Genomic DNA, 168,761 nt, shown 5'->3' with positions numbered 1-168,761 from the left:
ATGAATTTAAATCGGTATCACAATTACATTCTGAAATTAGAAAGTATATTAAATATTATAATAGGGACCGAATAAGGATTAATTTAAATGGAATGAGTCCGGTGGAATACCGAACTCATTACTTTAAAAACATTGCGTAACTTCGTCCAACTTTTTGGGGTCAGTCTATTGTTGCAGGCCTTTTTTATTTGGATCAATCTGGTTTGAACCGGTATCTTACAAGACTCTATTTGTATTTAATTATACTCAAATCATATTATGCAAGACTCAAAAAGTATTGAATTACATACCAAAAACATTGCCTGAACAATAAACCCAATAGATTAAAAAGTGCCGTGACAGGTATTTAAAAGTACTACGGAAGACTAAATTGGTCTTCTGAAGTAGAAAAAACACACTCCGAAGTACTTAAATCTCGTTCGGAACCTCGCCGAATATACTCCGAAGTACAAAAAAGACCCTCCATACCTCGGCGAATATGTTCAGAGATAGAAAAATCTCGTTCAGCACGTCGGCGAATATACTCTGAAGTACAAAAAAGACGCTCCATACCTCGGCGAATACGTTCAGAGATAGAAAAAACTCGTTCAGTACCTCGCCGAATATACGCTGAAGTACAAAAAAGACGCTTTATACCTCGATGAATACGTTCAGAGATAGAAAAAGGTCGTTCGGAGCCTCGGCGAATATACTCCGAAGCATAAAAAAGTATTTCGGAGCGAGAAAGAAGCCGTTCGGAGCCTCGGCGAATACCATTGACAGACCCAATAGAAGAATCGTCATTTCGATCCGATAGCTATCGGATGGAGCCGGCCGGTTCTTCACCGGTGGCGGAATGGAGAAATCTATTAAGACAGATTTCTCGACTACGTTGCCCCCGATAGCTATCGGGGCCGCTCGAAATGACGACCCCGGCAAGGGGCTGTCACTCATATTGATTTTTATGCAATAAATTAACGCTCATCGAGAGATAAAAGTCTTTCCCTACCTCGATGAACACGGGTCTATTCAATAAACTGTGTCATTGATTTGAGATTGCCTGCCAGTAATAACGAATATCTATTTTATCATCAGCTCAGGCTGAGTTCAGTGAAGCTGAAAAACCTCCGGAAAAAGTGGATACCTCATAGAAAAGCCCTGCCAATTCATCAAAACTCACATTTTATTGTGATCACAATTTTTTTGTTACATTTGCGGCGCTTTTGGTTTCCGACTTTACAGTCGGAATTAAAAGGGAATACAGTGTAAATCTGTAACTGTCCCGCAGCTGTAAGCTCTGTAACGGTTTTTCTAATCTTTCGCCACTGTGCCGGCTTGTCGGCATGGGAAGGCAGAAAACCGGGAGTAAGTCAGAAGACCTGCCTTTAGCATTAATTTCATAGCTTTCGGGGATTGAAGCTGGGGTTGAAGTACTTAACGTTTACGTATTTTCATTTCTTTTACAATCTGTTGGCTATAGGTAAAACTAACCATCAAAATGAACAAAACAACTATTTTAGCAGCAGCTGGTTTAGGCCTGGCGCAGCTAATGATTAGCCAGTTGGCTAATGCGCAGCAAAAAGACACTTTGCAGCTTAAAGATGTGGTAATTTCTGCCACTAAAAACGATCAAAAACAATCACAAACCGGTAAAGTGGTGAGCATCATCAGTCGCGAGGTGTTGGAACGCAGCAACGGAAAATCGCTACCCGATTTATTAAATGAGCAGGCTGGTATCATCATCAGTGGCGGAAACAGTAGCCAGGGAAAAGATAAAAGTATCTTTTTCAGAGGTTCTGGCAGTGGTTATACCCTGATCTTAATTGATGGAATTGTACAAAACGATCCATCGAGCATTAGCGGTACATTCGATTTACGTTTATTTTCAATCGATCAGATCGATCACATCGAAATTTTAAGAGGTGGCCAGTCTACTATTTACGGTTCTGATGCCGTTGCCGGGGTAATTAATATTGTAACTAAAAAAGGCGGACCAAAGGGCAATACCATTTATGGTGTGGCCAGTGCCGGAAGCTTTGAAACGTATAAAGGTACAATTGGTTTAAATGGTGGTGTTGAAGGGTTTTCTTACAACATCAACTATACACACCTTAAAACCGATGGTATTTCTGAAGCGGTAGCGCCAGTTGGCAGCACAACCGAATTTGATAAAGATGGTTTTAAAACTGATGGAGTTAACGCTAATTTTGGGATTCAACTGGATAAGCGTTTCTCTGTTAATCCGTTTTTACGTTATTTTTATGGTAACTACAAAATAGATGAAGGTGCATTTACCGATGGTTTACCGGGCAATAATTCGATATTGAAGCAATTTAGCGGTGGTTTTAATGCCGAGTATAAACTTAATACTGGTAAAATTACCTTGAATTACAGTCACGAGAGCAATTCGAATGATGTAAACTCGAGTTTCATGGGCTTTGCCAGCAATTTTGTAAACTATGGTAAAATGAACGTAATCGATTTATTCTACAACCAGAAACTGGGTAATAAATTAGATTTATTGGTAGGTATCGATAACCGTAAAACAAAATTAATTACCGATACAAGCAATCCAACCACCAATATTTTTGCAGCTTACGGATCATTGTTCTTACACAATTTAAGTGTGTTTAACCTCGAAGTAGGCGGCCGTTACAATAAGCACGATCAATATGGCGAAAACTATACCTATTCGGTAACACCAAGCATCAATGTTATCAAAGAAGTGAAATTGTTTGGAACGGTATCTACCGCATTCAAAGTACCTACATTAAATATGCTTTTCGGACAGTTTGGTGCTAACTTAAACCTGAAACCTGAAAAATCGCAGAACTATGAAGCAGGTGTGAACCTGAGCTTTGCTGATGATCAGTTCAGCTTGCGCGTAGCGGGCTTTAAACGCGATTTAACCGATGCCATTGTTTACACTACAGGCTATACCAATCAGGGTACACAGAATTTTAAAGGGCTAGAGGTAGAACCGGCAGTAAAGTTTAGCGTGTTTAACCTGAATGGTTATTACGCTTATGTAGAAGGAAATACCGGAACTGTTGATTATCTGATTCGCAGACCAAAACATACTTTCGGTATTACAGCTGGTGCGCAAGCCACTAAAAACCTATACATCAGTGCCAATTACCGTTATTTTGGTAAACGCTTCGATACCAATTTCATCTCTTATTTAAACGAAGAATTGCCTTCGTATAAATTGTTAAATGCTTACGTAGAGTATGCTTTGGCTAAAAAACGAGTAAAACTGTTCTTCGATGCCAAAAACATCCTGAACGAAAAATACAGCGAAATTATTGGCTACAATACACCAGGCTTTAACTTTAATACCGGCGTAAGTTTTAATATACGCTAATAAAAATTTAACTTTGCTTAAACAATAAAATACAATGTCTCATTTAAAATTTAATCCGCGCACCTTAATACTGCTGTTAATGATATTGGCGATTACGGCTTTCCGTTTGCTGGTAACATTTAATTCAGATGAATTGAAATTTGCTAATTTCTCCTCAATCGGAGCTGTAGCTTTATTCGGTGGTGCTTATTTTAAAGATCACGCCAAAGCTTTTGCTTTTCCGTTATTGAGTTTATTTTTGAGCGACTTCATTTTAGCTTCGACCATTTTCAGTAAATACAGCGGAGGTTCGTTTTTGTATCAGGGTTGGTACTGGACCTATATTGCTTTTGCTTTAATGGTTTTAGTGGGCAGAATTTTGCTTAAGAATGTAAACGTGGTAAATTTATTAGCCTCTACATTAAGCATTGTGCTTATTCACTGGTTGGTTACCGATTTAGGTGTTTGGATTAACAATCCGGCCTATACCCAGGATTTAGCTGGTTACTGGAACTGCCTGGTTAAAGCCATTCCGTTCGAGATTAGATTCCTGGAAGGAACGGTGATTTATGGCGCTTTACTTTTTGGCGCTTTCGAAATTTTAAAATCAAAATACCCGGTATTGAAATTAAACGCGCAAGCCGTATAATATACCAGATTTAGATCATTCCTCGGTTGGTGGCTCACCAACCAAATGAGAATAATCATGAAGATCCTCTTTTGAATTGATTTCAGAAGAGGATTTTTTTATCTTAGTAGTTGCCATTGTGACATCCAATAATAAAATAAGAGATCCTGATCCCGATATAAAATCGGGATAGGATGACGAATTTAAATATTATGAAAGTAGTTTCCTTTTTACCCGCTGCCACCAAAATGATTTATGATATGGGCCTTCAGGATTACCTGTATGGGGTAACCTTCGAATGTCCTCAAGAGGCAGCAGATCAACCTAAAATTGTACGCTGCATCCTCGAGGGTAAAAACTATTCCAGTATTGAAATCGACCGGATTTTTTCGGCTTCCAAAGCGCAGGGTAAAAGCCTGTATTGGGTAGATGATGCACTTTTGGAAAGCATTGCACCTGACATTGTGTTTACGCAGGATATTTGCGAAGTATGTAATATTGATACCGTTTGCACCGAAACTGCTGTGATGAAGCTGAGCAAGCAGCCAACTTTGGTTCCGCTTTCGCCGAATAATCTGCAGGATGTTTTCGAATGCGCCATTACCATTGCCAGGGCATTAGGAAAAGAAGAAGTAGCTTTTAATTATCTGGCACGCCTGCAGCAGAAAACCGATCAGATTTTAGATCAGTTACGGGCAAACAAATCGCCTTTAAAACGGGTAATGCTGATGGAGTGGATTGAGCCGGTTTACAATTGCGGGCACTGGATTCCCTTTCAGATTGCTGCTGCCGGAGGGGTTGATATGCTTTCGAACCCTGCAGGCGATTCAATTGTCACCCCATGGGAAAAGATTGTAAAATATAATCCCGAGGTTTTGGTTATAGCACCTTGTGGCTTTGATCAGAAACGAAGTCTCGAAGAAATGAGCCTGCTTACCACTAGAGCCGGATGGAATGAGCTCGAAGCTGTAAAAAACAATGAGGTATACATTGCCGATTTTGATATGTTTACCCAACCCAGTGTAGGTACTTTGGTGGCTGGTATCGAAGCTTTAGCTTGCATGTTTCATCCTGAGGTTTTTAAAGCTGATGGATTGATAGCTAAAAAATTTGTAAAATTTAATACTTCAATATTAGTATGAAATATATCTTATTAACGCTCGCCTGTATTTTCCTTTATTCATCATTATGTCGTTCACAAGAAAAAAAATATACTGATTCGGCAGTGGCAGAATATATTAAAGCTTGTCAGTGTAAGTTTGGATATAGATATGGCTGGAAGTTAAAATCTGTAAAAAAACATGAAGCATATTCGTGGGTGAAAAAAATTATTTTTGTTTCGTTTAAAAATAATGATTCTGCAAAAGAGGTTTCTTATTTAAAAAATGAAAAGATTGATAATGATGTTGTTACGGAGCAGCATTTATTAACGCAAGCGGAAACTGACTCGCTCTTCAATATAATATATGGATATAACTATACTGGTTATCCATCAAAGATTCTGGTATTTGAGTGTAAGCAACCAGAAAATGCAATTTTATATGTAGATAGTGATGATAAGGTTCTCTTCTCGATAAACATCTGTTTTTCTGGAACGGGCCACCAAATATGGACAAGCAAAAATTACAAAGGAACCCACACAACAACATTTGGGGAAACATGCTTCGGCAAATACGAACAACTTGCTAAACTTTTCAGGTCGGCAGGGATTAGAAATATAAAATAAATGAAATTAGTTGTTTTAACAGGAGCAGGGATCAGTGCCGAAAGTGGGTTAAAGACTTTCAGGGATTCGGATGGTTTGTGGGAAGGCTATAACGTATATGATGTGGCTACTCCAGAGGCCTGGGAAAGAAATCCGGACTTGGTGCAGGAGTTTTATAACGAAAGAAGAAGACAGGTTGTTGCTGCACAACCCAATGCAGCGCACCGTATACTGGCCGAACTGGAGCAGGATTTCGATGTAGAAATTATTACCCAGAATATTGATGATTTGCACGAGCGTGCCGGATCAAGCAAAGTAACGCATTTGCATGGCATCATTACACGTTCGCAATCAAGCTTACGACCCAGCTTAACGTATCCTATTGCAGGCACCGAAATTAAAATGGGCGAACGCTGCAAATTAGGTTCGCAACTGAGGCCCCATGTGGTATGGTTCGGCGAAGCGGTTCCCATGATAGAAGTCGCTGCAAAAATCTGCGAGAAAGCTGATTTGTTTGTGCTGATCGGAACATCGCTTGCAGTTTATCCTGCGGCCGGATTGATTGATTTCGTACCGCGTCAGGTCAATAAATATATCATCGATCCTAAAACTCCTGATGTTAAACGCTATCAGAATGTAATTACCATCGAACAAAATGCGGTAAATGGAATGGAGCAGCTGAGAAGTATTTTAACGAATGGATAAGAAAATCTGCATTTTTAACTGGAGTGGCGGAAAAGACAGTACACTCGCGTTGCATTATGCCCTTCAGGATCCAACACTGGAAATTCGCTATCTGGTTACCACCGTTACCGAGCAATATAACCGCGTTTCGATGCATGGTGTAAGGGAAGCTTTGCTGATTAAACAAGCCGATAGTATTGGTATCCCCTTGTATCAGATCCGTTTGGGCGAAATGCCCGATATGGAAACTTACGACAATACCATGCGCGAACACCTGAATAAATTTAAAGCAGAGGGCATTACGCACTCGGTTTTTGGCGATATTTTTCTCGAAGACTTACGTAAATACCGCGAAAATAAACTGACCGAAATTGGACTAAAGGCTATTTTTCCGTTGTGGCAAAAAGATACCAGGCAAATGATCAGCGAGTTTATAGGTCTGAACTATAAAACCATCATCGTGTGTACACAAGAGAATCTGCAAGATATTTGTGGAAAAGTAATCACTGAAGCGCTGATCGACCAGCTTCCTGCAGAAATTGATCCTTGTGGTGAAAACGGTGAGTTTCATACTTTTGCCTTTGAAGGACCAATTTTCAAGAAAAAAATTAACTTTTCGGTTGGTGAGCAGGTTTTCAGGACGTATAATGCTCCGGCAAAAACTTCCTCCGAAAATGATGCTCCCTGTGCTTCAAGCGCACTTTCCGGGTTCTGGTATACCGATTTGGTAGAATAATTTTTTCTTTTTAAAACATTTTGGCATCATTTTTTCTTTAATATCCATAATTAACTAAATCGCACAATCCAAAATGAAACCGTTTAGCGAGGTTAGGTAGCTAAACTGGCGTCATATTTAAAATTTACAAGTTATGAAAAGGATATTGGTAGTAATCGCATTAAGTTCTGTTATGTTTGCCTGTAACAATAAGGCAAAAGAAGAAGCAGCATTAAAACAACAGCAAGCAGAAAAACAACTGGCCATCAAAGCGGTAAAAGACAGTTTACGTTTAGATAGCTTTAAAAAAGCTGAAGTAGCAAAAGTTGAACAAGAAAAGGAAGCTAAACGTCAGGCTGAATTAGCAGCTGCGAGAAGAGCAGGAGCTAATTCTTCAAGATCTTACGCCAGTTCAGGCGGTAGCTCAAGTGGTGCTTATGGTGGTACACAACCAACCGCTAAGAAAAAAGGTTGGAGTGATGCTGCTAAAGGTGCTGTAATTGGTGGTGCAGCTGGTGCCGTAGGTGGAGCTTTAATTGATAAGAAAAAAGGCAGGGGAGCTATTATTGGTGGCCTAGTTGGTGCTGGTGGTGGTTACCTGATTGGTAGAGGAGAAGATAAAAAATCAGGCCGTGTTCAAAACTAATATATAGCCTGTCTCATATTAAAAAGCGTCCCGATTTAACATCGGGACGCTTTTTTTTTGTGCACCAAAAAATCATTTCTATCTTGCGCAAAATAATACTCCTTATGACAGATCACTTAACAGCAGATAAAGGCCAGATTCAACATTTTGTAATGTTCTGGTTAAAACCACAGTTAACCAAAAATGAAATAGCTGAGTTTGCTAATTTTTTCGAGAGCTTAAAGCCAATTAAATACATTAAAACTTTAAATTACGGTTTAGCTGCTAATACGCCGGTACGTCCGGTTACGGATAATTCCTTTACTTATTCGCTTACCATAACATTTGCCAGCATCGAAGATCACAACGCTTATCAGGAAGATAAAACACACCTGGATGCAGTAGAAAAATTCTCTAAAAACTGGTACAGGGTAGTGGTGCACGATACGGTGATTGCTTAGGTTTTAAGCTTAGACGTTCTATTGGCTTTTCGTCATTCCCGCGCATGCGGGAATCTTAAAGCGTCAAAATATGCTATTAATATTTCAAGCATATAGGTCATTTAAGGTATTAAAAACTTACGCTGCCTTATATTTCTTATATGGTTAATATTGAATTTATTTTTAAGCTTAATCACCTCACTTCCCATATATTTGGCGAAATAAGCGTTCGAAATTATATTTTTCTTAGTAGTTTATTTATCATTATATCAGTTAGTTATGGTTGCTATGTTAAATAAATTGCTGATGTATAGGTTGTTTTTTAGCTCAAAAACATTCAAAAAATCAAAATATAATTCTGATTAAGTAATTAAGTTGCTGTGAATCAATGTTTTTATTAGCTAGTATTGATGTCTGTTGTAGGCTGCAGTGAAATCTGTACGCATTAATTTAAAGCGCTCAATAACTGTTGCAATAAAAGCTTCGTCCAGTATTTCGAATACATCATTTACACCTCCACCACTTAAATCCAGTTCGGCTAATTTGTAGCTTTGCTCAAAGGTTCCTTGCTCAAATTTTACAATATACTTCTGGTTCATCGAAAAGATGGTGATTTTACATTCAGGGTGTGGTAATTCTGCTATTACTCTCATTTTAAAATATAATATGGTTAAAAAGGATTAAATCAATGGCTGGTAATCGTTAATGGCCTTGCCGTTTAAATGCCCCTCGCTTGATATAATTTCGAAACGCGCAAAGAGTTCTTCTTTATACCATTCACGTTCCCTGGTGAGCTTAATTACATCGGCGTGGTCAAAAGTTTTGTAAGCATAGTTCTTTACGCTCTCGGCGTTTTCCCAGATCGAAAAAGTAGCCTGATCCACAAAAGGGTTTTCACCTATTCCTGCAGCCAGGATAAAACCAGGAGAAATCCGCATGGCTTCTGCTGCTCTTTTAACGTTGTGCTTAAATTCTTTCAGGCGGTTAAACCGGATGGCTGCCCTGGTAATTACGGCAATTCTTCCTGTATATTGAGTGGTATTGTTTTTTGCTTTAAAAGGCTCTTTTTTAGACCATTGTCCATGACTGGATAAAGTTTTCAGTAAAATAGTACAGCTTTCAATTCCGAAAAAGTTAAACCATTTTATGACCAGTGATTTGCGGTAAAAAGTATCGCAGTCTTGTTGGTTATCCCAGGTGGTGAGTATGGCCCAGTGTTTATAATCGGGAGCCAGGTCTACCTGGGCATTTTTGCCACTGCCCATTAATTTCCAGAAGCGGCATTTGCCGTTAAGCCATAACGGAAGGCGCAAAACTGCCATGCCCATAAAAGCAAAAGGGATCGTAATGCCGCGGAATTTTGTAATGGTTAAGGCTGTTATCAAAGCAATCGGGGTTTCAATTGTCAAAACTAACGAATTTCAGGATAGGTTCTCATTCAAAATTTCGTCATTAAATCTGCGGGTGCATGAGTTCTTGTAAATCATACTTAACTTTGGTTATAGCATAAATAAAATGGCAGAAGATTTAACAATAACCCGTAATACCTCAAAAGAAGCGCAGTATCAATCTATTATCCCTCAAATAGAGGCTTTGCTGTATGGTGAAACCGATTTTGTAGCCAACATGGCTAATGTGGCAGCCGCATTAAAAGAACAATTTAACTGGTTTTGGGTAGGTTTTTACCTTGTAAAGCAAGACGAATTGGTGTTGGGGCCATTTCAAGGGCCGGTTGCCTGTACGCGTATTAGAAAAGGAAAAGGTGTTTGTGGCAGTTCATGGGCGCAGGCCGAAACCATAATTGTACCCGATGTAGAGGAGTTCCCTGGTCATATTGCCTGTGCTTCTGCATCTAAATCAGAAATCGTGCTTCCTTTAATCGTTGATGGTGAAGTAATAGGTGTATTAGATGTGGATAGCGAGGTTTTAGATAAATTTGATAATACAGATCAACTTTATTTAGAGCAGGTTATCTCTGTTTTGTTAAATAATTTATCTAAATAATTTTTGAAGTTAAAATCTGAATATTACCTCAACGAAGATGTTGTTGCGCTTGCAAAAGATTTGCTTGGCAAGGTGCTGTACACCAAAATAGGTGACGAGATAACCGCTGGTATAATTGTCGAAACAGAGGCTTATTTTGGGGTAAAAGATAAGGCTTCGCATGCGTATGGCGGCCGGCGTACAAACCGTACCGAAACCATGTATGCGAAAGGCGGCATTGCTTATGTTTATCTTTGTTATGGCATGCACCATTTGTTTAATATCGTAACTGCTGCTGAAAATGAGCCACATGCTGTTTTAATCAGGGGTATTGAGCCACTTGTTGGTATCGATATCATTGAAGCCCGTCGGAAAATGCCTGTTACCAAAGGCGCAATAGCTGCCGGTCCGGGTTCTGCTGCTAAAGCATTGGGGATTGATAAAGGTTTTAACGCTAAACACCTGGAGGGCAATGAAATTTGGGTAGAGGATCATAAAATCAGGTATGGCGACGATGAAATTGCAGCGTCGCCAAGGGTTGGTATTGCTTACGCGCAGGAGCACGCCTTACTGCCATGGCGCTTTTTCGTTAAAGGCAATAAATATGTGAGCAAGCCCAATAAGGGTTGATTATTTAAAACCTTTTATACTTGCTGCTGTTTTTCATACAAAGATAATTACGATGAAAAACGAAAAAAATATTGCCATATTGAAAGATATGGCAGAAAGTGTCCGTACCTGTATGTTTACTACTTTTTCTGCGCACGATGGTTTTGGTAGCAGGCCTATGGGAACGGCTAAAATTGAGGATGATGGTTCTTTGTGGTTTTATACCAACGAATATTCACCAAAGATTAAAGAGATATCAAAAGATGACCAGGTATTACTGGCTTACAGTGATCCGGGAAAGAATACTTACCTTACTGTTAAAGGAAAAGCGGAGTTGGTAGATGATGCGGTAAGAAAAGAAGCCTATTTTTCGCCTTTTATTAAAGCCTGGTTTCCGGATGGAATTGAAGATCCAAGGTTAATTTTGATCAAGGTTACGCCAGAAGAAGCAGAATATTGGGATGCTTCGGCCTCCAAAATCGTAGTACTCTTCAGTATGCTCAAAGCAGTTGTTACCGGCGATACTCCGGATCTGGGCAAACACGATACCATAAAATTTTAGATTTGTAATACAAATTTGGAAAGCAGGATTGGAAACAATACCTGCTTTTTTTGTAATATTGAGACTGTAAATTCATTACAGCCAAACACTACATGATACAGCATACACAAGATGATTAACTACAACCCCAAAGATTGGTTTACTTTTATTTTTCATATCCATAAGGCCGATACCTTTCGTAAACTCTGGCCACTAATGTTGAGTGTGGCTGCATTTTCGGCCTTGGTTTCATTTCTCGAGCTTAATGTCTTTAAATTATCCAAAAGCGATTACGTGAGTAATATCGGTATGATGCATAGTTTGCTGGGGTTTGTAATCTCTATGCTGCTGGTGTTCCGTACCAATACTTCTTACGACAGGTGGTGGGATGGCAGGAAACTTCTTGGTGGCTTGACCAACGTAAGTCGTAATTTTGCGATGAAAATTAAAGCACTGAAGCTGCCTGAAGAAGATTTGAAGTTTTTTGAATATGGAATTCCCAAATATGCATTTGCTTTAAAAGAACATTTAAGGGAAAAGAAGTATTTTGGCAAAAACAGCTTTTTGATCGAGGTTGAAGAGCATAAGCATATTCCAAACCAAATAGCCAGCAGTATGATTTCCAGACTTTACGAATTGCTCAGAAGAGGTTTGATTTCACAGGAGCAGCTGATTGTGTTAACCAACGATGTAAATCAGTTTACTGATATTTGTGGAGGCTGCGAGCGGATTAAAAATACACCGATTCCTTTTTCTTACAGTGTGTTTATTAAGAAATTCATTTTCGTATACGTGTTAACCATTCCAATTGGCTGGGTGTTCAGTCTGGGGTATTATTTGGTGTTAATTGTTCCTTTTATTCTCTATGTATTAGCGAGTTTGGAGTTAATAGCTGAAGAAATAGAAGATCCATTTGGGCAGGATGCAAATGATTTACCTGTCGATCAGATTTGTACCAATATCGAAAAACACGTTGAGGAGATTTTGAGCTAATGATTAAAATTGCCTGGCACGAATTATATGCACATCCATTGCCCGAAGGTCATCGTTTTCCAATGCTCAAATATGAGTTGATACCTGGTCAGCTCTTGCATGAAGGTACTATCGCGCAGCATAATTTGTTTCATCCAGATTGTGTGGCGGAAGCTGTAGTTCGCTCAACCCACCAAAAAGAATACTGGGAGCAATTGCGCGATTTAACACTGTCGCCCCGCGATCAGCGCCGCATTGGTTTTCCCTTAATTGCACAGTTACTCGAACGGGAACTCCGCATTGTACAAGGTACAATAGATGGTGCGCACTATGCTATGGAACAAGGTATTGCTTTCAATGTCGCCGGCGGAACGCATCATGCAGGCAGTAACTGGGGGGAGGGTTTCTGTTTGCTGAATGATCAGGCGGTTGCAGCTAACTATTTATTAAATAATGATTTAGCTAATCGTATATTAATTATCGATTTAGATGTGCACCAGGGAAATGGCACTGCCGAAATTTTCCAGGATGAACCTAAAGTGTTTACTTTTTCCATGCATGGCGATAAAAACTTCCCGTTCAGGAAAGAGCTTTCAGATTTAGACGTGGCATTAGCCGACGGAATGGAAGATGAGGCTTACTTGTCGCTGTTACATGATAGTCTTAAAACCGCTTTTGAAAGGTCGAAACCTGATTTCGTTTTTTACCTTTCAGGTGTTGATGTTTTATCAACAGATAAACTCGGTAAGCTGGCATTAAGTAAAGCAGCTTGTAAAGAACGGGATCGCATCGTTTTGCAGGCCTGTAAAGATAAAGGCTTGCCTTTGCAGGTGAGTATGGGTGGTGGTTATTCTGCCGATATTAAGGAAATTGTAGATGCACACTGCAATACCTATAGGTTGGCTTTTGATTTATTTGCATAGGCGCTTACGTCAAAAATATAATATCCTTATCTTCGCGCCGATATGTTGGAGATTATTTACGAGGATGAAAACCTGATTGCGATCAACAAACCACATGGCTTGCTGGTTCATCAATCGTCTATTGCACGCGATGCCACAGAGTTTGCTTTGCAGCTGCTTAGAGATCAGGTGGGTAAGCATGTGAGTCCGGTGCACCGGCTGGACAGGAAAACAAGCGGAATCTTATTGTTTGCTTTTGATAAGCAATCGGAAATAGCTATGCATCAGCAATTTATGAATGCTGAAACAGACAAAAAGTACCTGGCTATTTTACGTGGCTATACGCCTGATACAATGGATATAGATTATCCCCTGGCCAAAGAAAACGGCACCATGCAGGATGCTTTCACTTCGTTTAAGACGCTGCAAAGGGCAGAAGTTGACGTTGCTTTTGGTAAACATCCCACATCACGGTATTCGTTGGTAGAAGCAACACCCAAAACAGGGCGTATGCATCAGTTAAGGCGTCATTTCAGTCATATTTTGCATCCTATAATCGGCGACAGGACACATGGCTGTAACAAACAGAATAAATTTTTCAAAGAACAATGGGATATGACTACGATGTTATTGCATGCTTCTGAGCTTTCATTTATGCATCCGGTTAGCCACAAACAAATACACCTCAAAGCAGGTTTACACGATGAGTTTAAAAGGGTGATGGATTTTATGAAAATGGAACACTAGCACAATTTTTGCCTTCAAAATCAGTTTATATAGCATCTATGATTAAATACTTACGTTTTTCCCTTCCGGTTTTAGCGCTTTTTGCAGCCAGTTGTTCTTCAGTTTATATGCCTAATGTTCCCAATACCCCAATGCTGAGCAAACAGGGCGAATTTAGCGGCGGCGGTCACATTTCTTTAAAGGGTAATGCCAGTATTAATGGCGCTTATGCCGTTACCGACCATATTGGTGTGCTTTTTAGCGGTTCGCGAATGAACAGCGAAAGAAAAACCAAAGATTTTGGACATAAATTAATTGAAATTGGAGGAGGTTATTTTGATACATTTGGTCCTGACAATAACCGCATTATCGAAATTTACGGTGGTGTAGGTAAGGGCTGGAGCGACATTACTTTCCGCGATTTTAAAGACGATGTGTTGATTAGCAGCGAATTGCAGGAGGTAGATTACCGTAAAGCCTTTTTGCAGGTTAATTACAGTTCTAAAAAGAAAAACAACCTCCATTTGTTTGGTAAGGATTTCCCGATTAACTATGGCACAGCATTAAGGATTAGCCACGTAAAAATGGACAGGTTCTTTTTAAATGGTGTGGTTCAGCCTAAAGAAGATAATATTTTCTTTGAGCCTATTTTCTTCACACGCATGGCTTTAAGTAAGACTTTTCAGCTACAATATACCACCAGTAGTAATATTGGCTTAAAGAGCCGCAAATATATGTCTGCGGGCAATTCTATCTTTACCATTGGTGTTGTGGTAAATGTAGGTGGCAAGTAAATATCGTCATTGCGAGGAGGCTTTTCAGCCGACGAAACAATCTATCACCGTAGATTACACTAAAAGATTGCTTCGTCGTTCCTTCTCGCAATGACGAATTTTCTATTGATTAGGGCTTTTCTATTTAATTACTCTCCGTTAAGGTCTTCGTTTTACTCTGAAACCTTAAAAACAATAGGATAGAAGCCGTTAGTAAACCAAACGTTAGTCCGTACCAGATGCCGTTTACACCCAAGTTGAATTTAAAACCCAATAAATAACCTACAGGGATTCCGACTACCCAATACGCGAGGAATGTAATAAAAGTTGGGATGTTTACGTCGCCAAGCCCGCGCAATACACCAAGGCCTACCACCTGGGTACCATCAAAAAGCTGAAAAAAGCCTGCAATAATTAACAATTGAGCTGCAATGGCCACTACAGATAAATCTTCGGTATAAATAAAGGGCATAAAATTGTGTGCCAGCACAAAAATGATGGCTGAGCAAGTCATAAATAGTAAAATGACGTGGTAACTGGCAATCGCCGATTTACGCAGATCATCAAAATTTTTCTTGCCGAAATTGGTGCCGGTTTTAATGGTTGCTGCCGAAGCTACGCCGCTCGCCATCATATAAGTCATGGCCGCTAAACTAATGGCAATCTGATGTGCGGCTTGTTCTGTTGCCCCAATGGTACCAATCAGTACTGCCGCACCACTAAAAGCACTGATTTCAAAAGAATACTGCATGGCTACAGGAGCGCCGATTTTAATAATCTTGACCGCGCGAACTTTATCCATGAAGGTAATCTTGAAATTGGTAAGGTATTTTTTGAAATGTTTTGAACGTAATACGTAAATACACATTACCGTCGCCATTAAAAGCCTGTCGATTAAAGTGCTCCAGCCCACACCGCTTACGCCCATAGGTTTAATGCCGAACATGCCCTTAACGAAGATGATTCCCAAAGTAATGTTTAATGCATTCCCCCAGATGGATACAAACATGGCCTGTTTCGTAAAGCCCAAACCTTCGGCAAACTGTTTAAAAGTTTGGAAGATTAGTAAGGGGATAATGGAGACCGAAAGCAGGCCCAGGTAAGGCTTAGCGTAATTTACCACTGCCGGTGTTTGATCGAGGTGATCGATAATCAATAGCACCCCGAAATGCACCAGGCAATAAAGTACAATACCAATCAGCACATTAATAATTAAGCTATTTGACAATAAGCGACCACATTCTTCGTAGTTCTGCCTGCCGTTTTCCTGTGCAATTAGTGGGGTTAAGCCATAGGAGATACCCAATCCGATAACGAGAATTAAAATAAAAATGCTGTTTACGAGCGATACGGCAGCCAGCTGTGTCGTATCGGTAAAATGACCAACAATAATACTATCGGCCATGTGCACCAGCGTATGGCCAACCTGCGAACCCACAATAGGGAGGGCAAGGTGGAGATTTTCTTTATAGTAGGGTTTATATTTTTGGTAAATTGTAGTAAACATAGGTGTGCAAAGGTCGGGTTTTTAAACCTCAAAAAATAGGGGTGTAGAAAAGTAATACGGCATCTTTGATCACGGTCGTCATGCTGAACTTGTTTCAGCATCTCTTAATTCATTACGTAATTACTAATTTGAGCCAATGAAATGAATCCGATAGTTATCAGTGTTGTTTTTATTGTTAAAAAGGCTGATAACTGCGTTCCGGTTAGTATCTCTTGTTTTTTAGAGAGACCCTGAAACAAATCCGATAGCTATCGGATCAGGGTGACGTATTATTTAGGGTGACGATCCCGGAGGGAAGCGGAATGGATAAATGACGGGTTTTGTCTTTCTACCTTACCGCTGTAAAATACTCTTCCCGTTCGGTGGTATGCGATTTGATCACATTCGTCAGGATTAAATTAACCAATATCTTTTGTGCTTTTCGGTAAGAGCTGCGCATCAGTTTGCTAAACTCTTTGAGTGTTATCCTTTCGTTTTCATCGAGATATTGAAGTAGTTTTTTCTCATTATCCGAATACGAAATCAGTACGCCTTTATCTTTGTAATCGTTTTTCAGTACTTCTACAATAATTTTACTGGCCAATACGCTTTTATCATCAATGCGGATATAAGCCCACCATTTCCCCTGGTCATCAAGCGCATAATGGGGCTTGGTATCGCTTTCGGGGATATCCACCACCAGCACCAGTTTGTCGTCTACATAAATTTCTTCAAAACGGGGTTCAATTGCTGGTTTGCAAAACTGGTGAGCCGAAGTAAGAATCATGTATTTTTCTTCCTCTTCAGATTTTACGCCTTTAATGGAACCATCGTCAGCTACGCCAACCAGTAATTTGCCGCCTTTATTGTTGGCAAAGGCCACCAGGCTTTTGGCAATTTTCTCGGTATTATTAATGGTTTTCTTGAAATCGAGCATAACACCTTCACCCTGCATAATTAAACTCTTGATACTTGGCATAAGCTAAAAATTAATAGGCAACACGAGGCGTTTCGCCCTGGTGCAGGTTTCTTACATATACTTCATTCATTACAGTAGCACACAATTCGCCGTTTTTATTGATAATTTCCATCGGGTAAGCCTTTACAAACTTTCCAACGGTTTTTAAGGCATATGTGGCTTCTGCAAGCATTTCGTCGGTTATGGTAATGGTAAAATATAAAGCCGAACGCCCCGGTTTTAAATATTGTATAGAGGCACTTTTAAGCCAAACACGCACCTTAAAACCTTCACGCTGCATTAACTGATCAAATAATAAAGCATAAAACGGATCGGTTGCTGCATAAATTGTTCCGCCGAAAATAGAGCCGTTGTAGTTCTTATTCAGGAAGCTTTTGCTTACTTTAACCGTACAGCTTCTAAAGTCGTTTTCAAATTTCTGAACCCAAATGCGCTGAAAAAACAAGGGAGGGTAAAAGCGCATTACCCATTTAAGGGTGTTTTGAGAAATAATCATACTTACTAATATCAGAAAGTTTTAGCACCTTTTAAAGTTTTATGGTGGTTGATTTGGTAATATTTCCGTAAATTAGGTTATGCATGTATACGATACCATTACTGCCGCTTTAAGCGACTTAGACCACCGGGGCTATACCCTGGATTTTAATTTAACCGCTGTTGGACTGGAATGCAAACAGATCAATCTGTTCCTGAGGCCAGAGGAGTTTGAAATTGAGGAAGTTTATCGTTTTGAAGGTATGACTGATCCGGCTGATAGTTCGGTGGTATATGCCATTTCATCGAATAACGGAAATTTGAAAGGTGTTTTGGTCGATGGCTATGGCGTTTATGCCGAAAATGTTTCGCCAGAATTATTGAATAAGCTTAAAATACATCAGGGGTAATTTTGGTTTTAGCGATTGATAATCAATTGGCTAGCCTAAAACTATACATTTGCTGGTAAAGAAAATTAAAACCAAATGATTATAAGGTTGTTAGAAGGATAGATAACAATAAAAACTATGAAAAAAACAATCTTAAGTCTTGCTTTTGCTGGTTCTTTGATAATAGCCACTTCAGCATGCAATTCGTCTAAAAATATGGCTGGTTCTTCAGACAGTACCAAGATGGATTCTACCAAAGTGATGGATACAACTCAGAAAATGACCGACACGACCAAAAAAATGCCTGATACCACAAAACAAATGCTTCATTAAGCAGATTACAAGCCACACCAAACCAGGTGTGGCTTTTATTTTAAAATCTATTTTAATTTATTTGTGTTAATGCGTACTTTCAGCGATTAAACCCAAATATTTAAATGGACCAGCAAGCCCAAACCAACAAACGTAATGTAACCTTCTTAGTCATTGTAGCCGCTCTGGGCTATTTCGTTGACATTTATGACCTGGTATTGTTTTCGGTAGTAAGGATTAAAAGTTTTACCGAAATTGGTATTTCAGCCGAGCACATGCGTACGGAAGGAGAATATGTAATCAATATGCAGATGTTTGGTTTACTGCTGGGTGGTTTGCTATGGGGGATTATTGGCGATAAATTTGGTCGCATTAAGGTACTTTTCGGCTCTATATTGATGTATTCGCTGGCGAACATTGCAAATGGTTTCGCTAACGATGTGCATACTTATGCCATTATCAGGTTTATAGCCGGAATTGGTTTGGCCGGCGAGCTTGGTGCGGGGATTACTCTCGTTACTGAAACCATGGACAAAGAAAAACGTGGTTACGGAACTATGGTTGTAGCAGGAATAGGCTTGCTGGGCGCTGCAGCTGCTGCTACTATTGGGAAACATTTTACCTGGCAAACCTCGTATTTTGTAGGTGGTGGAATGGGATTATTACTGTTACTTTTACGCGTTGGTACCTTCGAATCGGGGATGTTTAAGAATGCCGAGCAGGATAAAGCGGTCTCAAAAGGTAACTTTTTCATGCTTTTTTCTGATCGCAAACGCTTTTTAAAATACCTGGCTTGTATTTGCCTTGGGCTACCGCTTTGGTTTATTGTCGGCATTCTGGTTACTCAATCGCCTGAAATAGGTAAAGCTTTAGGCACAAAAGAATTGTTAAATCCTGGTACTGGAATTATGTATACTTATTTCGGTATCGCCATTGGCGATGTGGTATGCGGCGTTTTAGCACAAGTTTTAAGGTCGCGTAAGAAAACCGTGCTTATTTTTCAGGGTTTATCGGTAATTACGGTTATTATTTACCTCACCAGTACAGGTTTAACCGAAAGCAATTTTATTCTTATTTGTTTGTTTATGGGCTTTGCTGTAGGCTATTGGGCCACCTTTGTAACTATCGCGGCCGAGCAGTTTGGTACCAATATCCGTTCAACTGTTACTACAACTGCGCCTAACTTTGTACGCGGCGCTTTAATTCCGATAACCTTTGTATTTGAATTGTTTGTGCACCGCTACGATATCGTTTCTGCAGCTTTTATTGTAATGGGTATATTAACAGTTATCGCTATGCTTTCTGTAGCTTCTTTAAAAGAAAGTTTTAATAAAGATCTGAACTATCTGGAGCAATAAATCTGGCTGGTTTCATCAGTCAATGTCAATAAAATGTACTATCTAAACATAAATCAGCAGAGCTATTTGAATAGCCTTAAATTTGTATGGAAATAGAAAAAGCCATCATGTTGAAAGAAGAAGTAGCAGCGCGTTATAAGCAAATCCAGAATGAGATTTGCCGTGGATTGGAAATTGCCGATGGCAAAGGAAAGTTTGAAGAGGAGCTTTGGGAGCGAAACGGTGGGGGAGGCGGACGTACCCGGATTATGCAAAATGGTGCAATAATTGAAAAGGGGGGCGTAAATTTTTCGGCTGTACACGGTAAATTACCTGAGGCGGTTAAAAAAGCTTTCAACGTAACAGAAGATGATTTTTTTGCAACTGGCGTTTCTATTGTAATCCACCCGAATCATCCCTTGGTGCCCATCATCCACATGAATATCCGTTATTTCGAACTGAACGAAACCACGCGCTGGTTTGGTGGTGGTATTGATTTAACGCCGCATTATGTTTTCGAAAATGATGCCCGGTTTTTTCACCATAAACTGAAAAAGGCTTGCGACGAATTTAGCCCGGATTTTTATCCAAAGTTTAAAACGCATGCCGACGATTATTTCTACATTAAACACCGCGAAGAAACCCGTGGCATTGGTGGTATTTTTTACGATCGTTTAAAACCTGAAAATACTAATTTAAGCTGGGAACAGATTTTAGATTTCTCGATTAATGTTGGCGAAACTTTCTTACCCATTTATACCGAACTGATTGACCGCAATCGCGATAAAGCATTTACTGAACAACATAAAGAATGGCAATACCAGCGCCGGAGCCGTTATGTAGAATTTAACCTCGTTTATGATTCAGGAACAAAATTTGGCCTGGAAACCAATGGTCGTATCGAATCTATTTTAATGAGCTTACCGCCGCAGGCCAATTGGGGTTACAATGTACATCCAGCTGTTGATACTGAAGAATACGAAACTTTGCAATTGCTGAAAAAAGGAATCAACTGGGTGTAGTATAATAGATAAGCGATGCAATCGCTTCTTTCGGTCATCCGCGTTACAAACGCGGACGATTTCTGTAATTAAAACAGGGTCAAATCTGGTGAAACTTCATGAAAACCAGCTTTAAGTTTACCTGTTCTAAAATCGTTCACAATATTATGCGCCTGGCGTGTGGGCTCCGGAATGCGGTAGTTGCCAATGCAATTTTTTATCACTTCGAGGCTTTGCCGCTGCGTAGTTAAATGTCCTGCCGATACATAAACTGGTGCACAATTATTTTTGGTACGCAGTGCAAAACCGAGTGTTTCGCCATGGCTTTTAATTTCCGTGGTGCTGAATTTAAGTGGTGCCGGCAAATGATTTTCTCCATACAAAAGGCTTTTGGCACAGCCAATTGTTGCCTGATTGGCCAAAATACCAAAATGTGAAGCTACGCCCATGCGTCTGGGATGTAGAATCCCATTTCCATCCAATACCACCACATCCGGTTTGTTTTTAATCAGCTCCCAGACTTTCAATAAAGCCGGCACTTCTTTAAAACCTAAAAAACCGGGCTTGTAGGGGAAATTAGTTTCGTAAGTAGCTAATGCGAAGGACTTTAAAACCATAGCCGGATAAGTGAGTATTACAATGGTTGCGTACATCGTTGTACTGTATTTATTAAATGAAATATCGGCACCGGCAATGGTTTCAATCTGATCAATCTGCTCAAACCTGAGTTGTTTGGCCAGTTCAATCTGGTAAGCAGTGGCATCCTGAAAACTATAATGATCGTACATGCTAAAAATACAAGCGGCAATTACAATTGTTTTATTTATACGCCAAATTGCCTTAGGTGATGATCGAAATGTTTGTAGGCAAAAGTACCAATTTGCGTTTTAGACATTTTACCGAAAAAATCGTGTACAAAACCAGGGTTAGAAAAGTATTCATAGTCAGCTATCAGTTGTATCCATTTTATTTTCTGCGCTTCTACATCACCATCAATTTCCTTAATGGTAAAAGCTTTCCCGGCTGGCATATTTTTTCCAATTGGTTTATCATTTTTGGTATTACTTTTTAAAGCCCATTTACCAAAAATCTTTCCGATAAAATCTTGCTTATAAGTATAATCCGCATAATCTTCTTTTCCTAAAACCCAGTTATTCCAACGATTACAATGTTTCGTCATCTGGTAAACATTCATTTTTCCCCATTCAGCCTTACTTTCTGACGATAATTTACCGATTCGGTTAGTAAGCTCATTTCTTACCGTTTGATCAAATATTGTTTTCATTGCCGAAGTTATTTAAGGGTTGTAGCGAAAAGTAATTACCAGAATCGTCTTTAAACAAGGCTTCAGTGCCATAAAACTCTTTTGATGGCGGTTTTATAAATTCGACGCCTTTAGCAACAAGCTCTTCGTAAGTAGCAAAAATATCGTTACAGGTAAGCACCCCACAGCCGAAAATCCCTTGTTTAATCAGCGAAATCAAGGTTTCAGCGGTTTCTTTTGGGAACATTTTACTCACTTTTACCGGAAACAGCACAAGTTGCAAATCAGGCTGATCAGGAGGGGAGACGGTAAGCCATCTGGTATCGGGGCCCATCGGAATATCATCAACAAGATTGAAACCTAATTTATTAACGTAAAAATCGTAGGCGCTATTCTGGTCAATTACATGGATATTGGTAACGGTCATTTTGGTAATCATTGTCTTTCGTTTTAAGTTTAATGTTAGACAAAGATAACCGTCATTTTAAAGGTCGGTTTCTTCAAAATTGCTATTTTCAGACCACCCGTGCTGGTAAGCGTAACAACCTGGTATAAAAGCCAATGGTGTTTTAGCAGCTAAAGCTTTATTTTGTTTGTGTATTGCTGCGTATGTTGATGCTGACTGGCCAACCATGCGTTTGAATAAACCGCTAAATGAACTTAAACTATCAAAACCCACTAAAAAACAAACTTCCGATACAGATTCACCATTTTTGAGTAATTTCTTGGCATTCTCAATGCGGACGGCTTTTAAATACTGATGCGGCGTTTTTCCGTAAACATTTTTAAAGAGCCTGATGAAATGGAATTTAGAAAAAAAAGCTTCGTCAGAAATATTATCCAAATCGATATGCTTAGCGTAATTGCTGTCGATAAATAATTTTGACTGTACAATTCGGCGATACAAATAAATTTTTGGATAAGTAAATTCCTGCTTGCTGCTCATAAAATTTGGTTTTGGTAGAATGCTGTATAGCTAATGTAGTGTAATCTGATAAATAAAGCAATGAAACCAGTAAACAGCCTGTAAAGCCAGAATAATGTTTCAGTCTTATAATTAATATTATGTTAAGTTATATTTTAACAACACTAGCCTACCCGCTGTAATCGGCTCAAAAATCAGTTAAAAAACGTATAATGAATTAGATCAATATCGCAGCTTATAATTCCTGAAGCTTGCGGCTAAGCTCCTGAACTTTATCTGTAGCTTTTTTACGGGTGTAAATATCAAGCAACAGCTGAACAGTTTTTTTGTCGTTCGGATTAATTTCGTTAGCCCGTTGTAAAGCAAACTGCGCGCGGTTAATTAAGCCATTGTATTTACTGGCTTTATCTGCGTCGTTCTTTTTTAATGTTTCGTTTGCAGTATTGATATATGCAAGGCTTAGCTGGTACAAAGCGTCGAAATAATTCTGGTCTGTTGCCAGGGCTTTATCATAAGCTAAAATCGCTGTAGAATTGTTGCCGCCAACCTGTTGTAAATAACCGTACAGAAAATAAAGCAGCTTACTACCCTTTTCAACTTGTAAGTTTCTTTCAATCAGCGTGGTAGCTTTGCTGTAATTTTCGGTATCCAGCAGAAGATTAATGTAATCGTTTGTTAAAAAACGGTTAAAGGGATTTAATACCAATCCTTCTTCCAGTGTTTTAATGGCTGTTTCGTAATCAGATTTTACCACATACATTTGAGCCATTTTTTGATAAACCGATGGATTTTTAATGCCGTTTTCTTTAGCGCGTTTAAAATAATTTAAAGATTCATCGTATGATTGGATGTTTAAAGCGCAAATTGCGGTATTTAACGCCAATGTGGTATCGGCAGGAAATTTATTGCTCACCTCCTTTAAGTCGGCAAAAGCTTCTTTAAATTCGTTGTTAAAAAAAGCTTCGTTGGCTTTATCTTGTTTTTTGATGAGGATATTGTGGTCAGAGGCTTTAATCAGGCCTGAATTATCATTGTAGCGATCAAGCGATTTTGCTTTGGCTACTGCCTCAATCGCGGTATCGTAATATTTATTCGAGTTGCCCTGGTCGGTATCAATTATTGCGGCAAACGATGTTAAATATGATTTTATCGACCAGGTTTCGGTCCAGTTTTTGGTTTTAGTGTCTTTCTCGGCCGATTCGATTGATTTTAAACCATCGTTAATGATTGCCAGTTGTTTCTTTTGGTCTTCTTTATTGGCAATTGAAGCCTGCAATTTACCAACCGAATTTCTTGCGATCAGGATTTGGCTTTTTTGAGCTACTGCGTTAAAAGAGACTAAACTTAAAGCGATCAATGATATTTTAAAGCAATTCTGCATAGGATAAAGAAATGAGTAAAACTATAATAAACCATAAAAATAGACATAAAAAAAAGAGCCCCGAAATTTCAGGGCTCTTTTTTTAAAACACGGTGTAAATTATTGTTTAGGCAGTGCGTCTAAACGTTTTTTAATCTCGTCGTAATTTTTAGTATCATTTCTGAAAGCATAAATGGTTTTTAAGGTCTCTAATGCACCTGCATTTTTGCTGTCAATTTCTAATGCTTTTTTGTAAAAAGGAAGCGATTTATCTAACAAAGCGTTCATTTTAGCGGTTACTTCATTAAATTCTTTTACTTTTTTCTGGTCAATTTTATTTCTTTCGCCTTGCAATTTTAAAGCCTGGCTGAAATAAATGTTACCTAATAAAACCTGATAGTTTGCATTGTTTGGTTCTTTAGTTGCTAAAGCCACTAACATTTGCTCAGATTTTGCAGCATCACCCCTATCGATATAAATCTGGGTTTCAGTTTTAATCCAGTCTGTATTGTCAGGGAATTTTGCAGTTGCTTCTTTAATTAATGCCAAAGCAGCAGTAGTATCTTTCTGTTTCGCTAAAACAGTTGTAATAATTTCATTATACAAATCTTTAGATTGTGGTGAATTTAAAGCAATTACCTTTTTAAATTGAGTAATCATACCAGGATAATCTTCAATCGTTCTGGCAGCAATACCTGCATTTAGGTACATTGAAGTATCCTGAGGATTAATTTCTGTAGCCTGAACAAATTTCTGATAAGCTGTTTTGTAATCTTTTTTGTTGTAAGCAATAACACCACCGTTTCTAACAGCATTAATTACATTGGTTTCAGCTAAATTGATATTGTCTTTTTCAGCCCCTTTTGTATCCAGTTTTTTAGCTTCAACAAGGGCTTCACGGGCAATTTTTAAGTTTGCATCGGCATTTGCTGTGCTTACAGAGTCTAAAATCGCAGCAGAAGATGCGAAAAGTGCACGGTAAGACCATGCTTCGGGCATTACTTTAGATTTTTCGTCAGCAATGGCTTTGTCGGTGTGAGCCAGGCCTTTTGCTAAAGCTTCTAATTTTTTGGCTAGTGGAGTTGAAGCGTTAGACGAGGTAAGCTGGAATAAGCCCCAATCGTTTCTTGCTGCTGAAACTTCGCTTTTCTGAGCAAAAGCAGCGCTTACTGCACCTGCCAGAAATATACTTAGAAATACTCTTTTCATAATTTTTATTCTGATCTTAATTTTAGTTATTTTTCTTCTTCCGTTTCGTTATCTGAATCATCATCTTCGTCAGCATCATCAGTTTCTGGTGTGGTATCGGCCTCTAATTCTTCGCCGTCAACTACAACACTATCTAAATCTACTGTTTCTTCTTCATCTTCCTCGTGGTCGATTTTTGTTACCGATGCAATTTCATCATCACCTTTCAAAGAGATTAAGCGTACACCTTGTGTTGCACGTCCCATCACCCTTAAAGCAGAAACCGGAATCCGGATTACAATGCCCGAACGGTTAATGATCATCAAATCTTCGCTATCAGTAACGTCTTTAATCGAAACTAATTGTCCGGTTTTTTCGGTCACGTTAATGGTTTTTACCCCTTTACCACCACGGTTGGTTACACGGTAATCTTCAATATCGGTACGTTTTCCATAACCTTTTTCTGATACTACTAACACCGTAACTTCAGGATTGTTTACAGCAATCATGCCAACTACTTCATCCTGGTCGTGCGCCAGCCTTACACCGCGTACACCGGTAGCAGTTCTACCCATCGGACGAACAGTTTTTTCGTTGAAACGGATGGCCCTGCCTGAGCGTAAAGCCATTACAATTTCGCTTTCGCCATTGGTTAAACAAGCTTCCAGTAAAATATCACCTTCGTTAATGTTGATGGCGTTGATACCATTTACACGCGGGCGTGAATAAGCCTCAAGAGAAGTTTTCTTAATGGTACCTTTTTTGGTACACATAATGATAAAGTTGTTCTCTAAATACTCCTGATCTTTCAGGTTTTTAACTTTAATGTAAGCTTTAATTTTCTCCTCTTTCGGGATATTGATGATATTCTGGATCGCCCTTCCTTTGCTGGTACGCGAACCTTCCGGAATTTCGTAAACCCTTAACCAGAAACATCTTCCGGCTTCGGTAAAGAATAACATGTAGTTGTGGTTTGTAGCCACCAACATGTGCTCAATAAAGTCTTCGTTACGTGAAGTACTGCCTTTAGAACCTTTTCCACCTCTACCCTGTGCTTTGAACTCGGTTGCAGGTGTACGTTTAACATAGCCTTCGTGCGAGATGGTAATCACTACCTCTTCATCATCGATGAAATCTTCCATGCTCATGTCTTCTGCAGAGTGAACAATGGTTGTTTTACGCTCATCGCCAAATTTCTGTTTTACTTCTTCCAGCTCGTCTTTAATGATTTTCATCCTTAAGCCTTCGTCAGCCAAAACAGATTTTAAATATTCGATGGTTTTCATCAGTTCAGCATATTCCTCTTTAATCTTATCACGCTCTAGTCCTGTTAAACGACGTAAAGTCATATCGAGGATCGCACGTGCCTGAAGATCGCTCAGACCGAATTTTTCCATCAAGCCAAGGCGGGCATCCTCAGGAGTTTCTGAGGCACGGATTAATTTAATTACTTCATCTAAATGATCTAAAGCAATTAAATAACCTTCTAAAATGTGTGCGCGTTTTTCGGCTTCGGCCAATTCGTATTTGGTACGGCGAACAATAACATCATGGCGGTGATCTACGAAATGCACAATTAAATCTTTAAGATTTAGCATTTGCGGACGGCCTTTTACCAATGCGATATTATTTACACTGAAAGATGTTTGTAAGGCAGTATACTTATATAAGTTATTTAAAACGATAGAGGCATTGGCATCGCGTTTAATTTCGTACACGATACGGATACCATCTTTATTCGATTCGTCTTTGATATTAGAAATACCTTCCAGTTTTTTCTCGCCAACCAATTCAGCAGTACGCTCAATCATCTGGGCTTTATTTACCTGATATGGAATTTCAGTTACGATAATAACCTCGCGGTCTTTAATGCTTTCAATTTCGGCTTTGGCACGCATTACAATACGGCCACGACCAGTTTCAAAAGCTTCTTTAACACCGGTGTAACCGTAAATGATACCGCCTGTAGGGAAATCAGGAGCTTTTACAAACTTCATCAGTTCCTCAACGGTAATTTCGCGGTTATCGATATAGTTAATTACACCATCAATGGCCTCTGTTAAGTTATGTGGCGCCATGTTGGTAGCCATACCTACCGCAATACCACTTGATCCGTTAACCAAAAGGTTCGGGATTTTTGAAGGTAAAACAGTTGGTTCCTGCTCGGTATCATCGAAGTTTAGCTGAAAATCAACAGTATCTTTGTTGATGTCGGCAACCATTTCCTCAGCCAGTTTACTAAACCTGGCCTCAGTATAACGCATTGCAGCCGGCGAGTCGCCATCAATGTGGCCAAAGTTTCCTTGTCCATCTACCATCGGGTAACGCAAGCTCCAGTCCTGGGCCATACGTACCATGGTAAAATATACAGATGCATCACCATGCGGGTGGTATTTACCCAAAACCTCACCCACAATACGGGCAGATTTTTTATAAGGTTTACCGCTGGTTACACCTAAGCCCAGCATACCGTATAAAACACGGCGGTGTACTGGTTTTAATCCATCGCGTACATCAGGCAAAGCCCTCGATACGATTACCGACATTGAATAATCAATGTAGGCCGATTTCATCTGCTCTTCTATATTAATTGGAATGATTTTGTCGTTCTGCTGATTCTCTAAATCTTCTGCCATAAATTATTATTCTCGTTATTTAAAACGATGTTTAAAAAGGTATTGTTATAACCTTGCGAATTTAACAAAATTATGCCGAAATAAGGCATTGTGGAAAAGTTTTGACTATTGTTATAGGTTTTGAGTCTCGCTGCTGTTTTTAATTCGCTGTAGGCTGGTTTAACGCATTTTGTTATAGGACAAAAACAGAAGATGCTTATTTTTAGGAAATTCAGGGTTCCGTGTTAATGGAGGGCTGCCGTCCTGCTATCGCTACAAGTCCTCGCTCCTGCGTCGCTGTGGGCTTTTCGCTTTATCAGGTTTATAAACAAGCGTTCGTGATCAGGCATTTCGGCTAAAAAACCTTTAAGCTATGTAGAGAACTTAAATTGAGTTTATGCCTTAATTCTGATACTTTTGCGCATCAACCTTATATACGTACTATGGCAAACGAAAAGAAATCGGCAATGAGTTTTATTATGGTTACCCTCCTGATTGATTTTACCGGGTTTGGGATCATTATTCCGGTTTTACCCAAACTGATACAGGATTTTACAGGCGGTGGTTTTGGTTTAGCTGCCGAGTACGGTGGTTGGCTTACCCTGGCTTATGCATCGGTACAGTTTATATTTTCGCCCATCATTGGTGCCATGAGCGATCGTTATGGCCGTCGGCCAGTGTTGTTAAGTTCGCTTTTTGGTTTGGGGATTGATTATATTTTTCTGGCCTTCGCCCCTTCTATTATATGGTTATTTGTAGGCAGGATTATTGCCGGAATTACGGGGGCTAGTTTTACTACGGCCCAGGCCTATATTGCCGATATTTCAGCACCCGAAAAGCGGGCGCAGAACTTCGGTTTGGTTGGTGCAGCTTTTGGAGTAGGTTTTATTTTAGGACCTGTACTGGGTGGCGCCTTCAGTCATTTTGGTACGCGCGTTCCTTTTATGGTGGCAGCCGGTTTATCTTTAATTAACTGGCTGTATGGTTATTTCATTTTGCCTGAATCGTTACCTGCTGAAAAACGCCGGGCTTTTGATTGGAAAAGAGCCAATCCCATCGGTTCGTTACGCAGTATTGGCAAATATCCGGCCTTAATGGGCTTAATGGTTACTTTATTTTTATTGTATTTCTCAAGTCACTCGGTACAAAGCAACTGGACCTTTTATACCATGGAGAAATTTAACTGGGATGCATCCTGGGTGGGTTATTCGCTGGGTTTTGTGGGTTTGGTAATCGGTGTTGTGCAAGGTGGCTTAATCAGGATTATTCTGCCTAAGATTGGCGAAAAGAAAGCGGTATATTTTGGCTTAATGCTGTACGTGATTGGTTTCGTGGCCTTCGCCTTTGCAACAAAGGGCTGGATGATGTTTGCTTTCATGTTGCCATATGGTTTGGCCGGTATTGGTGGACCAGCCATGCAGGGTTTAATTTCAAATCAGATCCCGGCGAATGCGCAGGGCGAAATGCAGGGTGTTTTAACCGGTTTGCAAAGTTTGGCTGCCATATTTGCACCATGGGTAATGACCCATATTTTTGCTTATTTTATTGAAGGAAAAGCGCCGGTTTATTTTCCTGGTGCGCCGTTTATATTGAGCGCGGTTTTAACTTTAATTGGCTTGTTAATTGCCTTCAGATCGTTGAAGAAATACCATTAGTACAATTTTATTTGTTTCCCGCGGATTAAAAATACATTTTATCTGCGTGCTCTGCGAAATCAGCGGGAGGTGAATTAGATTTGCACTTTATAGTTTGCCCGCAGATTTAAGAAGATTAACGCAGACTAAAAATACATTTATCTGCGTGCTCTGCGCTATCAGCGGGAAATATTAAACACTTATAACAACTCGTTTGCCAGGTTGGCCAGTTCACTTCTTTCGCCTTTATGCAATGTAATGTGTGCATATAGCGGATGGTTTTTGGCATTTTCAATAAGGTACGATAAGCCATTACTTTCCGAATCCAGATAAGGCGTATCAATCTGGTAGATATCGCCGGTAAAAATAATTTTGGTGTGCTCTCCTGCCCTCGAAATGATGGTTTTTACCTCGTGTGGGGTTAAATTCTGTGCTTCGTCTATAATAAAGAAAATTTTGGTTAAAGTTCTGCCACGGATAAAAGCCAAAGGTGCGATGGCTATCTTTTCGGTTGTAATCAGCTCATCAATCTTTTCAGTCATTTTATCATCACCAATAAATTGCTCTTTAATAAACCGGAGGTTATCCCAAATCGGTGCCATAAAAGGATCTGTTTTGGATTTGGCATCACCCGGTAAAAAACCAATATCTTTATTGCTTAATGATACGATAGGCCGGGTGACATAAATCTGCCTGAAATTTTTGCGTTGTTCCAAAGCACTTGCCAGCGCCAATAATGTTTTTCCCGTACCGGCATTACCTTGTATACTTACGAGTTTAATGTTCGGATCGAGCAGTGCATGTATAGCAAAAGCCTGTTCTATATTTTTAGGTTTGATTTTAAAAACCGGGTTAGTAGAAACAGCCGAAATGGTTTTTAAACTTTCATTGTAAAAAACACTGGCACTCTTCCGTTTATTTTTTAAAATGTAAAAATGGTTGGCATTTTTTTGCGGTAACCCGATGTCGTTGGCCGCTAAAAAGGGTTCTTGTTTTACGGCTTCAATAATTTCGGGCGAAAAATCATGCAGTTCGGTTTTACCGGCATAGAGTTCATCTACATTTTTAATTTTTCCGGTTTCGTAGTCCTCAGCATTTAACGAGAGCGCTTTGGCTTTTAATCTCAAGCAGATGTCTTTTGATACCAGCACCACACGTTTATCGGGGTATTCGGCTTTTAAACTTAAGGCTGCATTTAAAATCTTATGGTCGGTTTTCCCTTTGCCGTAAACTTCTTCTGCATTTACAGCCAGTGGATTTTCATTCAGGATTACCTTAAACTTACCCGAATTGGCCTTTTTCAGCGGTGTCCAGTCGCTGATCAATTTTTGTTTTGCCGTTTCATCTATCAGGCGGATAAAGCTTCTGGCTTCAAAGTTACGGGTATCATTTCCGCTTTTAAAATTGTCGAGCTCTTCGAGCACCTGAATGGGAATGGCTACATCGTGTTCATGGAAATTGTTAATCGCATCATGATCGTAAAGGATTACGGAGGTATCCAAAACGAAAATCTTCTTTGTTAAACCGGGATCTGCTTTACCTTTTTTGGCCATAAGGTAAATTTAAGGTTTATTGGGCTTAATCTCAAGTTTTGTCAAGAGTAAACGCTTATTAATAGCGTGCACAATGAATTAACGCTAACTGTTTATGGATATTACACGGTATAAAAGATAGCCGATAGCAGAACCTGATAACAATGTGATTGTGCCATTTATGAACCAATATTTTTTAACCCATACTTTAAAAAGAAATATATTTAAAATACTGATCGTAAATGTTCCAATAATAAATATAAAAATTACGCCACTCACAATTACAAAAGGAGCACTTCCGCTTGAACCCGAGTTTGCACTTTGGAGAGGAACAAGTAACATTAAAGTAATACATACCACTATCCATGTTAAATATAAACGAGTAGGATTGATTTTATGATTCTTCATTGGATTTACAAATTCTTTTACTACTTAAACAAATATATAGATTAACGAATTCCTATTGCCTGTTTTGGATATCTTTCTAACCCGCTGAAGATGAATAAAAGATAAAAAACCGATAAAATTTTTTATTTCAAATAAATAAACGTTAATTAGACGATTATTTATTGTTATGAGCACAGCAAACTATGTAATAGGTGTAGATTACGGGACGGATTCTGTTCGTTCGGTTTTAGTCGATACCGCAAATGGAAAAGAAATTTCGGCCTCTGTTTTTCTTTACCCGAGATGGCAGAAAGGTTTATATTGTAAACCGGCCATTAATCAATTCAGACAACACCCACTCGATTATATTGAAGGTTTAGAACACACCATTAAACAGTGTATTGAAAAAGCCGGTGGTGCAGCCATTGCGCCCTTGGTAAAAGGCATCTCGGTTGATACGACGGGTTCAAGTCCGGTGGCAGTTGATGCAACTGGTACTCCCCTGGCCTTAACACCCGGTTTTGAGGAAAACCCCAATGCCATGTTTGTGCTCTGGAAAGACCATACGGCAGTAAAAGAAGCCGCAGAAATTAACGAGCACGCTACCCAATTTAAAACCAACTATTTAAAGTACGTTGGTGGAATTTATTCGTCTGAATGGTTTTGGGCTAAGCTGTTGCGCACTTTAAGGGTAGATCAGTCTATTCGCAATGGTGCTCAATCATGGGTAGAACATTGCGACTGGGTTCCGTTTTTACTTTGTGGTGGTAAAGATGTAGCTACGATGAAAAGAAGCCGTTGTGCCGCCGGGCACAAAGCTTTATGGGCAGAAGAATTTAACGGATTACCTCCTGAAGATTTCTTTAGCAGTCTGGATCCGCTTTTGGCTGGTTTCAGAGATAAATTATTTACAGATACCGATACTTCGGATGTTGCCGCTGGCACCTTATGTGCAGAATGGGCAAACAAACTGGGCTTAAGCACTGATGTGGTAATTGGCGTAGGTGCCTTTGATGCACACATGGGCGCAGTTGGCGGGCAGATAGAACCTTATTATTTAAGTAAAGTAATGGGTACCAGTACCTGCGATATTCTGGTAGCGCCAAACGAAGATTTACACGGTAAACTGATTGGTGGTATTTGCGGACAGGTAAACGGATCAGTAATTCCGGGCATGGCGGGTTTAGAAGCCGGTCAATCGGCTTTTGGGGATGTGTATGCCTGGTTTAAAAACCTAATCAGCTGGCCGCTCAATCATTTGTTGACCGAATCGGCCCTGATAGATGAAGCCACTGCTCTGGCTTTAAAAGAAGAAGTTGAAGCCAAGATCATTGCCAATTTAAGTAAACAGGCAGAAGCATTAGATGATGAAGATTATGCAGAACTGGCTGTAGATTGGTTAAACGGCAGAAGAACACCCGATGCCAACCAGGAACTTAAAGGTGCCATTACCGGTTTAGGTTTGGGTACCGATGCCCCGAGATTTTTCCGCGCATTAGCTGCTGCAACCTGTTTTGGTGCCAAAGCCATTGTAGATCGTTTTAAAGAACAAGGCGTACCGGTAAAAGGAATTATAGGTATTGGTGGTGTGGCTAAAAAATCGGCTTACATTATGCAAATGATGGCCGATGTGTTGGAAATGCCAATCCGCATTCACCGTTTCGAGCACACCTGTGCTTTAGGTGCAGCCATGTTTGCGGCTGTGGCAGCAGGCATTTACCCAAATGTTGAGGCTGCTATGCAAGCCATGGGTACAGGTTTTGAAAAAGAATATAAACCTAATGTGAAAAAGCAAAAGCTTTACCGCAAGCATTACGAGCAATATTTAGGCCTGGGCCGCTACCTCGAAAAATACAATAAGAAAGAAGTAAAACCTTATTATCATGAGCAACTATAAGGATATAAAACAACAGGCTTACGAGGCCAATATGCAGCTGCCCAAGCTGGGGCTGGTATTGTTTACCTTCGGTAATGTAAGTGCTGCCGACCGTGCTAAGGGTGTATTCGCCATTAAGCCGAGCGGTGTGCCTTATGAGGATTTAACACCGGAAAAAATGGTCATCGTAGATTTTGAGGGGAACACCGTAGAAGGTAGCCTTCGCCCCTCTTCAGATACGCAAACACATGCCGTTTTATATAAGCACTGGGAAGATATTGGTGGTGTAGTACATACCCACTCTACTTATGGTACGGCGTGGGCACAGGCGCAAAAAGCCATCCCGATTTTTGGTACTACCCATGCCGACCATTTAACGGTCGATATTCCTTGCGCGCCACCGATGGATGACGCCATGATTAAGGGCAATTACGAATATGAAACGGGTTTCCAGATTATCAATCATTTTCAAAGCCTGGGCTTAAGCTATAAAGAAGTGGAGATGATTTTGGTGGGTAACCATGCACCTTTTACCTGGGGCAAAACAGCAGAGAAAGCCGTTTATAACAGTGCGGTATTGGAAGCGGTGGCACAAATGGCCTTGTTAACACAACAGATTAATCCGCAGGCGCCCAGGTTAAAAGATTCTTTAATTGAGAAACATTATGAGCGTAAGCATGGGGCGGGTGCTTATTATGGACAAAAGTAACAGTTAGCAGTTTTAAGTTGGCAGTTAGGAATCCTTGAACTATCGGTTGGTGTCTCACCGACCGAAAAATAAAAAACCTCACAGGTTTTTAAGACCTGTGAGGTTTGATTGAATAAATTAAAAACAACATAAACAAGAATGATTGATTTAAAGAAATTACAGGTTTGGTTTATAACGGGTACACAACATTTGTACGGCGAAGAAACCTTAAAACAAGTTGCAGCACATGCACAGCAGGTTGCCGATTCGTTGAACCAAAATGAAAATATCTCGGTTTCGGTAGTATACAAACCGATTGTAAAAACCACTGAAGAGATATTTGAAACTTTGCAGCAAGCCAATATTGATGAAAACTGTATCGGGGTAATTACCTGGATGCACACTTTCTCTCCTGCTAAAATGTGGATCAGAGGCCTGAATGTATTGCAAAAACCTTTATTACACTTGCATACGCAGTTTAACCGCGATATTCCATGGAATACTATCGATATGGATTTTATGAACCTGAACCAAAGTGCACACGGCGACCGCGAATTTGGCTTTATGGTTTCGCGTATGCGTAAAGACCGTAAAGTAGTGGTTGGGCATTGGCAAGACGAAGAAGTAGCCAAACAAATTGATACCTGGTGCAGGGCTGCTGCCGGATGGAATGATTGGCAGGGTGCTAAATTTGTGCGTTTTGGCGATAACATGCGCTTCGTAGCAGTTACCGATGGTGATAAGGTTGAAGCGGAAATGAAATTCGGTTTCTCCGTAAATACTTATGGCATTGGTGATTTAGTAGCTGTAATTAATGGAATTGATGAGGATGCTATTCAGACTTTATTGAAAGAATACGAAGCTACTTATGAAATGGCTGATGATTTGAAAGCTGGCGGTGCAAGACACCAATCGGTTTACGATGCAGCAAGAATTGAATTGGGTTTACGTAAGTTTTTGGTTGATGGCGGCTTTAAAGGTTTCTCTGATACTTTTGAAGATTTACACGGGATGATTCAGTTGCCGGGTATTGCAGCACAACGCTTAATGGCAGATGGTTACGGCTTTGCCGGTGAAGGCGACTGGAAAACAGCAGCTTTGGTACGTGCCTGTAAAGTGATGGGCGCTGGCTTACCTGGCGGAAATGCTTTCATGGAAGATTATACCTATCATTTCGACCCTGCAAATGCATTGGTTTTAGGTTCGCACATGCTGGAGGTTGATGCCAGTTTAGCTTCAGGCAAAGCGAGTTTAGAGGTACACCCACTAGGCATTGGTGGTAAGGCCGACCCGGCACGTTTGGTATTTAATGTAGGTGGTGGAGATGCCCTTAATGCTTCGTTAATTGATATGGGCAACCGTTTCCGTTTGCTGGTAAATGAAGTTAAAGCCGTAGAAGCCGAAAATGACCTGCCTAACCTGCCTGTTGCACGCGTACTCTGGAAACCACTTCCGGATATGAAAACAGGTTGTGCAGCATGGATTTATGCAGGTGGAGCACACCATACGGCTTACAGCCAGAATTTAACTACCGAGCATTTATCGGATTTTGCCAATATTGCCGGTTTGGAATACATTAACATTGGCGCCGATACCAAAATCAATCAGTTCAGAAATGAATTGCATTGGAATGAGGTGTTTTATAAAGGTTAAGCTAAACAAGCCCTCAATTATATTGAAAGCCGATAATGATCTAAATTATCGGCTTTTTTATGCGATTGTATTTTTGATTTTGGTTTTGAAGCGATAAAATCGCTGTTCTCAGGCATCCGCGTTGTTCCAAAGGAATCACTTTGTGACAAACGCGGACGATGTTTGTCTTATATTCCTCTCACAATCGCTGTAAAATCAGAGAAGTCTTCAACTTTAAAGGCCCTGATATCTCTCACAGACTTTTTAAACCAATCAATATTAGAAAGTATGTGAATGGCCTTATAAACAGCTGTTAAATTTTCTTCGGTAACATAAGTACTTCCCTGAATCCAATAGAAGCCACTTTTGTTTAAATGGGTTTTTATTTCGGCATAGGCACTATGATACTTCTCTCCATATTCCTTCTTGAGCTCGGATATGGTCATATCGAAACTTAGTGCGTACACGCTTCTTCTCCTAGTGGCCTAAAAAGATCTTCTTTTTCGAAAAATACCTCGCCATCAGCTGATTTTGCAGTAATAACAATACCTGCATATGGGTTTTTTTCTATTTCTATAATCGTTCCCTCAATCCAATCGGTACGGTCGGTTACTTGCGGGGAAATTGAAACTTTATCACCTATTTTCATAACTGATTTATTATTAATTAATGCTTACAAATATACGTATTTTCTGATGCGATATTGTTTTAGCGATAAAGTCGATGTCCTAAGGCGATGGCTTTTGTCATTCTGAACGCAGTGAAGAATCTCTACCTGAATTGTTTTATTGGATGAGATTCTTCATTTCATTCAGAATGACGATCTGTTTACTCCCCAATCTTTGCCATGGCCTTAATTACCCCGTTTTTAGGATCGAGCCAACTTTCAAAGTTATCTTTAATTTCCTCAAAATTAACCTGATGGGTAATGTAGGTTGTGGGCTTTACCAAACCAGCTTTCATCGATTGGATGACATGTTCGAAATCGACAATGGTTGCGTTTCTGCTGCTCATTAAAGTAGATTCGCGCTTATGGAATTCAGGGTGGTTAAAAATTAAATCTCCTTTTTGCAAACCAATAAGTACAAATCTTGCGCCATGGGCCATGTAATGAATGGCGTTGTTAATGGCTTTTTGGTTGCCCGTTGCGTCGATTACCACAGTGGGCATATCGCCATTGGTAATTTGGCTCAATTGCTCGGTTACATCTGGTGATAATGCATTAATGGTATGTGCAACCCCTAATTTTTCTTTACAAAAGTTCAGCCTGTCGTTATTGATATCAAGAGCAATAACCTGTCCGCCGGCTATGCGTGCAAACTCCATGGTGCCTAAACCAATGGGGCCGGCACCAATTACCAGCACAAATTCACCGGGTTGTACTTCGGCCCTGCGCACACCATGTGCACCAATGGCCAGTGGTTCTACCAGGGCCAGCTCATCGTAGCTTAGTCCTTCGCCATGTAGCAGTGTGCGTGATGGAACGGATAGATATTCGCGCATGCCACCATCTACATGCACACCGCAAACCTGCATTTTTACACAACAATTGGGTTTGTGCATGCGGCAGGCAATACATTCGCCACAATTAAAATAAGGGATAAAGGTAACAGCCTCTCCTATTTCAAAATCGGTTCTGCCATCAATGGCAACCAATTCGCCGGAAAGCTCGTGACCTAAAATGCGCGGGTAATTAAAAAAAGGTTGTGTGCCTTCAAAAGCATGTAAATCGGTGCCGCAAATGCCGATTCTTTTTATTTTAATAATGGCCTGGTCTTTTTGAAGTTCAGGTTTTTCAGTTTCTGAATATTCAAAAGTACCGGGAGTTGTACAGGTTAGGGTTTTCATTGGTATTGGTTAATTGTATAAATTGGTTAATCGGTTAATTGTTGGCATTTGCATAAACTGCAAACTGATAACTGCCAACTGAAAACTGTTTAAGCGTTCGCCAAAGCCCGGTCTAAATGTACATAGCCCCCATCTACATGGATAATTTGTCCGGTAGTGTGACTAGAACGGCCCGACATCAGAAATACCGTCATGTTGGCGATTTCTTCTGCGGTGGTCATCCTGTTTTCTAAAGGAATTTTAGCTGTAATTTCGTTTAATTTTTCCTGCGCATCGGTCAGCGTTTCAATCCAGGTTTCGTAAGCTGGTGTCCAGCATTCGGCTACCACCACGGCATTAACCCTGATGCCGTATTTGAGGAGTTCTACCGCCCATTCGCGTGTGAGTGCGTTTCTACCACCATTAGCTGCAGCATAGGCAGATGTATTGCCCTGACCAGTTTCCGCTGTTTTGGAAGTGATATTTACAATTGCACCTTTGCTTTTAATCAACTCAGGCAAAGCATAGTGCGCCATCAGGTAATAATGTACCACATTTTTATGGAGCGAGGCCATAAATCCTTCATAATTGCCACTTTCGAGGCCTACGCCATCATTCACACCGGCATTGTTTACGAGGCCATCAATCCTGCCGAATTTAGCTACAATTTGGGCAACTACTTTTGCACAATCTTCCGGTTTGGACAGTTCGGCTACAAACTGATCGGCCTTTTTGCCTTGTGCGGTAATTTCGTCAACCACTTTCTTATTGTCTGCTGCTTTTCTGCCTACAATTACGGCAATGGCATCTTCTTTGGCAAATACTTCTGCAATACTACGGCCAATGCCTTTGGCCGCTCCGGTAATGATGATTACTTTTTCTTTTAACTGTAAATCCATGCTTCTAAAATTATTTATTAGTCGTCACCCTGATCCGATAGCTTTCGGATTCATTTCAGGGTCTCATTGTAAAATAAGAGATCCTGAAACAAGTTCAGGATGACGGTACTATTGGTTAATCATATTTATGATATCTTTTTTTCTCGATTCAGGTAATACTTTCAAATCTATTAATTTTCCATCTTTTAAAGTTCCTTCAACGGTAGTTTGGTATGGTGCATAAAGTTTAAAATGTACGTTCCAGTCTGCCGGCCATGCCGGGAAAAGATAAATCTTTTTTCCATCGGTTTGCATGAGCATTTCTTGTAAACCAATCATGCCCGAACCGCCCCAGTTGTGATCGGGTGTCCAATCGAAACCTGGTCCCCAGAAGGCCGGAAAACGTCTTCCAGAATCTTTTAATTTTAGGGTGGTTAATCGGGCAGCTTCGTCGGTTAAACCTAATCTTGCTGCAAAGATGTTATCCTGTTTCCAACCGATATGACTGCGAAATTTAAGCAGATCGGTATCATATTTAAAGGTGTTGATGGCGGTATCCAATCCCGGTTTGCCAATGCCATAAATTCTCCATGGAAAAACCGGGTAAAGTTGCGGACTTTCGGTGTTGTTGATCCGCTCCCAGGTTTTAGCTGGTGAAATAGTGGTTTGCCCCTGAAAAGACCTGAAACTGATCTCTGGGATGGTTTTGAGCATGGCTGTCCATTCGCTTCGCTTATTTTCGGGTAATGAAGGACTTTCAATCAATCTCTGTAATACTGTTTTCAACGCAGCGATGGTAGAGGTAGCATTGTAAGCCATTTTATAGGTTTCGGCACCGGAGCCTGGATACAAAACCAAGTGTCCTTCCCCATCGAATGCTTTGGCCCCGCGTTGTTTGGCCAGATAGGTATAATGCTCTTTAAAAAACGTTAGGGAGCTTTCAATTAAGGGAAGATATTTTTCGATATTTCGCTTATCATAACGTTCTGTTTCAAGAATCATCGTGCAGAACTCCAGAACGGTATCCCATTCGTATTCGAGCCAGGCATTGTATTCCATCCCTTTGTTAAAATCAGCCGGGCGTTTCCAGCCATATTCGGCAGGGTTGGGTAAACCGAAGTTTTCTAATTGCTCAGTAAAACTTGCTCCCTTGTGCCCCCAGGCAGCCTGAGTCCTGATTTCTGCATTACGGACTAAACCAAGGTAAAAATCGAATTGTGCCGCCATCATATCAAAATCACCGGTTTTAAGCATGGGCCAGTAAACCAAACGCTGGTTTTGTGCGGTATGGGTACCTCCTCCCCAGTTTCTGAAATCGGGCGTATATTTTAATGCACTATCAGTAAGCTGCGGATCGAAAGTGAAAAGCCCGCCATTAAATTTAGTAGGATATTTACCAAAAGTATTGCAGCCCAACATGTAGCGGAAAAGCTGATAATTCCTGCCTGATTGATTCGCAGCCTCATCTTTTGCATGGATGTAAATAAAACTTTTGTTCCAGTAATTGTTCCACCATTTGATGCTGGCCTGCTGATCGTTTTTCGCATTTTGAAGTGTGCTTTTCAATTCCTTTTCCCAGTTGGCAACAGCCGAAGTGGTACAGGTATTTAGGGCAATGGTGAGGTGTTCGCTTGTGGCAGGTGTTTTACTTTTCAATTTCCAGCCCTGAAAAGGTGTGTTGAGATAAGTGCCGGCATCATTACCTGCAGCGACCATGTTTTTCCCTGTCATTATCCCGCCAAAAATCAGATTTTTTAAGGGGTTGTATAGTGCTGTTTGATATTCGGTTAAACCTTGTTGCTTTACCGTCACATCAAAAACAGTTTGCGGCTGATTCTGATGATAAAATTGTACGCCACCATCTTTAAAAGCAATTTCGTCTTTCAGTGTTTTTACAACCCCTTGAGGAGCCCATTTGTACGAATTCTGGTTATTTTCTTTGCCTGTGGTAATCCGATCTTCAAAGCGCCAGCTCTCATAATTGGCGGTAGTGGTGATTTTTGTGTTCGACTGGATGTCTATATGAATAACAGGTTTAAAAACATCAACCCAAACCTTGATTCCGGTTTTAATTTTTCCATTCGCTCCGGATATGCTGGCGTAACCATCTTTCAGGATGAGTTCTTGTTTAAACGTTTGGCAAGCAAATGGATTCGGGCTAAACTGCAGCCTGATGCGACCAAGTTTAAGCAAGGTATTGTTTTCATCAAAAGTTCCGCTGCGGGCAATATACAGATACACCTCTCCTTTTTCTACCCAGAGATTTAAACCGATATCGCCTCCTCCAACAGGCATCGATTCAGCTGAATTGTTACTTTGGGTAGTCCATACCACGTTATCTTTTTCTTGCGAAAAAGCAGTTGTTAAAGTGAACCATAAAGACAAGAAGAGCACAAGAGCAAAGGATTTAATTTCTAAGCGCAAAATATTCGACCACCTAAGACACCTAAGGACACCTGAGACGCGACTTAAAAATGCCGACCATATAAGGCAATTTAGCACATTTAAGTGCTTTTTATATAAAATAGGTGTCTTTGTGGTTAACATCATTATTATTTCTCCCAATTGTCTGTGCGGAAAGAGGAAGCCGGAAGGCCATCGTTTCCGAATAAATCGCCGGTTACAAAATCTTTAAAGGCATAACGTACGGCTACAGGCACTTTTACCTCCTCGGCCGAAACAATAATACTACTGCCTTTTATAGTGGCTTTGGCCGGATAAAACTTATGGTCTGCACCTGCAATTTCGAATAAAGATAAGGCTTTACCAAAAGAAGTGAGGCCATTGGGTACATTTTGAAATTTAAGGGTTGCGGTGTTTTTTTCGATACTTAACAGTTCGTAAGCCGGGCTAAGTGCCCCAAAGCCTTTAATGCCATAGGTTTGGGCTAGGGCGATGTAAGCAAGCCTTTGTCCACCCTGTTTTTTATTGGCCGGATGGATGGAGTTTTCTTCGCCGATATCCATTAACACTGCCATACCACTGTTGGGTATTTTGCTTAACGACTTGCGCTGCGCATCGCGTAAATAAGCCGAGTTGTAATTGGTGCCTGGTTTGGCGATAAGTGAATAATTGTAGGGCGCAATTTGTGCGTAGTAAAAGGGGAATTCACCATTATCCCAGTGTTGTCGCCAGCTCGAAACCATGGCCGGGAACAAATCTTCATAGCGTTGTGGTCGCTCATAATTGGATTCGCCCTGATACCAGATAGCGCCTTTAATGCCATAACCGATTACCGGATAAAGCATGCCATTGTATAAGGTAGTGGGAGTTCTGCTTACTTCTTTAATAGAATCGCCTTTTGAAGGGATTTTAACTTCTGTAAAGGGTTTCAAATCTTCGGGCGACATCCAGGCTTCAATGCTCGAACCACCGTAACTGTCGTTAATTAAGCCAATGGGTACATGGAGCATTTCGCTCAGTAACGATCCAAAATAATAAGCGGTAGCACTGAAATTAGAAACGGTTTCCGGTTCAGCAAGTTTCCACAACGAAGGCTTGCTGTTCTCCTGCCTTTCGGTAATGGATGAACGCGGAACAGTATATAACCTGATGTTGGGGTTTGAGGATTTTAAGATAACTTCATTGGAGCCGATAACAGGCTGACTTTTGAACCCTTTCATGGGCATTTCCATATTCGACTGGCCTCCGCAGAACCAAACCTCACCAATGAGAATATCTTTCAGTAAGAGTTTTTCTCCATCATTGAGCTCTATTTCGTATGGTCCGCCGGCAGCTGGTGTAGCCACTTTAACTTTCCACTTTCCGGTTTCATCGGTTGTTGCAGCGTAGCTGGTTTTGTTCCACGAAGTAAGTACTTTTACTTTGATTGCGGGTTTAGCCCAGCCCCAAATGGCCACCTTGCTTTGCTGCTGCAGCACCATATGATCGGTAAAAATGGAAGCTGGTTTTACAGTGGCCGATGCGATGCTAGAGCAAAGGATCAGGAAAAGGATTAGTTTTAATTTCATTGTATTATTTTTCTTTCATTATTTCCACGTTGGTGGGAATCTTAATGCTTATTTAATCGAATTACCCATCAACCAAAAAATGAGATGCTGAAATAAATTCAGCATGACGCTTCCAGGCTAACGACTAAGCGGCAGCCAAACCGACATTTCTGAATGGCCCCTGTTGCCCCAGGCAAAGTAAGGTATCAGTTTAAGTGTGGTTGTAGTATTTTTATCTTCAATAGGTTTATAAAGCACGTTTTTCCAGTTATTGGGTGCCACAATTTTAGCAGTACCCACCAGGCTAATTATTTTGGCGCCATCAATATTCATGGTCTGCGCTTCAAATTGGGTAGAGGCAGGTACGAAGGCATTGAAAATATTTTTGCCTGGCAGATCGGTAGATTCGAGGCAGTACACCACCGGACCGCGTTTTACGGCTACCTGATTGCGGTTCTCCTCTACTAAAGGATTGGCTTCAATTAAAACGGCCTCCATTGGCAAGTTTAGTTCGATGATATCGCCTTTTTTCCAAACTCGGTTTATTTCGGCATACGTGCCCGAAACTGGCTTTACCTGTGCTGCTGTTCCGTTGATGCTGATCTGCGCATCATGTGTCCAGGCGGGGATTCTTAAAAAAATCGAATAGGCTTTGTTGGTACTTTCTTTCAATGTGATTTTAATGTTGCCATTCCAAGGATAATCGGTTTCTTCAGTCAAAGAAACTTTAGTGCCGTTGGTTAGTGTGGTGCTTAAATTGTTGCCTCCATACAAATTGAACCACAGTCCTTTATCAGAAACACTGTAGGCATAATCACTAACTTCGGCAATGGTGCGCACCACATTTGGCGGACAACAGTTAGATAGTGCTATGTAAGGTACACGATCTTTAGACCAGCGCTGCTTAAAAGGTAAATCATCTGATTGTGCCAGCGGATTGGTATACAGGAAATTCTTCCCATCTAAGCTAATACCCGATAAAACACTGTTATGAAGCGCCAGTTCCATCACATCGGCATATTTGGCATCGCCGGTAATTTGCAACATGCGCCAGTTCCACAATACGTTACCAATATTGGCACAGGTTTCGTTATGCGCGGTAAAATTGGGTAGCTGGTAATCGCGCCCGAAAGCCTGATGTATTTTCTGCACCTCGGCCGGATTGTATGAGGTACCGTCAGGCGAAGTACCATCGTAAAGCGAACCACAACCACCTGTAATGTACATTTTATGCTGGTTTACATCATCCCACATCAGATTCAGCGTGTTTAAAAGCGAATCTTTTCCGGTTTCTGCGTATAGATCGGCTACACCGGCATACAGGTAATTGGCCCTTACGGCATGACCCATGGCTTTGGTTTGCTGTAAAAATGGAATACGGTCCTGGTTGTCGTCGGTTCCATCCTCTATTTTGCCTTTAATGGCAATTAAATGTTTAGCCAGCTCGAGGTATCGCGGATCTTTTGTGGTACGGTACATTTCTACCACACCCATGTAGTGCGAAGGGCAAATGGCATTTCTGGCCAAAGTGGGCGAAGCGGATTTATAGAATTTGTATAAATAATCTGTAGCTTTTTTGGCGATGTTGAGCAAAGTGGTTTTGCCGGTGGCTCGGTAATGAATGCAACCTGCTGTCATTAAGTGACCAATGTTGTAAGATTCGAAACTCAGGCGATCCTGAAACTGGTTATTGGCTCCGGTTTTACGCTGCTCGATCATGGCTTTGGTATAGATATAACCATCTTCGCGCTGCGATTTGCCGATTACAGCAATCGCCTTATCCATCATTTCGTTCAATTTTGGATTTTTGGTTGAAGCGTAAAGTACAGCAACAGCTTCTAAAGTTTTGTAATAATCGCCATCGTGAAAAGAAGGACCAGCATGCGAACCGGTATCGAGGCCAGCCGCAATTTCGAAGTTTTTAAAAGCGTGGCTGATTTTGGGATCGTTGTAAATGGCCCACATGTTGGGTACCATGGTTTCGGTAGCTACTTTAAAGCGATCGGCCCAGAAACCATTTGTCCAGGTTACATCACTCAGGTTAATGCTGTGCAGTTTCGCATAAGGGCTGTTTGAGGTGTTTACCAGCGATTTATCCTGTGCCTGGGCTACTGAGGCTAACAGTAACATCAGGGCCAGCGTCTTTATTTTGAAAAATATCTTCATCTTATTTCTCCTCCAATTGAATAACTACCGGACCGAATAAACCTGCAGAGTTTAAAGGCTTGTCTGCTAAACGGAAAGGTGCAGTTGTTTTGGTAATTCTTTTATTTTCAGGTAATTTACTATCTCCAATTAAACGGTTAGCCCAGGTATTTACCACTTCAATGCTGATATGGTTCTCTCCTTTTTTAATGGCTTTGCTGATGTCTAAACGGTAAGGCGGTGTCCACAAGGTGCCGCATGTCACGCCGTTGATTTTAACTTCGGCCATGCTCGAGAAAGCACCCAGATCGATCCAGGCCTTTTTAGTATCGCCATTGTAAGTAAAGTTTTTGGTGTAAACTGCAGTTCCTGAATAATAGCGGATTGCAGTATCAGGATTTTTGCTCCAATCGCTAAGCTGATTAAAGGCAACTGGTTTGGATGGACCACCATAGGCAGGATCGAATTGTACCTGCCAGTTAGCTGAAATATCCAATACATTTTTATCTGCAGGCTTGTTTTTTGCAGCTTTCAATTCATCCTCTGCACTTTGCGAATGAAAAGAAAATACTTCTGGTGTATCCAGGACCAAAAAAATAGATTGGTTAGGATGTAAGGTTAAATTGATGTCAGTACCATCAAATGCGTTGTTAATCTTATGCGGCTCAGACCATATATCACTTACGGCATCATAGCTTTGTACCGATTTTTTGCCATTTCTTAAGTTGAAGAGTAATGTTCTTTTTCTATCTTGCTGATTAGAGATAAAGTAAATTTCCTTGTTTCCATCAACTCTATGGGCGTAAGCAATATCAGGTGCATAATCCTTATTTAATTGATTGTTTGTGAATTCATTAATATTTAAATCTCTTTTCAAGCCTAAAACATCAAAGGTTTCGCCATAGAAAGGTGCCTTAAAAATCTGTCCCAATCCTACTTTTTTGGTATAAACAGGATGGTTATTGTTTTTATATGATTCGAAGTTTCCACCCCAAATTTCATCCACAATTTTATTAAACTCCATGGCATTAACCTGTTTAATACCAGATTGATAAAGTGGTTTATCTCCAACAATCACCTTTGCGCCTGCCTTGATCAGCTCCAAAAGCTTTTTAACTGTTTCATAGCTCATGTACTGGTAATTTGGGTTCATTTTCATTTCTCCTGGGAATACCAGAATTTTATAGCTGGTACCGCTTGCAAAAACAACCTCGCCGTTTTTAACGGTTGCGGTGCTCAATACATCCGGATTAAAACTATCATAGGCATAACCGCGTAAAGGGTTTAGCCAATTTTCGGGATCGGCCATGTTAGCCGAATGGGTAACCCCGGCAGGGATTTGTCGCAAAGGTTCGTCAACATTGGCTAAACGTTTCTGTTCTGCCTCAACCACCTCTTTGCCAAAAACTCCGGGTAAGATTGTTACCAGCCTATCGGGCAATACCGATCTGCGGGGCAATTCTTCGCCTGTGAAAACGGCAATATCAACTACAGGTTTACCTTGCTGCAGTAGGTTTTGTGTGCGTGTGGCGTAATCAACCCAGGCTTTACCCAGTTTCCACCAGGTTTGGTCGCGCTGAAAGTAAAGGCCTACCCCGTCTAAAGTCATGCCCGGTTTTCTATCCATCCAGGGGTTGTGTGCAAAAACATGGTACACCAATTTATTAATGCCCAGGGCATAATTGCGGTCCTGCAGGGTTTTCATATTGCCCGGACTCTCGTTCCAATCCATCCGTACGGTGGTAAAAGCCTCTGCCTGAACTATGTTTTTACCATAAATGTGTGCGCCCGAAATGGCATCGAGCATATCGTTTGGTTTATCGTGCGTAGGACTGTTTAACCAAAACTCGCCCATGGGTACATCTACCGTTTTATAGTGCAATAACCCGTCGCTGATCATGGTTGGTGCTACACTCTCAGCAGTAAAGGTCACCCCTTTTTCCTTTGCTAGTTTGGCCAGGGTTTTATAAAACTGATCGACCACCAGTTCGGCGATGGTTTTTCTGATATCATACAGGAAATCTTCAGATACTTTTGCATTTTCTACCGGAAGCCCGGTCATAATGGGCAGATAAGGTGTTAAATCGTAACCCCGACGCTTTAAAAACTCAGCTTTAAACAATGGCGACCAGTTTTGGCTGCCACACTCCCAGCTATCTACATGGAAAACGCTCAACACCTTTTTGGCTATTTCAGGGCCAGCGTGTTTTAAAGCTGCTCCATACCAATTGTCGAATTGTAGTTTAACGGCTGTGGGGTTAAATTTGTCGCATTCCAGCCCCATGCCGCCACCTGCGGTAGCATTGGTATGCCCTGTTGAGGTATGCCCGATCCTTAAGATGGTCCATTTACCTTTAGGTGCTTTCCAGTTTAAAGTACCATCAGGGTTTAGTTTATTGCTAAGGTTAATGATGTTTTTTAATGGTATACAAAGATTTTTAGCAATTTGGGCATCCGTGCTTCTTTTGCTGATCCGCCAGACTGAACCATTTTTGCCCTCAAATTGATTAAGCTGCGCTTCGGCTGATAATTCCAGGTTAACGAGTTTTAATGAAGGTTTCCATTTGGCTGCATCCAAATCTTCAGCGCCGGGTTCCGAGCCTTTCTTATCGTAAATAAACCTGAAGAATTTTGCTGTTGTTGGTACAATGCTATGCGTTACGTCTTCATCGGTATCCTGCCAGCCATGTCGTGGTGCTGCTAAGCGACCAATTGAGCGAAAGGTTTTTCCATCATTACTCACCTCGATGGCCAGTCGCTGGGCCTGGTAATTATTGCCACTAACCTTAATCGTTACGGTTCGGCAGGTGAAAGGTTTTTCAAATTCGTACTGGATGTAACAAGGTTCGTTTGAGCCAAAGTTTTTCTTATTGCCGGGTTGCACCAATCCGCTAGCATCTGCACCATTGCTTGCCGTAATTTTAGGGATGATGGTACGGGTAGAAATTCCTTCACCAACAGGTGATGGATAAGCGTAAACGGCTATATCGCGGTAATAATTTTCCTTATTTTCAGGTGTAGGTAATTGTATTTTATTCTTTGTATTACTGGTGGTTATCTTAGACCAAACTACCTTTTGCATGGAAAGTTCGGGCTTAATCCACGGACCACCTGCCAGTGCAAAACCATCGCTTACGTGCATACCCAGTTTAAGGTTTAAACGTTTGGCTTCGCTCATGGCAAACTCAACCATTTGCCACCACTCGGGTGTTAGTTGTACGCTTGGCGGCTGATAAAGTGGTGTTTTATCAGCCCCCTGAATGCTCATTAAATACGCACCACCGATACCATTGGCTCTCATGGCTTCCAGATCGGCGGTTATGCCTGCTTTCGAAACACCTGCTTTAATCCAGTACCAGAATACCCAGGGCTTTGCGTTATCGTTTTGCGCAACAGTTTTATTTGAAAAGCACATGCTTAACAATAAAACGACCGGAAGTATCTTAAGGCAAATAGGTTTCATTTTTCGCAGGTAGAATTATGATTTACGCGCCATTTTATATCCGCTTAAACCGAAATAAAGTACTACTATAAAGCAAATTAACGGGATGCTATAACCAATCTGAATGTTATCACCGTACAGATCAATCAGGGTACCCATGCCGAAAGGTAGAATGGCACCGCCCACAATTGACATAATTAACCATGAAGAGCCCGGTTTGGTATCATCACCAATACCATCGATACCCAGTGCAAAAATGGTTGGGAACATGATCGACATAAAAAATCCAAGTCCGCCTAAAGCATACACCACGTAAGAACCCTGCCCTAAAATAGCCACCAGACACAACAAAACAGAGATAACGGCATAAATAGCCAGTAGTTTATTGGAAGATACAAACTGGAGAATAGCTGTACCTGCAAAACGGCCTACCGTAAATAATAAACCATAAATGGCTAAATAAGATGCTGCGGTTTTCTCGTCGAAACCACCACCTTGCTGGGCCATTCTGATGAAAAAACTGGTGACACAAACCTGCGCGCCAACATAAAAAAATTGCGCAACCACGGCCCACCTCAGGTGTTTATGCCTTAATGCACCAAAAAAACTACCTTTAGCCTCACCATCAATACTTTTGGTTTTAATTTCGGGCAGGTGGATGAAATAAAATATAACTGCAATGACCAGTAAAATGATCCCTAGGGTGATATAAGGTGTTTTAACTGATGCTGCTTCTTCCAAAAAATAGCTGTTTCGGCTCTCAGCACTCATGGCCGCAAGTTGATCTTTAGTATGTGATTTTCCGGAAAGGATGAATAAACCACCGATCATGGGCGCAACCATGGCTGCTAAACCATTAAATGATGCGGCAAGATTTAACCTGCTCGTGGCTTTTGCCGGATCGCCTAAAACTGCGGCATAAGGATTGGCCGAAGTTTCGAGCATGGTTAAACCACATCCAATGATAAAAAGTGCAACCAGAAAGGTAATGTACGAGAGGTTATTGGCTGCCGGAACAAATAAAAAGGCACCAATTGCAAAAGCCAGCAGACCCGAAATCATAGTAGCCTTATACCCCCATTTCTTTAAAATAATACCTGCCGGAATGGCCATTAAGAAATAGGCAAAGAAAACAGAAGTATCAATTAAGGTAGATTGCCGGTTATTTAAATTACAGGCTTTTTTAAGGTGCGGGATAAGGATCGAATCGAGATTGTGCGCCATTCCCCAGAGGAAAAACAGACTCACTACGAGTATAAATGGTAATAGGTACTTCTTTCCCGATGAGGAATTGTTTTCAGTTACAATTTCGGATGCGGTGTTGTGGTTCATTATATTTGGTTTATTGGTTCATTCGTTCAATAGTTCATTGGTGTCATTTGTTCATTAGTGGCCTTGGTGGATATAATCATCCTGACTAATGAACGAATGATTACAGAACTAATGAACCTTTTTAACTACAAGTAAATGGTCGCAGACTAACACGACTTCTCCGTGTTGGTTAATGATTTCTACATGTTCGGTTACGGTGCCATATTCTGGCCTTTTGCTTTCTCCTTTTTCAGAAATGGTGACTTCTGAGTGGATGGTATCGCCAATAAACACCGGTTTTACGAAACGAAGTTTATCATAACCTTTACTCATGGCTTCGGGGTTAATCTCCGAAGCGGTAAGGCCAATACCAATACTAAAAATCATGGTACCATGTGCAATGCGCTGTTTAAACGGTTGCGTGGCACACCATTCGGCATCCATGTGATGCGGAAAAAAATCGCCGGTATGGCCTGCATGCACCACAAAATCGGTTTCTGTGATGGTACGGCCTAAGGTAATGCGTTTATCCTGTAACTGGTAATCTTCAAAAAATGTGGATTTGAAATACATAGTTTAATTTTTTTATAAGCGATACAATCGCCGTTCTCACCCATCCTCGTTAAAAACGAGGACGATGTGTTAAGTTATCTTTTATGTTTCAGTTCAAGATGACGATTAATTATCCTCGTGTAAACAAAAACTATATTATTCTGGCGATATAATCGCCATTCTCGTTCATCCTCGTTACAAACGAGGACGATTATTTAACCTTTACACCACCAGTATCACTGGATCTATATGCACTCTCTACTACAGCCATCGTATCAATCACATCCTCAACACTGGTGTGTAAAACGGGGCTTGATCCTTCACTGTAACGCATTAAATTGGCTATAGTGCCAATAAATGCTTCCGGAAACCAGGAGCCTTCCAGTTTTACGGTTTGCCATTCGGGTGTTTTACCTGCTTCTGCCACACAATACTCAAACACATCGGGCACACCATGCGGATAATCCATCAATAAGCCAATTTTGGCCACAATAGCGCCTTTGGTTCCCTCCCATTTGATATAGCTTTCCTGATGCCTCGGACCAAAATCATGATCGTGGTTGGTATTGATTACGGCATGCATGGTATCGCCATAATCAAACAAAATGGTCGAACGTGATGAGGATAAGCTTTTGGCAGGATGTTTTAAGGTTTTTGCCAGCACACTATTGGGGTTGCCCAAAAATGAACGGATTAAATCAACATAGTGGATGCTATGATACTGAATCTCTAAACGTGGATGGATGATCACATGCGGAAAAATTTCCCAGGGGGTTTTAATGGTTACCCTGACTTCCATATCGTAGAGTTCGCCAATCAAACCTTTATCAATGAGGTATTTTGCAGCACTTACAAAAGGTGCAAAACGCAGCTGAAAGTTAATGGCTGCTTTGAGGTTTTTGGCCCGGCATAAAGCCAGAATTTCTTTTGCCTGGTTAAAATCATTGCCCATGGGTTTTTGAATTAAAACCGCTGCACCATCAGGTAATTGCTTTAGGGTTTCGATATACTGCTCGGGCATAATGGTAATATCGAACACTGTATTTTCAGGCGCTGCAGCAACGGCTTCAGCCACAGTATCAAAAACATGTGGGATGCCGAAAGCATCGGCCAGTTTCTGTGCCCTGGCTTTAGTCCGGTTTACAATGCCATATACTTCAAAGCCCGCAATTTTATAAGCAGGCAGATGTGCATCAGCCACAATTCCGCCGGCACCAATGATGATAATTGGCTGTTTGGTTTCGGGTAAAACTGGTTTATATTGGATATCGATACTCATTTAGTTCAATTTGTTAATCTGGTTTTGGGCTGCCTCAATTAAACCGGAAGTTTCGGCTGTGGTATTCATGGCTTTTAAAACCATTTCATCAATAATTTTGGCAATCTGAGTCCAGTTTTTATGCTGTGGCAGCATATTGGCCACCTCGTGTAACTGTTCTAATTTATGGTAGTATGGAATAATTTCGTTCACTTCTGCATCTTTCCAGGTCGATAGGCGGCAACCGATTCCACCTTCAAGAGTCAATAACTTGTCTTGCGCGGCATTCGTGGCAAATTTCAGGAAATCGTAAGCCACTTCTTTATTTTTACTGCCTTTGGCAATGGTGTAAAGCCAGTATACATTTAAGGATGCCGATGCCTTACCAGCTGCTGCGGGTAACAAATCGACACCTACTTTACCTTTTACCTTCGAATTGGCATCTACTTCGCACATACCCGCAAAACCAAACCAGTTAATCATCATGGCGGCTTCGCCATTGGCAAAAGCTACACCGGCCGCAACCGATTCAAAATCTTTTGATTTCGGATGAACTGCAGTTTGATCGTTTACGATCTTGCGGTAAAAATCAAGACCTTCTACAGCCGCTGGGCAGTTGATTTGAATGTTTCCTTTTTTATCGACCAGGCTGCCTCCTCTGGTCCATAGTTGAAGGCAAAAATCGAAAACGGTATTGTGCCCATCGGGATAGCAGGCAAAGATGCTGCCATATAGATTATCGTCCGGGCGGTTAAAAAAACGCGCTACCTGATGAAAATCTTCCCAGGTTTGGGGCACTGTAAGCGCTTTTCCAAACTGCTTTAAATAATTGGCTTGTTCGGTTTCGCTCTCAAACAAATCTTTGCGGTAAATAAAACATTCCGGACCATCGTGAAAAGGCAAACCCACTACTTCCCAGCCAAAGCGCTGTAAACCAAGTAGCGATTTGCTCCAGCCATTAGGAAAATCTACGGGTTTACTGGTGTTGATATAAGGATTTAAAACCTCAAATGCCTGGTTCAGGTAGCCTTCATACACCCAATCGGTATTGATGTGCGCAATATCAAATGCACCTTTAGCTAAGCCCTGATTGGTAATGGTACTTTCATAAAGCTCGTGTAAATCCATAATTTGCATTTCCAGCTGGAGTGTACAGCCAGAAAAGGCACAATAGCTGTCCCAGAATTTCTGCATGGCAGATTCAAAAGGACCAAATTTACGTACGGCTATTCTGAAAGTTTCGGCTTGATTAGGCATTTATAGTGGTATGAGTTATAAATTCTTTGATGATTTTTTCGTTGTCCTGTCCCAATTTGGGTGAACCTTTCGGTGAAGTTAATAATTCTCCATCAATCCGGATTGGACATCTGGTAGTTTCGTAGCGGTAACCATCAACCATTTGCACTTCCTGGATCATGTTCAATACCTTAAAGCCATCGTGCGCCATTAAAGCATTCCAGTTTAATACATCCGAACACCAGATATCTGCCGGTTCTAATTTAGAAAGCCATTTTTCGGTGGTTTGGGTAAGCAAATGACTGGCTAAAATGGCTTTAATCTCGTCGCGTTTGTCAAAAGCTTCGCTAACTTCAACGTACTCTTCCAGTTTTTCACAACCCAGCAAATTACCCAGCTGTGGTATAGAGCCCATGGCCAGTGCCAGGTAACCGTTTTCGGTTTGGTAAATGCCGTAAGGAGCACCTAAATAAGCGTTGGCATTGTTTTGTTTAGATCGCTCAGGCAAACTACCACCGTCGTTCATGAAGGTGGTAATGGTTTCAAACTGAAAATCGTAGGCCGATTCCATCATGCTCACCTGTACAAAACCGCCTTGATTTTTTACAGCCTTGCGGTACAGGCAGGCTAAAATTCCCTGGGCGAGATGTGCACCGGCCAGCATATCAATAATGGATAAGCCCATAGCCACAGGTCCACTATCTGCATTTCCGGTAAGTGATGTTAGACCAGTAACCGATTGTAGGAGTAAATCCTGCCCCGGTTTATTTTTCCATTCGCCCGCAGTACCGTAACCCGATATTTCGCCATATACAATAGCTGGATTTAAAGCGCTAACTGCCGGATAATCGAAACCTAAACGCTCCATTACACCCGGCCTGAAGTTATGAATCATAACATCGGCCTTTTTTAAAAGCTCGCGAACCATTTCGCAGTCTTCTTCACTTTTTAAATCAACCTCAAAACTTTCCTTGTTCCGGTTGATGGCATGAAAAACCGACGATTCGCCATTCATAATCAGATTGGAGGTATAAAGCGTACGGCAAATGTCGCCAACGCCCAAACGTTCAATTTTGATTACACGCGCACCCATATCGGCTAAACGCAAACTCGCCGAGGGGCCAGAAAGAAACTGGCTAAAATCGATAACTAAATAATCTTCTAGCGGTCGCATATTTTTATTTTTTTTATTTTCCATGGTTCGTGTCGACACGAACCATTCTCATTTTGTAAAGGATTTAGAATAACTGTCACGTTGAGCCTGTCGAAACGTTTTTAAGTATTCGTAAAAGTCCTTCGACAAGCTCAGGATGACAATCCATTAATTTATTTTATTTCAAACTCTCTGTTGATACTTTCCGTATCAAAACCCAATTTTGGCGCAGCTTTAGCCGCGAATAACTTTCTTTTATCCAGCCGGATGGGGCTAACGGTTGTTTTAATGTTTTTTCCGTTCCCTAATTCAAGCTGTTGTTCTATTTCCAGGTTTTTATAGGTACTTAATGCAGTAGCCGTTTGGTAATTGAGCACCTCGGCACACCAGATGCCATTACTTTCTAAAAGATTAACCCAGTTGGCTGTAAGATCCTGTTTAAAGGTTTCGGCCAGACGTAGAATCAGTTTGTCGCGGTTTTCGAAAGCAGAACCAGCTTCTACATACAAATCGCTGATGTCGCACCGGATAATGGCGCAGATGTTCGGCAGGTTGCCCATGGCCATGGCAATGTAACCATCCTGAGTTTGGTACATACCATATGGTGCGCTTAAATAAGCGTGTGCACTACCTTTTGCTCCGCTCCTGTCTGGCAACTTGCCGCCATCATTTAAATAAGTGGTAATTACTTCAAACTGTACATCCAGGATAGATTCGAGCAGACTCACCTCTACCAGTACACTTTTTTGAGTTTTAGCGCGCTTAATTAAGGCCGCCATAATGCCTTGTGCCAGGTGGTTGCCGCACATAATATCCGAAACAGATAAACCAAAGGGCACCGGTCCATCCGTATCTACGCCAGAGAGGAAGGTTAAACCAGAAACAGATTGAACCAATAAATCCTGTCCGGGTTTATTTTTCCAGGGGCCTTCGTTGCCATAACCGGTAACCATGCCGTAAATAATTTTTGGATTGATTTGTTGCACCTGCGCGTAATCCAGCCCAATTTTCTCCATCACACCCGGCCTGAAATTATGTGTCATTACATCTGCTTTGGCGATCAGTTTCTTGAGCTTTGCTAAATCTTCAGGATTTTTTAAATCGGCAGTGTAACTCTCTTTATTGCGGTTAATGGTATGAAATAATAAACTGTCTTCATCCACAAAAAGATTTTTGATGGATAAAGAACGGCAGGCGTCTCCGGTTTGTGGTCGTTCTATTTTGATCACACGTGCGCCTAAATCAGCCAGTTTTAAACCAGCAGATGGTCCTGCCAGAAACTGACAAAACTCTAATACCAAAAGTCCTTCTAACGGCCTGTTCATGATACTGCTAAACTTTTAGATTGCTGATATAACTCGTTCAACGCAGATAAAACTGTCATTTCATCGCCCTTACCCATTAAATAATTGCGCACTACATCACCGGCATGATCCTGAAAATACATGGAGCCATGGTAGCGGGGGCGTAAGAATGCTCTTTGTAAGGCTGGTAATGTGTTGGTAAAATATTGCTGGCTCTGGCGGTTCACCTCCTCATTTTTCCATGCAGCCAGATGCCCGGGCTGCCCTCCGCTTTCGAAATACAAGGTAGCCTGACAAGCCGGCGAACCAACAAACTCAACATATTTGGCTGCCATTTCGAGTTCGGCACATTTAGCTGAAATAGCCAAGCCAGTGCCGCCTAAGGTGCTTCTTAAATTTGTTTTGCCATTCACTGATATCATATCATGAAAGTGCAGCACTTTTCGTGCATAACCATTTCTCGAATAATTGGCATAACCGTAGGCAAAGGGGCAATAAGCAATCTGATCCGTTTGGGTCATGGCTTCATATACCTGAATGGGGTTTCTGTTGAAATTTGCGGGATCTATTTTTGATGCCAGCTGACGGTACATTTGTAGCGCCTTTACACCGATTTCAGTTGAAATTACAGTTTCATCGTTCTGGCAGGGATCTTCGCCCAAAGAGCAGCAAAGCGTGTAGAAATTCATTAACACATCTATCGGAATGCCTGCAAAGGCTACCAGGCCTGCATCGGCCAGTGTCATTAAGTCTTCAAAAGATTGAGGCAGGGAAAAACCCTTTTCAGCCAGTAAATCTGGCCGGCTGGCAGCTACAGGTGTGGCTGCATCGATGGATAATGCCCATAAATGACCATCGTAAGTATAACTTTCGTAAGATTGCCCTACAGAATTCTCTTCCTGATCTTTTAAATAGGCGTAACTGAGATAAAAATCCAAAGGAACAATCGACTTGGTTTTGGCGGCAAAGCCCGCCCAGGGGTGATCAATCACCAATAAGTCGAAACGCTCTGCCAGCTCCTGGATAGAGAAATCGGCAAATTGCTGCAAGCTCCGCTTTTCCCAGGTGATGTTTACATTGGGGTGCAATTCTGAAAACCGCTGTGCAGTTGCCACCATTGGCAATAAGCCACGACTGTGGTTCCAGGTTATTCCTTTTAAATTGATCGTCTTCTCCACTTATTCTTATTATTTATTTTTGTCATGGTTCGTGTCCACACGAACCATCTTTTATTTTTAACCACAAAGGGCACAAACACTTTTATATCTTACTGGTTGGTGCCACACCAACCAGCTTTGCAACGCATTTATTTATTTGTTCCAATTTCTATAACTGCCGATGACAAACCTGCCGATGTTGCTGTTAGCTTAATCACCCCTGCTTTTTCTGTAGCCTGCAAAATAGCCAGGCATAAACCATGAAAAGCTTTGCGGTAGCTCGCTTTAAAAGGCTCTAAACTTGCCTGAAAACCATTATCTACACCTGCAATAAATCCATTGCCTTCTACTTTAAAATCAACCAGGTTATCGGCATTTGGCACTACATTTCCTGCTTTATCTAAAATGCGTACGGTGATAAATGATAAATCTTTACCATCGGCTTTAATCTGTTTTCTATCGGCTATTAATTCAATTTTAGCCGGATCGCCGGCAGTTTTTACTTCACGAACCAAAACCTCTTTTCCATTTTTGCGCGATACGGCTTTAAGCGTTCCCGGAACAAAATTTACGTTCCACTGCACGTGCAAATCATCATTCTGTTTCGATTTTTTACCTAAAGATTTTCCATTCAGGTACAGCTCTACCTCATCAGCCTGATTGTAGTAAGCCCAAACCTCTACAGATTTGCCCGCTTCCCAGTTCCAGTGTGGCAGGATATGCAGTACCGGTTTATCGGTCCACTCGCTTTGGTACATGTAATACGAATCTTTAGGGAAACCCGCTAAATCGACAATTCCGAAATACGAGCTGCGTGCAGGCCATGGATAAGGTAATGGCTCACCGAGATAATCAAAACCCGTCCAGACAAAAAGACCTGAAACATGATCGTATTTTTTGGCGGCTTTCCATGTTTCTTCATGTGTAGAGCCCCAATAAGCTGAAACATTATCGTAAGCAGAGGCCGACCATTCGCTGTTGCCTTCGGTAAATTTGGTTTTTCCGTCCCTGGGCCAGCGACGGATAGTATCTGCCGTATCATAAAAACCTCTGGTTTCTAACGCTGATGTGGTTTCGGTGGCCAGAAACTTAACGCCGGGATAGTTTTTAGGCCAATCTTTATACAATTTATGGTTATAGTTTAATCCGTAAATATCCAACGCATTGGCCTGGTAAATAAAGTTCTTTTTGGCATCGGTTTCGGTTAATGCCGAGATCACCGGGCGACTTTGATCGAGGGTTTTAACTGTAGCCACCAACTCTTTGGTTAGTGCTACACCGGTACTGTCGAACTGCTCGCGGATTTCGTTTCCAATGCTCCATAAAATAATGGAAGGGTGATTGCGGTCGCGGAGAATCATATCTTCCAGATCGCGTTTATGCCATTCGGGGAAATTGAGGTGATAATCGTTTTTGTTTTTCTTTTTCGCCCACATGTCAAATGCTTCATCCATTACGAGAAAACCCATTTCATCACATAAATCTAAAAACTCAGGTGCTGGCGGATTGTGAGCCGTGCGGATGGCGTTCACCCCCATGGCTTTCATGATTTCGAGCTGGCGTTCCATGGCGCGAACATTTACAGCAGCGCCCAAAGCACCTAAATCGTGGTGTAGGCAAACACCCAGTATTTTGGTTGGTAAGCCATTTAAAGAAAAACCCTTTTCTGCATCAAAATTGAAGGTTCTGAATCCGAATTTAGTTTCATAAGTATCGATAGGCTTGTTGTTTTGCAAAATTTGCGTAACCACTTTATACTGTGCAGGCCTTTTTAACGACCAAAGCACAGGGTTTTTAAGCTCACTATCGCTGTTAACGATTATTCCTGCTGTATCTACTTTGATGTTTTGTGCCTGTGTTTTTAAGATCAGTTTCCCATTGCCATCATAGATGCTATGTACTAAAACTGCGGCCTGCTGTTTCGAAGTTTTATTCTGGATTTGCGTTTTTATACTCACTTTTCCATCAGTACCCGTAGTTACAAAAGTGCCCCATTTGGCCACGGCAACTTTGGCAGTAGTAGTTAACCATACGTTTCTGTAAATTCCAGAACCAGAGTACCAGCGAGAATCAGGCTGCAAAGAATTATCAACCTTCACAGCAATGATGTTATTTCCTGACTTTAAGAATCTACTGATTTCGTAAGCAAAAGAGCTGTAGCCATAAGGACGTTTACCCAAATAGTGGCCATTTACCCAAACCTCGCTGTTTTTATAAACGCCGTCAAACTCAACGGTAACCAGTTTGTTTTTAAAATCGGCAGGCGCCGTAAATGTTTTCCTGTACCAGCCAATACCTGTCGGCAGACCACCACCCTCAGGTTTAGCAGGGTTCTTTTCGTCAAATTTCCCTTCAATGCTCCAGTCGTGCGGTAAATTAACTTTTCTCCATTTGGAGTCATTGTATAGCGAATTCCTGGCGGATGGATCATCACCCAGGAAAAATTTCCAGTCTTGGTTGAAGCTGGTTTTTACTCGGGATTCTCTATCGGTTGGTGTCTCCCCGACCGATAATTGTCTATCATGGTTGGTGCCTTGCGAAAAGATTTCTCCCCGCCTGTACGGGCAGGCATTCCGCTGCGCTCCGGTCGAAATGACGAATAATGGATTAGCATCACAATTTTGCGAGGCTAATAATCCCAGCAGGGATACCATAAAAACCTTATAAATGCCCGGTATTCTCATTTCTTAATTTTGAACAAAATTCACTTTACTTTTTCCTAAATCCTTCGAAGTAGCCACAGCAATGCCCCGCTGGTCTTGTTTGTTCACGGCACAATAAAAGTGGAAAACAATGCCTTTGTACTTAATGACGAACGATTTGTGCGCATATAACTCATCATATTTTTCCGATGATTCGATCAGGTTATTACCCGTCCAGTCAGTCCAGTTGACGAGATCTTTAGATACCGCAAAACGGTTAAAAGAACCTTTTCTGTCCTGCCAGAACGCACCGAAATAAAACATTACATAATTGCTTCCTATCTGCTGGATTACCGCATCACCAGTAATGCCAACCGGATGATGTACAACCGGATTTTTCAGGTAGCGTTGCCAATGCACCATATCGTCTGATACGGCCATGCCAATGCGTTCGTACCAACGTGTTTTTTTATTGTTTGCCAGCGAATCGCCAACAGCGTTGTAATACATCACAAAAGGATGGCCCGTTAACTTTTTCTGATCGGCAATCACCGTACTTTTAAATAGTTTATGTCGGTTTTCCCACCAACGTACATCGCTGTCGAGCGAACTTAAAACCGGTTGATCCAGTCGTTTCCACTCCTGCACAATCGAGGGATGTTGATTTATATAAGCCATGCCAATAGATAAAGGCTCTACCTCGTATCCACGTGCTTTGCCACCGAAATACGACATCCAGTATTTGCCATTAAAGCTGTTAGCCTGGTAACTACCTCCCCATTTGATATCTAAAAGTGCATTGTAGCCTGCTTTCTGGTTATCGTCCCATTTGCCTGAATCTTCGAACGACATTAACTTACCCTGATTTTTCCAGTGCAGTAAATCGCTGCTTTTTGCCATCCAGGTTTCGTAACCGCGACCGCTAAAAATCAGATAAGTCATGTACCAGTATTTGCCTTTTCTAAAAATGGTTGGACAATCCATTTTATGTTCTTTATCGTTCGGTACCATAACCAGTCCGTATTTGAAAGGCGTTTTCACTTCCTGGTAAATTTTTTCCATTTCGGCAGCAGATACCGGATTTTTAGCTTCTTGAGCAAATGCTGTAGCTGTTGTTAAAAGGCCTATCAGATATATCCAGATCGTTCTCATGCTACTTCACTTTAAATTTATAATAACCCGAACCGATCGCTACCTGGGTTCTGCCATTGGCTGTGCCCAGGTTTTGGAATTTAGTATTGTTAACCTCTGTAAGGCTTTGTTTAGCTGAAACCGGAATATACACCACAGCGGTGGTATTCACCGGAATATTTATGGCTATTTCGAAACCCTCAGTCGTTTTTTTCCAGTCGGTAGCAATTTTACCATAAGCCGATTGGTAACTCGTTGTTGCAGCAGTTAAATCGCCAACTATCTCAGGGTAAATTTTAATCCGGTTAAAGGCTACCGAGTTTTCATCCTGACGGATCCCGCCCACTCCACTGTAAAACCACTCCATTAAATGCCCCAGCATAAAATGATTATTGGAAACCGTAGGTAGTGCAGCCCAGCTTTCGGTTAAAGCGGTAGCACCTTTGGCTAATTGCATGCCATAGCCGGGTACATCGCTACGGCTATTCATGTCGAAAATCACATCCGAGCGTCCGGCATCTTCTAAAACGCGTAGTACATACCGATAGCCAATATCGCCTGCTGTTAATCCGTTGTTTTTATTTCTAATGTCTTTTACAAGATTATCGATAACTACCTGTTTATCTTTTCCTTCAACTAAACCCATATAAACAGCCATGGCATTGGCCGTTTGGCTACCCGAGCCGTATTGCCTGGTTTCTGGATTAAAGAATTTGGCATTAAATGCATCTCGTACTGAAATTGCAAGTTTGGCATATGCTAGCGCATCAGCTTTTTTACCCAATAGGGTGGCTATTTTTTCAAGGATTTTTAAATCATAATAATAAATAGCAGTGGCTGTAATGCCCATTGGTGTAAGCTGGGAAACGCCCGGTGGTTTTGGCCCAAGGTCATACCAATCCCCCAAGCCTTGCGATAAGATGTGGTTACTGGCTTTGGTGCCTAAATATTGGATGTAACGCTGCATGGTGGGATAATTATTGGCCAAAGCCTGTTTATCGCCATACCATTTGTACAAATCCCAGGGTACTAAAATACTGCTGCTTCCCCATTCAGGCGAATCGCGGAACATATCGCCTCCCCATTCAAATTTAACGTACTCAGGCGCAATTTCAGGAACGAGTCCGTTGGCTAGCTGCGAATTTTGCATGTCGACTGAGGCTTTTGCAAACAATGGTGCAGCAGCATAATTGTAATTTACCGAGCTGCCCATTAAATGCAATTGCTCTAACCAGCCGAGTTTTTCGCGGTGTGGGCAGTCGGTAAAAACACTAACCATATTACTTTTAATTCCCCAATCTATCAGTTTAAAGGTTTTGTTAAACAATTCGTTTGAAGAGGTGAATTCGCCAACAGTTGGAGCTGCATTGCGTACATGCAGGCCTTTTAAATCTTTGATAATGGCGTTGTTCAATGGGTTTTCTTTCCCGTCCGGAACGCCTCCTTTAACCTGCAGATAGCGGAAACCCGAGTAGAAAAAACGTGGCCGCCAGGTTTCGATGCCCTCACCATTTAAAATATAGGTAAAGTAAACAGGCCCACCCATGTTTTTCTGGGTAACAGTGCCATCTTCTTTTAATAATTCGGCTGGTGTAATGCGGATGGTGTCGCCTTTTTTGCCGCTCACCTGGAGTTCAATAATGCCCGATGCGTTTTGTTCGAGATCATAAACCCAGTCACCATTAGCAGATGGTGTAATCTGCTTTGCCGGAAAATGATCGAAAATTTTAACAGGCTCTTCTTTCTGGGCGTTTAGCTTCGGACCATTCACAACCAAAGGGGTTTTCCATTTGCTATCGTTGAAAGCTGCCTGGTTCCAGTTTTTTTGTGCTAAACCTGCGTTATAATCTTCGCCACCATAAATACTGGAAAAAGTAACTGGTGAAGGTGCCGTTTTCCAGCTTTCGTTGCTGATTACATTGGCCGAAGTACCATCTGTATATTCGATCAGTAAACGGCAGATCATTTTCGGGAAGCCATAAGCCACTTTTAATTTCCGGTACCTTTCTTTTACTGGTGGAATGTAGTAAAAGCCATTCCCAAGCATTACGCCAACAGCATTTGCGTCCTTTTTTAGTTGTTTGGTAATGTCGTAAGTTACATATAAAGCTTCGCGATCATATTTGGTCCAACCAGGTGCTAAGTAATCATCTCCTACTTTCTCGCCATTCAAACTCATCTCAAAATGGCCTAATCCGGAAATAAAGGCGGTAGCCTTTTTAATGCTTTTGGTTACTGCAAATTCCTTACGGAACATCGGCAGTATATTATTGCCGGTAAATTTGTCTTTTTTACCATCCGTAGGCAACGCGTTTACGTTCGAATCGGCCAGTTTCTCGTAAGCAATCCATTTTGCGCCCTTCCAGTCAGCCGCATTTAACAAGCCCATCTGGAAAAATGCGGGTTCACTCCAGGCAGATTGCTTGCCCTGGTTATCCCAAACTTTGATTTTCCAATAATACTTTTGCGCTGACTGGAGTTCTGCTCCTTTATATTTTATCTGGATCGATTGATTAGAAGTAATCTTTTTCGAATCCCATACTTCACCTTTATCTTGCTTAAGGGCGGTCAGACTTTTTGAAACTAAAATTTGATAAGCAGTTTGCATGATATTATGCTTATCCGAAACCATTTGCCAGCTAAAATGTGGTTGCGCAGCATCAATTCCCATTGGATTTGTGCGGTATTCGCAGCTTAAATGCGATATCTTAACCTCCTGAGCAAACAGCGGAAAAGTAAACAGGTAAAAAAAAGAAAAGATTACAAGTTTGTTCATTAGCCGTACAGATCGCTTTCGATGCTTGATTTAGGTTTATAGTTGGTTATCGTGCTCAATTTAGTTAGAAATAAATTCTTAGCCCATATAGCATAAGCTGTAGAATTTGCTTAACTTTAAATTTTACAAGTAATTCAAATATAAATCTTTTTTTTAAATATGAAAACATATATTCATGTAATAATTATATAATTTCATTCTGAATGAGAAATATGAATGCATTTTGTATGTTTGGAACTGTAAAAAATACGATACAACCAAATTAAACCTGTATGAAAGAAAATGAATCGAAGTATCAGGCGCCAGCTTTAGATAAAGGCCTTGATATTTTAGAGTATCTATCGGCGCAATCTATTCCCTTATCACAAACCGAAATTGCCATTGGTATTGAAAAAACACCGAATGAAATTTATAGGATGCTGATGAGTCTGGAAAGCCGTGGTTATATTTTACGCGATGAGGTTTCGGGGAAATACCGGTTATCGCTTAAACTTTTTTACCTTTCGCACCGCCACTCACCTATTGATGAGTTGAGAAAAGCGGCGCAGTTTCCGTTAGAAGAACTGGCCAATTCGGTGCGCCAATCCTGTCACCTCAGTATTTTGTATATGAACCAGGTAATGGTCATTATCCATGCAAAAAGTCCGGGGCCAATTGCCCTTTCTATTGAAGAAGGAAACCTGTTTCCGTTACCATTAACCGCATCGGGTAAAGTATTACTGGCTTATATGCCCGAAGCCGAGCGGAATACGGTATTAAAAAACAATGCTATTTTTAAAAAATACGCCAAACCACAGCAGGAAGATTTCTTAAACTCTTTGACCGAAATTCAGCAAACGGGCTCCTATTTCAAAAACAGTGATGCTGTTTCGGGTGTAACCGATATTTCGGTGCCCATTGGTATTGCCAACAACAATGGCATTATTGCCTGTTTAACCATTTCGATGTTGAACGCTTTAAATTCTGATCAGGCGATTGACAGCAAGGTAATTTTAGCCGAAGCCAACAAATGCGTTAAAAAGATTGAACAAAGAATTGGTGTTTAACTGAATTAGCCATGGGTTTAAACCCAATGCAAACAGAGGTGTAATTATATTGTGAAACTGTTTGATAATTGATTAAATGTATATATGTTTGTACATATAGATTATGAATAGTTAAGTGCTTCAATATGAGGTAGCAAAAACAGTATAAATTATAACCGATGAATAAAAATATTGCATTAGCCATGTTTATTGCACTGGCGACGCCCGGTGTATCTTTAGCCCAGGCGAAGGCTATTACACAAAAGGCACACCAAAATGTATCCCCTGCGGTCATGAATCAGGTTAAAACCATGGCCGAGGCGTTGATCAAGAAAGGTGTTACGGCCGGAGATGGCTATGGTGAAGTGTGGATCAGGGATTTGAATACCTTTATCGAATTAAGCTGTAAGGTTAACGATAAATCGCAGATCAGGAAACACCTGATAACCTTTTTTCAGTTTCAACAAGCAGATGGTGCTATCCTGGATGGATATATCCCCTCAAAACAGGCCGGATCTGAAGGTACATTTTACAAATCGGATTTAGTACCGGGATACCTCGGACATAAAAATACCGTGGAAACTGATCAGGAAACCTCCTTAATTCAAGCCATAGCGAAATACATCAATATTACGGGCGATAAATCCATTTTAAATGAGCAGGTAGCCGGCTTACCGGTTAAAAAGCAAATGGAAAGGGCTATGGATTTTCTGATGAAAGAAAGGTTTAATGAGAAGTATGGCTTAATCTGGGGAGCAACCACTGCCGATTGGGGCGATGTGCAACCTGAGCAAGGCTGGGGTGTTGTGATTGACGAGAATACCCACCGTGCCATTGATATTTACGATAACGCCATGTTTTTAATTGCCATAAACGATTTTATCCAGGTTGGAGATTTAAGTCCTGCGCAGATTACCAAATGGAAAGGCATTTATAAAAGCGTGCGTGAAAATATCAATAAATATTTGTGGGATGATAAAGCGCAAAAATACATTCCACACATTTATTTAAACGGCTCTCCTTTTCCGGCTTCTTTTGATGAATCGAAAGTTTACTATCATGGTGGTACAGCAGTGGCCATTGAAGCTGGCTTGTTAACCAAAAAACAGGTAAAGGAAGCTTATGAAAAGATGCAACAAAACGTAAAAGATGCCAATGCGGCAACTATCGGACTTACGCTCTACCCTGTTTATCCGGCCGGCTCTTTCCAAAATAAGGTAATGGGACCATATTCTTACCAAAATGGCGGCGATTGGACCTGGTTTGGCGGCAGAATGGTTACGCAGCTCATCAGGTATAATTTACTGGCTGAAGCTAAAGAGGCACTTGACCCGATGTTGGCACGCGTAATCAGCAACAATGGCTTTTATGAATGGTATACACCAGATAATAAACCCAAAGGATCATCGAGTTTCAGAGGTGAAGCTGGTGTATTGTGGACAGCAATAACGGAACTGGAGAAAAAGAAATAGCAGATTTATCTGTATAAAAACGAAAAAAGGGATAATGAACCGAATGTTTATTATCCCTTTTTCTATTCGTCATTGCGAGAAGGAACGACGAAGCAATCTTACAAGGTGATTGTAGCGATCGTATTAAGATTCCCATCCGATAGCTATCGGATCAAGTTGGGAATGACGGATCCCCAAAGAAGACCGACATCTCGATCCTATAGTAATCGTATTATTGCAGCATCTAAAACACCCCGTCCTTCGGATACCCCTCTAAAAGAGGGGAATTAAGATCTACGCATAAGTTTAATCAATACACATCTTTCGGCATCTTTCCCATTTGCACAACCAATTTTCCGCCGTTTTGAATGTCCTTCAGTTTCATAAAAGGAGCTCTTAAGGGCTTACCATTCAAAGAAAAGTACTGGACGTATTGGTTTTCGGTATTATTATTTAGGGTTACAATTTCGAAATCTTTACCACTGAAGTATTTTTTATTGCCTTTAATCCGGATAGTCTTAAAAATGGGTGCCGAGAGGCCGATTTCTGGTGAGGCATCGGTAAATCCCTTTACATCAAAAATCCCCATCGAAGCCATCACGTACCAGGCACCAAGCTGGCCCTGATCCTCATCCTGACCATATCCGTAACCATGGATGCCTTCAGTGCCGTAAAATTCATCCATAATTTTTCTGACCCACTTTTGCGTAAGTGATGGTTTTCCGGAGAAATTAAAAAGCCACGAAGTATGCAGATTGGGCTGATTGCCATGGTTATACAAACCTTCAAGTCCGGAAAAAGCATCTAAGGTTGTACCACCCCCAAATTTATTTTTTTCTGATACCGTAAAAATACTATCCAGCCTGTTGTTAAAATCAGTGTTACCAATAGCATCAATTAAAGCGTTTGGATTCTGTGGTACATAAAAGGTGTATTGCCAGGCATTTCCTTCCTGAAAACCTCTCCAGGCCTGTTTGGGATTAAAATTGGATATAAATTTACCTTGCTCGTCCTTTGGTCTGATGAATTTAGTAGCAGGGTCGAAAATGGTTTTCCAGGCGTTTGAAGGCGTAGTTAATTTCTGGTAATCGGCTGTTTTGTTTAAAAGTCTTGCCCATTGACCAACTGCATAGCTACTAAAGGCATATTCAAGGGTATGCGATGCCGAGAACTGCCAGCGCTCGCTGGCGCCACTTCCACTGTCTAGATGGTTTACATAACCATATTTTAAAAATCTATCCAAATCTGATTTACCCGCTCCAAACGGCCGGTTTTGAAATTCCAGTTCATTTTTAAGTGCAGCCTGATAAGCAGTTTTTACATCAAAATCGCGAATTCCGGAGGTATAGGCGGCTGCTATAGCCAAACTCACAAAATTGGTACCTACACCAGATACATAGCGGCTATTGGCAATCCCGTCAGCTAACCATCCGGAATCTTTATAAACCAATAACTGACTTTTAACCCAATCTGAATAATATTCGGGATAAGCTACAGCCCAAAGCTGGGTTAAATTCCAGAAAGCGCCCCAGATAGCGTCGGTATTGTAATGGTTGTGAAGCGGCACATGGTTTTTGTCAAGTGGAATCTGGCCAATTCCTCCATCGTTTTTAGGGTAAGCGCCGTTGACATCACTGGCCAACCCACGTCCTGATAAAGCATGGTATAAGCCAGTATAAAACTTGGTGAGATTTGCTTTATTATCAGATGTTACCCTGATTCTTCCCAAATAACTGCCCCAGGTATTTAGCGCCTGTGTTTTAGCCTGATCAAAGGAAAGATTTGCTGCTTCTTTATTCAGATTAAGCCTTGCGTTAGCTATCGAGGTATAAGAAAGTCCGGCTTTTATAGTAATGCTCTCCTTTTCATGCGTATTAAAAGTGAGGTATAAACCTGCCCCTTTGCCTGTAGTACTTTTGCTTCCTTCGGTAATCTGCGCTCCGGTAAATGTGCCAAATTTTGCAGGTCTTTTACTCGCTACGGCAGAGAAGTACATTTTTACATCTGCACCGGGCTGATATTTCTGTACATAAACCGGTTTTGTAATTACATAACCTTCAATTCTGCCATCTTTGGTCAGGTATACTTGAGCATCACTTACTTCGCCACTTTCTCCCTGCTGGTGCCCGATATCGAAAAGGATATTAGCCTGAGTTGATTTTGGAAAAGTATAGCGGTGAAAAGCCACCCTTTTAGTCGCAGTTAATTCAGCTTTAATGCCATAATCTTTCAGCAATACCGAATAATAACCAGGTGTGGCAACTTCATCTTTGTGGTCGAAAGTAGAACGGTAACCTGTCTCAGGATGCTCTAAACTTCCTGCCAGTGTTTGCAGCTTTCCGGTTGATGGCGCAAAAACAACTCCGCCAATCTGAAATTCGTGAAAATTAGCAAAACCTTCAATGGAGTTATGCCTTTCATCATAACCTACAGCTTCCCAGCCACTTTTATTGCCGTACGAACCATTGGTAGATGGCGCAGCTTTGGCCATTCCAAAAGGAACTGCCCCGGGCGTAAAATAAAACCAGCGACTGTGGGCCGTACCAATCCGCGGGTCGGCATAGGTTAATAGGTCGTGGTCTGATTGTGCACTTACCGGTTTGTAAAATAAGTTAAGCAATAATAAAGCAGTAAGCTTATATTTTAAATTCATAGGATTTTTATCTTTTAATGAAAAAACACGGGTTTATCTCCTTCTTGTTTCCACTCGCTCTCTATTTGCTCTAACGATTTTCCTTTGGTTTCGGGAAGCAATTTGTAAACTGCAATAAAGGCTATGGTACAGAAAAAGGCGAAGAACCAAAATGTACCTGCACTACCCAGTTCGTTTAATAAATTGGGGGTAATTTGCCCCACAATGGTATCGGCTACCCACATCACCATAATGCTGATGGCTAATGCTCTTCCACGAATAGCTCCGGGAAAGATCTCTGCTGCCACAACAAATTTTAAGGGGCCAATAGAGCATGCAAAAAATGCAAGGAAGGCCAAAACACATACCAACAGCCAAATGCTTGAGGTAGCATTAAAATAAAAACATACACCAGTTAAAATCAGCGAAATGGCTGCACCGGCCGTTCCGTAAAGATAAAGTGGTCTCCTTCCCCAGCTATCTACTTTCCAGATGGCGAACAGGGTAAAGAGTACATTCGCGAGCCCAAAAATTACCTGGCTGATGAGTGAATTACTTAAAGATATACCCGCATTTCCGAGTATTCTTGGACCATAATAGATAATGGCATTGATACCGCTAAACTGAGAAAATAAAGGCAATAAGATGCCGATTAACAAAGCTTTACGCATTGCTGGTGCGAATAATTCTTTATATGAACTTTTGGTGCCGTTGCTTTCTGATGCAAACTGTTTGGGGTCAATTTCAGTTTGCGCCTGTCCGTTAATTTTACTAATGATTAAAGTGCCGGCTGCGATATGGCCTTTTTGTATGAGCCATCTCGGACTTTCGGGTATCAGTAATAATCCAAATAAAAATAAAACTGCCGGTAGTACCCCCATTCCCAGCATACCGCGCCAAACTTCGTGATTAAAAAGCGTGCTTAAAGCTGAAGTATTTGTTGAACTTGTTGAGACACCACTTAGCAGGGCTGCGTTGCTGAGATAAGCAACCAAAATGCCCAGTGTAAGTGCAAACTGGTAATAGGTAACTAAACGCCCTCTGATGTGTGCAGGGGCGATTTCTGAAATATATAAAGGCACTACGTTTGAGGCGATACCGATACCAATACCTCCCAGGAGCCTGAAAGCAATAACGCCACTAAGGTTTGGAAATAATGCACAACCCAGGGCTGATGCAACAAAAAGAACAGCTGTTAAAATTAATGGCTTTTTCCGGCCGAATCGGTCGCTAAGTTCTCCTGAAAAGGCCACCCCGATGATGCAGCCTAACAATGCAGAAGATACAAACCATCCCTCTTGTGAGGCACTTAATGCAAACTGTTTTTGCACCAGCGGCAAAACTCCCGATATAACAGCCATATCAAAGCCGAATAAAAAGCCACCCAGCGATGCTACGAGCGTTATTAAAAATACACTGCTTCTTTTTTGCGCACTCATAATTTATATTTTGGTTAAAAATTTAAATGATTTGACAATGGATTGCAAATCATACCCGACTGCTGTTTTATAAATTTACAGCAGTCAGATTGTCTTTTACAAACGCTTTAATTACTTTGGCCCTGTTTGAGCCCTTATTAATCAGGGTATAACTTTCGGCCGCTGCCGGAACTACAAAAGTTTCTGCATAATGAAATTCCGTAATCTGACCATCTGTATTTTTTAGCTGAATGGTACTGCCTTCTACCAACATTAAGATATGACAGGTATTGTTGGTATTAACGGTAATTTCGCCATCAAATTCCATTCGCTGAATAGCATAAAAGTGTTCGCGGTGTGTAGGCAAATGGATTAATTCCCAATCAGCTCCTTTTTCTATTACCGATGGTTTCGAAATTAACTCCTCTTTAACCACCTCACCTTTCCTGCTAAAATCCAGGTTTTTAAAGGCATGTTCTATATTAATTGGTCGTGGTTGACCATCCAGACCTAAACGCACCCAATCGTACATTTTAAAGGTAAAAATATAAGGTGTTGCGCTGATTTCGAGCACAAGATTGTTGGCTCCGGCACTGTGTACAGTACGGTTTGGGATTAAAAAAAGATCATGCTTTTGGGCATCATGTACCTGCACAAACTGTTCGATATCTATTTCCTGCTTTAACTGCTGACTCTTAATTAAGGCCTGATTAAATTCAATTGGATTAATATCTTCCTGAAAACCCAAATACACTTTTGCATCGTCTTTACATTCCAAAATGTAGTAGGTTTCATCTTGCGTAATGTTTTCGCCAAATTCTTCACGGATATATTTTAATGAAGGATGGCATTGGATGGAAAGGTTTCCGCCATCCATGGTATCGAGAAAATCGAATCTGATTGGAAATTCGGTACCGAAAATGGAAGCATGTTTGCCCAATACCGATTGATTTTCGCTAAACATCAGAAAATCAAAAGTAACCTCTAACAGGTTTCCGCTGCTTTCGAAAATAATGCCATTCTCGGGAACAATCATTTCGAAAGACCAGGCATAATTTATCTCATCTTTATTCAATCCTTCAATATTTTCCTGCATCCAATGCCCACCCCAGGCACCAGCCTCAAACCATGGCCTAACCCGAAATACCGATTGGCTGATCTGTTTTAAACCTTTGTTCAGTTCATTGGCCTCGACCCACTTTATCGATGATTTGTGTTGCGCATCAGCAACTACACTTATGCGCTTTAAAATTTCTGCTTTATGGTTATTCAACACCGGCCAATCTACAAAATAAAACCGTTTGTACATTTCGAAGGCACTTGCTGTAGTGGCAGCGCCCAGGTTGGTAATGGAACCTGCACGCATGCGGTATTGAATTTCGTTCTTAGGAATATCGAGGTAAATGATTGGTGCATCCCAATTAAGCAAGGCTGCCCCTACGCCAATTACAATATTTACTTCGTATTCCGTATCGGGCTGGTTTGTGCTAAATCCGGTTTCAAAAAAATCATTAAGCTTTAGGTCTGTTTTTTTACCCCAAACACTTTTCGCTTCGCCTAAAAAAGGATTTACCAGTTCCATAACCGTTGCTGCTGTTTTCATTTGATCAGCTGTATGCAACCAGTTAACTTTTACCTGCTTTTTGGTAAATTCTGTTTGTAGCAGTCTTTCGATTTCAGACCAGAATACACCAACATAACCATCTATCAACACGGTTTTTTTTTCAATAATCCAGGCGGCCAATGTGGTAAAGCCATCAAATATTTTGCCCGCTCCTAAAGTGTGTACGGGATAAAGGTTGTAACCCTCTGGCGATGGGTTAAAATCGTGTATGTTTTCAGGCAAAATCTGCTCTCCACTTTGTCTCCATTGTGCTGCTACAGGTGTTTCCTGAGGATTATTTTTTACTTCCATAAATGGATAAATGTTTTATTAAATAACAAATGTATCTATGTATGTACATATATCCTAATTTTTTACTCAAATTCTTTTAACTGGATCGGATTACAGGCATTTGATCACCAAATTTGCCCTGACAGGCTGTATGGATACATACATAGTATTGTTGTTTGTATATGCTTTCTTTATCTTTGTGAGGCTGCATCAGAAAAGTTTGTTTGCTTAAAGCGCTGTAGTCTAAATAAAATGAAATTTTCAATCGACCATAAAAGTCCTGTGCCACTGCATATCCAGGCAGAAGAATTATTGCGGAACCTGATTAAACAGCCGGAATATGCCACTAAATTTTTGCCTAACGAGGTTGACATGGCTAAACAACTGGCTATATCGAGAACAACGTTGCGCCAGGCACTCAATAAATTGGTATATGAGGGCTTGCTGATCCGTAAAAAAGGTATTGGGACTAAAGTTGCTGAGGTTTGTGTGAGCTCGAAAGCCAGTAACTGGCTAAGTTTTTCGCAAGAAATGCAAGCCAGGGGCATTCCGATTAAAAATTTCGAGCTTCACATTAGCTGGGTATATGCTGATGAGAAACTGGCGCATTTCTTTGACATTGGTACCGATAAAAAGGTTTTAAAACTGGAGCGTTTAAGAGGGAAAGAAGAAGGCCCATTCGTTTATTTTATCTCTTATTTTCACCCCAGGATTGGCCTTACAGGCGATGAAGATTTTAAACGCCCTTTGTATGAAATTCTGGAGAAAGACCATTCGATAATTGCGAATCTATCGAAAGAAGAAATAAGCGCTAAGGCGGCCGATAAATTTATGGCTTCGAAACTGGATGTTGAAGTGGGAAGTCCGCTGCTTTTTAGAAAACGTTATGTTTTTGATCAGGCAGAGCGGCCAATTGAATACAATTTAGGCTACTACCATGCCGATAGTTTTGTATACACGGTAGAGAGCCGTCGCGATACCTAATTGAATAGCAAACCGGGAAAACCAAATATGATGTTCCCGGTTATAAATTCCTGTTAATTGTAGCTTACGGTGTAATCTTTACCTTTTTCGACGGTAATTTCATAGAAGCCCTTTCCTATTGATTTAATTTCAGCAGCTTTTGCTACAGGTTTAGATTTACTTTTAATCCTTAATTTCCCGGTTCCAACAGCCGAAGTGATCTTGATTTCCTTTTTATTCATGTACACGGATATATCGCCGTTGGCGGTTGGCACTTTGCCTTCCATCCAGGCTAAACCGCCTAAATTGGGCTCAATGGTATAGGTTTCGTAACCCGGCGAATCGGGGCTTACCCCCAGGTAATATTTGCCAAGCAGATAAATCGGGCTGGCTCCCCAGGCGTGGCAAAGGCTTTTTCCAAATGGCCGGCCATACATGGCCAGGTGTTCGGTACCTTTTTTATCGGGATTATATTCCTCCCAAAAAGAAGTAGCACCCAGCTTGAGCATACCTCCCCAATAGTTTTTCATCTCTTTTAATACATAGCTTTGCTCACCCATGGCGCAAAGTGCTTCCAGTTCATAAAAGCGCATGTAAGGTGTGGTAATTTTGTTAATGCTGTCGTTGAGCAATACATGTTCTTTTACAGCCAGTTTCTGTTCAGGTGTAAAGTAATCGAAGAAAATCCCAAACATATTGGCATAGCGGGTTACATTTTGTGTGGGCTGACCTGCTACCCTGCTGTGCACTAAGGCATGTTTGCTTTGATTCCAGTAAATATCGAATATTTTGGCTTTCAATGTTTTAGCCTGCTCCTCATATTTAGCAGCATTTTCGCTATCGTTGGTTAGTTTGGCACATAAAGCCATGGTTTCTAAACTACGTGCATATAACAATTGTTCAAAGCTCACTTCCCCGTCTTTACTCAGTTTATCGGCCCAATCTATAAAAATCCAGTCGCCAGGCATCCATTCCAGCAAGCCATTTTTGTTTTTACGGCCATCAATATAGGTCATGAGCGATTGCATGCGGGGATAAATGTCCTGCACAAATTTTTTGTCGCCCGTAAATTTGTAATAATCATAAATACCTAAAAACCAATAAAAAGAATAATCCATAATGGTATTGATGTGTGCCGTAACCGGATCTTTGCCGCGCTGGGCCAACAGCGTTCTTTTTACGGTTGGAGCATCAAAAAACGAATAATAATTCATGAGGTAACTTTGGTAGGCATCACCACTCCACACCCATCTGTCGCGTTTTATGCCATCGATAAAAAACTCACGGGTATTGAGGTGAAAAGTGTATTTGGCTACATCGTAAATCTTGTTCAACTCCGCATCTGATGATTTAAAACTTCCCCGCTCGCTAACCGGAGCATATTCGTAAAGCATTGATATAGAGTCGGCAGAAACGCCATTTTCAGGCTGAAAGTTAACATAGCGGAAAGCTTTGGAAAGTGGCATTACCGAGTCTGTTTTTTTGGTAAGATCAATCTTGAGATGATCCAGTGTTTCGCATTTATCGGTTGATAAAGCTTCTTCTTTCGATTCGCCATAATACAAACTCAATTTGCCTTTGCCCTTTAAGCCATGCACTTTAATAAAACCGAAGGTTTCTTTGCCAAAATCGGCTACGTAACCTGTGCCTGCTTTTTCTGTTTTAACAGTTGTATGTTTCACAACAGGCAATTTAAACGCAGAAGGCAGGCTGTAAGGATCGGTTAAACCCCAGGAGCCAGCAGAAACAAAGGTTGTTCCCGATTTATCGGAGGTTTTGCCGCTGGCATCAATCCATTCTTTATCCTCAAAAGTGGTTAACCAGCTTTCATCTGATACTACAGTTTTACCCTGTACAAAAATGGCTGGCACTGTAGCCTGGCTGTACACTTTCAGGCTTAGTTTATGCTTTCCGGCCTGGATCTGAATGGATTTCGGAAAGCCGGTTATAGCCTGGCCGTCAATTTTAACATTGTAAGTGCCTTCTACAAAGAGCTTAACTTCTTCTGGCTGACTGAGGGTAAACTCTTTATGGAAATCGACCAGCACATAATGGCTATCCATTTTCCAGAATACAGGAAAAAATGATCCACGTTCTGTTCTGCGGTTCTGCATCACATTGCTCATGTAGATATCAAAATCGCCGGGATACCAGATCCAGGATGCCTTTTGCGCAAAAGCGGGGATTACCATGGCTTGCAGCAGGGTAATCAGGAATATTTTTTTTAGGTTTTTCATGTTTTTTGTTACCGTCATCTCGACTGAAGCGCAGCGAAATGGAGAGATCTATTAAGCAGATTTCTCGACTCCGTTACACTACGCTCGAAATGACGAAATTTCTAATGTCCGTTAAAGAAAATATAAAGTGCAACCATTACAATAGCCAGTGCAGCCCAGGAAATCCAAACAGTCTTATCTGGTTTTTCAATATTGGCTTCATGTTCTTCGTTGATGGTGTAAATACTAGGTGTTCTGTCTAAAAGCGAAATCAATATGGCGATAAGCAATAAACCCCCAAAGATCAGGAAAGATAACATGAGGTAGTGCGGCCAAAAAGTATATTCGCTGGGTGGTAAAACCCATAAATAAATAATTCCGGTACTTAAACTCAGGATCGAACCAATGGATAGCGTAAAATTTACGGCTTTTCTAGTAGTCCGTTTCCAAAACACGGTTAACAGAAAAACCACTGAAAGTGGCGGCGCAATAAAACCCAATACCGATTGAAATACATCGAAGAGGTTTAGACCTTTGATGTTATCGATAGCCAACACTACAACTACTGCAAAAATACAACCGGCTATAACAGTTAAACGGCCAATATTGATAATCTGCTTATTGCTGGCCTGTGGATTGATTTTCTTGACGTAGACATCCATGGTAAACACGGTGCTTAACGAATTCAGCGATGAACCTATGGTGCCCACCAGAACCGCGATAAGTACAACGATTACCAAGCCATTCATGCCTGGTGGGAAAAGATTGGTTACCATGGTCATGTAAGCTTCGTTGGGGTCTTTCAGGTTGGGGAACAAGACATAGCAGAGTATCCCGGTAACAATAAAGAGCGGTAGCGAAAGGATTTTTAGCCAGCCAATAAAGCTCACGCCCAACTGCCCTTGTTTCAGATTTTTAGCACCCAAAACCGACTGAACCATCGACTGATCGGTACAGAAAAAGGCTACAGCAGCCACCGGATAACCTAAAAGGATGGCATACCAGGGATATTTGGGATCGCTGGCAGGTTGTATGAGGTTCCAGAAATGTCCTGGTGTTTTGCTGTAGAGTGCTGAGATCCCTCCAACCTTGTGCAGGCCCAGTAGAGTAAGCGAAAGCGAAACAGCAATCAATAAAATCATCTGGAAAATGTTGACTTTGGCAATAGCCTTTAAACCACCGAAAAAGGTAAATAAGCCCGCAAAAGCAACCAAAACGGTTACTGATTGCCACATGGGAATGCCTAAAATCTGACGGACTAAAAAACCGCCGGCAAATAAACCTAACGATAGCCAGGAGATTAAAATCTTCACCAATGCATACCAGGCTAATATATTCTGGGTAGAATCGCCGTAACGGTTTCCCATAAATTCGGGCATGGTGCTCACCTTTGCGGCCAGGTATTTTGGCGCGAAAACAATAGCCAGCAGGAACAGGAAAATAAAGGCATACCAATCGAAGTTTACGGCTACAATACCTGTGGTATAGCCGATACTGGCAAAAGCAAGCAGCATGGATGGGCCTACGTTAGTGCCCCACATGTTGAAGCCAATACTGGCCCAGCCTAAAGATTTATTGGCTAGAAATAAGGTTTCATCGCTGTTTTTCTTCTTCGGAAAACTAGCGCGGTACCCAATCACCATCAGGACGATGAGGTAGGCGATTACGATGATGTAATCTAAACTGGTTAAACGTTCTACAATGTTGTGCATTTGGTTAGTTTGGTTTTTATTTGTTTGCCACGGAAACACGGATTAACACGGAAACTTTTATTTCGGTTTAATACTTTTCCGATATTTAAGCATCTAACTAATTTGAATTCCGTGAGTTCTGTGTTTCCGTGGCCGATTTTTATAACACACATTTTTTAACTTTCGATGTGATACGAACTATTGCTTCTCAACTATCTGTGTCCATCCTTTTCATCTGTGGTTTAATATTTTATAATCCTATCGATTCCCGGCTAATGTTATAACTGCTTAATATTTCATCTACTTTTACCGGTAAACCTGTTTCAAGCGATTTATCCATAGCCTGCAAAAGGGCAATGGTTCCAATGCCTTCTTTTAAATCAGGGTAAGCCGTAAACTTGTTGTTAATGCTGTCGGCAAAATATTCAAGATAGTTTTGGTATTCGCCGGCATGGTGACTCTGGCCTTCGAAGCGGAAATAATGTTTCAAAGTGGCATCGCCCCAGGTAATGATTTTTTCTTCGCCCGTTTTGGTGGTTACTGCATAACGCAATTCATGGTAATCGGCCTGGCTAGCCCCTTCCGTTCCACGCAAAATACAGCTCATTCCACTATCGCGACTTGCGGGCTGGGTTGGTCCGGTGTAAGCACCACTTACCCTGGCAATTCTGCCATCTTTGGCCTTGAAGATAAAGTGCATGGTATCCTGGTTTTTTAAGCCAGCTTTTTGTCCATTGCTGCTGAGCATACCATAGCCCATTACTTCTTCAATATCGGGCATGTACCAGCGGATAAAATCGACCGGGTGACTTAAACCGCCATATAGCCATTTGAAAGATTGTTTTAGCGACCAGCCTTTTTCCAAAAACCAGCGATGATCGGCATGGTAGTGACTTTCGATGGTAATCAACTCGCCGATTAAGCCTTTATCGAAATCTTTTTTCTGGCGCATAGCCGGTTCAAAGAAACGGGAACTCTGCCCCACAAAAATTTTCTTTTTGGTCTTTTTGCTCAGCGCCAAAAGTTCGTTTGCCTGCGAGAGATCATCAATAAATGGTTTGGTACAAACCACGTGCTTATCGTGCTCCAAAGCCAGTTTAATGTGCTCAAAATGCAAATGATCAGGCGTGTAAATCGCAATCATATCAATTTTATCGCTCTTGAGCATATCGTTGTAATCGGTAGTCCAGTTCTGGAAATCGAACTCCAAAGCGCGTTCTTCGCAAAGTTTTTTATTGGCGTCGCAAATTTGAATTAATTTGAACTTTTTGCTTGCCAGTGAGGCCGAAATGGTGCTTCTACCCTCGCCTAATCCTAGTATTCCTAATCTTAACATATTTTAATAAGTATTGTTTATTTCCTCCCTCTGCCCCCTCCAAAGGGGGACAGTTAGTCGATCGGTTTAAAGAAAACCCAAACTTCGCCGGGTTTTGTGCCTTCAATTCCTTCCTGGTATTTTTTCATTAATGCATTCCATTCGTCTACCCTGGGGTTATTTTCCGTTGTTTTCGGGTTCAGTTTATCTAAATTTTCGCCTTTGGGTATGCTGATAATCAGCATCAGCTGGCGGCCTTTTTTAAAAATAACCAGCCGTTGAAAATCAGCATTACAAAAGCCTTTTGATATTTCGGGCCATTTTTCAAACTGCGTTTTGTGGTATGCGAGGTATTCTTTTTGCAGTTTTTCATCTTTCACCAGGTTGGCAGATAGTATAATATTTTCCCATTCTTTTACTGGTTCGGTTCCACACTGTTTTTTCCTGTCGAAATCGTAAAACATATCATCATACAGCTTAATCTCGCTGGCTTTGAGCCTTTTTAGGGTTTGCTGCAAGCTCTCTGTTTTTAAGGTCGAGGTGTAAATGACCAGGCGGTTTTCCCAATGGTAAATTGATGAACACAGCAGGTTGTTTTCACGGGCGAATGCGGTTAATGCCTTTTCGCCTGGTACTTCACCATTTTTGAAAATGAGCTCAAAAACCACAGGTTTATCTACCGCCTTATTAATTTTCCTGGTGTCAGAAACTGGTGATTTATCTTTTAGCAGATATTGATATTGCGCTTCCAGACCAGCGTTTTCTTTGATTTTTTCGGCAACTCCAGGTCCGTTATTTTCCCATAAATTATCTGGGCCATTGGCATTTTGCAGGTATTTTTCACTGGGCGTCCAGTTATTTTTGATGGTGAAATACGAAGATCCTTCGTCGGTGTAGAGGTAAAACCAATGATCGGGCAAATGCGCATATTTGGCTGTGAAAATACTGTCGACAACATTTTCGGTAATGAATGAGCCTGGTTGAGCAGATAAGGTATAAATGCCGGCCACATCGTACATGTGCTTGCCATAATGATGAATTTTGTTGGCGCTGATGGTATTGTCCTTCATTGCATTTTTTGTTTTTGTCCAGCCCCAGCCCATGCTAATCCCCGAATAAGAAACATCACTGATTTCGTTATGCAGGATTTTCAATCCACGTACGTAACCGGCACCAATGCCTACAGCACCCCAATCCTCGTTGGTGACGTCGGTAATGAGGTTATTTTCAATCCGGTTATCCGAAGAAATCTCACGTTCATCACTTGGCTGGTAAGGTAAATGTACCTCGGTGGCTTCGTCAGAAAAAGTGCCAATTAGTATCCCAGATCCGCCGATATCTTTAAACAGGTTCCCTTTTATGTTATTGTTGGTGGTTCCTTTTTGGTAATCGAGTCCGGTTGAAGCGTGGTGTTCGAACCGGCACGCCTCAAAATCGATATGATTGGCATAATTGATTTGTACGGCCGAAGCCGGACGCCCCACCCAGGCCTGGTTTTCTAGTGTGGGTTTATCGTTAGTACCTGGTTGGTCTAATTTATAAGCATCAAGCATATACATACCCGCCTGGTGCGGCACATGGCCCTGTTTGGAAGGTAATAACCAAGATGCATGCTGAAAAGATATCCCCTGGAAAGAAATATAAGCTATCGGATGATCAATGGTTCCTTCAACTTTAACTAAGGTTTCTAAAGCAGGTGCAACCACATCTGCCTGAAGCATATTCTGCTTTGTTTTAGGCCAGTAATAAACTTTACGGTGCTGTAAATCCTCGAACCACTCGCCCGGTTCATCTAAGAACTGAATGGCATTGGTTAAATAATAAGCCGAGTTTCCGGTTTTATCCGAAATCCACGGCGCTGGCCATGGGTGTTCTGATTGTATGCGGCTTTCTGGCTGCAAAAAGGAAAGTTCGGCAGTGTTGTGCTCGGTTTTTATCGATTTTACCCGCAAATTGGCAATGGCCCACCACTGGTGGATTACCATTTCTATACCTTTAGCCCCATTGAGGTTGATATTTTTGTTTAAAGGGATTTTGCAGGTTTGCGATTGGGCATCCCAGGATAAAATGCGGTTCATGGCATCGCCATTTGCATCTTTTGCCCTAATAGCCTTAATACCATTCACCCAAAGCTGTCTGAACAGTAGTGTATTATCGGCAAACATGGGTGCATCGGCCACCCAAACTTTACCTATGGCATTTTTAGGTAAGCCTGCAACCGGGCTAGTTAATTTTTTCCAGCCTTTAATTTTTACGCCACCACTAAAAATAACTTTAGCACCTGGACCCGCCACAATCTGTGTTGGACTTTCTTTGGTGCCCGAATCTTCGGGGCGGAGTACAATAGCTTCATCCAGAGCGTAATAACCATTTTCGATAATGATATGAATCCCACCTTTAACTGAACTGTCGTTTAACCTGCGCAACTCCCTTGCCTTCCTGATGGCAAAATGCAAGGAGGCCAATGGTTTTTCCTTTGTGCCGTTATTGCGATCGGAGCCCAATTTGGAGACATAAATATCCGCCGCGAATAATTGTGCGCACATTAAATTTAAAATCAGCAAAATGGTTAGGTAGGTTCTCATAAACAAGGGTTATCCGGCTTGGAAAATAGATTTCAGGTATTTGGTATTGGCTGTAAAGTTGTACTTCACATTGGTAGGTTGTTTGGCATCGCGACTGCGTTCTATAACCAGCCAGCCACTCCAGCCCATTTCATCTAAAGTTTGTTTTACCTTTTTGAGGTCAATTTTTGGGTCATTTTCGAGCCATACACCATCTTCGTTGGTCGCATGAATTTGAACGATGTTTTTTCGCCCCAGTATTTTTAGTTCCTGATGTAAATCGCGACCATTTTTAATTGCATTCGAAAAGTTGAAATAGCTTTTGATGTGCTTACAATTGATTTCTTTCAGCAACTGTAGTTCACCTTTTGCATCGAGTGAAGTTTCAATACCGATAACCACCCCTGCTTTAGCAGCCATTTTACCTGCAATTTTTAAGCGTTCAACAATCGGCGCCCTTAATTCGGGATTTTTAACTAAATCGCCTTGTATGCCAAGCGGCAAAAAGACAACCTTGATTTGCATGGCTTTGGCAGTATCTAAACAATCCTGCACCATTTTTTGATAGGTCGGGCGTTTGGCAAAAGACTGGGCATAAAAGCCGGTCATGGCCAGGGCACAAAATTCGAGGTTAAGTGCTTTTGCTTTTTCAAGGTATTGTTGCCTGATGGCCGGATCAGCCAGTTTATTATCAAAGGTTTCCCGGTCGCCCAGCCCGCCCATATCAATTTCCAATCCATCGGCACCAATTTCACTGGTCAGCTCTAAAGCGCTTAATTTCTGGCGTTTGAGGATCATTAAATCAATTACGGCCACTTTGTATCTGCGCTTTGGGGTTGCAGCCAGCAAAACATTGGGCAACATTAAGCTCCCACCAATTAAGGCAAGATGTTGGATAAAAGTTCTTCTGTTCTGGTGTTGCATCATTTAATTCTGGCTTTGTGGAAACAATTTTTGCAGGTTTTCAAAACCCATTACAGCATTTTTAGGCAGTTTTTCACCTTTATCGCCAAAAACATACATAGCATTTTCTTTTTCGATGGTTACCTTGCTTTCATCGTACTTTCCGGCTTTGTCTTTAACGGCATTGCCATTGATTTTGAAATATTTAATCAGGAAATCGTAAAGTGCAATACGCTTATTCGGGCTGAAATCATGTTTTTCGTCTGGTAAATGCACATTTTCTACTTTATCCTTTACGCCATAGTAACCATACATTTTTTGCAGGTAAGGAAAATCATGTTCAGGAGTATGTGCAGTCCAGTCGCTACCATCTGATACGAGCAGTTGTGGTCGTGGAGCAGCCATTGCCGCAAGTTCAACATTATCTGTTCCACCCCCACATTGGTGAATGGGCATCCCGCTTTCGCACGGACAGCCGCCATAAAAGTAGGATGACATGGCCACCACAGGCGCACTGAGTTTAATGCGGTTATCTATTGCAGTCATTAAAATACAATGGCTGCCAGCGCCCGAACCACCGCTAATGGCCACCCGGTTGGTATCGGTTTCTTTTAGTGACGTGAAATAGTCTAAAATGCGGATCCCACCTAGTGTTTGCACGGTTTGTGATAAACTTTTTCTATGGTCTTCGTACTTGAACTGCAGCATCGATTCGCCCCAGGCAAAAAGGTCGTAGCTAAAGGCCATAGCCCCCATACGCGCCAGCATGGCACAGCGAATCTGGCAATCCGGACGGTAACGTTGTTTTTCCCAATGTCCATCAGGACTTAAGATAACCGGTATTTTTCCTTTGATATTTAATGGTTTATAAAGTGATCCGTTGATCCAAACGCCGGGCAAAATCTCTAAAGCTATATTTTCTACTGAATAGCCATCAAAAATCCGCTTTGCGGTAATAATGGGCTTTGAATTGGGTTTGGCCGGTAAAGGAGATAATTGCAAAGCCTCAAAAAGCTGAGGTTTAATCAATGCTTTCCGTTTTTCCCAGCTGGCCCGATCACTGTATTTGGAAGCTAAACTATCCAGATAAGCCCAGCCATCCTGTACTTCCCAGCGGTAATATTCATATTCTTTGAGCTTGTAAACGCCAGCTTTCTCTTTGTTCACCTTCATATCCAATGGGGTAAGCACATTGGTTAAGGTTTCATCTACATCTGCCCGAAAACGCCAGTTGGCATAGTTTACCCATTTATCTTTTATCTGGGGCTCGGCATATTTGATTTTTACGTGGTAACGGTTTTCAATATCCTTAAGCACCTCTAATAAAGGCTTTTTGTATGCGTGATCTGAATTTTGAGTTTGGGCAAAAGTGGTAAATGAGAGAATAGACAGCAATAAGATAATAACATTTCTTTGATAACCACTCAGTCGATCGTCATTTTGACTGAAGCCAGCCGGCTTTTCGCCAGGTGCGAAATGGAGAAATCTACTTATACAGATTTCTCGACTGCGTTGCACTCCGCTCGAAAGGACGTATTTAAATAAATTTATCATTTTAACCCTCCTCGTTTTTAGTTTCAGTAATTACCGGTGCAGTATATCCCTTTAGCTTTGGCCAAATACCATTTTCGATTTTCTTCAACTTTAATTTTGAGGGATCTACTACTACGTGTTTGATTTTCTCCCTCCGCCAGGTATAAATGAAATGCAGCATGCCATCAGCCGTTTGGATTACAGCGGGATATGAATACTGGCTTATGGGCGAATCTTCTAAAATCAGTGCAGCATACCAGGTTTTACCATCTTTAGAAACCGAAACATTTAAAGGTGTGCGCGCACCTTTGGCCAAATCGCCCGGAGGCAATACGTGGTTATAAACCAATACCTGCCTACCATCTTTCAGCGTAACCGCATCCGTACCCGAGTTGTTGTTGGGCAAAGTGGTTTTGGTAAGCGGTGACCAGGTTTCGCCATTATCTGTAGACCATGATTCGGCAATTGCGCGGTTTGCGGTACGCGCTAAAATCTGGAGTTTACCTTTTCCATACTGTAAAATACTGGGTTGGATGGCTTTAATGCCATTTTCCTGTAATGGTCCTACTGTGCGCCAGGTTTTGCCATTATCTTTGGTTACCTCGAAATGTACTTTCCAGCCATCGCCTTCGCGGCTGGATGGGGCGAAGAGATTTCCGTTGCTCAATAAAACAGGCTTATTTTTAACAGGACCGATATTGCCATTTGGCAGTTTTGTAGCATCCGACCAGGTTTTACCACCATCTTTTGAGCTGCGCATCATGCCGCACCATTCAGATGGTTTAGGTCCGATTTTATAGAACAACAATAAATCGCCACCCGGCACCTGGTACAAAACAGGGTTCCAGGTTGGTAACCGTTTACCATCGGCCAAAATACCACTGGCAACGGAAACCGGTGCAAGCCATTTTCCATCAATAAAACGGCTGATGTAAATCTCTACATCGGGATTTCTTTCTTTGGTGCCTCCAAAAAACGAGGCCACTAAGCCTGTCGGTGTTTCGGCAATGGTAGCTGAGTGGCAGGATGGAAACGGAGCCTTAGCGTATAAAAACTCCTGTTTCACTATTCCGGTTTGCCATTTTTCTACCTGGGCGTTGGCAGTAAGCGCGAAAGCTACTGCGGCTATGGTTAAAATTCTTTTAAATATCATATTTATTAGTTTTCGTCATTGCGAGACTGATTTTTCATCAGGCGAAGCAATCTTTTTTGCTAGATAGATTGCTTCGTCGTACCTCCTCGCAATGACGGTACATCTATTACTGTTTTGCTTTTGCTGCTTTTTCTTCTTTAATTTTCTTCGTGTAAGCGCTGTAAAGTGCTCTCCAGCTCCTGCCATTGTTGTTAAGCAATTGCTCTGATTTGGTTTTGTAAATCTCGAAAATGGCCGAAATTTGTTTCATGTTTTTATAATCTACGGCCTGCTCTCTTGCCTGTTTTAAGAAAGCGAGTATTTTAGCCTCTTCATCAGCCGTTAAATCGGGAACAATGGCCTTATAACCTTTCATCGTAAAAGCTACCTTGCCAATGGTGTATTTATCGAGAATTGTTTCTACCTGATCAGCTGATAAATATTGGTTTAAGCCATCCATCAATGCTTTGTGCACAGTTGCAGGCATGGCCGAATCGGCAATGATCTGTTTATCGAGATCACTTAGTTTATTTCCAGTTACCGGATTTATCCCATCAGGAACTGTTGATGAAGGGTGATCGTTATGCCAATCCTTAACCGTTGTTAAGTGAAGGGCAATGATGTTTTCGACCGATGTTCTTTTGCCTGCATCAGTTAAATTTAAAGCTGAAACCCATTCTTTGGCTTTGGTTAAAATATCTTCAGGTACAACAATGTCTTTGGTTTGACTGAAAACGTTTACTGAAGTGATCAGTAAGCTTAACAGCATAGATAATCTTAAAATCTTTCTCATAATCTATATTTAGTTTACCCGTCATTGCGAGACTGATTTTTCATCAGGCGAAGCAATCTATTTTGCTGGAAAGATTGCTTCGTCGTGCCTCCTCGCAATGACGATTTGTTCTTGCGCCATGGTTTGTGTCCACACAAACCATGATTTATTTTGTCGTTTAACGTTCTACCACAAACTCATAATCGCCTGAGCCCACCTCATAAATGGCTCTGTCTTTTTCTAATTTTATAAATTTTAAATCCTTTATTGAACCTAAATTTTCTGTAACTGCTTGCTTATTTTTTGCCGGAATATAAAGTGTAGCGCTGGTATTGGCCGGGATACTTACTTTCCAGGTGAACTTATCTGTGTTTTTGGTATAGTCGCTTTTAATTAATCCATAACTTGATTGATAACTCGCATTTACATGGTCTAATCCAGTGACTATTTCTGGCTTCATGCTAATTTTTTTAAAAGCCGGACTTTCGGTCTTAATACCAGCCAGGTTTTCATAATACCAGATCAGTAAATCGCCCAGCATCATCACGTGGTTTTGCGAATTCATTTTCGGATCAGCGGTATTGCCATTCCAGAGTTCCCAAATGGTGGTTGCACCGTTATCGATCATATAACCCCAGCTGGGGTAAGTTTTTTGTGTAGCGATGGTATAAGCCAAATCAGGTCTGCCGTAATCGTTCAAACAGCGCATTAACCATTGCACCCCAACCAAACCATTGCTTAAATGCCCTTTATTGGTTACTTCAACCGTATACACTATATTTTTGAAAACCTGATCGATATGTTTTTCAGGAACCATTCCGAAATAGAGCGGAATGATGTTGTCTGTTAAATTATTATTGCCATAAAAGCCTTTTTCGTTGTAGAATTTCTGGTTAAATGCAGCTTTTATTTTCTCGCCGTGGGCCTCATAATCTTTGTAATCACCCTCATTCCCACTTATCTTGCTAAACTGCATCATCACTTGCGTAAAATGATAGTAGTAAGCAGTCGAAATTAGTTCGGAAGGATACTTTTTATCAGCACTTTTGCCCCTGCCTGCTTCGATCGTTGCCGGTGGCAGGCACCAATCGCCATAACTGTCTTTGGTGAGGATGCCATCCTTCATGTAACGGTCCTGCATATAACGCAACCATTTTTTGATGGCCGGATAATTTTCAGTCACGGCACCCACATCGCCCGTTTGCTTGTAAAGCATTTCGGTAATGAGCACAATAGAGCCCGGCCAGCTCATATTATCACTGTAATAGCGCCAAAATGCAGGGGCAACATCGGGGATGGCACCATCTTCTTTCTGTGCATTCCTGATATCCTGTAGCCACTTAGCATAAAAACGACCATTATCGAAAAGGAAATTTTCGCCATGCGCAACAGCACCTCTATCGCCTAACCAGGGCATACGCTCGTTGCGTTGCGGGCAATCAATCGGGATACCTTTGTAATTTCCGGCGATACCCCACCAGGCATTTTTAAAGATCTGGTTGATTAATGCATTTGACGTTTCGAAAGTGCCTACAGTATTCATTTTATCGTAGATCATTTTTCCAACAAAGTCGCTGAGGTTTGGCGTGTAATTAAGGCCAGATAGCTCTACATATCTAAAGCCGCGATAGGCAAAAGTGGGCTCCCATAATTCTGGTTCGCTTCCTTTAAAAGTGTATAAATCAGTGCATTTGGCATTGCGCAGGTTTGCCGTAAATAACTCGCCATTTTCCTGCAGGGATTCGGCAAAACGCATTTTCAATTGTTTGCCCTTTTGGCCTTTAACTTTAATTTGTAACCAGCCAACCATGTTTTGACCCATATCGAGAATAAATCTGCCGCCAGAGATTGCTTTAACAGCAACCGGTTTGAGCGTATTCATCACCCGCATGTTTTCGTTCATCTGCGCTTCGATGGTTCCCGAAGGTTCCTGTACAAATTCTGCTTTCAGCCATTTGCTGTCGTCGAAACCTGCTTTATTCCAACCGGCAGCTTCTTTTGTGGCATCATATTCTTCGCCATCGTATTCGTTATTTGCACGGATGGGACCATCGGCGGTGCCTTTCCAGCTATCATCCGTATCGATATTGACTGTGCTGTCATCGCTATAAACAATATGGATGTTCAGCAGCATTTTAGGAAAACCAAAAGTTTTGATTTTATAGGGTTTTTCATTTTGCCGCATGGCGAAGAAACGACCATTTCCTAAAATGGCACCGACTGCATTTTTCCCTTCCTGCAAATAAGTGGTCACATCGTAGGTATTGTATTTCACGTTTTTATTGTAATCTGTTGGTGAAGGAGTGAGTACCTCCTCACCTACTTTTTTGCCATTCAGATAAAGTTGGTACAAACCCAGACCAATAATCGAAGCTGTGGCGGATTTTATTTTTTTGGTGTTTTGAAATTCCTTTCTGAAATAGCGTGCCGATAAACGGGAGTCGGTTTTGGTGTTATCCCATGGAAAGGCCCGATCGAAACCAATCCAACCTTTTGGCCAGTCTTTGTAGTTGAGCAAGCCCATGGTCCACGAATTAGTGGCGGACCATTCGCTTTCACCTGCAGTTGTCCAAACTTTAACTTTCCAGTAGGCTTTCATACGACTGGTTAATTTTTTTCCTTTGTATGCAACATGAATAGATTCATCACTGCTTACTTTTCCTGAATTCCAGAGATCTCCTTCATTTTGAGCCAGTTTTTCAGCGGTTGAGGCCACTAAAATTTGGTAAGCTGTCTGCATCACATTTCTTTCTTTTGAAGTGATTTGCCATGCCAAACGTGGTTTTAAAACATCAATGCCTAACGGATTTTCAAGCATTTCGCAAGTTAAACTTCGCAACGATACCTGTGCCATCCCTTTTGAAAAGGATAGGAAGCAAATGCTGATAATCGTTATATAAATTTTAATGTTCATTTAAGCTTTAATGTTTCTCCCGCCGATTTCACAAATTTCGCAGATAAAAATTCTCCTATCTGCGTTCATCAACGCTATCTGCGGGCTATTTTTTCTTGTTTTTCTAATTAGATTGCTTCGTCGTACCTCCTCGCAATGACGTGTTTGGATTAGAAAAATCAAAATACAAAGTCATATCCAACGCTCTCGCGGGTTCTTTTTCAAAATCGTAAAACACATGTTTCATGCCCATCGGGCCAGTGGTTTCTGGTTTTTGTGTTTTGGTACCAATGGCCGAAATTCCATTCATAAAAGAAATATCGCCATTCGGGAAAGTCGGACTCATGTTATCGTATTCTGTGTCTTTCGATTTCTTCGGGGTAAACAGCCTTAAAAAAACATCTTCCCGATCGGTTACTACCCTGAAATTTTGTGTCTTCCCAATAAAATCGCACCAGTACATATTGGCATAATAGCCTTTAAATTCAGGGTATTGCCACGGTGGTTCTCCGGTTGCCGAATCATTGTAATCTTTTTTCCATACGCCTAGTTGGGTGCCTTTCATGCGGTTTTTCCAAACACGGTATGGTCCGTTACCCTTGTAAGTTACCCCTTTCATTTCTGTTTCGGGATAAGAAAAATTTAAGCCAACGAAAGTGGTAAAATATGCCGAAGGGAAATATTTTACCTGCATTTTTAACCATCCTGAAGGATAAATAGTCCATTCCAGGGTGTTGTAACTATCTTTTCTGTCGAAGGTTGAAGCGATGACCAGGTTTTGACCATCCATTCTGGTCGTGAAATTTTTAAAGTTATTTACACCTTCCTGTAAAACCGGTCCGTTGTTAAATGGGATAATTCCTTTGGTATTCTCGACCTTTTGTAGCAGACCGTTTGTTTTATCGAAGGTTAACTGAATGCCATTAGTCGAAACTTCAAAAACCGTAGCCGATTGTTTGAGGTTCACTTTTGATGATCCGGTGGTTACAACCAGTTTAGCAGCATCATCTTTTGGTAGGCTGATCGGGAAACTCCAGGTAAATAATTCCTTGCCATAAACATCCTTAGTGGTTAGATACAGTGCATCGAAATTTTTCCAGTCTGCCGGAAGTTTGATTTGTAATTTTCCTTTCTCCAAAGGTTTAATATCAGGTGCATCTGCTTTGCCGGCTTTGAAATCTGTTTCGGAACCGTCGGTTTTCAATTTTTTTAACTTCCATTCAAAACTGCATTGGTTCAGGTTGGTAAAGGCATACCTGTTCTCGAGACGGAAAGTACCATCAAATGCAGCGGTGATTTCTCTTTTTTCGATAAATACCGGACTCCAAACTTCTTTAATGGTATAAAAACTACCTTCTTTTTCGTGGTATGGCCCTACAATCCCATCGGGACCATGGTTGCCATCAGTATCCAAAATGCCATTTTTATCGGTGCGTACCACAGCCTGATCTGCAAAATCCCAAAGAAAGCCACCAGCAGAAAGCGGGTTGTTCCACATTTGGTTCCAGTAATCTTCTATCCCAGCGCCATGGCCACCATCCCACATGCCATGCAGGAATTCTGTAGGCATTAATATGTTGTGCCCATGATCATAATTGCCGATACCGTAATTATACTCACGGTAATGCGTGGTTTCAAAGCCACCGAAAACCTCCCATGGATGGATTAACGGGCGTTTCTGTAGATCGTTTTCAGGGAAAAGGTGATCGAGTTCCCGGTTGTGTCCACCTTCGTTTCCATTGGCCCAAAATATAATGGATGGATGATTTTCATCTGCGGCCATCATTTCTTTAAATAATTTGGTGCCGGTGGCTGTGTTGTAGGTACCGTGCCATCCGGCCAGTTCGTCCATTACAAAGAGGCCAAGCGAATCGCAAACGTCGAGGAAATGACCGTCGGGCGGGTAATGCGACATGCGAACGGCATTCATGTTCATCTCTTTCATTAGCTGCACATCGGCAATACTGATTTTTTTACTGGTGGTACGGCCAGATGAAGGATAAAACGAATGCCGGTTTACCCCTTTAAATTTCATTTTTACGCCGTTAACATATACGCCATCGCGCTCACGGACTTCAACCGTTCTGAAACCTATTTTTTTGGTAAGGGTATGGAGCATTTTTCCATTCTTACTGAGCATAAAAGTAGCGGTGTATAAATTGGGGAATTCTGACGACCAAAGCGCCGGATTTTTAAAAGCTTGAGTTATGCTTGTTGTGCTACCGGTAATTTTAAAAGAAGCACTGCTGCCAAATTTATTTCCTTTGGCATCTGTTAACTGAACAGCAATTTTATCAGCATCGCCTGTAGTGAAAAGATTAGCCGTCAATGTTCCGTTAGCACGTGCATCGATTTGTATCCGTTCAATATGGCTTTGGGGTAAAACCTCAAGGTAAACCGGACGGAAAATACCGCCAAAAATCCAAAAATCTGCTTTGCGTTCGGCATTGTTAACCGATTCATTGGCAGAATGTTTAGCTACTTTTACTTCAAGTAAATTATCGCTACCCAGCTTAAGGAGTTTGGTGATGTCATATTTAAACACATAAAATGATCCCTGATGAATTTCTCCGGCCAGCTGGCCATTGATTTTAACCTCAGTATCGGTCATGGAGCCTTCAAAAACGATATTAATCTGTTTGTTTTTCCAACCAGCAGGAACATTGAATTTATACTTATAAAGTCCTTGTTCCTTGCCTTTATTTTCTTCTTTATTGAAACCGTAATTGTATTTTCCAAAACCTTGTAGCTCCCAGTTTGAAGGAACGGGAATAGTTGTCCATTTGCCCGAATTCATGCCTTCGGTACAAAAGAATTCCCAGTTTACGGTATGATCGTTCCCCGTACCCGATAGATATAATTTCTCTGTTTGTTGTGCCTTAGCCAGGCAAAACAGTAAAATAAAGCAAAGAAATAGTGATGATCGTTTTAACATTAATTGATTTTAAATTGCTGGGTTAGTGGATTATCAGTTCGAAAAGGTAAAGCGGGCAAGCCGTTGCTGTAAAAATTCCCCGAAGGGTTTTCTGCCCAGTTGTAACGTACCGCCTTAGGTTGCACCACTTCTTTGGCCGATACCCACACTTTGCCGGCTTTAATTTCTGCATTGGCGGCTACAAATTTCCCGTCAGCTCCAGCCAAGGTAAAGCCGCTAACAGGACCTGAAGCTTTTGCGTTTAAATGTTCGAAATCGAGTATGGCCTGGTTCGCTTTAAAAGTGACTGTTTGATAAATTGGACCTGAAAAATCTATTTTTTGGTGATAGGTTTTGGCTAAAGCCCAAAGTGCCAGGCGTCTGCCTACCTCCCATTTATAGGTTGGGTGTAAGTCACTACCATTATCGTTTAAATCGGATGTTGAAATCATTCCCGTATTCGGCAAACGTGAAATCTGTTCCTGTGCTTCCCAGAAAGCAGGTTCAGTTTCAGTAGTTGGTACTACTTTATCGCTTTTTTGTTTGCTGTAATCGAAAGGCGCAATCTGCACATAATAAAAAGGCAAATTACTTTCGCCCCAGGCTTTGCGCCAAAGGCTAATCAGTGTTTTCATTTTATAAGCATAGCTGATGTTTTCGTTTAAAAAGCAATTGGTTTCGCCCTGGTACCATAAGAAACCGTTGATTTTAAATTTGGTAAGTGGCTCAATCATAGGTGTATAAAATTTACCCGGATCGTTGCCTACTTTTTTGTCTTTAAAATAGGCTTCAGCAGCAAATGCCTTTTCCGAAATCCAGGGTTCGATGGCACTGCCGGGCACTGCAGAAGAAATTACCCCTACCGGAACACCCAGTTTTTGCTGCAACTCTTTGGCAAAGAAATAACCTACAGCCGAAAAGGCACGCAAGGCAGAATCTTCGGCTACACTCCAGCTTTTATGAATGGAATCGGGTTTGATTAAAGTTTTTCTGTTTACCAGGAAAATCCTGATCTGCTTGTTTTTGGCCTGTGCTACTTCATCAGCAGGAAAGCCCAGTTTTTCATTTTTCGGCTTCGGGATTTTAGCCAGTTTGCGCATGGCATACTCCATGTTCGATTGACCGGAACAAAGCCATACTTCGCCAACCAGAATATTGCTTAGCTCGATGGTATTAGAACCCGAAATGAGCATACTTTGCGGTTGTGCAGCTGTTTTTAATGGATTTAAAACTACTGCCCAGTTTCCGTTTTTGTCGGTAAGGGTCTCTTTTTTCTGCCCGGCGAAAGTTACGGTTACCCGCTCGCCCGCTGCTGCAAAGCCCCAGATATTGATAGCTTTATCGCGTTGCAAAACCATGTTGCTGGAGAGGATTTGTGGCAACAGGATTTTGGCGTTGGCGGAGAAAGAGAAAAATGAGAGGAAAATAATTAGTGCCGCAATTCCCGCTTGCACAGGAATCCTAATGCAATTAGCTTTAAGATTCCCAATCAAGTTGGGAATGACGAACGCGCTGGAAGGGTATGCAGCCAAAACTGCCAACTTTGAACTTAAAACTGCAAACTGCCTCATAATCCCTCCGTTTTTAAATATTTAATCAGATAAACTGCTTCTTTTTTCTCGGCCTCTCCTGCGTTCTTTAAATCGTAGGTTTGATCGGCTGGGGTGTCTACATCCGGGAAACGGCGTACATCGCCCGTGCGGAAAACAATGCGCGAAACATTGGCTACTGGCTGGAAAGCCAGACTGGTAAGTACATCTTTGCCGTTAACAGTAATGGTGTAAAAACGATTCGCCGTGGTTAGTTTTAGCTTAATATCGTAGGTTTCACCAGCTTTATATTTTAAGAAATTTTTGTAGCGCGCACCAGCTTTTGCACTTAGTACACCTGCGGTATCAAAAGTTAAACGCACGGTAGCCATACCTTTATCGTCTTGCAGCTCAATTTCCAGTAAACCGAAATTATCCTGCTTAGGGCTAACCGAAAAAGAAGTACTTAGCTTACTTGAGGCCGGAAATACGCGTTCGGCTTTTGCATAATCAAAAGGATCTTTGTCTTTTAGTACTAAATTGCCATCTTCTACCTTTACCGGTGCCCAAAGTGGACTGTAAATATTCCACAAAGCCAAAGCTTTGTCGGCAGGCATTTTACTGAAATCATCGTTTACATGGCTGTTAACCGTTGTGCTTACGGGTACCGGAATGCCTGAAACCCAGATATCTTCTTTATTCATGCTGTAGGTTACCCAAAGCTTCCCGTCGGCAGGTTTTCCGTTACCTTCTTCAATACCCCTAACGTATTGCGGACCATACGATTTATAATTGCCGCCATAACGCATTGGCGTGATTTCGCCATTTACCAATGAAAGGTCAGTATAATCCAAACCATTTTTACTTGTTGAGATGGCCAGTGGCCAGCGGTATTCGGATGGATTATATACGGTTGCAAAATGGCCATCACTGGTTTTTTGCCCCCAGATTTTGGCATTGCTGTTTACAAAACCAGGCGCACGGAATGCACTTTCAGGCCAGCTTTTACCATTGTCGGTACTGATGGCGGTTAAAGCGTTCTTCCATAGCCCCACTACACGACCATCGGGTAAATGATAGTAACTGAAGGCTTTGTATTGTTTTTGCAAAGTAATTAGCGGATCTTTCCGGTCGGCCTCTTCGTTCCATTGCTGGGTCATTAATTTATTCGCCAGCAGTTCGTTACAGGCTTCAATAAAAGCTTTGCTTTTGCTTTTGGTGTAGTATGGATATTTGGTATTCTTTTCAGAATAGCCTGGATTGTAATGGATGAAATAAATCGGGCCATACTTACCATCTGCCTGTATTTCGCGTACAGCCCGGCCAATGCCATGTCCATCATTGGGATCATCTTTGGCATCGAAACTAATGGCATAAAAGCCCAGTACCAGAAAAACATTTTTGGTCGAAACATAAAAACCCATTCTTTGGTGCATTACCGCATCGAGATCTTTGGCTACATCAGTACGTCCTTCTTTCGTGGTGCCATCCGGAATCCGGTAAACAGGGAAAATAACATCGGGTTTGGTCCAGGTGTAGCCATCTTTTGACGATTGCAGCAAAGTTTGTCCTGGCGGGATGCTTTCACCTACTTTATCGCTTAAATATTCTACATAAAAGCGGTTGTTCCAATAAGCCAGCATGGGTGCGTGGTTATAAGTCCAGCCAAAGTTCTCGGCCAGCTCTGGATGCTCACGGTTTGCACGGAAAGTTTGGATGCTGTGTACACCAACAACGGGTGTTAGCTGCCCGTGGTGATAATCGGCATTAACCAGGGTTTTGCCGGTATAGCGCACGGTATCCTGTGCCTGCACAGTAGATAGTGCCAATGCAAGTGGGATAGCTAAACCAAATATCTGTTGTATTTTCATTTTAATTTATGTTCTACGTCATTGCGAGTTTCCGATTTTTCATCGGAACGAAGCAATCTTGGTGCAGTAGGAATAAAGCCCCATCGTTGTAAGATTGCTTCGTCGTACCTCCTCGCAATGACGAATTACTTATTATTCAATAAATCTTCAATCACTTTCTTCTTCACTTTTAAAATAGTACCGTGTTTATGCCCTTCCGGTACTGAAACTTCGCTGGTTATATCTTTAAAGGCTTTAAAATCAGCTGTTTTCATGGTCGAATAGTTTTTTTGCCCGTAAGCGTCGAAATATATCAGCCAGTCTTTTCCGGTTTTTACCACAGTTGGCCCTTCGGTTAATTTCGGGCTAAAAGCTTCAGAAACATTCGTGTACGGGCCTAAAGCAGATGAGGCAAAAGCCACTTTTAAATTGCGGTTAGGCCGGGTATTGTCTTTCAAAACCAGTACATAATCTTTTGCTTCGCGTTTAACAATTACCGCATCAATTACACTAAATCCGGGATCGAGAAATAGTTTAGGCTGAGAAAAGGTTACAAAATCCTTTGTCGTAACCGAGTACATCCGGTGGTTGTTGTCCTCTTCTTCTATCCCTTTGGTAAATCGGAAAGGTATGGTAGATGCCCAGATAATTACATATTCTTTATTTTCTTCATCGTAAAAAAGCTCTGGCGCCCAAACATTCACGGTTTTAGGTTCGTTTTCCATTACCGGAATAAATTGCTGTTTACTCCAGTGAATGAGATCTTTAGAACTGGCATAGCCAAAACCTTTATCGCCTTTCCAGCTGCAAGTCCAAACGAGGTGAAAAGTACCATCAGGGCCTTGAACCATGGATGGATCGCGCAATACTTTTTGAGTTCCGACTGTTGGTTTTAAAAAGGTTTTGTTTAAATCGGTCCAGTGGTAAGCATCGTAACTGTACAGCAAGCGTAAGCCTTCTGTGGCTGGTTCGTGGAATGAGGTAAACAAATAAGCCTGTTTAGTGCAGGATGTTAATCCGCAAAGTGCCAGGCCTAAAATGGCTAAGCGTAAGGATGATATGAACTTTAATTTTAACACTTTCTTTCTTTATCGTGGTGCCAGATATAGCTATCTGGCACTTTTATTTGTTTCTTTTCAGCATCAGATGGTAACATCTGACGCCACGTTTACTTGCAGGATCGTCATTCCCGCGAAAGCGGGAATCTGAATACAAATGCCTTAAGATTCCCATCCGATAGCTATCGGATCAGGATGACGATCGCGATAGATTCTCTTAATGACAATCTTTTTTTGAGATTGCTTCGTCATCCTTCCTCGCAATGACGGTAATTTATATTTTCTCTAAAACCAACACCCAATCATTGCCATTTGCGGCTTCGCCAGGAGGGTTAAACTCATGAATACCTTTGTTTTCAAACTCACCAATTGGAGTAATTTTTCCGGTGCGTGGATCAAACCACGATGCTTTTACATCATCGCCATCAATTTTACCCATTTGTACTTTGAAATTTCTACCGGTGTAGGTATAACACATGGCGAAATCTTCGCCCCGGGTTGCTAAAATGCGGTCATATTTTTCGCCGTTTTGGCCTGCAATTAACGTTTGGTCGGGTACACGGTCGAAATAACTGTGCGAAAGCATTAATGCTTTTAAATATTGCATTTGGCTTGCACCTTCAGCATTCAAAGCAATATTCCAGGGATCTTTAGGGCCATATGCTGGTTTTTTATCGGTAAGCTTATACATCTGCATTACCGAATTATGGCCGTATGTATAACCAAAGGCGCCAGCAAAAACCGACCAGTAACCATATCTTCTCACATCTGCAGCTACCCAGCGTGGTTGTGTGGTATCGTGCAACCCTTGCGGAATATCTTCATACGAAGGCTCGCCATCAATAGTTGGTTTAGCCGGTTTTAATTTGTAATCGGCTTCAATGTATTTCCAGTTGTCTTCTCCGTAATGCAACTTTTCGTTCTTCGAAGTATCCTGCTCATAACGGCGGTGGCCGGATTGCACCATATCGAAATCACTCCATGGCGAATTGTGAAACCATTGCGAAGATGCTGTTCTTCCTCTTGGGTGAAAGGTAATGAGGTGATTCGGATCGTTTGCACGTAAGGTTTGTCCAATGGTATTCCAAACTTTCAATCCATCAGAACCTTTAATGTCGCCACCGTTTAACCAGATGATATTCCATTTTTCGCGGTATCTTTTGGCTAAAAATTCTGCATATTTTTTGGCCTGTGCTTCCTTTACTTTGCCAGCTTTAACATTGGTTCCCCAAACGGGCACCAGCGCCATGTAAAGGCCTTTTTCGGCGGCTTTATCTACAATATAGTCTACATGGTCCCAGTAATCGTAGGCTACAGAATCTTTCGGATTATTGCCCGGGGTAAGCATGGGTTTGGCTACATCGCCATGTACAACCGACGAATCTAAATACACATTGCGCGAGGGTACGTCATGCAAGACCATTACGTGGATCACATTAAAACCTTTCTGCTTCCGGTCTTCCAGGTAGGTTTCGGCTTCCTCGCGAGTTAATCTGCCAAACAGCAACCAACCAGTATCGCCTAGCCAAAAGAAAGGTTTGCCATCTCCAGTGGTTAGATACCTTCCATTTTCCGAAACCAGCAAGCTTTTATCGCCAAAATGTGGCTTTTCCTTACAGCCAAAAGCCAGCAGGGAAACCAGGGATAAAAGGAATATTTTAGATTTAAGGGTCATAACTAAATTTTGTTAATGATGATGAGCTCGTCGCCAGCACCAGTTTTACTGATTTTGGACACGGCATTTCCATTTATTTTCTCTTCTTTCAGCACTTTACCATTTTTTGGGTTCAATATTTTTACACTGAACTTTCCGGTAGCTTTACTCAGATCTAAACTTAATGCCTCAGCCGAAGCATTATATAACACATAAGTTTTTCCGGTATTTTCCAAACCATATTGTTTGGCATTTTTTCCTGCCGGAAGAAAAGGTTTGGTGCCCGAAATCAGGTTTAAAGTTGCTTTATCGATCAGATCGGCGTTGGACAATGAACCTCCTGCCATTAAAATGGCCCAGCCGAAACTATCGTAACTATCGCCCGAATAGATTACCGCTTTTTCCGGGAATTTGATTTTATACTCGGAAACGGCACGGTAAACTTCTTCAAAAGAGGTTTTCTTTGGTTTTAACAAGCGTGCATGCTGACGTGGCGCCAGACTTTGGCCACCTTGAGGCGCATAAGCAGTACCATCGGCCTGATAGTGCCAGTAGCGGATATCGATTAAATCAACCACATTGGCACGCTCCGGATCATCCAAAATCGCATCCTGCACATCTTTGGTTACACTCAGGCCAATAATCGGGTGTTTGCCAGTTTCTTTTTCCCATTCTTTAATGGTATCGATCCAGAACTGCACAAAATGCAAAGGGCCAGTAAACTCGGCACCAATAAGCTGGATAACGCCTGAATTGCCATCAAAATTTTCGAGGCATTTGCGGATATAGGCTTTATGAATGGCCCTGCGGTGTTCGTTGCTGATATCGTAAAATTGCTCGGCCATGAAAATCCGTTTATCGCCGGCATAGGGAACGGGTTCAGGAAAACCTGTGCTGTTGATGTTGTTGGCCGTACGCCATGGAAAATCAGCGTAGTGCGCACCAGCTTCGATAATGTTGTGCTGAAAATAATTTTCGTGAATGAGTACCAGACCTTTCTGGTCGGCCAGGTTAGCAAAGGTTTTTAAGCGATCCCAATACCATAGATTGTATTTGGTAATATCGTATTTACTTAAACCATCCCAGGCTTTATCTTGTCCGCTACGGGCAAAAGGAAGTTCGTAAAAAGGTGCCCAAACTTCGCCGTCCATCCTGCGGATACGTTCGTGATCGTCTCTTCTCCTATCGTACCAGAGGCCATAATTGTGATCGAGGATTTTTACCGGACCGTTTTGCATCGAATCGGTAATATCATCGAGGTTATCGGTTAAACCATTGCCCTCACGCCCGGGTACAAAACGGGTAATGTGAAATTTGGTGTTTTTTAATCCATAAGGACGGGCGCTTCCGTTCCACCAGGGTACATCTTGTCTGTCGCCGAGTACAATTTCATTTCCACGGGTTAGCCAGCCATTTTTAACAGCCATTACACCTGCAGTTTGTATGGTGTTACTACGATGGAAGCCTTCGCTGGTTACCAGTTTGGCCTGACCTTTTGCCGTAGGAATAGGATTTCTTTCGGTGGCCGAATCGATATACTCGGATAAGGTTAAAGCAGGTTTATAGGCTAATTTCGTCAGTTTCAATGCCACATCAACCGGTGGACTGCTCGATGCTTCTGTTTCAACCGGAAGTACAAAAGTTCTGGCATCTACACTATTACCTACTCTGTCTTTCAGCTGTGCGTAGTACAAACTGCGTGGCTGGATCTGCTCATTAGACATATCCCAATAACCATTGCCTGCAAATTGAGCCCAGGTACCAAAAGCCCAGTTTTGAGCAGTTGGTGGCTGATAATTGTCCATCCTGGCCGCACTGCATTGCCAAAAAACACTGTTGGCGGCACTCCATCCGGCTCCCTGACCATCCTGTCCGCGGTTTAAGTAACTTAGTGCCTGTCCGTCGATATTTACGATATCGAACAATACACCAGAAGCCCAGCTATCGTAAGCTCCGCTGAAAGAAAATGGCAGGTACGACTGGCATTGTACAAAAACATTTGGGCCGGGAGCGCAGAAACCCACCGCAAAATCGTGGTAGCCATATTCTGAATATAGCCTTTGGAAAAGTGTTTGTTGTCCGGTAGTTAAAAAGGTATAACGGCGTTCGCCACCAATTTCTGATATTGGCGCTAACGATTTACAATCCTCAACGGTAATTCTTTTGGCACTGGCCAGTACATTCACCGCCGAGCCTGCAAAGTGTTCGAAAACTACCTGGCGTACCCAGGCATCTTCCACATTTTCAAGGCAAATGGCTGTCCAGCGGTGGTATTCGTCTTTAATATTGTCTTTACGAAAATCAGATTCGAGTTTCAGGTTTTCTACGCCAACCTGTGCAATCCGGCCATTCCATTTGTATTTAGACACAGTTGCCCCACCAAATTTAGCGTCGAGTGCTGTGGTAATGGGCGCATCGAAAGTAATGGTCGATCCGTTGATGGCGGTAATTTTGCGGTCCCAGAAAATATCCCTGGTGCCGGGTTTCCAACCTAGAGCGCTTTCACCTCCACCAAACTCAACGGTTTTAAGCGTTTCAATCCATTCTTTTGTAGATGGACGTTGAATAGTAATCCTATCGCCCACTTTAAAACCACCGGCGTTAGCTAAGGCAAGCTGAGTAGCGTTTACAGGTACATAAGCATCCGTAATAGCCACTGCTGCTTCCTGTATCTTATCATTTTTACCCAAAATCCTGATTACGCCGATACGATCTAAACCGGTGGCGAAAATCTTGGTTCCATCTGCTCCCATTCCGCTGCCCCTGATGATGACACCTGAAGCCGCTATTTTTAAAGTGCCTGCAACCTGATAAGTTCCTTTTTCCAATAAAACAGCACCACGCAAGCCATCTTTGCCCGGCTGCATAGCCGAAACCATATCAATGGCCCGTTGGATATAAGCTGTGGCGTCACCTTCAACCAAAGGAACCACAATTTTAACCGTTGCTGTAGGAATGTCTTTTTCACCAGCCATATAACCGGCATAAGAAAAATCGGGAATGCGGTTGCCCTGAGCATCGGACGTGTAAGCCATTTTACCATCTTTCCCTTTAAAAATAGGTTTAGGTGGCTCAACTGGCTTGGTTTTCTGGCCAAAGGATGCATGGCTAATCAAAAAAGCGATTACCAGGATTGGTAAGGTTTTGAATGGCTTTGCCTTTAATATATGGTTAGTTTTTGGCATTTATGTTTTTGTTATTATTCCGTCATTGCGAAGTACGAGGCAATCCTACTACTGTAGCTTTCGCTTTAAGATTGCTTCGTACCTCGCAATGACGATTTGGCTATGGCCTTACTTTATTTATATCAACCAAACTATTCAAGTACACCTCAATATTGGCATAACCCGAAGCGGTAATTTTTGCAGCATCTTTTCCATCTTTCGGATTGAGGCCGTGTTTACTTTCCCATGCATCCGGAATGCCATCGTTATCGGTATCTGTGTAAGGTTTTCCTTTATATTCCGGGTAACCACCAACCTGTGCAATATCAGAGATAATTCCCTGTTTATAGGAATCGGCTGGTAAACGGCGTTTCACATAACTTTGCTTCGCGGGTAATTTACCATCTTCTACATGCTCAATTTTACCTGTAGCTACCTGTTTAATGATGCGCTGATCTACCGCATCGCGAACAGGTAAGCTTGCACCGGCATTAGCCAGTACATAATCGTAAGCCTTTTTGGTGTCGATGATCGAAATCTTAGCCATTGGCAAGGGCTTATCTACACGCATCGAATCGAGCAGTTTCTGCTTATCGCGTTTACTCTCCGGCTGTACCCCACCATCCCAGTTGTTTTGGGTTACTTTAGGGTTGCCTTCGGTAATATTTCCGGTAATGTAAGCCTTACCAAACTCGTTTGCAAATTTCTTATCCCTACCCGATTCTGGCTTTAAGATACGATAAGAAATCGGTTCGCCGGCCGGTGTAATTGGGCCGGGTTTATAATAGTTGTTAATGAAACTGTAAAACGAGTTGTTATCTCCACCATCGGCACTGCGGTTCCACCAGTTAAAAACTACATTATTGGCAAAACCAAAATCGCCATACATACCCACAGATGGGTTACGACTGATGTTGGAAGCCCAAAGGTTACGCATAAAAGTACTGTTTAAACCGCCAATGGTACTGCCAAAAGCATGGTTGTAAGTATCTAAAGCCTCCGAAAAGATAGAGTTTTGAATGGTTACATTTACAGTAGGCAGTTTTTCTGGTTTCGAACCGTCTTTTTTATCGTAAACATGGCGGTAAATCGACATGTTTTCGTCTAATCCCCAACTGGCCGAAACGTGATCGATCATGATATTGCCTACCGGATTGCCGCCAATGGCATCGTCTCTGCGGGTAACATCGGTTTCACCCCTGCGGAAACGCATGTAACGAATTACTACATCATGGGTATTGATCCAAACCGACTCGCCGGCAATACAAACACCATCACCCGGGGCACTCTGGCCTGCTATGGTAATGTAAGGTGCGCGGATGATTAAAGGGGTTTTTAGTCTGATAATTCCCGAAACGTTAAAGACGATAATTCTGGCGCCGCCTTGTTCGCAGGCCTCACGTAAACTGCCCTTGCCGGTATCGTTTAAGTTGCTTACCACGTAAACTTTACCACCCCGACCGCCAAATGAATAAGCACCACCGCCCTCGGCACCCGGAAAGGCTACGAGTTTAGATTGAGGTAAATCACTTGGTTTAGCTGCCCATGGAATGTAGGGTTTGCCATGTTTGGCATCCGCATCTACAATCGGTTTTACTTTTAGGAATTGAAGTTCTGATCGCTCTTCTATGCTGTTTAAAAGCGAATCGGCTTTCTTTTCCATCGCCACGGGTATAACCGGATACTGGGCAAAGGCTGTATTTGCGATGGCACAAATGGCCATTATGCTGAAAATTGAGCTCCAGGTACGCATATTATTTGGTGCTAGGTGTTACAATTGAAACCGGAACCACACTGTTTAAATAAACTTCAATGTTCGAATAACCGCTTTTGGTAATTTTAGCGGCATCTGAAGCATCTTTAGGGTTTAAGCCATTTTTGATCTCGTAAGCATCAGGCATACCATCATCGTCTGAATCTTTGTAAGGTGTTCCTTTATATTCCGGATAACCACCTACTTGTGAAATTTCGGTAATGATACCTTGTTTGTACGAATCGCCTTTTAGCCTGCGGTGTTCGAACTGGAAGGCTGAAGGTTTGGCATCAGGATGTACTTCAATTTTACCTGTTGCCACCTGCTTAACAACACGTGTATCAACCGGATCACGTTTAGGTAAAGTAGCGCCAGCATTTGCCAATACATAATCTTTGGCTTGCAGCGTTGGGATAATACTGATTTTTGGCATTGGGAAAGGTTTTTGTGCTTTCATTGCCGGGAAATATTTACTTGCGGTTTCGAATGACATTAAGCCACCTTTTTTATCTTCCATCTGCACACCACCAGCCCAGTTATCGCGGGTTACTTTTTCATTCCCTTCGATAATGTTGCCATTTACATAAGCCCTTCCAAATACCACATAAGGCAATTTACTGCGGCCTGATTCTGGTTTTAAAATGCGGTAGCTGATCGGGTCGCCCAATTCGGTAACCGGTCCTGGTTTATAAAAGTTATTGATAATATTGTATTGTGCAGTATAATCGCCACCATCTGTAGAGCGGTTGTTCCAGTTGAAAACCACATTATTGGCGAAGTTGAAAATACCGTTCCAGCCAATTGACGGATTACGCGCACCATTATCAGCCCAAAGGTTACGCATAAAAGCACAGTTTTCGCCGCCTAAAGTACTGCCGAAGGCATGGTTCCAGTAATCTAATGCTTCTGAGAAGATTGAATTCTGGATGGTGATGTTCACAGTGCCCAGCTTTTCTTCTACTTTGCCTGTGCTGTCGTTATACATGTGGCGGTACATCGACATGTTCTCATCTAATCCCCAGCTGGCCGAAACGTGGTCGATCATGATGTTACCTACCGGATTTCCACCAATGGCATCATCTCTGCGGCCAACAAAAGTTTCGCCCCTTCTGAAGCGCATAAAACGTACAATTACATCGTGTGTATTTAGCCATACCGATTCACCGGCTACGCAAACCCCATCGCCAGGTGCCGTTTGGCCAGCAATGGTAATATAAGGTGCACGGATGATTAAAGGTGTTTTTAAGCGGATAATGCCTGCAACATTGAATACCACAATGCGGGCTCCGCCCTGCTCACAGGCATCACGCAAAGAACCCGGACCGCTATCGTTTAAATTCTTAACTACAATCACCCTTCCGCCGTGACCACCAAAACTGTGAGCGCCACCACCTTCAGCTCCCGGAAAGGCCAAAAGTTCTGATTGCGGTAAATCGTTCGGGCGACCTGCCCACGGAATATAAGGTTTACCCATTTTAGCTTCTTTCTCCATAATGGGTTTGGCTTTTTCCCAGGCAATGTCTGATTGACGATAAGCTTCTTTCAACATCGAATCGGATGCTTTTTTTACATCTTCAGGGATTTTGGGATATTGCGCAAATGCATAATTTACCGGGAGCGTTAATGCTGTTGCAAGCAACAGATTTAAAAGGTTCTTTTTCATTTGTGTTTTGCTTGTTTGGGAAGCGAAAGAATTTACGCAAATATTTTTGGTTAGCAGGAATGCCAGAACAAATTTTTTAAAAATTGCGGCTCATTTCTTTGTTTATCCGTTGTTAGTATTTTGGTTAGAAAGTATATTATATTTCAAAATTGCATGCTAATTGGGGTGGTTTACTGTATAATTTTGGCTTTGTTTTGTATGATATTACCAATTGGCGAAAATACCTGTAACAAATCAAATTCAATCTCTCAACCCTGTTACAAGATAGAAATAAAATTCATATATAAATGTAACATTCTTAAATGAAAAAAGGAAACAAATTAATGTTTCCTTTTTCAAACCAATTAAAAAACATGAGCGATGAGCAAACCGCTCAATTCCTTCTTATTTCTGCGGATCGAAACTACCACCCCAGGTATTGTTCTGTAAGAGATTAACATTACTCTGGATAGATGCCGTTGGGATACCGAAAAAGTAAACACCAGCCTGATAATTGATGTTGTATGAATCAAGCGTTTTGGTGGTTACTGTAAAATTAGCTGTGTAAAATGCATCTAAATCTGTATTTGCAGCAGCATCACGCGTGGCTAAAATATAATCGGAGTTTGTGCCGGTATTTTTTAATGTAATGGTTACCCCATTTCGTTTTTTACCGTTTAAAGTCGATTCCAATAATTTTCTTCTCCTTAAATCCCAAAAGCGTTTACCTTCAAAAGCCAGCTCAATCTGTCTTTCTTTCATCACGGCAGTTACCAGCTGATCTTTAGTCATTCCGGCGTTTAAACCGTATAAACCATCGGTTCCTGCTTCAATTCCTGCTCTTTTTCTCAATGCAATCAGATTGGCGTAAGCTTCTTGTCCTTGGCCAATATTACTGATTTCTGCTGCACATTCGGCCAGGTTAAGCAATACTTCTGCGTAACGGATCTCAATCCAGTCGGTTCCTGCATTCGGGAAAGAAGTAAGTGTTAAAGTTGGGTCAATACCTTTTCTTAAATACAATCCAGAGGCCGTAGCGGCACTTTCCGTAGAGGTAAGGCCCGTGGTTTTGGTGAAATAATAGGTCCACAAACGGTAGTTGTTGTTACCTAGTAATGGCCAGTTACAACCATTGTAAGCAATAGTCTGGTCGAATCGAGGATCACGATTTTTATAAAAAGTATTTAAGTTGTAAGCGTATTTGGTTGAAGTACCGGCATCTTTACCATCTTTCATCGGAAAAGCCATAGCCATTTCCCAGGTAGGCAGGTTAGAACCACCAGATGTACCAATATATTTAGGTACAGTAGCATTTGGATAAGTCGAATTGTTTTGACCAATATCGGTTTGACCGGTATTGTATTGTGTGGCGAAAACAGCCTCGGGATTGCGTGGCGTACTGCCACCTGCGCTGCCTTCTGTGGTCCACATCGAATAATCCCATTTGGCATATAAACCAAAACCATTTGCCGTTAAATTGGTAACCGCATCAGCATTAGCCTTGTAGGCTGCCTGCCATCTGGTAATATCGTTGGTAGGATTAAACTCCGGACTTGCCCAATAAAGCAATACCCGGCCTTTGTAAGCCATTGCAGCACCTTTGGTAATGCGGCCATAATCGGCATTGTTGGGCCATTTGTTTGGTAAGTATTTGATACAGGTATCTAAATCCTTTACAATTTGGGCAAAGGTTTCGGATGTGGTGTTTCTGGGTAAAAGTGCAGCTTGTTTGGCTTCATCGCCAACGGCATCCAAAGGGGTTAAAACCAAGGGAACACCACCATATAACTTAACCAATTCGAAATAACGGAAAGCTCTCCAGAAAACGGCCTGTGAAGTAAAACGGTTTTTAACAGCTGGTGCCAGGGTTCCTGCATTAATATCCCTGATAAACATGTTAATGGTACGGATTTTAAAGTAGTTACCTGCCGTATTTATGTTGCCTAAATCGGTAACCGACTCAATGGTAGCGGTACCGCGTGTAAATACATTATCTCCCGATTGCTCATCTGATAGTGCACTTACAGAAGCACTTAAGCCTCCAACATTACCAAACCAACCCGGCTGGTTCTGGCTATATACATAATTAATGCTCAGGGTTGCAGTAGTTGAATCGTTATAAACCTGATCTGCAGTAAAGCTGCCCAGATCTTGTTTCTCCAATACTTTTTTACAATTGGTAAAAAATACGGTGGCACAAAGCGCCAATGATGATAATATGATAAGTTTTTTCATGACCATGTTTTTATAAGCCAACATTTAAACCAAACGCCACTGTGCGCAAAGTTGGATAAGTACCCAATGGGGTTAAGAAATCCCTGTAATTATTTGGAAAGGGATTGATGAACTGTACTGGGTTGGTTGCCTGAACAAATACCCTGATGCTGTTGATACCGATTTTACCAGTTACTTTACTTGGAATACTATAACTTAGGTTAGCATTGGTAATACCCAGTTGCGTAGCTGAAACGAGCCAAAAATCGCTGTCTTCGAGCGCACTTGTAAAATAAGGATTTGGATATGCAGCACCTGTATTGGTTGGGGTCCAGTGATCGGCCCAGTAAGAAGCACGGTTGTTGTAAACGGTTGCACCGGTTCCACTTGCTTTTAACCCGCCTACTGATGTATATCCGCCCCATGATAAACCTGCAATTACATTGAGGTTAATCCCTTCGTAACCGACGCTAAAGTTTAAACCTAAATTGTTGTGGTTATTCTGACGTTTGGTGATAAATTGTTTATCGGCCACTGTAATTAAACCATCGCCGTTTACATCTTCGTAATTGATCATACCCGGCTGCAGGAAGTTATCGAGGATTTTAACTTTATTGATACCACCGGCTGCGTTTGCACGCTGGGCGATAATGGCATCGGCATCTGCCTGAGTTCTGATGATACCCAAAGATTTGTATCCGAAATAACCTGCATCGCTTGATTTTCCGGTTAAATCTTCAATGGTACCTACTTTTCCTGAGGCCAAATCGTATTTGATGATTTTATTGTCATTCCAGGTGTAGAAAGGACTAAAACTATAAGTGAATTTATCGCCAATTTTATCTTTCCAGGTAGCTGAAAATTCGTAACCAAAATTATTGAGCGAACCATAATTTTCGGTTGGTACCGCAGCACCAATCAGGAATGAAACCGACGATTGCAAGGTTGCCAGCATATCGTAGTTGTGGTTCCAGAAATAATCGCCTGATAAGCTTAATTTTCCTTTTAACAGCTGCATATCAAAACCGTAATTGGTTTTTAAAGCATGGTCCCAAACTACTGCGCCATTAGGAATAGCCACGTTGGTTTTAATGGCAATGCTTCTATCGCCTTCATTAAATACTGCACCGCCCGAACTACCTGTACCTAAATTGTAAGAGCTTAAATATTGGTAAGCTTTGGTTGCGTCGGTACCGGTTAAGCCTACATTGGCCCTTAGTTTTAAGAAGTCGATCCATTTAACATTATTTTTAAAGAAGTTCTCCTGCGAGATTACCCATCCTACCGATGCGGCCGGGAAATTACCCCAGTTGTTACCCGGACTAAACTTGGCGCTACCGTCTCTACGATATACCAATTGCAACAGGTATTTATTGTCGTAATCGTAGTTAATTCTTGAAATGAAAGATTGAAAACCATCCTGGCTTATTTGCGAAGATTGTGTAGAGGTTTGGGTACCCACTGTAAATGTTTGGTATGGTAAACCACCCGCTACAACGCCCTCGGTCATGGCTGCAACACCTTCAGAGCTACTTTCTCTTTGCTCTACCAGGGCAAGCGCCGAGATATTGTGTTTTCCAAAACTCCTGTTGTAGTTAAAACCTGCATTTAACTGATAGTTTTCAGCGAAAATTGGGTTCAAACGTACACGGTCGCCATTTTTAATGGTATAAGTACCCAATAAAGCTCCACCCGGAATGTGGCTGTTTAAACCCTGTCCGGCATATTTATAGTAAGTAAAGGTGGTTCCGAATTGTTTAGAGTTGGATGAATTGATGTTTTTATTACCTGTAAAAGTAGCCTGAAGGCCTTTTATCCCCGGGATATCGTAGGTTAACTTACCTAAGAAGTTCATGGTATAACGTTTACCACCGGTAAAGTTATCTGAATTTTGTACCAAAAAGAAGTTTACGTTATCTAAACCACCGGTATTGCTTGAACCAAGAATTACCGGATTTCCATCAATGTAATATTCAGACCAGGGGTTAACGTTTTGTAAGCTGGCCACATCGTTATCTAAACTTTCTGATGTGCTGTTTAGTTTGTAGAAATAACTTTTTGTAGAGTTAACATCGCCGCTGATAGATCCTGATACGGTTAAGCGTTTGGATAATTTAGCTTCAATAGATGCCCTCAAACCATATTTATCAGAATTGATTCCTTTAAAATTGGAGTTCTGTGTTACATAATCGCCCCCAATGAAATAGTTTACCTTATCGGTACCACCACTAATATTAAGCGCATTGCGCAGCAGTGTTGAAGTTTGGAAAGCTTCTTTTAACCAGTTGTGATTGTTATTGGCAAAATACTGCAACTCATCTGGTGTGTACCATTGTGTTTGGCGCGTAAGATCGGCCACCCCGTTAATTACACGATAACCATCGGTATTGATATAATTGGTATTGGGAACACCTGATGCAGTTTGTGCATATACAGATGCATTCAGGTAATCATTAACGTAGTTACCCAAGTCTAATCCCGACATCAGTTCAGGAAGTTTGGTTGCATTGGAAAAGCCTACTGTAGAACTGAAATTGATACGTGGCGTACCAATTCTGCCTCGTTTTGTTCTGACTAAAACCACACCATTTGAGCCTGAAACCCCGAAAATAGCCGCTTCGGCATCTTTCAATACAGAGATACTTTCTACCATGCTTTGATCGAGTTGCTCGAAATCCTGTTGTGTACGCACCACATCATCAATTACATAAATGGGATTTGTACCTTGCTGACTATCTTTTGAAAGCACAGATGGATTTCTAACGGTAATGCTGGCAGTTTGTCCGGGACGTTGTACACCGCCAGAAACAGTTACGCCTGGCATAGTACCGCGTAATACAGCACTTAAACTCAATGCGGGTACATCTTCCACCTTTTTAAGATCGGGCTGTGCGATAGCTGCTGTTAAAGAGGCTTTCTTTTGCGTACCGTAACCCACAATTACAACATCGTCAAGCTCTTTATTATCCGATACCAGTTTAACGGTAATGTTGCTTTGGCTGCCCACGGTAATTTGTTGGCGTACATAGCCAATGTACGAGAAAACCAACACATCGCTGTTTGATTTTATCTGAATGGTAAAAACGCCATCTGAATTGGTGCTCACATTGCTCGGAACCCCTTTTAAACTTACGTTTACGCCGGGTATCCCCTGTCCGTCTGCCTGATCTACCACTTTACCGGTAACCTTACGGTCCTGGGCATAGAGAATGGTGCTTGCAAGAAGCATAAACAGCATGGACAAAGAAATTTTTTGCAAAAATTTTAAGTTCATCTTATTATTTGGTTAGTTTTTAATGCTTACGCGATTTGTTGCCGTGAACGCATCGTGTATTTCTTCTTTTATTTTGCTTGTTAATTGGAGTGCGCTAATCTGAGATAGAGAAAATAAGGTTTGTTTTCTTGTCTAATTTTGATTTTTAACAAAGCAGGAAAAATGGTCTGTTTTTTATTTCAGGTAAAAAGGCCTAAAATAGAATTGATGACTTGGCTCCTGTTTTGTATTGGTCTCAGTATTTATTTTTTTGGTTAGAAAGTATATTAATTCAAATTTGCCGACAGATTATGTTTATTTTAAACAAGATGTTATCTAATTAGTATAAGATATTATCCAACTTTCAATGATATAATAATCTGTATTATGCAATGTTAAATGCTGAGTACAAGTTAAGTATTATATTCATATATAAATACAATATTTAAATAAAAAAGTGTTAAAGTTTTAAAATTTAACATTTGAGCTATTTAAAACGTTGTTTAGACGTTTATTTGGAGACTTTGGTAAAGAAAGAATTACAAAAGTAAAACAGGTATTTTTATAACTATTTTAAGATTCAAGCTTAAATACGGGAGTTTTGGTATAGAAGAGAGGTTGCTAATGGAGAATTATAGCTGCACAAAGGGAATGTTTTGGTCAGATTTTGTATTTAGTGTAGTGTAAAAACAAAAAAAGAGAGCACTCGCTGCTCCCTTTTTCTTCTAACCAAATATATAAAATTGTGGCGGTGTTACCCGCCGGGTGATGCTTTAATTAGCGTTGTACTTTTATGCTCACGTTAATGAAAGGCCGCTTCTGTAAATCAGAAGTAACCGCATTAATATACAGCATACCATACTTGCCTTCAGGAGTAAGGAAAAACACTGCGTTACCTGCTGCCAACCCATTAGCCGGAGCAGCTTGGGTAGTTTCGTTAAAAGTAATTACCCTTGCTTTCGCTAAAGTCTCTATTGAAGAGCCTGAAATTGCTGTTGTCAGAAATGCATTTGCTTGTCCGGTAACTGGCTGGCTAAACTTAGTGGTTCTCTTTGGGCTAAAACCACTAATATCATAAACTGTTAATGGATTAGTAGCTACACTTGGGGAGTATAAATTAACTACCCAGGTTGGTGTTTGTACAGTAGTATTGGAACCAGGTTTTCTATAGATCCCAAAATCTATCTTCGCTGCATTAGCTGCTGCGTTTGTATAACTAAAACCTGTTGCATCAGTAAGTGAGAAAAAGCTTGGTAAACTTTTACCCACAGTATCTGGTAAATAAATATCCCTGTTGGCATAAATCATAAAACTTGGATTTACATCAACAGTTACTTTTTTGTAACCATCGCCAATATATATTCCCTTTTCATTCAAGGCACAAATCCGATAGCTTTGTTTGCCATCACGAAGCGCTGCTGCCGGGAAAGCACTATTAGGAAGTTTTATAATTGATGAAAAATTTCTGCGCTGGGTAGGATCGGTAATTGCAACTGTATAACGAGTTGCTTGCGCTGTACCTGCAGAAACTTCAAATATGTAAGAGTACATATCTTCTTTAGCAGAGTTAATGGTAAAATCAATCCATACCTCTTCTTTGTCGTTAATTACTTTATAATCGGTAACACAACGCGGATCGCTATTGTTGAAAGTTACAGTAACATCTTCGAACATGTTAAATATGTTTGCCGATTCCTTTTTACATGATGCAAAAAGAATCACACACAACCCGATGAGTAACTTATTAATATATCTAGTTTTCATTATTTTAATTTTTAATCAACTGAAACATCTGTTCTTTAAAGACTAATCAAGGGGGTCAAATGTACCTCCGGCCCATCCAATTGTTGGCAAAATTTTATTACCAAAACTTACAAAATCATTATGGAAGGTATAGAAATAGTGAAACTCAGGTACGTTATATGGTAAATAAGTGGTATTAGTAATTACAACGTTCTTAAAATATTTGGTATAAGTAGCCTTATCGTTAATGTTTAAAGTTTCTCTAAAAGCGGTTGTACCTCCGGGAACTGTTGGATCTTCCAATACCTTTTTATCTTTCAGGTCTGCTCCTACAGGAGGGTTCACTAATTGAATTTCCAGTTTAGACATATTCCCTGTTAGCAAGTGCATGGTGCGCGATCTTCTCAAGTCTGAATTACGTTTATTTTCGAAAGCGAATTCAATTTGTCTTTCATTAAGAATTAAGTTGCGTAGTTGAGGGGTACTTCCTGCCAGCGCAAGTCCGTAATCGGCATCGCCTGCTACCACTCCTGCTCTAACGCGAATTTGTCTCACCAAATCTTTTGCACCTGCTATATTTCCGGTTTCATTCAAACAATCGGCATAATTTAACATTACCTCTGCAAACCTAAGTTCAATCCAATCCATACCACTTCCTCCACCTACTGAGCTATTGTAAACAGAAGCACTTGCTGTTAAGGTAGGTGTAGAAAAACGTTTAACATACACCGCATTTCCATTACTCTCACCAACTGCTAAGTTATAATTCCATTGTTTTCTATTTGTATTTCCACTCAAAGGATACACTGATCCGTTTGTAGCAAAAGTTGCTTCAAACCTCGGATCCCTATTTTGCCAGAACATGGTCGCATCATACGGAAAAGCAGTAGAAGTATTTAGTGGTTTTCCATCTTTCATCGGGTAGGCATCCAACATTTTTGTTGTGGGCATAAAATAGGTGTTAGGGCTTCCACCTTCAGATGTTGGTCTAACACGCTGTTCTGTTCCATTACCTCTATTGGGTACCGTATTTGAATAAGTCCTAACGAGAATTGCCTCAGTGTTGTTGGTACCTTCTACCCGAAAAATATCCAGATAATTTGGCATTAATTTTTTCCCTGCCGAAACGCACATATCGTAAGCTTCCTTATTAACGGTTAAAGCATCAGTCCATCTCGATGCCTGATAAGGATGCTTGGCATCATTGGTCGGATTGAATTGAGGACTAGCCCAATAGAACAACACTTTTGCTTTTAAACAAGTGGCAATTAGCTTGGTAATTTTACCTCTTCCGCTATTATCATCTGGTGCAAAACCGTCCAATAAAGCAATTGCGTTGTTCAAATCACTCAATATCGCCGCAAAACATTCTTTGGCAGGCCTTCTACCTTCATCATAAATACTGTCGGCTCCCTGTGGTGTTAGTGGAAGCGGAACACCTCCATAAACTTTAACCAATTCGAAATAGGTAATTGCCCTCAATGCATAGTACTGTCCAAGCAGTTCATTTTTCTTAGGGGTTGCCATCGTACTGTTCGGAAGATTGGCAATAGCATCATTACATCTGGCAATATCCCAGTACTTATTATTGCCAGGATTACCGCCATAGGTATTTCCGGTATATCTCACATCGTTATTTCCCAATACACCCTGTAAGCCAAGGGCAGCTTTTGCATTGGCATCACCATCCGGAAAATAGTTTTCATCGCTGGCATAATGAACACCATAACGATCTGGTGTTAGCTGCAAAGGGAATTGATACATGGCTACATCGTAAACCCTGTTCAGGTGTAGTTGTACAGAACCTTCGTTATCCCAGATGGCCTGATCGATACCTCCGGTATCTGGCAATAAGAAAAATTCATCTTTATTTACACAAGCCGGCAAAAGTGCTGCTAAACTTAAGATAGCTACAGCCTTTTTTATATTGTTTTTTATTTGCTTAAACATTGCTCAAAAATTATAGGTTAACACTTAATCCTAAAGAGATCGTCCTCAACATTGGGTAATCCCACGCACTTGAAGTATATGGATCTTTGTAAGGCAAAGGATTTACAATCGTCCAAAGATTATTTCCTGTTAATAATATGCGGGCACCATTGATTCCTAGTTTGTTTGCAAAAGCAGTAGGTGCTTTATAACTCAACGTCATGGTATTGATACGAATCATGGTTCCGTCAACTGCCCAGAAATCTGAGTTTATTCCTAATGACGGATCATCGAATCTAGGATATTTACCCTCCATTGGATTATCTATTGTCCAACGGTCTTGCCAGATAGTCAGGGTGTTTCTGGTTTTTGATGGAGCTGTTCTGGCTCTGCTGTCATAGAAAATTTTACCACCAAACCTGGCATTGATATTCGTGTTTAAACTGAAGTTTTTATAGCTTAAGTTTAATGAGATACCAGTAGACAAAAATGGATTGGTATTATTATACATCGGAGCCAAATCACTATCAGAAATTACCCCATCAGCATTAGTGTCTTCGTAGTAAAGCCATCCCGGTTGAGGAATTTTATCGTAGATCCTGTAGTTCGGATATTTCGCCATCCAGGCATCAACTTCGCCTTGTGTTCTGAACATACCTAGATTTTTCAATCCATAGTTGCTGGTATTGTACTTGCGTGGATCGGTTCCGAACAATTGTAAGTTAGGAAAGGTATTGTTAATTAAGTTACCCGGTGTGTAAAGTATTCTGTCGGTAACTGAATTACCATAAGAGAAATTCATGCTGGCACTAAGGTTCCAATCTGTTGCAAGTTTTGCTTTATAACCAATAGTAAATTCGGAGCCCCAGTTATAAAGTTGTCTGTAATTTAACACGGGCGCCTGAGTACCGAAATATTGTGGGTATTGATTATTTGCGCCTAGTTCGAAACCATCGTAAGTATAGTTCTGGAATGCCTCAATACTGATATCTAATTTGTTGTTAAACATCGAAGTTTCTAAACCCACGTTAATTGTTCTCTTCTTTTCCCAGGTAATATCAGGGTTAGCCAGGCGCGAACGGTTCAAACTATTTCCATTGGTATTCCCGAATATGTATCCATTGGTTACATCAATCTGGAAACGATCCTGCCATAAACGAACACCAACCCTGTCGTCACCGGTAATACCAACATTTGCTTTTAATTTTAAGAAATTGATAAAACTAAGGGCGTTACTGTTTTTAAAGAACTTTTCCTGACTTACTACCCATCCAATACCGATATTAGGTGATACGCCCCAGCGGTTACCTAAAGCGAAGTTAGATGACGCGTCGATACGGGCAATACCTTCAACCAGGTATTTCTTATCAAAATCATAACTAAAGCGGGCAAAACCTGAACGTTTGGAAACTGCTGTTCGATCTAAATTTGATGCCACCAAAGTGTTGACATCAAAAGCAAAATACTGATCTACCCCCGGAATAAGTTGATTGGTATAACGGACAGCAGAATTTTGTGAATTACCTTCGCTTTGCTCAGCACCGGCTAAAACACTAAAGCTGTGTTTAGCAATGGTTTTATTGTATTGAAGTGTTAAGAAAAACTGGTAGCTGTTATTATCGCTTAATCCAGGTGTAAAGTTTGCACTTGTTGCTGTAGTTGGCTGAAAAGTAGGCGCTGTAGCAGTTGGTAACTGATTGGTAAACAATTCCTGGTTATTACCTCGCTTAACAAAGTTATATAAGGTAAAAGGTGGAACGTATTGCGTGTTTTTTGACGAGCCGCTTGATTGCGAAATCTGGCCCTTAAGTACAAGCCCTTTCAGAAAAGTTGGCTCATAAGTTAATGAAGCATTGATGCGGTATGATTTATTTGAACCATTATTGTAATAACCAGATTCGGAAATAGCTAAAGGATTGATATTGGCAGTGTTTACTCCGTTTACGTTATAGTTCACATATTTTCCATCAATACTAATTGGAACCCATCTTGGAATGGTTATCAGTCTTTCAAAAAAAGGTGCATCATTATCTTGAGCATTATGATGTAGTTCTTTAGTGCCATAATCAACGTTAAAGTTAACATCGGCTTTTAAGCCATTGGCTACTGTTGCCACCACACCACTTCTGAACGAATATTTATTAAATTTCATTCCGGCATAGTTTCCATTTTCACCCTGATAACTTCCTCCGGCAAAAAAGGTAATTTTATCACTGCCACCAGAAATACCTATATTATGTCTCTGTGTGGTAGCTGCCTGCCAAACTTCATCGTACCAGCTTTTATAATCAAGCGTTTTAATGTATTCTAAATCTTCAGGAGCGAAGTATTCTGATGCTGCTGCACCTTGCGAACGGTAAGTATCATTTAGTAATGAGGCATGCTCATAAGCAGATAACATTTTGGGTACCTTAATCGCATCAGAAATACCTAAATAACCGTTGTAGGTTATACTTGGTTTACCAATCCTGCCTTTTTTTGTAGTGACTAAGATAACACCTTTTGCACCGGCGGCCCCATAAATTGCAGCTGAAGCATCCTTTAAAAAGGTTAGGTTCTCTATCATAGAAGCATCGATATTGTCGAAAGCATCTCTGGTTACTGTAATATTATCTACCACGTAAAGCGGCTCGTCAGTAGTACCGGCTGCTGCAGTGGTGGTTGTAGAATTCCTAATGTTTAAAGTAATTGGCGAACCCGGACGTCCGGAAGTTTGACTTACACCAACACCGGCTACTCTATTTCTTAATGCGCCTGCCAAATTCGGAGCTGGAACATCCTGAATTTCAGCACCACTTATAGTTGCTACAGCACCAAGAATTTCTGATTTTTTTTTGGTGGTGTAACCAATTACCACAACAGCATCTTCATCCAAATTTTTGGAATCTTCAACAAAGCTTACCGTAATATTGGTTTTGCCGGCCAGCGGAATCACCTGTCTGGTGTAACCTACATAAGAGAAAACCAATGCATCGGTTGAGGGATCGGCTACCAATGCAAATTCACCTTTATCATTGGTACTTACATTATTGGTTTTGCCGCGTATACCAACGGTAACGCCGGGAACAGGCTGACCGTCTTTCTTATCGACAACCTTACCCGTAATTTGCCGTTGCTGAGCCAACAACGTGGTACTGATCATCGTCAGGAGCAACAAAACCCAGGATAATTTACGTAGAAATTTTAAGTTCATATTAGTTATTTGGTTAGTTTTTAATATTAATTATGTCCATGCGATGGCACGTGCAGGCACGCAACACTTTATGGGTAGTTACAATTTGGGCCAGGCATGATCTGAATATGCTTAGCTAATGTTTAATTAATAATGTTTTCCGGTTAAAGAGGGATGTTTGTTTTTGCTTTTTACAGCCTGCTAGTTAGGCAAAGGTTTTCGATTGCGTTAAAATAGACCTTCCTAATTTGAGTTTTTGTAGAATTGGCTCATAATTCTTGTTGTTTGCGTTAAAAATCTGGTTAGAAATACACCTTAATATGAAGGTGTATCTGTTATTTTAAACTTAAAGCGATAACCTGTTAAACCATTTTACCGGTATCATACTAAGCTCCTCGCTTCAAGTTATTTACTTTATTATTTACTGATACAAGATATAAATAAATTCATATATAAATGAAATATTCTTAAATAAAAAATGGTAAAAAATTTTAGGGCATTACAACCAATAGGAATTAATTGCCCTGAGCCTTTGCTTTGCGCCTTTTTTCCCATTCTATGCCTTCTTTTTTCAGGTCGTAACCAGCAGCAGAAAGGTAATTGTTGATGCGGCCTTTGTACTTGCCGAACCAGGCATGTTTTTTATCCGATGATTCTGCATCCATGGCACGTTCGCGTGCTTCAGTTAACCAAACCAGGATTTGCTTTTTCTGCTCTTCAGTTAAAGTCAGTATTTCTTCCTGGTAAGCTTTATAGGTAAGTGGTAGTACACCGTAAGTCATACCATTTTTTACGCCCTCAACTTGCTCATTGTTTAACTGGTCAGCCAATTTGTTAATGTATTTTTTGTGGAGCTTAGCCAGCGACGCATCTACTGCGCGGTTTTGTTTAGCCAAAGCCGAATCGCGCAATACCTTATTATCTTTGTTTTTCTCTTTGATGTCTTTCGCTTCAAGATCTCTGGCAGTATAAATATCGTTCAGGTTGCTGTACTGATCTCTAATGATATTGGTAACCTTTTCAGCCTTTTTGCTGTCGTTGATACCCAGGGTATTTACAATTTTAGCGGCACGCTCGGTAATGGTTTTGGTATAGGCAGCCTTATCTGCAACGGCATTATTTTGAGCAAAAACTACCGTTGTAACGGAGAACATTAAGAACAGGGCTAAAATTTGTGATTTCATTTCTTTATATTTTTTAATTAGCATTTCTTTTTTTTCCAAGATTTACATCACCACAAAAGTGCACTTTTATGCCCAGTTCGTCCATAGCAGCGGCTTTAATTCTACAGGCTTCATGTGCAGCGGCTTCGTAATTGGTATAAACTACCTGGATATGGTTGGCCTGGTGGCGCGCCATTAACTGATCGCGGCTTACCCCTTTTAAAATGGCCTGCATTATAGGCCACTCGGGCGTGGTTCCCTCCCATCTCCTTTTGGTTTCGGCTTCTGGTAAAGATACCACTTCGCCAACACCTAAATCGCAGTGTAATTCGTTATTCTTTATATATACGCGGCTCCAAACAATAAAACCGGGTTTACTGATGCCTTTTAAAGATCCACCACCCAATCGGAAATACATCGCGGGCTGCCTGTCGCTGCTTGCACCTGCATAACCATTGATGAAATGTGCCGCCGGCGCAGCGCCTGAAATCAGAAAGAGCCAAACAAAGCCATCAATTTCGCCACCTTTATAATGTTCACCCCAACGGATATCATGCAGCGTATTTTCGCCTGTCATGCCGAGCTCATTCCAAAGTTGGTAAGTTAGTAAAGCATCCAAACCGGCGCATTCATCAACTTCGTTAAAATGTGGCAAAGCCTTTTTGACATACAGTTCTTCACCGTTTATGGCATAAACCGGTGGACGGTCTTCGTTATTTAACAGGCCTTCTACCAAATCGCTGGCCACGGTTAAATCTTTTAAACCTTGCTGGTATTGAATACCAATGGTATCGCAACTAAATTCATCAGCAATGCGTAGCGCAGCAATATACATGCGGCATTGTTCAAGCGTTTGTCTTTTGGTTAACTGTGTAGCCTCGTCGGTGCCCCAGTTAAAAGTCATTCCTTTTTGCAATAACCATTCTAAAACCCCTTCAGCTTCTGCATCAGTTACCTGTAACATAGCGGCGTATAAAGCTGACTGGCTAAGTCGCTCTTTAAAGAAACCTGTACGGTGTAGTAGCTCATCAGGAATGATAGCATTGTACATACCCATACATCCTTCATCAAAAACGCCCATAATCACTTTTCGTTCTTTCAGGCTTCTGGCAAAATCGCGACCTTTTTTATCATCACTTAAAGGAATTTTATTTAAGGCAAAACTTTTAACGTGACTTTGATCATAACTAATTTTACCGGTAGAGAGCCATTCCTGCAATCCGTCAATAAAAAAATCGTCAGTAAAATTTTCGCTCCACAGGGTACTGTAAGGAATTTGTGCTTTAGTTAAACAACCGTTGAGATTTAGCATACCTACCAAACCAGGCCACTGCCCACTCCAGTTGGCGACAGTTAATATGGGGCCACGATGTGTGGTTAATCCGGCCAGCACATGATGAGAATACTGCCAAACGCTTTCTGCAACGATTAATGGCTGCTCGGGGTCAATACTCCTGAAGATATCCATACCCATTCTTTGCGAATCGATGAAGCCGTGTTTTTTGTCCGGATCATAAGGATGTGCCCGTTTAACCGTCCAGCCAAATTTCTCAATTGCAGCAGTTAATTTTTGCTCCATTTCGGCTTGCGCGGCCCAGCAACTCTGGTTTGCTGAAAGGCGTAAATCTCCACTGGAAACGATAAGGATTTCGCTTGGTTTATCGGGTCTCATATTTTATTAATGAACATATAATTTATATAAAAATAATATGCTATTTGTTAATTTGGTTATGCCATACGGCCTCTATACAAAAATCTGTAATGAAATACACCATTTTATAATGTTTTTTATCAAATTAATATAGGATATTATCATTTTAGTACCTAAATTAGGCTGTTGCAATTAATGCGCTCACCAACATTGAAAGGCAATCCTAACCAAATGTTTTTATTAAAATCATGAAACCTCATTTTCATAAAGTCCCCATTACCCTGCAAAGTTCTTTTAGTATCCGTCACGATATTAAGCCCGATTTCGGCAATATCTGGCATTACCATCCGGAGCTTGAATTGCACTATGTAATTAAAGGTGAAGGTGTACGGTTTATCGGCGATAACATCAGTAATTTTGTGCCTGATGAAATGGTTTTACTGGGCGAAAACCTGCCGCATACCTGGCGTTGTAAAGATGAGTATTTTCAGGGCAACCCCGATTTAACTACCGAGGCCATGGTGATTCACTTCCTGCCGGATTGTTTGGGGAAATACATGCTCACTTTACCGGAGGCTTACCTGATTCCGAAGTTATTTGAAAAGGCAAAAAGCGGCATGGTGATTAAGGGTAAAGCCAAAGATAAACTGATTGATTTAATGCGTGCTGCTGTTGATGCCACCAACCTGGACCGGATTATTATTCTACTCTCGATTTTAAAAACATTGGCAGAAACAGATGAATATTCGACCATTGTAACAAGCAAAAATACTTTTTATCAGAGCAATGAATCTGAAACGCTACGCATTAATAAAATTTGCAATTATACTTTAAGCAATTATAAAAAGGATATCACTTTAGAAGAAGTGGCTTCGTTAAGCAATTTGAGTGTCACTTCTTTTTGCCGCTACTTTAAGCTGATGACGAAGAAGACGTTCTACGATTTTCTGATCGAAATCAGGGTAAGTCATGCCTGCCGCTTCTTAATCGAAAACAAATTACCTACTGAGATGATCTGCTTTGATTGTGGCTTTAACAATGTTTCAAACTTCTACAGGCATTTTAAAAAGGTTACCGGGATGACTCCGCTGGATTATAAGCGGAAGTATTTGAATTAAGGTTATCTGGAAGCTGGTTGGTGAGGCACCAACCAGTAGATAGCGTCAGACCTCGCAGGTTTTAAAAATCTGCGAGGTCTGGTTGGAAAATGTCAGATGGTTACATCTGACACCACAACAAAGTAAAAATTATATAAACACTTCGATATTTAAATCGCTTCGTAAAGCGGTATAATCATCAAACAATTTTTCTACTTCTTTAACTACATTTGGTGTAAATGCGCCCACATTTCTACGGGTAAAGGTCGAAATGTTTAAACCGCGTTTTTGCAGGAAATATTTAGAGACTACCGGGTAAACATTATGCATTACATCCATATTATCAATCAGGAATTGTTGCACAACTGCCACTTCATCCTTTAAATGGTTATCGTTATAGTGGTCGCACAGCCAGACAATCAATTCTGGGAAATAATTGCCCTGAATGCAGGATAAACCAGCCGAACCGGCCTTTAGTGATTCTACAGCATGAACTACGTAAGCGTCGTACAAACCAAAAGCATGGCCTTCGGTCAGTTTTAATTTTTGTTTAATGGCGGCAAGATCCAGCGAGGTATCTTTATGGTAAATTACACGACCGGTAGCCACAAATTCTGCCAGTTGCTCGGGTTTTATCACTCTTTTATAAGGCACGGGGCATTCGTAAAAGCCTAAAGGGATATCATCTGTTTGTTTTAGCAAGTCGAAAACGCGCTCACTAAAAATCTGATCATCTTCTTTTTCATCGGCGAGTAAGCTGGTTATGGCAATAACAGCTTCAACACCGGTATCGCTCACTGCTTTTACAAAATCGGCCTGTTTGGAAATGGCCCCGCCAAAGGTTCCGGTAGCCATAACGGGTACTGCCCCATTTACTACTTTAACGATGTGTTTTATGGCTTCAATTCGTTCTTTATCGCTTAGTTCGAACATTTCGCTCGAAAGGCAGTTGGCAAATAAACCCGATGATCCGGCCTGCAAATAAATCTCTGTAAGCTGGGTAAGTGCGGGATAATCGATATTTCCGTTGCTTAAAAAAGGCGTAAGCATAACCGGGATGAACCCTTTTTGTGAGTTTTCCATTGTATTCTGATGTGATAAAATTGTCCTAAATAATTGCCCGATTTAACCTTCCGGATTTTAACTAGCAGTCTTGATTTTTCTGTTTTTAATTTTCGTCAGGAAAAGCCCTGCTAAAAAAATGGTTAAAGTACCAGTTACGATAATCATGTTTTTATGCAGCGGATTTCTAAAAGCTTCATATTCCGGAGGAAGAAGAGAAGAAAATGTCATCCATATAATTACGGCAATGCCGATAATAGTTGCGGTTATGGCTTCGTGGTTTTTGGTTTGCCGGCTTATAATGCCCAATAAAAACAAACCCAGCATACCAGCGGCGAAGATGCCCGAAAGCTCCCACCATACATCCAATATACTTTTTACCCCAATCATGGCTATGCCGGCAATCATGCCCAATAAACCAAAGGCTACAGTTGCGATGTGTAGCAATGATAAATTCTGTTTTTCACTGATCTCAGGTTTAAAATACCTTTTGTAAATATCAACCGAAAAAACGGTTGCCGAAGCATTCATTCCTGAACTGATGGTACTCATGGCTGCTGATAATATCGCCGAAACTATCAGCCCTACTAATCCTACTGGTATTTTAGTCACCATAAAATGCGGCATAATTTTATCGCCGTAATCTGCCGGTTGCAAAGCGTTTTGCACTTTTAAAATCTCAGTTGCAGAAGCATGTAATGGCAAGCGCTCTACGGCTACCTGATGTTTGATCGATTGTACCAGCTCGGGGTTAATTTCATAGTAGGCAAACAAGCAAGATCCTATAATAAAAAATAGTAAGGATGCCGGAATATACAACCATACACATAGCCAGATTGATTTCGAAGCCGCCCGGCTTGATGAAGCTGTGTGGTAGCGCTGGATATAATTCTGATCCATACCGAAATTGTTCAGGTTGATGAAAAAACCGTAAAGCAGTACCACCCAAAACGACGAACTGATAAAGTCAGGTTTAAAGCTTCCCAGGCTAAACTTATCGGCGGTTTTACCAATCTCTACTATTTTCGCTACCCCACCAGGCATATTGCTGATCACGAGATAAAGAATGAGTAAAGCACCAAAGGTCTTTACGATGGCTTGCACCACTTCTGTCCAGATTACCGCTTCAATTCCTCCTAAAACGGTATAAACGATGATACAAATGCCCATTACAACCATAATCATTTGCATAGAATAGCCGGTTAAAGCCTGTAAACTCAAGGCGATGCCGAAAAATATAGAGCCCATCCTTGCCAATTGCGTCAGCAGAAAACAAACCACTGCATATACCCTTGCCCAGGCACCAAAGCGCTTTTCGAGATGGGTATAGGCCGATATTTCGCCTGTGTTTCTGTAAAATGGTACAAAATATTTAGAAGCTACCCATGCGGCCAACGGCATCGAAATACTGAATACAAAGGCATTCCAGTTGCCACCAAAAGCTTTTCCGGGTACGCCTAAAAAGGTATTGCTGCTTAAAAACGTTGCATAAATAGATAAACCTATTGCCCATCCGGGAATGAGGCCCGAAGCTTTTGTAAATTGCTCGGAATTTTTATTTTTCCGCGAAAAATAAACACCAACTAATATCATTCCAACCAGGTAAATGGCGATAATCGCAAGATCGAATATAGGCAGACCCTTCATTATTGGTTGGCTCGTTTATTAATTTGGTTAAAACAAATATGCATCTCTAAAAAACAGTTTTCATATAAGATTTTGGCTACATATTGTACCATCTTATCTTATTGAACATCCAAAGCGTCAATACTTAAACCTTTGGTTTCGTTCGCAGTAATTCTTAACTGATAGGCACCTGCGTTAATCATACTACCGGTATTGGTACTGAAATAGTTCCATTTACCGGCCTTGGTTGGCGCAAATTCTGCCTGTTCTGTTTTCATTAAAGTACCATCGGCCGACAAAAACTCGAGTTTAGCTTTAAGGCTTTGTTCAAAAGGGTTATGATATTTAATGGTTAAAGAATAAGTATCGGCAACACCTACGGCGATATTCCAGGTTAAAACAGCATCGGTATTGGCTTTAAAAGTAACGCGCTCCTTACCCATCAATTCTTCTTTCGCAATGTTGTTGCCTTTTAAAGTGGCATCGGTAGCTTTGTAAGTAGTGGTATTTTTTAAATCGTAAGCAGGTTGTAAATGTGTAACCGGTAAAACGAAAATAGTTGCAGTGCGGCTATCAAAAATGATCTGCTCGTTTGGATTAAGTCTTTTACGGTAAAGTTGAAAGCTTTCAGCTTTACTGTTGATCAGGGCAGTTTTAGTATCCTCAAACCCCGCTGGCACACTGCCGTTGGGGTTTAGTGCCACAAAGGTATCTACTGTATCGGTCGCGGTAAATTCGATACCCTCCTGCCCGCGCGAAGCTTTCAGCCATTCGGCACCGTATAAGTTGGAAGGTAAACTGGTAAAATTTGTTTTTTCATTGGTAAATTGTGCCTCTCCGATATCCAGCCAGTTATGCAGCTCTGCATTTTTAATTTTGGTTAAAAGCGATTGGCTTGCTGGTGCAGGCTTAATGTTTTGATTTAAGCTGGCAATGGCTATGGCCGATATTACTGCCTGCCCAACTTTTATTTCCGGAAAATGAATCGTTAAAGCACCACCTTTAACGGTTGTTTTAATGGTTTTCTTCAACAGTGTATTACTTCCCGCTTCTTTCCAGATATCTAAATCTTTAATGACCGTTTTGCCATTAAAAGCCACATCGAATAAGCGCATACCTTTCGCATCTAAACCGCCGCCTATTCCTAACCAGGGTTCTATAAAATAAAGTTCTACTAAATATTCGCCATCTGGTAAGGGAAAGTGGTACTTCAATTGATCCCGGCCATATCTGAAAGTCTGGAATAGTTTCCAGTCGGCTGTGTCTGCAATGGGTTGAAAAGTACGGCGCTGACTGGCGAAAAAAACAGGTACGCCGGGAAAATCTTTAGTCCAGGAGCTTGAGCCAAAACAATCGTTCGCCGTTAAGTTCCTATCTGCCGACCATTGGTTGCCGTTGGCGTCAATATAATCATCGCCCCCACAGTTTAAACGATAAACATAGTGGTAGTTTTTTTCGGGAGCCATTATTTTTTTATCAGAAACAAGTTGATTAAAATCAGGGCTTTGTGGCAGATTTTGTAAAACGAGTTGATCTTTAGCGACAGCCTTTCCATTAACGTAACCTATCGCATACAATACATTATACTTAATATCAGGCTTGTCCCACTGAAAATGGGTGCCGATTACCCCTCGCTTCTTTTTGCCCAAAGATTGTCCGTTAATGTCGTTAAAAAGCTCAACTTCATCGCAATTAGAATATACCACCACGCTATCTTTTATGCCAGGCGTGCTCCAGCGGTTTGGCCAGGTATGCGATACGATATACACCATCGGTTGTGTTGTTTTTGGCGCATAGTTGGCCCTGAACATGTAAAAAACATCGGTAGGCTCTTCCCATGGCGTAAACATACCTTTGTAATTTACAGGGCCAATACGGTCTAAATCCCGAAGCCCTTCGCCACCCTGAACACGTCCCGGATTATCATGCGAGCTATACAGCCAGAAGAAATGACCTGCTGTTTTATCTTTTATCGTTTCGGCCAGGCGCACCTTAGTTTCCATTAAAGCGGTCATTTTGTTTTCCGTATAACCTTTGCCAGCTGCATCAACATCATGCAAATCGATGGTTCTCCAGGCGCCATACTCGCCTACCAAAACCTGTCTTTGCAGATCTTCGCCATAAGTTAAGGGATTGCCCCCATAGGTGCCTGTCCAGTTTTGGGGTACATCCCAATCGGTACCTTTACCGCCATTACAAGTGGTTACTTTTCTTTGCGAGGATGCGGTTGGATCGAGTTTACGGATTAATTCGGTGCATTCTCGCGCGAAATCCTCAGGCAAGGTACTTTCGTTTTCCAACCCCCATAAAACCACAGCAGGGCTGTTCCGTCTTTCTTTTACCCAGTCGGTTAAAAGTGTTTTGAAATTTTTTCTAAACTCCGGCGTATCATACCAAATGTGTGCTGCCATTTGTGTCCAGCATAAAATCCCTTCTTTATCCCAATAATCAGAATATAGCAAGTTGTGTGGTTGATGTGCATCGCGGAAAGCATTAAAACCTGCAGCTTTAATCTGCATTACGCGTGATCGGATTTGCTCATTGCTAAAAGCATGACTTTGACCGATTAAATGTTCGTATTCGGCAATCCCATTAATAAATACAGGTTTTCCGTTTAAGAGAAATACTTTCTGATTGGCCTGATCGCCTATTGGCCAGCTAATCCAGCGGATACCGTAAGGTGTTTGCTGTTCATCTACCACCTTGCCATTTTCAATAAGGGTGGTTTTAAGGGTATAGAGATAAGGACTTTCCAGCGACCACAATTTCGGGTTTGCTATGGTTGCCGTTTTTTGTGCCACATCAATTTCTCTCCCTGGAGCAAGATGAATGGTACTCTTTAAGGTTTGTACCACTTTTCCATTCGCTTCTGTTAACTGATTGATCAGGCTAAGCGACCTACTTTTTGAACCATAGTTTTTAAGGTTTGTAGTGAAATTTAAAACAGCAGCCTTTTCCGAAATTTTATTGTCGTTCCAGATGTGAATACCAAAAGGTTCTACCCGAACTTCATTGGTCACAATCAGGTGTACAGGTCTGAAGATACCCATTGGTTGTGATCCCTCTGAAAAACCACGTTCCGTAGAGCAACCGCCGTCAACCCATGGTAAATCCTGGATGTTAGCCGGATGATCGGCCCTCACCGCCAGTACATTTTCTGCATTGTTAAGTTTAATGGCTGCTGTAACATCGAGCGTAAAGGTCGTTCTGCCACCTGCGTGGTAACCCACCTTTTTACCATTTAACCAAACAGTTGCATAAGAGCCCACGCCTTCAAAATATAAAAAGAAGCGTTTTCCTGCCTTAATTTCATTTGTTTTAAAACTTTTGAGGTACCAGGCATAACCATGTTTGTTGCCATGTAGCTTGCGCTGATAGCCCTCATATTGATCCCAGTTGTGGGGTACATTTACATTTTTCCAGTTTTTTGTGTTAAAAGCGGCTGCCTGAAAACCCTCAAAAGCATTTATGTTTTTTTCATCGGCAACAGTAAGCCAGCCGGCGTTTAAGGAAATCGTTTTGCGGATTGGATTTTGTGCTTTAACGAAATTTATGCTGCATAAAGACAGCAGCACAACAATTAGGTATTTGCTATAATTAGGTTCGTGTTGACACGAACCTAAGCGTTTGAAGTATCTGTTACAGGAGATTGCTTCGTCGTTCCTCCTCGCAATGACGATTTTATTATTCATGTTTTAAAGCAATTTCAAATCTCCGTTCAGTTTATAGGCTTCGCCTGCTTTGGTATGCAGTTCTACCACTAAATTTTTATAATGCAACCTGCAATCTCCACTGGTTTTAGATTTAAGGGTAAATGAAGTTAATGTACCTTTATCCCAGGTTAAATCTACCTCAAAACCGCCTCTGGCTTGTAAACCTTTGATGTTACCCGTAGGCATCGCCGTTGGCAAAGCGGGTAAAATATCAAGATAGCCCTGATGGCTTTGCATAATCATTTCGGCTATCCCGGCTGATCCGCCAAAATTGCCATCAATTTGAAACGGTGGATGCGCATCGAAAAGATTTACGTAAGATCCGGCCCCGTTATTGGCTGGTTTCATTAACATTTTCACCAGTTTCATGGCATGATCGCCATCTTTAAAGCGTGCCCAGAAATTTATTTTCCAGGCTAAACTCCAGCCGGTGGCGTCATCTCCGCGATACAAAAGCGATTGCTTTGCCGCCCGCATCATTTTAGCATCACCATCCCAGGTAATGTCGTTGCCCGGATAAACACCCCACAAATGCGAAACGTGACGGTGTTTATTGGTCGTATCGTCTTTGTCAGTTAGCCACTCCTGCAACTGGCCATATTTACCAATCTGGTTAGGAGCCAGTTGTTTTAGCTTTTCCTGTAGCGTTTTTTTGAAATCTGCATCAATATGGAGTACATCGGCAGCCGCAATACAATTTTTAAAAAGTGAGCGGATAATTTGGTGATCCATATTTGGTCCGGCTACCAAACCTCCATTTTCGGGTGAGTTAGATGGCGTACTGATTAGCCAACCTGTTTTAGGATCTTTTACCAAAAAATCTACAAAGAACAAGGCTGCCTGTTTCATCGAAGGGTAAGCTTCTGTTTCGAGGAATTTCTTGTCCTGGCTAAACTGGTAATGTTCCCATAAATGCTGACTTAACCAGGCCGCACCGCTCATCCAGATGCCATGATTAGAGGCATTTATAGCAGCAGTTCCGTTCCATAAATCGGTATTATGGTGTAGTACCCATCCCCTTGCGTTGTAATATGTTTTGGCTGTTTCGCTACCAGTTTTGGTTAAGCCTTTAATTTTCTGGAATAGAGGCTCGTTTAAAGCCGATAAGTTTAAAACTTCTGTTGGCCAATAATTCATTTCCAGGTTAATGTTGGTGGTGTATTTACTGCCCCATGGTGGGGTTAATAAATCGTTCCAGATACCTTGCAGGTTGGCTGGCTGGGTGCCGGGCCTTGAGCTCGAGATTAACAAATAACGGCCATACTGCATGTACAAAGCTGCAAAGGCAGCATCGTTAGCGCTTGCGAATTTTTCCAGGCGTTCATCAGTGGGTAATTTTTCATTCTCCGAACGACCAAAACTAACCTCAAACGTGTTGTAGTATTGCTGATATTCTTTAATGTGGTTCTGCTTAATTTCAGCATAGGTTTTCCCTTTCAGGCTGTTTAATGCCTTAACATTGGCGGTAGCTGGTGAGCCCGAAACATCCTGCGCGTTAATAAAATTGGTGCCTGCAGTTAAATAAAGTGTTACTTCATCGGCCTGATTTACAGTGATTTTTCCGTTTACAAATTTTAAACTGCCTTTTTTAACAATAGCTGTTAACCTGCTTTCTCCTTTTAATGCACCATCTTTTACCTGTACACTTAGCGCCAGCGTTTGTTTATCAAGTACCTTTATCGACGATTTACGGTGCGGGCTTGATAATTCGGCATCGAAACTGATAGCTTTAGGTTTATCGGCAGTTAATTGAATAACTATGGCCTGGTTGGGCTGACTGGCCAAATATTCGCGCTGATAGTTTACCCCATTGCTGGTGAAGGTAGTTTTAGCAACCGCTGTGCTGATATCAAGCGATCGCTTGTAATTGCGTACCAGCGATTTAGTAAGTTTAAAGTATAGGTTTAAATCGCCGAAGGGTTGATAGCTGCCCTGGTATTGTGGTATAGCAGGTGGATTTTCATCTTGTATTTTATATTTCCATGCTTTCTCCAGTGAAACTCCTTGCGTAATATCTGATCCTACCGGATAAATACCAATTTTCTTGCTGGTATCTTTATAACCAACCAATCCGCCTTTATCGGCATAGTTAAGCACCTGAATCGCGATGCTATTGCTGCCTGTTTTAATCAGTTTTGCCGGGATGGTATATTTTCTCGGTTCGGTATTATCGGTATTGCCTACCAGTGTGCCATTAATGTAGGTAAAATCCTGATCGCGAACACGGTTAAGATCGAGCACCAAATCTTTTCCACTCCAGTTTGCGGGCACATTGAAAGTAGTTCTCAGCCAAACTGCTCCATCTAAATTGGCTAATCCAACCGTTTCCCAGCCATCAAAAGCAGGTACCTGAAGGGTTTTCCAGTTTTTGTCATCGAAATTAGCCAATGCCGGATTACCAGTTAAGCCTTTACCAGCTTTCATCTCGTTTACCCAGGTATTTTTGTCTCCGGCTTCGCTTTGTAGGCCCATAAACTGTGCTTGTGCAAGCGTTTCGGCTTCTTTTTGTTTCCCTTCAAAAAGCAGTTCTCTAATATCGTTTAAATATTTATAGGCACCTTTGCGGTTGTAATCTCTTGGCTTTCCGGTCCACAGCGTTTCTTCGTTAAACTGGATATGATCAACCATAGTACCAGCAAAAAGCATCGCGCCAATGCGACCATTACCAATCGGTAATGCATCTGTCCATTTTTCTGCAGGTTTATTGTACCACAAAGTATGGTTGTTTTCTTGTGCCCATCCATTCGAGTGAATGGTTACTCCTAAAATTAAAGTGCCAAGTAAAAATTTAAATTTCATGTTATTGTCCTTTGTCGCCTGAAATAATTTCAACGGTGGCCGTTACTTCTTTTTCTTTTTTAACAGGCATTTTCACCCTTCTGAAATTATTGTTGCCTAAAAATATGTTTTTGGTTTCAGCACCACTCAATTTCAGGTAAGTATTTATTTCGGCTGCAGGAAAAGCATTGTATAAAAATAGGTCAGAAACATTGGTTAAATCAATTACAGCGGCGTTTGCAGGCACTTTGTAACTTTTTAAAGCATCTATAATCAGGTTGCTTACTTGAGTGGCTTTTACTGCAGGGCCAATTTGCGTATTAACGGTTACATTGTGTAGTTCGATATCCGTAGCATTTCCAATCGAAAAACCGCTTTTCGCATCAAGGTTGATGTCGTTAAAAGTAATGTTGCTGATGGGCATTTCTTCCAGCCCGTTTAAATAGGCTGCCTGGTTTACCTGCCCGGTAATATTGGCGAAATGAATATTCCGGAATGCGGGTGTACGTGCTGACACAGGTTCAACGTTGGTTTTAGCGTATTGCATATCGAGTACAATGGCTTGCTCGCGGATATTTTTCATGATGATATTACTCACCCTGATTTCCTCCACTACACCACCCCTTCCGCGTGCGGTTTTAATGCGGATACCCCGATCGGTTCCATCGAACACGCAATTGGAAATGGTTATTTTGCGTACATCGCCCGACATTTCACTGCCAATTACCACACCGCCATGACCTGAGAGCATGGTACAATTGGTAATTACATAGTTTTCGGCCGGAGCTGCCATTTTCCTGCCTGGCGCATCTTTACCCGATTTAATGGTGATACAATCGTCTCCCACGCTGATGTGGCAATCGGAAATATGAACGTTTTTACACGATTCGGGGTTAATACCGTCGGTATTTGGCGAATGCGGATTGTTTATTGTTACCGCATGAACTTTCACATTCTCGCAAAACTCCGGATTAATTGTCCAGAATGGTGAATTGCGAATGGTAATGCCATCTATCAGCACGTTTTTGCAAAACATAGGCTGAATAAACGGCGGACGTAAAAAGCCACGTTTCATTTGTTTGGGATCATCAGGTAAAATGATATCCTTATTCAGACTGGCAAAGGTGGTTTGCCATTTGGAGATTGGCTGACCTTCTTTATAACCTTCAACAAAATCCCACCATTTTTTGCCATGACCATCAATAATACCACGGCCAATAATCGAGATATTTTCGGCTTTATAGGCATAAAACAAAGGCGAAAAACTGGTTACATCTACCCCTTCGTAGCGGCTTTTAACCATCGGAAGGTAATCATCGAAGTTATCGCTAAAATGCAGTTCTGCTCCGGCATCAATCAAAATGGTAATATTGCTTTTTAAATGGATTGGACCTGTTAAATATTTACCTGCAGGGAAATAAATGGTACCTCCACCAGCTTTTGAAGCGGCATCGATGGCATTTTTAATGGCTGTAGTAGCCAGCTTACTACTGTCGTTTTTCGCCCCATATTTGATAACATTGTAGTATTCCTGTGCATTAACACTGAGGTAACCTGTTAAGGCTATTGCAAAAATTAAAGTCCTGATTAAATATTTCATCTGCTTTATTAAAAGTTTCGTCATGCTGAATTTATTTCAGCATCTCTCAATTATTTTAAATCGTCCTCGTTTGTAACGAGGATGAGCGAGTCAAGCGATTGTATCGCTAATTATAATTATTGTTTAGATTCGTGTAGACACGAACCCAGGCTTAGGCAGCATTATCGCCTTAATTCATCACTACTTTTAAAGGTTTCAAATCTTTGCCTTTAAAAATCATTTTACCATCTGCAAACACTAAAAACCCTTTGCCTTTGTGGTATTTGTTTCCGGTTTTATCCCACAATACCGTTAAAGTTTTGTTGTGATAAGAAACATTATCGAGGATAAACCAATTCCATTGATTTTTGGGAATCAGTGGGTAAATTTCCAATGTATTGTCTTCACGTGGTTTGATACCAACCAGATCGTTGATAATCAAATCGCAAAAAGTAGAGTGATTATAAAAACTGCTTCTCGGATTATCGCCTTTTAACCATTCGCCATTCTTCTCGTCCTGATATTCGCCGATATATGGTTTGCCATTTTTGGTATGCGATGCAGCGAATTTATGTAATTCTTTATAGAACACGGCTGCGCTCATTTTACCATGCTGTTTATAATTGGTAAGCAGATTGGCCAATCCTTTGAGTGTTTGCGAGCTGGCAAATGGCCAAAGTGCACCATCCCATTCGCAACTGTGCCCTGTACCGCGCGTTCTGAATGTTGGGTTTCTGCGTTCGGCGGTTGTTAAGCCCCAGGGTGCATTAAAGCCCGCGGTATCCACTAACTGATCCCAGGCTTTTGCATAGCTGGCTTTATCGTCTGGCAGATTGAAATCCCATGGAATAAAACCAATGGCTTCGCGAACTTCAGCATGTCCGCCTTTTGCCTTTCTGGTCTCGAAAAAAGCTGAAGCTGGATTCCAAAGACTATCCTGTACGAGTTTTTTAATCGAATCGGCCTTAAGGTTATATTTAGTTACTAAGCTATTGTTGCCAAACATTTTACCGAGCTTACTTAAAGCAATAGCATTGCCATACATGTAGCTGTTAATGGTCGGTCTTTGGTTTTGATCCTTCCTCGATCCGCTAATCGATTCCTCCATTCCGTCTTTCACATCGTTTTGCCAGAACAAACCGTTTTTAAGCTTCCGCTCCGATTCCCATTTCACATAATCTTTATCCAATGCAGGTAATATCTCTTTTAGGAACTGTTGATCGGGTTTTACCAGGCTGTTTTGATATACGGCATCATCAACCCAGCTGCTAAACTGGTGAAAACGTTGCTTAGTTTGACCTACATCAGCATGATAGAGCCAAAATTTCACATAGTCCTGCAAATAGCTATTGTCTTTTAACCACCTGCCTTCGTAAAGATGGTGACCTAAAGCGCAGCTAATTGAATTGTATTTACCTGCATGTTTTACGGGTTCTATAAATTCGGTAAAAATGAAACCCTCCGGTGTTTTTACCAGATGCTTGCGGTAAGTCCACCAGCGGTAATAATAGTTTTGCTCCAGCACCTCGTCCGGGCATTCGAATAAAGGAATCTGCCCCGAAAGCCAGGTAAAGGCTTCGGCATTGGGTACGTAGTTTTTTACAGCCTCAGTATCAATAGAGTTAAAGTATGTGACATACTTTTTCAGTTTATCTGTTCCGATAACCGTTTTTTGCTGCGTAAAGCCTGTAAAAGCACATAGCGATAATGCCGCTGTGGCTATAAAATTTCTTGTGTTTATCATTATTCAAATAACCAATCTATATCTTTTCCGTGTCCGTCCAAACCTGCGTTGAAAATCCGCAGTTCCTGTTTGTCATCAATAAAACCCAGTACCAAACAAGCTCCTTTGCCTAAATTTAAGGTATGCGTACCTGCCGCGAAAGCGTAAGCATGTACGTTTACCGGCGGAAAACCTGTTGCAACCAGCGCATTCGATATCTTAATTTCCGATTGACCATAATTATTGGCACTTGCATCTGTTTCCAGTTGTGGTGGCGCCAGATATTCAGCGTTTTTCTGGTTAAAAAAGCCAATCAACAATTTAACGGGCTGCGTGGTAGTAAACTTAATTTCTGTTCCGGTTTTAATTTGGCTGGTTTTGGAAAGTTGAATGCCCTTTAAACCCAGCAACACGTCGGCAACCTCTTTAATTTTAATGGTAGTATCGCTAAAAACTACAGCATCTTTAGCAATTGTATAACTGGCTGTATGATTTAAAACTTGCACTGATGCAGCTTTGTAATTAATAATTTTAGCCGTTTCTCCTTGTTTAACCGATTTTAAAGAATCGATACTGTGTTTAAAATGATTAAGCTCCTTCGTGAAAACCGGTAGCATTTCGCGCCAGTGAATAAACGTTTTATCCACCCCACGCATTGGGATTTTACGCTGCTTGGTTTGCATGCTGTTGGCATACAGATAAGTTTTTTCGGTGTATTTAACCAGGTTGGCATAGTGTGCTACACTTTTTTCAAGAAAAGGCAATGCCTGATCAAGATCGGCCACTTGGTTTGAGTATTTATAGCGTAAGATCCAAAGGGCTGCTTTTACCTTTTCAGCATAAAAATTGGCCATGGCATCATAACAATACATGTCGTTTTTAAGCCTGTTAAATTCTGCCGTATCTTTGGTTACGGTTGGGGCGGCGTTTTGTATAGCGGCTAAAGCTTTCTGACCATGTGCTACAACCTCTTTGGCAATTTGCACAGGTGTTTCGCCAATATGGCCTTGCTTTTTCCATTCTTTCTCGGCGTAATCGATAATCATCTCTCCTTCTGGCGCTTCCGATTCGTACATTAAGGTAAATACGCCATAACGGAAAGGATTAATCAGCTGCGTCATTAACATGCCCAGTGTTAAAGTTTGACGGTTGCCATCGGTTATACCATACCGGCGCAGGAGTTTGGGCGAAATTTCTCCCGATTCTTCGTAAGCATTCAGAATGGCCTTGCCACCAGTTAAGCTGGTGCCGTATTTATCGGCCAATGCTTTGCCCCAATAGTTTATTTCCTGCGTGCGGTCTCTTTGCGAATTCCACGAATACCGGGCCCATTCCTTGTACCAGATCCAGTCGCGGTCTACTTCTAACAAGCGGCCTTTTACATGGTCTGCAGCATAAGGCCAATCCCAATAGCTGGCTTGCGGGTAGAGGTGTAAACCCTTGGCACCATAAATCTTGTTCATGGCTTGCACCGATTTTTGGATAAAATCAGCAGATCCATATCTGAAAGGTTCCAGATTGGCCAGGATGTGTACGTTTGAGATATTTACCGTGCCAATAGCAGCCAGTTTACGGTTCAGTTCTGCCCAGGCCCCTCGAGGCGTGTAAGTAGTTAAAGCTTCGCCATTAAATTTATTCTCGGTATAGAGGTTTTTATAAAGTGGTAAAGCGGCTTTCATTACGCTGGGCGCATCGGTATCGTGTGCGCGCAATACAATAGGCGGCTCTTCTTTTATACCGGCAGCTTTTAAGCCATCCTTTACGCCGGGGATAATTGTTTTGGTAAACCAGTCGATATCATCCTGCCCAACTCCTTCCATGGCTTCGCCTAAAGCTACCATTAAACCTACGTTCGGGTATTTTTCTACAAAAGCTGCAATTGATTTTTGGGTGTAATCGGCAATTAAAGGGATAATCGGGCGGTTACGGTCTTGCGTTTTTAAGCCATGTTTATCGGCAAAAGGTTTAGGGATAATGATATTGTAAAACATCTGGATTACCCAAATACCACGTTTATCGGCTTCGTGTGTTAAAAACCTGAAAATTTCCTCGTTCTTTTTGAGGGTAGCATCGTCTACTTCTACGGCATAAGGATAGGCTTTCAATCGCAATAAAGAAGAAAACGGGTGACCGTTCCATAAGTAAAGCGAGTTGTAGCGGTTTTCCACCATCATATCCAGGTACTTAATCCATAAAGCTTTATCGTAAAGCCAGGGAAAAGTTTCAGGAGTATACGGATATTCATAAACATCGTGTCCGGGTAAATAATCAGGCTTTTGCAAACCGATACAAGTGCCACGTAACACCATTTCAGGCTGATCGGTAAGCGATAAGGCCGCAGGTAACTTGCCAGTGTCTTTAATCTGGTCGGCAAGTTCGATGCAGCCATATAAAGTGCCCGATGCATCATGACCCGCTATATAAATGGTTCCGTTTTTATCGGTATAAATGGTGTAGGCTTCTTTTTTAGCGGCGGCTACCTTGGTTTTTACGGCTGCCGGAAGTTTTCCAGCCATAACCGCATCAGAAAATACGCCGATTACAATGCCCGGTTTGCCCGCTCCTGATTTTGTCTGTTGTATTATTTTAGTCTGATAACCAATTTTGTTCAAGGCTTTTAAAACCTGGTCTGCACCAAACTTTACCCTTACATGCGCAGCTGGAGATATTAAAATGTTTTTATCCGTGCGGTTGGCAGCACTTGAAAACGAGATCGATAAAAAATAACAGGAAATAAAAATCAGAAATTTTCTCATTCAATTTGGCTCTTATAACAAAGCCTTAAAAATTAGGCTTTTGTATGATATTTGGTTGTAATATTATTTAAATATAAAAATAATATTCAAATATAAGTAAATTAGCCTTTCGCTTTTGTAATATTTATGCAAGGTAAAGCGCTTATAAAGGCTTGTGGCGGGTATGACAATATCTGTTAATATTTAGACAAGAAGATAAAATTTTTAATCAACAATATTTATTTTATTTGTAGTCGTATTCTAATCAATTATAACATTATGCCGTTTTTTCGGCTTAGCAAGATAAACCTATAATATTAAGGATGCGAAATCAAAATACGTATATTACATCATCAATCAATTTAAACAACAAACATGTTTTCACTCAAAAATAAAAAAGCAGTAGTTACAGGTGGCGGAAGTGGAATTGGCAGGGCTATAGCAACTATTTTAGCTAAACAGGATGCCGAAGTGCACATCATTGAACTGGGTATCGAGCAGGCACAAGATACATTGGATGAAATTAAAGCAGCGGGTAAGCAGGCTTTTAGCTATGCCTGCGATGTTTCAGACCACAATGCTGTTAAAGCTGTTTTTGAACAAATTGGAAGCATCAATATCTTAGTAAACAATGCCGGTATCGCACACATTGGCAAGGCCGATACTACTGAAGAAAGCGATTTCGACAGAGTGATGCGTGTTAACGTTAAAGGTGTTTACAACTGCCTGTACGCTGCTATTCCGCAAATCCGTTTAGCTGGCGGAGGTGTAATCATCAATATGGCTTCTATTGCAGCATTAATTGGCTTGCCAGACCGTTTTGCCTACAGTACAGCAAAAGGTGCGGTAAAAGCCATGACCATGAGTGTGGCCAAAGATTACATTGGCGAAAACATCAGGTGTAATTCTATTTCTCCGGCAAGGGTACATACCCCATTTGTTGATGGCTTTTTACAGAAAAACTATCCGGATAACATCCCTGAAATGTTCGAGAAGTTATCTAAAACCCAGCCGATTGGCCGTATGGCTAAACCCGAAGAAATTGGTGCACTGGCTTTATATTTATGTAGCGACGAAGCTTCGTTTATCACTGGTTGCGATTACCCGATTGACGGTGGATTTACTACTTTAAACAATTAATATCCTTTTTAAATACAATAAAGAAAATATAACATGAAATTAATAAGATTTGGCGAAGCAGGAGCAGAAAAACCAGGCGTAATTATCGGAGATAATTATTATGATGTATCTGCATTGGTTAGCGATTATAACGAAGCATTTTTTGGTGGCGATGGTTTGGAAAAACTAAAATCAGCTATCGCATCTGCCGATTTGCCACAGGTTGATAAAGGTGTTCGCCTTGGTCCGGCTTTGGCGCGCCCTTCAAAAATTATCTGTGTAGGCTTAAACTACAAAGACCACGCAGCCGAAACCAATGCCCCTATTCCAACCGAGCCAATTTTATTCTTCAAAGCTACTACCGCTATTGTAGGACCGAATGACGATTTGATTATCCCTAAAAACAGTAAAAAAACAGATTGGGAAGTAGAATTAGCCATTGTTATTGGTAAAAAAGCCAGCTATGTAACTGAAGAAAATGCTTTAGATCATATTGCGGGTTATGTATTGCATAACGATTACAGCGAGCGCGAATTCCAGTTAGAGCGTAACGGACAATGGGTTAAAGGAAAAAGTGCCGATACTTTTGCGCCAATCGGGCCATTTATTGCCACACAGGATGAAATTGCCGATGTGCACAACCTGCGTCTTTGGTTAACTGTTAACGGCAAAACTTTGCAGGATGGAAACACCTCGAACCTGATTTTTAATGTGCCGTTTATGGTTTCCTATATCAGCCAGTTTATGACCCTTTTACCGGGCGATGTAATTACTACAGGTACACCTGCAGGTGTTGGTTTAGGCCAAAAACCTGAGCCTTGGTATTTAAAACCTGGCGATGTAGTTGAGTTGGGTATTGATGGTTTAGGCACCAGCAAACAAACTGTTAAAGCTTACGGCGAAAATTAATATGAAAAGATATTGCCTGGCACTCGATCTGGTTGATGATATAAAGCTTATTGAAGAATATAAGCAATACCACCAATCGGTTTGGCCCGAAATTAAAGAAAGTATCAGCTCGTCTGGTATCGAAAACCTGGAGATATACCTCACTGGTAACCGCCTGTTTATGATTATGGAGGTGAATGATAGCTTTTCTTTTGAAGCCAAAGGAGCAGCCGATTTAGCCAACCCGAAAGTGCAGGAATGGGAAACTTTGATGTGGAAGTTCCAGCAGGCTTTACCGGGAGCCAAACCTGGCGAAAAATGGATCTTAATGGATCAGATATTTACACTTTAGTGCTTTTATAATATGATTGATACCCACGTACATTTTTGGAATTTCGACCCGGTGAGAGATAACTGGATTAACGATGATATGCAAATTATCCGCAAAGATTTTTCTCCGGAGAATCTTTTGGATGTGTATAGCGATCTCAATATTACCGGATGTGTTGCGGTACAGGCCAGTCAGTCGGAAGAAGAAAATCATTTTCTCCTGAAACTGGCGGAAGAGAGTGAAATCATCAAAGGTATTGTGGGCTGGGTTGATTTACTAGACCCCAATCTGGATGAACGTTTAAGCTTCTGGCAAAATCATCAAATCATTAAAGGCTGGCGACATATCCTGCAGGCTGAAAACCGCGATTTTATCTTAAATCCGGCTTTTATTGCAGGTGTTAAGCAATTAAAAAAATACAACTATACTTACGATTTATTGTGTTATCACAATCAGTTGGAAAATATTATACAAATGGTTGATCAAATTCCCGATCAGCCATTTGTATTGGATCATTGTGGCAAGCCCGATGTAAAAAGTGGGGATTTGAAAGCCTGGACAGCAAACATTAAAACCCTGGCCGCAAACCCTAACGTATTGTGCAAAGTATCGGGCCTTTTAACAGAAGCCGACTGGCAAAACTGGACCGAACAGGATTTGTTTAATTGCTTTGATGTAATATTCGAGCAGTTTAGTCCGGAACGCGTAATGTATGGCAGCGATTGGCCGGTAATGTTATTAAGCAGGCCTTATCAGGATTGGTTTAATGTAGTAAATAAATACACAGAACGTTTTACAGTTGCAGAAAGGAGAATGATTTTTTCTGATAATGCAAAGCAGTTTTACAAACTTTAATAGCTGTTTTTGGTGTTGCAGCGGCTAATACCTGGCAACGCAATGCTTCAAAGAAACCAAATATGGCCGATAGTGCAGGACGGAGATTACATTATATTGTGTTAGTTTTCGGCTTTTTAACACCCCTGCGGCCAAGACAATAAATAAAATAATGAGTAAAAAAATTACCTTTCCTTATCACAGTCAATATCCTTCGGTAGCTGACCTTAGAAGTAAAGCAAAAAGAAGAATACCAAAATTTGCATTCGATTATTTAGAAGGAGGCTGTAACGAAGGGCTAAATCTTGCCCGTAACGAATCAGATTTCGATGATATCTATCTAAAACCAAACTATTTACGCGTGGGTGGAGATATCGACATGTCGGTTGAGCTTTTTGGCCGTAAATATAGTGCGCCTTTTGGTATTTCTCCTATTGGATTACAAGGCTTGATGTGGCCCAATGCGCCCGAAATTCTGGCCAAAGCGGCAGCCAAACATGATATCCCTTATACGCTGAGTACGGTATCTACCAGCAGTATCGAGCGCATTGCTGAAGTTTCGGAAGGTAAAGCCTGGTTTCAGTTGTATCATCCTACCGAAAACAAACTGAGGGATGATATTTTATCGCGTTTGAAAGCAGTTGAATGCCCGGTTTTGGTGGTACTGGTAGATGTGCCTGCCTTTGGGTTAAGGTATAAGGAAATTAAGAGTGGTCTTTCTATACCACCTAAAATGTCGGTAAATAATATTTTGCAGGCATTTGCAAGGCCGTTGTGGGGCATTAAAACTCTACAGCATGGTATCCCCTCTTTTGCTACGTTAAAACCGTACATGGAAAAAGGAATGGATATGTCGCAGCTGGGACAATTTATGAACAGAACTTTTACCGGCAAAGTCGATATCGAAAAAGTTTCGGCTATCCGCGAAATCTGGAAAGGCCCATTGGTATTAAAAGGCATTGCTACTGATGAAGATATGCAGGCAGCTATACAGATTGGTGTTGACGGGGTAATTGTTTCGAATCATGGTGGGCGACAAATTGATGCAGGTGAATCATCGATCAATTCTTTAATTAAACTTGCCGGAAATGATGCCTATAAATCAAAACTCAAGATCATGCTGGATGGTGGAATTCGTTCGGGAGTTGATTTGGCCAGGGCGCACGCCGTAGGTTCCGAATTTAACTTTATGGGCCGCCCGTTTATGTATGGTGTTGGTGCATTGGGTAATGAAGGCGGCGAGCATACCATCAATATGTTTAAAACTCATTTGTACCAGATTATGCAGCAGCTTACGATAGAGAATATTTCGCAATTCCCTGATCGGTTATTGTAATTTAACTTATCTACTGGTTGGTGTCGCACCAACCAGCTCTATTTATCATTATTGGCTGCCTAAGTGTTTCGGTTATTGTAATTTCATCCGGATGTAATCATATAGACTTGTCATCCTGAGCTTGTCGAAGGACCAGCTCAAACACTTAGTGTAGCCTTTCTTACTGGTTGGTGTCACACCAACCAGCTTCTACTCCGCTCGAAATCTATTTCAATAGATTTCTCCATTGCGCCACCGGTGAAAAACCGGCCGGCTCCAGTCGAAATGACGATTATCTACTGGTTGCTGTCACACCAACCAGCTCCTTTCATACATTTTCGCATGATGAGCGCTAGTTCATCCCCCTGCCCCCTTCAAAAGGGGAACGAGATAGGTTAAATTGATTATCTACTTTTTCGGTCGGTGAGACACCAACCGAGAGACGAACAAAAAAAGACCTCGCAGGTTTAAAAAACCTGCGAGGTCTATCGTATACTATCTACTGGTTGGTGTCGCACCAACCGGCTCATAGCATTTTCGCATGATCAGCTCCAGTTCATCCCCCTGCCCCCTTCAAAGGGGGCCGAGATGTGCTAACCTGATTAGCTATAAGAATCATGCTCTTCCGTGCTTATCTGTGCATCCGTGGCAAAAAGCCTTACGCATAATAAAAAGCCCTCACAGGTTTTTAGAACCTGTGAGGGCTATCCAATGTTTCGGTCGGTGAGACACCGACCGATAGATGAAGCTTATTTCGAAAACTTATAAGTCGTACTCGTTTTATACGTTTCGCCTGGTTTAAGCACGGTCGAAGCAAAATTCGGGTGATTCGGTGCATCAGGGAAATGTTGCGTTTCTAAACAAAAAGCCGAACGGTGTGGGTACGATTTACCACCTTTACCATCTTTATCTGCTCCGGTTAAGAAATTACCACTATAAAACTGCAAACCAGGCTCGGTAGTAATTACCGATAAGACAATGCCTGTTTTAGTACTTTTAACCACGGCTACCGGGGTTTTACCATCGTGGTGCGTTAAAGCAAAGTTATGATCGTAACCTTTACCAAATTTTAACTGCTCATCGTTATCGCCAATCTGTTTACCAATTAGTTTCGCTTTGTTAAAATCAAAAGCCGTACCTGCAACAGGTTGTAATTTACCGGTTGGAATCAAAGTCGAATCAACTGGCGTATAAGCGCTGGCATCAATCATTAATTCATGGTCTAAAATGGTGCTGTCGCCTTCGCCGTTTAAGTTAAAATAAGCATGGTTGGTTAAGTTTACAATTGTAGTTTTATCGGTAGTAGCTGCATAATCAATTTGCAGCGCATTGTCATCCGTTAAAGTATAAGTCACTTTCACATCCAGTTTACCCGGATAACCGGCTTCGCCATCCTTAGAAACGTAGCTTAATTCCAGCTTTGTGCTATCTATTTGTTTCGCATCCCACACTTTGCCGAAAAAGCCATCGGTACCACCATGTAAAGTGTTTACGCCGTCGTTCAGTTGTAACTGGTATTCCTTGCCATCTAAAGTAAATTTGCCTTTACCAATGCGGTTTCCGTAACGACCAATTAAGGCCCCAAAAAACGGTTCGCCTTTTTTACGGTAAGCACCCACACTATCATAACCCAATACTACATCGGTTAGTTTGTTGTCTTTATCGGGCACCAGCAGCGAAACTACGCGGCCACCGTAATTGGTAATCGATACCGAAGCACCTTGTTTGTTCTTCAGGGTATATAATTTAACCGCTTTACCATCAATGGTGCTGCTGTATTTTAACGAATCGGTTTGGGTACTGGCTGCTGCTCTTTTATCCGTTTTCGGGTTGCACGCGCTGAAAGCAAGGGCTAAACATAAGGTAGCCAATGGTAAGGCCTTAAGAAGTGGTTTTTTCATCAGTTATGGGTTTTTATTTGATGAAGCAATCGTGATTTTACCGGGCAAAACCCCTGATGCTTGCATACAGATTTATTTTTGGTTACAGCTAAAGTAGTAAAAAATAATTAACGTCAAAGTGACGATTATAATATTATTTCGCTTAATATTGACCATCATTTCCCTACATCAAAAAAAATCACATAATTTAGCAAGAATATGCACGATTTTAATTTCAGGCCTAAAGCTTTTCTTTTCGATTTAAACGGCACCATGATTAACGATATGGAATACCATACGCTGGCCTGGTATAGTATTATGACCGAAGATTTAGGTGCAAAACTGGATTATGCAAGTGTAAAAAAAGAAATGTATGGTAAAAACCACGAAGTACTGGAGCGCGTTTTTGGTAAAGGCAAGTTTAGCCCTGCAGAAATAGAACGCCTTTCAGTTGATAAGGAAAAGCGTTACCAATCGGGTTATTTACCACATCTGGCTTTAATAGCTGGTCTGGATCAGTTTTTGGAGCGGGCAAAGGCCGCACAAATCCCGATGGCCATTGGCTCAGCTGCCATTCCTTTCAACATCGATTTCGTGGTAGATGGTTTAAACATCCGCCATTACCTGGATGCGATTGTGAGTGCCGATGATGTACAAACGAGTAAACCCGATCCCGAAACCTTTTTAAAGGCTGCAGCTGCACTCGGCATTGCCCCGGCCGATTGCCTGGTGTTTGAAGATGCACCTAAAGGCGTAGAATCTGCCCTGAACGCGGGTATGCCCTGCCTGGTGCTTACCACTACACATACCATCGAAGAATTTGACGGTTATCCGAATATTTTGGGCTATATTACCGATTACAACGAGACTAAATTAAATATGCTTTTTTAAAACATGGGAAAATATTTAAATCAAAAACCTGTACTGGTTGCTGTTGACTGTATTATTTTTGGTTACGACGGCGAAGAACTGAAACTCTTGGTGATTAAAAGGGCCATTGAGCCCGTAAAAGATCAATGGAGTTTGATGGGTGGTTTTATTGGCGAAAATGAAAACCTCGATGGCGCAGCCAAACGTATTCTTTTAGAACTTACGGGCTTGCACGATGTGTATTTAGAGCAGCTGCACGCTTACGGTAGCCCCGATCGTGACCCGATTGAGCGTACGGTATCAGTTGTGTACTTTGCCCTGATCGATATCAATAAATACAGTAAACAAATTAACGACCAATACCATGCCGAGTGGTTTAAACTTAAAGAGGTGCCGGAACTGATTTTCGACCACAACATTATGGTAAAGGCAGCAATGGATAAAATCCGTTATCAGGCAGCCCTCCACCCTGTTTTATTTGAGTTATTGCCAAAACGTTTTACCATTCCGCAATTACAAGCTTTATATGAGCAGGTGTACGATGCCCCGATTGATAACCGCAACTTTATTCGTAAAATAACGGCCAGTGGTTTGCTGATTAAACAAACCGATAAAGATAAATCGAGCTCGCGCCGTGGTGCTTTCTATTTTAAGCTCGATAAAAACAAACACAAAGCGCAGTTTCAATCGTTTTTAAACTTTATACCGAAGGCGGCTAAATAAGAACCGGGTAATTAACGGCCTGTTTCCTCCGGGTTAATTTTTATTTAAAAAAAGATGAAAATTATTTTCTCACTTAGCCTTTTTAAAATCAAGAGGTTACAAACAGATAACCTAATTTTAACGTTAAAGACCAAAAACATTTTATAAAAACATTTGCAAAGAAAGGATTAATCTCTATATTTGCACCTCCTTAAACAAAGGGAAAATGATTCCGTAGCTCAGCTGGTAGAGCATTACACTTTTAATGTAGTGGTCCTGGGTTCGAATCCCAGCGGGATCACAGAAAGCCTCACAGAAATGTGGGGCTTTTTGCATAAATAGATATTTTCTACAGTGGTAGGCTTGCAGATTTCGATTGGATTGTTGAAAGCTCTATAATAATACTAAGCCCAGTCATTTCACCACATATTTGAGTGTACTTGCCACATTAATTAAATAATATTCCTTTAGTTTGCTTCCTTTGCTCTCAATCAAAAGAAATACTATGTTAACAGGTCTTAAAAAATTACTAATAAACTGGATTGCCCATTTTGTAATGATGTGGATTGCAATTACTGCATTTACACTTATTCCCTATCTTTATCATGTACATATGTGGGGTAATTACATCGTAAATACCGATGGTACACCAGTTTCAGGTTGGCAGTACGCCACCAATTTACGTAGTGATTTATTTGTTGTTGCTCTTTGTATCTTGTTGACTGAAGCTGTAAGAATATTTCTGTTTAAAAAATATCATTTCATTGTTTTTATTGGGGGATGTTTATTGACTGGAATGATTTCCTGCGCAGGAATTATTTATTTACGCCCAAATGTTTTCAAGCAACAAGGTAAACTTTCTGCTATTGAACCTATTTTATATATAGCCGTTTATGCTTTTATTTACGTAATAGTGAGGGATTATTACCTTCAATATAAAAATAGAAAGCTATATAGGATCCAGCAGTCGGAGAACGAATTACATGCTTTAAAGGCACAGCTAAACCCACATTTTCTATTTAATGCCTTAAATTATCTTTACGGTACTGCTTTAAAAGAAAATGCACCTGACACTGCTCATGGGATTGACATCATGTCTGATATGATGCGCTATACTATTCATGGAATGCATGAGAATTTTGTTCAACTCCAGGATGAACTTAAATTTATGGAGAACTATCTGCGACTTCAGCAGGTGCGTTTGCCTGCGAAGGAAAGTATCAAAATTAACAAACAAATTGTTTCAGATGATCATAAACAAAAAATAGCGCCGCTTTTGCTCCTGCCGTTTATAGAAAATGCTTTTAAATACGGGATCAGTATGGATGCGCAGTGCGAAGTTCAGATAAAAATTGTTGTGGTAGAAAATGAGCTCCAGATGGAAGTGTTTAATACCATTGTTCAGAACCGGGCAGAAGTTGGCGGAAATAATACAGGAATAAAAAATACGATTAAGCGTCTGGATCTTCTTTATCCAGATAGTTACCGGTTGGATCATAAGAACACCGGTTTAGATTATAAAGTTTCATTTTGGTTGAAACTCAGTTCTTAAATACATCATTCAATTTTCTTAATCATGATTAAAAAAGTAATGTTACTGCTTTGGGGAGCAGCAGTTCCTCTTATGTCTGTATGTCAGACTAAAGATTCATTGTTCACTGTTAAAATAACTGCACCAAAAATGCCTTCAAGGGCTAAAATTTACCTGTTATACCAAGAGGAGGGTAAAAAAATAATTGATTCTGCAGTGCAGACTAATGGCTTATTCGTTTTTAAAGGTAAAATAGATGAGCCAAAATATAGTACTCTTGTTTGCGATACCACAAATATTGGTTTATCAGGAATGATAAAAAAACAATATGATAAACCAGATTTATTGCGAATGTATATTTATCCGGGGCATGTAGCGCTGAAGACCTCTAGCCCTTCAATTGCTGACGCAACCTTTGCTGGCAGGGGTATCAATTATGATCATATTAAGTTAGAAAAATTGCTTAACCCTATTTATGAAGAGATCGACAAAATTAATCTGAGGGAAACTCACCATGAGCCAGGCACCTCAGCATTGAACAAGAAATTAGATAGTTTAAGCGCGGTTAAACAGGCCATTCGTCTGAAATTTATTATTGATAATCCAGATAGTTTTATTGCTCTGAGTGCATTGGATGACTATGCAGGAATCTCGCCGGATATTGCTGTTATTGAGCCAATGTTAAACCGGCTTTCGGTAAAATTGCAGAATACACCATCAGGTATACAGTTTCGGAAATTTCTATCAAACCAGCATGACCTTAATCCCGGTAAAACAGCTCCTGTTTTTATTCAAAATGATACTGCAGTAATCCTGTAAATTTAGCCTCCTTTAGAGGGAAATATGTTTTGATTGATTTCTGGGCCTCGTGGTGTGGACCTTGTAGAGATGCCAATCCTGAACTTGTTAAAATCTACAATAAATTTAAAGATAGAAATTTTACTATCTTGGGTGTTTCACTTGATGGTGCAGATGGAAAGGATGCATGGTTAAAAGCAATAAAGGATGATGGATTAAGCTGGCCCCAGGTTTCGGATTTGAAGCATTGGAAAAATGAAGTGGGAAAGCTTTATAGTATCAGGAAAATTCCACAGAGCTTTCTGATTGATCCTCAAGGTGTAATTATAGCAAAAGATATTGAAGCGACAGAATTAATGGAGAAGCTTAAACAAGTATTACCGATAAAATGATCAAAGTAATTGCAGTTGACGATGAACCTGTAGCGCATGATATTATTCGTACCCATGCAGAAAAGATACCTTTTATTTCGCTTGATGCCACGTTTTTGAGTGCTACAGATGCATTGGTTTACATTAAAAATGAACGTGTAGATTTGGTGTTCCTCGATATTGCGATGCCTGATCTGTCGGGTATTGAGTTTGCCACTATGATAAACGCTGAAATTCAAGTCATTTTTACTACCGCTTATCCGGAATATGCATTAAAAGGTTTTGAGTTGGCTGCTACAGACTATTTATTAAAGCCTATCAATTTTACGCGTTTTTTAAAGGCCTGTCAGCTTGCCGAAAAGAGGCTTCAAGTGCATGAAGGTAAAAAAAGGAACAAAGAACAGGCTTTATTTGTAAAAGACGGCCATGACTGGGTGCAAATAAAGTTTAATAACCTGGTTTATGCAAAAGCCGAAGATAATTATGTGGATTTACATGAAACAGGTAAACATACGCTTACGCGGATTACATTAACTGAATTGCAATCAAAACTTCCTGCGGATCAGTTTTTGAGGATACATAAATCATTTATAATTTCCAGACAGAAAATTGAGCGGATTGAGAAGCATCAGGTAACTGTAGCGGGGAATAAGATTCCATTGTCTAAATTTTATAGAGACCAGCTTCTGCAAGATCTTGGGTCAGAAGTATAGAAGACATGACATATATCTAGAATTAACCTAGAATCTGGCGTTAAGAAAGAGCCTTGCGCCAGCTTAGTCTTATTTATGTTGTTAGACGTATCTTTAAAATTTATATCTAACTGTGCTTTTATGTTTTGGAGTCTGAATCTGGTAAGCAATCCCCTGTTTTTTACTCACTTCGTCAAGGTATAGAGTATCTTTCTTGTGCTTCAGAGTGTCTTCGTTAATGTTCAGGGGTGAGCTTATCAAAGACAGGAAAGCCCATGCATGGCGCTGGATGGTATGGAACCATATAATACCTTAAGCTCGATAAAGAAAAAAAAGCGGAGCTGACACCGCTTTTTTCTGATGATTTGCTTCGTTTTTCATGAGAAATCTGTAATTGAAATTAATCTATCTTGTTTGATCTTCCATATACCATTTTCCTTTTGTAAAATTAATTTAGCGCAATTATTCGGATATCATCATGATAAACAATACGGGTACTGCCCAAGGGTGGGTTATATACTCCCCATTTCAGATAGCCAATCCCGCCAAAATAGGTCTTGCAATTTTCTGCGTCTAGTACCATAGTGTAGGTTGTTTGTCCTGGCAATTTGGTATATATTTTCATGTACCCGGTATTATCCTCCGCCCATTTTACATCTATACGAAAATGCATCCATTGATTAACATAGGGTGCAAAATTACTTACCAATAGATCATGGAATGTATTACCGGCTCTGGCAGTTTGAATAGTATTGCCCTTTCTTATAATCCTCAGCGCCCCTCCTTCGGCCGAATTTTTCAGCTGAAATAAAGTAAATTGTTCTGATTTTTCCGCTTGCGATACCGGAAAGTCTTTGAGTAGCATGCTAAATTCGTAACGGCGTTCCTGACCAGGCGAGAAACGTGCCGGCCCAGGCTTCATAAGAGCGCTTTCGCTTCTCCAGTTTCCGGCAGAAAAATAGCTCGAATCACCAGCCACTACTTTATGCGCCACCGCGTAATTGCCGGTAGCTCCTGGCGACACCATATAAACTGCATCGGCAGCGCTTGCTTCGGTGGGGGTTATCAATGGATAGCCGGAGTTAAGAGAATTATTTTCGTAAGTAGCATTTAAAATGGTGTCACCAGCTACGGTCGCTGCTCTGGCGGTAGCGTTTTTTTCTGAAACAGGCTGAACTGTATTATTTGCTTTTTTGCAGGATACTGTAAAAAAAAGCATGGCTGCTGCTGCGCAGCCAGAAATGGAGTGTAATAATTGTTTGTTCATTGTTTTTGCTTTTAGGTTGATGTTTAGTTAATTGGTAATCTTTATCATCATACAATATACTAAGTTAAGCTGCATTCGTGTAATATAAAACAGATGATCGACAGAAAGGCACAAACGCTCCATGGATGCTGCAAATCGCTCTATAAAGCATCAATAGGGAAACAGCATTAGCGTATTTACTTGTTATGCAGGCTTTTGTCGCTCCCGTTGCAAGGAATGAAAATTGGTGTTTTAAGAATCAAAAAAGCCGCCCTTTATGCAGGGGCGGCTTTAAGATAGTTATAGATTAATTGTTTGTTTTATTTGTAACCAGGGTTCTGATCGTTTGGTGTAATTTGATCATTCAGTTTCATTTCCGAGTCAGGAATCGGCAACAAGCTGTTAAAAGCCTGAATAGTTCCGGATTGCGCCGCCCATTTGTTGTATTTTTTAACCAGATCGACGAACTTTCCGGTCCTGATCAAATCGATTTTACGCCAATTTTCTGCAAAAAGCTCACGAATGCGTTCATCCATAATTTTTGTACGGAAATCGTCTTGCGACATAGCGGTCCATGCTCTATCAGCCGGAAGTGTTCCGCCCCATGCTCTGGTTCTAACCTCGTTAACAACAGCAACGGCATCGCCGGTTTTGCCGAGCTCGTTCAGGCATTCTGCGTAACATAGCTTAATATCGCCAAGTCTTAAAACCGGCATATCCTTACCTGAATTGTACATGTTATTGTATCCTAAACCGCTATGCGAATCCGTGCGAAAATCCTCGTATTTTTTAATGTGAGGATTTAATTCATCATGATTTGCACCAAGGCCTTCCCACGAAATGATATCATAGGTTGGGGTTACGCCGTAATATGAAAAATCATAACGGATACTCTGATCACGGCGAAGGTCGCCATCTTCCCAAACCCCACCGTTCGCTACTGTTTCATAGGCATGAATTGTCGGAACAATTTTGTCATATCCCGAAAAATAGCAACCATCACCGAAGGTATTTTGTACCGCACGCGATCCAATCTGAAATTGAACTTTATTATTATTGGGCGATACCGGGCTGTACTGGAACTCTAAAATTGCCTCAACGGTATTGGGTTTAGTGTAATCGAACAAATTCTGATAAGGAACCAAGGTATACCTGCCCATCATTTGCTCAAAGCAATTTCTGGCCTTGTCAAAATCACGCAGACCGGTTGATTCAGGTGCCGACATATAGGCCTTACCCAGCATGGCCAGTGCAGCTCCGCTGGTTGCTCTGCCCGGTGCATTAGTTTGGGGGCATAGCGTTGAAGCCTTAATGAGATCTGAAATAATAAAGGCCCATACATCCTTTAGGGGTTGGCGCTTTAGCCCCAGCGTATTTTCCCGGCTCAGGTCTCTTATTGGAATAGATCCCCAATACATGGCCAGTTCAAAATCTATAAAACCCCTTATAAAACTGGCTTCGCCCACAACACCTGCTGCTTTAGAGCCCGGTACCAATCCTGGCTTATCCAGTCCATTAATGATTTTCGCTGCCTCATTAACCAGGGGCCAACGCAGGTTCCATTGCGTCGTGATCTGACCCTGAAGTGAATTCAGGTTCCCGTCGTAACGATCAAGGCCTCCTTTGGATGCATCAGTTTTCATCTGAAAAGCCCCTTGTTGGGTTTCATCTGTTCCCATCATTAACACGGTGCCCTGTTCGTCTACACGGCAATTTAACCAGTTGGCATAAATGCCTTTTAAACTGGTTTGTACTAAATTAACATCAGAATAAACAGCGCTTTCGTCAAGTTTGGTTAAACTATCCTGTTGCAATAGCTTTTTGCAAGACGCTAAACCTATAAACGCGCTTACAATAAATACTTTTAGAATAAATTTTTTCATAATTTTCTGCATCAAAAATTAAAACCCAAAGTTTACACCCACTACAAATGTTCGTACAGGTGGATAACCATAATCACCGGTTTCGGGATCGAGCCCCTTATACTTTGTGATTAAGAATAAGTTGGAGCCGGTGGCGTAGATACGTACCCGGCTTGCATGCCACTTATCCAGCAACTTTTGCGATAAATTGTAACCCAAAGTAAGTGCTGAAAGCCGGAGATAGGAAGCATCCTGTACGGCATAGTCTAAATCAGATGGGGCAAACCTGTTATAGCTCGTATTGTCAATTACTTTCGGAATATTGGTATCCGTATTTGTTGGGGTCCAGCGATTAAGCAAATCGATCGAAGCCATACTCGACCCAACACTGTTGATTAAACCCTCGTAGTAACTGCTTATTTTTTTTGCGCCATGCGAATAAACGAAAACTGCATTCAGATCAAGGCCTTTGTAAGTCAGGTTAGTTGAAAAACCGCCGTAATATTTCGGATCCTCTTTCCCCACAATAACCCTGTCGTATTGGTTTACTATCCCATCTTTTACACCGTTAGGACCTGAAACATCAAGTGCAAAAAGGTCACCAAGTCCTACTGTTTTGCCGTTGTAATTTAATCCCTGCCATTCAGCACGGTTTGATTCTTGCGCTATACCTCCTGAACGAAGGGTGTAAATGCTATGCAGGGGCTGTCCAACAAACAAATTGTTTTCGCGACTGTCGCCTGAAGAGCTGTAAATCACAGTCGCATTTCCATACAATTGTTTTACAGCATTTTTTGCAAATGAGATGTTTCCTGCTACAGTCCAGTTCCAATCACTGTTTTTAATGATTTGTCCGCTTAATGAAAGCTCGATACCTTTATTGTTTACCCGCCCGATATTCTGTAATTGGTGGCTATAACCTGTGGTAAGCGCTAAGCCACGATCAAGCAAAAGGTTATCGTTATTGATGTAAAAGGCCTCGGCAGTAGCAGATAACCTATTGTTAAGGAAGGCCATATCCAAACCAAGGTTGGCTTGTTTCTGACGTTCCCAGGTCAGGTCAGGATTACCTTTTAACCCATCGTTGGCGAGTAATGCATTGTTGTTATTAACCTTTGAGCCGTACAGCGTCTGGAATGCATAATTGGTAATATCCTGATTACCAACCACGCCATAACCTGCCCTTAAGCTTAACTGATTAAATACTTTCTGGTTTTTTAAGAAGTCCTCTTTACTGATCTCCCATCTCACTGATCCGGAAGGGAAAATACCATACTGATGCCCAGGAGCAAATCTTGATGATCCGTCATCACGGGCAGTAGCGGTGACATAGTATTTATCGTCATAACTATAAGTGAAACGTGCGATTACTGAAAACATCGAATAGGCATAGAAATTAGATCCTATTGTAGTTTTATCCTGTGCCGCAGCGCCACCCAGATTAAAATAAGAAAGGTCATTGCTTGCAAAACGGTCTCCCTGCGCTAAAGTATAGTCAGAGGTGTGTTTACTTGCGCTGGTTCCCAAAAGTGCAGTTATCCGGTGTTTTCCTTGAAAGGTTCTGTTATAAGTGGCAGTATTATCCCATTGCCAATACAGATCGTTCCACCGCTCCGCTTTAGCCCTCGCATCGCCGTTATAATTGCGTATAGCTTCCTGGATATTGTTTGGGGTAAAAGTAAAATAAGACTGCTGGCCATAATCAACCGAAAAAGTAGAGCGGATATCGAGCCCGGGAATCGGATTAACGTTAATAAAATTAGAGGTTACCAATCGATTTCGGTTTTGCCTCCTGACAATTTCCATGGCGTTAAACGGATTAAAGTTATTGTTGCTGTTCTGGCCAAGCGCACGGTAATAAATAGTCAGGTAATTGGCGGTATACCTTGTATCATCTGCCTGATATGGAGCATAATCCAACAAGGGATTTGCATTCAGTGCCTGATTATAGACGTCATCATCGACCTGGCGATCATCGGTACGGGTGTACCCGGTATTTGTTCCTATTTTCAACCATTTCTTTACCGCATAATCTGCATTGAAACGGCCTGTGTATTTATTTTGATTTACCTGTTGTATAATACCGCTATTGCCTGCATAACCTAAACTTAAATAGAAAGAACTTTTGTCTGTTCCACCTGTAAAGCTTAAAGCGTGGTTTTGTTGATACCCCGTTTGTTTGATCTGATCCAGCCAATTGTAGGTTTTACCGCTGTTGTAAGTGTTAAATTCCTGTTGAGAGAAGGCAACATTTGTTTTTAGTAAGGTGTTATTGATATAGTCTTGTCGGTTTGCGTTTGGATTGTCTTTTAGGTATCCGTTGGCGTAAGCATCAAGGCGAAGCTGAAACAACTGCCCGGCATTCATGGTCTCCGGCATTTTTGCGATATTTGAAAAGCCGGCCCAGCCATCATAGCTAATTGTACCATCGCCGCCTGTTTTTTTGCCTTTTTTCGTCGTAATTACAACAACCCCATTTGCACCACGTGATCCGTAGAGTGCTGTGGCGGATGCATCCTTCAAAATAGCGACAGAGGCAACGTCGTTCATGTTGATCGAATTAAACCCGCCAAGATTATTTTCCATGATTAAACCATCCACTACATAAATAGGCGTTGAGCCAGAATTAATCGTATTCGTTCCCCGAATTTTAATAACTGCATCATCACTCGGTTTTGATCCACCTCCAATAAATACCCCTGCAACACGCCCCTGAAGTGCACTGTTTACATTGGTAACAGGCCTGTCTTGCAAAGTTTTTGAATCTACATTACTTACCGAACCGGTGAGATCGCCTTTTTTGAAAGTAGCGCCGACCACAACAATTTCTGTAAGGGCGCTGCTGGATGATTTTAGGATTACTTTCATCGGTTCGGCAGTTGCCGGAAGTTCTAATGGATCGAATCCCACAGAGCTGAATGTTAATATGGCTCCGGGGCTGGCATTTAATGAAAAATTTCCGTTTGCATCGGTAACAGTACCTGTTTTCGTTCCTTTTACAACCACGTTAATGCCCACGGCCGGACCGCCTTTATCATCTAATACCCTACCTGTTATCGGGCTTACCGACATGTCCAAACCGGCTTTGCGTTGATGGGTTTCTGGTTTAACGGCACTGATCACAATTACATCCCCTGAAGCCTGGTAAGCCATGTTAAGTGGTTCAAAAACCGCACTTAAAACAGCTCCCAATGGTTTAGCAGTAAACGAGGCAGAGATTTTTTGGTCACTTTTTATAAGCGCCTGACTAAAAACAAAACTGATGTGGTATCTGGATTCAATATCTTTAATCACAGTTTTTAGCGATACATTTCTGTCGGATAAAGAGACTTTGGTTTTTAATATAACTTGTGTCCTTCCGTCATTTGCAACTGCACTTCCTATCATTAATAGCATTAATGCCAATTGTAAAAATGTAATCTTTATTATGGTTATGAGGTTCGGTTTGAATTTCATAATTTTTATTTGGTTAATGGTTCATTTGATTCTCAACTGGTAAGACAGCCCTTTTCAACCTCCTGGCGGTTACAGTAAATGCTCTTGGAAAGCATTAATAAGGCTGAATAATTGAGCTGGCAATACCGTAGATATTACCGTTTTTTGTATTTACCGATGTTTTAGTTTTTGTACTTTTTCGTCATAGATCTCATTTAGGTTTGGTCATATTTGGTTATTTATTAGCTGTTATGATTATCCTGCCAGCTTTAAAATTGCAACCGGCATTAACCGCCTTGCAAATAAGTTTTATCTAATAGCTGATCAGAAAGAGAAGCGTTAAAATTTATGCTACGTTTTACCTCCGGTAATTTCTGGTATAAATTTTTCCTTTTACGTAATGGTATCTAATGTTTTGGAAGCTGTTTTCGACAAAACAATTTCTGAGTCTCTGTGTTGCTGCTGGCAGGTATAATTTTGTGTAACCAATATGGATAATCCGGTGATCGGCCCTCCAGGAATTAAATTTTGGATCTAATTCACTTTTATCGGTTTTTTAATTCATAGGTAAAAAAGCTTATAGTTGAATGTAACTTATTCCTGTACCAACGATCTGTGTATCGACATTGCGCTATGATCACTATTTTTTGACTAAGATCTTGGAAGTTTATTCATTACATCTCATGTAAATCTAATCGTCGTTGAATTATTTATCAATATAGACTCGCCAGATAGATATTATTGCTCTGTGAATGGCCAATATTCTTCGATGAACGAAAAATGAAATTGATTTTGTAGTGGGCTTTTTATATTTCTGTTAGACTAAACAGCTTCAATTATTCTCCCCTCTTTTTGTCTCTCTAAAACTTTATTATACCATAAGTCTCATAAAATAATATTTGGTTAAACTCAATAGCACCCGCATTTAGCACACCAATTAACAGGCAGATTATTGGTGAAAACAAGCCCTGATTCGTATCTTTGGTCATGTCTGCCAGTCCTGTCATCTTCGCTGTTTCCCTTATTATTTTTCTTGCAACTGTGTTCCGTTCGGCTTTTGGCTTTGGTGAGTCGCTTGTGGCCGTTCCATTGCTGGCGCTTTTTATGCCGATTGACCTGGCTGTGCCACTTTCAGTGCTTGTTTCGGTTACCATTGCGGGGTTTGTGGTTGTTCAGGATCATAAAAAAATACACTTTAAAAGCGCTGGTAACCTCACGGTCTACGCAGTTATGGGTATACCCGCCGGATTATGGTTATTGGTGCATGTAGAAGAATCGCTGGTAAAGTTGATTTTAGGATTGGTTATTATTTTGTTCGCAATTTATTTGTTAACCGGCAAAAAACTAACGGAGTTGAAGAACGATGACCAACGCTGGCTTTTGGGTTGTGGTTTCCTTTCAGGTGTTCTAGGTGGAGCTTATGGGATAAATGGTCCGCCACTTGTGGTTTATGGTGCCAAACGCAGATGGAGCGCGCAACACTTCAGGGCAACACTGCAAGCTTATTTTTTAATCGCCAGTATGGTTGGGTTAATCGGATATGGAATAAGCGGTTTGTTTACCTGGGTTTTATTCCGCTATTATCTCTGGTCACTACCTGCGCTAATACCAGCTATATTGTTGGGTAGATTGATAAATACCCGGATGAAGGACGATCAGTTTTTTAGCTATAGTTACCTCGTGCTACTTGGCCTGGGAATCTTGTTAATTGCCAATAGTGTGGCTTTTAAGTAAAATCGGGTTTTTATCCTGGCAGGAGTGTTATAGCTTAAAAATACCTTCTTAAATCCGTGCCTTCTGTGCTTCCGTGGCCATACAAAATGAGACTATTTGCAGGTATTTTGATACAATAAGTGGAAAGCAAAATATGGATTTATTTAATTTTACAAATTCAACAAAATAACCATTTATAAGCGAAAACCTAAACAAAACAATGCCTGAGACCAGCCTTGCTGCAAAGCCACATTACCCCATATTAGACGGATTACGTGGCGTAGCGGCCATTATCGTTGTAACCTTTCACCTTACAGAGCCTTTGGGCACCGGACACCTCGATATCCTGGTAAACCATGGCTACCTGGCTGTCGATTTTTTCTTCCTGTTATCGGGTTTTGTAATCGGCTATGCGTATGACGATCGCTGGCAAAAAATGACGGTGGGTACTTTCTTTAAACGCCGGATTGAGCGACTGCAACCCATGGTGATACTGGGGATGACCCTCGGAGCCATAGGTTTCTATTTTACCGATTCGACCATCTGGCCACTTATCCATACCATTCCCCTTTGGAAAATGCTATTAGTGTTGCTGATTGGTTACACCATTTTGCCTATCCCTTTATCAATGGATATACGCGGCTGGCAGGAAATGCATCCGTTAAACAGTGTAGGATGGTCGTTATTTTTCGAATATATTGCCAATATCCTGTACGCCATTGGCATCAGAAAATTTTCTAAAACCGCATTGAGTATCCTGGTGTTAATTGCCGCTATAGCCTTAGGGCATTTGGCTATAACCAGCCCTAATGGCGATGTGAGCGGCGGATGGACACTTAATGCTGAACAACTCCGCGTAGGTATTACCCGCACCATGTATCCGTTCTTTGCTGGTTTACTACTCTCCCGAATAGCCAAACCAAAGCACATTAAAAATGCCTTTTTATGGTGCAGCATGTTGGTGGCCATCGTTTTATATATGCCACGCATTGGTGGTGCCGATCATGTTTGGATGAACGGTATCTATGAGTCGGTGTGTATCATCATTGTTTTTCCGCTTATTGTGTATATGGGGGCGAGTGGTATGGTGGATAGCCAGACAGAAAGTAAAATCTGTAAATTTCTGGGCGATATCTCCTATCCGCTTTACCTGGTGCATTATCCGCTGGTATATTTTTATGTGGCCTGGATCAGTAACAATAAAGGCACTACAATTGTGCAGGCCTGGCCTTATGCCCTGCTGATTTTGATTGGCAGCATTATTCTGGCTTACGTTGCTTTGAAATGGTATGATGAACCGATACGCAAATGGCTGAGGAAGAAATGGGGGTAAATTCTCCGTTACATTTTTCAGTTAAAATAGAGCAATATATTAAAAAGGCATCCTCAGCGATGCCTTTTCTGCGGATAAAGCCGTACGTTACTACTTACCTTTATTCCTCATTTCCTACCAAAATTACTGTTCAGTAAACTTTTGCCGTACAAAATTGTAAATTAGGGTATTGAACTACGCTTAACTGTTGGCGCCACATCCAGGCGTAGTTAAGCGGCACTACAACTGCAATAATTAACAAAACATAAACTGAATCTCATGATTTCATTAAACGTTAATGACCAGAATTTCGACATTGATGCCGATCCTGATATGCCCTTACTTTGGGCCATTCGCGATTTGGTTGGTTTAACCGGCACGAAATATGGCTGTGGGGTGGCGCAATGCGGCGCCTGTGTAGTACACCTCAATGGCGAAGCAGTAAGGTCGTGCATTACCAAAGTTAGCCGTGCCCGGGGGCAAAAAATAAGAACCATTGAAGGTTTATCTAAAAATAACGACCATCCCTTGCAACTCGCTTGGAACGAGGTCAATGTTCCGCAGTGCGGTTATTGCCATTCGGGCCAGTTAATGTCGGCGGCTGTACTCTTACGCGAAAACCCTAACCCCAGCGATGCAGATATTGATCAGGCTATGGCCGGTAATATTTGCAGGTGCGGTACTTATTTACGGATCAGAAAAGCGATCCATCTGGCGGCCGAATTGCAAAAGAAGGGAGAAACCAAAGGATGACAGGCAGGTTTTTAAAATTTACCAAGGGGCATGCAGGTGCTTTGCGCATGGTTGCCGTAATGGGGGTAATCGGCTCTTTGGTTATACTCATGGCTTTTACACTCCATCATGATCCTAAACCAGCAGCAACACTGGTTGTAGTGAAAGACAGTGTTGCCTCTGTTGCAGCCTTTAAAAAGGTGTACAAGGTATTGATGAGCCCGCGCTGTATGAACTGCCACCCCAGTGGCGATATTCCTTTGCAGGGCGATGACAGCCATTTGCATACCATGGCGCCGCGCCGTGGCGCAGATGGGAAAGGTGTGTACGCCATGAAATGTGCCAACTGCCATCAACCGACCAATACAGCGGGAAAACATACGCCACCTGGTAACCCCGACTGGCATTTGCCACCTGCAAACATGAAGATGATCTTTCAGGGACGTTCGGCCCATCAACTGGCCAAACAACTGATAAATCCAAAACAAAATGGCAATAAAGACCTGAAAAAACTGCTTGAGCACGCCGATGATGGCCTCGTGTTGTCAGGATGGAATCCGGGAGAAGGGCGTACACTACCTCCTTTGAGTCATGCCGAATTTAAAAAACAATGGACAATTTGGTTGAAAACCGGTGCCTACGCTCCTGCTAAATAATGTAATCGCTATAGCATCAACCCATAAACTTTGGTGATATGAATGAAATTAATGAGATCCTTGATGCCTATAAGAAGGCCAGCAAAGCCAATATCAGAACGGCCCTGGCTACAGTAGTAAAGGTTGAGGGTTCTTCTTACCGCAGGCCGGGTGCCAGAATGCTGGTTACCGAAACCGGACAGCTTACCGGTGCCATTAGCGGAGGCTGTTTAGAAGGAGACGCACTAAGAAAAGCATTAACGGCTATACATCTGCAGGAAAATCGCCTCGTTACTTACGATACTACCGACGAGGATGATGCTAAACTCGGCATACAACTGGGTTGCAATGGTATTGTATACATACTTTTTGAGCCCTTAAAGCCCGAAAATGAAAATAATCCTATTGCCATACTCAGCGAGGTGGCTGGCAAGCGTGAGGATGCCGCCATTGCAGTGCTGTTTTCGTTAGGTGGACAGCAACATACCGGTACGAAGTTCCTTTTAAAGTCAAAGAACCAATTTAAAAATATACCCAGCTTCTTTAACAGCAACATTGAAGCAGACCTTCGGGAAGTAATCTTAACCCAAACATCTGTATTTAAATCTTATACATGCCATAACCAGCCGGTTACAGCATTTCTGGAATTTATAAGTGCTCCTATTGCTGTTGTTATTGCAGGTGCGGGCAATGATGCGCAGCCGCTTGCGCAAATGTGCCATTTACTCGGCTGGCAGGTTACCGTTGTAGATGGAAGGCCTGCACAAGCAACGAAACAACGTTTCCCAACAGCCGATGATGTACTGGTGGCTAAAGCGCGTGAGGTAGATCTCATAAAAAGTGATGCCCACACCGCATTTGTACTGATGACCCACAATTACAATTACGACGTAGAACTGCTGGGCAGGCTGCTGACCACCAATACACCTTATATCGGTTCGCTCGGACCAAAAAAGAAACTGCTTAAAATGCTCGATGAGCTGGGTTTAGATACAGAACCGAACAGACAAAGGGTACACGGCCCCATCGGACTCGACATTGGAGCAGAAACAGCGGCAGAAATTGCCGTTTCAATTGTAGCCGAAATTAAAGCATTCTTTGCCGGAGCAGCAAAAGAGCCCTTAAAAGATAAAGTCCTTCCTATTCATCAACACGTTGGCTTATGAAAACAGGAATGATTATTCTGGCAGGAGGAAATTCGGGCAGACTTGGGCAACCTAAACAGCTGCTTACTTATAATGGCAAAGCTTTGCTGGATATTGTAACCGAAGCCGCTATAGCGAGTGGTTTTTCGCCGGTATTAACAGTACTGGGAGGATATGCAGATCAGCTTGCAGAAATATTGAAAACAGATTTTATCATCAACAGTGACTGGGAATCAGGGCTGTCAGGCAGCATAGTTACCGGACTTAGCGCCTTGCTTCAAAGCGATCCGGATTTAGATCAGGTAATCCTAACGGTGTCCGATCAGCCTTTCATTAGCGTAGCTGTATTTAAGGAACTTTTTGAAAATCAGCAAATCAGCCAAAAGGGAATTGTGGCCAGTCGGTATACAGATACGATTGGTACCCCCGTGCTTTTTACGCAAAAATATTTTAAACAGCTTTTAGCTTTAAGTGGTAACCGTGGCGCAAAAGCGATAATTAACAATAACCCCAATGATGTAGCTACAATAGCTTTTGAAATGGGGCATATAGATATCGACACCATGGCCGATTATATCAATTTAACTGAACAATACACCTGAAAAGGAAAAAATAAAACATACAATTATGGAAGAAATTTCGAGACGCCATTTCATTAAAAGTGCAGGTACTGCTGGCTTTGCCATTTGGTTGGGTTTATCGGCAAAAGGAAATCCATTAATGGCAATGGATATTGCCTCAGCCAATTTTAGTCCTTACATACTCATTGAAGCCAGCGGAAAGATTACCATTTTTAATACCAAGCCTGAAATGGGTCAGGGTACACTGCAGTCGTTCCCGGCATTAATTGCCGAAGAGCTGGAAGTTTCTATGGATCAGGTGATCATTAAACAATCAAACGGTGAAAAGGCATTTGGTGGCGGACAAAGTGCAGGTGGAAGTGCTTCTATCCGGACCAATTACCTGCCCATGCGTAAAGTTGGTGCAGCAGCAAAAGAAGTACTCATCCTGGCTGCTGCCAAAATCTGGGGCGTTGATGCAGCCGAATGTTATGCCGAAAATGGAACGGTGATCCACAGAGCCAGTAAAAAAATGCTTCCGTACGGTAAACTGATTGAAGAAGCTTCAAAAATAGAACTGCCCAAAAACCCCAAATTAAAAGACCCTAAAGATTTTAAAATATTAGGTAAAACAACCAAAAGGCAGGATATTCCACTTAAAACCAACGGAACGGCAGGTTTTGGTATTGATGTAAAAGTACCGGGTATGCTCTATGCTGTTGTAGAAAGAAGTCCTGTTTTTGGGGCTACTTTAAAGAGTTACGATGCCACTGCGGTATTGAAAATTGCAGGCATTAAAAAAGTCGGGCCAATTGAACGTATTGTTGGAAAATACAAATATACCGGCATAGCCATTATCGGCAACAGCTACTGGACCGTGAGTCAGGCACGGAAGAAACTGAAAGTGGTTTGGGAAAACAACGGTCATGAAACATTTAACACGGTTGATTACGAAAACCATTTACGTAAGCTCGCTGCTGAACCTGGCATAACCGGTAAAAATATCGGTTCGGTAGAAACCATGCAGATTTCACCTGAAAATACTTTCGAGGCTTTTTACGAAACACCTGTAGTGGCACATCATCCACTCGAACCCATGAATTGTACTGCACATGTAAAAGGCGATAAACTCGAAATCTGGACATCTACCCAGGTGGCCAGCGCCATGACTGGAAGCGGGCCTAACGATTTACCTAAACAGGTAGGCTTTGCGCCCGAAAATGTGAAGTTAAATAATCAGTTTATTGGTGGTGGTTTTGGCCGCAGGTTGTACTTCGATTACATTGTTGAAGCTGTGAATGTAGCCAAACTGGTCGATGTTCCGGTAAAACTGATCTGGTCGAGAGAAGATACTACAACACAGGGACCTTTCAGACCAATGACTTTTTCAAAGCTTTCTGCAGGCTTTTCTACTGATGGAAAACTGAGTACCTTTCAGCATAAGGTAATTAGTCCGTCCTATTTCGAGTCGATGCAGGCCAATTACGACCGTACAAAAGTAGATACCATTATGATGGAAGGCATTGCTGAGCAGGCTTATGAAATCCCGAACTTAAAAACTACTTATGTAAGGGCCGATCTTCATATTCCTGTTGCGGCATGGCGTTCAGTTACCAGTTCTACACTTGCATTTGCGCACGAGGGCTTTATAGATGAGCTGGCCTATAAAGCCAAAAAAGATCCGATGGAATTCAGGCTTGAGTTGCTTAGTAAACCCTCAGATACTAAAAAAGTGTTGCTTAAACTCAAAGAAGTATCCAATTGGGAGCAGAAACTGCCTCAGGGAAAAGGTCGCGGAGTAGCCGTTTGGGATTTCTTTGCAGGGCTTGCCGGACAAATTGTAGAAGTAAGCCACCATCCCGATAAAACCATCAGCATTGATAAGGTAATTGCTGTGATTGATCTTGGCGCGGTAGTTAACGAAGATAATGTCAAAAACCAGGTTGAAGGCGCTATCATTATGGCGCTGGGGGCGGCAACAAAACCCGGTATCACTTTCAAAGACGGTAAAACAGTTGAACAAAACTTTTACGACAACCCAATGGTACGCATTAACGAAGCACCGGTTGTTGAAGTGCACATACTGGCCGATGGCGGAAAAGTAAAAGGGGTTGGCGAACCCGGTCTACCACCCTTTGCCCCTGCCCTTGCCAATGCCATTTTTGCTGCCAGCGGAACCCGTTTTAGAAAAATGCCTTTTGATCTTAAAACCGAAGGCTAATCTTGAACTACTGCGGTTTAAAACCGCAGTAGTCTTTACAGGGCTTTGCTCATTCAGCGTACTTCCACCAAATAATTCGCAAACATTTTTATCCTGATATGCGTTTTATTTTAAAAACATTATCATGAATACTTCCAATAAATTATTAGCCGAACATAACGCAAAGGTGGTCGTACAGGATTTCTTAAATGCTTTAAACGCAGAAGATTTTGAGCTGGCCAGGCAGCAATTGCATGATGATATGCACTTTAAAGGTGTAATGGGCGAACGTGATGGCGCCGACAATTACATTGCCGATATGCAGAAAATGAAATTCAAATACGATATTAAAAAGGTATTTACTGATAATGAAGAGGTTTCTGTGTGGTACGACATCAACATGGGCGGAAAAACCATCTTTTGTGCCAGCTGGTATAAGCTTGAAGACGAAAAAATTAAGTCGTTCGAAGTGATATTTGATCCCAGGCCTGTGTTATAATTAGCAAACCTGTTTAAGCTTTCTTACTATTATTTCTCCAGCGGGCAATACAAAACGGAACATTAAAAACTCATCTGTTTCGCTGATTTCAATCTTTTCGATGTTACCAGATAGATCGTGATTGTTGCTGATTGCATCACCAACCTTCAGTTCCAGGAGCGTTGAAGTGGGCAGTTTATCGTGTACAAAAATGTTGGTCATATAAATGCGGATAAAACTGTACAAGTTACAGATTGAGCAGCAATTTTAACAGGTTTTAAGCAAAAGAAAACCGTACTTATATCATCGCCTGCTTAAAAACAAGACGATAAACACAAGCACGGTTTTTAATAATTATGGTTTTAGTAAAGCTGGTTTCTCATGGTAAGTTTTCCAAAGCAACTCGCCAAATAAAGTGTTAGACCAGGCAAACCAGGCTCTGGTAAAGTTGGCCGGATTATCTTTATGAAACGACTCGTGCATAAAGCCTTTACCAGCATGTGTTTTACGTAAACTTTCTATACAGTTTTTAATTTCGGTATCATCGGTAGAGGTTAATGCCCGCATGGTAATACTCATTGGCCAGATCATATCCTGTCCGGCGTGCGGGCCACCGATACCTTCTGCAGCTGTACCTTTAAAAAAGTAAGGGTTATCTTTTGATAAAGCAAACTTCCGGGTATTCTGATAGATCGGATCGCTTACTTTCATGGCACCTAAATATGGTAAACCCAATAAACTAGGCACGTTCGAATCATCCATTAAATACGAACTACCAAAACCATCCACCTCAAAAGCATAAATTTTACCATATTTTGGATGGTTTACAATAGCATGTTTTTGAAGGGCAGCATTTACCTCATCGGCAAGATTTAATAAACTGCTTTCAAGTGCCGCATCGCTGTTTAAAGCCTTAATCATTTCGGCAGCTTGTTTTAAGCTCGATACGGCAAAGAAATTAGAAGGTACCAAGAAAGGGAAAATAGTGGCATCATCACTCGGGCGGAAAGCCGAACAAATTAAACCTACCGGGTTAACCGGGAAACCATAACCAGCCATTGGCAACGAATCGGTTGGCGTGGTTGTTTCCCGCTGGAAATGGTAAGGACCTTTATCTGCTTTACGTTGTTGCTCTTTAAAGGTTTTTAAAGTAGCTTCAATTCCTTTTTTCCAATTAGCATCGAATGGGCTTTTATCACCCGTTTTTTTCCAGTAATGGTAAGCTAAACGAATAGGATAACATAACGAGTCGATTTCCCATTTACGTTCGTGTATACCCGGCTGCATGGCTGTTTTATCGGTTTTCCACTCGCCTACTTTGGTGGCATCGCCATAAAAAGCATTGGCATAAGGATCTTTTAAAATACACTTGGTTTGGTGGATAATTACGCCGGCAATCAGTTTTTTTAGTGGTTCATCTTCATTAACAAATTGCAGGTAAGGCCAAACCTGTGCTGAACTATCGCGCAACCACATGGCATCAATATCGCCCGTAATGATATAAGTATCCGGTCTGCCATCTTTTTCGCTATGATAAACGGTAGTATCTAAAGTATTTGGGAAACAGTTTTCGAACAACCAGGCCAGTTCAGGGTTTTTAACGTTTGCCTGGAAGGTTTTAATGGCATTATCTACTGCTTTGCTTTGGAAATGTCTTTTCGCCGATGCTACACGTACAACAGGAAATTCGGGGGCTAAATTAGCTGCAAAAGAGAATTTGGAAGCTACTACGCCTGCTCCCAGCAAACCTGTGTTTTGTATAAATGTTCTTCTTTTCATTATGATGTGTGATGGTCTTTTTTTAGTTTTGCCTAAACGAGGTTCGGCTATCGTTGATGTATGATCTGTTTTAATGATAGGTTTATTCGGTTAGCGTTTAACAAATATTATGATAATTTTCCGAAGATCAAAATTCAAATTGCCAATTCAGGCACTCCTAAATCGATTTTCCAGTTTAGCTTAAACCCATCGCTAAAACACCGGTATTACAATGTTTCGGAGAAGATCAGAAACCGTATGAATTCGTATCTTTAAGTAACCAAACTTATTGCTATGGATGCAGCACAAACTACGCTTTCAAAACGCATTTTATCCATCGATATACTCCGCGGATTGGTCATGATCATCATGGCTTTAGACCATACACGCGATTTTTTCCATATAGGCGCCATGACGGGCGATCCCCTAAATCCGGATACCACTACCGGAATGCTCTTCTTTACCCGCTGGATTACCCATTTTTGCGCACCGACTTTCGTTTTTCTCTCCGGATTATCGGCCTATTTATCGGCCCAGGGCAAATCACCTGGTCTCGCCAGTGCCTTTTTATTGAAGCGCGGCCTTTGGCTCATTTTTATAGAGTTAGCCATAATCACTTTCGGCTTAACCTTTAACCCGGGCTACAATTTTATTATCCTGCAGGTTATCTGGGCAATAGGTGCGAGTATGATCTTTCTGGCTATCTTTAGTCGCGTGCTATCCTATAAAGTAATATTGCTTATTGGGTTGCTTTTGGTTTTCGGACATAACCTTTTCAACCTATTCCCTGCGCCAAAAGATCCAGCTGCCGGAATGCTGCTGAAAGTATTTTTTACGGCTTCAGGCACAGTTGTACCGCTATCTGCCAATCATTTTGTGGGGGTGTTTTATGCTATCCTCCTCTGGACAGGCGTCATGTTTGTAGGCTACGGCGTAGGGTCCTGGTACAGAAAGGGCTATGACGCCGAACGCAGGCGCCGCAATTTATTAATGATGGGCTTTTTAACCGTATTTATCTTTGTGGCACTGCGGTTAATTAATGTATACGGCGATCCGGTTCCACGTAAAGAATATGACGATCTGTTTAAAGACCTGCTTAGTTTTTTTAACGTGAACAAATACCCGCCATCGCTGCAATATATTGCTATGACTTTAGGTCCGGCGATGCTCTTTTTGGCCGTTATCGAAAAGGTAAGCAATTGGTTTACCAGAATAACTGCTGTATATGGTGCTGTTCCGTTTTTTTATTACGTACTGCACTTTTACCTCTTGCACATTTTACTGGTAATTGTATTTTTTGCAACAGGCCACAGCAGTAAAGAAATTGTTCAGGTTCCCTTTATGTTCAGGCCAGTAGCATTTGGTTTTGGTTTACCAATTGTTTATTTCATATGGATGGCTGTGGTGGCATCGCTCTATTTACCCTGCAGGTGGTTTAAACATTATAAAGAAACACACCGGCAATGGTGGTTAAGGTATGTTTAACCCTTTTTCCATTTAATGCTACAGCCAACCGCTTTGGTTGAAGTAACTACTGGCTTTTTGCCACTGCTTAAATTATTGATGGCATTCTTCACATAATCTTCTTTTGTGGCATTTACGCCTTCAGGATCATTATCTATTGCGCCAATATATTCAACCGTGTTTCCTTTATCGGTTTTATTTACGATAAAAACGTGTGGTGTTCTGCTGGCACCAAATTGTTTCGTAACCACATGATCAGGATCGAGCAGATAAGGATAATTAAAATTCTTTCCTTTAGCTTCAGCCTGCATTTTTTCAAAACTTTCGGCCGGAACGGCTTCCGCATCGTTGGGGTTAATGGCAATAACCGGATATCCTTTTGCCGCAAAACTGTTATTTAGTTCGGCTACCCGGTCCTGATAAGCCTGGGCTACCGGACAAGTATTACAGGTAAAAACTACAATGAAACCTTTGGCATCTTTGTAATCTGCCATCGAAACCGTTTTATTGTCGATGTTTTTTAAGGCGAAATCTTTAACTACATCGCCAACTTTATACCCTCCGGTTTGTGCGCATGCACCCAGCGAAATTAACACCAAACCCATTAGCAATAACTTTTTCATAACCAATTATTTTAAGTTTAACAAAGTATTTTTGAGTTGTTTTTCTGTAAATTCCTGCTCGTAAAACCGGCGGATTTTCTGTTTTACAAATAAGGTTGCAGGTATAGCACCCGTCCATTTTGGATCTACCCTTTCAATGTATTTTTGCTGGTCGGTTTCATTTAACAGAAACACCTCAGCTTTGATCTGGTTTTTAACCACGAAAGGAATGACCTCTTTTTGTAGTTTCGACTTAAAATCTACACTGATTAATATCACCTTAACAGGCTTTTTTAAGTTCGCTACGCGCAGTTTTTCAAAGTTAGGCAGTTCGGCTACACAAGGCGCACACCAGGTTGCCCAGAAATTAACTACATAAGTGGTGTCTTTTCCGGCAGCCATGCGTTTATCCAGTTCATCAAGTGTAAGCAGTTTTACCTGTGCACTTAGCGAATAACTAATTAAAGATAAGCAGATTAAAAGAAAGGTACGCATAATGATATAACGCAAATATTGGCAATAAGTTTTGCTAAGCAATTGCATGTTGCCTTGGGTTTAAACCCAAGGCAACGAATTAATTTACCGAGCCAGATTTAACAAACACCTTTTGATAGGCTGGCAAGGTTAAATCATCAACAATAACCCCTCTGGTAGTGCTGGCATGTACAAAAAAGCCATTGTTGAGATATACTCCAACATGATCTACATCGTTGCCGCCAAAAGAGAAAAACACCAGGTCGCCTTCTTTTAAGTTATCGATATCTTTCTTACGGATTACATTGGCCTGATCGCGGGAAATGCGTGGCAGGGTTACACCGTAAATTTCCTTTTCCAGTAAATATGCAAAACCAGAACAATCAATCCCTCCTTTATCCAGGCCACCAAAACGGTAACGCACACCCGTCCAGTCGGTAATAAAGCGATAAAGTGGTTTGCTTTTTAGATTACTCATCGCATCGGCAGCTTTTGCACCTTTGGTATCACTTTTAACGGTGTATTTACGCGTACCACACGACGATAGGAAGAGCACTAAAGCAACTAAATAGAAAGCGTAAGGTTTAAAGGTAGTATGCATAGGTTTAAAATATTATTCAGATTCAGGCTGTAAAGGTTACAACCTGAATCTTTATCGGCTTAATTCTTAATTAAACGTTGTATTTCATCCAGTTTCAGTAAAGCTTCAACAGGTGTTAAGGCATTTACATCTAAGTTGTTCAATGTATCCCTTATTTTTACCAGAATCGGGTCGTCAATGGCGAACATTTGCAATTGGTAAGCCTGATTTTGTACTTTTTTGATGCTGTCTTTAATGCTTTGACCTTCTGTGCGGTCAATCTCCAGCTTTTTCAAGATTTCGTTTGCACGGCCAATCAGTTTCGGCGGCATACCAGCCATTTTGGCCACATGAATACCAAAACTATGCTCACTTCCACCCGGAACAAGTTTCCGCAGGAAAATCACCTTATTGGTCATTTCCTTAACCGAAACATTAAAATTTTTAATGCGCGGCATGGTATTGGCGAGCTCGTTTAGCTCGTGATAGTGGGTGGCAAAAAGCGTTTTTGGCCGTGAGGTTGGGTGTTGATGCAGAAACTCTGCAATAGCCCAGGCGATCGAAATACCATCATAAGTACTTGTTCCACGGCCAATTTCATCTAATAAAATTAAGCTGTTATCCGAAATGTTATTCAGAATACTGGCCGTTTCGTTCATTTCGACCATGAATGTACTTTCGCCGGATGAGATATTATCAGATGCACCTACACGGGTAAAAATCTTATCTACAATACCTACTTCGGCATCTTTCGCCGGTACAAACGAGCCCATTTGCGCCATCAGCACAATTAATGCGGTTTGGCGTAAAATAGCCGACTTACCGGCCATGTTGGGACCGGTAATCATAATAATCTGCTGACTTTCGGTATCGAGGTATACATCATTGGTGATATACTCCTGTCCCACTGGCAATTGTTTTTCAATTACCGGGTGGCGCCCGCCTTTAATGTCGAGTACTTTGTCAGGTGTAACTTTCGGCTTGTTGTAATGGTTTTTAGTGGCCAGTTGCGCGAAGCAAAGCAAACAATCCAATTGAGCAATCAAAAACGAATCGAGCTGGATAGGTTTGATATAACCTGCTGTTTCGTACATCAATTCATTGTACAAACGTACTTCAATGGCCTGTATCTTCTCTTCTGCGCCTAAAATCTGGTCTTCGTATTCTTTCAGCTCAGGCGTAATGTACCTTTCGGCATTTACCAAAGTCTGTTTACGGATCCAGCCTTCGGGTACTTTATCTTTATGGGTATGGGTTACTTCTAAATAATAACCAAATACGTTATTAAAAGCAATTTTTAAGGATGGAATGCCGGTAGCTTCTGCTTCACGTTTCTGGATTTGTACCAGGTAATCCTTTCCGCCAAAAGCGATTTTGCGTAAGCGGTCAAGTTCCTCGTCAATACCATCGGCAATTACATTTCCTTTCACCAGTAAAGCTGGCGGATCGGCTTGTAATTCGCGTTCAATACGCTCGCGAATAGCCAGGCAAGGGTTTAACTGATCGGCGATTTTGATTAAAAACTGATTTTTAGATTCTGCAGCCAGTTTTTTAACCGACTCGATATGGTATAAAGCACGCTTTAAAGCCACCAACTCACGCGGACCAACGCGTTGCAAACCTACTTTAGAAATCAAACGTTCTAAATCGCCAATTTGCTTAATGTGCGCTAAAAATTCCTCCTGTAAAGTTGCGTTGGCCACAAAATATTCTACCATGCCCAGGCGCTCCTGAATAGGCTTCAGCTCTTTTAGCGGCATGATGATCCATTTCTGGAGCAAACGCGCGCCCATCGGCGTGCAGGTATGATCGAGGATATCGAATAAGGTTACGGCATTATCATTGGCAGAATTTACCAGCTCCAGATTGCGGATGGTAAAACGATCGAGCCACATATAACGGTCTTCCTCAATGCGACTAATCGAAGTAATATGCTGCAGGTTGCGGTGTTCGGTCTCGCCCAGGTAGTGCAAAATCACTCCGGCAGCTACAATTCCGCTTTGCAAACGGTCTACACCGAAACCTTTTAAAGAGCTTACTTCGAAATGCTTCATCAGCGTTTCGTTACCATAATCGCTGGTAAAAGGCCATTCATCTAAACCGAAAGTATAAAAACGGTCGCCAAAATTTTCGGTAAAGGCTTGCCGTTTCGATTTCTGAAAAATAACCTCTGTAGGTTTAAAACCCTGTAAAAGTTTGTCAATATAATCGCTGTTACCCTGCGCAATTAAAAATTCGCCGGTCGAGATATCTAAAAATGAAACTCCCAGTTGTGTTTTATCAAAGTAAACGCAAGCCAGGAAGTTGTTCGATTTCTGGTTTACAATATTATCGCCATAAGCTACGCCTGGCGTAACCAGCTCTGTTACACCACGTTTTACAATTGTTTTGGTTGTTTTGGGGTCTTCCAGCTGATCGCATATAGCTACACGCTGCCCGGCACGTACCAGTTTCGATAAATAGTTATCTAACGAGTGGTGCGGAAAACCGGCCAGTTCGAGGGCGCCGCCATTGGGCCCTGTTCCTCTGCGGGTTAAAACAATACCTAATATTTGTGCTGTTTTTACGGCGTCTTCGCCAAAGGTTTCGTAAAAATCGCCTACCCTAAATAATAACAATGCGCCCGGATACTTCGCTTTTATCGCGTTGTATTGCTGCATTAACGGGGTTTCTTTATTCGTGTCTTTAGCCAAAACTGAAATTAATTTGCAAAAGCCATAAAGATAGCACGAATATGCATTCTGCGGTTGTTTTGTTGAAAAGTTGAAAGATTGTTAGCAAGGTCAAACACAGTTAACCAGTTTATACAGTTTAAACAATTAACCATATTTGAAAATGAAGGGTTCTGTACCTTTCGGAAAGTTCAGTCCTGCTATCCGCTTTACTTCTCCCGATCAAAAATCGGGATCGTGCCTGCTCCTATCAGGTTTAAAAATAAAAGGCAGTTAAGCCCACCTTGAAACAAATAAGTAAGCTTAAGTGTTAAGCTAAAAAAGATAAATATTATATGATGACGATTCAACTGAACACCGACAAAAACCTAACCATACACCAGGAATACGAAGAAAAAATCCATAACCAGTTAAACGAAGGACTGAACAGATATAGTGATTTAATTACACGCCTTGAGGTTCATTTATCTGATGAGAATGGCAGTAAAGAAGGACTGGAAGATAAAAGATGCTTGCTTGAAGCCAGAATTAGCGGCAAAGAGCCTGTTGCGGTAACTAACTTAGGTAATACTTATGATTTGGCAATTACAGGTGCTTTAACCAAACTAAAAAGTACCCTTGAAAAAGTGGCTGGCAAGATGAAAAGCCATTAATGCATTTACTTCCAAAGAGATGCTGAAACAAGTTCAGCA

Annotated in this window: 123 protein-coding genes, 1 tRNA gene, 1 pseudogene and 1 riboswitch; of the genes and pseudogenes, 50 read left to right on the top strand and 75 right to left on the bottom strand. The window is 41.3% G+C overall.

Annotation, left to right across the window (positions count from 1 at the left end; translation table 11 throughout):
* The 9 genes from OC25_RS28550 to OC25_RS18745 form a co-directional block, all read left to right on the top strand.
* Nucleotides 1-140, top strand: a 140-nt coding sequence (locus OC25_RS28550; RefSeq protein ID WP_156131529.1) for an IS3 family transposase, incomplete at its 5' end; no start/stop codon positions are given.
* Between the two features lie 1,046 nt (nt 141-1,186).
* Nucleotides 1,187-1,380: riboswitch (cobalamin riboswitch) on the top strand.
* 97 nt (nt 1,381-1,477) lie between these two features.
* A complete protein-coding gene (locus OC25_RS18780; protein ID WP_039479216.1) occupies nt 1,478-3,343 on the top strand; it encodes a TonB-dependent receptor plug domain-containing protein in 1,866 nt (621 codons plus the stop codon).
* Between the two features lie 34 nt (nt 3,344-3,377).
* On the top strand, nt 3,378-3,971 hold the full coding sequence (locus OC25_RS18775; protein ID WP_039479215.1) for a DUF6580 family putative transport protein: 594 nt from the start codon (nt 3,378-3,380) through the stop codon (nt 3,969-3,971).
* Nucleotides 3,972-4,144: 173 nt separating this feature from the next.
* Nucleotides 4,145-5,092: an ABC transporter substrate-binding protein gene (locus OC25_RS18770; RefSeq protein WP_245222075.1), complete on the top strand. Its 948-nt coding sequence runs from the start codon at nt 4,145-4,147 to the stop codon at nt 5,090-5,092.
* Nucleotides 5,089-5,676 (top strand): hypothetical protein, encoded by a 588-nt coding sequence (locus tag OC25_RS18765; RefSeq protein WP_039479211.1) that lies wholly within the window; start codon nt 5,089-5,091, stop codon nt 5,674-5,676. The genes OC25_RS18770 and OC25_RS18765 overlap by 4 nt, the downstream gene beginning before the upstream one ends.
* Nucleotides 5,677-6,360, top strand: a complete 684-nt coding sequence (locus tag OC25_RS18760; protein ID WP_039479209.1) for an SIR2 family NAD-dependent protein deacylase — start codon at nt 5,677-5,679, stop codon at nt 6,358-6,360.
* Nucleotides 6,353-7,075 carry a Dph6-related ATP pyrophosphatase gene (locus OC25_RS18755; RefSeq protein WP_039479206.1) on the top strand — a complete coding sequence of 241 codons (723 nt, stop codon included), beginning with the start codon at nt 6,353-6,355 and terminating at the stop codon, nt 7,073-7,075. Before OC25_RS18760 ends, OC25_RS18755 begins: the two co-directional genes overlap by 8 nt.
* Nucleotides 7,076-7,208: 133 nt before the next feature.
* The gene (locus OC25_RS18750) at nt 7,209-7,700 is read left to right on the top strand and encodes a YMGG-like glycine zipper-containing protein (protein ID WP_039479203.1); all 492 of its coding nucleotides are present in this window, start codon (nt 7,209-7,211) and stop codon (nt 7,698-7,700) included.
* 104 nt (nt 7,701-7,804) lie between these two features.
* Nucleotides 7,805-8,140, top strand: coding sequence for a Dabb family protein (locus OC25_RS18745; protein WP_039479201.1), 336 nt, complete (start codon nt 7,805-7,807; stop codon nt 8,138-8,140).
* Nucleotides 8,141-8,520: 380 nt separating this feature from the next.
* Here the strand turns inward: OC25_RS18745 and OC25_RS18740 are convergent, their stop codons facing one another.
* Nucleotides 8,521-8,772 (bottom strand): hypothetical protein, encoded by a 252-nt coding sequence (locus tag OC25_RS18740; protein WP_039479198.1) that lies wholly within the window; start codon nt 8,770-8,772, stop codon nt 8,521-8,523.
* Between the two features lie 27 nt (nt 8,773-8,799).
* Nucleotides 8,800-9,528 (bottom strand): DUF3291 domain-containing protein, encoded by a 729-nt coding sequence (locus OC25_RS18735; RefSeq protein ID WP_245222073.1) that lies wholly within the window; start codon nt 9,526-9,528, stop codon nt 8,800-8,802.
* A 106-nt stretch (nt 9,529-9,634) separates the two neighbouring features.
* Between OC25_RS18735 and OC25_RS18730 the strand changes: the two genes are divergently transcribed.
* From OC25_RS18730 to OC25_RS18700, 7 genes are all read left to right on the top strand, one after another.
* Nucleotides 9,635-10,123 carry a GAF domain-containing protein gene (locus OC25_RS18730; RefSeq protein WP_039479194.1) on the top strand — a complete coding sequence of 163 codons (489 nt, stop codon included), beginning with the start codon at nt 9,635-9,637 and terminating at the stop codon, nt 10,121-10,123.
* A 3-nt stretch (nt 10,124-10,126) separates the two neighbouring features.
* Nucleotides 10,127-10,732, top strand: a complete 606-nt coding sequence (locus OC25_RS18725) for a DNA-3-methyladenine glycosylase (protein WP_039479191.1) — start codon at nt 10,127-10,129, stop codon at nt 10,730-10,732.
* Nucleotides 10,733-10,784: 52 nt separating this feature from the next.
* On the top strand, nt 10,785-11,273 hold the full coding sequence (locus tag OC25_RS18720; protein ID WP_039479188.1) for a pyridoxamine 5'-phosphate oxidase family protein: 489 nt from the start codon (nt 10,785-10,787) through the stop codon (nt 11,271-11,273).
* Nucleotides 11,274-11,384: 111 nt separating this feature from the next.
* Nucleotides 11,385-12,245, top strand: a complete 861-nt coding sequence (locus OC25_RS18715) for a bestrophin family protein (RefSeq protein ID WP_039479186.1) — start codon at nt 11,385-11,387, stop codon at nt 12,243-12,245.
* On the top strand, nt 12,245-13,147 hold the full coding sequence (locus OC25_RS18710; protein WP_039479182.1) for a histone deacetylase family protein: 903 nt from the start codon (nt 12,245-12,247) through the stop codon (nt 13,145-13,147). The genes OC25_RS18715 and OC25_RS18710 overlap by 1 nt, the downstream gene beginning before the upstream one ends.
* A 42-nt stretch (nt 13,148-13,189) precedes the next feature.
* Complete coding sequence (locus tag OC25_RS18705) at nt 13,190-13,873, top strand: pseudouridine synthase (RefSeq protein ID WP_039479180.1); 684 nt, start codon at nt 13,190-13,192, stop codon at nt 13,871-13,873.
* Nucleotides 13,874-13,911: 38 nt separating this feature from the next.
* Nucleotides 13,912-14,646 (top strand): hypothetical protein, encoded by a 735-nt coding sequence (locus OC25_RS18700; RefSeq protein WP_039479179.1) that lies wholly within the window; start codon nt 13,912-13,914, stop codon nt 14,644-14,646.
* A 124-nt stretch (nt 14,647-14,770) separates the two neighbouring features.
* On the opposite strand, the gene OC25_RS18695 is transcribed toward OC25_RS18700, so the two are convergent.
* The 3 genes from OC25_RS18695 to OC25_RS18685 form a co-directional block, all read right to left on the bottom strand.
* Nucleotides 14,771-16,132 carry an MATE family efflux transporter gene (locus OC25_RS18695; protein WP_039479176.1) on the bottom strand — a complete coding sequence of 454 codons (1,362 nt, stop codon included), beginning with the start codon at nt 16,130-16,132 and terminating at the stop codon, nt 14,771-14,773.
* A gap of 328 nt (nt 16,133-16,460) precedes the next feature.
* Nucleotides 16,461-17,090, bottom strand: a complete 630-nt coding sequence (locus OC25_RS18690) for an AlbA family DNA-binding domain-containing protein (protein WP_039479175.1) — start codon at nt 17,088-17,090, stop codon at nt 16,461-16,463.
* Between the two features lie 10 nt (nt 17,091-17,100).
* Nucleotides 17,101-17,586: a DUF4442 domain-containing protein gene (locus OC25_RS18685; protein WP_039479171.1), complete on the bottom strand. Its 486-nt coding sequence runs from the start codon at nt 17,584-17,586 to the stop codon at nt 17,101-17,103.
* A 79-nt stretch (nt 17,587-17,665) separates the two neighbouring features.
* On the opposite strand from OC25_RS18685, the gene OC25_RS18680 reads away from it, so the two are divergent.
* The 4 genes from OC25_RS18680 to hemF all read left to right on the top strand — a co-directional run bounded on the left by OC25_RS18680 (nt 17,666) and on the right by hemF (nt 20,624).
* A complete protein-coding gene (locus tag OC25_RS18680; RefSeq protein ID WP_039479169.1) occupies nt 17,666-17,974 on the top strand; it encodes a hypothetical protein in 309 nt (102 codons plus the stop codon).
* Nucleotides 17,975-18,091: 117 nt separating this feature from the next.
* On the top strand, nt 18,092-18,286 hold the full coding sequence (locus OC25_RS18675) for a hypothetical protein (protein ID WP_039479166.1): 195 nt from the start codon (nt 18,092-18,094) through the stop codon (nt 18,284-18,286).
* Nucleotides 18,287-18,390: 104 nt separating this feature from the next.
* Nucleotides 18,391-19,623 (top strand): MFS transporter, encoded by a 1,233-nt coding sequence (locus OC25_RS18670; RefSeq protein ID WP_039479163.1) that lies wholly within the window; start codon nt 18,391-18,393, stop codon nt 19,621-19,623.
* Nucleotides 19,624-19,709: 86 nt separating this feature from the next.
* A complete protein-coding gene (gene hemF, locus OC25_RS18665; protein WP_425339072.1) occupies nt 19,710-20,624 on the top strand; it encodes an oxygen-dependent coproporphyrinogen oxidase in 915 nt (304 codons plus the stop codon).
* A 68-nt stretch (nt 20,625-20,692) separates the two neighbouring features.
* Here the strand turns inward: hemF and OC25_RS18660 are convergent, their stop codons facing one another.
* The 7 genes from OC25_RS18660 to gyrA form a co-directional block, all read right to left on the bottom strand.
* Nucleotides 20,693-21,391, bottom strand: coding sequence for an endonuclease V (locus OC25_RS18660; RefSeq protein ID WP_039479160.1), 699 nt, complete (start codon nt 21,389-21,391; stop codon nt 20,693-20,695).
* 35 nt (nt 21,392-21,426) lie between these two features.
* Nucleotides 21,427-21,888, bottom strand: a complete 462-nt coding sequence (locus OC25_RS18655) for a DUF1569 domain-containing protein (protein ID WP_039479157.1) — start codon at nt 21,886-21,888, stop codon at nt 21,427-21,429.
* On the bottom strand, nt 21,872-22,306 hold the full coding sequence (locus OC25_RS18650) for a VOC family protein (RefSeq protein ID WP_039479155.1): 435 nt from the start codon (nt 22,304-22,306) through the stop codon (nt 21,872-21,874). The genes OC25_RS18655 and OC25_RS18650 overlap by 17 nt, the downstream gene beginning before the upstream one ends.
* Nucleotides 22,307-22,351: 45 nt before the next feature.
* A complete protein-coding gene (locus OC25_RS18645; RefSeq protein ID WP_039479153.1) occupies nt 22,352-22,813 on the bottom strand; it encodes a helix-turn-helix domain-containing protein in 462 nt (153 codons plus the stop codon).
* 214 nt (nt 22,814-23,027) lie between these two features.
* Nucleotides 23,028-24,173: a tetratricopeptide repeat protein gene (locus tag OC25_RS18640; protein WP_039479150.1), complete on the bottom strand. Its 1,146-nt coding sequence runs from the start codon at nt 24,171-24,173 to the stop codon at nt 23,028-23,030.
* Nucleotides 24,174-24,272: 99 nt separating this feature from the next.
* Entirely contained in the window at nt 24,273-25,361 is a 1,089-nt protein-coding gene (locus OC25_RS18635; protein ID WP_039479146.1) for a tetratricopeptide repeat protein, read from the bottom strand.
* Nucleotides 25,362-25,387: 26 nt separating this feature from the next.
* On the bottom strand, nt 25,388-27,976 hold the full coding sequence (gene gyrA / locus OC25_RS18630; protein ID WP_039479145.1) for a DNA gyrase subunit A: 2,589 nt from the start codon (nt 27,974-27,976) through the stop codon (nt 25,388-25,390).
* Between the two features lie 422 nt (nt 27,977-28,398).
* On the opposite strand from gyrA, the gene OC25_RS18625 reads away from it, so the two are divergent.
* The gene (locus OC25_RS18625) at nt 28,399-29,610 is read left to right on the top strand and encodes a TCR/Tet family MFS transporter (RefSeq protein WP_039479144.1); all 1,212 of its coding nucleotides are present in this window, start codon (nt 28,399-28,401) and stop codon (nt 29,608-29,610) included.
* 179 nt (nt 29,611-29,789) lie between these two features.
* On the opposite strand, the gene OC25_RS18620 is transcribed toward OC25_RS18625, so the two are convergent.
* Nucleotides 29,790-31,142 carry a PhoH family protein gene (locus tag OC25_RS18620; protein ID WP_039479142.1) on the bottom strand — a complete coding sequence of 451 codons (1,353 nt, stop codon included), beginning with the start codon at nt 31,140-31,142 and terminating at the stop codon, nt 29,790-29,792.
* A gap of 553 nt (nt 31,143-31,695) precedes the next feature.
* Between OC25_RS18620 and OC25_RS18610 the strand changes: the two genes are divergently transcribed.
* From OC25_RS18610 to araA, 3 genes are all read left to right on the top strand, one after another.
* A complete protein-coding gene (locus tag OC25_RS18610) occupies nt 31,696-33,405 on the top strand; it encodes a ribulokinase (protein ID WP_039479140.1) in 1,710 nt (569 codons plus the stop codon).
* Nucleotides 33,392-34,093 carry an L-ribulose-5-phosphate 4-epimerase gene (locus OC25_RS18605; RefSeq protein ID WP_039479137.1) on the top strand — a complete coding sequence of 234 codons (702 nt, stop codon included), beginning with the start codon at nt 33,392-33,394 and terminating at the stop codon, nt 34,091-34,093. Before OC25_RS18610 ends, OC25_RS18605 begins: the two co-directional genes overlap by 14 nt.
* 138 nt (nt 34,094-34,231) lie before the next feature.
* A complete protein-coding gene (gene araA, locus OC25_RS18600) occupies nt 34,232-35,725 on the top strand; it encodes an L-arabinose isomerase (RefSeq protein WP_039479136.1) in 1,494 nt (497 codons plus the stop codon).
* Nucleotides 35,726-35,892: 167 nt separating this feature from the next.
* Here the strand turns inward: araA and OC25_RS18595 are convergent, their stop codons facing one another.
* From OC25_RS18595 to OC25_RS18510, 18 genes are all read right to left on the bottom strand, one after another.
* Nucleotides 35,893-36,150: a virulence protein gene (locus OC25_RS18595; protein ID WP_280740796.1), complete on the bottom strand. Its 258-nt coding sequence runs from the start codon at nt 36,148-36,150 to the stop codon at nt 35,893-35,895.
* An 8-nt stretch (nt 36,151-36,158) separates the two neighbouring features.
* Entirely contained in the window at nt 36,159-36,353 is a 195-nt protein-coding gene (locus OC25_RS18590; protein ID WP_039479132.1) for a hypothetical protein, read from the bottom strand.
* 179 nt (nt 36,354-36,532) lie between these two features.
* A complete protein-coding gene (locus OC25_RS18585) occupies nt 36,533-37,552 on the bottom strand; it encodes a zinc-binding alcohol dehydrogenase family protein (RefSeq protein ID WP_039479131.1) in 1,020 nt (339 codons plus the stop codon).
* Between the two features lie 89 nt (nt 37,553-37,641).
* The gene (locus OC25_RS18580; protein ID WP_039479129.1) at nt 37,642-38,430 is read right to left on the bottom strand and encodes an L-fucose dehydrogenase; all 789 of its coding nucleotides are present in this window, start codon (nt 38,428-38,430) and stop codon (nt 37,642-37,644) included.
* A gap of 108 nt (nt 38,431-38,538) precedes the next feature.
* Nucleotides 38,539-40,803, bottom strand: coding sequence for a DUF5703 domain-containing protein (locus tag OC25_RS18575; RefSeq protein WP_245222069.1), 2,265 nt, complete (start codon nt 40,801-40,803; stop codon nt 38,539-38,541).
* A gap of 158 nt (nt 40,804-40,961) precedes the next feature.
* Nucleotides 40,962-42,380 (bottom strand): sialate O-acetylesterase, encoded by a 1,419-nt coding sequence (locus OC25_RS18570; protein ID WP_039479127.1) that lies wholly within the window; start codon nt 42,378-42,380, stop codon nt 40,962-40,964.
* 117 nt (nt 42,381-42,497) lie between these two features.
* Complete coding sequence (locus tag OC25_RS18565; protein WP_156131528.1) at nt 42,498-44,525, bottom strand: aceric acid hydrolase; 2,028 nt, start codon at nt 44,523-44,525, stop codon at nt 42,498-42,500.
* 1 nt (nt 44,526) lies between these two features.
* Nucleotides 44,527-47,967, bottom strand: coding sequence for a glycosyl hydrolase (locus OC25_RS18560; protein WP_039479126.1), 3,441 nt, complete (start codon nt 47,965-47,967; stop codon nt 44,527-44,529).
* A gap of 15 nt (nt 47,968-47,982) precedes the next feature.
* Complete coding sequence (gene fucP / locus OC25_RS18555) at nt 47,983-49,278, bottom strand: L-fucose:H+ symporter permease (protein WP_039479124.1); 1,296 nt, start codon at nt 49,276-49,278, stop codon at nt 47,983-47,985.
* A 108-nt stretch (nt 49,279-49,386) separates the two neighbouring features.
* Complete coding sequence (locus OC25_RS18550; RefSeq protein ID WP_039479123.1) at nt 49,387-49,830, bottom strand: MaoC/PaaZ C-terminal domain-containing protein; 444 nt, start codon at nt 49,828-49,830, stop codon at nt 49,387-49,389.
* A 190-nt stretch (nt 49,831-50,020) separates the two neighbouring features.
* Nucleotides 50,021-51,088, bottom strand: a complete 1,068-nt coding sequence (locus OC25_RS18545) for a Gfo/Idh/MocA family protein (RefSeq protein WP_052266308.1) — start codon at nt 51,086-51,088, stop codon at nt 50,021-50,023.
* Complete coding sequence (locus tag OC25_RS18540; protein ID WP_039479122.1) at nt 51,089-52,324, bottom strand: extracellular solute-binding protein; 1,236 nt, start codon at nt 52,322-52,324, stop codon at nt 51,089-51,091.
* The gene (locus OC25_RS18535) at nt 52,317-53,477 is read right to left on the bottom strand and encodes a CaiB/BaiF CoA transferase family protein (RefSeq protein WP_039479253.1); all 1,161 of its coding nucleotides are present in this window, start codon (nt 53,475-53,477) and stop codon (nt 52,317-52,319) included. Before OC25_RS18535 ends, OC25_RS18540 begins: the two co-directional genes overlap by 8 nt.
* Nucleotides 53,478-53,629: 152 nt before the next feature.
* Entirely contained in the window at nt 53,630-54,781 is a 1,152-nt protein-coding gene (locus OC25_RS18530) for a CaiB/BaiF CoA transferase family protein (protein WP_039479120.1), read from the bottom strand.
* Complete coding sequence (locus OC25_RS18525) at nt 54,778-55,938, bottom strand: ABC transporter substrate-binding protein (RefSeq protein WP_039479118.1); 1,161 nt, start codon at nt 55,936-55,938, stop codon at nt 54,778-54,780. The genes OC25_RS18530 and OC25_RS18525 overlap by 4 nt, the downstream gene beginning before the upstream one ends.
* Nucleotides 55,939-56,066: 128 nt before the next feature.
* The gene (locus OC25_RS18520; protein WP_245222067.1) at nt 56,067-58,601 is read right to left on the bottom strand and encodes a glycoside hydrolase family 2 TIM barrel-domain containing protein; all 2,535 of its coding nucleotides are present in this window, start codon (nt 58,599-58,601) and stop codon (nt 56,067-56,069) included.
* A gap of 3 nt (nt 58,602-58,604) precedes the next feature.
* Nucleotides 58,605-59,711: a glycoside hydrolase family protein gene (locus tag OC25_RS18515; protein WP_039479117.1), complete on the bottom strand. Its 1,107-nt coding sequence runs from the start codon at nt 59,709-59,711 to the stop codon at nt 58,605-58,607.
* A gap of 1 nt (nt 59,712) precedes the next feature.
* Complete coding sequence (locus OC25_RS18510; protein ID WP_039479116.1) at nt 59,713-62,466, bottom strand: family 78 glycoside hydrolase catalytic domain; 2,754 nt, start codon at nt 62,464-62,466, stop codon at nt 59,713-59,715.
* 272 nt (nt 62,467-62,738) lie between these two features.
* Between OC25_RS18510 and OC25_RS18505 the strand changes: the two genes are divergently transcribed.
* Both OC25_RS18505 and OC25_RS18500 read left to right on the top strand, forming a co-directional pair.
* Nucleotides 62,739-63,512, top strand: coding sequence for an IclR family transcriptional regulator (locus OC25_RS18505; protein ID WP_039479114.1), 774 nt, complete (start codon nt 62,739-62,741; stop codon nt 63,510-63,512).
* 158 nt (nt 63,513-63,670) lie between these two features.
* A complete protein-coding gene (locus OC25_RS18500) occupies nt 63,671-64,963 on the top strand; it encodes a GH36-type glycosyl hydrolase domain-containing protein (protein ID WP_039479110.1) in 1,293 nt (430 codons plus the stop codon).
* 289 nt (nt 64,964-65,252) lie between these two features.
* Here the strand turns inward: OC25_RS18500 and OC25_RS18495 are convergent, their stop codons facing one another.
* From OC25_RS18495 to OC25_RS18485, 3 genes are all read right to left on the bottom strand, one after another.
* Nucleotides 65,253-67,595 carry a GH92 family glycosyl hydrolase gene (locus tag OC25_RS18495; RefSeq protein ID WP_039479106.1) on the bottom strand — a complete coding sequence of 781 codons (2,343 nt, stop codon included), beginning with the start codon at nt 67,593-67,595 and terminating at the stop codon, nt 65,253-65,255.
* A gap of 14 nt (nt 67,596-67,609) precedes the next feature.
* The gene (locus OC25_RS18490; protein WP_039479104.1) at nt 67,610-69,013 is read right to left on the bottom strand and encodes a sugar porter family MFS transporter; all 1,404 of its coding nucleotides are present in this window, start codon (nt 69,011-69,013) and stop codon (nt 67,610-67,612) included.
* Between the two features lie 67 nt (nt 69,014-69,080).
* Nucleotides 69,081-70,907 (bottom strand): class I mannose-6-phosphate isomerase, encoded by a 1,827-nt coding sequence (locus OC25_RS18485; protein WP_039479102.1) that lies wholly within the window; start codon nt 70,905-70,907, stop codon nt 69,081-69,083.
* Between the two features lie 231 nt (nt 70,908-71,138).
* Here OC25_RS18485 and OC25_RS18480 point away from each other — a divergent pair, with 231 nt between their 5' ends.
* Nucleotides 71,139-71,870 (top strand): GntR family transcriptional regulator, encoded by a 732-nt coding sequence (locus tag OC25_RS18480; RefSeq protein ID WP_039479099.1) that lies wholly within the window; start codon nt 71,139-71,141, stop codon nt 71,868-71,870.
* Nucleotides 71,871-71,923: 53 nt separating this feature from the next.
* On the opposite strand, the gene OC25_RS18475 is transcribed toward OC25_RS18480, so the two are convergent.
* From OC25_RS18475 to OC25_RS18360, 24 genes are all read right to left on the bottom strand, one after another.
* Complete coding sequence (locus tag OC25_RS18475) at nt 71,924-74,086, bottom strand: alpha-L-rhamnosidase-related protein (RefSeq protein ID WP_082018647.1); 2,163 nt, start codon at nt 74,084-74,086, stop codon at nt 71,924-71,926.
* Between the two features lie 101 nt (nt 74,087-74,187).
* A complete protein-coding gene (locus tag OC25_RS18470; protein WP_039479250.1) occupies nt 74,188-75,777 on the bottom strand; it encodes an SLC5 family protein in 1,590 nt (529 codons plus the stop codon).
* A 229-nt stretch (nt 75,778-76,006) separates the two neighbouring features.
* Nucleotides 76,007-77,092, bottom strand: coding sequence for a Gfo/Idh/MocA family protein (locus OC25_RS18465; RefSeq protein ID WP_039479094.1), 1,086 nt, complete (start codon nt 77,090-77,092; stop codon nt 76,007-76,009).
* 53 nt (nt 77,093-77,145) lie between these two features.
* A complete protein-coding gene (locus tag OC25_RS18460) occupies nt 77,146-79,656 on the bottom strand; it encodes an L-rhamnose mutarotase (protein ID WP_039479092.1) in 2,511 nt (836 codons plus the stop codon).
* A 9-nt stretch (nt 79,657-79,665) separates the two neighbouring features.
* Nucleotides 79,666-80,562, bottom strand: coding sequence for a sugar phosphate isomerase/epimerase family protein (locus tag OC25_RS18455; protein WP_039479091.1), 897 nt, complete (start codon nt 80,560-80,562; stop codon nt 79,666-79,668).
* Nucleotides 80,563-82,092, bottom strand: coding sequence for a DUF4974 domain-containing protein (locus OC25_RS18450; protein WP_245222065.1), 1,530 nt, complete (start codon nt 82,090-82,092; stop codon nt 80,563-80,565).
* A gap of 1 nt (nt 82,093) precedes the next feature.
* Nucleotides 82,094-83,224 (bottom strand): sialidase family protein, encoded by a 1,131-nt coding sequence (locus tag OC25_RS18445; RefSeq protein ID WP_039479090.1) that lies wholly within the window; start codon nt 83,222-83,224, stop codon nt 82,094-82,096.
* 106 nt (nt 83,225-83,330) lie between these two features.
* Complete coding sequence (locus tag OC25_RS18440) at nt 83,331-83,996, bottom strand: DUF3826 domain-containing protein (RefSeq protein WP_039479088.1); 666 nt, start codon at nt 83,994-83,996, stop codon at nt 83,331-83,333.
* Between the two features lie 157 nt (nt 83,997-84,153).
* Nucleotides 84,154-86,829, bottom strand: a complete 2,676-nt coding sequence (locus OC25_RS18435) for an alpha-L-rhamnosidase (RefSeq protein WP_483414140.1) — start codon at nt 86,827-86,829, stop codon at nt 84,154-84,156.
* Between the two features lie 163 nt (nt 86,830-86,992).
* Entirely contained in the window at nt 86,993-89,803 is a 2,811-nt protein-coding gene (locus OC25_RS18430) for a glycoside hydrolase family 2 protein (RefSeq protein ID WP_052266306.1), read from the bottom strand.
* Complete coding sequence (locus OC25_RS18425; protein ID WP_245222061.1) at nt 89,803-91,236, bottom strand: sialate O-acetylesterase; 1,434 nt, start codon at nt 91,234-91,236, stop codon at nt 89,803-89,805. The genes OC25_RS18430 and OC25_RS18425 overlap by 1 nt, the downstream gene beginning before the upstream one ends.
* Nucleotides 91,237-91,349: 113 nt before the next feature.
* Nucleotides 91,350-93,182: a sialidase family protein gene (locus tag OC25_RS18420; RefSeq protein WP_039479084.1), complete on the bottom strand. Its 1,833-nt coding sequence runs from the start codon at nt 93,180-93,182 to the stop codon at nt 91,350-91,352.
* A 125-nt stretch (nt 93,183-93,307) separates the two neighbouring features.
* A complete protein-coding gene (locus OC25_RS18415) occupies nt 93,308-94,240 on the bottom strand; it encodes a glycoside hydrolase family 43 protein (RefSeq protein ID WP_245222059.1) in 933 nt (310 codons plus the stop codon).
* 253 nt (nt 94,241-94,493) lie between these two features.
* The gene (locus OC25_RS18410; protein ID WP_039479082.1) at nt 94,494-95,894 is read right to left on the bottom strand and encodes a glycoside hydrolase family 140 protein; all 1,401 of its coding nucleotides are present in this window, start codon (nt 95,892-95,894) and stop codon (nt 94,494-94,496) included.
* A gap of 2 nt (nt 95,895-95,896) precedes the next feature.
* Nucleotides 95,897-99,058: a DUF6298 domain-containing protein gene (locus tag OC25_RS18405; RefSeq protein WP_052266305.1), complete on the bottom strand. Its 3,162-nt coding sequence runs from the start codon at nt 99,056-99,058 to the stop codon at nt 95,897-95,899.
* Nucleotides 99,059-99,158: 100 nt separating this feature from the next.
* Complete coding sequence (locus tag OC25_RS18400) at nt 99,159-100,760, bottom strand: polysaccharide lyase (RefSeq protein WP_245222058.1); 1,602 nt, start codon at nt 100,758-100,760, stop codon at nt 99,159-99,161.
* Between the two features lie 31 nt (nt 100,761-100,791).
* Entirely contained in the window at nt 100,792-102,453 is a 1,662-nt protein-coding gene (locus OC25_RS18395; protein WP_039479076.1) for a pectate lyase family protein, read from the bottom strand.
* Between the two features lie 384 nt (nt 102,454-102,837).
* Complete coding sequence (locus tag OC25_RS18390; protein ID WP_039479235.1) at nt 102,838-104,667, bottom strand: RagB/SusD family nutrient uptake outer membrane protein; 1,830 nt, start codon at nt 104,665-104,667, stop codon at nt 102,838-102,840.
* Nucleotides 104,668-104,677: 10 nt separating this feature from the next.
* A complete protein-coding gene (locus tag OC25_RS18385) occupies nt 104,678-107,920 on the bottom strand; it encodes a SusC/RagA family TonB-linked outer membrane protein (RefSeq protein WP_082018644.1) in 3,243 nt (1,080 codons plus the stop codon).
* Between the two features lie 756 nt (nt 107,921-108,676).
* On the bottom strand, nt 108,677-109,663 hold the full coding sequence (locus OC25_RS18380) for a hypothetical protein (RefSeq protein WP_156131527.1): 987 nt from the start codon (nt 109,661-109,663) through the stop codon (nt 108,677-108,679).
* Between the two features lie 42 nt (nt 109,664-109,705).
* A complete protein-coding gene (locus OC25_RS18375; protein ID WP_039479072.1) occupies nt 109,706-111,592 on the bottom strand; it encodes a RagB/SusD family nutrient uptake outer membrane protein in 1,887 nt (628 codons plus the stop codon).
* A gap of 10 nt (nt 111,593-111,602) precedes the next feature.
* On the bottom strand, nt 111,603-114,764 hold the full coding sequence (locus OC25_RS18370; RefSeq protein WP_039479070.1) for a SusC/RagA family TonB-linked outer membrane protein: 3,162 nt from the start codon (nt 114,762-114,764) through the stop codon (nt 111,603-111,605).
* A 494-nt stretch (nt 114,765-115,258) separates the two neighbouring features.
* Nucleotides 115,259-115,927: a DUF3826 domain-containing protein gene (locus OC25_RS18365; RefSeq protein WP_039479232.1), complete on the bottom strand. Its 669-nt coding sequence runs from the start codon at nt 115,925-115,927 to the stop codon at nt 115,259-115,261.
* Between the two features lie 13 nt (nt 115,928-115,940).
* Nucleotides 115,941-117,578, bottom strand: a complete 1,638-nt coding sequence (locus OC25_RS18360; protein ID WP_039479069.1) for a fucose isomerase — start codon at nt 117,576-117,578, stop codon at nt 115,941-115,943.
* Nucleotides 117,579-117,805: 227 nt separating this feature from the next.
* Here OC25_RS18360 and OC25_RS18355 point away from each other — a divergent pair, with 227 nt between their 5' ends.
* Nucleotides 117,806-118,675, top strand: a complete 870-nt coding sequence (locus tag OC25_RS18355; RefSeq protein WP_039479064.1) for an AraC family transcriptional regulator — start codon at nt 117,806-117,808, stop codon at nt 118,673-118,675.
* A gap of 129 nt (nt 118,676-118,804) precedes the next feature.
* Here the strand turns inward: OC25_RS18355 and OC25_RS18350 are convergent, their stop codons facing one another.
* The 7 genes from OC25_RS18350 to OC25_RS18320 form a co-directional block, all read right to left on the bottom strand.
* Nucleotides 118,805-119,737 (bottom strand): dihydrodipicolinate synthase family protein, encoded by a 933-nt coding sequence (locus OC25_RS18350; RefSeq protein ID WP_039479062.1) that lies wholly within the window; start codon nt 119,735-119,737, stop codon nt 118,805-118,807.
* A gap of 57 nt (nt 119,738-119,794) precedes the next feature.
* Nucleotides 119,795-121,363, bottom strand: coding sequence for a sodium:solute symporter family protein (locus tag OC25_RS18345; RefSeq protein ID WP_039479059.1), 1,569 nt, complete (start codon nt 121,361-121,363; stop codon nt 119,795-119,797).
* Between the two features lie 98 nt (nt 121,364-121,461).
* Nucleotides 121,462-125,034, bottom strand: a complete 3,573-nt coding sequence (locus OC25_RS18340) for a malectin domain-containing carbohydrate-binding protein (RefSeq protein ID WP_082018643.1) — start codon at nt 125,032-125,034, stop codon at nt 121,462-121,464.
* 3 nt (nt 125,035-125,037) lie between these two features.
* The gene (locus tag OC25_RS18335) at nt 125,038-127,854 is read right to left on the bottom strand and encodes a glycoside hydrolase family 95 protein (RefSeq protein WP_039479057.1); all 2,817 of its coding nucleotides are present in this window, start codon (nt 127,852-127,854) and stop codon (nt 125,038-125,040) included.
* Nucleotide 127,855: 1 nt separating this feature from the next.
* A complete protein-coding gene (locus tag OC25_RS18330) occupies nt 127,856-129,457 on the bottom strand; it encodes a glycoside hydrolase family 28 protein (RefSeq protein ID WP_039479055.1) in 1,602 nt (533 codons plus the stop codon).
* A 145-nt stretch (nt 129,458-129,602) separates the two neighbouring features.
* Nucleotides 129,603-131,156, bottom strand: coding sequence for an MGH1-like glycoside hydrolase domain-containing protein (locus OC25_RS18325; protein WP_039479053.1), 1,554 nt, complete (start codon nt 131,154-131,156; stop codon nt 129,603-129,605).
* Nucleotides 131,156-133,891 carry an alpha-d-galacturonidase gene (locus tag OC25_RS18320; RefSeq protein ID WP_039479050.1) on the bottom strand — a complete coding sequence of 912 codons (2,736 nt, stop codon included), beginning with the start codon at nt 133,889-133,891 and terminating at the stop codon, nt 131,156-131,158. The genes OC25_RS18325 and OC25_RS18320 overlap by 1 nt, the downstream gene beginning before the upstream one ends.
* A gap of 354 nt (nt 133,892-134,245) precedes the next feature.
* Here OC25_RS18320 and OC25_RS18315 point away from each other — a divergent pair, with 354 nt between their 5' ends.
* From OC25_RS18315 to OC25_RS18295, 5 genes are all read left to right on the top strand, one after another.
* The gene (locus OC25_RS18315) at nt 134,246-135,010 is read left to right on the top strand and encodes an SDR family NAD(P)-dependent oxidoreductase (RefSeq protein WP_039479049.1); all 765 of its coding nucleotides are present in this window, start codon (nt 134,246-134,248) and stop codon (nt 135,008-135,010) included.
* Between the two features lie 33 nt (nt 135,011-135,043).
* Nucleotides 135,044-135,898 (top strand): fumarylacetoacetate hydrolase family protein, encoded by an 855-nt coding sequence (locus OC25_RS18310; protein WP_039479048.1) that lies wholly within the window; start codon nt 135,044-135,046, stop codon nt 135,896-135,898.
* A 1-nt stretch (nt 135,899) separates the two neighbouring features.
* Nucleotides 135,900-136,229: an L-rhamnose mutarotase gene (locus OC25_RS18305; protein ID WP_039479047.1), complete on the top strand. Its 330-nt coding sequence runs from the start codon at nt 135,900-135,902 to the stop codon at nt 136,227-136,229.
* A gap of 12 nt (nt 136,230-136,241) precedes the next feature.
* Complete coding sequence (locus tag OC25_RS18300) at nt 136,242-137,063, top strand: amidohydrolase family protein (protein ID WP_039479044.1); 822 nt, start codon at nt 136,242-136,244, stop codon at nt 137,061-137,063.
* Between the two features lie 151 nt (nt 137,064-137,214).
* Nucleotides 137,215-138,378: an alpha-hydroxy acid oxidase gene (locus OC25_RS18295; RefSeq protein ID WP_039479042.1), complete on the top strand. Its 1,164-nt coding sequence runs from the start codon at nt 137,215-137,217 to the stop codon at nt 138,376-138,378.
* 728 nt (nt 138,379-139,106) lie between these two features.
* Here OC25_RS18295 and OC25_RS18290 read toward each other — a convergent pair.
* Nucleotides 139,107-140,258: an aldose epimerase family protein gene (locus tag OC25_RS18290; protein WP_039479041.1), complete on the bottom strand. Its 1,152-nt coding sequence runs from the start codon at nt 140,256-140,258 to the stop codon at nt 139,107-139,109.
* Nucleotides 140,259-140,456: 198 nt separating this feature from the next.
* On the opposite strand from OC25_RS18290, the gene OC25_RS18285 reads away from it, so the two are divergent.
* The 7 genes and pseudogenes from OC25_RS18285 (at nt 140,457) to OC25_RS18260 (ending at nt 145,222) form a co-directional block, all read left to right on the top strand.
* Nucleotides 140,457-141,128, top strand: coding sequence for an HAD family hydrolase (locus tag OC25_RS18285; protein WP_039479038.1), 672 nt, complete (start codon nt 140,457-140,459; stop codon nt 141,126-141,128).
* Between the two features lie 3 nt (nt 141,129-141,131).
* Nucleotides 141,132-141,830 carry an NUDIX hydrolase gene (locus OC25_RS18280; protein WP_039479034.1) on the top strand — a complete coding sequence of 233 codons (699 nt, stop codon included), beginning with the start codon at nt 141,132-141,134 and terminating at the stop codon, nt 141,828-141,830.
* A 207-nt stretch (nt 141,831-142,037) separates the two neighbouring features.
* A tRNA-Lys gene (locus tag OC25_RS18275) sits at nt 142,038-142,110 on the top strand.
* 204 nt (nt 142,111-142,314) lie between these two features.
* Entirely contained in the window at nt 142,315-143,361 is a 1,047-nt protein-coding gene (locus OC25_RS27025; protein ID WP_052266303.1) for a sensor histidine kinase, read from the top strand.
* A 24-nt stretch (nt 143,362-143,385) separates the two neighbouring features.
* Nucleotides 143,386-144,159: a DUF4369 domain-containing protein gene (locus OC25_RS18265; protein ID WP_052266302.1), complete on the top strand. Its 774-nt coding sequence runs from the start codon at nt 143,386-143,388 to the stop codon at nt 144,157-144,159.
* Nucleotides 144,160-144,185: 26 nt separating this feature from the next.
* Nucleotides 144,186-144,530: pseudogene (locus tag OC25_RS27020) on the top strand (peroxiredoxin family protein); the annotation flags it as partial.
* Nucleotides 144,527-145,222: a LytR/AlgR family response regulator transcription factor gene (locus OC25_RS18260; protein ID WP_039479032.1), complete on the top strand. Its 696-nt coding sequence runs from the start codon at nt 144,527-144,529 to the stop codon at nt 145,220-145,222. The pseudogene OC25_RS27020 and the gene OC25_RS18260, both read left to right, overlap by 4 nt.
* Before the next feature lie 427 nt (nt 145,223-145,649).
* On the opposite strand, the gene OC25_RS18255 is transcribed toward OC25_RS18260, so the two are convergent.
* From OC25_RS18255 to OC25_RS18245, 3 genes are all read right to left on the bottom strand, one after another.
* Nucleotides 145,650-146,468 carry a heparin lyase I family protein gene (locus OC25_RS18255; RefSeq protein ID WP_052266300.1) on the bottom strand — a complete coding sequence of 273 codons (819 nt, stop codon included), beginning with the start codon at nt 146,466-146,468 and terminating at the stop codon, nt 145,650-145,652.
* Between the two features lie 299 nt (nt 146,469-146,767).
* Entirely contained in the window at nt 146,768-148,330 is a 1,563-nt protein-coding gene (locus tag OC25_RS18250; protein WP_209435612.1) for a RagB/SusD family nutrient uptake outer membrane protein, read from the bottom strand.
* A gap of 18 nt (nt 148,331-148,348) precedes the next feature.
* Nucleotides 148,349-151,696, bottom strand: a complete 3,348-nt coding sequence (locus OC25_RS18245) for a SusC/RagA family TonB-linked outer membrane protein (protein WP_052266299.1) — start codon at nt 151,694-151,696, stop codon at nt 148,349-148,351.
* Between the two features lie 1,035 nt (nt 151,697-152,731).
* On the opposite strand from OC25_RS18245, the gene OC25_RS18240 reads away from it, so the two are divergent.
* From OC25_RS18240 to OC25_RS18205, 8 genes are all read left to right on the top strand, one after another.
* Entirely contained in the window at nt 152,732-153,478 is a 747-nt protein-coding gene (locus tag OC25_RS18240; RefSeq protein WP_039479026.1) for a sulfite exporter TauE/SafE family protein, read from the top strand.
* A 199-nt stretch (nt 153,479-153,677) separates the two neighbouring features.
* Nucleotides 153,678-154,790: an acyltransferase family protein gene (locus tag OC25_RS18235; protein ID WP_039479024.1), complete on the top strand. Its 1,113-nt coding sequence runs from the start codon at nt 153,678-153,680 to the stop codon at nt 154,788-154,790.
* Nucleotides 154,791-155,048: 258 nt separating this feature from the next.
* Nucleotides 155,049-155,522: a (2Fe-2S)-binding protein gene (locus OC25_RS18230; RefSeq protein WP_039479022.1), complete on the top strand. Its 474-nt coding sequence runs from the start codon at nt 155,049-155,051 to the stop codon at nt 155,520-155,522.
* Entirely contained in the window at nt 155,519-156,157 is a 639-nt protein-coding gene (locus OC25_RS18225) for a c-type cytochrome (protein WP_039479019.1), read from the top strand. The genes OC25_RS18230 and OC25_RS18225 overlap by 4 nt, the downstream gene beginning before the upstream one ends.
* Nucleotides 156,158-156,195: 38 nt before the next feature.
* Nucleotides 156,196-157,302 carry an XdhC family protein gene (locus tag OC25_RS18220; protein WP_039479016.1) on the top strand — a complete coding sequence of 369 codons (1,107 nt, stop codon included), beginning with the start codon at nt 156,196-156,198 and terminating at the stop codon, nt 157,300-157,302.
* On the top strand, nt 157,299-157,883 hold the full coding sequence (locus OC25_RS18215) for a nucleotidyltransferase family protein (protein WP_039479014.1): 585 nt from the start codon (nt 157,299-157,301) through the stop codon (nt 157,881-157,883). Before OC25_RS18220 ends, OC25_RS18215 begins: the two co-directional genes overlap by 4 nt.
* A 25-nt stretch (nt 157,884-157,908) precedes the next feature.
* A complete protein-coding gene (locus OC25_RS18210) occupies nt 157,909-160,062 on the top strand; it encodes a xanthine dehydrogenase family protein molybdopterin-binding subunit (RefSeq protein ID WP_039479012.1) in 2,154 nt (717 codons plus the stop codon).
* A gap of 124 nt (nt 160,063-160,186) precedes the next feature.
* A complete protein-coding gene (locus tag OC25_RS18205) occupies nt 160,187-160,540 on the top strand; it encodes a nuclear transport factor 2 family protein (protein ID WP_052266298.1) in 354 nt (117 codons plus the stop codon).
* On the opposite strand, the gene OC25_RS18200 is transcribed toward OC25_RS18205, so the two are convergent.
* Nucleotides 160,541-160,741, bottom strand: coding sequence for a hypothetical protein (locus OC25_RS18200; protein WP_156131526.1), 201 nt, complete (start codon nt 160,739-160,741; stop codon nt 160,541-160,543).
* 132 nt (nt 160,742-160,873) lie between these two features.
* Nucleotides 160,874-162,298, bottom strand: coding sequence for a glycoside hydrolase family 125 protein (locus tag OC25_RS18195; protein WP_039479008.1), 1,425 nt, complete (start codon nt 162,296-162,298; stop codon nt 160,874-160,876).
* A gap of 273 nt (nt 162,299-162,571) precedes the next feature.
* Between OC25_RS18195 and OC25_RS18185 the strand changes: the two genes are divergently transcribed.
* Nucleotides 162,572-163,762: an acetyltransferase domain-containing protein gene (locus tag OC25_RS18185; protein ID WP_039479004.1), complete on the top strand. Its 1,191-nt coding sequence runs from the start codon at nt 162,572-162,574 to the stop codon at nt 163,760-163,762.
* On the opposite strand, the gene OC25_RS18180 is transcribed toward OC25_RS18185, so the two are convergent.
* From OC25_RS18180 to mutS, 4 genes are read right to left on the bottom strand one after another with little or no spacing between them, the layout of a single operon-like run.
* Complete coding sequence (locus OC25_RS18180; protein ID WP_039479002.1) at nt 163,759-164,364, bottom strand: thioredoxin family protein; 606 nt, start codon at nt 164,362-164,364, stop codon at nt 163,759-163,761. The genes OC25_RS18185 and OC25_RS18180 overlap by 4 nt on opposite strands.
* A gap of 6 nt (nt 164,365-164,370) precedes the next feature.
* Complete coding sequence (locus tag OC25_RS18175; protein WP_245222056.1) at nt 164,371-164,886, bottom strand: TlpA disulfide reductase family protein; 516 nt, start codon at nt 164,884-164,886, stop codon at nt 164,371-164,373.
* A gap of 31 nt (nt 164,887-164,917) precedes the next feature.
* The gene (locus OC25_RS18170) at nt 164,918-165,418 is read right to left on the bottom strand and encodes a C40 family peptidase (RefSeq protein ID WP_039478999.1); all 501 of its coding nucleotides are present in this window, start codon (nt 165,416-165,418) and stop codon (nt 164,918-164,920) included.
* A gap of 59 nt (nt 165,419-165,477) precedes the next feature.
* Nucleotides 165,478-168,090 (bottom strand): DNA mismatch repair protein MutS, encoded by a 2,613-nt coding sequence (gene mutS / locus OC25_RS18165; RefSeq protein WP_039478996.1) that lies wholly within the window; start codon nt 168,088-168,090, stop codon nt 165,478-165,480.
* A 314-nt stretch (nt 168,091-168,404) separates the two neighbouring features.
* On the opposite strand from mutS, the gene OC25_RS18160 reads away from it, so the two are divergent.
* Complete coding sequence (locus tag OC25_RS18160; protein ID WP_245222054.1) at nt 168,405-168,722, top strand: HPF/RaiA family ribosome-associated protein; 318 nt, start codon at nt 168,405-168,407, stop codon at nt 168,720-168,722.
* Nucleotides 168,723-168,761 lie beyond the last annotated feature (39 nt).

This window comes from Pedobacter kyungheensis, from assembly GCF_000812965.1.
GTDB classification, from domain to species: Bacteria; Bacteroidota; Bacteroidia; order Sphingobacteriales; family Sphingobacteriaceae; genus Pedobacter; species Pedobacter kyungheensis.
This window is presented reverse-complemented; position numbering and strand designations above follow the sequence as displayed.

What these genes read in the sequence shown, in the direction of transcription:
- OC25_RS18210 (WP_039479012.1), top strand. Translation starts at nt 157,909, where the DNA reads ATGGAAGAAATTTCGAGACGCCATTTCATTAAAAGTGCAGGTACTGCT.
- OC25_RS18510 (WP_039479116.1), bottom strand. Translation starts at nt 62,466, where the DNA reads ATGAACAAACTTGTAATCTTTTCTTTTTTTTACCTGTTTACTTTTCCG.
- OC25_RS18765 (WP_039479211.1), top strand. Translation starts at nt 5,089, where the DNA reads ATGAAATATATCTTATTAACGCTCGCCTGTATTTTCCTTTATTCATCA.
- OC25_RS18565 (WP_156131528.1), bottom strand. Translation starts at nt 44,525, where the DNA reads ATGAAGATATTTTTCAAAATAAAGACGCTGGCCCTGATGTTACTGTTA.
- OC25_RS18455 (WP_039479091.1), bottom strand. Translation starts at nt 80,562, where the DNA reads ATGATGCAACACCAGAACAGAAGAACTTTTATCCAACATCTTGCCTTA.
- OC25_RS18385 (WP_082018644.1), bottom strand. Translation starts at nt 107,920, where the DNA reads ATGAACTTAAAATTTTTGCAAAAAATTTCTTTGTCCATGCTGTTTATG.
- OC25_RS18170 (WP_039478999.1), bottom strand. Translation starts at nt 165,418, where the DNA reads ATGCATACTACCTTTAAACCTTACGCTTTCTATTTAGTTGCTTTAGTG.
- OC25_RS27025 (WP_052266303.1), top strand. Translation starts at nt 142,315, where the DNA reads ATGTTAACAGGTCTTAAAAAATTACTAATAAACTGGATTGCCCATTTT.
- OC25_RS18500 (WP_039479110.1), top strand. Translation starts at nt 63,671, where the DNA reads ATGAATAAAAATATTGCATTAGCCATGTTTATTGCACTGGCGACGCCC.
- OC25_RS18590 (WP_039479132.1), bottom strand. Translation starts at nt 36,353, where the DNA reads ATGAAAATAGGTGATAAAGTTTCAATTTCCCCGCAAGTAACCGACCGT.
- OC25_RS18195 (WP_039479008.1), bottom strand. Translation starts at nt 162,298, where the DNA reads ATGAAAAGAAGAACATTTATACAAAACACAGGTTTGCTGGGAGCAGGC.
- OC25_RS18360 (WP_039479069.1), bottom strand. Translation starts at nt 117,578, where the DNA reads ATGAGACCCGATAAACCAAGCGAAATCCTTATCGTTTCCAGTGGAGAT.
- OC25_RS18775 (WP_039479215.1), top strand. Translation starts at nt 3,378, where the DNA reads ATGTCTCATTTAAAATTTAATCCGCGCACCTTAATACTGCTGTTAATG.
- OC25_RS18380 (WP_156131527.1), bottom strand. Translation starts at nt 109,663, where the DNA reads ATGAAAACTAGATATATTAATAAGTTACTCATCGGGTTGTGTGTGATT.
- OC25_RS18325 (WP_039479053.1), bottom strand. Translation starts at nt 131,156, where the DNA reads ATGATAAACACAAGAAATTTTATAGCCACAGCGGCATTATCGCTATGT.
- OC25_RS18440 (WP_039479088.1), bottom strand. Translation starts at nt 83,996, where the DNA reads ATGAGAAAGATTTTAAGATTATCTATGCTGTTAAGCTTACTGATCACT.
- OC25_RS18315 (WP_039479049.1), top strand. Translation starts at nt 134,246, where the DNA reads ATGTTTTCACTCAAAAATAAAAAAGCAGTAGTTACAGGTGGCGGAAGT.
- OC25_RS18640 (WP_039479150.1), bottom strand. Translation starts at nt 24,173, where the DNA reads ATGCAGAATTGCTTTAAAATATCATTGATCGCTTTAAGTTTAGTCTCT.
- OC25_RS18345 (WP_039479059.1), bottom strand. Translation starts at nt 121,363, where the DNA reads ATGAAGGGTCTGCCTATATTCGATCTTGCGATTATCGCCATTTACCTG.
- gyrA (WP_039479145.1), bottom strand. Translation starts at nt 27,976, where the DNA reads ATGGCAGAAGATTTAGAGAATCAGCAGAACGACAAAATCATTCCAATT.
- OC25_RS18660 (WP_039479160.1), bottom strand. Translation starts at nt 21,391, where the DNA reads ATGTACGATCATTATAGTTTTCAGGATGCCACTGCTTACCAGATTGAA.
- OC25_RS18715 (WP_039479186.1), top strand. Translation starts at nt 11,385, where the DNA reads ATGATTAACTACAACCCCAAAGATTGGTTTACTTTTATTTTTCATATC.
- OC25_RS18420 (WP_039479084.1), bottom strand. Translation starts at nt 93,182, where the DNA reads ATGAAAATACAACAGATATTTGGTTTAGCTATCCCACTTGCATTGGCA.
- OC25_RS18305 (WP_039479047.1), top strand. Translation starts at nt 135,900, where the DNA reads ATGAAAAGATATTGCCTGGCACTCGATCTGGTTGATGATATAAAGCTT.
- OC25_RS18585 (WP_039479131.1), bottom strand. Translation starts at nt 37,552, where the DNA reads ATGAAAACCCTAACCTGTACAACTCCCGGTACTTTTGAATATTCAGAA.
- OC25_RS18160 (WP_245222054.1), top strand. Translation starts at nt 168,405, where the DNA reads ATGATGACGATTCAACTGAACACCGACAAAAACCTAACCATACACCAG.
- OC25_RS18480 (WP_039479099.1), top strand. Translation starts at nt 71,139, where the DNA reads ATGAAATTTTCAATCGACCATAAAAGTCCTGTGCCACTGCATATCCAG.
- OC25_RS18485 (WP_039479102.1), bottom strand. Translation starts at nt 70,907, where the DNA reads ATGGAAGTAAAAAATAATCCTCAGGAAACACCTGTAGCAGCACAATGG.
- OC25_RS18180 (WP_039479002.1), bottom strand. Translation starts at nt 164,364, where the DNA reads ATGAAAAAGTTATTGCTAATGGGTTTGGTGTTAATTTCGCTGGGTGCA.
- OC25_RS18645 (WP_039479153.1), bottom strand. Translation starts at nt 22,813, where the DNA reads ATGAGCAGCAAGCAGGAATTTACTTATCCAAAAATTTATTTGTATCGC.
- OC25_RS18620 (WP_039479142.1), bottom strand. Translation starts at nt 31,142, where the DNA reads ATGGCCAAAAAAGGTAAAGCAGATCCCGGTTTAACAAAGAAGATTTTC.
- OC25_RS18245 (WP_052266299.1), bottom strand. Translation starts at nt 151,696, where the DNA reads ATGATAGGAAGTGCAGTTGCAAATGACGGAAGGACACAAGTTATATTA.
- OC25_RS18495 (WP_039479106.1), bottom strand. Translation starts at nt 67,595, where the DNA reads ATGAATTTAAAATATAAGCTTACTGCTTTATTATTGCTTAACTTATTT.
- OC25_RS18390 (WP_039479235.1), bottom strand. Translation starts at nt 104,667, where the DNA reads ATGAAAAAACTTATCATATTATCATCATTGGCGCTTTGTGCCACCGTA.
- OC25_RS18580 (WP_039479129.1), bottom strand. Translation starts at nt 38,430, where the DNA reads ATGGATTTACAGTTAAAAGAAAAAGTAATCATCATTACCGGAGCGGCC.
- OC25_RS18250 (WP_209435612.1), bottom strand. Translation starts at nt 148,330, where the DNA reads ATGAAAAAATTTATTCTAAAAGTATTTATTGTAAGCGCGTTTATAGGT.
- OC25_RS18430 (WP_052266306.1), bottom strand. Translation starts at nt 89,803, where the DNA reads ATGTTAAAACGATCATCACTATTTCTTTGCTTTATTTTACTGTTTTGC.
- OC25_RS18460 (WP_039479092.1), bottom strand. Translation starts at nt 79,656, where the DNA reads ATGAGAACCTACCTAACCATTTTGCTGATTTTAAATTTAATGTGCGCA.
- OC25_RS18225 (WP_039479019.1), top strand. Translation starts at nt 155,519, where the DNA reads ATGACAGGCAGGTTTTTAAAATTTACCAAGGGGCATGCAGGTGCTTTG.
- OC25_RS18335 (WP_039479057.1), bottom strand. Translation starts at nt 127,854, where the DNA reads ATGAAATTTAAATTTTTACTTGGCACTTTAATTTTAGGAGTAACCATT.
- araA (WP_039479136.1), top strand. Translation starts at nt 34,232, where the DNA reads ATGATTGATTTAAAGAAATTACAGGTTTGGTTTATAACGGGTACACAA.
- OC25_RS18755 (WP_039479206.1), top strand. Translation starts at nt 6,353, where the DNA reads ATGGATAAGAAAATCTGCATTTTTAACTGGAGTGGCGGAAAAGACAGT.
- OC25_RS18760 (WP_039479209.1), top strand. Translation starts at nt 5,677, where the DNA reads ATGAAATTAGTTGTTTTAACAGGAGCAGGGATCAGTGCCGAAAGTGGG.
- OC25_RS18290 (WP_039479041.1), bottom strand. Translation starts at nt 140,258, where the DNA reads ATGAAAAAACCACTTCTTAAGGCCTTACCATTGGCTACCTTATGTTTA.
- OC25_RS18260 (WP_039479032.1), top strand. Translation starts at nt 144,527, where the DNA reads ATGATCAAAGTAATTGCAGTTGACGATGAACCTGTAGCGCATGATATT.
- OC25_RS18175 (WP_245222056.1), bottom strand. Translation starts at nt 164,886, where the DNA reads ATGCAATTGCTTAGCAAAACTTATTGCCAATATTTGCGTTATATCATT.
- OC25_RS18740 (WP_039479198.1), bottom strand. Translation starts at nt 8,772, where the DNA reads ATGAGAGTAATAGCAGAATTACCACACCCTGAATGTAAAATCACCATC.
- OC25_RS18255 (WP_052266300.1), bottom strand. Translation starts at nt 146,468, where the DNA reads ATGAACAAACAATTATTACACTCCATTTCTGGCTGCGCAGCAGCAGCC.
- OC25_RS18560 (WP_039479126.1), bottom strand. Translation starts at nt 47,967, where the DNA reads ATGAAACCTATTTGCCTTAAGATACTTCCGGTCGTTTTATTGTTAAGC.
- OC25_RS18670 (WP_039479163.1), top strand. Translation starts at nt 18,391, where the DNA reads ATGGACCAGCAAGCCCAAACCAACAAACGTAATGTAACCTTCTTAGTC.
- OC25_RS18690 (WP_039479175.1), bottom strand. Translation starts at nt 17,090, where the DNA reads ATGCCAAGTATCAAGAGTTTAATTATGCAGGGTGAAGGTGTTATGCTC.
- OC25_RS18185 (WP_039479004.1), top strand. Translation starts at nt 162,572, where the DNA reads ATGGATGCAGCACAAACTACGCTTTCAAAACGCATTTTATCCATCGAT.
- OC25_RS18505 (WP_039479114.1), top strand. Translation starts at nt 62,739, where the DNA reads ATGAAAGAAAATGAATCGAAGTATCAGGCGCCAGCTTTAGATAAAGGC.
- OC25_RS18230 (WP_039479022.1), top strand. Translation starts at nt 155,049, where the DNA reads ATGATTTCATTAAACGTTAATGACCAGAATTTCGACATTGATGCCGAT.
- OC25_RS18330 (WP_039479055.1), bottom strand. Translation starts at nt 129,457, where the DNA reads ATGACGAAACTTTTAATAAAGCAGATGAAATATTTAATCAGGACTTTA.
- OC25_RS18635 (WP_039479146.1), bottom strand. Translation starts at nt 25,361, where the DNA reads ATGAAAAGAGTATTTCTAAGTATATTTCTGGCAGGTGCAGTAAGCGCT.
- OC25_RS18610 (WP_039479140.1), top strand. Translation starts at nt 31,696, where the DNA reads ATGAGCACAGCAAACTATGTAATAGGTGTAGATTACGGGACGGATTCT.
- OC25_RS18205 (WP_052266298.1), top strand. Translation starts at nt 160,187, where the DNA reads ATGAATACTTCCAATAAATTATTAGCCGAACATAACGCAAAGGTGGTC.
- OC25_RS18470 (WP_039479250.1), bottom strand. Translation starts at nt 75,777, where the DNA reads ATGCACAACATTGTAGAACGTTTAACCAGTTTAGATTACATCATCGTA.
- fucP (WP_039479124.1), bottom strand. Translation starts at nt 49,278, where the DNA reads ATGAACCACAACACCGCATCCGAAATTGTAACTGAAAACAATTCCTCA.
- OC25_RS18445 (WP_039479090.1), bottom strand. Translation starts at nt 83,224, where the DNA reads ATGATATTTAAAAGAATTTTAACCATAGCCGCAGTAGCTTTCGCGCTT.
- OC25_RS18280 (WP_039479034.1), top strand. Translation starts at nt 141,132, where the DNA reads ATGGGAAAATATTTAAATCAAAAACCTGTACTGGTTGCTGTTGACTGT.
- OC25_RS18535 (WP_039479253.1), bottom strand. Translation starts at nt 53,477, where the DNA reads ATGCGACCGCTAGAAGATTATTTAGTTATCGATTTTAGCCAGTTTCTT.
- OC25_RS18680 (WP_039479169.1), top strand. Translation starts at nt 17,666, where the DNA reads ATGCATGTATACGATACCATTACTGCCGCTTTAAGCGACTTAGACCAC.
- OC25_RS18650 (WP_039479155.1), bottom strand. Translation starts at nt 22,306, where the DNA reads ATGATTACCAAAATGACCGTTACCAATATCCATGTAATTGACCAGAAT.
- OC25_RS18595 (WP_280740796.1), bottom strand. Translation starts at nt 36,150, where the DNA reads ATGACCATATCCGAGCTCAAGAAGGAATATGGAGAGAAGTATCATAGT.
- OC25_RS18720 (WP_039479188.1), top strand. Translation starts at nt 10,785, where the DNA reads ATGAAAAACGAAAAAAATATTGCCATATTGAAAGATATGGCAGAAAGT.
- OC25_RS18395 (WP_039479076.1), bottom strand. Translation starts at nt 102,453, where the DNA reads ATGAAAAAGAACCTTTTAAATCTGTTGCTTGCAACAGCATTAACGCTC.
- OC25_RS18530 (WP_039479120.1), bottom strand. Translation starts at nt 54,781, where the DNA reads ATGAACAGGCCGTTAGAAGGACTTTTGGTATTAGAGTTTTGTCAGTTT.
- OC25_RS18400 (WP_245222058.1), bottom strand. Translation starts at nt 100,760, where the DNA reads ATGGCCATTTGTGCCATCGCAAATACAGCCTTTGCCCAGTATCCGGTT.
- OC25_RS18475 (WP_082018647.1), bottom strand. Translation starts at nt 74,086, where the DNA reads ATGAAAAACCTAAAAAAAATATTCCTGATTACCCTGCTGCAAGCCATG.
- OC25_RS18675 (WP_039479166.1), top strand. Translation starts at nt 18,092, where the DNA reads ATGAAAAAAACAATCTTAAGTCTTGCTTTTGCTGGTTCTTTGATAATA.
- OC25_RS18370 (WP_039479070.1), bottom strand. Translation starts at nt 114,764, where the DNA reads ATGAACTTAAAATTTCTACGTAAATTATCCTGGGTTTTGTTGCTCCTG.
- hemF (WP_425339072.1), top strand. Translation starts at nt 19,710, where the DNA reads ATGGAAATAGAAAAAGCCATCATGTTGAAAGAAGAAGTAGCAGCGCGT.
- OC25_RS18320 (WP_039479050.1), bottom strand. Translation starts at nt 133,891, where the DNA reads ATGAGAAAATTTCTGATTTTTATTTCCTGTTATTTTTTATCGATCTCG.
- OC25_RS18685 (WP_039479171.1), bottom strand. Translation starts at nt 17,586, where the DNA reads ATGATTATTTCTCAAAACACCCTTAAATGGGTAATGCGCTTTTACCCT.
- OC25_RS18520 (WP_245222067.1), bottom strand. Translation starts at nt 58,601, where the DNA reads ATGAGAATACCGGGCATTTATAAGGTTTTTATGGTATCCCTGCTGGGA.
- OC25_RS18780 (WP_039479216.1), top strand. Translation starts at nt 1,478, where the DNA reads ATGAACAAAACAACTATTTTAGCAGCAGCTGGTTTAGGCCTGGCGCAG.
- OC25_RS18710 (WP_039479182.1), top strand. Translation starts at nt 12,245, where the DNA reads ATGATTAAAATTGCCTGGCACGAATTATATGCACATCCATTGCCCGAA.
- OC25_RS18365 (WP_039479232.1), bottom strand. Translation starts at nt 115,927, where the DNA reads ATGAAATCACAAATTTTAGCCCTGTTCTTAATGTTCTCCGTTACAACG.
- OC25_RS18310 (WP_039479048.1), top strand. Translation starts at nt 135,044, where the DNA reads ATGAAATTAATAAGATTTGGCGAAGCAGGAGCAGAAAAACCAGGCGTA.
- OC25_RS18450 (WP_245222065.1), bottom strand. Translation starts at nt 82,092, where the DNA reads ATGATAAATTTATTTAAATACGTCCTTTCGAGCGGAGTGCAACGCAGT.
- OC25_RS18730 (WP_039479194.1), top strand. Translation starts at nt 9,635, where the DNA reads ATGGCAGAAGATTTAACAATAACCCGTAATACCTCAAAAGAAGCGCAG.
- OC25_RS18295 (WP_039479042.1), top strand. Translation starts at nt 137,215, where the DNA reads ATGAGTAAAAAAATTACCTTTCCTTATCACAGTCAATATCCTTCGGTA.
- OC25_RS18240 (WP_039479026.1), top strand. Translation starts at nt 152,732, where the DNA reads ATGTCTGCCAGTCCTGTCATCTTCGCTGTTTCCCTTATTATTTTTCTT.
- OC25_RS18750 (WP_039479203.1), top strand. Translation starts at nt 7,209, where the DNA reads ATGAAAAGGATATTGGTAGTAATCGCATTAAGTTCTGTTATGTTTGCC.
- OC25_RS18625 (WP_039479144.1), top strand. Translation starts at nt 28,399, where the DNA reads ATGGCAAACGAAAAGAAATCGGCAATGAGTTTTATTATGGTTACCCTC.
- OC25_RS18700 (WP_039479179.1), top strand. Translation starts at nt 13,912, where the DNA reads ATGATTAAATACTTACGTTTTTCCCTTCCGGTTTTAGCGCTTTTTGCA.
- OC25_RS18410 (WP_039479082.1), bottom strand. Translation starts at nt 95,894, where the DNA reads ATGACCCTTAAATCTAAAATATTCCTTTTATCCCTGGTTTCCCTGCTG.
- OC25_RS18705 (WP_039479180.1), top strand. Translation starts at nt 13,190, where the DNA reads ATGTTGGAGATTATTTACGAGGATGAAAACCTGATTGCGATCAACAAA.
- OC25_RS18465 (WP_039479094.1), bottom strand. Translation starts at nt 77,092, where the DNA reads ATGTTAAGATTAGGAATACTAGGATTAGGCGAGGGTAGAAGCACCATT.
- OC25_RS18550 (WP_039479123.1), bottom strand. Translation starts at nt 49,830, where the DNA reads ATGTATTTCAAATCCACATTTTTTGAAGATTACCAGTTACAGGATAAA.
- OC25_RS18265 (WP_052266302.1), top strand. Translation starts at nt 143,386, where the DNA reads ATGATTAAAAAAGTAATGTTACTGCTTTGGGGAGCAGCAGTTCCTCTT.
- OC25_RS18300 (WP_039479044.1), top strand. Translation starts at nt 136,242, where the DNA reads ATGATTGATACCCACGTACATTTTTGGAATTTCGACCCGGTGAGAGAT.
- OC25_RS18545 (WP_052266308.1), bottom strand. Translation starts at nt 51,088, where the DNA reads ATGAGTATCGATATCCAATATAAACCAGTTTTACCCGAAACCAAACAG.
- OC25_RS18340 (WP_082018643.1), bottom strand. Translation starts at nt 125,034, where the DNA reads ATGAATAATAAAATCGTCATTGCGAGGAGGAACGACGAAGCAATCTCC.
- OC25_RS18235 (WP_039479024.1), top strand. Translation starts at nt 153,678, where the DNA reads ATGCCTGAGACCAGCCTTGCTGCAAAGCCACATTACCCCATATTAGAC.
- OC25_RS18285 (WP_039479038.1), top strand. Translation starts at nt 140,457, where the DNA reads ATGCACGATTTTAATTTCAGGCCTAAAGCTTTTCTTTTCGATTTAAAC.
- OC25_RS18405 (WP_052266305.1), bottom strand. Translation starts at nt 99,058, where the DNA reads ATGCCAAAAACTAACCATATATTAAAGGCAAAGCCATTCAAAACCTTA.
- OC25_RS18540 (WP_039479122.1), bottom strand. Translation starts at nt 52,324, where the DNA reads ATGCCTAATCAAGCCGAAACTTTCAGAATAGCCGTACGTAAATTTGGT.
- OC25_RS18570 (WP_039479127.1), bottom strand. Translation starts at nt 42,380, where the DNA reads ATGAAATTAAAACTAATCCTTTTCCTGATCCTTTGCTCTAGCATCGCA.
- OC25_RS18770 (WP_245222075.1), top strand. Translation starts at nt 4,145, where the DNA reads ATGACGAATTTAAATATTATGAAAGTAGTTTCCTTTTTACCCGCTGCC.
- OC25_RS18375 (WP_039479072.1), bottom strand. Translation starts at nt 111,592, where the DNA reads ATGTTTAAGCAAATAAAAAACAATATAAAAAAGGCTGTAGCTATCTTA.
- OC25_RS18605 (WP_039479137.1), top strand. Translation starts at nt 33,392, where the DNA reads ATGAGCAACTATAAGGATATAAAACAACAGGCTTACGAGGCCAATATG.
- OC25_RS18655 (WP_039479157.1), bottom strand. Translation starts at nt 21,888, where the DNA reads ATGAAAACAATATTTGATCAAACGGTAAGAAATGAGCTTACTAACCGA.
- OC25_RS18355 (WP_039479064.1), top strand. Translation starts at nt 117,806, where the DNA reads ATGAAACCTCATTTTCATAAAGTCCCCATTACCCTGCAAAGTTCTTTT.
- OC25_RS18695 (WP_039479176.1), bottom strand. Translation starts at nt 16,132, where the DNA reads ATGTTTACTACAATTTACCAAAAATATAAACCCTACTATAAAGAAAAT.
- OC25_RS18515 (WP_039479117.1), bottom strand. Translation starts at nt 59,711, where the DNA reads ATGAGAACGATCTGGATATATCTGATAGGCCTTTTAACAACAGCTACA.
- OC25_RS18490 (WP_039479104.1), bottom strand. Translation starts at nt 69,013, where the DNA reads ATGAGTGCGCAAAAAAGAAGCAGTGTATTTTTAATAACGCTCGTAGCA.
- OC25_RS18215 (WP_039479014.1), top strand. Translation starts at nt 157,299, where the DNA reads ATGAAAACAGGAATGATTATTCTGGCAGGAGGAAATTCGGGCAGACTT.
- OC25_RS18200 (WP_156131526.1), bottom strand. Translation starts at nt 160,741, where the DNA reads ATGACCAACATTTTTGTACACGATAAACTGCCCACTTCAACGCTCCTG.
- OC25_RS18435 (WP_483414140.1), bottom strand. Translation starts at nt 86,829, where the DNA reads ATGGCACAGGTATCGTTGCGAAGTTTAACTTGCGAAATGCTTGAAAAT.
- OC25_RS18350 (WP_039479062.1), bottom strand. Translation starts at nt 119,737, where the DNA reads ATGGAAAACTCACAAAAAGGGTTCATCCCGGTTATGCTTACGCCTTTT.
- OC25_RS18745 (WP_039479201.1), top strand. Translation starts at nt 7,805, where the DNA reads ATGACAGATCACTTAACAGCAGATAAAGGCCAGATTCAACATTTTGTA.
- OC25_RS18220 (WP_039479016.1), top strand. Translation starts at nt 156,196, where the DNA reads ATGAATGAAATTAATGAGATCCTTGATGCCTATAAGAAGGCCAGCAAA.